Annotated in this window: 225 protein-coding genes, 4 tRNA genes and 2 pseudogenes (1 of these 231 running past the window's edge); 87 read left to right on the top strand and 144 right to left on the bottom strand. The window is 75.6% G+C overall.

Going from position 1 to position 226,814, the window contains the following annotated elements; genetic code table 11:
* The 4 genes in view from nadB to FHN55_RS13715 are tightly spaced (at most 48 nt apart) and all read left to right on the top strand, a layout consistent with a single transcriptional unit that may run on beyond the window.
* A protein-coding gene (gene nadB / locus FHN55_RS13730) for an L-aspartate oxidase (RefSeq protein WP_218974649.1) crosses the window boundary here: on the top strand, positions 1-1,280 show its 3' portion. 397 nt of this gene lie to the left of the window's left edge; the window shows 1,280 of its 1,677 coding nt (coding positions 398-1,677); its start codon lies beyond the left edge, outside the window; its stop codon occupies positions 1,278-1,280.
* The gene (gene nadC / locus FHN55_RS13725) at positions 1,277-2,242 is read left to right on the top strand and encodes a carboxylating nicotinate-nucleotide diphosphorylase (RefSeq protein WP_139712849.1); all 966 of its coding nucleotides are present in this window, start codon (positions 1,277-1,279) and stop codon (positions 2,240-2,242) included. Before nadB ends, nadC begins: the two co-directional genes overlap by 4 nt.
* Positions 2,242-3,429, top strand: a complete 1,188-nt coding sequence (locus tag FHN55_RS13720) for a cysteine desulfurase family protein (protein ID WP_139712848.1) — start codon at positions 2,242-2,244, stop codon at positions 3,427-3,429. Before nadC ends, FHN55_RS13720 begins: the two co-directional genes overlap by 1 nt.
* Before the next feature lie 48 nt (positions 3,430-3,477).
* Entirely contained in the window at positions 3,478-4,488 is a 1,011-nt protein-coding gene (locus tag FHN55_RS13715) for an aldo/keto reductase family protein (RefSeq protein ID WP_139712847.1), read from the top strand.
* Between the two features lie 110 nt (positions 4,489-4,598).
* Here FHN55_RS13715 and FHN55_RS13710 read toward each other — a convergent pair whose 3' ends face one another.
* A complete protein-coding gene (locus tag FHN55_RS13710; RefSeq protein WP_139712846.1) occupies positions 4,599-6,398 on the bottom strand; it encodes an ABC transporter ATP-binding protein in 1,800 nt (599 codons plus the stop codon).
* Positions 6,395-8,350: an ABC transporter ATP-binding protein gene (locus FHN55_RS13705; protein WP_218974648.1), complete on the bottom strand. Its 1,956-nt coding sequence runs from the start codon at positions 8,348-8,350 to the stop codon at positions 6,395-6,397. The genes FHN55_RS13710 and FHN55_RS13705 overlap by 4 nt, the downstream gene beginning before the upstream one ends.
* Before the next feature lie 97 nt (positions 8,351-8,447).
* Here FHN55_RS13705 and FHN55_RS13700 point away from each other — a divergent pair, with 97 nt between their 5' ends.
* Positions 8,448-9,134 (top strand): TIGR03085 family metal-binding protein, encoded by a 687-nt coding sequence (locus tag FHN55_RS13700; protein ID WP_139712845.1) that lies wholly within the window; start codon positions 8,448-8,450, stop codon positions 9,132-9,134.
* A 101-nt stretch (positions 9,135-9,235) separates the two neighbouring features.
* On the opposite strand, the gene hisF is transcribed toward FHN55_RS13700, so the two are convergent.
* The gene (gene hisF, locus FHN55_RS13695; protein ID WP_139712844.1) at positions 9,236-10,018 is read right to left on the bottom strand and encodes an imidazole glycerol phosphate synthase subunit HisF; all 783 of its coding nucleotides are present in this window, start codon (positions 10,016-10,018) and stop codon (positions 9,236-9,238) included.
* A 137-nt stretch (positions 10,019-10,155) separates the two neighbouring features.
* Here hisF and FHN55_RS13690 point away from each other — a divergent pair, with 137 nt between their 5' ends.
* The 3 genes from FHN55_RS13690 (at position 10,156) to FHN55_RS13680 (ending at position 13,166) form a co-directional block, all read left to right on the top strand.
* Positions 10,156-10,734: an AAA family ATPase gene (locus FHN55_RS13690; protein WP_218974647.1), complete on the top strand. Its 579-nt coding sequence runs from the start codon at positions 10,156-10,158 to the stop codon at positions 10,732-10,734.
* Positions 10,735-10,761: 27 nt separating this feature from the next.
* Positions 10,762-11,865 (top strand): aromatic acid exporter family protein, encoded by a 1,104-nt coding sequence (locus FHN55_RS13685; RefSeq protein WP_139712843.1) that lies wholly within the window; start codon positions 10,762-10,764, stop codon positions 11,863-11,865.
* A 65-nt stretch (positions 11,866-11,930) separates the two neighbouring features.
* Positions 11,931-13,166: a Fic family protein gene (locus tag FHN55_RS13680; protein ID WP_139712842.1), complete on the top strand. Its 1,236-nt coding sequence runs from the start codon at positions 11,931-11,933 to the stop codon at positions 13,164-13,166.
* 119 nt (positions 13,167-13,285) lie between these two features.
* Here FHN55_RS13680 and FHN55_RS13675 read toward each other — a convergent pair whose 3' ends face one another.
* From FHN55_RS13675 to FHN55_RS13665, 3 genes are all read right to left on the bottom strand, one after another.
* Positions 13,286-14,401, bottom strand: a complete 1,116-nt coding sequence (locus FHN55_RS13675) for a hypothetical protein (protein WP_139712841.1) — start codon at positions 14,399-14,401, stop codon at positions 13,286-13,288.
* A gap of 113 nt (positions 14,402-14,514) precedes the next feature.
* Positions 14,515-15,654, bottom strand: coding sequence for a hypothetical protein (locus FHN55_RS13670; protein WP_139712840.1), 1,140 nt, complete (start codon positions 15,652-15,654; stop codon positions 14,515-14,517).
* A 106-nt stretch (positions 15,655-15,760) separates the two neighbouring features.
* Entirely contained in the window at positions 15,761-17,218 is a 1,458-nt protein-coding gene (locus FHN55_RS13665) for a mechanosensitive ion channel family protein (RefSeq protein WP_180357830.1), read from the bottom strand.
* An 89-nt stretch (positions 17,219-17,307) separates the two neighbouring features.
* On the opposite strand from FHN55_RS13665, the gene FHN55_RS13660 reads away from it, so the two are divergent.
* Positions 17,308-18,165, top strand: coding sequence for a triacylglycerol lipase (locus FHN55_RS13660; RefSeq protein ID WP_139712839.1), 858 nt, complete (start codon positions 17,308-17,310; stop codon positions 18,163-18,165).
* 122 nt (positions 18,166-18,287) lie between these two features.
* Here FHN55_RS13660 and FHN55_RS13655 read toward each other — a convergent pair whose 3' ends face one another.
* From FHN55_RS13655 to FHN55_RS13600, 12 genes are all read right to left on the bottom strand, one after another.
* On the bottom strand, positions 18,288-19,124 hold the full coding sequence (locus tag FHN55_RS13655; RefSeq protein ID WP_218974646.1) for an ABC transporter permease: 837 nt from the start codon (positions 19,122-19,124) through the stop codon (positions 18,288-18,290).
* Positions 19,121-20,077, bottom strand: a complete 957-nt coding sequence (locus tag FHN55_RS13650; RefSeq protein ID WP_139712838.1) for an ABC transporter ATP-binding protein — start codon at positions 20,075-20,077, stop codon at positions 19,121-19,123. Before FHN55_RS13650 ends, FHN55_RS13655 begins: the two co-directional genes overlap by 4 nt.
* A gap of 7 nt (positions 20,078-20,084) precedes the next feature.
* On the bottom strand, positions 20,085-21,287 hold the full coding sequence (locus tag FHN55_RS13645) for a hypothetical protein (protein WP_139712837.1): 1,203 nt from the start codon (positions 21,285-21,287) through the stop codon (positions 20,085-20,087).
* A gap of 107 nt (positions 21,288-21,394) precedes the next feature.
* Entirely contained in the window at positions 21,395-21,844 is a 450-nt protein-coding gene (locus FHN55_RS13640) for a PH domain-containing protein (protein WP_218974645.1), read from the bottom strand.
* Positions 21,841-22,740: an ATP phosphoribosyltransferase gene (gene hisG, locus FHN55_RS13635; RefSeq protein WP_257570965.1), complete on the bottom strand. Its 900-nt coding sequence runs from the start codon at positions 22,738-22,740 to the stop codon at positions 21,841-21,843. The genes FHN55_RS13640 and hisG overlap by 4 nt, the downstream gene beginning before the upstream one ends.
* Positions 22,737-23,000 carry a phosphoribosyl-ATP diphosphatase gene (locus FHN55_RS13630; RefSeq protein ID WP_139712836.1) on the bottom strand — a complete coding sequence of 88 codons (264 nt, stop codon included), beginning with the start codon at positions 22,998-23,000 and terminating at the stop codon, positions 22,737-22,739. Before FHN55_RS13630 ends, hisG begins: the two co-directional genes overlap by 4 nt.
* Before the next feature lie 132 nt (positions 23,001-23,132).
* Positions 23,133-24,722 (bottom strand): flotillin family protein, encoded by a 1,590-nt coding sequence (locus FHN55_RS13625; protein WP_257570964.1) that lies wholly within the window; start codon positions 24,720-24,722, stop codon positions 23,133-23,135.
* 52 nt (positions 24,723-24,774) lie between these two features.
* Complete coding sequence (rpe, locus tag FHN55_RS13620) at positions 24,775-25,428, bottom strand: ribulose-phosphate 3-epimerase (RefSeq protein WP_139712835.1); 654 nt, start codon at positions 25,426-25,428, stop codon at positions 24,775-24,777.
* Between the two features lie 33 nt (positions 25,429-25,461).
* The gene (locus tag FHN55_RS13615; protein ID WP_139712834.1) at positions 25,462-25,689 is read right to left on the bottom strand and encodes a hypothetical protein; all 228 of its coding nucleotides are present in this window, start codon (positions 25,687-25,689) and stop codon (positions 25,462-25,464) included.
* Between the two features lie 187 nt (positions 25,690-25,876).
* On the bottom strand, positions 25,877-27,466 hold the full coding sequence (locus tag FHN55_RS13610) for an RsmB/NOP family class I SAM-dependent RNA methyltransferase (protein ID WP_139712833.1): 1,590 nt from the start codon (positions 27,464-27,466) through the stop codon (positions 25,877-25,879).
* Positions 27,463-28,437, bottom strand: a complete 975-nt coding sequence (fmt, locus tag FHN55_RS13605; protein ID WP_139712832.1) for a methionyl-tRNA formyltransferase — start codon at positions 28,435-28,437, stop codon at positions 27,463-27,465. The genes FHN55_RS13610 and fmt overlap by 4 nt, the downstream gene beginning before the upstream one ends.
* A 66-nt stretch (positions 28,438-28,503) precedes the next feature.
* Positions 28,504-29,082, bottom strand: a complete 579-nt coding sequence (locus FHN55_RS13600) for a TetR/AcrR family transcriptional regulator (RefSeq protein ID WP_139712831.1) — start codon at positions 29,080-29,082, stop codon at positions 28,504-28,506.
* 126 nt (positions 29,083-29,208) lie between these two features.
* Here FHN55_RS13600 and FHN55_RS13595 point away from each other — a divergent pair, with 126 nt between their 5' ends.
* The gene (locus tag FHN55_RS13595) at positions 29,209-30,090 is read left to right on the top strand and encodes an SDR family oxidoreductase (RefSeq protein ID WP_139712830.1); all 882 of its coding nucleotides are present in this window, start codon (positions 29,209-29,211) and stop codon (positions 30,088-30,090) included.
* 32 nt (positions 30,091-30,122) lie between these two features.
* On the opposite strand, the gene FHN55_RS13590 is transcribed toward FHN55_RS13595, so the two are convergent.
* The 3 genes from FHN55_RS13590 to FHN55_RS13580 all read right to left on the bottom strand — a co-directional run bounded on the left by FHN55_RS13590 (position 30,123) and on the right by FHN55_RS13580 (position 34,884).
* Positions 30,123-31,115, bottom strand: coding sequence for a DUF389 domain-containing protein (locus FHN55_RS13590; protein WP_139712829.1), 993 nt, complete (start codon positions 31,113-31,115; stop codon positions 30,123-30,125).
* 69 nt (positions 31,116-31,184) lie between these two features.
* Positions 31,185-33,449 (bottom strand): primosome assembly protein PriA, encoded by a 2,265-nt coding sequence (locus FHN55_RS13585; RefSeq protein ID WP_373995737.1) that lies wholly within the window; start codon positions 33,447-33,449, stop codon positions 31,185-31,187.
* Positions 33,450-33,699: 250 nt separating this feature from the next.
* Positions 33,700-34,884, bottom strand: coding sequence for a GNAT family N-acetyltransferase (locus FHN55_RS13580; RefSeq protein ID WP_180357829.1), 1,185 nt, complete (start codon positions 34,882-34,884; stop codon positions 33,700-33,702).
* 69 nt (positions 34,885-34,953) lie between these two features.
* Between FHN55_RS13580 and FHN55_RS13575 the strand changes: the two genes are divergently transcribed.
* From FHN55_RS13575 to FHN55_RS13565, 3 genes are all read left to right on the top strand, one after another.
* Entirely contained in the window at positions 34,954-35,439 is a 486-nt protein-coding gene (locus FHN55_RS13575) for an NUDIX hydrolase (RefSeq protein WP_257570963.1), read from the top strand.
* Positions 35,440-35,684: 245 nt separating this feature from the next.
* A complete protein-coding gene (locus FHN55_RS13570) occupies positions 35,685-36,245 on the top strand; it encodes an ATP-binding protein (protein ID WP_180357828.1) in 561 nt (186 codons plus the stop codon).
* A gap of 9 nt (positions 36,246-36,254) precedes the next feature.
* Complete coding sequence (locus tag FHN55_RS13565; RefSeq protein WP_139712826.1) at positions 36,255-37,019, top strand: hypothetical protein; 765 nt, start codon at positions 36,255-36,257, stop codon at positions 37,017-37,019.
* 69 nt (positions 37,020-37,088) lie between these two features.
* On the opposite strand, the gene FHN55_RS13560 is transcribed toward FHN55_RS13565, so the two are convergent.
* Positions 37,089-37,538, bottom strand: a complete 450-nt coding sequence (locus FHN55_RS13560) for a hypothetical protein (RefSeq protein WP_139712825.1) — start codon at positions 37,536-37,538, stop codon at positions 37,089-37,091.
* A 270-nt stretch (positions 37,539-37,808) separates the two neighbouring features.
* Here FHN55_RS13560 and FHN55_RS13555 point away from each other — a divergent pair, with 270 nt between their 5' ends.
* Positions 37,809-38,216, top strand: a complete 408-nt coding sequence (locus FHN55_RS13555; RefSeq protein WP_139712957.1) for an ester cyclase — start codon at positions 37,809-37,811, stop codon at positions 38,214-38,216.
* A 149-nt stretch (positions 38,217-38,365) separates the two neighbouring features.
* Positions 38,366-39,370 (top strand): DUF2332 domain-containing protein, encoded by a 1,005-nt coding sequence (locus FHN55_RS13550; RefSeq protein ID WP_257570962.1) that lies wholly within the window; start codon positions 38,366-38,368, stop codon positions 39,368-39,370.
* A gap of 310 nt (positions 39,371-39,680) precedes the next feature.
* Here FHN55_RS13550 and FHN55_RS13545 read toward each other — a convergent pair whose 3' ends face one another.
* Positions 39,681-40,061: a VOC family protein gene (locus FHN55_RS13545; protein WP_139712823.1), complete on the bottom strand. Its 381-nt coding sequence runs from the start codon at positions 40,059-40,061 to the stop codon at positions 39,681-39,683.
* Positions 40,062-40,120: 59 nt separating this feature from the next.
* Here FHN55_RS13545 and FHN55_RS13540 point away from each other — a divergent pair, with 59 nt between their 5' ends.
* The 3 genes from FHN55_RS13540 (at position 40,121) to FHN55_RS13530 (ending at position 42,389) form a co-directional block, all read left to right on the top strand.
* Positions 40,121-40,597 carry a MarR family winged helix-turn-helix transcriptional regulator gene (locus FHN55_RS13540; protein WP_139712822.1) on the top strand — a complete coding sequence of 159 codons (477 nt, stop codon included), beginning with the start codon at positions 40,121-40,123 and terminating at the stop codon, positions 40,595-40,597.
* Positions 40,598-40,601: 4 nt separating this feature from the next.
* On the top strand, positions 40,602-41,504 hold the full coding sequence (locus FHN55_RS13535; RefSeq protein WP_139712821.1) for a phosphotransferase: 903 nt from the start codon (positions 40,602-40,604) through the stop codon (positions 41,502-41,504).
* A gap of 63 nt (positions 41,505-41,567) precedes the next feature.
* Entirely contained in the window at positions 41,568-42,389 is an 822-nt protein-coding gene (locus tag FHN55_RS13530; RefSeq protein ID WP_139712820.1) for a PP2C family serine/threonine-protein phosphatase, read from the top strand.
* 160 nt (positions 42,390-42,549) lie between these two features.
* Here the strand turns inward: FHN55_RS13530 and FHN55_RS13525 are convergent, their stop codons facing one another.
* A complete protein-coding gene (locus FHN55_RS13525; RefSeq protein WP_139712819.1) occupies positions 42,550-44,955 on the bottom strand; it encodes a SpoIIE family protein phosphatase in 2,406 nt (801 codons plus the stop codon).
* A complete protein-coding gene (locus FHN55_RS13520) occupies positions 44,952-45,335 on the bottom strand; it encodes an STAS domain-containing protein (RefSeq protein WP_180357827.1) in 384 nt (127 codons plus the stop codon). Before FHN55_RS13520 ends, FHN55_RS13525 begins: the two co-directional genes overlap by 4 nt.
* Before the next feature lie 222 nt (positions 45,336-45,557).
* Between FHN55_RS13520 and FHN55_RS22765 the strand changes: the two genes are divergently transcribed.
* Positions 45,558-45,716: a hypothetical protein gene (locus FHN55_RS22765; protein ID WP_180357826.1), complete on the top strand. Its 159-nt coding sequence runs from the start codon at positions 45,558-45,560 to the stop codon at positions 45,714-45,716.
* 21 nt (positions 45,717-45,737) lie between these two features.
* On the opposite strand, the gene FHN55_RS13515 is transcribed toward FHN55_RS22765, so the two are convergent.
* Positions 45,738-46,004: a hypothetical protein gene (locus FHN55_RS13515; protein WP_139712817.1), complete on the bottom strand. Its 267-nt coding sequence runs from the start codon at positions 46,002-46,004 to the stop codon at positions 45,738-45,740.
* Positions 46,005-46,099: 95 nt separating this feature from the next.
* A complete protein-coding gene (locus FHN55_RS22760; protein ID WP_180357825.1) occupies positions 46,100-46,252 on the bottom strand; it encodes a hypothetical protein in 153 nt (50 codons plus the stop codon).
* A gap of 45 nt (positions 46,253-46,297) precedes the next feature.
* Between FHN55_RS22760 and FHN55_RS13510 the strand changes: the two genes are divergently transcribed.
* The 3 genes from FHN55_RS13510 to FHN55_RS13505 all read left to right on the top strand — a co-directional run bounded on the left by FHN55_RS13510 (position 46,298) and on the right by FHN55_RS13505 (position 47,601).
* Positions 46,298-46,837, top strand: a complete 540-nt coding sequence (locus FHN55_RS13510; RefSeq protein WP_257570961.1) for a metallophosphoesterase — start codon at positions 46,298-46,300, stop codon at positions 46,835-46,837.
* Between the two features lie 18 nt (positions 46,838-46,855).
* Complete coding sequence (locus FHN55_RS23785) at positions 46,856-47,095, top strand: hypothetical protein (protein WP_257570960.1); 240 nt, start codon at positions 46,856-46,858, stop codon at positions 47,093-47,095.
* Positions 47,096-47,169: 74 nt separating this feature from the next.
* Entirely contained in the window at positions 47,170-47,601 is a 432-nt protein-coding gene (locus FHN55_RS13505; protein WP_139712816.1) for a VOC family protein, read from the top strand.
* Positions 47,602-47,609: 8 nt separating this feature from the next.
* On the opposite strand, the gene FHN55_RS13500 is transcribed toward FHN55_RS13505, so the two are convergent.
* Together FHN55_RS13500 and FHN55_RS13495 are read right to left on the bottom strand one after the other, a co-directional pair.
* The gene (locus FHN55_RS13500) at positions 47,610-47,960 is read right to left on the bottom strand and encodes a hypothetical protein (RefSeq protein ID WP_139712815.1); all 351 of its coding nucleotides are present in this window, start codon (positions 47,958-47,960) and stop codon (positions 47,610-47,612) included.
* A gap of 299 nt (positions 47,961-48,259) precedes the next feature.
* Positions 48,260-49,312: an aminoglycoside phosphotransferase gene (locus FHN55_RS13495; RefSeq protein ID WP_218974643.1), complete on the bottom strand. Its 1,053-nt coding sequence runs from the start codon at positions 49,310-49,312 to the stop codon at positions 48,260-48,262.
* Between the two features lie 192 nt (positions 49,313-49,504).
* Between FHN55_RS13495 and FHN55_RS13490 the strand changes: the two genes are divergently transcribed.
* Complete coding sequence (locus FHN55_RS13490) at positions 49,505-50,278, top strand: hypothetical protein (protein WP_139712814.1); 774 nt, start codon at positions 49,505-49,507, stop codon at positions 50,276-50,278.
* Between the two features lie 15 nt (positions 50,279-50,293).
* On the opposite strand, the gene FHN55_RS13485 is transcribed toward FHN55_RS13490, so the two are convergent.
* Positions 50,294-50,935, bottom strand: a complete 642-nt coding sequence (locus FHN55_RS13485) for an FMN-dependent NADH-azoreductase (protein WP_139712813.1) — start codon at positions 50,933-50,935, stop codon at positions 50,294-50,296.
* A 120-nt stretch (positions 50,936-51,055) separates the two neighbouring features.
* Here FHN55_RS13485 and FHN55_RS13480 point away from each other — a divergent pair, with 120 nt between their 5' ends.
* Positions 51,056-51,628, top strand: a complete 573-nt coding sequence (locus FHN55_RS13480) for a MarR family winged helix-turn-helix transcriptional regulator (RefSeq protein ID WP_218974642.1) — start codon at positions 51,056-51,058, stop codon at positions 51,626-51,628.
* Here FHN55_RS13480 and FHN55_RS13475 read toward each other — a convergent pair.
* The gene (locus FHN55_RS13475; RefSeq protein WP_139712811.1) at positions 51,625-52,776 is read right to left on the bottom strand and encodes a hypothetical protein; all 1,152 of its coding nucleotides are present in this window, start codon (positions 52,774-52,776) and stop codon (positions 51,625-51,627) included. The genes FHN55_RS13480 and FHN55_RS13475 overlap by 4 nt on opposite strands.
* Positions 52,777-52,887: 111 nt before the next feature.
* On the opposite strand from FHN55_RS13475, the gene FHN55_RS13470 reads away from it, so the two are divergent.
* Positions 52,888-53,328, top strand: coding sequence for a hypothetical protein (locus FHN55_RS13470; protein ID WP_139712810.1), 441 nt, complete (start codon positions 52,888-52,890; stop codon positions 53,326-53,328).
* Between the two features lie 20 nt (positions 53,329-53,348).
* Here the strand turns inward: FHN55_RS13470 and FHN55_RS13465 are convergent, their stop codons facing one another.
* The 3 genes from FHN55_RS13465 to FHN55_RS13455 are packed head-to-tail and all read right to left on the bottom strand — an operon-like array spanning position 53,349 to position 55,179.
* Positions 53,349-53,861: a DUF664 domain-containing protein gene (locus FHN55_RS13465; protein ID WP_218974641.1), complete on the bottom strand. Its 513-nt coding sequence runs from the start codon at positions 53,859-53,861 to the stop codon at positions 53,349-53,351.
* A 5-nt stretch (positions 53,862-53,866) separates the two neighbouring features.
* On the bottom strand, positions 53,867-54,535 hold the full coding sequence (locus tag FHN55_RS13460; RefSeq protein WP_139712809.1) for an MOSC domain-containing protein: 669 nt from the start codon (positions 54,533-54,535) through the stop codon (positions 53,867-53,869).
* 8 nt (positions 54,536-54,543) lie between these two features.
* Positions 54,544-55,179, bottom strand: a complete 636-nt coding sequence (locus FHN55_RS13455) for a pyridoxamine 5'-phosphate oxidase family protein (protein WP_218974662.1) — start codon at positions 55,177-55,179, stop codon at positions 54,544-54,546.
* Between the two features lie 75 nt (positions 55,180-55,254).
* On the opposite strand from FHN55_RS13455, the gene FHN55_RS13450 reads away from it, so the two are divergent.
* From FHN55_RS13450 to FHN55_RS13435, 5 genes are all read left to right on the top strand, one after another.
* Positions 55,255-55,839 carry a histidine phosphatase family protein gene (locus tag FHN55_RS13450; RefSeq protein ID WP_180357824.1) on the top strand — a complete coding sequence of 195 codons (585 nt, stop codon included), beginning with the start codon at positions 55,255-55,257 and terminating at the stop codon, positions 55,837-55,839.
* An 88-nt stretch (positions 55,840-55,927) separates the two neighbouring features.
* A complete protein-coding gene (locus FHN55_RS22755; RefSeq protein ID WP_180357823.1) occupies positions 55,928-56,101 on the top strand; it encodes a hypothetical protein in 174 nt (57 codons plus the stop codon).
* A 376-nt stretch (positions 56,102-56,477) separates the two neighbouring features.
* Positions 56,478-57,440 carry a D-2-hydroxyacid dehydrogenase family protein gene (locus FHN55_RS13445; protein WP_139712807.1) on the top strand — a complete coding sequence of 321 codons (963 nt, stop codon included), beginning with the start codon at positions 56,478-56,480 and terminating at the stop codon, positions 57,438-57,440.
* A 73-nt stretch (positions 57,441-57,513) separates the two neighbouring features.
* Positions 57,514-58,218, top strand: coding sequence for a hypothetical protein (locus FHN55_RS13440; protein ID WP_139712806.1), 705 nt, complete (start codon positions 57,514-57,516; stop codon positions 58,216-58,218).
* A gap of 51 nt (positions 58,219-58,269) precedes the next feature.
* Entirely contained in the window at positions 58,270-60,753 is a 2,484-nt protein-coding gene (locus FHN55_RS13435) for a hypothetical protein (RefSeq protein ID WP_139712805.1), read from the top strand.
* A 48-nt stretch (positions 60,754-60,801) separates the two neighbouring features.
* Here FHN55_RS13435 and FHN55_RS13430 read toward each other — a convergent pair whose 3' ends face one another.
* Positions 60,802-61,377 (bottom strand): hypothetical protein, encoded by a 576-nt coding sequence (locus FHN55_RS13430; RefSeq protein ID WP_139712804.1) that lies wholly within the window; start codon positions 61,375-61,377, stop codon positions 60,802-60,804.
* A gap of 196 nt (positions 61,378-61,573) precedes the next feature.
* Here FHN55_RS13430 and FHN55_RS13425 point away from each other — a divergent pair, with 196 nt between their 5' ends.
* Positions 61,574-62,818, top strand: a complete 1,245-nt coding sequence (locus FHN55_RS13425; protein ID WP_180357822.1) for a heparan-alpha-glucosaminide N-acetyltransferase domain-containing protein — start codon at positions 61,574-61,576, stop codon at positions 62,816-62,818.
* 118 nt (positions 62,819-62,936) lie between these two features.
* The gene (locus FHN55_RS13420; RefSeq protein ID WP_139712802.1) at positions 62,937-63,320 is read left to right on the top strand and encodes a hypothetical protein; all 384 of its coding nucleotides are present in this window, start codon (positions 62,937-62,939) and stop codon (positions 63,318-63,320) included.
* 90 nt (positions 63,321-63,410) lie between these two features.
* Here FHN55_RS13420 and metK read toward each other — a convergent pair whose 3' ends face one another.
* From metK to pyrR, 14 genes and pseudogenes are all read right to left on the bottom strand, one after another.
* Positions 63,411-64,619, bottom strand: a complete 1,209-nt coding sequence (gene metK / locus FHN55_RS13415) for a methionine adenosyltransferase (protein WP_139712801.1) — start codon at positions 64,617-64,619, stop codon at positions 63,411-63,413.
* Positions 64,619-65,899, bottom strand: coding sequence for a bifunctional phosphopantothenoylcysteine decarboxylase/phosphopantothenate--cysteine ligase CoaBC (gene coaBC, locus FHN55_RS13410; protein ID WP_139712800.1), 1,281 nt, complete (start codon positions 65,897-65,899; stop codon positions 64,619-64,621). Before coaBC ends, metK begins: the two co-directional genes overlap by 1 nt.
* 28 nt (positions 65,900-65,927) lie before the next feature.
* Positions 65,928-66,272, bottom strand: coding sequence for a DNA-directed RNA polymerase subunit omega (rpoZ, locus tag FHN55_RS13405; protein WP_139712799.1), 345 nt, complete (start codon positions 66,270-66,272; stop codon positions 65,928-65,930).
* A gap of 56 nt (positions 66,273-66,328) precedes the next feature.
* Positions 66,329-66,934 carry a guanylate kinase gene (gene gmk / locus FHN55_RS13400; protein WP_139712798.1) on the bottom strand — a complete coding sequence of 202 codons (606 nt, stop codon included), beginning with the start codon at positions 66,932-66,934 and terminating at the stop codon, positions 66,329-66,331.
* Positions 66,931-67,245 carry an integration host factor, actinobacterial type gene (mihF, locus tag FHN55_RS13395; protein WP_109776206.1) on the bottom strand — a complete coding sequence of 105 codons (315 nt, stop codon included), beginning with the start codon at positions 67,243-67,245 and terminating at the stop codon, positions 66,931-66,933. Before mihF ends, gmk begins: the two co-directional genes overlap by 4 nt.
* 142 nt (positions 67,246-67,387) lie before the next feature.
* The gene (gene pyrF, locus FHN55_RS13390) at positions 67,388-68,263 is read right to left on the bottom strand and encodes an orotidine-5'-phosphate decarboxylase (RefSeq protein WP_139712797.1); all 876 of its coding nucleotides are present in this window, start codon (positions 68,261-68,263) and stop codon (positions 67,388-67,390) included.
* On the bottom strand, positions 68,263-69,270 hold the full coding sequence (locus FHN55_RS13385) for a dihydroorotate dehydrogenase (RefSeq protein ID WP_139712796.1): 1,008 nt from the start codon (positions 69,268-69,270) through the stop codon (positions 68,263-68,265). Before FHN55_RS13385 ends, pyrF begins: the two co-directional genes overlap by 1 nt.
* On the bottom strand, positions 69,270-70,226 hold the full coding sequence (locus FHN55_RS13380; protein ID WP_257570959.1) for a dihydroorotate dehydrogenase electron transfer subunit: 957 nt from the start codon (positions 70,224-70,226) through the stop codon (positions 69,270-69,272). Before FHN55_RS13380 ends, FHN55_RS13385 begins: the two co-directional genes overlap by 1 nt.
* Positions 70,223-73,564 carry a carbamoyl-phosphate synthase large subunit gene (gene carB, locus FHN55_RS13375; protein WP_139712795.1) on the bottom strand — a complete coding sequence of 1,114 codons (3,342 nt, stop codon included), beginning with the start codon at positions 73,562-73,564 and terminating at the stop codon, positions 70,223-70,225. Before carB ends, FHN55_RS13380 begins: the two co-directional genes overlap by 4 nt.
* Positions 73,565-73,677: 113 nt before the next feature.
* Positions 73,678-74,796 (bottom strand): annotated as a pseudogene (gene carA / locus FHN55_RS13370) (glutamine-hydrolyzing carbamoyl-phosphate synthase small subunit); the annotation flags it as partial.
* Entirely contained in the window at positions 74,793-75,422 is a 630-nt protein-coding gene (locus FHN55_RS13365; RefSeq protein WP_139712793.1) for a hypothetical protein, read from the bottom strand. The gene FHN55_RS13365 and the pseudogene carA, both read right to left, overlap by 4 nt.
* Positions 75,410-76,750, bottom strand: coding sequence for a dihydroorotase (locus tag FHN55_RS13360; RefSeq protein ID WP_218974661.1), 1,341 nt, complete (start codon positions 76,748-76,750; stop codon positions 75,410-75,412). The genes FHN55_RS13365 and FHN55_RS13360 overlap by 13 nt, the downstream gene beginning before the upstream one ends.
* Positions 76,751-76,752: 2 nt before the next feature.
* A complete protein-coding gene (locus FHN55_RS13355) occupies positions 76,753-77,721 on the bottom strand; it encodes an aspartate carbamoyltransferase catalytic subunit (RefSeq protein ID WP_139712791.1) in 969 nt (322 codons plus the stop codon).
* Positions 77,718-78,350 carry a bifunctional pyr operon transcriptional regulator/uracil phosphoribosyltransferase PyrR gene (gene pyrR / locus FHN55_RS13350; RefSeq protein ID WP_139712790.1) on the bottom strand — a complete coding sequence of 211 codons (633 nt, stop codon included), beginning with the start codon at positions 78,348-78,350 and terminating at the stop codon, positions 77,718-77,720. The genes FHN55_RS13355 and pyrR overlap by 4 nt, the downstream gene beginning before the upstream one ends.
* A gap of 342 nt (positions 78,351-78,692) precedes the next feature.
* Here pyrR and FHN55_RS13345 point away from each other — a divergent pair, with 342 nt between their 5' ends.
* Positions 78,693-79,199 (top strand): transcriptional regulator, encoded by a 507-nt coding sequence (locus FHN55_RS13345; protein ID WP_139712789.1) that lies wholly within the window; start codon positions 78,693-78,695, stop codon positions 79,197-79,199.
* Between the two features lie 117 nt (positions 79,200-79,316).
* On the opposite strand, the gene nusB is transcribed toward FHN55_RS13345, so the two are convergent.
* The 22 genes and pseudogenes from nusB to FHN55_RS13235 form a co-directional block, all read right to left on the bottom strand.
* On the bottom strand, positions 79,317-79,730 hold the full coding sequence (nusB, locus tag FHN55_RS13340; protein WP_139712788.1) for a transcription antitermination factor NusB: 414 nt from the start codon (positions 79,728-79,730) through the stop codon (positions 79,317-79,319).
* A 44-nt stretch (positions 79,731-79,774) separates the two neighbouring features.
* Positions 79,775-80,335 carry an elongation factor P gene (efp, locus tag FHN55_RS13335; RefSeq protein WP_139712787.1) on the bottom strand — a complete coding sequence of 187 codons (561 nt, stop codon included), beginning with the start codon at positions 80,333-80,335 and terminating at the stop codon, positions 79,775-79,777.
* 72 nt (positions 80,336-80,407) lie between these two features.
* Complete coding sequence (gene aroB / locus FHN55_RS13330) at positions 80,408-81,529, bottom strand: 3-dehydroquinate synthase (RefSeq protein WP_257570957.1); 1,122 nt, start codon at positions 81,527-81,529, stop codon at positions 80,408-80,410.
* 150 nt (positions 81,530-81,679) lie between these two features.
* Positions 81,680-82,216, bottom strand: a complete 537-nt coding sequence (locus FHN55_RS13325) for a shikimate kinase (RefSeq protein ID WP_139712786.1) — start codon at positions 82,214-82,216, stop codon at positions 81,680-81,682.
* Between the two features lie 86 nt (positions 82,217-82,302).
* Positions 82,303-83,466 (bottom strand): annotated as a pseudogene (aroC, locus tag FHN55_RS13320) (chorismate synthase); the annotation flags it as partial.
* Positions 83,467-83,576: 110 nt separating this feature from the next.
* Positions 83,577-84,812: a hypothetical protein gene (locus tag FHN55_RS13315; RefSeq protein ID WP_139712784.1), complete on the bottom strand. Its 1,236-nt coding sequence runs from the start codon at positions 84,810-84,812 to the stop codon at positions 83,577-83,579.
* A 20-nt stretch (positions 84,813-84,832) separates the two neighbouring features.
* Positions 84,833-85,594, bottom strand: coding sequence for a type 4a pilus biogenesis protein PilO (locus tag FHN55_RS13310; RefSeq protein ID WP_139712783.1), 762 nt, complete (start codon positions 85,592-85,594; stop codon positions 84,833-84,835).
* A gap of 1 nt (position 85,595) precedes the next feature.
* Positions 85,596-86,318: a PilN domain-containing protein gene (locus FHN55_RS13305; protein WP_139712782.1), complete on the bottom strand. Its 723-nt coding sequence runs from the start codon at positions 86,316-86,318 to the stop codon at positions 85,596-85,598.
* On the bottom strand, positions 86,315-87,340 hold the full coding sequence (gene pilM / locus FHN55_RS13300) for a type IV pilus assembly protein PilM (protein WP_180357821.1): 1,026 nt from the start codon (positions 87,338-87,340) through the stop codon (positions 86,315-86,317). The genes FHN55_RS13305 and pilM overlap by 4 nt, the downstream gene beginning before the upstream one ends.
* A gap of 84 nt (positions 87,341-87,424) precedes the next feature.
* Positions 87,425-88,252 carry an A24 family peptidase gene (locus FHN55_RS13295; RefSeq protein WP_139712780.1) on the bottom strand — a complete coding sequence of 276 codons (828 nt, stop codon included), beginning with the start codon at positions 88,250-88,252 and terminating at the stop codon, positions 87,425-87,427.
* Positions 88,253-88,258: 6 nt separating this feature from the next.
* The gene (locus FHN55_RS13290) at positions 88,259-90,112 is read right to left on the bottom strand and encodes a hypothetical protein (RefSeq protein WP_139712779.1); all 1,854 of its coding nucleotides are present in this window, start codon (positions 90,110-90,112) and stop codon (positions 88,259-88,261) included.
* On the bottom strand, positions 90,112-90,888 hold the full coding sequence (locus FHN55_RS13285; protein ID WP_139712778.1) for a PilW family protein: 777 nt from the start codon (positions 90,886-90,888) through the stop codon (positions 90,112-90,114). Before FHN55_RS13285 ends, FHN55_RS13290 begins: the two co-directional genes overlap by 1 nt.
* Positions 90,885-92,156 (bottom strand): prepilin-type N-terminal cleavage/methylation domain-containing protein, encoded by a 1,272-nt coding sequence (locus FHN55_RS13280; RefSeq protein WP_139712777.1) that lies wholly within the window; start codon positions 92,154-92,156, stop codon positions 90,885-90,887. Before FHN55_RS13280 ends, FHN55_RS13285 begins: the two co-directional genes overlap by 4 nt.
* A 112-nt stretch (positions 92,157-92,268) precedes the next feature.
* On the bottom strand, positions 92,269-92,733 hold the full coding sequence (locus FHN55_RS13275) for a prepilin-type N-terminal cleavage/methylation domain-containing protein (RefSeq protein WP_139712776.1): 465 nt from the start codon (positions 92,731-92,733) through the stop codon (positions 92,269-92,271).
* Positions 92,734-92,904: 171 nt separating this feature from the next.
* Complete coding sequence (locus FHN55_RS13270; protein WP_139712775.1) at positions 92,905-94,125, bottom strand: type II secretion system F family protein; 1,221 nt, start codon at positions 94,123-94,125, stop codon at positions 92,905-92,907.
* Positions 94,125-95,483 (bottom strand): type IV pilus twitching motility protein PilT, encoded by a 1,359-nt coding sequence (locus FHN55_RS13265; protein WP_139712774.1) that lies wholly within the window; start codon positions 95,481-95,483, stop codon positions 94,125-94,127. Before FHN55_RS13265 ends, FHN55_RS13270 begins: the two co-directional genes overlap by 1 nt.
* A 129-nt stretch (positions 95,484-95,612) precedes the next feature.
* A complete protein-coding gene (locus FHN55_RS13260; protein WP_373995736.1) occupies positions 95,613-96,506 on the bottom strand; it encodes a shikimate dehydrogenase in 894 nt (297 codons plus the stop codon).
* Entirely contained in the window at positions 96,503-97,681 is a 1,179-nt protein-coding gene (mltG, locus tag FHN55_RS13255; protein WP_218974638.1) for an endolytic transglycosylase MltG, read from the bottom strand. Before mltG ends, FHN55_RS13260 begins: the two co-directional genes overlap by 4 nt.
* Before the next feature lie 34 nt (positions 97,682-97,715).
* Entirely contained in the window at positions 97,716-98,192 is a 477-nt protein-coding gene (ruvX, locus tag FHN55_RS13250; protein ID WP_139712772.1) for a Holliday junction resolvase RuvX, read from the bottom strand.
* Between the two features lie 15 nt (positions 98,193-98,207).
* Complete coding sequence (gene alaS, locus FHN55_RS13245; protein WP_139712771.1) at positions 98,208-100,949, bottom strand: alanine--tRNA ligase; 2,742 nt, start codon at positions 100,947-100,949, stop codon at positions 98,208-98,210.
* 75 nt (positions 100,950-101,024) lie between these two features.
* On the bottom strand, positions 101,025-101,297 hold the full coding sequence (locus tag FHN55_RS13240) for a hypothetical protein (RefSeq protein WP_180357820.1): 273 nt from the start codon (positions 101,295-101,297) through the stop codon (positions 101,025-101,027).
* 3 nt (positions 101,298-101,300) lie between these two features.
* A complete protein-coding gene (locus tag FHN55_RS13235) occupies positions 101,301-101,681 on the bottom strand; it encodes a DUF948 domain-containing protein (RefSeq protein ID WP_139712770.1) in 381 nt (126 codons plus the stop codon).
* 149 nt (positions 101,682-101,830) lie between these two features.
* Between FHN55_RS13235 and FHN55_RS13230 the strand changes: the two genes are divergently transcribed.
* Positions 101,831-102,946: a diguanylate cyclase gene (locus FHN55_RS13230; RefSeq protein ID WP_139712769.1), complete on the top strand. Its 1,116-nt coding sequence runs from the start codon at positions 101,831-101,833 to the stop codon at positions 102,944-102,946.
* Between the two features lie 22 nt (positions 102,947-102,968).
* Here FHN55_RS13230 and rpsD read toward each other — a convergent pair whose 3' ends face one another.
* The 3 genes from rpsD to FHN55_RS13215 form a co-directional block, all read right to left on the bottom strand.
* Positions 102,969-103,595, bottom strand: a complete 627-nt coding sequence (rpsD, locus tag FHN55_RS13225; protein ID WP_139712768.1) for a 30S ribosomal protein S4 — start codon at positions 103,593-103,595, stop codon at positions 102,969-102,971.
* A gap of 200 nt (positions 103,596-103,795) precedes the next feature.
* Complete coding sequence (locus tag FHN55_RS13220; protein ID WP_139712767.1) at positions 103,796-105,217, bottom strand: replication-associated recombination protein A; 1,422 nt, start codon at positions 105,215-105,217, stop codon at positions 103,796-103,798.
* A gap of 1 nt (position 105,218) precedes the next feature.
* Positions 105,219-105,896: a dienelactone hydrolase family protein gene (locus FHN55_RS13215; protein WP_257570956.1), complete on the bottom strand. Its 678-nt coding sequence runs from the start codon at positions 105,894-105,896 to the stop codon at positions 105,219-105,221.
* 144 nt (positions 105,897-106,040) lie between these two features.
* Here FHN55_RS13215 and FHN55_RS13210 point away from each other — a divergent pair, with 144 nt between their 5' ends.
* Together FHN55_RS13210 and FHN55_RS13205 are read left to right on the top strand one after the other, a co-directional pair.
* On the top strand, positions 106,041-107,483 hold the full coding sequence (locus FHN55_RS13210) for a sigma 54-interacting transcriptional regulator (RefSeq protein ID WP_139712766.1): 1,443 nt from the start codon (positions 106,041-106,043) through the stop codon (positions 107,481-107,483).
* 46 nt (positions 107,484-107,529) lie between these two features.
* Entirely contained in the window at positions 107,530-109,644 is a 2,115-nt protein-coding gene (locus FHN55_RS13205) for a VWA domain-containing protein (RefSeq protein ID WP_139712765.1), read from the top strand.
* Positions 109,645-109,703: 59 nt separating this feature from the next.
* Here FHN55_RS13205 and FHN55_RS24150 read toward each other — a convergent pair whose 3' ends face one another.
* The 6 genes from FHN55_RS24150 to FHN55_RS13175 form a co-directional block, all read right to left on the bottom strand.
* A complete protein-coding gene (locus FHN55_RS24150) occupies positions 109,704-110,186 on the bottom strand; it encodes a hypothetical protein (protein ID WP_180357819.1) in 483 nt (160 codons plus the stop codon).
* 569 nt (positions 110,187-110,755) lie between these two features.
* Entirely contained in the window at positions 110,756-112,588 is a 1,833-nt protein-coding gene (gene aspS / locus FHN55_RS13195; RefSeq protein ID WP_139712764.1) for an aspartate--tRNA ligase, read from the bottom strand.
* Between the two features lie 112 nt (positions 112,589-112,700).
* Positions 112,701-113,423: a S9 family peptidase gene (locus FHN55_RS13190; protein WP_257570955.1), complete on the bottom strand. Its 723-nt coding sequence runs from the start codon at positions 113,421-113,423 to the stop codon at positions 112,701-112,703.
* 125 nt (positions 113,424-113,548) lie between these two features.
* Positions 113,549-114,100: a rhomboid-like protein gene (locus FHN55_RS13185; protein ID WP_139712763.1), complete on the bottom strand. Its 552-nt coding sequence runs from the start codon at positions 114,098-114,100 to the stop codon at positions 113,549-113,551.
* A 98-nt stretch (positions 114,101-114,198) separates the two neighbouring features.
* Positions 114,199-115,206: an aldo/keto reductase gene (locus tag FHN55_RS13180; RefSeq protein ID WP_139712762.1), complete on the bottom strand. Its 1,008-nt coding sequence runs from the start codon at positions 115,204-115,206 to the stop codon at positions 114,199-114,201.
* Between the two features lie 36 nt (positions 115,207-115,242).
* On the bottom strand, positions 115,243-116,322 hold the full coding sequence (locus tag FHN55_RS13175; RefSeq protein WP_139712948.1) for an Rv2578c family radical SAM protein: 1,080 nt from the start codon (positions 116,320-116,322) through the stop codon (positions 115,243-115,245).
* Positions 116,323-116,380: 58 nt separating this feature from the next.
* Here FHN55_RS13175 and FHN55_RS13170 point away from each other — a divergent pair, with 58 nt between their 5' ends.
* Positions 116,381-116,767 carry a VOC family protein gene (locus tag FHN55_RS13170; RefSeq protein WP_180357835.1) on the top strand — a complete coding sequence of 129 codons (387 nt, stop codon included), beginning with the start codon at positions 116,381-116,383 and terminating at the stop codon, positions 116,765-116,767.
* 10 nt (positions 116,768-116,777) lie between these two features.
* Here the strand turns inward: FHN55_RS13170 and FHN55_RS13165 are convergent, their stop codons facing one another.
* The gene (locus FHN55_RS13165; protein WP_139712760.1) at positions 116,778-118,766 is read right to left on the bottom strand and encodes an ABC transporter ATP-binding protein; all 1,989 of its coding nucleotides are present in this window, start codon (positions 118,764-118,766) and stop codon (positions 116,778-116,780) included.
* Positions 118,763-120,529 carry an ABC transporter ATP-binding protein gene (locus tag FHN55_RS13160; RefSeq protein ID WP_139712759.1) on the bottom strand — a complete coding sequence of 589 codons (1,767 nt, stop codon included), beginning with the start codon at positions 120,527-120,529 and terminating at the stop codon, positions 118,763-118,765. The genes FHN55_RS13165 and FHN55_RS13160 overlap by 4 nt, the downstream gene beginning before the upstream one ends.
* 246 nt (positions 120,530-120,775) lie before the next feature.
* Between FHN55_RS13160 and FHN55_RS13155 the strand changes: the two genes are divergently transcribed.
* On the top strand, positions 120,776-121,600 hold the full coding sequence (locus tag FHN55_RS13155) for an MBL fold metallo-hydrolase (protein ID WP_257570952.1): 825 nt from the start codon (positions 120,776-120,778) through the stop codon (positions 121,598-121,600).
* A 6-nt stretch (positions 121,601-121,606) separates the two neighbouring features.
* Here the strand turns inward: FHN55_RS13155 and FHN55_RS13150 are convergent, their stop codons facing one another.
* A complete protein-coding gene (locus FHN55_RS13150; RefSeq protein ID WP_139712757.1) occupies positions 121,607-122,878 on the bottom strand; it encodes a chloride channel protein in 1,272 nt (423 codons plus the stop codon).
* 70 nt (positions 122,879-122,948) lie between these two features.
* Here FHN55_RS13150 and FHN55_RS13145 point away from each other — a divergent pair, with 70 nt between their 5' ends.
* Positions 122,949-123,377 carry a DUF1232 domain-containing protein gene (locus FHN55_RS13145; RefSeq protein WP_257570951.1) on the top strand — a complete coding sequence of 143 codons (429 nt, stop codon included), beginning with the start codon at positions 122,949-122,951 and terminating at the stop codon, positions 123,375-123,377.
* Here the strand turns inward: FHN55_RS13145 and FHN55_RS13140 are convergent, their stop codons facing one another.
* Positions 123,378-123,932 (bottom strand): AAA family ATPase, encoded by a 555-nt coding sequence (locus FHN55_RS13140; RefSeq protein ID WP_139712756.1) that lies wholly within the window; start codon positions 123,930-123,932, stop codon positions 123,378-123,380.
* Between the two features lie 88 nt (positions 123,933-124,020).
* Here FHN55_RS13140 and FHN55_RS23775 point away from each other — a divergent pair, with 88 nt between their 5' ends.
* Together FHN55_RS23775 and FHN55_RS13130 are read left to right on the top strand one after the other, a co-directional pair.
* Complete coding sequence (locus FHN55_RS23775; RefSeq protein WP_257570950.1) at positions 124,021-124,230, top strand: antitoxin; 210 nt, start codon at positions 124,021-124,023, stop codon at positions 124,228-124,230.
* Positions 124,227-124,883, top strand: coding sequence for an endonuclease (locus tag FHN55_RS13130; RefSeq protein ID WP_257570949.1), 657 nt, complete (start codon positions 124,227-124,229; stop codon positions 124,881-124,883). Before FHN55_RS23775 ends, FHN55_RS13130 begins: the two co-directional genes overlap by 4 nt.
* A gap of 7 nt (positions 124,884-124,890) precedes the next feature.
* Here the strand turns inward: FHN55_RS13130 and hisS are convergent, their stop codons facing one another.
* Both hisS and FHN55_RS13120 read right to left on the bottom strand, forming a co-directional pair.
* The gene (gene hisS, locus FHN55_RS13125) at positions 124,891-126,255 is read right to left on the bottom strand and encodes a histidine--tRNA ligase (RefSeq protein ID WP_139712755.1); all 1,365 of its coding nucleotides are present in this window, start codon (positions 126,253-126,255) and stop codon (positions 124,891-124,893) included.
* 15 nt (positions 126,256-126,270) lie between these two features.
* Positions 126,271-127,005: an MBL fold metallo-hydrolase gene (locus FHN55_RS13120; RefSeq protein WP_373995734.1), complete on the bottom strand. Its 735-nt coding sequence runs from the start codon at positions 127,003-127,005 to the stop codon at positions 126,271-126,273.
* A gap of 118 nt (positions 127,006-127,123) precedes the next feature.
* Between FHN55_RS13120 and FHN55_RS13115 the strand changes: the two genes are divergently transcribed.
* Entirely contained in the window at positions 127,124-127,951 is an 828-nt protein-coding gene (locus FHN55_RS13115; RefSeq protein WP_139712754.1) for a peptidylprolyl isomerase, read from the top strand.
* The gene (locus FHN55_RS13110) at positions 127,948-129,726 is read left to right on the top strand and encodes a DUF349 domain-containing protein (RefSeq protein ID WP_218974635.1); all 1,779 of its coding nucleotides are present in this window, start codon (positions 127,948-127,950) and stop codon (positions 129,724-129,726) included. The genes FHN55_RS13115 and FHN55_RS13110 overlap by 4 nt, the downstream gene beginning before the upstream one ends.
* Before the next feature lie 667 nt (positions 129,727-130,393).
* On the opposite strand, the gene FHN55_RS13105 is transcribed toward FHN55_RS13110, so the two are convergent.
* The 7 genes from FHN55_RS13105 to ruvA all read right to left on the bottom strand — a co-directional run bounded on the left by FHN55_RS13105 (position 130,394) and on the right by ruvA (position 139,166).
* On the bottom strand, positions 130,394-133,006 hold the full coding sequence (locus FHN55_RS13105; protein WP_139712753.1) for a bifunctional (p)ppGpp synthetase/guanosine-3',5'-bis(diphosphate) 3'-pyrophosphohydrolase: 2,613 nt from the start codon (positions 133,004-133,006) through the stop codon (positions 130,394-130,396).
* Entirely contained in the window at positions 132,945-133,538 is a 594-nt protein-coding gene (locus tag FHN55_RS13100) for an adenine phosphoribosyltransferase (RefSeq protein ID WP_139712752.1), read from the bottom strand. The genes FHN55_RS13105 and FHN55_RS13100 overlap by 62 nt, the downstream gene beginning before the upstream one ends.
* Positions 133,539-133,566: 28 nt before the next feature.
* Positions 133,567-134,724 (bottom strand): protein translocase subunit SecF, encoded by a 1,158-nt coding sequence (gene secF, locus FHN55_RS13095; protein WP_139712751.1) that lies wholly within the window; start codon positions 134,722-134,724, stop codon positions 133,567-133,569.
* Between the two features lies 1 nt (position 134,725).
* Positions 134,726-136,891: a protein translocase subunit SecD gene (secD, locus tag FHN55_RS13090; RefSeq protein ID WP_139712750.1), complete on the bottom strand. Its 2,166-nt coding sequence runs from the start codon at positions 136,889-136,891 to the stop codon at positions 134,726-134,728.
* Positions 136,892-136,957: 66 nt separating this feature from the next.
* Complete coding sequence (gene yajC, locus FHN55_RS13085) at positions 136,958-137,332, bottom strand: preprotein translocase subunit YajC (protein WP_139712749.1); 375 nt, start codon at positions 137,330-137,332, stop codon at positions 136,958-136,960.
* A gap of 11 nt (positions 137,333-137,343) precedes the next feature.
* The gene (gene ruvB, locus FHN55_RS13080; RefSeq protein ID WP_139712748.1) at positions 137,344-138,519 is read right to left on the bottom strand and encodes a Holliday junction branch migration DNA helicase RuvB; all 1,176 of its coding nucleotides are present in this window, start codon (positions 138,517-138,519) and stop codon (positions 137,344-137,346) included.
* Complete coding sequence (gene ruvA / locus FHN55_RS13075) at positions 138,519-139,166, bottom strand: Holliday junction branch migration protein RuvA (RefSeq protein WP_139712747.1); 648 nt, start codon at positions 139,164-139,166, stop codon at positions 138,519-138,521. Before ruvA ends, ruvB begins: the two co-directional genes overlap by 1 nt.
* A 119-nt stretch (positions 139,167-139,285) precedes the next feature.
* On the opposite strand from ruvA, the gene ruvC reads away from it, so the two are divergent.
* Positions 139,286-139,924 carry a crossover junction endodeoxyribonuclease RuvC gene (gene ruvC / locus FHN55_RS13070; RefSeq protein ID WP_139712746.1) on the top strand — a complete coding sequence of 213 codons (639 nt, stop codon included), beginning with the start codon at positions 139,286-139,288 and terminating at the stop codon, positions 139,922-139,924.
* Between the two features lie 4 nt (positions 139,925-139,928).
* On the opposite strand, the gene FHN55_RS13065 is transcribed toward ruvC, so the two are convergent.
* Entirely contained in the window at positions 139,929-140,675 is a 747-nt protein-coding gene (locus FHN55_RS13065) for a YebC/PmpR family DNA-binding transcriptional regulator (RefSeq protein ID WP_139712745.1), read from the bottom strand.
* Positions 140,676-140,756: 81 nt separating this feature from the next.
* Positions 140,757-141,398 (bottom strand): pyridoxal 5'-phosphate synthase glutaminase subunit PdxT, encoded by a 642-nt coding sequence (pdxT, locus tag FHN55_RS13060; RefSeq protein WP_139712942.1) that lies wholly within the window; start codon positions 141,396-141,398, stop codon positions 140,757-140,759.
* A 52-nt stretch (positions 141,399-141,450) separates the two neighbouring features.
* On the opposite strand from pdxT, the gene kynU reads away from it, so the two are divergent.
* The 4 genes from kynU (at position 141,451) to FHN55_RS13040 (ending at position 144,386) form a co-directional block, all read left to right on the top strand.
* Positions 141,451-142,758 (top strand): kynureninase, encoded by a 1,308-nt coding sequence (kynU, locus tag FHN55_RS13055; RefSeq protein ID WP_139712744.1) that lies wholly within the window; start codon positions 141,451-141,453, stop codon positions 142,756-142,758.
* A complete protein-coding gene (locus FHN55_RS13050; protein ID WP_139712743.1) occupies positions 142,755-143,489 on the top strand; it encodes a peptidyl-tRNA hydrolase in 735 nt (244 codons plus the stop codon). Before kynU ends, FHN55_RS13050 begins: the two co-directional genes overlap by 4 nt.
* A gap of 73 nt (positions 143,490-143,562) precedes the next feature.
* Complete coding sequence (locus FHN55_RS13045) at positions 143,563-144,018, top strand: helix-turn-helix domain-containing protein (protein WP_139712742.1); 456 nt, start codon at positions 143,563-143,565, stop codon at positions 144,016-144,018.
* Positions 144,018-144,386, top strand: a complete 369-nt coding sequence (locus FHN55_RS13040; protein WP_139712741.1) for a hypothetical protein — start codon at positions 144,018-144,020, stop codon at positions 144,384-144,386. Before FHN55_RS13045 ends, FHN55_RS13040 begins: the two co-directional genes overlap by 1 nt.
* A 165-nt stretch (positions 144,387-144,551) precedes the next feature.
* Here the strand turns inward: FHN55_RS13040 and FHN55_RS13035 are convergent, their stop codons facing one another.
* The 12 genes from FHN55_RS13035 to FHN55_RS12980 form a co-directional block, all read right to left on the bottom strand.
* Positions 144,552-144,857, bottom strand: a complete 306-nt coding sequence (locus tag FHN55_RS13035; protein WP_139712740.1) for a hypothetical protein — start codon at positions 144,855-144,857, stop codon at positions 144,552-144,554.
* A 152-nt stretch (positions 144,858-145,009) separates the two neighbouring features.
* Complete coding sequence (gene pdxS, locus FHN55_RS13030; RefSeq protein ID WP_139712739.1) at positions 145,010-145,921, bottom strand: pyridoxal 5'-phosphate synthase lyase subunit PdxS; 912 nt, start codon at positions 145,919-145,921, stop codon at positions 145,010-145,012.
* A gap of 84 nt (positions 145,922-146,005) precedes the next feature.
* Complete coding sequence (locus tag FHN55_RS13025; protein WP_139712738.1) at positions 146,006-146,569, bottom strand: NUDIX hydrolase; 564 nt, start codon at positions 146,567-146,569, stop codon at positions 146,006-146,008.
* 12 nt (positions 146,570-146,581) lie between these two features.
* Positions 146,582-147,184: a hypothetical protein gene (locus FHN55_RS13020; RefSeq protein ID WP_373995733.1), complete on the bottom strand. Its 603-nt coding sequence runs from the start codon at positions 147,182-147,184 to the stop codon at positions 146,582-146,584.
* Positions 147,181-148,401: a glycosyltransferase family 4 protein gene (locus FHN55_RS13015; protein ID WP_139712737.1), complete on the bottom strand. Its 1,221-nt coding sequence runs from the start codon at positions 148,399-148,401 to the stop codon at positions 147,181-147,183. The genes FHN55_RS13020 and FHN55_RS13015 overlap by 4 nt, the downstream gene beginning before the upstream one ends.
* Positions 148,398-149,444: a phosphatidylinositol mannoside acyltransferase gene (locus FHN55_RS13010; RefSeq protein ID WP_139712736.1), complete on the bottom strand. Its 1,047-nt coding sequence runs from the start codon at positions 149,442-149,444 to the stop codon at positions 148,398-148,400. Before FHN55_RS13010 ends, FHN55_RS13015 begins: the two co-directional genes overlap by 4 nt.
* The gene (pgsA, locus tag FHN55_RS13005) at positions 149,431-150,075 is read right to left on the bottom strand and encodes a phosphatidylinositol phosphate synthase (protein WP_139712735.1); all 645 of its coding nucleotides are present in this window, start codon (positions 150,073-150,075) and stop codon (positions 149,431-149,433) included. Before pgsA ends, FHN55_RS13010 begins: the two co-directional genes overlap by 14 nt.
* A gap of 41 nt (positions 150,076-150,116) precedes the next feature.
* Positions 150,117-150,743 carry an HIT domain-containing protein gene (locus tag FHN55_RS13000; protein WP_257570987.1) on the bottom strand — a complete coding sequence of 209 codons (627 nt, stop codon included), beginning with the start codon at positions 150,741-150,743 and terminating at the stop codon, positions 150,117-150,119.
* A gap of 20 nt (positions 150,744-150,763) precedes the next feature.
* Positions 150,764-152,770, bottom strand: a complete 2,007-nt coding sequence (gene thrS / locus FHN55_RS12995; RefSeq protein WP_139712734.1) for a threonine--tRNA ligase — start codon at positions 152,768-152,770, stop codon at positions 150,764-150,766.
* A 56-nt stretch (positions 152,771-152,826) separates the two neighbouring features.
* On the bottom strand, positions 152,827-153,465 hold the full coding sequence (locus tag FHN55_RS12990) for an MOSC N-terminal beta barrel domain-containing protein (protein WP_180357816.1): 639 nt from the start codon (positions 153,463-153,465) through the stop codon (positions 152,827-152,829).
* Between the two features lie 62 nt (positions 153,466-153,527).
* Positions 153,528-153,599: transfer RNA gene (locus FHN55_RS12985), tRNA-Val, on the bottom strand.
* A 52-nt stretch (positions 153,600-153,651) separates the two neighbouring features.
* Positions 153,652-154,185 carry a PGPGW domain-containing protein gene (locus FHN55_RS12980; RefSeq protein ID WP_218974634.1) on the bottom strand — a complete coding sequence of 178 codons (534 nt, stop codon included), beginning with the start codon at positions 154,183-154,185 and terminating at the stop codon, positions 153,652-153,654.
* 138 nt (positions 154,186-154,323) lie between these two features.
* Here FHN55_RS12980 and FHN55_RS12975 point away from each other — a divergent pair, with 138 nt between their 5' ends.
* On the top strand, positions 154,324-154,746 hold the full coding sequence (locus FHN55_RS12975; RefSeq protein ID WP_139712938.1) for an SsgA family sporulation/cell division regulator: 423 nt from the start codon (positions 154,324-154,326) through the stop codon (positions 154,744-154,746).
* Positions 154,747-155,249: 503 nt separating this feature from the next.
* Here the strand turns inward: FHN55_RS12975 and FHN55_RS12970 are convergent.
* The 3 genes from FHN55_RS12970 to FHN55_RS12960 all read right to left on the bottom strand — a co-directional run bounded on the left by FHN55_RS12970 (position 155,250) and on the right by FHN55_RS12960 (position 155,533).
* A tRNA-Val gene (locus FHN55_RS12970) sits at positions 155,250-155,324 on the bottom strand.
* A 22-nt stretch (positions 155,325-155,346) separates the two neighbouring features.
* Positions 155,347-155,417: transfer RNA gene (locus tag FHN55_RS12965), tRNA-Cys, on the bottom strand.
* Between the two features lie 43 nt (positions 155,418-155,460).
* Positions 155,461-155,533 (bottom strand) — tRNA-Gly (locus FHN55_RS12960).
* A 239-nt stretch (positions 155,534-155,772) separates the two neighbouring features.
* On the opposite strand from FHN55_RS12960, the gene glgX (FHN55_RS12955) reads away from it, so the two are divergent.
* The 4 genes from glgX (FHN55_RS12955) to treZ all read left to right on the top strand — a co-directional run bounded on the left by glgX (FHN55_RS12955) (position 155,773) and on the right by treZ (position 163,234).
* Positions 155,773-157,941 (top strand): glycogen debranching protein GlgX, encoded by a 2,169-nt coding sequence (gene glgX, locus FHN55_RS12955; RefSeq protein ID WP_139712732.1) that lies wholly within the window; start codon positions 155,773-155,775, stop codon positions 157,939-157,941.
* Complete coding sequence (treY, locus tag FHN55_RS12950; RefSeq protein WP_139712731.1) at positions 157,938-160,568, top strand: malto-oligosyltrehalose synthase; 2,631 nt, start codon at positions 157,938-157,940, stop codon at positions 160,566-160,568. The genes glgX (FHN55_RS12955) and treY overlap by 4 nt, the downstream gene beginning before the upstream one ends.
* 2 nt (positions 160,569-160,570) lie before the next feature.
* Positions 160,571-161,212, top strand: a complete 642-nt coding sequence (locus FHN55_RS12945; RefSeq protein ID WP_257570986.1) for a peptide deformylase — start codon at positions 160,571-160,573, stop codon at positions 161,210-161,212.
* A gap of 177 nt (positions 161,213-161,389) precedes the next feature.
* Entirely contained in the window at positions 161,390-163,234 is a 1,845-nt protein-coding gene (gene treZ, locus FHN55_RS12940) for a malto-oligosyltrehalose trehalohydrolase (RefSeq protein WP_257570944.1), read from the top strand.
* Positions 163,235-163,247: 13 nt separating this feature from the next.
* On the opposite strand, the gene zapE is transcribed toward treZ, so the two are convergent.
* A complete protein-coding gene (gene zapE, locus FHN55_RS12935; RefSeq protein WP_257570943.1) occupies positions 163,248-164,342 on the bottom strand; it encodes a cell division protein ZapE in 1,095 nt (364 codons plus the stop codon).
* 172 nt (positions 164,343-164,514) lie between these two features.
* On the opposite strand from zapE, the gene FHN55_RS12930 reads away from it, so the two are divergent.
* The gene (locus FHN55_RS12930; RefSeq protein WP_139712730.1) at positions 164,515-165,441 is read left to right on the top strand and encodes a sulfurtransferase; all 927 of its coding nucleotides are present in this window, start codon (positions 164,515-164,517) and stop codon (positions 165,439-165,441) included.
* Positions 165,438-165,902, top strand: a complete 465-nt coding sequence (locus FHN55_RS12925; protein ID WP_139712729.1) for a SufE family protein — start codon at positions 165,438-165,440, stop codon at positions 165,900-165,902. Before FHN55_RS12930 ends, FHN55_RS12925 begins: the two co-directional genes overlap by 4 nt.
* Before the next feature lie 126 nt (positions 165,903-166,028).
* Here the strand turns inward: FHN55_RS12925 and FHN55_RS12920 are convergent, their stop codons facing one another.
* Complete coding sequence (locus tag FHN55_RS12920) at positions 166,029-167,192, bottom strand: phosphatase PAP2 family protein (RefSeq protein WP_139712728.1); 1,164 nt, start codon at positions 167,190-167,192, stop codon at positions 166,029-166,031.
* A gap of 110 nt (positions 167,193-167,302) precedes the next feature.
* Here FHN55_RS12920 and FHN55_RS12915 point away from each other — a divergent pair, with 110 nt between their 5' ends.
* Positions 167,303-167,527, top strand: coding sequence for a hypothetical protein (locus FHN55_RS12915; protein ID WP_139712727.1), 225 nt, complete (start codon positions 167,303-167,305; stop codon positions 167,525-167,527).
* Between the two features lie 16 nt (positions 167,528-167,543).
* Here FHN55_RS12915 and FHN55_RS12910 read toward each other — a convergent pair whose 3' ends face one another.
* The 3 genes from FHN55_RS12910 to FHN55_RS23770 all read right to left on the bottom strand — a co-directional run bounded on the left by FHN55_RS12910 (position 167,544) and on the right by FHN55_RS23770 (position 169,546).
* Positions 167,544-168,776: a S9 family peptidase gene (locus FHN55_RS12910; protein WP_218974633.1), complete on the bottom strand. Its 1,233-nt coding sequence runs from the start codon at positions 168,774-168,776 to the stop codon at positions 167,544-167,546.
* On the bottom strand, positions 168,773-169,234 hold the full coding sequence (locus FHN55_RS12905) for a hypothetical protein (protein WP_139712726.1): 462 nt from the start codon (positions 169,232-169,234) through the stop codon (positions 168,773-168,775). Before FHN55_RS12905 ends, FHN55_RS12910 begins: the two co-directional genes overlap by 4 nt.
* 90 nt (positions 169,235-169,324) lie before the next feature.
* Positions 169,325-169,546 (bottom strand): hypothetical protein, encoded by a 222-nt coding sequence (locus FHN55_RS23770; protein WP_257570942.1) that lies wholly within the window; start codon positions 169,544-169,546, stop codon positions 169,325-169,327.
* A gap of 52 nt (positions 169,547-169,598) precedes the next feature.
* Between FHN55_RS23770 and glgX (FHN55_RS12900) the strand changes: the two genes are divergently transcribed.
* The 4 genes from glgX (FHN55_RS12900) (at position 169,599) to msrB (ending at position 173,909) form a co-directional block, all read left to right on the top strand.
* Positions 169,599-171,650, top strand: a complete 2,052-nt coding sequence (gene glgX, locus FHN55_RS12900) for a glycogen debranching protein GlgX (RefSeq protein ID WP_257570941.1) — start codon at positions 169,599-169,601, stop codon at positions 171,648-171,650.
* Positions 171,651-171,833: 183 nt separating this feature from the next.
* Positions 171,834-172,904 (top strand): ATP-dependent DNA ligase, encoded by a 1,071-nt coding sequence (locus tag FHN55_RS12895; RefSeq protein ID WP_218974632.1) that lies wholly within the window; start codon positions 171,834-171,836, stop codon positions 172,902-172,904.
* Positions 172,905-172,914: 10 nt separating this feature from the next.
* Entirely contained in the window at positions 172,915-173,427 is a 513-nt protein-coding gene (locus FHN55_RS12890) for an indole-3-glycerol phosphate synthase (protein WP_218974631.1), read from the top strand.
* 47 nt (positions 173,428-173,474) lie between these two features.
* A complete protein-coding gene (gene msrB / locus FHN55_RS12885) occupies positions 173,475-173,909 on the top strand; it encodes a peptide-methionine (R)-S-oxide reductase MsrB (RefSeq protein ID WP_139712724.1) in 435 nt (144 codons plus the stop codon).
* On the opposite strand, the gene FHN55_RS12880 is transcribed toward msrB, so the two are convergent.
* Both FHN55_RS12880 and FHN55_RS12875 read right to left on the bottom strand, forming a co-directional pair.
* Positions 173,875-175,167, bottom strand: a complete 1,293-nt coding sequence (locus FHN55_RS12880; RefSeq protein WP_139712723.1) for an APC family permease — start codon at positions 175,165-175,167, stop codon at positions 173,875-173,877. The two genes, msrB and FHN55_RS12880, sit on opposite strands and share 35 nt — an antisense overlap.
* Before the next feature lie 196 nt (positions 175,168-175,363).
* Complete coding sequence (locus FHN55_RS12875) at positions 175,364-176,014, bottom strand: LysE family translocator (RefSeq protein WP_139712722.1); 651 nt, start codon at positions 176,012-176,014, stop codon at positions 175,364-175,366.
* Positions 176,015-176,054: 40 nt separating this feature from the next.
* On the opposite strand from FHN55_RS12875, the gene FHN55_RS12870 reads away from it, so the two are divergent.
* Positions 176,055-176,537, top strand: a complete 483-nt coding sequence (locus FHN55_RS12870; protein ID WP_218974630.1) for a GNAT family N-acetyltransferase — start codon at positions 176,055-176,057, stop codon at positions 176,535-176,537.
* 51 nt (positions 176,538-176,588) lie between these two features.
* Here the strand turns inward: FHN55_RS12870 and hemQ are convergent, their stop codons facing one another.
* Genes hemQ through hemE form a run of 3 tightly spaced genes read right to left on the bottom strand, consistent with a single transcriptional unit; the run spans position 176,589 to position 180,047 of the window.
* Positions 176,589-177,410: a hydrogen peroxide-dependent heme synthase gene (gene hemQ, locus FHN55_RS12865; protein ID WP_139712721.1), complete on the bottom strand. Its 822-nt coding sequence runs from the start codon at positions 177,408-177,410 to the stop codon at positions 176,589-176,591.
* 46 nt (positions 177,411-177,456) lie between these two features.
* Positions 177,457-178,971, bottom strand: coding sequence for a protoporphyrinogen oxidase (gene hemG, locus FHN55_RS12860; protein WP_139712720.1), 1,515 nt, complete (start codon positions 178,969-178,971; stop codon positions 177,457-177,459).
* Positions 178,972-178,979: 8 nt separating this feature from the next.
* Complete coding sequence (gene hemE / locus FHN55_RS12855) at positions 178,980-180,047, bottom strand: uroporphyrinogen decarboxylase (protein ID WP_139712719.1); 1,068 nt, start codon at positions 180,045-180,047, stop codon at positions 178,980-178,982.
* Positions 180,048-180,160: 113 nt separating this feature from the next.
* Here hemE and FHN55_RS12850 point away from each other — a divergent pair, with 113 nt between their 5' ends.
* The 6 genes from FHN55_RS12850 to efeB all read left to right on the top strand — a co-directional run bounded on the left by FHN55_RS12850 (position 180,161) and on the right by efeB (position 186,342).
* Positions 180,161-180,763, top strand: coding sequence for a DUF3000 family protein (locus FHN55_RS12850; protein WP_139712718.1), 603 nt, complete (start codon positions 180,161-180,163; stop codon positions 180,761-180,763).
* A gap of 117 nt (positions 180,764-180,880) precedes the next feature.
* Positions 180,881-181,498 carry a response regulator transcription factor gene (locus tag FHN55_RS12845; RefSeq protein WP_218974629.1) on the top strand — a complete coding sequence of 206 codons (618 nt, stop codon included), beginning with the start codon at positions 180,881-180,883 and terminating at the stop codon, positions 181,496-181,498.
* Between the two features lie 33 nt (positions 181,499-181,531).
* Positions 181,532-182,842, top strand: a complete 1,311-nt coding sequence (locus FHN55_RS12840) for a ribonuclease D (protein ID WP_139712717.1) — start codon at positions 181,532-181,534, stop codon at positions 182,840-182,842.
* A gap of 170 nt (positions 182,843-183,012) precedes the next feature.
* On the top strand, positions 183,013-183,861 hold the full coding sequence (gene efeU / locus FHN55_RS12835) for an iron uptake transporter permease EfeU (RefSeq protein ID WP_139712716.1): 849 nt from the start codon (positions 183,013-183,015) through the stop codon (positions 183,859-183,861).
* 58 nt (positions 183,862-183,919) lie between these two features.
* Entirely contained in the window at positions 183,920-185,098 is a 1,179-nt protein-coding gene (gene efeO, locus FHN55_RS12830; RefSeq protein WP_139712715.1) for an iron uptake system protein EfeO, read from the top strand.
* A complete protein-coding gene (gene efeB / locus FHN55_RS12825; RefSeq protein WP_139712714.1) occupies positions 185,098-186,342 on the top strand; it encodes an iron uptake transporter deferrochelatase/peroxidase subunit in 1,245 nt (414 codons plus the stop codon). Before efeO ends, efeB begins: the two co-directional genes overlap by 1 nt.
* 41 nt (positions 186,343-186,383) lie before the next feature.
* On the opposite strand, the gene FHN55_RS12820 is transcribed toward efeB, so the two are convergent.
* From FHN55_RS12820 to FHN55_RS12765, 12 genes are all read right to left on the bottom strand, one after another.
* Positions 186,384-186,779: a TIGR03618 family F420-dependent PPOX class oxidoreductase gene (locus FHN55_RS12820; protein WP_139712929.1), complete on the bottom strand. Its 396-nt coding sequence runs from the start codon at positions 186,777-186,779 to the stop codon at positions 186,384-186,386.
* A gap of 86 nt (positions 186,780-186,865) precedes the next feature.
* Complete coding sequence (locus FHN55_RS12815; protein ID WP_139712713.1) at positions 186,866-188,029, bottom strand: hypothetical protein; 1,164 nt, start codon at positions 188,027-188,029, stop codon at positions 186,866-186,868.
* The gene (locus FHN55_RS12810; RefSeq protein ID WP_139712712.1) at positions 188,026-189,204 is read right to left on the bottom strand and encodes an MSMEG_0565 family glycosyltransferase; all 1,179 of its coding nucleotides are present in this window, start codon (positions 189,202-189,204) and stop codon (positions 188,026-188,028) included. Before FHN55_RS12810 ends, FHN55_RS12815 begins: the two co-directional genes overlap by 4 nt.
* Positions 189,201-190,100 carry a carbon-nitrogen hydrolase family protein gene (locus FHN55_RS12805; protein WP_257570940.1) on the bottom strand — a complete coding sequence of 300 codons (900 nt, stop codon included), beginning with the start codon at positions 190,098-190,100 and terminating at the stop codon, positions 189,201-189,203. Before FHN55_RS12805 ends, FHN55_RS12810 begins: the two co-directional genes overlap by 4 nt.
* Positions 190,101-190,112: 12 nt before the next feature.
* Positions 190,113-191,414, bottom strand: coding sequence for an MSMEG_0569 family flavin-dependent oxidoreductase (locus FHN55_RS12800; RefSeq protein WP_139712711.1), 1,302 nt, complete (start codon positions 191,412-191,414; stop codon positions 190,113-190,115).
* The gene (locus FHN55_RS12795) at positions 191,411-191,713 is read right to left on the bottom strand and encodes an MSMEG_0570 family nitrogen starvation response protein (RefSeq protein WP_139712710.1); all 303 of its coding nucleotides are present in this window, start codon (positions 191,711-191,713) and stop codon (positions 191,411-191,413) included. The genes FHN55_RS12800 and FHN55_RS12795 overlap by 4 nt, the downstream gene beginning before the upstream one ends.
* The gene (locus FHN55_RS12790) at positions 191,706-192,641 is read right to left on the bottom strand and encodes a carbon-nitrogen hydrolase family protein (RefSeq protein ID WP_139712709.1); all 936 of its coding nucleotides are present in this window, start codon (positions 192,639-192,641) and stop codon (positions 191,706-191,708) included. Before FHN55_RS12790 ends, FHN55_RS12795 begins: the two co-directional genes overlap by 8 nt.
* Positions 192,641-194,212 carry an MSMEG_0567/sll0787 family protein gene (locus FHN55_RS12785; RefSeq protein WP_139712708.1) on the bottom strand — a complete coding sequence of 524 codons (1,572 nt, stop codon included), beginning with the start codon at positions 194,210-194,212 and terminating at the stop codon, positions 192,641-192,643. The genes FHN55_RS12790 and FHN55_RS12785 overlap by 1 nt, the downstream gene beginning before the upstream one ends.
* Positions 194,209-195,321: an MSMEG_0568 family radical SAM protein gene (locus tag FHN55_RS12780; protein ID WP_139712707.1), complete on the bottom strand. Its 1,113-nt coding sequence runs from the start codon at positions 195,319-195,321 to the stop codon at positions 194,209-194,211. The genes FHN55_RS12785 and FHN55_RS12780 overlap by 4 nt, the downstream gene beginning before the upstream one ends.
* A 35-nt stretch (positions 195,322-195,356) precedes the next feature.
* Positions 195,357-195,905 (bottom strand): MSMEG_0572/Sll0783 family nitrogen starvation response protein, encoded by a 549-nt coding sequence (locus FHN55_RS12775; protein WP_139712706.1) that lies wholly within the window; start codon positions 195,903-195,905, stop codon positions 195,357-195,359.
* Positions 195,906-195,961: 56 nt separating this feature from the next.
* The gene (locus FHN55_RS12770; protein WP_139712705.1) at positions 195,962-196,819 is read right to left on the bottom strand and encodes an amidohydrolase family protein; all 858 of its coding nucleotides are present in this window, start codon (positions 196,817-196,819) and stop codon (positions 195,962-195,964) included.
* 198 nt (positions 196,820-197,017) lie between these two features.
* The gene (locus FHN55_RS12765; protein WP_139712704.1) at positions 197,018-198,667 is read right to left on the bottom strand and encodes a CYTH and CHAD domain-containing protein; all 1,650 of its coding nucleotides are present in this window, start codon (positions 198,665-198,667) and stop codon (positions 197,018-197,020) included.
* Between the two features lie 65 nt (positions 198,668-198,732).
* Between FHN55_RS12765 and FHN55_RS12760 the strand changes: the two genes are divergently transcribed.
* Entirely contained in the window at positions 198,733-200,169 is a 1,437-nt protein-coding gene (locus tag FHN55_RS12760; protein WP_139712703.1) for an FAD-binding oxidoreductase, read from the top strand.
* A 74-nt stretch (positions 200,170-200,243) separates the two neighbouring features.
* Complete coding sequence (locus FHN55_RS22740) at positions 200,244-200,825, top strand: GNAT family N-acetyltransferase (protein ID WP_180357814.1); 582 nt, start codon at positions 200,244-200,246, stop codon at positions 200,823-200,825.
* Between the two features lie 111 nt (positions 200,826-200,936).
* Here FHN55_RS22740 and FHN55_RS12750 read toward each other — a convergent pair whose 3' ends face one another.
* Positions 200,937-201,338: a RidA family protein gene (locus FHN55_RS12750; protein WP_139712701.1), complete on the bottom strand. Its 402-nt coding sequence runs from the start codon at positions 201,336-201,338 to the stop codon at positions 200,937-200,939.
* A 62-nt stretch (positions 201,339-201,400) separates the two neighbouring features.
* Here FHN55_RS12750 and FHN55_RS12745 point away from each other — a divergent pair, with 62 nt between their 5' ends.
* Both FHN55_RS12745 and FHN55_RS12740 read left to right on the top strand, forming a co-directional pair.
* Positions 201,401-201,781 carry a VOC family protein gene (locus tag FHN55_RS12745; RefSeq protein ID WP_139712700.1) on the top strand — a complete coding sequence of 127 codons (381 nt, stop codon included), beginning with the start codon at positions 201,401-201,403 and terminating at the stop codon, positions 201,779-201,781.
* A complete protein-coding gene (locus FHN55_RS12740) occupies positions 201,781-202,167 on the top strand; it encodes a VOC family protein (protein ID WP_139712699.1) in 387 nt (128 codons plus the stop codon). The genes FHN55_RS12745 and FHN55_RS12740 overlap by 1 nt, the downstream gene beginning before the upstream one ends.
* Positions 202,168-202,185: 18 nt before the next feature.
* Here FHN55_RS12740 and FHN55_RS12735 read toward each other — a convergent pair whose 3' ends face one another.
* Positions 202,186-202,476, bottom strand: coding sequence for a DUF1905 domain-containing protein (locus FHN55_RS12735; RefSeq protein WP_139712698.1), 291 nt, complete (start codon positions 202,474-202,476; stop codon positions 202,186-202,188).
* Positions 202,477-202,528: 52 nt separating this feature from the next.
* Between FHN55_RS12735 and FHN55_RS12730 the strand changes: the two genes are divergently transcribed.
* Entirely contained in the window at positions 202,529-203,533 is a 1,005-nt protein-coding gene (locus FHN55_RS12730; protein WP_139712697.1) for an ATP-dependent DNA ligase, read from the top strand.
* Here FHN55_RS12730 and FHN55_RS12725 read toward each other — a convergent pair.
* Entirely contained in the window at positions 203,524-204,114 is a 591-nt protein-coding gene (locus FHN55_RS12725; protein ID WP_139712696.1) for a GNAT family N-acetyltransferase, read from the bottom strand. The two genes, FHN55_RS12730 and FHN55_RS12725, sit on opposite strands and share 10 nt — an antisense overlap.
* Positions 204,115-204,230: 116 nt before the next feature.
* On the opposite strand from FHN55_RS12725, the gene FHN55_RS12720 reads away from it, so the two are divergent.
* Together FHN55_RS12720 and FHN55_RS12715 are read left to right on the top strand one after the other, a co-directional pair.
* The gene (locus tag FHN55_RS12720; protein ID WP_218974628.1) at positions 204,231-205,178 is read left to right on the top strand and encodes an aminoglycoside phosphotransferase family protein; all 948 of its coding nucleotides are present in this window, start codon (positions 204,231-204,233) and stop codon (positions 205,176-205,178) included.
* Between the two features lies 1 nt (position 205,179).
* Entirely contained in the window at positions 205,180-205,575 is a 396-nt protein-coding gene (locus tag FHN55_RS12715; protein ID WP_139712695.1) for a rhodanese-like domain-containing protein, read from the top strand.
* A 38-nt stretch (positions 205,576-205,613) separates the two neighbouring features.
* Here FHN55_RS12715 and FHN55_RS12710 read toward each other — a convergent pair whose 3' ends face one another.
* Both FHN55_RS12710 and FHN55_RS12705 read right to left on the bottom strand, forming a co-directional pair.
* Positions 205,614-205,853 carry a toxin-antitoxin system YwqK family antitoxin gene (locus FHN55_RS12710; RefSeq protein ID WP_218974627.1) on the bottom strand — a complete coding sequence of 80 codons (240 nt, stop codon included), beginning with the start codon at positions 205,851-205,853 and terminating at the stop codon, positions 205,614-205,616.
* Positions 205,841-206,893: an AraC family transcriptional regulator gene (locus FHN55_RS12705; protein ID WP_139712694.1), complete on the bottom strand. Its 1,053-nt coding sequence runs from the start codon at positions 206,891-206,893 to the stop codon at positions 205,841-205,843. Before FHN55_RS12705 ends, FHN55_RS12710 begins: the two co-directional genes overlap by 13 nt.
* Positions 206,894-207,007: 114 nt before the next feature.
* Between FHN55_RS12705 and FHN55_RS12700 the strand changes: the two genes are divergently transcribed.
* Positions 207,008-207,529 (top strand): DUF1772 domain-containing protein, encoded by a 522-nt coding sequence (locus tag FHN55_RS12700; protein ID WP_139712693.1) that lies wholly within the window; start codon positions 207,008-207,010, stop codon positions 207,527-207,529.
* Here the strand turns inward: FHN55_RS12700 and FHN55_RS12695 are convergent.
* Positions 207,492-208,376: a methylated-DNA--[protein]-cysteine S-methyltransferase gene (locus tag FHN55_RS12695; protein ID WP_139712692.1), complete on the bottom strand. Its 885-nt coding sequence runs from the start codon at positions 208,374-208,376 to the stop codon at positions 207,492-207,494. The genes FHN55_RS12700 and FHN55_RS12695 overlap by 38 nt on opposite strands.
* Positions 208,377-208,493: 117 nt before the next feature.
* Between FHN55_RS12695 and FHN55_RS12690 the strand changes: the two genes are divergently transcribed.
* Positions 208,494-209,738 (top strand): acyltransferase, encoded by a 1,245-nt coding sequence (locus tag FHN55_RS12690; protein ID WP_139712691.1) that lies wholly within the window; start codon positions 208,494-208,496, stop codon positions 209,736-209,738.
* Here the strand turns inward: FHN55_RS12690 and FHN55_RS12685 are convergent.
* Positions 209,710-210,603, bottom strand: coding sequence for a VOC family protein (locus FHN55_RS12685; protein ID WP_218974626.1), 894 nt, complete (start codon positions 210,601-210,603; stop codon positions 209,710-209,712). The two genes, FHN55_RS12690 and FHN55_RS12685, sit on opposite strands and share 29 nt — an antisense overlap.
* Positions 210,604-210,747: 144 nt before the next feature.
* On the opposite strand from FHN55_RS12685, the gene FHN55_RS12680 reads away from it, so the two are divergent.
* Entirely contained in the window at positions 210,748-211,773 is a 1,026-nt protein-coding gene (locus FHN55_RS12680; protein WP_139712690.1) for an NAD-dependent epimerase/dehydratase family protein, read from the top strand.
* Entirely contained in the window at positions 211,770-212,138 is a 369-nt protein-coding gene (locus tag FHN55_RS12675; protein WP_218974625.1) for a helix-turn-helix domain-containing protein, read from the top strand. The genes FHN55_RS12680 and FHN55_RS12675 overlap by 4 nt, the downstream gene beginning before the upstream one ends.
* A gap of 6 nt (positions 212,139-212,144) precedes the next feature.
* Here the strand turns inward: FHN55_RS12675 and FHN55_RS12670 are convergent, their stop codons facing one another.
* Positions 212,145-212,333, bottom strand: coding sequence for a hypothetical protein (locus tag FHN55_RS12670; protein ID WP_139712689.1), 189 nt, complete (start codon positions 212,331-212,333; stop codon positions 212,145-212,147).
* A gap of 317 nt (positions 212,334-212,650) precedes the next feature.
* On the opposite strand from FHN55_RS12670, the gene FHN55_RS12665 reads away from it, so the two are divergent.
* From FHN55_RS12665 to FHN55_RS12655, 3 genes are read left to right on the top strand one after another with little or no spacing between them, the layout of a single operon-like run.
* Positions 212,651-213,535: an alpha/beta fold hydrolase gene (locus FHN55_RS12665; protein WP_180357813.1), complete on the top strand. Its 885-nt coding sequence runs from the start codon at positions 212,651-212,653 to the stop codon at positions 213,533-213,535.
* A gap of 38 nt (positions 213,536-213,573) precedes the next feature.
* The gene (locus tag FHN55_RS12660) at positions 213,574-214,035 is read left to right on the top strand and encodes a MarR family winged helix-turn-helix transcriptional regulator (RefSeq protein WP_180357812.1); all 462 of its coding nucleotides are present in this window, start codon (positions 213,574-213,576) and stop codon (positions 214,033-214,035) included.
* A gap of 55 nt (positions 214,036-214,090) precedes the next feature.
* Positions 214,091-215,509, top strand: a complete 1,419-nt coding sequence (locus tag FHN55_RS12655; protein WP_373995732.1) for a chloride channel protein — start codon at positions 214,091-214,093, stop codon at positions 215,507-215,509.
* 5 nt (positions 215,510-215,514) lie between these two features.
* Here the strand turns inward: FHN55_RS12655 and FHN55_RS12650 are convergent, their stop codons facing one another.
* Positions 215,515-216,432 (bottom strand): DMT family transporter, encoded by a 918-nt coding sequence (locus FHN55_RS12650; RefSeq protein ID WP_139712686.1) that lies wholly within the window; start codon positions 216,430-216,432, stop codon positions 215,515-215,517.
* Between the two features lie 115 nt (positions 216,433-216,547).
* Complete coding sequence (locus tag FHN55_RS12645; RefSeq protein WP_218974624.1) at positions 216,548-217,390, bottom strand: MerR family transcriptional regulator; 843 nt, start codon at positions 217,388-217,390, stop codon at positions 216,548-216,550.
* 195 nt (positions 217,391-217,585) lie between these two features.
* On the opposite strand from FHN55_RS12645, the gene FHN55_RS12640 reads away from it, so the two are divergent.
* Together FHN55_RS12640 and FHN55_RS12635 are read left to right on the top strand one after the other, a co-directional pair.
* Entirely contained in the window at positions 217,586-218,188 is a 603-nt protein-coding gene (locus FHN55_RS12640) for a dihydrofolate reductase family protein (protein ID WP_139712685.1), read from the top strand.
* Complete coding sequence (locus tag FHN55_RS12635; protein WP_139712684.1) at positions 218,185-218,490, top strand: dihydrofolate reductase family protein; 306 nt, start codon at positions 218,185-218,187, stop codon at positions 218,488-218,490. Before FHN55_RS12640 ends, FHN55_RS12635 begins: the two co-directional genes overlap by 4 nt.
* Before the next feature lie 325 nt (positions 218,491-218,815).
* On the opposite strand, the gene FHN55_RS12630 is transcribed toward FHN55_RS12635, so the two are convergent.
* Positions 218,816-219,742 carry a GGDEF domain-containing protein gene (locus FHN55_RS12630; RefSeq protein ID WP_218974623.1) on the bottom strand — a complete coding sequence of 309 codons (927 nt, stop codon included), beginning with the start codon at positions 219,740-219,742 and terminating at the stop codon, positions 218,816-218,818.
* A gap of 182 nt (positions 219,743-219,924) precedes the next feature.
* On the bottom strand, positions 219,925-220,785 hold the full coding sequence (locus FHN55_RS12625) for a hypothetical protein (RefSeq protein WP_139712683.1): 861 nt from the start codon (positions 220,783-220,785) through the stop codon (positions 219,925-219,927).
* 160 nt (positions 220,786-220,945) lie between these two features.
* On the opposite strand from FHN55_RS12625, the gene FHN55_RS12620 reads away from it, so the two are divergent.
* From FHN55_RS12620 to FHN55_RS12605, 4 genes are all read left to right on the top strand, one after another.
* Positions 220,946-222,340, top strand: coding sequence for a TrkH family potassium uptake protein (locus FHN55_RS12620; protein ID WP_257570939.1), 1,395 nt, complete (start codon positions 220,946-220,948; stop codon positions 222,338-222,340).
* Positions 222,333-222,995, top strand: coding sequence for a TrkA family potassium uptake protein (locus FHN55_RS12615; RefSeq protein WP_139712682.1), 663 nt, complete (start codon positions 222,333-222,335; stop codon positions 222,993-222,995). Before FHN55_RS12620 ends, FHN55_RS12615 begins: the two co-directional genes overlap by 8 nt.
* A 341-nt stretch (positions 222,996-223,336) precedes the next feature.
* On the top strand, positions 223,337-224,566 hold the full coding sequence (locus tag FHN55_RS12610; protein ID WP_218974622.1) for a thiolase family protein: 1,230 nt from the start codon (positions 223,337-223,339) through the stop codon (positions 224,564-224,566).
* Positions 224,563-226,791, top strand: a complete 2,229-nt coding sequence (locus tag FHN55_RS12605; RefSeq protein ID WP_373995731.1) for a 3-hydroxyacyl-CoA dehydrogenase NAD-binding domain-containing protein — start codon at positions 224,563-224,565, stop codon at positions 226,789-226,791. Before FHN55_RS12610 ends, FHN55_RS12605 begins: the two co-directional genes overlap by 4 nt.
* Positions 226,792-226,814 lie beyond the last annotated feature (23 nt).

The following is a 226,814-nucleotide window of genomic DNA, read 5'->3' as shown; positions in this document are numbered from 1 at the left end:
GCACCCGCGCCCGCGGGCTCGAAGCGGCGCACTCGCGCCCGCGGATCGTGCACGCCGGAGGCGACACGACCGGCGCCCACGTCGCCCGGGCCCTCGGCACCGCGGTGCGGGCCTCGCGGGTCGCCCTGCTGGAGCGGACCGCGCTCGTCTCCCTGGTGACCCCCGACGGCCCGGGCACCACCGTGACGGGCGCTCGGCTGCGCGGCCCGGGCGGGGAGGACCTCGTGGTCAGCGCCCGCGCCGTGGTGCTGGCCACCGGCGGCCACGGGCAGGTGCACGCGCACACGACCACGCCGCCGGTGGCCACCGGCGACGGCCTCGCGGCCGCCGTGCGCGCCGGCGCGGTGGCCCGCGACGTCGAGATGGTGCAGTTCCACCCCACGGCCGGGACCGGGCGCGACGGCCGGACCTTCCTCGTCTCCGAGGCCGTCCGCGGCGAGGGCGCCGTCCTGCTCGACGCCACCGGCCACCGCTTCACCGACGAGCTGGCGCCCCGTGACGTGGTCGCCCGCGCCTGCGCCGCAGCCATGGCCGCCCAGGGCGGGGCCCCCGTGCTGCTCGACGCGACGGGGGTCGAGGGGCTGCGGACGCGCTTCCCCGGCATCGACGCCCTCACCCGCGCCGCCGGGCTCGACTGGACGCGCGAGCCCGTCCCCGTGACCCCGGCAGCGCACTACGCGATGGGCGGCGTGCTCACCGACCTCGACGGCCGGACCACGCTGCCCGGGCTGTGGGCGGTCGGCGAGGTGGCCTCCAGCGGCGTGCACGGCGCCAACCGGCTGGCCTCGAACTCGCTGCTGGAGGGCGCCGTCTTCGGGGCGCGGGCCGCGGCGGCGGTCGTCGCCGGCGCTCCCGCCCCGACCGCCCCCGCGACCGCCGCGGACGACGTGCGGCTCGAGGTCGAGCTGCCGTCGGCCGTGCTCCCCCGCGGTGAGCTGCGGCAGCTGGTCTGGGAGCACGCCGGGCTGCTGCGCGACCGCGGCGGCCTGGAGCTGCTCACCAAGACCCTCGCCTCGCACGAGCGCACCGACCGGGAGGACCCGTCGCTCCCGGAGGTGCCCGGGGGCCCCGCGGGCCCGGCCGCGCCTCCCGGCCGGCCCGGTGCCGCTGCGGTCGCAGCGCTCGAGGACCGGGCGCTCACCGACGTCGCCGCCCTGCTGGCCGCCGGGGCCCTGGCCCGCGAGGAGAGCCGCGGGGCGCACGCCCGCACCGACCACCCCGGGCGCCGCGAGCCCGCACGCCACGTGCTGCTGAGCGCCGTCCCGGGGAGCGCCGCGTGAGCGGGTCGGTCGCGGGAGCCCTGGCCGACGTGGTCGCGCGGGCCCTCGCGGAGGACGCCCCGTGGGGCGACGTCACGAGCGAGTCGCTGCTGGCCGGGCTGCCCGGCGGCCCGGCGACCACCACCGCCGTGCTGCGGGCCCGCCAGGAGGGCGTGCTCGCCGGGGTCGGCGCCTTCGCCGAGGCCCTCGCCCAGGCGTCGCGCCTGGTGGGTGCGTCAGCGGACGGCCCCGACGCCGTCGTCGTCGAGGTCCTGGCGCAGGACGGCGACCGCATCGCGCCGGGGCAGGTGCTCGCGCGGGCGCACGGGAGCGCCCTGGCGGTGCTGCGGGCCGAGCGCGTCGCACTGAACCTCGTGCAGCACCTGTCCGGCGTCGCGACGGCCACGGCCGAGCACGTCGCCCTGGTCGCCGCGGCCGGCGGCACGGCCCGCGTGGTGGACACCCGCAAGACCACCCCGGGCCTGCGGGCGCTGGAGCGGCACGCGGTGCGCTGCGGGGGCGGCGGCAACCACCGCTGGTCGCTGTCCGACGCGGTGCTCGTCAAGGACAACCACCTGGCGGTGCTGGCGGCGGCCGGCGGCGACGCGGGCGTGACGGCGGCACTGGCCGCGGTGCGCGCGCGGGTGCCCCACACCACGTTCGTCGAGGTGGAGGTCGACAGGCTCGACCAGCTGCCCGCGGTGCTGGCCGCCGGCGTGGACGGGGTGCTGCTCGACAACTTCACCCTCGGCGACCTCCGCGCGGGTGTCGCCGCCGTGCGCGAGCACGAGCGCGCCCACGGCGGTCGCGTGCTCGTCGAGGCCAGCGGTGGCGTGCGGCGCGAGACCGTCGGCGCGATCGCCGCCACCGGCGTCGACCTGGTCTCGGTGGGCGGGCTCACCCAGGCGTCGGCGGCGCTGGACGTGGGCCTGGACGTCGGGGACGACGCCGAGGTGGCGCCCGTCCGCACCCGCACGGGCTGATGCACTACCTCGACCACGCCGCCACCTCCCCGCCGACGCGGGAGGTGCTGGAGGCCGTCTGGCCCTACCTCGTGCAGGTCACGGCCAACCCGGCGTCCGTGCACACGCCGGGGCAGCAGGCCCGCGAGGGGCTGGAGCGGGCCCGGGCCACCGCCGCGGCGGCGATCGGGTGCCGGCCCGGGGAGGTCGTCTTCACCTCCGGCGGGACGGAGTCCGACGGTCTGGCCGTGCTGGGGATCGCCCCGGCGGTGGTGGCCGCGCGCGGGCGCGATCGGCACCTGGTGACCACCGCCGTCGAGCACTCCGCGGTGCTGGAACCGGCGCGCGAGCTGGAACGGCGCGGGTGGCGCGTCGACGTCGTCGGGGTCGACGGCGAGGGCCGCGTGGACGTGGCGGCCCTGGCAGCGGTCGTCACCGAGCGCACCGCCCTGGTGTCCGTCATGCACGCGAACAACGAGGTCGGCACGGTGCAGCCGCTGGCCGAGGTCTCGCAGCTGTGCGCGCGGCGCGGGGTGGCGCTGCACGTCGACGCCGTCCAGAGCGCCGGCGTGCTCGACCTGCGCGCGCTCTGGTCACTGGGGTCCGCGGCGGGCGGGGTCGCGGCGGTGAGCGTCTCAGCGCACAAGCTGGGCGGGCTGCGCGGCTCGGGGCTGCTGGCGGTGCGGTCGGGGACGCCGCTGGAGCCGGTGGCGCTCGGCGGCGGGCAGGAGCGGGGCCGGCGGTCGGGGACCGTGGACGTGGCGTCCGCCGTGGGGCTCGCGACGGCGCTGTCCGCCGCGGCGGCGCGTCGCCCGCACGAGGTGGTGCGGCTGGAGGCGCTGCGCGGCCGGCTCGTGGCCGGGGTGCTGGCCGCCGGGGAGGAGGCGGGCGTCTCCGTGCAGCTCACCGGCGCCGCTCCCGGCCCCGGGCGGCTGCCGGGCCACGCGTCGTTCGTGCTGCCGGGGCTCTCGGGCGAGGTGGTGCTGGCCGAGCTCGACCTGGCGGGTGTGGCGTGCTCGTCCGGGTCGGCGTGCTCGGCGGACAGCGACGACGCCTCCCACGTGCTGGTGGCCATGGGTCTGGACGGCGGGCCGGCCGGCGCCGCGCGCACGTCGGTGCGCGCCACGCTGGGCTGGAGCTCCACCGACGCCGACGTCGACGCGCTCCTGTCCGCGCTGCCGACCGCGCTGGCCCGCGCTCGCCTCTGACGTCAGACCGGGTGAGCGCCGTCACACCCCACGGGGTTGGATGGGGGCATGGAGTTCAGGAAGCTCGGACGCAGCGGTCTCAAGATCTCTGAGATCACCTACGGCAACTGGCTGACCCACGGCTCGCAGGTCGAGAACGACGTCGCCACGCAGTGCGTGCGCGCCGCGCTCGACGCGGGCATCTCGACCTTCGACACCGCCGACGTGTACGCCAACGGCGCCGCCGAGGTCGTCCTCGGAGAGGCGCTCAAGGGCGAGCGGCGCGAGTCGCTCGAGGTCTTCACCAAGGTGTACTGGCCGGTCGGCCCCAAGGGGAAGAACGACGTCGGCCTGTCGCGCAAGCACGTCCTCGAGGGCATCGACAACAGCCTCGAGCGGCTCGGCATGGACTACGTCGACCTCTACCAGGCGCACCGGTACGACCACGAGACGCCGCTGGAGGAGACCATCTCGGCCTTCGCCGACGTGGTCGCCGCGGGCAAGGCGCTCTACATCGGCGTCTCGGAGTGGACCGCCGACCAGATCCGCGCCGGCCAGGCCCTCGCCACCCAGGCGGGCTTCCGCCTGGTGTCCAACCAGCCGCAGTACTCGGCGCTGTACCGGGTGATCGAGGGGCAGGTCGTGCCGACCTCCCGCGAGCTGGGGCTGTCGCAGATCGTCTTCTCCCCCGTCGCCCAGGGCGTGCTGACCGGCAAGTACCTGCCGGGCCAGCAGCCGCCGGAGGGCAGCCGCGCCACGGACACCAAGGGCGGGCAGCAGATGATCTCCCGCTGGATGCGCGACGACGTGCTCGCCGCCGTGCAGGAGCTCAAGCCGGTCGCGAACGACCTCGGCCTGTCGATGGCGGCCCTCGCGGTGGCCTGGGTGCTCCAGAACGACAACGTGGCCGCCGCGATCATCGGGGCCTCCCGGCCCGAGCAGGTCACGGACAACGTCAAGGCCTCGGGCGTGCGCCTGCCCGCCGAGGTGATGACGAAGATCGACGAGCTGCTGGGCGACGTCGTCGCGTCCGACCCGGCGCTGACCGCGGCCAGCGCGCCCTACCAGCGCCCCGCCTGACCGCACGCTCCACCCGACGGCCCCTCCATCTCGCACTGTCCGCGGCAAGTGCGAGAAGGAGGGGCCTGCTAGGCGCACTTCCCGCGGAAAGTGCGACAAGAAGGCGCGGGTCAGACGTGCTGGGCGGTCCAGGCGGCGTGCAGCCGCGAGTACGGGCCGCCCGCGTGCGCCAGCTCGGCCGCAGGCCCCACCTCCACCACCCGCCCGGCGTCGACCACCACCACGACGTCGGCGGCTTCCGCCGTGGACAGCCTGTGGGCGATGGCCACGGACGTCCGCCCGCTGAGCACGTGCTCCAGCGCCCGCTGCAGCCGCACCTCGGTGGCCGGGTCGACCGAGGAGGTCGCCTCGTCGAGGACGAGCAGGTCCGGGTCGGCCAGGTGGGCCCGCGCCAGGGCGACGAGCTGCCGCTCCCCCGCGCTGAGCCGCTCACCGCGCTGCCCGACGGGCGTGTCCAGGCCGTCGGGCAGCTGCTCCAGCCAGCGCTCGAGCCCCAGCTCGGACAGGGCGGCGGTCGCGTCGTCGTCCGTGGCCCCGGGACGGCCCAGCCGGATGTTGTCGCCGACGGTGGTGTCGAACAGGAACCCCTCCTGGGGCACCGCGACCACCCGTCGGTGCAGCGACGCCTCGGGCACGCGGCGGGCGTCGACGCCGGAGAGCAGCACGCGGCCCTCGTCGGGGTCCACCAGGCGCGTGACCAGGCGCGCCAGCGTCGTCTTGCCTGAGCCGGTCTCGCCCACCACGGCGATGCGCGAGCCGGCGGGGAGCACGAGGTCGACGCCGGTGAGCACGCGCCGGCTGGTGCCGGGGTAGGTGTACCCCACCCCCTCCAGCCGGACCTCGACCGGGCCCGCCGGCAGCGCCGCCGCCTCGGACGGCGACGGGTCGGGCACCACGACGGGGGTGTCGATGAGCTCCACCACGCGGTGCCAGCCGGCGAGGGCGTTCTGCAGCTCGTTGAGGACCTCGGTGGCGGCCTGCACCGGCATGACGAAGAGCCCGATGATGAACAGGAAGGCGAGCAGCCGGCCGAGCGTGATGTCGCCGTCGACACCCAGCAGGGTCCCGGCGACGACCACCAGCGCCAGCACGAGCCCGGAGACGAAGACGCCGACGGAGAAGGTCGACGCGGTGGCGACCTGTGCGCGCACCGCCTGCTTGCGGTGCGCCTCGACGGCGGCGTCGACCGCGCGCCAGCTGCGCTCGGAGGCGGCGTGCGCGCGGATGACGTCAGCGCCGACCACGGTCTCCGACACCGACCCGAGGAGCTCGCCCATCCTCAGCCGCACCTGCTGGTAGGCGCGGGTCACAGGCCGCTGCAGGCGCCCGCGGAACACCAGCACCGGCACGAAGCAGGCCAGCACCAGCAGCGCCAGCTGCCAGGAGTAGACGAACATCAGCACCGTGGCGAGCAGGAGCTGCCCGACGGCGAGCACCAGCACCACCATGCCGGTCTGCAGGAACGTGGAGATCGTGTCGACGTCGGAGGTGACGCGGCTGACGAGCGAACCCCGCCGCTCACCGCTCTGCGTGAGCACCGCCAGCCGGTGCACGTGCGCGAACGCCCGCGTCCGCAGGCTGGCGAGGCCCGCCTCGGTGGCGCGGAAGAGCCGGTAGTTCACCAGCCACGACGTGCCCATCGTCAGCAGGACGACGACGGCGGCCGCCGCGGTGATGAGCGCCACGCGCTCGGCGTCGACGCCTCCGGGCGCCCGGACGCCGGAGTCGATGGTCTGCTGCACCGCGACGGGCACGACGATCCGGCCCAGCGTGGTGATGCTGGCGAAGACCAGGGTCAGCCCCAGGCCCTGGGCGACCTCCGGCGCCAGCTCGCGGGCGCGCGCGACCACGCCCCGGGGCTTCGCCGGGGCGGGTGGCGCCGCTGCGGCGGGGGCCGTGGCGGTGCTCACGCGGCTCCCCCCTCACCGCTCGTGCTGGTGGCGGCGGCGCGCTCGCGCGCGGCGCGGGCGTAGGCGGAGACCAGCTCGCGGTACCCCTCGTCGCGCTCGAGCAGCTCGGCGGCGGTGCCCCGGTCCACGACCCGGCCCCGCTCGAGGTGCACCACCTCGTCGGCCAGCGCGATGGTCGCCGGGCGGGACGCGACCACCACCACGGTGGTGCCCTGCTCGCCGTCGAAGGAGGCGCCCAGCCCGTCGAGCACGGCGCGCTCGACGGCGGGGTCGAGCGCGGAGGTGGCGTCGTCGAGGACGAGCAGCCGCGGACGCCGCACCAGCGCCCGCGCGAGGGCGAGCCGCTGGCGCTGCCCGCCGGACAGCGACGCGCCGCGCTCGCCCACGCGGGTGTCGAGGCCGTCGGGCAGGGCGGCGACGAAGCCGTCGGCGCGGGCCAGGCGCAGCGCGGCCCACACGTCGTCGTCGGAGACGTCCAGGCCGAGCGCGACGTTGCCGCGGACCGTGTCGTCGAAGACGAACGTCGACTGCGGCACGAGCGCCGCGACCCCCGCCAGCTCTCCCTCGGCGAGCTCGCGCACGTCCACGCCGTCCAGCAGCACCTGCCCGGACGTGGGGTCGACCAGGCGCACGAGCAGCCCCGCCAGCGTCGACTTGCCCGAGCCGGTGCCACCGACCAGCGCGGTGGTGGTCCCGGCGGTCAGGTCGAGGTCGACGCCCGACAGCACGGGACGGGGTGCTCGAGGTGCCCGAGGGGCACGGGCGGCGGACGCGCCGGCGGGCGTGCCGCGGCGCGCGTCGTCGTCGGGGTCGTCGTCGTCGGCGTCGGTCGGGTCGGGGACCGGCACGGGGTGGTGGTGCTGGAGGTCGCGCGTGGCCGGCGCAGCGGGCGCGGCGGTGCGGTCGGGACGCAGCCCGCCCCACGCGGTGGTGGCGCTCTCGCGCAGGACCGCCTGCAGGCGGGCGTCCCCGGCGACGGTGCGGGGCAGCTCGGCGAGGGTCCAGCCGATGGCGCGCACGGGGAAGGCGAGGAGGCTGAGCATGTACGCGACCTGCACGATGTCGCCGACGTCCGCCGAGCCGTTCGACGCCCGGACCGCCCCGACGGCCAGCACCAGCAGCGTGCCCAGCTGCGGGAGCGCCTCGATGACGGGGTCGAAGGCGCCGCGGGTGCGGCCCGCCGCCACGTTCGCGTCGCGCAGGCGCCCGGCCTCGCGGGCGAAGCGGTCGACCTCGCCGTCGGCGAGGCCGAGGGTCTTGACCACCAAGGCGCCCTCGAAGCTCTCGTGCGCCACGGCGGAGACCTCCCCCCGCAGGCGCTGCACCCGGCGCACCTTGGGCGACATCGCCCGCGAGTACGCGGCGTTGGCCACCACGAGCGCCGGCACCACCACGAGCCCGATGCCGCCGAGCACCGGGTCCGCCGCGACCATCGCCGCGCCCGCCACCCCGATGAGGACGACCACGCCGAGCGCGAACGGCAGCACGGCCATGGCCTGCCAGGTGGCCTCGACGTCGGAGGCGGCCGTGGCCAGCAGGCGCCCGGCGGGGTGGGAGTGGTGCCAGCTCAGCGGCAGGTCGAGGTAGCGGCGGGCGAGCAGGCGGCGGTAGCGCGCCTGCAGGCCGTACATGGTGGCGCCGGCGAAGATGCGCCTCAGGAGCACGCCGACCACGGTGACCGCGGTGATGGCCAGCAGGGTGGCGCCGGCGAGCCAGACGTCGCCGGTGGTGACGGACGCCGACGAGCCGGGGGTCAGGGCGGGCACGACGACGCCCTCGGTGACGCGGCCGACCATCCAGCCGCTGCCGGCGGTGCCGACGCCGTAGACGACGCTGCCGAAGACCGCCCACGCGAAGGGGCGCGGCTCCTCGCGGGCACCGCGGGCGAGGACGGCCAGGCCGGGCAGGAACGTGCCGCGGGGACGTTGAGCTGGACTGGCGGTGGGACTCACGGGCGGCTCACTCGGTGTATCGAAACACGAGCCGCCGACAGCCGCCCGCAGGGAGCCCCGCAGTGCCGTGCGGCACCGGGCGCGCGACGATGCTCCGGTGACCGGGCCTGACCGCGCGCACCTCGCCGACCTGCTGCTCCAGGCCGGCCCCGACGCCCCGACGCTGTGCGAGGGGTGGGACGCGCGAGAGCTCGCCGTCCACCTCGTCGTCCGCGACGGCCGGCCCGACGCCTTCGTGGCGCGGCAGCTCGGCGAGCGGCTCGGCGACCGTGCCGCGGACCGGGTGCCGGCCCTGGCCCGCGCCGCCTCCCACGCCGACGCCGTCGAGGGACGGCTGCGGGCGCTGCCGTTCCCCGAGCTGGTCGAGCGGTTCCGGTCGGGGCCGCCGCGCTGGACGCCGCAGGCGCTGCCGCCGGTCGAGGCCCTGGCCAACGGCCTGGAGTTCTACGTGCACGGGCAGGACGTGCGCCGCGCCGCGCCGGACTGGGACCCTGCCGACCCGGCCAGCGCCGAGGAGCTGCGCCCCGGCCAGCGCGAGGCCCTGTGGCGCGGCCTGCGGGGGCTGGCGCGGCTGGTCTACCGCCGCTCGCCGGTGGGCGTGGTGCTCGTGGTGCCCGCGGGTCCGCAGCTCGTGGCGGTGAGGCGCGAGCGCCAGGTGGTGGTGGCCGGCGAGGTGGAGGAGCTGGTGCTGCACGCCACCGGCCGTCGCGGTGCGGCGCAGGTGGAGGTCAGCGGCCCCGACGACGCGGTGGCGGCCTTCTCCGGCGTGGTCCAGCAGATGTGACCCGCTCCCCGGCCGCGATCACGGCCGGGGAGCGAGGGCCAGGTGCGGGCGAGCGGCGGGTCCGCGGGCAGCCCGTGGTCCCAGGCCGGGCTCCGGAGGCGTCAGCGGACGGGGTGGCCGGCGGCGGCCAGCGAGGCCTTGACGTCGCCGACGGTCATCTGCCCGAAGTGGAAGACGCTCGCGGCCAGCACGGCGTCGGCCCCGGCCGCCACCGCGGGGGCGAAGTGCTCCACCGCGCCCGCGCCGCCGCTGGCGATGACCGGCACACCCACCCGGGCGCGCACCGCGGACAGCATCTCCAGGTCGAAGCCGGCCTTGGTGCCGTCGGCGTCCATGGAGTTCAGCAGCAGCTCGCCCGCGCCGAGCTCCGCGACGCGCTCGGCCCACTCGACGGCGTCGATGCCGGTGCCGCGGCGCCCGCCGTGCGTGGTGACCTCGTACCCGGACGCTGTCGACGCAGCGGGCGCCGAGCCCGGAGGAACGCGTCTGGCGTCGAGGGAGACCACGAGCACCTGGTTGCCGAACCGCTGCGCGATCTCGCGGACCAGCTCCGGCCGGGCGATGGCGGCGGTGTTGACGCCGACCTTGTCGGCGCCGGCGCGCAGCAGCCGGTCGACGTCGTCCGGGGTGCGCACCCCGCCGCCCACGGTCAGCGGGATGAAGACCTGCTCAGCGGTGCGGCGGACCACGTCGTAGGTGGTCTCGCGGTCGCCGGAGGAGGCGGTGACGTCGAGGAAGACCAGCTCGTCGGCGCCCTGCGCGTCGTAGCGGGCGGCCAGCTCCACGGGGTCCCCCGCGTCGCGCAGCTCGCGGAAGTTGACGCCCTTGACCACGCGGCCCGCGTCGACGTCGAGGCAGGGGATCACGCGCACGGCCAGGCTCACGTCGGCCCAGCCTAGGCGGCCCGCTCGCCCCGCCTCCGCCAACCACCCGCCGTGATCATGGGCGCCCGCCACCCGGACGGCCCGGAGGGTGGCGGACGTCCATGATCACGGCGGGGTGGGGTGGCTAGCGTGGCGGGGTGCCCGAGCCGAACAGCGCCGACACCGCGGGTGCAGCCGAGGCCGCTGCCGACCTCGTGCTCGACCGCGAGGCCGGGCGGAGCGGGGTGCGCGTGCTCGCCCTCGACGGGCCCAGCGGCTCCGGCAAGACGACGCTCGCTGCCGCCGTCGCCGCGGCGCTCCGCGCCCGCGGGGTGAGCGCCACCAAGGTCCACATGGACGACCTCTACCCCGGCTGGGACGGGCTCGCAGAGGCGGTCGGCCTGGTCACCGCGCAGGTGCTCGAGCCCCTCACCGCCGGCGCGCCGGCGGCGTTCCACCGCTGGGACTGGGTGGCGCACCGCTGGGCGGAGCGGGTTCCGGTGCCCGCGGCCGACATCGTCGTCGTCGAGGGGGTGGGGTGCGGCTCGCGTCCGTGCGCCCCGCACCTGACCGCGCTGGTGTGGGTGGAGGCCGACGACGACGTGCGCATGCGGCGCGGCATCGAGCGCGACGGTGAGGCGTACCGGCCGCACTGGGAGCGGTGGGCGGCGCAGGAGCGGGTGCTGTTCGCCGCCGAGGGCACCCGGGAGCGCGCCGACGTCGTGCTGCGCACCTGAGGGTCGAGCGCCGGGCAGGATGGACGGGTGGCGGTGAGCACCCGGTGGCGCGACGCGCGCGCCGACGTCGCCAGCCGGCTGCTCCGCCTGCGGGCGCACGCCCCCCACATCGTGCTGTGCGCCGTGGGCGCCGGGCTGGCGTACCTGGCGGCCAGGCACCTGCTCGGCCACGAGCAGCCGATCTTCGCGCCCATCGCCGCGGTCCTCGGGCTCGGCGTCTCCTACGGGCAGCGGTTGCGGCGGGTGGGCGAGGTGGTGGTCGGGGTGGCCATCGGGGTGCTCGTCGGCGACCTCATGGTGCGCGCCTTCGGCACCGGCGCGTGGCAGATCGCGCTGGTGGTGGGGCTGGGGATGGCGGTGGCCATCCTCCTCCGGGCGGGCACCCTGATGATCAACCAGATCGCCATCCAGGGCGTCTTCGTCACCCTCTACCAGCAGACCACCACGGGTGCGATCGTGGGGCGCTGGAGCGACGCCGCGACCGGCGGCGCCGTCGCGCTGCTGCTGGCCACGCTGGTGCCGCGCCGGCAGCTGCGGCGTCCGGTGGTGCTGGCGCAGGAGGTGCTCACCACGGTGGCCGACCTGCTGCTGGAGGCGTCGTCGGCGGCGAAGGACGGCGACGTCGAGCGCGGCCGTGACGCCCTCGCGCACGCCCGCGGCACCCAGGGCCGCCTGGACCTGCTGCGCGCGGCGGCCAGCGAGGGCGTGGACGTGGCCCGGCTGACCCCGTTCCGCGGGCAGCACGCGGCGCGGGCGCGGGCGGTCAGCGCGCTGGCGGTGCCCCTGGACCGGGCCGTGCGCAACGTGCGGGTGCTGTCGCGGCGCCTGGCCGTGGCCACCGAGCGCAGCGAGGTGGTGCCGGAGGAGCTTCTGGAGCTGGTCGACCAGCTGGCCGCGGCGACGCTGCGGCTCGCGGAGGACCTCGGCGCGGGGCGCCGCCTCGACGACGCCGTGGACGCGCTGGCGGCGGTGGGGCTGGCGTCGGTGCTGGTGCCGCGCTCGTCGCTGTCGGCCGACGTCGTCCTCGCGCAGGTCCGCTCGGCGACGGTGGACCTGCTGCAGGTGGCGGGCCTCGACGGTGACGCGGCGCTGGCCCGGGTGCCGGCGCGGGCCGGGGAGAACTTCGGGTGAGCGATGTGATGACACGCCGGGCCGCAACCATCACTTAGCACCCGAAGTGAAGGTAACGTCCGGGCGTGCCTTCACATCCGACGGGGCGGGGGTGGCCCGCGCTGGGCAGCCGCGACGTGCCGTGGACGCCGACGCTGCCGCCCGACCTCGTCCCCCGCTCGGTCCGCGAGCGCCACCGCGGGCCGTACCGGGCGGCCGTGGTGCCCCTCATCGCGCAGGCCTCGCCGCAGGTGTCCGCGGCGGCGTCGGCGCTGGCGGAGGAGGCGGCGGCCGAGGTGGCCCGGTTCGACGCCGAGCAGGCCGGCGGCGCGGCGGGACCCGACGACGACGACGGCGGGTCGGGGCCGCTGCCGTTCCTGCTGCTGCGCAGCGAGTCGGCGTCGTCGTCGCAGATCGAGGGGCTGACGTCGGGGGCGCGGGCCATCGCCGTGGCCGAGCTGGGTGGGGGCGCCACCCGCAACGCCGAGCTGGTGCTGGGCAACGTGCGCTCGATGCAGGCGGCGCTGGCGCTGGCCGACGACCTGACCCCCGACGCGCTGCTGGCCATGCAGCGGGCGCTGCTGGAGGCGAGCGCGCCGTCGATCGCGGGGCGGTGGCGCACCGAGCAGGTGTGGATCGGCGGGGACACCTACGGTCCGCACGGGGCCGAGTTCGTGCCACCGCACCACGAGGACGTGCCCGGGCTCATCGACGACCTGGTCGCCTTCAGCGCCCGCGGCGACGTGCAGGTGCTCGTGCACGCGGCGCTGGCGCACGCGCAGTTCGAGACGGTCCACCCGTTCGCGGACGGCAACGGCCGCACCGGCCGGGCGCTGGTGCACGCGCTGCTGCGGCGCCGGGGGCTGGCCCGACGGGTGACGGTCCCGGTGTCGGCCGGGCTGCTCACGGACGTCGGCGGGTACTTCGACGCGCTGACCGCGTACCGGGGAGGCGACGTCGACCCGATCGTCGAGGTGCTCGCCCGCGGCGCGCTGGCGGCGGTGGTCAACGGCCGGCAGCTGGCCGCGGAGCTGCGGGCGGCGCGGGCGCGGTGGGACGACGTGGTGGTGGCCCGCCGCGACTCCGCCGCCTGGCGCCTGGCCGACCTGCTGCTGCGCCAGCCCGTGGTCGACAGCGCCACCATCGCCCGCGAGCTGGGCATCTCCCCCGCCAACGCCGCGCGGCCGCTCGCGCCGCTGGTGGAGGCGGGCGTGGTGCGGGAGACGACCGGGCGCGACCGGGGCCGGCTGTGGCAGGCCGACGAGGTGCTGGCGGCGCTGGACGCCTTCGCCGCCCGGGCCGGGCGGCGCTCCTCGCGCTGACCGGGACGGGCCGTCCCGACCAGCATGCAGAACTCGCCCCCTCCCGGCTCAGGGCCCGTGCGGGCGGACTTCTGCATGCTGGACGGGACAGGACGGGGTGGGACGGGGGCAGGGCCGGGTCAGCCGGCGGCCGGCACCTGCACGTCGCCCCACAGGTCGACGCCCTCGCCGACGCCGTCGTCGACGCGGCCGTTGACGTCCACCAGCTGCCGGTCTCCCAGCGGCTCCCCGAGCTCCACGGCCAGCGGCGCCGTCGGGTGGTTCGGGCACCCCTGGTCACCCTTGCGGATGTACGTCGACACGGCGATGCGCACCTGCGTCGGCGTCACGTCGACCTCCGGTGGGGCCGTGTTGCCGTCCGCGCCCTGGCCGCTGGTGCACCCCTGCTCGTAGACCAGCACGGTGACGCTCGTGGCGGACGGGTCGGGTACGAAGCCCGCGGGCAGGAACCAGACGGCGGGCTCGGTGGTCTTCGGGTCGCGGTCGTCGGCCTGGAAGTGGACCGACAGGGGCGCCTCCCACCCCAGGGCCCCCTGGGCCGCAGCGATGACGGATTCCTCCGTCCCGGCGTCCGGGCGCCGGGTCAGCAGGTCCGTGGAGTAGTCGATGGTCACCACGCCGGTGGTCGCGTCGAAGTGGCCGCCCAGCACCAGCCCCAGCTCGGCCAGCCCGAGGTCCTCGGCGAACGCCGTCGTCGCCGCGTCGATGACGACGCCGTTGCGGTGGCCCGAGACGAGGGCTCCGCCGCGCAGCTCGACGGGGAAGGGCAGCTGCTCGGCCATCGCGACGACCTCTGGCGGCACCGTGCCGGTGAAGGCGACCCAGGGGCGGCCCTGCGACGTCTCGTCACCCGCGTGGGACGTGGAGAACGCCTCCAGGAACCGCTCTTGGACGTCGTAGGTGAAGACGCCCATGAGCTCCTGGTCCTGGACGATCCGCGCGCCCTCCTCCAGCGACACGCCCTCCTCCTGCGCCACCTGGTCCTGCAGCGACCCGGGGGTCGCCCACGTGAGGTCCAGGGGCGGGCGCTCGCCGCGCGGCGTCGTGACGATCGTCAGCGCGGGGTCGGGCCAGGCGAAGGTCGCGCGCGGGCTGGGTGAGGAGGACGACGACCGCGACGCTCCCCCGCCGGCAGGCCCCGGCTGAGCCGCACCTGCGCACCCGGCCAGCCCCGTGCCCAGCGCCGCCGCGCACACCACCGCCGACCCGACCGCTCGTGCCCTGGAACGCCCCACGTCCGCCCCGCCTCCGCCGCACCACCGCCGCACCACCGACCGACGCGGTGATCACCTGTCAGACGCTCCCGCAGGCGCGAGCGTTGCAGGGCGGTGGTGCGCCGTCGTCGTCCTCAACCGGCAGACGGGATGACCACGCCGCCTCCGGGCGGGGCGGTGTCGTCGTCGATGGTGCCGTTCACGTCGACCAGCGTCCGGTCGCCCAGCGGTTGGCCCAGCTCGACGGTCAGGGGTGCCATCGGGTGGCCGGGGCAGGTCTGACCGTCCTTGAGGATGTAGACGGGGGTGGAGATCCGCACCTCCGTCGGCGTCACCTCGACGACGGGGTCCGCGAGGCGACCCACCGCTCCCTTCCCACCGGTGCACCCCTGGGCCTCGACGAGCACGTCGACGCTGGTGGCTGACGGGTCAGCGACCCATCCGGCCGGCAGGAACCAGGTAGCGGCCTCTGTGGTCTTGGGGTCGCGGTCGTCGGTGAGGAACTCCACCGTGACCGGTACCTCACGGCCGACCGCGGCCGACCCTGCGGCGATGACCAGTTGCCGTGTGGCGTCGTCGGCGCGCTTGCGCGCATCCTCAGCCACGTAGTCGATCTGCAGCACTCCGGTGGGGGCATCCATACCGCCGCCCCAGTTCCGCGGAGCGACGTCGGCCTCGAAAGCCTCGAGAGCCGCGTTCTGGAACAGCTCGCGCTCGGCATCGGTGAGGACGGCGCCTCCCCGCAGCTCCACCGGGAACGGCAGTTCCTCCGCCAGGGTCACCAGCTCCGGCGGCAGGTCACCGCGGTAGGCGATGTACGGCCGCCCGTCCGGGACGTCGGGATCGCGCCATGCGACCTGGGAGAGCTGCGAGCCGAGCAGGGCCCTGGCGCGCTCGGACCAGGGCCCGTAGGTCTGGGAGTCCTGGAACTCCTGCGCTGCCTGCTCGAGGGTGAGCCCGCGCTCCTCCGCCAGCCACTCGATCTCGGGGAACGCCACCACGTCGACCGGCTCCGCCGCGGGGCGGACTCCCTTCGGCGTGGTCACCAGCGTCTGGGCCGGGTCCGGCCACAGCGGCGCGGTCTGCTCAGGCGACGACGACGACGACCCGCTGCTGATCTCCGGCCCCGACTCTGCCGCCAGCGGGGCGCCTCCGCAGCCGGTGAGGAGCGCCGCCGCGAGCACCGCCCCCGCTGCCAGCCCGACCGCCCCTGCCCTGGAACGCCGCACCCGGATCCCCGCCCTCCGCCGGTCGCCACCCGCGGCGGCGATCACCGGTCAGACGCTGCCGCAGGCGCGAGCGTTGCTGGGCGGCGGCGCGCCGTCGTCGCCCTCACGGCCGACGTGCATGGGAAGCCCATGACCACGGAGGGGAGTGGGGTCAGCGGCGCTTCTCGGGGACGGTGGGCAGCACCGAGGTGGTGAGCGCCGGGTCGGGCTCCTCGCGGAACCGGCGCCTGACGGCCTCGCGCTCCTCGGCCTCCAGGCGCTCGCGCTCCTCGCGGAGCATCCTCTCGACCCTGTCGGCCTGCTCGGCCTCGCTGGGCCCGGCGAAGGCCCGCGACCGCTCGACGGCCTCCATCGAGCCGGTGAAGAGGGAGTCGTCGCGCCGGTCGGGCTGCACGGGCGGCAGCACCTGCGTGGCTGGCGTCGGCACGCCGGACGTCCTTCGAGGGGCCTTCGGGTCGTGGCTGCCGGGGGCGGGCGCCGGCTGCACGCGCTCGGCGCGCAGGGCGGCCTGGGCGGCCTCCTCCTCGTCGGGGCGCGCCAGGCGCAGGCGCGGCAGCCCTTCGGGGTTGGACGCCACGAGCCAGCGCACCATCGCCTCGCGCACGTGGCAGCGCAGGTCGAAGATCGTGGGCCCGTCCTGCGCGGAGACGAGGATGCGGACCTGCACGAACGTGTTGACGGCATCGGTGACCTGCAGCACCACCACGCGGTGGTCCCACAGCTCGTCCGCCTCGACCACGCGGTGCAGCTCCTCGCGCATGGCGTCGAAGTCGGTGCGCCAGTCGACCTCGAGGAGCACCACGCCCAGCAGCTGGGAGTCCTTGCGGGTCCAGTGCTCGAAGGGGGTGGAGGTGAAGTAGGTGGAGGGGAGCACCAGGCGGCGGTCGTCCCAGATGTGCACGACCACGTAGGTGAGGGTGATCTCCTCGATGCGGCCCCACTCGCCTTCGACCACCACGACGTCGTCCACGCGCAGCGCGTCGGTGAAGGCCAGCTGCAGGCCGGCGAAGACGTTGCTCAGGGAGCTCTGGGCCGCGAGGCCGGCCACCACGGACAGCAGACCGGCGGAGGCGAAGATCCCGGTGCCGACCACGCGGGCCTCGGGGAAGGTCCACAGCATCGCGCCGACGGTGAGCAGCGCGATGACCAGCAGCGCGATCCGCCGCAGGAAGATGATCTGGGTGCGGACGCGCCGGGCGTGGCGGTTGTCGGCCACGTCCACGCGGAACTTCTCGAGGAGCAGGTCCTCGACCACCAGCACCACCTTGGCCAGCAGCCAGCCGATGCAGGCGATGACGGCCAGCAGCAGCACGGTGCGCATCGCCTGGAGCCAGCCGTCGTTGCCGGTCGAGCGCACGAACACCTGCTGCACGGCCAGCGTCACGAGGATCCAGCGGAAGGGTCCCTTGAGCCGCGCGGCCAGCGTGCGCGCGATCACGGACCGGCGCCCGATCCGCAGGACGACGGCGTGCACCACCATCCCCAGCAGCAGTGCTCCGAGCGCCGCGCCCGCCGCGACGGCGACGAGCTGCAGCGATTGGAGCCCGGTCAGGGGCGCGGTCGCAGCGGCTTCGTCGCCGTTGAAGAGGTCGAGGAAGGCGTCGAGCATGACTGAGGAGGGCCTCCGGGTCTGGGGCGGGTGGTGCGGGCGGTGCATCCACTGTCGCAGAAGATCCCGCGGTCGTGCACGCTCGCTGGGTGGCACCTCGGCGCCGGCTGGCGATCGCCCTGCTCGCGCTCCTCGTCGTCGTCCTGGTGGGCGCGGGAGCGCTCCTGCTCGGCGGTCGCGGCTCCCTGCCCGGTGTCGCCGGGGACGACGGCGGGCGCGCCGGCGAGAGCGGCTCCGCCGGGCCCGCGGACCAGGCGGTGCAGGGGACGGTGCTGCTGGTGCCCGGGTACGGGGGCAGCACGAGCGGGCTGCAGGTGCTCGCCGGCGCGCTGCAGGCGGCGGGCCGCGAGGTCGTGGTGGTGCAGGCCGCCGGTGACGGCACGGGTGACCTCGCCGACCAGGCCGCCGCGCTGCAGGCCGCCGCGCGCTCCGCGGTGGACGCCGGCGCGCCGTCGGTCGACGTGGTCGGCTACTCGGCGGGCGGGGTGGTGGCCCGGCTGTGGCTGGACGGCGACGGCGCCGGGGAGCCGGTGCGCCGCGTGGTGACGCTCGGCACCCCCCACCAGGGGACGGACCTCGCGCGCTTCGCGGCGGTGAACGCCCCGCAGGACTGCCCGCTGGCGTGCCAGCAGCTGGAGCCGGGCAGCTCGCTGCTGCGCACGCTGCCGGAGACGCCCGGCGACGGGGTGCGCTGGACCAGCGCGTGGTCGAGCGCCGACCAGGTGGTGGTGCCGCCGGCGGACGCGTCGTCGCTGCGCGGCGCGGTGGACGTGGAGCTGCAGCGGGTGTGCGCGAGCTCGCGCGTCGACCACGGCGGCCTCGTCACGGACCCGCTGGCCGTCGGCGTGGTGGACGCGGCGCTGGACGGGCCGGTGCTCGAGTCCGCGCCACCGGCCTCCGACTGCGACGCCCTCACCCAGCGCGGCCGCACCCTCCTCGCCGGGTGAGGCCCCTGTGACCACCGCACTCGCGCACCCGAGTGCGCCTTCAGCACCCCTCGAAGGCGCACTGGGGTGCGCGAGTGCGACGGACGTGCGTGTCTGGCGGGTCAGGGAGGACGGGCGCCCGGTCAGCTGGTGACGTCGCGGGTGGTGAAGGACGCCCAGGCCGCGGCCAGCAGCACCCCGGCCCACCCGAGCTGCACGAGCACGCCGCGCTGCACGTCCGTCCACAGGACCGGGTCCCGGAAGAGGTCGACCCACGCCAGCCAGTACCGCGTGGGCAGCAGGTCGTGCACCGCCGAGGCGGCGTCGAGCCCGACCAGCACGGTGCTCGCCACGAGCAGCGCCAGCCCGCCGAGCGCCGCCACCAGGGGCGAGTCGACCAGCGTGGACAGCAGCAGCGCCAGCGCCGCCACGCCCAGCATCGAGACCGACACGTACGCCATCACCAGCAGCGTGCGCACCAGCAGCTCCTGCGGGGACAGCGACGTGCCGCTCAGCGACGCCGTCGTCGTCCCCAGCGCGTCGGGGCGCGTGCCCAGCAGCTGCGTGCCCGCCGCGAACGAGACCAGCGCGACGGCGATCACCGCCCCGAAGGTGAACGCCAGCACCGCGAACAGCTTGGCCACGAGCAGCCGGGTCCGGCCGACGGGCCGCACCAGCAGGTACCGCAGCGTGCCGGCCTGCGCCTCCCCCGCCACGGCGTCACCCGCGACCACGCACACCGCCACCGGCAGGAAGATCGGGACGACGATGCCCAGCGCGGCCGCCGGGTACAGCTGGCCGTTGCCGAGCACCGCCGAGAGGAAGGCCGGCCCCTGCCCGGGCCGTGGCGCCAGCTCGCTCGTGGCGAGGAAGAAGGCGACGACGACGGGCAGGGCGCACAGCAGCCCCACCGACACCCAGGTCCGGGGGCGCAGCGCCAGCTTGCGCAGCTCCACACCGGTCAGCGCCGCCAGCTTCACGCGCCCATCCCCTCCCCGACCGCGGTGGTGCGGGACAGGACGACGTCGGTGAGCGTGCGCCGCTCGACCACCGCCTCGCGGACCGCGAGGCCGCCCCGGACCAGGTCGCCGACGACGTCCCCGCAGTCAGCGACCACGAGCCGGTGACCCGCCGGCGGCTCCAGCAGGCGCCGGCCCAGCAGCTGCCCGGCCAGAGCGGCACCCGCCTCGCCGCTGCGCCCGCCGTCGTCGTGAGCAGCACCGGCGAGCGTGACGAGCAGCCTGCCGGTGGGCGCGCGCAGGGCGTCGACGTGGTCCTGGACCACGAGGCGGCCCCGGTCCATGACGCCCACCCGCGTGCACAGGTGCTCGACCTCGCTCAGCAGGTGGCTGGAGACGAGCAGCGTGGTCCCCTGCGCGGACAGGTCCAGCAGCAGGTCGGTGACCAGGGCGATGCCCTGCGGGTCGAGGCCGTTGGTGGGCTCGTCGAGCACGAGCAGGCGCGGGCGGCGCACCAGCGCGGAGGCGATGCCGAGGCGCTGGCGCATGCCGAGGGAGTACGCGCGCACGGGCCGGCGACCCACCTGCGCGAGGCCGAGCGCCTCCAGCGCCTCCTCCACGCGGCGGCGGCGGGTGCGGCGGCCTCCCGGGGTGGGGACGGCGGCGTCGAGCAGGCGCAGGTTGGCCCGCCCGGACAGGTGCCCGATGGCCGCCGGCCCCTCGACCATGGCGCCGACCTGCGGCAGCACGCGGGCGGCGTCCTGGGGGACCCGGCCGCCGAGCACCCTGACCCGCCCGGAGGTGGGCAGCACCAGCCCGAGCAGCATGCGCACGGTGGTCGTCTTGCCCGAGCCGTTGGGCCCGAGGAACCCGAACCGGTCTCCCTCGGCGACGCGCAGGTCGACGTCGGTGACGGCCTGCACCCGCCCGAAGCGCTTGGTGAGCCCGGTCGTCTCGACGGCGAGGTCTCTCACGTGGGGATCACGGACGGCGCTCCGGAGGCTCGGTGACCAGCTGGGCGGCGGCGCGGGTGAGCAGCTCGGGCTGCACGGCGCCGGAGACGAGGTAGGCGCGGTCGCCGCCGTCCCGGCGGGGACCGTCGACGACGACGACCGCGGCGCTCAGCGCCCCGGCCCGCACGAGCGCCGTGCGCGCGTCACCGGTGCGGGAGGGCTCCGCCGGGTCGAGCGGCTCCGCGCCGGCGGACTCGGCCGCGACCAGGGCCTGCCGGCCCTGGTCGGCGGGCAGCGACACCACGGCGAGGCGCAGCAGCCCGGTGCCGTAGGCGACGGCGCCGGTGCTGAGCGGGTCCTGCAGGGCGGGGAGCCCGGCCAGCTCCTCGGGCAGCACCCAGGGGGCGGCGGTCGCGGCACCGGCGGCGACGTCGACGTCCGCGGTGCGGACGACGGCGCCCGGCGGGTCCGGGACGGTCAGGGCAGCGGGGTCCGGCGCGCCGAGCGAGACCTGGTCGAACGCGCTCGCGAGGACCGGGCCGCCCACGACGTCGACGACCTCGACGGCGAGCGGCAGCCCGGTGGCCGCGTCGACCCACAGGTCGGCGTGGTCGACCGTGGACAGCTCCGCCTCGTCCGAGCCGTCGGCGGACGGGCGCAGCCGGACCCCGTCGGCCAGGCGACCGGCCACCACGCGCTGCCCGAGGCCCGTCGCGCGCTGGTCGGCGGCGACGGCCTCCGGAGACGCGCCGGCGAGCAGCGAGCGGGCCAGCGCCGGCGGCACGAGGTCGGAGGCGCGGGGCAGGCGGGCGCCGGACAGCGGGGCGCCCACGGTCAGGGCGTCGCGCTCGAAGTCCCAGCCGGTGAGCTGCCCGCCGGAGGCGTACTGCCCGCGCTCCCCCGTGGCGGTGAGGACGTCGGTGCGCCAGGTCCGCTCGTCGGCCCACCACGTGCGGGTGCGGGTGCTCTCCCCGACGAGCGCGGCGACGTCGCCGAGGCGCGGGAGGTCGGGCAGGCCCAGGGCGCCGCTGCTCGTGGCGGTGCCGGTGAACGGGACCGCGGCCGAGGCGGCCGCGCGGGCGAGCACCTCCTCGGTGCCCTCCTGCTCGCTGCCGCCACCGGCGCTCCAGGCGGGACGGCCGACGAGCGCGACCGTCACCAGCAGCGCCGTGCCGACCACCACCGCGGCCCACCGCAGGCCAGCGGCCCGTTGGTGCGGAGCGGCGGGCACCGCGCCACCGTACGTGCCGTCCCTGGGAGCCACCCCTCGACGACGATCACGGCTCTCGGCCGCCGGTCGCCGCCGCCGGTCGCGGCACCGGGTGTGTGCGGGTGCGGTCAGCGGGTGTGGAGGGCGACCAGCGTCGCGAGGCGGTCGGCCTCGGCCACGCCGCGGTCGCCGTCGGCTCGCTGCACGCCCATGACGGCGAGCGTGTCGCCGTCGGACAGGTCCAGCTGCACCCACGGACGGCCGCCGCCGAAGGAGACGCCCACCACCTCGGCCCACTCCAGCCGCCGCCGGTGGACGAGGTTGCGGACGAAGAGCCCGCGCTCGTCGGGCACGGCGACCACCCGCGCCTGCATCTCGCAGAACGCCATGACCGCCAGCCCGACCACGAAGAAGCCCAGCCGGTCCCACACCGTCTGCTCCACGACGAACGCGGCCAGCGCGGTGAACAGCACCACGGCCACCACGCCCAGCACCCGGCTCACGAGCGGTCCGCGCACCGGCCGGAAGGGCGCGTGCAGGCGGTCGGCGTCTCCGGACGAGGGCGTGGAGGAGCTCACAGGCGGCAGGCGTGGATGGTCGTGACGAGGATGGCCCGGGCGCCGAGGTCGTAGAGGTCGTCCATGACCTTGTTGGTGCCGGCCCTCGGCACCATCGCGCGCACCGCGGCCCAGGCCGGGTCCGCCAGCGGCGCCACCGTGGGCGACTCGAGCCCCGGCGTCAGCGCGCACGCGGCGTCGAGGTGCTCGCGCGGCACGTCGTAGTCGACCATGACGTACTGGCGGGCCACGAGCACGCCCTGGATCCGCCGCAGCAGCACCTCCAGGCCGGCCGGGCGGGCCGGGCCGTCGGCGCCGCGGCGGGTGATGACCACGGCCTCCGAGCGCAGGATCGGCTCGCCGAAGACGGCCAGCCCGGCCGAGCGCAGCGTGGAGCCGGTCTCGACGACGTCGGCGATGGCGTCGGCCACGCCCAGCTGCACCGCGGTCTCGACGGCGCCGTCCAGGCGGACGACGGCGGACGCGCTGACCCCGGCGGCGGCGAGGTGGTCCTCGACCAGGCCCGCGTAGCTCGTGGCGATCCGCTTGCCGGCGAGACCGGAGACGTCCAGGCCCTCGGAGACCCGGGCCGCGGGCCCGGCGAAGCGGAACGTCGAGGCGCCGAAGCCGAGCTGCATGACCTCGTCGGCCTCGGCGCGGGAGTCGAGCAGCAGGTCGCGGCCGGTGATGCCGACGTCGAGGGTGCCCGAGCCGACGTAGAGCGCGATGTCGCGCGGGCGCAGGAAGAAGAACTCCGCGCCGTTCTCGGGGTCGGCGAGCACCAGCTCGCGGCCCTCCCGCCGGGTGGCGTACCCGGCCTCGCGCAGCAGCTGCGCCGCGGGCTCGGACAGCGAGCCCTTGTTGGGGACGGCGATGCGCAGCGGCGCGGAGTTGTCGGTGCTCACAGGGCTGCTCACAGGTGCTCGTAGACGTCGTCGAGGGACAGGCCGGAGGCGATCATGAGGACCTGCGCGTGGTAGAGCAGCTGGGAGATCTCCTCCGCGGCGCGCTGCGGGCCCTCGTGCTCGGCGGCCATCCACGACTCCGCGGCCTCCTCCACCAGCTTCTTGCCGATGGTGTGGACGCCGGCGTCGAGCTCGGCGACGGTCCGGGAGCCGGCGGGGCGCTCGGCGGCCTTGGCGGACAGCTCGGCGAAGAGCTGCTCGAACGACTTCACGAGCGGCCAGCCTACGGGCGTCCCGCCCCCGCGCCGTCCCCCGGCCCCGCTGGTCGGGTGATCGGCCACGTGCGGCCGCCGCGCCCACCGGGTGGTTCTCGCCGGCGCGGTCGTCGTGACGGGGACGGGGCCTCAGGCCTGGCCGTCGGCGCTGGCAGCGGTGACCACCTCGCCGCTGCCCGGCGCGGCGGCGGGCGCGGCGCTGCCACCGGCTCCCCCGGCGCGGCGCAGGAGCGCGCCGACGTCGACGCCCGTGGTGCGGCGCACCAGCTCGAGGGTCTCGGTGAGGTTGGTGGCCACGCCCTTGGACAGCGCGCTCGCGCCGTCGGTGGAGATGACGGTGAGATCGCTGATCGCGCTCATCGGCGCCGCGAGCTCGCGGGCCACCAGCGGCAGCGCCTCGACCACCATCTGGGTGGTGGCGGCCTGGCCGTAGCGCTCGAACGCCTCCGCGCGCAGGCGCTGCGTCTCGGCCTCCGCCTCGCCCTTGGCGCGGATGGCGGCAGCCTCCGCCTCCCCCTCGGCGCGGACGGCGTTGGCGATGGCGGTGCGGCGGGCCAGCTCGGCCTCACCCTCCAGGCGCACCTTCTCAGCGGCGGCCGCGGCGGCCACGCGGGCGGCGTCGGCGTCGGCCTTCGCGAAGGTGGTGGCGCGCTCGGCGTTGGCGGCGGTGGCCAGGCGGGTGCGCTCGGCCTCGGCCTGCGCCTCGGCGATGGCCGTGGCCTTGGCGCCCTCGGCCTGGTAGATCTCGGCGTTGCGGCGGCCCTGGGCCTCCTGCTCCGCCTGGTAGCGGGCCGCGTCGGCGGGCTTGCGGACCTGGGTGTCCAGCTGGCGCTCCGTCAGCGCCGCCTGCCGCTCGGCCACGCGCTCCTGGCTGGTGAGGACCTCCTGGTCGCGCTCGGCCTTGGCCAGGGAGCCGGCGGCCTCGGCGTCGGCGGCGGCGCGGTCGGTGTCGGCCTTGAACGCGGAGCGGCGCAGGTCGAGGTCGCGCTGGGACTCGGCGATGGCCTCGTCGGCCTTCGCCTGGGCCTGGCTGGCCTCGCGACGGGCGGCGGCCTCGGCGATGGCGGCGTTGCGGGCCGCGGCGGCGGCCTCGGGGCGGCCGAGGTCGCGCAGGTAGTTGGTGTCGTCGGAGACGTCCTGGATCTGGAAGGTGTCCAGCACCAGGCCCTGGTTGCTCAGCGACGAGATGGACTCCTCGGCCACCTGCGCGGCGAAGGCGGCGCGGTCGCGGATGATCTCGTCGACCGTGAGCGTGCCGACGATGGAGCGCAGCGAGCCCGCGAGGACCTCCTGCGTGAAGGACTCGATCTCGTCCTGCTGGTGCAGGAAGCGCTGCGCGGCCGCGCGGACGTTGTCCTCGGAGCCGCCCACCTTGACGATGGCGACGGCGTCGAGGTTGAGGCGGATGCCCTGCTTGGACACGGCCCCGCCGATCTTCACCGAGATGCGGCGGCTGGACAGCGACAGCACGTGCACGCGCTCGACCAGCGGCTTGACGAAGACGCCGCCGCCCATGACCACCCGCTGGCCGGACAGGTCGGTGGACACCTGGCCCGTCTCGGGGTTGGTCACCGCCTTGCCCTTGCGGCCGGTGACGATGAACGCCTCGGACGGGCTCGCGATCTTGTACCGCCGGGCGATGGAGAAGACCACCACCAGCACGACGACGACGATCACGCCGATGATCACGGCGGGCACGAGCACCGGGGTCAGGTCCACGCGGCGACCCTAGGGGCGGGCGCGGGACGTCGTCGTCCTCCTGCGGGTGGGTTCACCCACCCGCGAGCTGGCGCAGCCGGGCGATCGCGGCGGCGGGGTCGTCGGCGCCGTAGACGGCGGAGCCGGCGACGAACACGTCGGCTCCGGCCTCGGCGCAGCGCTCGACGGTCTCGGCGGAGACGCCGCCGTCGACCTGCAGGCGCACCTCCAGGCCGTGCTCCTCGACCGCCGAGCGCAGGCGCCGCAGCTTGGGCAGGCAGCCGTCGAGGAAGCTCTGGCCGCCGAAACCGGGCTCGACGGTCATGACGAGCACCATGTCGAACTCGGGCAGCCAGTCCAGGAACGGCTCGGCGGGGGTCACGGGGCTGAGCGCCAGGCCGGCGCGCGCGCCGCGCTCGCGCAGCTCGCGGGCCAGGCGGACCGGGGCGGAGGCGGCCTCGGCGTGGAAGGTCACCGAGTGGGCGCCGGCCTCGGCGTAGGAGGGGGCCCACCGGTCCGGCTCGGCGATCATGAGGTGGCAGTCGAGCGGCACCGGGCTGACCTGCGCCAGGCGCTGCACCACGGGCAGCCCCAAGGTCAGGTTCGGCACGAAGTGGGCGTCCATGACGTCCACGTGGGCCCAGTCGGCGGTGGCGATGCGCCCCAGCTCGGCCTCGAGGTTGGCGAAGTCGGCGGACAGGATGCTCGGGGCGATGGTCACGGCCACGCCTCGCAACCTACCCAGCGGCAGGGCGCGCGCTCAGCGGCGGCGCTCCCCGGACCGGTAGGCGAGGTAGACGGCCACCACCACGGCCACGAAGAAGACCGGGCTGCCCCACGAGGCGAGGCCGCGGGGGACGTCGCCCTGCACCAGACCCACCACCAGACCGACGACGACGGCGAGCACCGTGCCCAGCCCGATCGTCACGAGCGCGCTGCGGAACGCCCGTCCGGTGCCGCTGCCGCCCGTCCCCGCATCCCGTGCCACGCCCCGACCGTAGGGGGGCTGCGCTCCGAACGCCTCCTCCGCCCAGGTCCGCCTCGCGGCCCGATCCGCCGGAACCCTGCCGCGTCAGGTCGGAACCGGGGCGGGGATCCGACACGCCGGGGCAGGGTTCCGACCTGTTGCGGCAGAGTTCCGAAGGGTCCCGGCGGCCCGACCTGGAAAGGGCCCCTCAGAGGGGGCGGCGCAGCAGGCTGGTGCTCATGGCGTCGGTGCCGTGGAGGTGCGGCCACAGCTGGGCGCGCAGGCCACCGTCGCCCGTCCCCGCCTCCACGCCGGCCAGCTCGCGCAGCACGGCCGGGGCGTCGAGCACCTCCAGCTGCTCGCCGTCCTTCGCCCACCGGCGCACGACGTCGTCGACCACCGCCTGCGTCTCCGCCGGGAGGGGGCTGCAGGTGACGTAGGCGACCACTCCGCCGGGCCGCACGGCCTCCAGCGCCGAGGAGAGCAGCTCCCGCTGCAGAGGTGCGAGCTCCGCCAGGTCGGCGGGGCTGCGGCGCCACCGGGCCTCCGGGCGGCGCCGCAGCGCGCCGAGCCCCGTGCAGGGGGCGTCGACGAGCACCCTGTCGAACTGTCCCGGCCGGTCAGCCCCGACGGCGCGGCCGTCACCGGACACCACCTCCACGGTGCCGGGGTGCGAGGCCGTCACGCCGGCCAGCGCCTGCTCCACGAGCCTGGCCCGGTGCGGCGCGACCTCCACGGCCAGCAGCCGCGCACCGCGCTGCGCCGCGCTCGCCGCGAGCAGCGCGGCCTTGCCGCCCGGGCCGGCGCACAGGTCCGCCCATCGCTCGTCCCGGCCCCGCTGGCCCCCCGGGCCGAGCAGCGGCGCGGACAGCAGCGCCAGCGCCGCGAGCTGGCTGCCCTCGTCCTGGACCCGGGCGCGGGCCTCGCGGACGGCGGGCAGGTCGCCGGGGTCGCCGTCGGGGAGCACCGCCGCCAGCGGCGACCAGCGGCCCGGCTCCGCGCCGGCCGCCAGCAGCTCGGCCGGCTCGGCGAGCCCCGGGAGCGCGGCCAGCGCCACGAGGGGGCGGGCGTTGTCGGCGGCCAGGAGGTCCGGCAGCTCGGAGGCGGGGCGGCGCGCCAGCACCAGCGCCTCGCGCAGCGCGCGCACCACCCACGCCGGGTGGCTCTCCCGGACCGCGAGCGCCCCGACCACGTCGGCGCCGGGTCCCTCGAGCGGCGGCGCGACCCTGTCGAGCCAGGTGGGGAGGTCGTGCTCGGCGACCCGTCGCAGCACGGCGTTCACCAGGCCCGACGGTCCGGTGCCGATCGCCCCGCGGACCAGCGCGACCGTCTCGCTGACGGCGGCGTGCGGCGCCACGCGGGTGGCCAGCAGCTGGTGGGCGCCCAGGCGCAGCGCGTCCAGCACGGGCGGGTCGAGCTGCGCCAGCGGCCTGTCGACGCACGCGGCGAGCACCGCGTCGTACGTGGCGCGACCGCGCAGCGCCCCGTAGGCGAGCTCGGTGGCGAAGGCCGCGTCGCGTCCGTCCAGCCGGGCCGCGCGCAGGAGGCGTGGGAGCACGAGGTTGGCGTACGCGTCCTGCTCCTCCACGGCGCACAGGACGTCGAAGGCCACCCGCCGGGCGGGGTCGCCGCTGCGCGGCCGCGCGGACGGGGCGCTCGCCGTCCACGACCGCCCTTGGCCGCCGGGACCACCAGGACCACCGCTGCCGCCCTGGCCGCGCCGCGGGCCGGACCGCTGCGGTCCCCCGGGGCCGCCGCGCTGGGGCCCTCGCTGCGGACGGCGCTCGGGCGGCGTCATGCGAGGACCTCCCCCTCGCCCAGCCGCGCGCCGCGCGCCCACGCCGCCGCGGGCATGGCGCGCTTGCCCGCGGGCTGCACCTCCCCGAGGCGCACGGGCACGGTGGCCGTGCCGACCAGCACCTCCTGGCCCTGGACGAGCAGCTCTCCAGGGGCGAGGCGCGGCGCGGAGGCCGTGGCCAGCGCTACCGGGGCCAGCGGCTCCACGGGGCCGAGCTTGAGGCGCTCCACCGCCTCGCCGGCCTCGGCGGTGGACCGCACGACCGTGGTCCACGCCCCGGGCGCCGGGGTGACGCCGCGCACGCGGCGGTCGACGGCGAACGCCGGCTCGTCCCAGCGCACGCGCGCGTCCTCCACGGTCACCTTGGGGGCCAGGCTCACGCCCTCCGCCGGCTGCGGGACCGGCACCAGCGCGCCGGCCTCCAGCCCGTCGAGCGTGGCGACCAGCAGCTTCGCCCCGTCGGCGGCGAGGCGGCCGAGCAGCTCGCCGGACGTCTCACGGGGCCCGACGGTCGTCGTCGTCGTCCCCAGCACCGGGCCGGTGTCCATGCCCTCCTCGAGGAGGAAGGTGGTGGTGCCGGTGACGTCGTCGCCGGCCATCACCGCGCGCTGCACGGGGGCGGCGCCGCGCCAGGCCGGCAGCAGCGAGAAGTGCAGGTTCACCCAGCCCAGGCGGGGCACGTCCAGCACGGGCCGCGGGAGCAGCGCGCCGTAGGCGACCACGGGGCAGCAGTCGGGCTCGAGGGCGGCGAGGCCCTCGAGGAACGCCGGGTCCGACGCGCGCGCGGGCTGCAGCACGGGCAGGCCCGCGGCGAGCGCGCGGACCACCACGGGGCTCTGCAGCGCGCGGCGCCCGCGCCCGGCGACGGTGTCGGGCCGGGAGACGACGCCGACCACCTCGTGGTCGGACGCGAGCAGCGCCTCCAGCGCCGTCTCGGCGACGGCGGGGGTGCCGGCGAAGACGATGCGCACCGGGTCACGGTACCGACCGCCCCACCAGGGCTCCCAGGGAGCAGGCCCGCCCGAGCGGTCCGCCGGTCAGGTGAGGGAGGCGCTGGCGGAGACGAGCTCGGCGAGGGCCGCCGCGGTGTGCGGGGCCAGGGGCTCGTCGGTGGTGGGGTCCCCCTCCGACCACGCGGCGAAGCCGCGCTTGAAGGCCAGCACGCCCAGCTCGGCGGCCAGGTGCGCGGTCACCTCGGGCACGCCGCGGTCGGCGAGCGCCTCGGCCATGGCGGCCGCCATGCCGACGCTCTTGAGCGCGTCGCGCTCCTGGAGCTCGGTGCTGGCGGCCACGGCGGCGCGGAGTCGCGGGCCCAGGTCGCGGTTGAGCGGCCCCATCGCCGAGGATGCGCGAGCCAGCCCCTCCCCCACGGCCTGCAGGGGCGTCGCACCGGCGGGGGCGTCGGCGACCCCCTCGGCCAGCAGGCGGCTCAGCGCCTCCTGGCCGGCGACGAGCACCTCGCGCTTGTCGGAGAAGTGGCGGAAGAACGTGCTGCGGGTCATGCCGGCGCGCTCGGCGATCTGGGCGACGGTCGTCTCGTCGTAGCCCTGCTCGGTGAAGAGGTCGACGGCGGCCACGACCAGGCGCTCACGCCCCCCGGGCTCCCATCTCGGCACCAGCCGATCCTAAGCGACGCGACACCTGTCGCATCACACGGTACGGTGATGAGACATCAGTCGCATCACGCGGCTCGAGCAGCCGAGCGCCGTCCCGCGCCCGGCCACCACACCTGGGGGCACGTCATGCAGGTCTTCGTCACCGGCGGCACCGGCACCATCGGCAGCGCCGTGGTCACCGAGCTGGTCGCCCACGACCACGCCGTCACAGCCCTGGCCCGCTCCGACGCCTCCGGCGCCGCCCTCGCAGCTGCCGGGGCCCGCCCCCTGCGCGGCGACCTCGCCGACCTCGACGCGCTGCGCCGCGGCGCCGACGCCGCAGACGGCGTCATCAGCCTGGCCTTCAGCCGCGACTACGGCAGCGCCGCGTCCGTGGAGCGCGGGATGCTCGAGGAGGAGGCCGCCCTGGGCGCGCTCGGCCAGGCCCTCGTCGGCAGCGACCGCCCCCTCGTCGTCGTCTCCGGCACCCCGTGGGTGGCCGGCCGGGTCGCCACCGAGGCGGACCCGCTGCCCACCGACGGCCCGGTCGGGCGCCGCGCGCTCACCGTCGCCGCCGCCCTCGCCCTGTCCGACCGCGGGGTCCGCGCCGCAGCCGTCCGGATGCCGCGCACGGTCCACGCAGACGGCCAGGGCGGCTTCAACGGCCTGCTCGCCGACCTCGCCCGCCGCAGCGGCGTGGCGGGCTACCCCGGGGACGGCACGCAGCGCTGGCCGGCCGTGCACGCGGCCGACGCCGCCTCTCTGTTCAGGCTGGTGCTCGAGGGCGCGCCCGCGGGCAGCGCCTGGCACGCCGTGGCCGACGAGGGCGACCCGGTGGCGGACATCGCCGCGGTCATCGGCCGTCGTCTCGGCCTGCCCGTGCGCTCCCTGCCCGTGGAGGAGTTCGGCCCGTTCGGTCCGATCTTCGCCACGGACCAGCCCGCCTCCAGCGCACGCACCCGCGAGGTGCTGGGGTGGACGCCGACACACCCCGGCCAGCTGGAGGACCTGGAGCTCCTCCGTCCCTGAGGCCCGCGGGAGGCCCGCAGCCGGTGCGCGGGCTAGGACGCCCGCGTCGTGACCCGGGCGCGCTGGCCGCGGGACGCGCGTCCCACGCGCCTCCACACGCCGTGCTGGACCCACAGCGTCAGCACGCCAGCGAGGAGGATGCCGAGGGTGTTGAGGAGGAGCTGCTCGACCGACGTCCACGCCTGCTCCAGCAGGACCGCCCTCGACGCAGGCTCGGCGCTGAGCGCGTACGTCGCAGCGACGGCGGCGTTGCCCGCGGCGGGGATGGTGGTCACGGAGACCAGCACCCCCACCACCGCTCCGGACTTCGCCGACGTCAGCGCGAGCATCCCGGCGATCCCGGCCAGGAACGCCACCACGAACGACAGCGCGTCCGGGTTGTAGATGAAGCCCGTCTGCGGCCGGTCCCGGGTGAGCATGTCGGCGCTGATGAGGCCGACGGCGTCCAGCACCCACGTGGTCACCACCGTGGCCGCGATCCCCACGGCGAAGCCGACCAGCAGCGCCAGCGCGCAGCGGCGCACCTGGCGGGTGCGGCGCAGGACGACGGCGGCGCACAACCCGGCCAGCGCCCCGTACTCCGGGCCGACGATCATCGCCCCGATCACGAGGATCGCGGAGTCCGTGAGGACGGCGAGGCCGGCCAGCGCCGTGGCGACGGCGAAGAAGACCAGGTAGCTGGCGGACAGGGTCGAGTCCTCGCGGGTGCGCGCCGCGAGGTCCTCCCAGACCAGGGCGTCGCTGCCGTGGCCCGGGGCGGCGCGCTCGGCGTCCTCCGCCGCCTGGGAGACCGACAGGTCGACGTCCTCGACGGCGATGGAGCCGTCGCGCGGCAGCCCGAGCTGGCGCAGGCGCTGCAGCACGGCGTCAGCGCCCTCGCGGGCGACGTCGAAGAGCAGCAGGTCACCCGCGGGTCGCCGCGCGGCCCCTGGAAGGACCACGAGGTTGCTGCAGGTGGCGTCGGAGGCGACCTCGGCCACGGCCTCGCTGAGGTGGGGCGGGGCGACGATCCTCAGGTGCAGCACCGGGCGAACCTAGCGAGCGCGGCGGCGGAGGTCGCTCGATGGGCGATGCGGAGGACCTCCTGACCCAGGTCAGACGACGTGCTCGGGGTCGAGCTGGACGCGCACGGACCCTGCCTCCTTGCGGGCGCTGCGGACGGCGACCGCGCCCTGCAGCGCCTTCGCGAGCGCCTGGCGCTCGGCGAGCGGCACCCTGACCAGCGCGAACGCGCGCGGCACCGCGGCCAGCCCGCCGTCGTCGCCCTCGCGGGCCGCTCGGCGGTCGGGCTCCAGCGGCGTCGGACCGAGCACCTCCGCGTGCGGCGGCAGCCCCGCCAGCGCGGGGTCCGCCTGGTGCAGCGCAGCGAGCAGCGCGTCGACGGCGACGGCGGGGCCGTCGAGCCTGGCGAAGGCCGCCCCCGGCGGCAGCCCCAGCTCGCGGCGCTCGGCCAGCTCACGCGAGGCGTGCCAGGCCGGGTCCCACCGGACGAGCGCCTCGACGGGCGGCACGCCCGCTGCTGCGAGCAGCACCACCGCGCCCCCCGCCGACTGCGGGCGCACGAGCGCGGCGGCCGCGGCCCAGCGCCGCAGGGCCTCCTCGGCGGCGCGCAGCTCCTCGCGCTCGAGCACCGCCCACCCGTCCAGCAGCAGCGCCGCGGCGTACCCGCCCTCGGCCACCGGCTCGGCGCCGGGCGTGCTGATGACCAGCGCGGGCTCCCCGTCGACGGCCTCCAGCACGCCCGCTCCCCCGCCGGAGGTCCTCACGGGCACGCCGGGGAACGCGCGCCCCAGCTCCTCCGCGGTGCGACGGGCGCCGACCACGGCCGAGCGCAGCCGGTCACCGCGGCACTGCGGGCAGGTCCACGTCGGGTCGTCCGTGCCGCACCAGCGGCACACGGGGTGCTGGTCGGCACCGGTGAGCTGCAGCGGGCCGGAGCAGCGGCGGCAGCGGGCGCGGGCGCGGCAGTGCTCGCAGCGCAGCGTGAGCAGGTAGCCGCGGCGCGGCACCTGCACGAGCACCGGCCCCGGACGCGCCTGGCCCGGCAGGCGGCCCGCGAGCGCCGACTGCGCCGTCCTGAACGCCAGGGAGGGCAGGCGGGCGGAGCGGGCGGCGGCGTCGCGCTCGGCCTCGACGTCGTCGCCCGGCAGCAGCACGCGCGGTGAGGCCGTGCGCACCACCTCGCGGGGCGCCTCGACGGCGCGGGCCCACCCCGACTCCACCCACCGCTGCGCCTCGGCGGTGCGGCTGTGGCCTCCGACCAGCAGCGCGGCACCGGTGCGCTCGGCCCGCAGCGCCAGCACCTCGCGGACGTGGGGGTAGGGGGCGTGGGGCTCGGCGTGCAGGTCGTCGCCGTCGTCCCAGACGGCCAGCAGGCCGGGGTCGGCGACCGGAGCGAGGGCGGCGGCGCGCGTGCCGACGGCCACGCGCACGTGACCGCGCCGCAGCGCGAGCCACGCGGCGTAGCGGGCGGCGGGTCCCTGGTCCGCGGTGAGGCGCACGTGCCGGGGGTCCGAGCGGGTGCCGCCGAGGGCGGCGGTCAGCGCGGCGTCGACCCGGGCCACGTCCCGGTGGTCGGGGACGACGATGAGCGCGCCCCTGCCCGCCGACAGCGCCGCCTGCGCCGCGGCGGCCAGGGCTGCGGGCCAGTCCTGCGACGGCTCGCGCGAGGGCAGCGCGGTCCACACGGCGCGCACCCCAGCGGTGGCGCTGGGCGCTGCGAGCCGCTCGAGCAGCGCCGCGCCCGCCGGGTAGGGCGACCACGGGCCGGCCGGGTCGTGGGGGTCGGGGGGTGCTGGCCGCTCCTGGCGCACCGGGGCGTCTGCGCCCTCCTCGCGAGCGGCCGCGCGCTCCGCCGTCGTCTTCTCGGTGGTGGCGTGGCGGCGCGGCACCGCCAGGCGGAGCACGTCGGCGAGGGTGCCGCCCCACCGGTCGGCGACGGCGCGGCAGGTGCCGAGCAGCTCGTCGTCGAGCACGGGCTCCGGGGAGACCACCGCGCGCAGCGGCGCGAGCCGCCCGGTGTGCTCGGCCACCGGCTCCCGGGTCAGCAGGAAGCCCTCGACGTCCTGCCCGGCGAAGCGGACGCGCACCCGCACGCCGGGCCTGGCGGTCTCGGCCATCGAGGCGGGCACCGCGTACTCGAAGGCGCGGTCGAGGTGGGGCAGGGGGACGTCGACGACGACGCGCGCCACCGGGTCCACCTCTGCCACCGGCTCAGGAGGCTTCGGCGCTCGCTTGCGCCCCTTCGCGGCCGCGGCCCTCGCGCGGGCCTGGGCGGGCACGGCCACGTCGAGGGCGAGCTCGCCCGCCCCGTCCGCCTCCGCTGCCACGCCTCCCACTGTGTCAGCCGTCGCCGACACCTCCACGGACGTGGTCGCCTTCCCCGTGGCGTCGTACCCGCGGTGCCGCTGCCCCTCCGGCAGGGCTTGCTCGCCGCTCACCGCCACGCCCTCCGCCTCCGGGACGGGCACGTCCGCCGACGGAGTGGGACCGAGCGGGTCGCGCGGGCGCCCGCCGAGCCGGTGCGCAGGTCGCGACCCTCCTGGTCTGCTGGTGTGCGCTTCCGCCTGGACCAGGTCGTGCTCGACCTGACCCGGCGGTCCCGGCCCCTCAGCCGGCGAGGGGGTTCTCGAGGGCGGTCTCGACGTCGGGGTGGATGTGGAAGGCGCTCGTGAGCCCCGTCGCGCGCAGCACGCGCGTGGTGAGGTCGGTGGGGCCGGCCAGGCGCAGGTCGCCTCCGAGGCTGCGCGCCCGCCTCAGGCCACCCACCAGCACCCCCAGGCCGAGGGAGTCGATGAAGGGGACGTGCGAGAGGTCCACCACGAGGTCGTGGCGCTCTTCGCCCAGGAGGTCGACGAAGCGCTGGCGCAGGGCGGGCGCCGAGTACAGGTCGACGTCTCCGTGGACGGTCAGCACGTCCACGCCCTCGTGGACGTCGTGGTCGATGCGCAGGTCCATGCCGCTCTCCTCTCCCCCCGCGCCCCGCAACGCCGCGGCACGCAGGAGGGGCACCTCACCACACATGCGGCAGGAGGGCACCTCGCAGGCCAACGGTGCGGCGACGCTGCCCCAGCCGCCGCACGCCGCCCGACACCGCGCGGCCCTGCCTGTTCCTGTCGGAACCCTGCCCGGACGTGTCGGAACCGGGCCTGGGTTCCGACACCTCACGGCAGGGTCCCGACACCTCGCGGCAGGCCGGGACACCTCAGGGGCCGTCCGCCCCCAGGGCTCGCCACTCGTGCTCCAGGACGGCCATGAGCACGTGGTCGTGCCAGGTGCCGGCGTGGAAGGCGACCTCGCGCAGCGGCCCTCCTCGGTGAACCCGGCGCGGCGGTAGGCGGCCAGCGCGCGGTCGTTGAAGGCCCACACCTCGAGCGACACGCGGTGCAGGCCCAGCTCGTCGAACGCGTACCGGAGCAGCACCCGCAGGGCGTCCGGACCGAGGCCGCGGCCCTGGTGCTCGGGCCCGAGCAGGACGCCCAGCTCGGCGGAGCGGTCCCCCCAGCCCGCTCCCCACAGCGTCAGGTGGCCCGCGAGCTGCCCGGTGGTGCGCTCGACCACGCTGAAGCCGACGTCGGGGGTGCTGCCGTCGTTGGCGCTCCAGCTGCGGAACTGCTCGACCGCCGTCCCGAGGGGCCGGGGGACCACGGCGCCGCGCTGCAGCGGAGCGTGCGCGACGTCCTGCCACCAGGCGTCGAGCTGCGCCAGGTCCTGTTCGGCGAGGGCGCGCAGCTGCACGAGGTCTCCGACGAGGAGGCTCGCCGCGTACGCCCGGGCGGTACCGGTGCTGCTCACCTCGGTCACCTGGTGATGGTCACAGGCCGGCTGCGGCGAGGGGGACGGGCGCGCACCAGGATGACCCGCGTGGACCTCCCCCCGTGGCTCGCTTCCGCCGCCCGTCCGGTCACCGCGGCCGGCGCCGTGGTGCTCGGCCCCGACGGTGGCGTGCTGCTCGTGGAGCCGACGTACAAGCCCACGTGGGAGGTCCCCGGCGGGCTCGTCGAGCCCGGGGAGTCGCCGCGGGCGGCGTGCCGGCGCGAGATCGCCGAGGAGCTCGGCCTCGCGCCCGGCGAGCGCGGCGTGCGCGTGGGCCGGCTGCTGTGCCTGGACTGGACCGACCGCTCCCCCGGCGCGCCCGCGCTGCGGCTGCTCTACGACGGCGGGACGCTCGACGACCTCTCCGTGCTGCAGCTGCCGGCGGCTGAGCTCGCATCGGCGCGGTTCGCCTCCCTCGACGTCGTCGACGAGCTGTGCGGCGACAGCCTCTCCCGACGGGTCCGTGCGGCTGTCGCGGCGCTGGGCTCCGGTGGGCTCGCCGAGATCGACGACGACGCGGGAGCGGTGGCCTGACGGCACTCCGGGGGCAGGGCTGCCTGACCCTCCTCCGCCGGGCGCTGCGCCCGCGGAGGTGGACGTCCAGCCCGCCGCCGTGGCGCGCCCCGCCTGGGTGACGGTGAGTGAGGTGTCACCCTCCGTGCCCTTACAGACGAAGCACTCGCGTCGAGCGGTTTCGACTGGTCGCGGTCACGGACAGCGAGCATCCTCGTCGGGAGGCAGCTGCGGCAACGAGGGCGGTCGCGATGGGATCCGAGTGCGTGAGGTCGTTCCTCGCCCTCCCCCACGACGACCGCGCCGCGCGCACCGTGCGCGCCCACCTGTCCGCGGTCGGTGCGCAGTGGAACCCCCAGGTGCTCCACGCGGCCCTCCTGCTGGCCACCGAGGCCGTGACCAACGCGGTGCGCCACGCGCCCGAGGCCCCCGTCCTGGTGCGCATCGCCGACGACGACCAGCAGCTCGGCATCGAGGTGGTCGACGGCGGGACGACCCCGCTGCCGCCGTCGCGCTGCCAGAGCAGCCACATGCCCGCGACCCGCCACCTCGGGGGGCGCGGTCTGCCGCTGTTCGGGCTGCTCTCCGACGGCTGGGGCAGCCAGCTCGAGACGGTCGACGACGACGCGCGCGGCAGCGCACCTCCCAGCGCGCGCCACGTGGTGTGGTTCACGCTGGCCCACAGCGGCGAACCCCTGACGCGGGCCGCCTGGCGCGAGCGCCGCACGCGGTCGCAGGCGAGCGTGGCGCCGACCGGTCAGCGCCCTCCGGGAGCACCGAGCTTCGCCGCTCTCCACGCGGTGACCAGGACGGCGGCCGCCGGGTAGGTTGCGCCGGTGGTCGAGGACGACTTCACCGGTGAGCGGCTGGACCCCGACCTGTGGGTCGACCACTACCTGCCGCAGTGGACGACGCCGGAGCGCTCCCGCGCCCGGTACGAGCTGACCGCTGACGGACTGCGGCTCCGGATCGACGCCGACCAGCTGGACTGGCGCCCCGAGGACGCGCCGCTGCGGGTGTCCAACCTGCAGACCGCGACCTCCTCCGGTCCCCTGGGGTCGCGGCGCGGCACGCACCGCCACCGGCCGGACGGCTTGGTGGTGAGGACCGCGGTGCCCGAGCGCGTGCTGTGGGCACCCACCAGCGGCCAGGTCGACGTCACCGTGACGGCCAGCACCGACCCCGGCTGCATGCTCGCAGTCTGGCTCGTCGGCACGGAGCACCTGGACGAGCGCGACAGCGGTGAGGTGTGCGTCGTCGAGCTCGACGCCTCGGCCGTCGGCGAGCGGTCCAGCACGGCGCGCGTCGGCATCAAGGCCCACCACGACCCGCGCCTCGTCACGGACATGACCGAGGTGGTGGTCCCCGTGGGGCGCGGCGAGCGGCACACGTGGTCGGCCCGCTGGGACGACGACGGCGTGGGCGTCTCCTGCGAGGGCCAGCTGGTCTACAGCTCGCCCCAGCGCCTGCCGTACCCGCTCCAGCTCATGGTCGACCTCTTCGAGACCGATCCGCCGGGGCCCGTCAGCGACTACCCGAAGTCGGCGCTCGTGCACCGCGTCGCGCTCAGCGGACCGCCCGCAGACCGACCAGGTCGCTGAGCGCGTCGACGATCCGCTGCACCGGACCATCGGGTCCGAGGACCCTGTGGACGTCGCCCACCGAGGCTGTCACGCCGCCGTCGACCCAGGCGAGCAGGCCCTCCAGGTCCTCGGCGGCCGCCGGGTCGACCTCTCCCCAGCGGTGGGCGCCGGGTCGAGCCCGGCGTCGACCTGGTCGAGCGACCCGGCGTCCTGGCGCCAGCCGCGAAGCCGCAGGGTGATGTCGCCGTTGGAGCCTCGCGCCGCCCGGGCGCCCGCGGGGAACGGCGGCCAGCCTGCGGTGACGTCGTCGCCGGCGAGCAGAACGCAGTAGTGCCGGAGGAAGACGCGGTTGCCGTGCACCTCGTCGTCGTCGCCCTCGAGGTCTTCGAGGCGCGCTGCGCCTGCGGCGACCTCACGGCACAGGCCGGCGAAGCGATGGGACAGCCGCGCGGCCACAGCGGTGGCGGTGGCCTGCGAAAGGCCCAGGAGCACGACGTCGACGTCGGAGCGCGGCGGATGCGCCTGTCCGGTCGCCACCGATCCCTACAGGATGAGGGACGACGGCGAGGAGGACCGCTGGCGCTCGAAGGCGGAGACCAGCGCCTCGACGACCGGCTCGTACACGAGCGGGACGCGCGCCCTGTCGACGCCGGTGCGGATGCAGCCGTCGTCGGTGACACCCTTTCGCGGATCGCGAACAGGTCCACCGTGGCGCAGTCCGAGGCGGAGCGACAGGCCCCGTCGTCCCGTGACCGCCCCGCCGCGTGGTGACCTTCGAGGCGGGGTGGCAGCGTCGTGCGCGTGGCGATGTCCCGGAGCGAGCTGCTCGACCTCTACGAGCGCTACCTCGCCTGCTGCAACGAGCACCGGGTCGACGACCTCGGCGAGTTCGTGGACGGGTCGGTCAGCGGCTCCGGCCCTGTCGACGGCCTGGCGGCCTACGTCGAGGGCGTGCGCGCGGTCGTCACGGGCTTCCCCGACTACCGGTGGGAGCCCCAGCAGGTGCTGGTCGACGGCGACACCGTCGCCGTGCGCCTGGTCGGCCAGGGCACGCACACCGGTGTCTTCGAGGGCATCACCCCGACGGGTCGGACCGTGCGCACGCAGGAGCTGGTCTTCTACCGGGTGGCCGACGGCAAGATCATCGGGTGCTGGGGAGACCTGTACCCCGTGGTCCGCGACGCGCTCGTGGGCGAGGGCCTCGCTCAGACCTGATCGACCAGCGCGGCACGGATGTCCGCGTGGCCGCGGACGGCGCTGACGACGAGCGGGTCGTCGTCGTCCTCGAGCGCCGCTGACCGCCTCCCGAGCGACCCGCCTGGTCTACTCCCCCTGTGGCGGAGAACGGGTCCTCCAGGCACGCGGTGTCGACGCGGTACCTCGGCTTCGCCCGGGCCGAGGCCGCTGGGTCCTCCGCCGTCTACGAGCGCCTGGCGCTGGCGGTCGCCGCTGACGAGGCGACCCTCGACCTGCTCGCCGCGCTCCCTGCGGGCAAGGCGCAGCCGAACCTGCTGTTCGGTGCCCTGCGCTGGCACGGCGCGCCCGTCCAGGACCCAGCCGCCGCCCTGGCGTGGCTGCTCGACCACGGCGACGAGGTGCGCGCCACGGTGCTGCAGCGGTCGACGCAGACCAACGAGGCCGCCCGGTGCGCGGTGCTCCTGCCCGGCCTCGCCGAGCTGGCAGCTCGCACCGACGGTCCGCTCGCCGTGGTCGAGGTGGGCGCGAGCGCCGGCCTCTGCCTCCTCTACGACGCGTGGCGGTACCGGTACGCGCTGCCGGGAGGCGGTGAGCACCTCGTCGGGCCGGCGGTCAGCGACGTCGAGCTGCCGTGCGCGGTCGACGGGCTGGGGGCGGCGCAGCGGCTCCCGGCTGCCGTCCCGGCCATCGCCTGGCGGGCGGGGCTCGACCTGTCCCCGCTGGACCCGGCCGACGCCGACACCCGCCGCTGGCTGGAGTGCCTCGTCTGGCCGGAGCACGCCGAGCGCGCGGAGCGGCTGAGGCTCGCCCTGGACGTCGCGGCCCGGCTCCGGCCGCCCGTGCTGGCCGGTGACATGACCACCGACCTCGCGCCGCTGCTCGCGCGGGCGCGCCGGCACCTGGACGAGGTCGCCGGGCGCGGGCGAGGAGCCGTCGTCGTGACGCACAGCGCGGCGCTGGTCTACCTGGGGGCGGAGGGGCGCAGCGCTGTGCGGCAGGCGATCGAGGAGGCTGGTGCCCACCGGCTGGGGGTGGAGGGCTGGGCCGTCCTCCCCGACCTCGCACCCCAGCCGCCCCACGAGCACGACGGCGGCTCACCGTTCCTCGTCTCACTCGACGACGCGCCGCTCGCCCTGGCGGCGCCGCACGGGTCGGCGCTCACCTTCCTGTGAGGCGCCGGCGACGCTCACCCGCGACGTCGCCCCGGCTCGCGGTGGAAGGGACCGTCGAGGTCTCCGGGAGGTGCAGGGCGAGGGGCGGGCGACGACGACGGCGACGGCGACGCCGCTCCGGGAGACACCACCGGCGTCCGGCCAGGCGACGGCGAGCCCGCAGAGGGCGAAGACGACGCCGAGCACCACGACGACCCACCGCCACGGCGAGGCGAGCACGCGCTCGCCCCGGAAGATCCAGCGCCTCACCGAACGCCCTTGCGCTCGCTGCGTCACCCCTGGTGGCCGCGGCTCACGCCAGGACCGCGACTCACCTCGCGGCGGCAGGTCCGTGGACCGTGATGGCGTAGCCGTCCGGGTCGGCCAGCGTGAAGGTCCGGCCGAAGGGGCCGTCGAACGGCGGCTGCAGCACCGGGATGCCGGCGGCGGTGAGGTCGTCGTGGAGGACCTGGGCGTCGTCGGCGGCGAGCCACAGCGCCACGCCGGCGCCGGGCCGCGGGCTCACGGCGTCGAGGTCGACGCCGGGGAGCGGCTCTCGGACGGCGAAGGCGACCGGTGAGGTGGCGAAGACGACGGCGCCGGGCGGTCCCGGCGCCCGGCGCAGCCCGAGGCGGGTCTCGTAGAAGTGCGCCGACGCAGCGACGTCACGGACCTGCAGGGCGATGAAGTCCGGACCGGTGACAGCAGCCACGGGATGCTCCTTTGGTGTCAACTGGACTGACACCGACGACTGTATGTCAGACTCCTGACATGACGCAAGGCCGGGTCGACCTGGACAGCTCCGTCGGGCTGGCGCTCAAGCGCGCCGCCGCCGCCCTCCGCTCGGCGATGGACGACGCGCTCCGCCCTCTCGACCTCTCGGTCCCCCAGTACGCGTGCCTGGAGCAGCTGCAGCACCGCCCCGGGATGTCGGCGGCGGACCTGGCCCGCGCCACCTTCGTCACACGCCAGTCAGCGCACACCACGCTGCAGGGGCTGGAGCAGCGCGGCCTGCTCGACCGCCCGGCGCAGGCCCCTTCAGGACGGGCCCTGCCCACCCGGCTCACGCCCGCGGGCGCGGACCTGCTCGCCCGCGCGAGCCTTGACGTGGCGAACGTCGAGGCCGCGATGCTCGCCTCGCTCGGTGAGGTCGGGGCTCAGCGCCTCCGCGAGGACCTCGTCACCTGCACGGCCTCCCTCGAGGGCCGGAAACCGCTCGACGCACCGCCTCCCGCTCCCCCAGGGTGACCGCATGGCGGAGCGAGCCGACGGCGGCCTGACGGTCGAGCGCCCGGCCGAGCGCGACGCGGTCACCTCGCTCGACGACGACGCCGAGGTGCCGCTCCGGGGTGGCTGCTCGACCGAGGTGGTGCGCAGGGGCGCCACCGTGCGCCGCACCGCGTCGCCGTGGACGCCGACGGTGCACGCGCTGCTGCACCACCTCCGCGCAGCCGGGGTCCACCGGGTGCCGCGCCCGCTGGGGCACGACGAGCAGGGACGGGAGGTGCTCGAGTTCGTCGAGGGCACCACCGCCTGGTGGCCGTGGCCGGAGCCGCTGCGCTCCGACGCCGGCCTGGTGGCCGTCGCGCGCCTGGTGCGCGAGCTCGGGGACGCGCTGGCCTCCTTCGAGGAGCCGCCCAGTGCGGTGTGGCAGGGCGGTCCGCGCTGGGGCGAGGGACTGGTGGTGCGCCACGGCGACTTCGGCCCGTGGAACACCGTGTGGCGCGACGGCGAGCTCGTGGCGCTCATCGACTGGGACACCGCCGAACCCGCGCCCCCCGGGTGGGACGCCGCGCAGGCCGCCTGGGCCTTCGTGCCGCTGCGCCCCATGACCGGCTACCGAGCGGAGGCTCCGCTGGTGGACGCGGAGGTCGAGCACCGGTTCGGTCTGTGGTGCCGGGAGCTCGCCCTGGAGCCGGCGCGGGTGTTCCAGCTGCTGGAGGACCAGTCCGACCTCGAGCGGCACCGCCTCGTGCACCTCGGAGGCGCGGGGGTGGAGCCGTTCGCCGCCTTCCTGGCACGCGGCGACCTCGACGAGCTGGACGCCGAGGGCCGCTGGCGGGCGGAGCACCGCGACCGGCTCGTCGCAGCTGCCGAGGCCGTCGTGGCCCGCCGACCGGACGGGGACGCCTCCGGCCCGTGCCGGTCGACGTGAAGCGTGGGAGGCTGTCGATCTCGGCCTCCCCCGAGCGCACCGTCGAGTGACCTGGAGCCGCACATGCCCCTCGCCGTCGTCACCGGAGCGCGCTCGGACCGCGGGACCGTCAGGCCGCACAACGAGGACTCCGGGTACGCCGGCCGGAGGCTGGCGCTGGTCGCCGACGGCGTGGGCGGCAGCGCCGCGGGCGACGTGGCCTCGTCCATCGTCATCGAGGAGCTGCTGCCCCTCGACGACCGCGACGACGAGCAGCACCCCCGCGAGGACGCGGCGGCGGCGCTGGAGGCCGCGGTCGCCCGCGCCCAGGCGGCGCTCCTCGAGCACGTGGCCCACCACCCGGAGACCGCCGGCATGGGCACCACGCTGACGGCGCTCATGGCCACCGACGACGACGTCGTGCTCGCCCACGTCGGTGACTCGCGCGCGTACCGCCGTCCGCTCGGCGGGCCGCTGCAGCAGGTCACCCGCGACGACACCTACGTGCAGCAGCTCGTCGACGCAGGCCACCTGACGGCCGAGGAGGCCGAGGGGCACCCCATGGGGAACATCATCACCGCCTGCCTCGGCACCGCCGGATCCGACAGCACCCCGGTGCTGAGCCGCCACGCCGCGGACGTCGGCGACCGCTGGCTGCTGTGCTCCGACGGCCTGTCCGGGGTGCTCTCGGTGGACACGATGCAGCAGGTCATGGACGAGGAGCCGTCAGCGTGGGTGTGCTCCCTGCGCCTCGTGGAGCTGGCGCTGCGGGCAGGAGCGACGGACAACGTCACCTGCGTCGTCGTCGCCGTCGTCCAGGACGACCAGGTGCTCCCCTTCCCGCCGCGCCTGGTGGGCGCTGCCGCCGGGGGCGCTGACGCCGACGGGTACGGCCAGCACCTCTGACCCTCGGTGACGGCGGGGCCAGCCCGGTCACCGCACCGACCTCCTGCTGCGGGTGGGACGGCTCTCCCGGGTGAGCAGTCCAGGGGCGAGGACCGGACGAAGACGCCCCTGGAGCGCTCACCCGCGAGGGGGAGGTCGACGACCTCGACCGGCGTCCCGGTCAGGTGAGGCAGAGCGCCACGACGGCGACGTCGTCCGTGGCCACCTCGGGGAGCATCTCCGCGAGCACGAGGTCGAGCAGCTGGTGGTGGTCGGCGGCCTGCGGCGCCACGCGCGCCACCACCTCCTGCAGCCGGGCGATGCCCTGCTGCAGGGGCTGGTCGCGCCGCTCCACGAGCCCGTCGGTGTAGAGCAGCAGCGTGGCGCCCACGCGCATCGGGTGCTGCGTCTGCCGCCGGGTGGTGCCGGGGTCCACCCCGAGCAGCAGGTCCGTGGCGGGCGCGGTGAGCAGCCTGACGCTGCCGTCGTCGTCGAGCACCAGCGGCGGGGGGTGACCGGCGTTGGACCACTCCACCAGGACCGCCGCCGCGTCGACCTCCGAAGGGTCGACCGCCTCCTGGCCCGCCGCGTGAGCCGCCTCGGGGGCGGGCGCCTGGGGCTCGGGGAGCCTGACCACCGCGGCCGTGGCCGTGGTGTCCATCCCCGAGGCGCGCATCAGCGCGTCCGCGCGGCGCAGCACCTCGGCGGGACCGTCGTCGGTGAGCATCCCCAGCGTGCGCACGGTCGAGCGCAGCTGCGCCATCGAGGCGGCGGCGTCGGTGTCGTGGCCCATGACGTCACCGATGACCGCGACCGCAGCACCGGACGGCTGGGTGAACACGTCGTAGAAGTCACCGCCCACGCGCGCGGCCTCGGCGGCGGCGACGTAGCGCACGGCGACCGTGACGTGGTCGGGCACGGCCCCCGGCGACAGCGTCAGCAGCGAGCGCTGCAGGCCCTCGGCGAGGTCGCGCTGCTGGCGGAACAGGCGGGAGCGGTCCAGCGCCAGCCCCGCGCGCGCGGCGATGTCCGCACCCAGGTCGACGTCGCGCGGGCTCAGCGGAGCCCGCCCGGGGTCGGTCCCCACCGTCAGCAGCCCCAGGGTGCGACCGCCGCTGCGCAGCGACCAGGTGGCCATCGAGGAGGGCGCCAGCTCGAGCAGGGCGTCGCGCGCCTCGCCGGGTGCCATGAGCTCGGCGAGCGCCTCGGCCACCGTGGTGCCCTGGGGGGCGGTGTCCGGCACGGCCACCGTGAGGCCGTCGGGTCCGAGCAGCGTCTGCAGCAGCTGCCGCCCACCGTCGCCCAGCTCCGCCAGGCGGCGCTCGGCGATGGTCCGCACGAGCTCGCGGCGAGCGTCGTCGTGGTGCCACCAGGCGACGTCGCGAAGGCCGTGCCGCCGGCGCGCGGCGGGCGGACCGCCGCCGTCGTCCTCGGTGGTCTGCGTCGTCGCCACGGCGCTGTCGTCGCCGACCACGGCGACCATCGCGAAGTCCGCGAGCGCCGGGACCACCAGTCGCGCCAGCCGGTCGACGGCGGCCTGCGCGTCGGTGACCTCCGACAGCTGCCTCGTCACCTCCGCGAGCAGCTCCAGCCGGGAGTTGGCCAGCTCGGCCTCAGCGCGGGCTGCCTGCTCGGCGGCCAGGGCGCGGTCGCGCTCGGCGTCGGCGGCGATCCGGCCGGAGACGTCGGTCTGGATCCCCACGTAGTGCGTGACCCGGCCGTCGGCGTCGACGACGGGGCTCATGGCCACCTGGTTCCAGAACGCCGTCCCGTCGGCGCGGTAGTTCAGCAGCACCTGCGTGATGGAGCGCCCGGTGGCGAGGGCCTCGCGCATCCGCAGGGTGGCGTCCGGGTCGGTGCCCGTCCCCTGCAGGAAGCGGCAGTTGCGGCCCACCGCCTGGTCGAAGGTGTACCCGGTCACCGCCGTGAACGCGGGGTTGACCCACACCAGGGGCAGGTCGGGCTCGTGCGCGTCGGCCACGGTGAAGGACAGGCCGGTGGCGAGCACCGCCGCCTCCCTCACGGAGACGGCGCCGGTCCGCGCCGCCACGAGCTCGGAGGACGACGACGAGCGCCCGTGCGCCTCGGCGGCGCGCTGCTGCATCTCCTCGCGCTGCCGCACGGGGAGGAACACCACCAGGGCTCGTCCCTGCAGGTCGGGGGCGTCGTCGAGCGGGAGGGCCACCACCCACAGCGGTTCGCGGCTGCGCCCCATGTCGGAGCGGCGGGCGGCGGAGACCCCCTGCCCGGCGACCGGCTCGAAGCGTGCGATCCGGGAGAGCGGGTGCGCGGTCTCGTCGAGCGGGTCGCCGTCGAGGTCGCGCAGGTCCGCCGCGGCCGCCCAGTCCTCGACGGGCACGGGCAGGTGCAGACCGGGAGCGAGCTGCCCGGCGACCTCGTTGGCGTACAGGACCTGCCGGGCGGCGAGGTCGACCACGAGCACCGCCGCCGGGGCGTCGGGGCGGACCTGCGCGACCCCGCGCGGCAGCACGAGCCGTTCCCCGCCGTCCAGGTCGAGGGCCAGGGCCGCCGCGTCGAGCGGGTCGGGCTGCGGGTCGCCCGAGGAGGCGGCGCCGTCGGCGCTCACTCGGGGGCGTCCAGCTGGCGGACGTGCTCCAGCGCCTGCTCCCGGGTGTCGAAGACCTGCAGCACGGCGGGCAGACCGAGCGACGCGAGCAGGTGCTGCAGCTCGTGGTTGGGTCCTGCGAGCACCAGGTCGCCCCCGCGGGCGCGGACGTCGCGCAGGACCGACAGCAGCGCACCCACGCCCGTGGAGTCCACGAAGGGCACCTCGGTGAGGTCGACGACGACCGCGGCGGCCGGTGCAGGGCCCCCGTGGGCCTGCGCCAGGAGCCTGGACGACCACCCGCGCAGCTCCGGTGCTGCCTGGAGGTCGAGGTCTCCGACCAGGTGGAGGACCTCCACGTCCTGGTCGCGGGTCAGGTCGGCGTCGAGCGGGCGGCGCACGTGGCCTCGTTCCGGGAGTCGCAGCGGAGGCCGGGCGAGGGCCCTGCCGGAGCCGGCGGGGGCCGGCGCTCCGCCGAGGATCTACCACCCGCGCTGATCTCGCCCGTCGAGCCCGACCGGAGTGCCGCGGCAGCCCACCCGCCGGCTGCGCCAGGATCGGGACGTGGCCGAGCACGGGGGCGTCGACGGGCCCCGGCACCAGGACGCCCGGGGCGGGCGCGGGTGACCCCGCGGGCAGCTGCCGGGGACGACGGAGACGACGGAGACGACGGAGACGACATCGTCGACCTGGACCTGCACTGCGTGCCGGACCCCGAGCACTGCGTGCGCCTCGACGACGCCCACCTCGGCGCGGTCCACGTCGACGACCCGAGCGGCTGAGCCGCCGTCCGGCTGCGGGTGTCAGCCCCAGCCCTCGTCCCACCACGAGGAGTACGGCCACGGGCGCCTCGTCGCCGGGTCCTGACTGGCGCGCTCGCTCACCGCTCGGTCCCGCTGGCGCTCGCGCGCACGTCGCACCGCCGGGCGCAGGCGCCGCTCCACCCACTCGGCCACCGTCAGCGGACGCCGCCCCGCGACCTGCGCGGCGCACACCACGCAGGCCGGGAGGGCGCAGCGCCCTACCGCGGCTGGGGCGGTCACGGCCACCGGACGACGCTGCTCGGGCATGCGCCAGCTCCTTCCGCGCGCGAGGGGGACGAGCCAGCCGTCCGGTGCTCCCGGCGACCGCTCGCGCTCCAGCCTGCCGCTGGTGATCAGCACCCTCAACGCGTTTTCGCGTCCGCACCGCGCGAACGGTCGACCAGCCGCGGGACGTCGTCGTCACCCCCGTGGCCGAGGACGAACCGGTGCGCCCAGGCGGAGAAGGCAGCGCCGCTGTCGACCAGCGTCCCGTCGAGGTCCACCAGCACGACCACGGGTCCGATCCTGCCGCGGCCGGGCCGCGCCCTTACGGTCAGCGCGTGCTGCTGGCCCACCTCAGCGACCCGCACCTGCCCGCCGGCGCGCTCGCGGCCGGCCCCGCACGCGCGCTGCACACCGCGCTCGGGCGGGCTGCTGCGCTCGACGTCGACGCGGTGGTCATCACCGGGGACCTCGTCGAGCACGGCCGACCCGAGGAGTACGCCGTGCTGCGCGAGGTGCTCGACGACGCCGCCCGGTCGATGCGCGCGCCCGTCCTGCTGGCAGCGGGGAACCACGACGACGGCGAGGCGCTCGTCGTCGCGTTCGGCGGGACGCCGCACCTGGCGGGTGGCGCGGTGACGCACTACGGAGTCGACCTGCCGGGGGCCCGGCTGCTCGTGCTGGACTCCGCGGTCCGCGGTCGGGGCACCGGTCGGCTGGGCGCGGAGCAGCTGGAGTGGCTCGACGCCGAGCTGGCGGCCCACCCGGACGTGCCGGCGCTGCTCGCCCTCCACCACCCGCCGGCGCCGGTCGGCATCCCGTTCCTCGACGGGATGGGCCTCGAGGACGCTGGCGCGCTCGCCGTCGTCGTCGCCTAACACCCCCAGGTGGTGCGGGTGCTGGCCGGTCACGTGCACCGGCCGACCACGGCGGTCTTCGCGGGTGCGGTCGCGGTGACCGCGCCGAGCACGTGGCGGCAGAGCGCGCTCGACCTGACGACCCCCGGGCGCATGGGGTACCTCGACGAGCCGGCCTCGCTGCTCCTGCACCAGCTCGACGAACGCACGGGTGGGACGTGCGTCACCCACGCCGTGCCGGTGGAGGCCGCCGCACCGGTCTTCCCGGTGCCGCGGTGACACCCACCGGCACGAGCCGGCGACCGGCCGCGCCCCCCTTGCCACTGCTCCGAGGTGGCCGCGACGCTCGGCGGATGGACCTCTCCGGCTCGCTCATCGACCACGTCAACGTCCCCGTGTCAGACCTGGCGGCCGCCGCCGCCTTCTACGAGGCGGCGCTCGCGCCGCTGGGCATCACGACGCTCCTGCGCGTCCCGGCGACCCCTGGAGCGGACCAGAAGGCGATGCACGCCTTCGGAGCGGGCCGCAAGCCCTTCTTCTGGCTGGTCCAGAGCGATCCCGGGGAGCAGCCGCACTACGACGCCGACACCCACGTCGCCTTCACCGCCACCGACCGCGCGGCCGTCGACGCCTTCTACGAGGCGGCGCTCGCCGCCGGCGGGAGCTCCCTGCGCGAGCCGGGTGTGTGGCCCGAGTACCACGCGGGCTACTACGGCGCCTTCGTCGCCGACCTCGACGGGATCAACGTGGAGGCGGTCCACCACTCCTGGGTGCCCGACGCCTGACCAGGCGATCAGCAGCCGGCCTGCCGCTCGACGACCTCGTTGAACGGACCTCCGACGCGGTGGCTCGCGGTCCCCAGCTGCCGGTCGCGCAGCACCATCGCCTGCACGAGGCACCGCTGCACCAGGCCGAGCGCGAGGTGCATCCCGATGAGCAGGTCGTTGCGCGCGAGCTTCACCACCGCGAGCGCCGCGGCCTGCCGGAACTCCATCAGCTCGGTGCCCTCCACAGCACCGCTGCCCGTCCCGCCACCGGTGAGGACGACATCGAGACGCCGCCCGTCGTCGTAGACCACCCTCAGCACGCGCCCGTCCCAGGCGCCGGTCGACGTGAGCGCCCACGGCCTCCCGAACTGCGCCACCCACCGGACGGGGTCGAAGGGTCCGCTCCGCCGTCCGCGAGCGAGCCGGCCACCACCACCTCGGCGATGGCCGGCTCCTGACGGGCAGCCACGAGGGCGTGGGCTGCGAGCTCCTCCTGCCAGGTCACCGCACGATCGTGGCGCCCCCCCGCTGGCCCCGTCGATGCGCGTGTGCTGGTCCACCGCCTGGTCGGCCCCATGGGTGCGCAGATGGCCCCATCGACATCGTTCATGGGCCACCTGCGCACCCATGGGGCCATCTGGGCGCGCGGGCGCTCGACCGCCAGGGGCAGCGGGGGTCAGCGACGAGCGGCGAGGGCCAGGGCCTCGTCGCACCAGCGCACGAGGTGCGACAGCGCCAGACCGCGCTGCGCGTAGAGGTGGTGGGCGTCTGCGGGCCGGTGGTACGCGGCGTGCTGCTCGGCGCCCGCGCGGTCGAGCAGCAGGGGCAGCAGCCACGCGTACTTGACGCACGACGCGAAGACCCCGAGCCGGACCTCGTCCGCGCCGCCGCTCCACCCGCCCTCCCGCAGTCCCGCCAGGTAGGAGGTCACGCACGCCTCCTCCAGCTCCCCGAAGCGCTCGGCCGGCCAGAAGAGGTCGAAGACGGCGTCGGGGACGTGGTTGCCGACGTCCTCCCCCACCGCGCCGTCCCCGGCGAACGCCCAGTCCAGGAGCACCACGTCACCGCTCGGGCGGCGCACCTCGTTGGCCACCCACACGTCCAGGTGGCAACGCGTGCGCGGCAGCTGCTCCTCCGTGCGCAGCAGCTGCTCGCGTGCCGCCAGCAGCCGCCCCCACCCCGCACGCAGGGACGACGGCCAGGTGTCGCGGACGGGCGGCTGCCGCCAGGCGTCGTCGTCGTCGACGAGCTCCCAGGGCACGCGCCTGCTGCCGGAGTACGCCCGCAGGAAGGCCCGTGACGTCCAGGGCGCCTCCAGCGGTCCCTGCGCCTGCCACCGCCCCAGGCCCGCCGCCAGCGCGGCGTGGTCGGCGAGGTCGAAGTGCTCCCCGGCGACACCCTCGACGTCTTCCATCCACAGCACCGCTCCCCCGTCGACCTCCTCCACCTGGCACGCCGGCAGGTCGAGCCCGGTGCCGTGCAGGCTGCTGCGCAGCGCGTGGTCGCGGTGGACGTCGGCCTCGCGCCGCCAGGAGTTCCAGTGCCGGGGGTCGTCCGAGGCGGCCCACGGCCCGGAGGACGACGGCGACCCTGCGGCCGGCGCGCGCAGCTGCTTGCGCACGAGGGTGCGCCCGTCGGCCAGGGCGACGCGCTCCACCGAGGCGGTCACCTCGTTGAGGGGGTTGTGGCGCAGCTCCGCGCGGTCGCTGACGAGGTCGTCGAGGCCCACGCGGCCCATCATCGGCACCGGTGTCAACACCCTGCACGGCGTCCAGGGGTGCAACACCTTCGCGCTGCGCCGCGTCCTGGGCACGTGATGACTCGTCCCTGGTCGCGGCACAGGTGGGGTGGACTGACCACCGTCGGTGCGGCGGCCCTGCTCGCAGGGTGCGGCTCGTCACCGCCCGGCGCGACGGCGCCGGTGGCCGCCGTCCCGGTCCCGACCCTGTCGCAGCAGGAGGTCGAGGGCAGCGGTCCCTTCGCGCCCGGGACGGACGGCGGCAGCGGTCCGTGCGACATGGCGTTCATCGCCGACATGGCCGGCACCTCCAGCGGTGCACCGTCCGCGGGCGACGCGCTGGCGGTCTGGCTCACGGGCCCCGCCTACGACGAGCGGACCGGCGACCTCGGCGTGCTGCCGGGAGCACCGGTCGACGGCTGGGTGGCCGCGGGAGGGGAGTCCGGTGCGGAGCGCACGTTCACGTCGGGCGACTGGGAGGTGCTGACCCGGCAGTCCTCCAACGGCGAGTGGCTGGTGACGCAGGCGGGCTGCTCGCGGTCGGTCGCAGACGGCACCGCCCCGGTGCCCGTCCTGTCGCAGGCGCAGGTCGACGGCACGGGGCCCTTCGCGCCGCCGACGGGCGGGAGCGGGCCGTGCGACGTCGGCTTCGTCGCGGACCCGGTGAGCGGCTTCGAGGGAGAGCCATCGGCTGGTGACGCGCTGGTCCGGTGGCTCGAGACGCCCCGCGGGGACCAGGCCGCGGACCCGACCGTCATCCCCGCGGGCGTGCCCGCCGACGGCTGGGTGGGCGAGCAGGACCCGGGGTCCGGGCCCGCCCAGCGGGAGTGGCAGGAGCGCAGCTTCACGTCGGGGGCGTGGCGCGCGACGGCGGTCCAGTCGTCGAACGGCAGCTGGCTGGTCAACCGGCTCGGCTGCACCGCGTGGGAGGACGCGGCGCAGCCGAGCGGCGGCTGATCCGGCGGGGCCCGGTCAGGCGACGGGGACCACGCCCAGCGCGCGACCGGCCTCGCGGGCGACGGACAGCGCCTCGGTGTGGAGCGCCTTCGCCTGCTCGGTGAAGGCGTCGAGCGCAGGGTTGACGCCGACCAGCGTGAAGTCGCGCTCGACGACGGTGAGGTCGGCGCCCCACACGTCGGCGAGGATCCGCCGCAGGTAGCCGGTGGAGTGGTCCCAGCCCTCGCGCGGCGTGCCGGCGCTGTAGTTGCCGCCGCGGACGGTGGCCAGCACGGTCGGGGTGCCCTCGAGGAGGCGCGAGCCGGGCGTGCTGCCGGCGATGACGAGGTCCACCCACGCCTTGAGGTGCTGCGAGACGCCGTAGTTGTAGAGCGGCACGGCCAGCAGGACGGCGTCCGCGCCGGTGAGCTCGTCCACCAGCTCGGAGGCCAGGGCCAGCGCGCCGCGCTGCTCCGGCGTGCGCCCGTCCTCGGGGGTCATCGACCCCGCGACGGCCTCGCCCCAGGTGGTGGAGGGGATCGGCTCGGTGCCGACGTGGCGGCGCACCACGGCGTCGCCGGGGTGGGCCAGCTGCCACTCGGCCTCCACGGCGTCGGCGAGCTCGCGGCTGGCGGACCCGTCGACGCGGATGCTGGCGTCCAGGCGGAACAGGCTCATGGTGGTCTCCTCAGCGGATCGGTGACTTCACGTGTGAAGTGAAGGTAGCAGATGACTTCACGCTTGGAGTCATCCGTCCGGACGGCGACGCGCCGGGGTGGTGCGCACTACCGTCGGGGTGTGGACGGCGACCCCTGCGGCGAGGACGCCTGCAGCGACGCCTCCGCGACCTCCCCCGCCGCAGGACGACGTCGGACCCCCTCCAGCACGGTCACCGCGCCGGCAGCGCCAGCGGGCGGCTGGCTCACGGAGGAGCAGCAGGAGGCGTGGAAGGCCGTCGTCGGCCTGGCCTCGCTGCTGCCCGGCCCGCTCGACGCGCAGCTGCAGCGCGACTCCGGGCTGAGCCTGTTCGAGTACATGGTGCTCAGCTCGCTGTCCATGCAGCCCGGGCGCAGCGCCCGGATGAGCTCGCTGGCGCGCCTGGCCAGCGGGTCGCTGTCGCGGCTGTCCAACGTGGTGAAGAAGCTCGAGGACCGGGGCCTCGTGCGCCGCTCACCCGACCCCGCCGACGGCCGCTTCACCGTCGCCGCGCTGACGGAGGCCGGCTGGGACGTCGTCGTCGCCACGGCTCCCGGCCACGTCGACGCCGTGAGGTCTCACGTCCTCGCGCCGCTCGAACCGGAGCACCTGCGAGCTCTCGTGGAGATCGCCCAGCGGACGGGCGTGATGCCCGGCCCCGGGGCCGACTGCTAGTCGGCCAGGCCCAGCGCGCCGGCGTGCAGGTGAGCGCCCCACGTCTCGAGGAGCACCCGGTTGAGCACGCCGTCCGTCGAGTCGACGACGCGCGGCAGCTGGTCGGGGTCGGTCACCACGGCGCGGGCGTGAGCCCCGAGGACGCCGCCGGGCGGGACGTCGTTGGCGAGCTTCCCCTCCAGCACGAGGTGCTGGTACTCGGGCAGCGACCAGACCGTGTGCGCGTGGGCCTGGTCGTGCGGGTGGACCTGCAGCCACGTGCCGTAGGTGAGCGAGCCGCCGTCGTCGAGCTCCACGGGCAGGAGGACGCGGACGAAGGCGCCGAGGTCGGGCGAGGCCACCATGTCGGAGCTGTCGACGTCCTCGCCGCTCATCCACAGACCGGGGACCTCCTCGCCCCGCTCCACCAGCGCGAACAACGCGTCGGGCCACGAGAACCTGGAGTGCCGGTCGCCCGGGTCGAGCTCGCGCCCGCAGCCGCACGCGCCCGGACCGTGGTCGTGCTGCCCGTCAGCGCCGACGTGGGAGACGAGGCCGAACGGGTCCTCGGTCAGCTCCTCCTCGGACGTGCCCGCGTGCTGGACCAGCTGGACGACGGACGCCGACGGCTGCAGACCGGGCGCGTCGTCGAGCCGCGGCAGCGGCGCCTCGTGGAGGGTCTCGCGCACCGCGTCGAGGACCGTCTGGACGCGCAGCGCGGCGTCCTCGTCGTCGTCCTCCGGCCAGGCAGCGCGGTAGCTGTCACGTCCGTGGGCGACCAGCTCGTCGGCGTCGGTCACCACGTAGTCCCAGCGCCCGAGCACGCTGATGACGGGTGCCTCGGCGAGGGAGGGGTCCGGCAGCGGCCAGACCCCGCCGTCGCCGTCCTCGTCGCCGTCCTCGTCCGCCTCGCTGGTGCGGACGGGGAAGGAGCCGCACCAGGCGAACTCGGCTTCCGCGAAGGCGTTGACGGCGCCTTGCAGCCGCTCGGCCGACACGACGTAGTCCTCGAGCTCGCGCTGGCGCCCCGCGCGCTGCTCGACGAGCGCCGCGTGCTCGGCCAGGACCCGGGACAGCTCCTGTGCGCGAGCGCGGTACTGCTCGAGCGACTCCGGAGACCACAGGTCAGGGCTGAGGTCGTCGTCGCCGCCGCCGTCCCCGCTGATCATGGGCGAACGGTAGCGGGACGGCTCCCCCCGGCCCGACCAGGGCGGCCGCACCGGGGTGGTCGTCGCGCGTCGTGCTTGCGCCGCACGTCACCGGCGGTTCACCATCCGGACATGAGCGTCCACCACGACGCGGTCAGCGCTGACCTCGTCGAGGCCCCGCTGGGCCCGCTGCGCCCCCGCCAGCTGCTGCTGCTCGCCGGGGCCGTGGTCGGCTGCGCGGCGCTGTTCGCCGCCACCGTCGGGCACGGCTACCTCGTCAACGGCCTGCAGCACGTCCCCCTCGACCAGGTCGGCGGCGGCGCGTACGACCCCGAGGACCTGCCCGACCCCCCGTCGGCCCTCATCCAGGCGCTGGGGTACCTCGCGATCGCCACCGCGCCGCTGGCCGGCTTCGTGGCGCTGCTGGTGGCGGGTGCCGACGTGCTGCAGTCCGTCCACGACCACCGCTCGCCGCGCGAGGTCGCGCCGGCCACCGCCGTCGCGGTGCTGGCCGCGGTGATGCTCGCCGGCTGCGTGGTGCTCAGCCCGCTCGCCACCTGGTGGCTCGACTAGCTCCTCCCCGACCTGGCGGCTCACTCACCGGTGGTGCCGTCGAGGGCCTCCCGCAGCAGGTCGGCGTGCCCGGCGTGGCGGGCGTACTCCTCCACGAGGTGCACCAGCACGTAGCGCACCGAGACGCGCTGGCCCCGGCGCTCCAGCGCGCTGAGGCGGTCGAGGTCGTCCAGGGGCAGGTCGGCCCGGGACCCCTCCACGGCCGTGCGCCACAGGTGCCGCAGCTCGGCGGCGTCGTCCGAGGCCGCCGAGTGCCAGTCCCAGTCGGGGTCGTCGTCCCACGGTGCCGCGTCCCAGGGCGGGCCGGGGTCCCGGCCGAGCAGCACGTGGCCGGCCCAGTAGTCCTCCACGAACGCCAGGTGCTTGAGCATCCCGCCGAGCGTCATCGCTGACGGCGGGTGCCCCTGGTGGAGCTGGGCGGTGGTCAGGCCGTCGGTCTTGAGCGCGACCGTCTCGCGGAGGAAGTCGAGGAAGCCGGTCAGCGTGGCAGCCTCCCCGGCGGCCACCGGCGGGTCGGTGCGGGTGTCCTCCACGAGGCTCAGCCGTCCAGCCGGCGCAGCAGCTGCGCCCGGTCCTCGGCGGGCAGCTCGGGCACGTCGCGCAGCAGCGGCAGGAGGTCGGGGCTCGTCGTCGTCGCCGCGAAAACCGTCCGCACGTCCACGCCGTGGGCGGGGCGCGACACCACCCGCACCGCGTCGCCGGCGGTGACCTCCCCGTCGCGCAGCACCCGCAGGTAGGCCCCGGGCGTGCGCGCCTCGCTGAAGCGCGGCACCCAGCGCTGCTCCCCCAGCCACACCGCGAAGGTGACGCACGGGACGCGCGGGCAGCTGACCTGCAGCAGCGCCGTGCCGACCTCCCAGACCTCCCCGATGACCGCACCGCTCACGTCCACGCCGGACGTGGTGAGGTTCTCCCCGAACGTCCCGCCGGGCAGGTCCCGGCCCAGCTCGCGCGCCCAGGCGTCGAGGTCCTCGCGGGCGTAGGCGTAGACGGCCTGGTCGTCACCGCCGTGGTGGGCGGTGTCGCTGATGTGGTCGCCGGCCAGGCCGCTGGCACCGCTGCGCCCGGCCCTCTTCGGCCCCGGTGCGCTCACGGCCACCGGGCCTTCGACGGGGCGCTTGTCGATGCCCGTCGTCCCGCCCTTGGCGGCGATCGGCCGCTCCCGGCCCACGTTCACCGAGAGGACGCGGCCGTCGTCGTCGCTCACCCGGCCGCTCACCGGTAGAGGCCGTCGGCGTAGCGCGGGCCGTAGTAGGCCTGCAGCTCTTCCAGGGGGTCGTCCTTGCGCTCGAGGGCCTTGGCGATGTGCGCGCGGCTCGGCACACCGGCGCTCGCACCGCCGTCCCACGTGGCGGTGTCCCACAGCGCCGAGCGCAGGAACGCCTTCGAGCAGTGGTGGAAGACCTCCTCGACCTCGATCACCACCGCCAGCAGGGGGCGGTGGCCCTCCACCACCATGTCGTCGAAGAAGGGCGCGTCGCGCACGAGGGTGGCGCGCCCGTTGATGCGCAGGGTGTCGCTGCGACCAGGCAGCCACGAGATGAGCCCGGCGTGCGGGTTGGCCAGCACGTTGAGGAACCCGTCCACGCGGCGGTTGCCGGGCCGCTCGGGGACGACGACGGTCCGCTCGTCGAGCACCCTCACGAAGCCCGGCGGGTCGCCCTTGGGCGAGACGTCGCAGCGGCCCTGCGCGTCGGCGGTGGCCAGCAGGCAGAACGGGGAGGCCGCCAGCCAGGCCCTGTCGAGGTCGTGGAGGTGGTCGCGCTGCTTGGCCACGGCCGCCGGAGCGGGCTCGCCGACCAGCTCTCGCAGCTCCGCCTCGTCGGCGACGACCCGGCCCCGGTCCTGCAGTCCCACGCGCCGCAGTGTGGTCCGCCGCGGCGCACGAGGTCCAGGGGCCTCCCCGCGCTGTGGTGGGCTGGGCCGGTGACCGTCTACGTGGTGAGCCACCCCGAGGTGGCCGTCGACCCGGCCGTGCCGGTGCCGCGGTGGGGCCTGTCGGCCGCGGGCCGCGAGCGCCTGGTGCACCTGCTGGCGCTGCCGTGGGCGGGGTCGCTCACCCGGGTGGTGAGCTCCACCGAGACGAAGGCCGTGCAGACGGCGCGGGCGCTGGCCGCCCCGCTCGGGCTGCAGGTCGTCACCGACGAGGAGCTGGGCGAGAACGACAGGTCCGCCACGGGCTTCGTGCCGCCGGCGGAGTTCGAGGAGCTGGCCGACGCGTTCTTCGCGCACCCGGGCACCAGCGTGCGCGGCTGGGAGACGGCGGAGCACGCCCAGGCGCGCTTCGCGGCCGCGGTGCGGCGGCGGCTGGACGGTCACGACGACGGCGACGTCGCCGTCGTCGCCCACGGCGGTGTGGGGACCCTGCTGCTGTGCCAGCTGCTCGGGGTGGCCGTCACCCGTGACCTCGACCAGCCCGGGCAGGGCAGCTGGTACGCGTTCGAGCCGCTCAGCGGCCTGGTCCACCACGGGTGGCGGCGCATCGGGCCGCCGGAGGAGGACCGCCGGTAGATGACGGGAGGCCGCCGGGTGGCTGCGAGTCGTCTGGAGAGCGTCCGGAACGCCAGCGCGATCCGCTGCCGGGCGGGATGCTTGACCCGTGGACAGACACGACGCCTTCTCCCTGGACCTGCACGCCGTCGAGCCCGGCCTCATCCCGCAGCCCCGCAGCCACAAGGAGGGCCTGCTCTGGCCCGCCTGCGAGTGCGCCGGCTGCTTCGACGAGGGCGGCTCCTCCTGGACGTCGATCACCCGGATCACCGCCTCCCGCTGACGGGGCGCGGTCCTCGCCGGGGCTCTGTCGGAGGGACCCGGTGACGGGCTGGGCCTCCCCGCCGCACCGCTCGTCGAGCCGCTCCGCCAGCGGGCGGTGGAGGGCCAGCACCTCCTCGGTGCGCTCGCGGCTGGTCACCCGCACCACGACGACGGCGTCGGTGCGGGAGGGGCCCAGGCCGGTGTCGAGCACCGCCGGCTCCTCTGCGGCTCGTGCTGGGTGGGCACCTGTCACCAGTCGGTCCCGGGCACCTCGAAGGCCTCGACGACGGCGAGCGGGGGCGAGGTGGTGCGGCCTCCGGTGGGGGTGGGAGCAGGACGGCGGCGCCGCGCGCGGTGGGCGCGCCGGGCTGGCCCGCCGGACGTAGCGTCGCACCGTGAGGATCACCGTGCTCGACGACTACCAGCGCGTCGCCGAGGGGTCCGCCGACTGGCGCTCGCTGCCCGGTGAGGTGCAGGTGGACTTCGTGCACCAGCACCTCACCGGCGCCGCGCTGCGCGGGGCGCTGGCCGGGTCGCAGGTGGTGGTGGCGATGCGCGAGCGGACCGCCTTCGACGCCGCCCTGCTCGCCGAGCTGCCCGAGCTCCAGCTGCTCGTGACGACCGCCATGGCCAACGCGGCCGTCGACCTCGACGCGTGCCGCGAGCGCGGGGTGGTCGTGTGCGGGACGCGCATGGTGGTGCCCGGGACGGCGGAGATGACGTGGGCGCTGCTGCTGGCGCTGGTCAAGCAGGTGCCGCGGCTGGACGCCGGCGTGCGCGCGGGGGCGTGGCAGCAGCGGCTCGAGAGGGCGTCGGGGATCGGCGGGGACCTGGCGGGCGCCGTGCTCGGCGTCGTCGGGCTCGGGAAGCTCGGCCAGCGGGTCGCGCGCGTGGCGCAGGCCTTCGACATGGAGGTGCTCGCGTGGTCGCAGCACCTCGACCACGACCTCGCCCGCCAGCTGGGGGTCGAGCCGACCACCAAGGACGACCTGCTGGCCCGCGCCGACGCCGTGACGCTGCACCTGGTGCTGTCCCGGCGCTCGCGCGGCGTGATCGGCGCGCGGGAGCTGGCGCTGATGAAGCCGGGGGCCCTGCTGGTGAACACCTCCCGCGGGCCGCTCGTCGACGAGTCCGCGCTGCTGGAGGCGCTGCGCTCCGGCCACCTGGGCGGGGCCGGGCTCGACGTCTACGACGTCGAGCCGCTCCCCGAGGACCACCCGCTGCGCACCGCACCGCGCACCGTGCTGACCCCCCACGTCGGGTACGTCACCGAGGGCACCTACGCGGCGTTCTACGGCGACGCCGTCGAGGACGTCGCGGCGTGGCTGGCGGGGTCACCGGTGCGCGTGCTCACCTGAGGCGCGGCTCGCCCCGCCGGGGTCCACCCGCGGGAGGATCCGCTGGGGCCAGGAGCCGGTCCACGATCAGGCCGTGAGCCCAGCGGCCGACGGTCCAGGACGTCGAGCGCGCTGGTGGTCGCCGCTGCTGCTCGTGCACGCCGCCCTCGTCGTCGTCCTCGTCCTGGTCCAGCAGCTGGGGCTCGCGCTGCCCGGGTCGTCGACCGGCCCGGTGGAGTCGTTCGCCACCGCACTGGCGGTGGTGCTGACCGCCCCGTGGCTGCTGGTCTTCCTCGGCGCGCCGGCGTGGGTGCTGCTGGTCGGCAACCTCGCGCTGCACCTCGGGCTGCTGCGCGCGTTCGGGGCACGCGAGGCGGCGGGGCTGACCGAGCGGCCGGTGGAGCGGCCGGCGAGCAGGTCGGCGCAGTTCGCGCTGTCGGTGGCGGCCGGCGTGCTGGTGTGGGGCGCCTGGCTGGGGTGGGACACCAGCGCCTCCTTCGACGTGGTGACGCGGGAGGTGGAGTCGCCGCACGTGACGCTGCAGGTGCTGGGATGCGCCCTGACGACTGGTGCGGTGACCGCGGTGCTGGGTGCCCGGTGGTGGTGGGCGGCGGCGGCAGGAGGCGTGTCCGTGGGGTTCTGGCTGGGGTGGACGACTCAGGCGGGCGCTGGGGATGACACGGGCCTGTACCTGGTGGGGGCGTTGGTGCTGGCGGTGGGTCTGGGAGCCGGCACGTCGTTCGCCGCGTTCGTGGGTCGTGTCCTGTCAGCTGCACACCGCGAGCGGGCGTCGGACTGACGAAAGCGCTGGTCAGGCCGCGTTGTCGGTGGTGGGTGATCAGGTGTGGGCATGGGTTCGGGGTCGGTCTCGCTGCTGGAGGAGCGCCTCGCTGCGCGCCTGTGGTGGCGAGCTGCGGCGCACCCCGAGGCGTACGAGCTCGACCCCGACCTCGGCGTCGTGGACCCTCACCAGCCGCCGACCGCTGCTGCCGTCGTGGAGGACGACGACGAAGAGGGACGCGCGGCTGAGGCGCCTCCGGCCGGGCTGAGCGAGCCGTCGAAGCTGTTGCCGGAGGCGTGCCTGGTCGGGGTGCGTGACCAGGTGGCGCTGGAGTGGGCGGCGCGCACTCCCGGGGTGGAGTTGGTGGCGGCGGTGGAGGAGCTGTGGGCCCATCTCGCAGTGGACCTCCAGGCCGCCTGCCGCTCCACTGACACCGCCGTGCTGAAGGCGGGTGGGGACCCCGGTGCGGCCGAAAGCAGCGGCGACAGCAGCGGCGCAGGCAGTGCCTGCGCCGGGGTCTGCGACGCTGAGCTGGTGGAGGCGGTCGCGGCGTGCGAGCGCCAGATGGCGGCGCTGGCGGCGCGGCGTGACCAGCTCGCGGGGGTGTTCGCCTCTCGCCGCCAGGCTGAGGCCGAGGCTGACGTCGCTGAGGCCCGCGCCGCCACCGCCCGTGACGGCAAGGGCCGCCCCTGGGCCACCCGAGTCCGCTCCACCGCGCCCTCGGAGCTGTGCGCCCGGCTCGGCATCGGCTCGCTCGCGGCGGAGGCCCTGGTCGAGCGGGGCCTGGCAGCGGTCGGTGCTCACCGGGACGTGGCCGCGGCGATGGCCGCCGGGGCGCTGGGCGCGGGGGCGGGCTCGTGGCTGCTGGAGCAGTTGTCCGCGGTGCGCACCACCTCCTACCTGTCCGCACTGGAACGGGAGGCGGCCGCCCGAGAGCAGACGGTCAAGGACGCCCAGGCTGCGCAGGACGCTGCCCGCGCGCAGGCCGGGCAGGCGCCGCTGACCGGTGAGGAGGTCCGCGCGCGGGCTGCTGCTGACCAGGCCCAGGTCGACGCCGCCGCGGAGGCGGCGGCTGCGGCGCACGCCGAGCAGGTCGCTGCCGCGGTGCGGCGGGAGCTGCTGGGCAGGGCGACCGGCTCGACCAGCTGGTCCGCCGACGGTGCTGGCAGCGAGCTCGCCCCTCACAGCGGTGCCGGTGGCACTGCGGACGACGGGTCGCCGGGGCCCTCGACGCGGCCCTCGACGCGGCCGACAGCGGGTGCGGGCCTGGGGCCGAACCGGCGGGCGTGGACCAAGCGGCTGAGCACCGCGGTGCACCGTGCTGACGCCGCCGCCGCTCAGCGGCGTTCGGCCAAGGCCCGCGCTGCGTGCTCCACCGCGCGCTGGAGCGAGGCCGATGGGCAGGCGGCGTTGCAGCTGCGCGGGCCTGCGGAGGACATCGCGGTGATCACTGCGGCGATGGACGCGCGTGCCCGGCGCCGTCAGGAGCAGGCCCGCGCCGCTGAACGGGCCGCCGCCAGGGCGCAGGGGCGGGCCTATGACCGCGCTGCCGTGGGCAGCCTGGACCAGCACCGCATCGCGGCGCTGCGCGAGTGGGCGACCGCGGCGCTGGAGATCTCAGAGACCTGCGGGGTGGCGGGTACGTGGTACCCGATCGCTCGGACGGCGGCGTCCAAGCCGGTGGTGCACCTGGTGCTGCCGTGGACGGTGCTGGCGGGGGTCTCCACGATCGGGGCGCAGCTGGCCGGGTACGGCCCGGTCGGTGCGGTCGCGGCGCTGCGGATCGCGGCGGACGGGTTGTGGCGCCGGGTGCTGGCCGACCCGGCTTGTGGTGCCGCGGTTGCGGTGGAGGAGGGCGCCTGGCGGCCCTCGACGGCGTTGGCGCGATTGGTGGGGTTGCGGTGGTGGTCCTCGACGATGCCGTCCTCGACCCGCCCGGTCGGGTTGGACCACGGCCCAGCCGGTGGGGGCGGTGGTGGGGGCAGTGCTGGGGGCGGCCAGCTGGACCACGTCCAGCCCTACGAGCACGGCAACCACCCCGGCAACCACCCCGGCAACCACACCGATGACCGCGCTGGTGGGTCGACGGAGGCGACGAACCTGCAGCTGCTGGCCCAGGTGGAGCACCTGCTCAAGCAGGCTGGGGAGCACGCTCGGCCTGGGCACGGGTGGAGCGTGGCCGTGGACACGGCAGCGGCCGGCCCGGCGCCGGGGGACGGGGTGGTGTGGACCTCACCGACCGGGCACACCTACCGCGTCAGCCCCCAGGCGCTGCTGGACCCCGACGATGACCCCGGCACCCCTGACGGCACCGGCGCTTCCGGCGGGCCCGGTGAGGGTGGGTTGCCGCCATGGGTGCACCGGCTGCTGGCCGACGTGCTGCCCGCATGGGTGGGCTGGCCACCGGATGGACGACCCGCTCCCAGCGGGCCGCACGCAGCGGTGCCGTGGTCGCCTGACTGGACCCAGGTCGCCTTCAGCGACGTGCCACCCGATCCGGCGCCGGACGGGCATGAGGAGCCGTGCCTGTTCGACGACCTCCCGGCTGCCTGATGCACGAGCGGCAGGAGCACCTCGTCAACGAGGACCCACCGCAGTGGATCACCGCGGCGGGTAGGCGGACAGGTCTGCCCGCAGGTCCTCTGCAGCTCTGATGAGCTGGTCCGGGGGGACCTCGAGCTCGACGCACCTCCAGGGGTGGGCTTCCGCAGGGAGCGGCGGCGGAGCCCACTCGGCTCCGAGACCCACCAGGACCCGGACGGTGGGGACACCGGACCCTCCTGCACCAGCACGACGACCAGCACCGCTCACCCCGAGCGACAGGCACGGCTCGAGGAAGACCAACCAGCCGCGCTCGCGCAGGACGTCCCACCAGAACGGTCGCTCGTCAGCCTCGTCGTCGACCTCGTCCTCGGGACCGCCCGCTGCCTGCACAGCCGTGACCTCACCCCGCGCAGCCCGCTCGAGCCAGGCGGCGACCTCGGCGGCCTCCCACGTGGTGAGACCCGGGTCGCAGAAGGGCCACGTCTCGCCGCCGGCGGCGCGCACGCGGCCGGACACGACGAGCCAGTTCGCGTCCCAGTCGGGACCGTCGTCGTCGTCGACGACGGCGTCCGGGAACTGGTACCCGACGACGTCCAGCTGCACGTGCACACCGCCGTCACTCCCCAGCAGCACAGCACCAGCCTCCCAGAGCTGATCTCCGCCGAGCTGCGGCAGGCGCGGTGGCTGCCGTCCGCGTGCGTCCGCCGGCGTCGTGGCCGGCCCAGGTCCGTGCTGGTGACGCCGCGCCCGCTGGCGAGCGGGTGACGGGACGCCACGCCCGGGCGCGAAAGGCACCACGCGGCAGGTGAGGGTCCCTACCGTCACCAGGGTGACCGAGACAGCCGGGGTGTCGACGACGACACCGCGCCCCCGGGCACCGCTGACCCGGCGCGAGGCCCTCGCCGCTGAGCGCACCTCCGCTGCAGCGCAGCCCCTCGGCGCCCCCTCCCCCGCAGCCCGGGTCGCCGCGCTCGACGTGGTGCGCGGCCTCCTGCTCGTGGCGAGCGTCCTCAGCTCCAGCCTGCTCGACCCGCCCGCCTGGTTCGACCACGCGCCGTGGGACGGCGTCCACCCGCTCGACGTCGTCTTCCCGTCCTTCGTCCTCCTGACCGGCGCCGGCCTGGGCCTCGCCCACCGCAGGGGCGTGCGCGTCGGCAGGCTCGTGCGCCGCGTCGTCGTCCTCGTCCTCGCGGGTGTTGCGTACAACGCAGCGCTGGCCTGGGCGGCCACCGGCGAGATCGACCCCGACCACCTGCGCTGGACCGGCGTGCTGCAGCTGTACGCGGCGGTGGTGCTGGTGGTCGCGCTGCTGCACCTCGTGGTGCGCAGCTGGGTGGGCTGGACGGCGGTGGCGCTGGCCCTGGCGGGGCTGCACACCGCGCTGCTGGCCCGCTACGCCACCGGCTGCTCGGGCGGGAGCCTCACGCCTGACTGCAACCCCTCGCCGTGGGTCGACACCGCGGTCGTGCCACTGGCGCACCTGCACGAGCAGCTCTCCCACGGTCACGACCCGGAGGGGTTCTTCGGGGTTCTGGGCGCCTGCGCCACCGCAGCCGCCGGCACCGCCGCCGCGCACGCGCTGCTCGCCGCCCGGGGGCGCGGCCAGGCGGCCGGGGTCCTGCGGCTGCTGGCGCTCGCCGCCGTGCTGGCGCTGGGTGCTGCCGCCGCCTCGCCGCTCGTCCCCACGGTGAAGGGGCTGTGGACGGCGCCGTTCGGCCTGGGCGTCGCCGCGGTGGTGGTGCTGGTCGTCGCGACGGTGCACCTGGTGGTCGACGCCCCGTGGACCACCGGCCCCGGCGACGGGGCTCGGGCACTGCGCGCAGGGCGCTGGGCCCTGGTGGCGCTGGGGCGGAACAGCCTGCTCGTCTACTTCGGCAGCCACGTGCTGGTCGCCGTGCTGCTCCTGCGGCCCCTCGGGGCGCTCGAGGGTGGCGGACCGACCTGGGCGCAGTCGCTGGCTCACGCCCTGGCCTGGCTCGGCGGCCCGCAGCTCGGTCTCAGCGCGCTGCTGCTGGCGCTGTGGTGGGGCACGGCGCTGGTGCTCCACCGCCGCGGCTGGTACCTGCGCGCCTGACCGGCGCCGAACGGGTGGAGCGCCCCGCCGCCCGTGCTGGCGGGCGAGCTCACCGCCGATGTCGATCACAGGCCGGCGCACCGCGCGGGGCCAGGACGACGACGGCGAGGAGCCTCCGATGCACCGCACCCTGCGCTGGGCCGCCGCGACGGTCGCGTCCTTGGTGGTGCTCGTGGTGGCCGCCCACGGCGCCGGCACCGCTGCCGGGACTCCGCCGACGGAGCCGACCTGCGAGGTCGTGCGGCAGCAGGTCAGGCCCCTGGGCGCCGCCTACGAGGCGGCCGCGGCGCACCAGCAGCACGTCGACAGGGCCGCGGTCGCGGACGGCGTGGTCACACCGGAGGAGCGCTCGGCCCGGCGCGAGGCCTCCACCGGGACCGAGCAGCGGATGCTGCTGCTCCAGGCCTACGCCCTCACCGCACCGGGGTGCTTCACCGCGGAGGACGTCGAGGTGGCTCGCCACTCCGTCCAGCAGCTGGCTCCGGAGCTCACCGGCCTGTGACGCCGGACGTGCCGGAGTCCCCGGGCGACGCCCTGACGGGGCGCTGCCGAGGGACTCCTGCACGTCGGGCGCCACGGCCCGCGGCCGGCGTCAGGCGCCGGCCGCGGCCTTCAGAGCAGCGGCGCGGTCGGTGGACTCCCACGTGAAGCCCGCCAGCTCGCGGCCGAAGTGCCCGTACGCCGCGGTCTTGGCGTAGACGGGGCGGAGCAGGTCGAGGTCGCGCACGATCGCGGCCGGGCGCAGGTCGAAGACCTCCTTGATGGCCGCCGTCAGACGGCCGAGGTCCACGGTCTCGGTGCCGAAGCACTCCACGTACAGGCCCACCGGGTGCGACGCACCGATGGCGTACGCCACCTGCACCTCGCACCGGCGCGCGAGGCCGGCGGCCACGACGTTCTTCGCCACCCAGCGCATCGCGTACGCGGCGGACCGGTCCACCTTGGACGGGTCCTTGCCCGAGAACGCGCCACCGCCGTGGCGGGCCATGCCGCCGTAGGTGTCGACGATGATCTTGCGGCCCGTGAGGCCGGCGTCACCCATGGGGCCGCCGATCTCGAACCGGCCGGTGGGGTTCACCAGCAGCCGGTGGCCGGAGGTGTCGAGGTCGACCCCCTCCAGCACCGGCGCCACCACCTCGGTGCGGATCTGCTCGGCCAGCTCGGCGAGGTCCACGCGGGGCGCGTGCTGCGTGGACAGCACCACCGTGTCGAGGGAGACCGCGCGGTCGCCGTCGTAGCCGATCGTGACCTGCGTCTTGCCGTCCGGCCGCAGGTGCGGCAGCACACCCTCCTTGCGGACGGCGGTGAGCCGCTCCGACAGCCGGTGCGCCAGGTGGATCGGCAGCGGCATGAGCTCGGGGGTGTCGTCGCAGGCGTACCCGAACATCAGGCCCTGGTCGCCGGCGCCCTGGGCGTCGAGCGGGTCGTCCGAGACGAGCGTGCCGGAGCGCTGCTCCCAGGAGGAGTCGACGCCCTGGGCGATGTCGGTGGACTGCGCGCCGATGGAGACCGACACGCCGCAGGAGTGGCCGTCGAAGCCCTTCTCGGAGGAGTCGTAGCCGATCCCGAGGATCGTGTCCCGCACGATCTGCGGGATCTCGACGTACCCCTTGGTCCGCACCTCGCCGGCGATGTGCACCTGTCCGGTGGTGACCATGGTCTCGACGGCGACGCGGCTGCTCGGGTCCTGGTCGAGCATGGCGTCGAGGATCCGGTCGCTGATCTGGTCGCAGATCTTGTCCGGGTGGCCCTCGGTCACCGACTCGGAGGTGAACAGGCGCAGGTCCGCTCCAGCGGCCATCAGAGGTCTCCTGAGTTCTTCACGGGCACGCGCATCGCGACAGCGTCCCAGACGGCGTCGGCGATGCTCTCCTTGGGCGCGGGCCCCACGGCCCGCTCGGTGCCGTCGGCACCGATGATGACGACGGTGTTGTCGGTGGCGCCGAAGGCGCGACCGCCGCCGACCTCGTTCACCACCAGGAGGTCGGCGCCCTTGCGCCGCGCCTTGAGGCGGCCGTGCTCGAGCACCGATCCGGTGGTGTCTCCGGTCTCGGCGGCGAAGCCGACCAGCACGGTGGTGGGAGCCAGCCGCCCCTCGCGGCGCTCGGCCACCAGGCCCGCCAGCACGTCGGGGTTGCGGACCAGCTCGACGAGCGGTGCGCCGTCGTCGTCGTCGCTCTTCTTGATCTTGGTCTCGGACGGCGCCGCGGGCCGGAAGTCCGCCACGGCCGCTGCCATGACCACGGCGTCAGCCCCTGCGCGCGCGGCCGCCAGCACGGCGTCGCGCAGCTGCAGCGCCGTGCTCACCGGCACCACGTGCGCCCCGTCCGGGTCGGGCACCTCGGTGTGCGCGCGGACGTAGGTCACGCGCGCACCGCGGGCCAGGGCCCGCGCGGCCAGCGCCGCGCCCTGCCGCCCGGAGGAGGCGTTGCCGAGGAAGCGCACCGGGTCGAGCGGCTCGCGCGTCCCCCCGGCCGAGACCACCACGTGGCGTCCGGCCAGGTCGGCGGAGGAGGACGACGACGACGACGCCCCAGCGGCGGCCGCACCGCCCAGCAGGGCCATGGCCGCGGCGTGGATGCGCTCCGGCTCGGGCAGGCGCCCCGGGCCGGTGTCGGCGCCCGTGAGGCGGCCGCTGTCGGGCTCCAGCACGTGGACGCCGCGCTCGCGCAGCAGCGCCGTGTTCGCCACGACGGCCGGGTGCTGCCACATCTCGGTGTGCATGGCCGGGGCGAGCAGCACCGGGCATCGCGCGGTGAGCAGCACGTTGGTGAGCAGGTCGTCCGCGAGGCCGTGGGCGGCCCGGCCGAGCAGGTCGGCGGTGGCGGGGGCGACGACGACGAGGTCCGCCTCGCGGCCCAGGCGCACGTGCGGCACCTCGTGGACGTCGCTCCAGACGCCGGTGGCCACCGGCTGTCCCGACAGCGCCGCCCACGTCGGCTCCCCGACGAACCTCAGGGCCGACTCGGTCGGCACCACGCGCACCGACGCGCCGCCCTCGGTGAACAGGCGCAGCAGCAGCGCCGCCTTGTAGGCGGCGATGCCGCCGCCGACACCGAGGACGACGCGCGGCGCGGTCATCGCGGGGAGCTGACGGAGCGGGGGTGGCTCAGAAGCCGCGGCTGTCGTCCGCGGGGGCCGCGAACGGGTCCGACGGCGCGACGGCGGCGGCCTCGGCGGCGGCCTCCTCCGGGCTGACGGGGCGGATGGTGAGCAGGCCGGAGTCGATCTCGCGCAGCGCCACGCTCAGCGGCTTCTCCTGCACGTGGGTCTCCACGAGCGGGCCGACGTACTCCAGCAGGCCCTCGCCGAGCTGGGAGTAGTAGGCGTTGATCTGGCGCGCGCGCTTGGCGGCGTAGATGACCAGCCCGTACTTGGAGCCGTCGGCGGCCTCGAGGAGGTCGTCGATGGGCGGGTTGGTGATGCCCTCGGGGGCAGCGGCGGTGCCGGACACGGGTGTCCTTCCAGATCGGTGGACGTGCTGGTTCGAGCGGGGCGCGGGTCGGACGGTCACCGGTGGGTGAGCGGACCCAGACCCATCCATGATACGAGCTCGTCAGCAGCTCGGCTGACGTCGTCGTTCACGATGGTGGTGTCGAACTCCCCCTCGGCGGCGAGTTCCACCCGTGCGGTCGAGAGGCGGCGCTCCCGCTCCTCCGGTCCCTCGGTGCCGCGGCCGACCAGGCGGCGCTCCAGCTCCTCCCAGCTCGGGGGTGCCAGGAACACGAAGTGGGCGTCGGGCATGACGGCCTTCACCTGGCGCGCGCCCTGCAGGTCGATCTCCAGCAGCACGGGCGTGCCGGCCGCCAGGGCCTGCTCCACCGGACCGCGGGGGGTGCCGTAGCGGTGCCTGCCGTGGACCACCGCCCACTCCAGCATCTGCCCCTGCTCCACCAGGGCGTCGAACGCCGCCTCGCTGGTGAAGAGGTAGTGCACGCCGTCGACCTCGCCCGGGCGGGGCGCGCGGGTGGTCGCGGAGACCGACAGCCACACCTGGGGGTAGCGGGCGCGGACGTCAGCGGCGACGGTGCCCTTGCCGACAGCCGTCGGCCCGGCCAGGACGACCAGCCGCTGGGGCGTCGTCCGGGCCGGGCCGGTGGACTGCTGCGGGCTCAGCGGCCGAAGCGGTCGATGAGGGCGCTGATCTGGTTGGCGCCCAGACCGCGCACGCGACGGGTCTCGGAGATGCCGATCTCCTCCATGACCTTCTGCGCGCGGACCTTGCCGACGCCCGGGAGGGCCTCGAGGAGCGCGGAGACCTTCATCTTGCCGACGACGTCGTTCTCCTGACCCTCGCGGATCACGTCGCCGAGGTCGCCCTGGGAGTGCTTGAGGCGGTTCTTCACCTCCGCGCGCTCACGGCGGGCGGCAGCGGCCTTCTCCAGGGCCGCAGCACGCTGCTCGGGGGTCAGGTTCGGGAGCGGCACGGACAGTCACCTCTGAACGTCGTCGGGAAAGGGGCCTGGTCAGTCAGACAGGTGGCGATCGACGGCCTCACCGGTGGTGGCTCGGGCGCCGACCCTGGTGGGAAACCTAGCCACGTCACCTGGTCAGAGCAACGCCGGGGGGTCACTCTTCGTGACGCAGAGCGGCCCGGCAGGCGTCGGCCGACCGTACAGCGGCTTCCTGGAGGGCCCGCACCGAGGGTCCCGCGCCGAGCACCTCCCGGCTGGAGGACGCCAGCACGGCCCGTCGCGCGGGCCCGAAGACACGGGCCAGGTCCTCCGGTCCGGCGCCCTGCGCGCCGATGCCCGGCGCCAGCAGCGGGCCGTGCACGGCCTCCAGGTCGACGGACAGCCGGGACGCGGCGTCGCCGGTGGTGGCGCCCACCACCAGGCCCGTGGAGCCCAGGGCGGCGCCCGCGGCGCGAGCGGCCGCGTTGCGCTGCGCGGCGGCGCGCGCCACGGCGGCCGCGACGGCCACCCCGCGGTCGTCGCGGGCGTGCTGCACGGACGCGCCCTCGGGGTTCGAGGTCAGGGCCAGCACGAACACGCCCCGGCCGGTGCGCTCGGCGACCTCCAGCAGGGGGTCCAGCGAGCCGAACCCGAGGAACGGCGAGGCGGTCACGGCGTCGCCGGCCAGCGGGGACCCCTCCCCCGCGAAGGCCTCGGCGTAGGCGGCCATGGTGGAGCCGATGTCGCCGCGCTTGGCGTCCACCACGCACAGCACCCCGGCGGCGCGCGCGTCGGTCACCACCTGCTCCAGCACGGCGACGCCGCGGCTGCCGTGGCGCTCGAAGAAGGCTGCCTGGGGCTTGATCGCCGCGCAGGAGCCCGCGGCGGCCTCCACGACGGCCCGGGAGAACCTCTCGAGGCCGCCGGCGTCGTCCGGCAGCCCCCAGGCCCCCAGGAGCGCCGGTGAGGGGTCGATGCCCACGCAGAGCGGGCCGTGCGCGTCCATGGCGGCGGCGAGGCGCACGCCGAAGGGCTCGAGCTGCTGCGTCATCAGGTGGTGCTCCTCGTGGTGCCGCGACCGGGCTCGTGGGCGATGCCGACGACGTCGGCCAGGCGCGCCACCCCGCGGCGCGCCAGCTCGGCCTCCAGCTCACGGGCGACGCGGGCGGGCGCCGAGGGGTCGGCGAAGGTGGCGGTGCCCACCTGCACGGCGCACGCGCCGACGGCGATGAGCTGGAGCGCGTCGGCCCCGCTGGCCACACCGCCCGCTCCCACCACGGGGACGTCGGGCAGGACGCCGGCGCGCTTGGCGGCCGTCAGCTGCCAGATGCACCGCACGGCGATCGGCCGGATGGCCGGGCCCGAGGTGCCGCCGGTGACCCCGGCCAGCTGCGGGCGCAGCGTCACCGGGTCGACCACCATGCCGAGCGTGGTGTTGATGGCCGTCAGGCCGCTCGCCCCGCCCTCGGTGCAGGCCAGCGCCACGGCCACGAGGTCGGTGACGTCGGGGCTGAGCTTGGCGAGCACGGGCAGGTCAGGACGCTGCGAGGCCCTCACGGCGCCGCTGGCGGCCTCCAGCACGGCGCGGGAGGCCCCCGGGTCGCAGGCGAAGACCAGGCCGCGGTTGGCGACGTTGGGGCAGGAGATGTTCACCTCGACCGCGCCCACCGGGCTGTCGGGGCCGAGGGCGGCCAGGCGGCCGGCCAGCTCGCCGAACTCCTCGGGGTCCCCCCCGGCGATGGAGACGACCACGCGGGCGCCGGCGTCGGCCAGCACCGGCAGGTCGTGCTCGAGGAAGGCGTCGATGCCCGGGCCCTGCAGGCCGATGCTGTTGAGCATCCCCGAGGGGGTCTCGGCCATGCGCGGCGTGGCGCGGCCGGAGCGGGGGTCGCGCAGCACCGACTTGGTGACGACGGCGCCCAGCGACGCGAGGTCGAGGTAGGGCGCCAGCTCGGCCCCCGCCGCGGCGCAGCCGGACGCCGTCATGGTGGGCGCGGGCAGGTGGAAGGACCCGATCGACGTCGACAGGTCCACGGCTGCGGTGGCGGGGGTGGTCATCAGTGGCCTCCCGGGCGCGGCGCGCCGACGGCGTCCTCGGGGACGAGCGCCCCGCCCCGCAGGTGCGCGGCGGCGCCGATGGCGTCCCAGCGCAGGGCGTCGCCGTCGAAGACCGGGCCGGCGGTGCAGGCCCGGAGCATCCGCGTGCGGCGGACGCCGTCGTCGTCGTCCTGGGCGACCGGGAGCACGCACGTCATGCAGACCCCCACGCCGCAGGCCATGGACTCCTCCACGGCCAGCCACGTCCGCGCCTGGTCCCCCAGCACCTCGCGGGTGGTGGTCTGCACCGAGCGGAGCATGGGCATCGGGCCGCACGCGTAGACCGCGGGCTCGCCCAGCTCGGCGAGCTCCAGGAGCACTTCGGGGAGCGCGTCGGTGACGCGGCCCTGGGCGCCGAGCGACCCGTCGTCGGTGGTCACGACGACGGCGTCGGCGATGCCGTCGAGGGCCGTGGCGTCGTCGACGGCGCTGGTGCCGAGCAGCCGGTCGGCGCTGGCCGCACCGACGACGCCCACCACCCGCGACCCCGCTGCGGTGAGCACCCGCGCCAGCCACGGCAGCGGAGCCGCGCCGTATCCGCCGCCGATGACCACGGCGGGGGTCGGGGACGACGTCGCCGGCAGCGGGAAGGGACGCCCCAGCGGCGCCGTCGTCGGGACGACGTCGCCGGGACGCTTCGCCGCCAGCAGCCGCGTGCCGGGACCGGCCGCCGCGACCACCACCTCGAGGGTGCCGGCCTCCGGGTCCGCGGCGTGCAGCGACAGCGAGCGGCGCAGGAGCATCCCCGAGTCACCGACGCCGCAGGCCACGAACTGCCCGGGCTGAGCGCGGAGCGCGGCCTCGGGGGCGCGCAGCACGAGGTGCGTGTACGCGCCCACCGGCCGCGCGGAGACGACCTCGGCCGCCTCCTGCACCCCCGCGGGCCAGCTCACCGCGCCGCTCACCGGGCTGCTCACCGGGTCGTCTTGAGGTACTCGGCGTGCTCCTGCAGGGAGCGGACCCGCACCGGCTCCCCCGCCGCCCGGGCGGCGTGGGCGGCGTCGATGGCAGCAGCGGCCGCGGCCAGCTGCTGCACCGTGGTGAACACCGGCACGTCCATCGCGGCCGTCGCGGCGCGGATCTCGTACCCGTCGGCGCGGGCACCCGCAGCCGCCGGCGTCTCCCCCGCGCTGGGCGTGTTGATGACGAGGTCGACCTCGCCCGCGAGGATCCGCTCCACCACGGTCGGCTCCCCGTCCGCGCCCTGGCCCGAGGAGTGCTTGCGCACCACCGAGCTGGCCACGCCGTTGCGCCGCAGCATCATCGCGGTGCCCTCGGTGGCCACCACGGTGAACCCGAGGTCCACCAGGCGCTTGACGGGGAAGATCACGGCGCGCTTGTCGGGGTCGGCCACGGAGACGAACACCGTGCCCGACAGCGGCAGCCCGCCGTAGGCGGCGGCCTGGCTCTTGGCGAACGCTGAGGGGAAGTCGACGTCGATGCCCATGACCTCACCGGTCGAGCGCATCTCCGGGCCGAGCAGGCTGTCGACGACGAGCCCGTCCGGCGTCAGGAAGCGCTTGAACGGCAGCACCGCCTCCTTGACGGAGATCGGCGAGTCCGCCGGCAGGTCCCCGCCGTCGCCGGCGGAGGGCAGCAGGCCCTCGGCGCGCAGCTCGGCGATCGTGGCGCCCACCGCGATGCGCGCCGCGGCCTTGGCCAGCGCGACGCCGGTCGCCTTGGCCACGAACGGCACCGTGCGGCTGGCGCGCGGGTTGGCCTCGAGCACGTAGAGGACGTCGGAGGCGAGGGCGAACTGCACGTTGAGCAGGCCGCGCACCCCCACGCCGCGGGCGATGCCCTCGGTGGCCTCGCGCACCCGCGCCAGCACCGAGGAGCCCAGCGTCACCGGCGGCAGCACGCAGGCGGAGTCACCGGAGTGCACCCCGGCCTCCTCGATGTGCTCCATGACGCCGCCCAGGTAGACGTCGGTGCCGTCGAAGAGGGCGTCGACGTCGATCTCCACCGCGTCGTCGAGGAACCTGTCCACGAGCACGGGGTGGTCGGGGCTCGCGACGGTCGCCCGCCGGACGTACTCCTCCAGCGAGCCCTCGTCGTAGACGATCTGCATGCCGCGCCCGCCGAGCACGTAGCTGGGCCGCACGAGCACCGGGAAGCCGATCTCCTCGGCGACGGCGCGGGCCTGCTCCACGGACGTGGCCGTGCCGAACTGCGGGGCGCGCAGCCCGGCCTGGGACAGCACGCGGCCGAACTCGCCGCGGTCCTCCGCCAGGTCGATGGCGGCCGGGGTGGTGCCGAGCACCGGGATCCCCTCGGCCTCCAGCTGCGCGGCCAGTCCGAGCGGGGTCTGGCCGCCCAGGGTGGCGATGACGCCGACCAGCTCCCCGGAGGCGGCCTCCGCGTGCAGCACCTCGAGGACGTCCTCCAGGGTGAGCGGCTCGAAGTAGAGCCGGTCGGAGGTGTCGTAGTCGGTGGAGACCGTCTCGGGGTTGCAGTTGACGAGCACGGCCTCGAAGCCGGCGTCGCGCAGCGCCATGACGGCGTGCACGCAGGAGTAGTCGAACTCCACGCCCTGCCCGATGCGGTTGGGCCCGGAGCCGAGCACGACCACCTTGCGGCGCTCGCTCGCGGCGACCTCGCTCTCGCCCTCGGCCGTGGTCTCGTAGGCCGAGTAGTGGTACGGCGTCTGGGCCGCGAACTCCGCCGCGCAGGTGTCCACGGTCTTGAAGACCGGGCGCACGCCCAGGCGGTGGCGCAGCGCGCGCACCTCCGGCTCGGCCGTGCCGCGCAGCTGGGCCAGCTGCGCGTCGGAGAAGCCGTGCTTCTTGGCGGTGCGCAGCAGCTGCTCGTCGAGCTCCGGGGCGGCGGCCACCTTCGCGGCCACCTCCTCGATGAGCAGCATCTGGTCGAGGAACCAGGGGTCGATCTTCGTGGCCTCGAAGAGGCGCTCCACGCTCGCGCCGCCGCGCAGCGCCTGCTGGACGGCCACGATCCGCCCGTCGGTGGGGACCTTCGCCCGCTCGACGAGGGCGTCGACCTCCGCGGGGGTGGGGGTCTCGCCGTCCCAGGAGAACGTCGCACCGCGCTGCTCGGTCGACCGCAGCGCCTTCTGCAGCGCCTCGGGGAAGGACCTGCCGATGGCCATCGCCTCGCCGACGCTCTTCATCGTCGTCGTGAGGGAGGAGTCGGCGGCGGGGAACTTCTCGAAGGCGAAGCGGGGCACCTTCACCACGACGTAGTCGAGCGTGGGCTCGAAGCTGGCCGGGGTCTCGCGGGTGATGTCGTTGGCGACCTCGTCGAGGCTGTAGCCGACGGCCAGCTTCGCGGCGATCTTGGCGATGGGGAACCCGGTCGCCTTGGAGGCCAGCGCCGAGGAGCGCGAGACGCGCGGGTTCATCTCGATGACGATCATGCGGCCGTCGGCCGGGTTGATCGCGAACTGGATGTTGCAGCCGCCGGTGTCGACGCCGACCTCGCGGATGACGGCGATGCCGACGTCGCGCATCCGCTGGTACTCGCGGTCGGTGAGCGTCATCGCGGGAGCCACGGTGATCGAGTCACCGGTGTGCACGCCCATCGGGTCGAAGTTCTCGATCGAGCAGACGACCACCACGTTGTCGGCGTGGTCGCGCATGAGCTCGAGCTCGTACTCCTTCCACCCGAGGATCGACTCCTCCAGGAGCACCTCGGTGGTGGGGCTGGCGTGCAGGCCGGCGCCCGCCTTGCGGACGAGGTCGGCCTCGTCGTAGGCGAAGCCCGAGCCGAGGCCGCCCATCGTGAAGGACGGCCTGATGACGAGCGGGTACCCGAGCTCGGCGGCCACCTCGAGGCACTCCTCGATGGAGTGGGCGGTGCGGCTGCGGGCGCTCTCGCCGCCGCAGCGCTCGACCACGCCCTTGAAGGCCTGGCGGTCCTCCCCCAGCTGGATGGCGGGCACGTCCGCCCCGATGAGCTCGCAGTCGTACGTGGCCAGCACGCCGCTCTCGTGCAGGGCGATGGCGGCGTTGAGGGCGGTCTGCCCGCCCAGGGTCGCCAGCACCGCGTCGGGGCGCTCCTTGGCGATGATCGCCTCGATGACCTCGGAGGTGATCGGCTCCACGTAGGTGGCGTCGGCGACCTCGGGGTCGGTCATGATCGTCGCCGGGTTGGAGTTGACGAGGATCACGCGCAGGCCCTCGGAGCGCAGCACGCGGCACGCCTGGGTGCCGGAGTAGTCGAACTCCGCGGCCTGTCCGATGACGATCGGGCCGGAGCCGATGACGAGGACGGAGTGCAGGTCTTCGCGGCGCGGCATCAGCGCACCCCCTTCTCGTGAGAGCTGGTGGAGCCGGCCGGCTCGCCACCCGTGGTGGAGCTGGTCGGCTTGGGCGCGTTGAGCAGCGGCGGCAGCGGGGCGCCCGGGTCCGCGACGAGGTCGACGAACCTGTCGAAGAGGTAGTTGGCGTCGTGCGGGCCGGCGGCGGCCTCCGGGTGGTACTGCACCGAGAACGCCGGGCTGCCGGACACCCGCAGGCCCTCGACCACGCCGTCGTTGAGGCCGACGTGGCTGACCTCCACCCGGCCGAAGGGCGAGGGGGTGGAGCCCTCGAGCGGGGCGTCCACGGCGAAGCCGTGGTTGTGCGCGGTGACCTCCACCCGGCCCGTGGACCTGTCGAGCACCGGCTGGTTCACGCCGCGGTGGCCGTAGCGCAGCTTGTAGGTGCCCAGGCCGAGCGCGCGGCCCAGCAGCTGGTTGCCGTAGCAGATGCCGAAGAAGGGGATCCTGCGCTCGAGCACCTGCTGCAGCAGCTCGACCTCGTGGGTGGCGGCGCTGGGGTCGCCGGGCCCGTTGGAGAAGAAGACGCCGTCCGGGCTGACGGCCAGGACGTCCTCCAGGGTCGCCATGGCCGGGAGCACGTGCACCTCGGCGCCGCGGCGGGCCAGCTCGCGCGGCGTGTTGGACTTGATGCCCAGGTCGACGGCGGCCACGGTGAGGCGCTTGTCCCCGACCGGCGCCACCACGTAGGCGTCGGTCGTGCTGACCTGGCCGGCCAGGTCGGCTCCGCTCATCTGGGCGCCGGTGCGGACCCGCTCGAGCAGCTGGTCGCGGGTCGAACCGGCCAGGGCCGGCCCGGAGAAGACGCCGACGCGCATGGCGCCGCGCTCGCGCAGGTGGCGGGTCAGGGCGCGGGTGTCGATCCCGGAGATCCCGACGACGCCCTGCGCGTCCAGCTCCTGCTCGAGCTCGCGCCGCGAGCGCCAGCTGGAGGCGCGGCGGGCGGGGTCGCGGACGACGAAGCCGGCCACCCAGATGCGGGAGGACTCGTCGTCCTCGTCGTTCCAGCCGGTGTTGCCGATGTGCGGGGCGGTCATGACCACCACCTGGCGGTGGTAGCTGGGGTCGGTGATGGTCTCCTGGTAGCCGGTCATGGCGGTGCAGAAGACGGCCTCGCCGACGGTCTCGCCGAGGGCCCCGTAGGCCTGGCCGGTGAAGGCGCGGCCGTCCTCGAGGAGCAGCAGCGCCGGGCTGGTCGTGTCGTCGGTCATGCGGCGTCCTTCCCGTGGGTCGAGCCGTCTGCACCACGGGGGGCGATGAGCCCCTCCACCAGGGCGACGAGGCGGTCGGCGTCCTGCTGCGGCTTGGTCCGCACGGCGCTGTCCACCTCCGCTCCCCCTGCACCACCGAGCCGCCAGGTCACCACGACGAGGTCCTCCTTGCCGAACATCACCTTGCCCGCCTGGCCCCGGGCGCGGCTCACGCGCACCAGGTCAGCGGCGGGGATCGAGAACGAGGCTGCGCCGGGGCGGCGCAGCAGCAGGGCTGGCTGCCCTGCGGGGGTCCCAGCACCGGGGGCGCTGAGGGCTTCGAGCTCCACGAGGCTGCGGCTGCCCAGGCCGTGCGCGAGGACGCGCTCGAAGGGGCGGCCGGAGACCACGGTGGAGACGTAGGTGCCGGTCACCGTCCGAGCGGCCGCGGGCGTGGGTGCCTCGGCCGTGCCGCCGACCCACTCCTCCCCGGCGCCGGGGGGCAGCGGCGCGGGCGCGGGCAGCCCCGGCAGGTCGCTCCCGCCGGCGGCCTGCTGAGCCGCGCGCCGGCGCCAGGCGCGGAGCATGAGCCACCAGATGACGGGCACGAGGGCCAGGAGCACCAGGCCCGCGATCACCTGGTCCACGAGGCCCCCTGCTGCTCGGCGCCGGCGCGCGGCGTGGCCAGGGCGCCGTCGAGGACCGTGGGGTGGCCGCCGTAGAAGGTGGCGACCACGCGCCCGGGCAGCTCGCGGCCCGCGAACGGGCTGTTGCGGCCCTTCGTGGCCATGGCGGCCGGGTCGACGGTCCAGCGGGCCGCCGGGTCGACGAGGACGACGTGCGCCGGGTCCCCGGCGACCAGCCCACCGCCCTGCCCGCGCACGCGGCCGATGCGCGACGGGGTCTGCGACATCACCCGCGCGACGCCGGCCCAGTCGAGGTGGCCGGGCTCGACCAGCGCCTGGACCACCACGGACAGCGCGGTCTCCAGGCCGGTCATCCCCATGGCGGCGGCGGACCACTCGCAGTCCTTGTCCTCCACGGGGTGGGGGGCGTGGTCGGTGGCGACGACGTCGATGGTGCCGTCGGCCACGCCCGCGCGCAGGGCGTGCACGTCGTCGTCGGAGCGCAGGGGCGGGTTGACCTTGTACACGGGGTCGTACCCGCGGACCAGCTCGTCGGTGAGGAGCAGGTGGTGGGGGGTGACCTCGGCGGTGACGTCCACGCCGCGCTCCTTGGCCCAGCGCACGATCTCGACGGACCCCGCGGTGGAGACGTGGCAGACGTGCAGGCGGGAGCCGACGTGGCCGGCGAGCAGCACGTCGCGGGCGATGACCGCCTCCTCGGCGACCGCGGGCCAGCCGCGCAGCCCGAGCACCCCGGACAGCGCCGACTCGTTCATCTGCGCGCCCTCGGTGAGGCGCGGCTCCTGGGCGTGCTGGGCGACGACGCCGTCGAACGCCTTGACGTACTCCAGGGCGCGGCGCATCAGCACGGCGTCGAAGACGCACTTGCCGTCGTCGGAGAAGACGCGCACGCCGGCGGCGGAGTCGGCCATGGCGCCGAGCTCGGCGAGCCGCTCCCCCGCCAGGCCGATCGTCACGGCGCCGACGGGGCGCACGTCGCACCAGCCCGCCTGGCGGCCCAGCCGCCAGACCTGCTCGACCACACCGGCGGTGTCCGCGACGGGTGCGGTGTTGGCCATGGCGTGCACGGCGGTGTAGCCGCCGAGCGCGGCCGCGCGGGTGCCGGTCTCGACGGTCTCGGCGTCCTCGCGGCCCGGCTCGCGCAGGTGGGTGTGCAGGTCCACCAGGCCCGGCAGCGCGATGAGACCCTCGGCCTCCACGGTGCGTGCGCCGTCGGGCGCGGCCAGCGACCCGGCGGCGCCCACCTCGGCGATGGCGCCGTCGCGCAGCAGCAGGTCGGCCGGCTCGCCGCCGAACGGGCGCGCGCCCCTGACGAGGGTCGTCTCCACCATCACTCCTCTTCTCCGGCGAGCAGCAGGTACAGCGCGGCCATGCGCACCGCGACCCCGTTGGTCACCTGCTCGACCACGCGGGAGCGCGGTCCGTCGGCGGCCTCGGCGGTGATCTCCAGGCCGCGGTTCATGGGTCCGGGGTGCAGCAGCTGGGCGTGCGGGGGCAGGCCCGCGAGCCGCTCGGCCGTCACCCCGTAGCGGCGCGAGTACTCCCGGGCGGAGGGGAAGTAGGCAGCGTTCATGCGCTCCAGCTGCACGCGCAGCGCCATCACCGCGTCGGGGGGGCCCGACGTCTGCCCGGCCAGGGCGGCGTCGAGGTCGTAGGAGACCTCGCAGGGCCAGGTCTCCACCCCCAGCGGCAGCAGCGTGGGCGGAGCCACCAGCGTCACCTGCGCGCCCAGGGTGTGCAGCAGGCGCACGTTGGACCGGGCCACCCGGCTGTGCAGCACGTCGCCGACGACGACCACGCGGCGCCCGGCGAGGTCCGCCCCCGCGGCAGCGCCCAGCGCGCCGCCGCCGACGAGGTGGCGGCGCAGCGTGAAGGCGTCGAGCAGGGCCTGCGTGGGGTGCTCGTGGGTGCCGTCACCGGCGTTGAGCACGGCTCCGGAGGTCCAGCCCTTCTCCGCGAGCCGGTGCGGGGCGCCGGAGGAGGAGTGGCGGACCACCACGGCGTCGGCGCCCATCGCCTGCAGCGTCAGCGCCGTGTCCTTGAGGCTCTCGCCCTTGGAGACGCTGGAGCCCTTGGCGGAGAAGGTGATGACGTCGGCGGAGAGGCGCTTGGCGGCGGTCTCGAAGCTGAGGCGGGTGCGCGTGGAGTCCTCGAAGAAGAGGTTGACCACCGTGCGACCGCGCAGCGCGGGGAGCTTCTTGATCTCGCGCTGCTGGGTGGCGGCCATCTGCTCGGCCACGTCGAGGAGGCGCACGGCCTCCGCGCGGGAGAGGTCGGCGGCGGACAGCAGGTGCCTCACCGGGAGCTCCCCTCCCCGCCGCCGGCGACGGGACCGTCGCTGGACTCGATGCGGACCTCGTCCACGCCGTCCGTCTCCTCCAGGCGCACGAAGACGCGCTCGGCCGTGGACGTCGGCAGGTTCTTGCCCACGTGGTCGGCGCGGATCGGCAGCTCGCGGTGGCCGCGGTCCACCAGCACCGCGAGGCGGACGGCGCGCGGGCGGCCCAGGTCGGACAGGGCGTCGAGCGCGGCGCGCACGGTGCGGCCGGAGTAGAGGACGTCGTCGACGAGGACGACCGTGGTGCCGTCGATGCCGGCGGCGGGCAGCGTGGTGGGCTCAGGGGCTCGGGTGGGGTTCCGGCGCAGGTCGTCGCGGTGCATCGTCACGTCGAGCGAGCCGGTGCAGGCGACGGCGTCGAAGCCGGGCTCGACCTGGGCCAGGCGCTGGGCGAGGCGGCGGGCGAGGTGGGTGCCGCGGCGCGGGACGCCCATGAGCACGAGGCCCTGCGGGCCCTTGTTGCGCTCCAGCAGCTCGTGCGCGATGCGGGTCAGCGCCCGGGAGATCTCGGCGGCGTCGAGGACGGTCGCCGAGTGACCGGCGGCGGTGGGGCCGGCGGAGGGACCGGTGGTGGGGCGTGCGTCAGCCATGCTCGTGACTCACTGACTCCTTCCCCGCCTCACAGGACGGAGGTTGAAGGACGTCGGTTCTCAGGTGCGCCTCCGACCGTACTGCACGCGGGGGGCACCGACGTCCCGGGCCGCCTCCCGGTGACGGGCGCTGCGGTGGGCCGCCCGCGGAAGCGGACGCAGCTCTGGGACGCTGTGCCGGGGGACGGTTCGGCCGTCGACGGCAGTCGCCGTCAGGTCGTCGATGGTCACTCTGGGTGAACAGTTACTGCCTGTGACGTCGTTGAGGTTGACCTGCAGGTCACTCCCCGTGACGATCACTGTCAGTAGATGTGTGTGCACGTGACAGAGAGAGGGGACGGCATGTCTGAGGAAGGATCGGGGTACGCCAAGGCGCTCGGCAGCCGGCTGCGCGCCATCCGCACCCAGCAGGGCCTGTCCCTGCAGGGCGTGGAGCAGCGCTCGAACGGGCAGTGGAAGGCGGTGGTGGTCGGCTCCTACGAGCGCGGCGACCGCGCGGTCACCGTGCAGCGCCTCGCCGAGCTGGCGGACTTCTACGGCGTGCCGGTCTCGGCGCTCCTGCCGGACGGCGGCAGCGCAGGTCACAGCGAGCCTCCGCCGAAGCTCGTGCTCGACCTGGAGCGCCTGCAGTCCGTGCCCTCGGAGAAGGCCGGTCCGCTCGCGCGCTACGCCGCCACCATCCAGAGCCAGCGCGGCGACTACAACGGCAAGGTGCTCTCGATCCGCTCGGACGACCTGCGCGCCCTCGCCGTCATCTACGACCTCCCGCCGCAGCAGCTCGCGGAGGAGCTCATCAGCTGGGGCGTGCTCGACCCCGACGCCCGCCGCGCCGTCGCGCAGAACGGCTGAGGCGGTATCGCCCCGGCCCTGAGCGCCCGTGGCTGATCACTCAGCGAGACGAAGACCCCCGCACCGGATCCCGGTGCGGGGGTCTTCTGCGTCGGTCGCGCTCACCAGCTGTGACGATCAGCTGTCGACGAGCCCCGGCTTGAGCTCCATGAGGCGGCTGAGGAGGCCGTTGACGAAGGCCGGCGACTCGTCGGTGCTCAGCTCCGAGGCCAGCCCCACCGCCTCGGACACGGCGACGGCGTCAGGCACGTCGTCGCACCAGACCAGCTCGAACACGCCGATGCGCAGCAGGTTGCGGTCCACGGACGGCATGCGGTCCAGCGGCCAGCCGTGCGAGTAGGTCTCCAGCAGCTCGTCGATGCGCTCCCGGTGGGCCTGCACGCCCTCGACGAGGTCGAGGCTGTACTGCGGCACGGGGACGTGCCCGCTGGCCAGCCGGTCGGCGGCGAGGGTCACCGGGTCGAGCCCGCGCTGCTCGGCCTCGAAGAGGAGGTCGAGGGCGCGCTTGCGGGCCTTGGTCCGGGCAGCCACGTCAGCGGTCCGTCGTCGTCGTCATCCTGCGGGTCTGCAGGAGGTCAGTTGACGCGGCCGAGGTAGTCCCCGGTGCGCGTGTCGACCTTGACCTTGGTGCCGGTCTCCAGGAACAGCGGCACCTGGATCTGGTACCCGGTCTCGACGGTGGCGGGCTTGGTGCCGCCGGTGGAGCGGTCGCCCTGCAGGCCCGGCTCGGTGTACGTCACCTCGAGCACCACGGAGGTGGGCAGCTCGACGTACAGCGGGGTGCCCTCGTGGACGGCGACGATGACCTCGGCGCTCTCGAGGAGGAAGTTGGCGGCGTCGCCCACGGTCTCCTCGGCCACGGTGATCTGGTCGTAGGTGTCCGAGTCCATGAAGACGAAGTCGGAGCCGTCGCGGTACAGGTACTGCATGTCGCGCTTGTCGACGGTGGCGGTGTCGACCTTGGTGCCGGCGTTGAAGGTGCGGTCCACCACCTTGCCGGACAGCACGTTCTTGAGCTTGCTGCGGACGAACGCGCCGCCCTTGCCGGGCTTGACGTGCTGGAACTCGACGACGGACCACAGCTGTCCGTCGAGGTTGAGCACGAGGCCGTTCTTCAGGTCGTTCGTCGATGCCACGTGGAGCGATGTTACCGGCGCCCGGGCGGTGCCCCGGACGCCGGCGATCTCAGGCGCTGGGGGCGCCGCGGGTCACGCGCTGATGGCGGAGTAGGCGGCGGCCATCAGCGACGGGTCCGGGCCCTCGAGGCGGCTCGGCCTGGCGACGTCGTCGAGGACGACGAAGCGCAGCAGGTCGCCGCGGGTCTTCTTGTCGCGTCTCATGCCCTCGAGCAGCTGCGGCCAGCGGTCGCCGCGGTAGGTCAGCGGCAGGCCGACGGCGCCGAGCACGCTGCGGTGCCTGTCGACCACGGCGTCGTCGAGGCGGCCGGCCAGGCGGGCGAGCTCGGCGACGTAGACCATGCCGATGCTCACGGCGGCGCCGTGGCGCCACTCGTAGCGCTCCACCAGCTCGATGGCGTGCCCGAGGGTGTGTCCGTAGTTGAGGATCTCGCGCAGGCCCGACTCCTTGAGGTCCTGGCCCACCACGTCGGCCTTGACCTGCACCGCGCGCTCGACCAGCTCGCGGATGACAGGTGCGCCGGCGTCGCGCACGGCGGCCGGGTCCGCCTCGACCAGCTCCAGGATGCGCGGGTCGGCGATGAAGCCGCACTTGACCACCTCGGCCATGCCGGCCACCAGGTCGTTCACCGGGAGCGTGCGCAGCGCCGCGAGGTCGCACAGCACCCCGGCGGGCGGGTGGAAGGAGCCGACGAGGTTCTTGCCCTCCTTGGTGTTGATGCCGGTCTTGCCGCCGACGGCCGCGTCGACCATGGCCAGCAGCGTGGTGGGGACCTGCACGACCCTCACGCCGCGCAGCCACGTGGCGGCCACGAAGCCGGCGAGGTCCGTCACCGCTCCCCCGCCGACGCCGACGACCGCGTCGGTGCGCGTGAAGCCGGCCTGGCCGAGCACACCCCAGCAGAAGGCCGCCACCTCGGCGCGCTTGGCGTCCTCGCCGTCGGGCACCTCGGCGAGGTAGGCCTCGAAGCCCGCGGCGGCGAGGTCGTCGCGGACCGCCTCCCCCGTGGCCGCGAGCGCGCGGGGGTGCACCACGAGCACGCGCTGGACGCGCTCGCCGAGCAGGCCCGGCAGCTCGCCGAGCAGGCCGGTGCCGACGAGGACGTCGTAGGGCGCCTCCCCGGCCACCGTGATCCGGGTCGGCCCGCCCGTGCTCTCGGCGGTCGGCGCGGCGGGCGGCGTCGCAGTGCTCACGACCGCCGATCCTACGGAGCCCCCCGCCACGCACTCGCGCACCCGAGTGCGCGATCAACACCCCACCGAGCCGCACTCGCGCACCCGAGTGCGACATCGGGGTGCCACGAAGCCGCACTCGGACACCCGAGTGCGGGAGGAGGGTGCGCCTCAGCCGGCGGCGAGCAGGCGCAGGACGACGTCGGCGACGGCGCGTGCGGTCCGGCCGTCGGTGGGGACCACGTGGTCGGCGACCTCGGCGTAGTGCTTCTCGCGCGCCGCCATGACCTCGCGCCAGCGCGCCTCGGCACCTGCAGCTCCCCCGGGCCCCCCGGAGAGCACGGGCCGGCTGCTGGTGTCGCCGAGCCTGTCGCGCACGTGCTCCCACGTGGCCGTCAGCAGCACCACGGGCGAGCGCAGCGCCACGAGGTCGGCCCGGGTGCCGTCGTCGAGCACGGAGCCGCCGCCCAGCGACACCACCCCGGTGTGCTCGGCGAGGGCGTCCACCACGGCGGCGCGCTCCAGCGCGCGGAACGCCGGCTCGCCCTCCTCGGCGAAGACCACGGACACCGGGCGGCCGGCCACGGCCTCGACGTCGGCGTCCGTGTCGCGCAGCTGCACGCCCAGGTCGGCGGCGAGCAGCGCGCCCACCGCGGACTTGCCGGACCCCATCGGGCCGACGAGGACGACCCTGGGGGCCACGCTCAGGCGTCCGGTGCGCTGCCGGCAGCGCTGCGGGCCCCGTCAGCGCCGTCGGCGCCGTCGATGTGGGTGCGCAGCAGCTCCGGGACGGCCTCGAGGTAGGCGCGGACGTTCCGCGCGGTCTCGGGCACCGAGTCACCGCCGAACTTCTCCAGCAGGGCGTCGGCGAGCACCAGCGCGACCATCGCCTCCGCGACGACGCCGGCGGCCGGCACGGCGCAGACGTCCGAGCGCTGGTGGTGCGCCTGGGTGGCCTCCCCGGTGGCCACGTCCACCGTGGCCAGCGCCCGTGGGACGGTGGCGATGGGCTTCATGGCGGCGCGCACCCGCAGCACCTCGCCCGTGGTCATGCCGCCCTCGGTGCCGCCGGCGCGGGCGGTGCGCCGCCGCATCACGCCGTCGGGGCCCAGCTCGATCTCGTCGTGGGCGGCGGAGCCGCGGCGGCGGGCGGTCTCGAAGCCGTCACCGACCTCGACGCCCTTGATGGCCTGGATGCCCATGAGCGCCTGCGCGAGGCGGCCGTCGATGCGGCGGTCCCAGTGGGTGTGGCTGCCCAAGCCCGGCGGCAGGCCGTAGGCGAGCACCTCGACCACGCCGCCGAGGGTGTCGCCCTCCTTGTGGCAGGCGTCGACCTCCTCGACCATGCGGGCGCTGGTGGCCGCGTGGTGGCAGCGCAGCGGGTCGGCGTCGAGGGCGGCGACGTCGTCGGGGTGCGGCAGCGGCGAGCCCTCGGGCACGGCCACCGGGCCCAGGGAGACGGTGTGGGAGACCAGGCGGATCCCGGCGGCCTGCTCGAGGAAGGCGGCGGCCACCGCGCCCAGGGCCACCCGGGTGGCGGTCTCGCGGGCGCTGGCGCGCTCGAGCACCGGGCGGGCCTCGCCGAACCCGTGCTTCTGCATGCCCACGAGGTCGGCGTGGCCCGGGCGCGGGCGCGTGAGGGCCGCGTTGCGGCCGGTGGTCTTCAGCAGCGAGGGGTCCACCGGGTCCGCGGCCATCACGGTGGACCACTTCGGCCACTCGGTGTTGCCGATCGTCACGGCGAATGGGCCGCCCTGCGTCACGCCGTGGCGCAGGCCGCCGAGCACGGTGACCTCGTCCTGCTCGAAGCTCATGCGCGCCCCGCGGCCGTAGCCGAGGCGGCGCCGCGCGAGGGCGGCGACGAGGACGTCGGTGGTCACGGAGACGCCCGAGGGCAGGCCCTCGAGCACCCCGACGAGGGCGGGGCCGTGGGACTCCCCCGCGGTCAGCCAGCGCAGCACGTGGCTGATCCTCCCACGGCCGCCGAGGACGACGACGACCCGTGGCCCCCGTCAGGCGCCGTCCCGCCCCGGGGCCCGCGGCGCGGGCACCCGGGGCCGGGGCGGCGTCAGGAGCAGGCGCTGCGCACGTCGGCGTCGCGGGAGACCTGGGTGGCCACCTGGCCGGAGGTCACGGCGGTGCCGGCGATGAGCTGGGCGCGCAGCGCCTCGGCGGTGCTCGCCGCGATGTCGAGGCGCCCGGCGAGGCGGGAGTCGCTGGTCAGCGAGACCGCGGTGCGGAGCACCGCGACGGGCGTGCGCAGGGCCAGCCCGGCGTCGACGGCCGCCGTGGCACCGTTCGCGCTGCCGGCGAGCAGCTGCTCGACCTGGTTCATCGGGTCGGTGACCGCAGAACAGACCTGGGACCTGGACAGCGCCGTCGGTGAAGGGGTGGGCGCGGGAGAGTCCCCCAGAACGCCCGTGGTGCCCGTCGCCCCCGTGCCCGTCCCACTCCGACCGACAGGGGTCACCGTCGAGCCCGTGCTCCCCAGAGCAGTACCGCCGGATGCGCCGCCGATCACGGGCTGAGTCCCTTGGCTGACTGCTGCCCCGTCCGCGCCCGTCCCGTCCGCGGGAGCCCCGCCCGAGGCCGGGTCGGGCATGCCGACCAGCGCGGCGAACGGGTCCCTCGGGTTGGGCGAGAACAGCGCGCCGGAGGCACCTCGCCCAGCATCGGTCCCCGCACTCGCGCTCGACACCGGGCTGGGGACAGCGGTGGGTCCGGCGCTCGGGGCTCCGGTGGCCGGTGCCGTCGCGACGGCGATGACCTCCTCGCCGGTCGAAGTGGACCCGGAGGTCAGGGCGAAGGCTGCGAGGGCCCCCACGGCCACGGCACCAGCAGCGACGGCCACGGCGATGACCGGGCTGACTCGCCGGCTGACCCGGGCCTCGGCGGGCAGCGAGATGGGCGTCAGAGCCGTCTCGGCCTCCACCGCGGTGCGAGGCGCAGGGACGGTGCTGACGGCGGTCGCCGTGAGCTCTGTGACGGTGGTGGCGAGCGCGCCGGTGCTCGCCTGCGAGCTCGGACGCCCGAAGGGCGCGAGGCCCTCGGGTGACGGACCCAGCAGCGCACCGGGGTCCCCGGACGAGGGTCCCGTCGACGCCCACAGCGTGACGGCCTCGTCCGCGTCGTGCGCCGGCTCCGCCCAGCGGTGGCTCGCTTCGGGGGCACCGTGGACCTGGCCGAAGTCCCCCGGGCCCGGCTCGGTGGCCGCGAAGGTGAAGACGGCGCCGAAGGGGTCGCTGGCGTCCGGCGCGGGGCCGGGGCCGCCGTCGGCGGTCGGACCGTGCGGGCTGGTGGTCATCGCTGCTCCTGGCTCTTCGGTCAGCTGGTCTGGACGGCGCCAGCGGGCGCCGCACCGGGAGGTGCCGCGGCACTCGGGGTCGAAGAGGCGGGTGCTGCGGGCGGCAGGACGAACGCGGTGCCCGTGATGGTCAGGCTCAACCCGGAGCTGCTGGCCTCGCCTGGCGCGAAGGACGTGCCTGTGAGGAGGACGAGCCGGTCCTGGTTCTGCACCACCTCCAGGAAGCGTTCCAGCCCCTCGTAGGTACCCGCGGCGGTCACCGACAGCGGGAGCTGCTGGAGCGCACCGGCACCGGTGGACGCCGTCGTGGCGGTGGTCGGGGCCGTCTCGGCGGTCGCGCCGTCACCCGGCAGGGCGTCGCCTCCCGCGGGGGTCGTGCTCGCGGCAGCAGCGGGGACGACCAGCGGCGACGGCGTCAAGCTGATCAGCTCGACCCCCGAGCCGGTGGCAGCCGACCTCAGCGCCCGCACGAGGGAGGGCAGCTCGGCGCCAGCGGGCAGTTGGCCTTCGACCGCAGCGAGCTCCGCCTGCCGCTCGGGCAGGGAGGCGAAGTCCTGCTTCAGCTGGGTGACCCGCGCGGACAGCACCGACTCGCTGGACTCGACCTGCTCGGTGGAGGCGCGCAGGTCGTCCACCGCGGTGCGCTGCGGTGCGATGACGAGCAGCCAGCCCGCCAGCAGGACGACGACCACGGCGCCAGCCCCGGCGGCGACCCACAGCCGCGGCTGCGGCAGGGCCCTCGGCGGAGCCGAGCTCACGGACAGCAGGGCGTTGGTGGTCACGTCAGCTCTCCTTCGCGTCGAAGCGGTGGGTGAGCGCGGCGTCGGTGACGGAGGCCGTGACCGTGAAGCTGATCACCGGTGCCGAGCCGGAGGCGTCGCTCGTCGACGTCGACAGGAACACGTCAGCGACACCGGGGACGGCCGCCAGCGCGTCGAGGTAGGCGGCGACGTCGTCGTAGCTCGTCGATCGGGCTGAGATGGTGACCGAGCCGACGCTCGAGGTTCCGGCTGTGCCGGTCCCGCCCGTGGTCGCGGGCGCTGCCGCGGAACCAGCGGCGGAGAGCGACGTCTGCACGCTGACCAGCCACGCCGTGGCGGGGAGCGCTCGGGTCAGCGAGTCGACGTAGGAGTACCAGGCGACGTCCTGCGCCATGGCCTGGGCCCTGGTGTCGCGAACGGTCTCGAGCTGCTTGAGGACCTGGGGGGCGGCGGCGTACTGCGCCTGCTCGGCCTGCAGGGCCGTGAGGCGCGCTGTCGCCTCGTCCAGCCGCTGCTGCTGGTGGGCGGTGCTGCCGAGCCCGAGGGCCCAGACGCACCCCACCAGGGCTGCGGCTCCGGCAGCGGCGAGGGCTGCGCCGCGCTGCGCGCGTCGGACCCGGCGGGCCACCACCACTTCGAGCGGCAGGAGGTTGACCCGCGGAGCGGACCAGTTGACCTGCACGGTTGAAGGCGGGGCCGGCTCGACGGCCTGCGCGGCGGACGGCGCGAAGGGCGTCGCGGTCATGATGCGGCTCCGAGAGCCAGGCCGACGGCCATGGTGGCCGAGTCGGGGTGCTCGTTCCCGAGGCGCCGGCCCGGCTGGATCCGGTGCGTCAGCGAACCCACCTCGACGGGGAGGCCGGTCATGGCGGACAGCTGCAGGTCCAGGCCGCCCTGGCGGGCGCCCCCGCCGGTGAGGACCACGCGGTCAGGACGGTGGCCGCTCGTCGCGGTGGCGTAGTCGATGGTGCTGCGCACCTCGTCGAGGAGCGTCTGCGACGCCGAGCGGACCGCATCCGCGGCTGATGGGTCCACCACCTCGCCCGTGTCGAGCTCCCGCTTGAGCCGCTCGGCCTCCGCCGTGCTCAGGCCCGCTCGCTCCGCGAGCGCACCGGTGATGTCGTCTCCCCCGCAGAGCAGGATGCGCACGAAGTGGGGGGCACCACCGGAGTGCACGACCACCTGGGTGACGGTGGAGCCGATGTCGACGATGGCCTCAGTGCCAGCGTCAGCGCCGGTGCCGGAGCCCACGGCGCGCAGCACCGCGAAAGCCGTCAGGTCGACCGCCTCCGGGAGCAGCTTCGCGCCGTGGACGGCGGAGACCAGTGGCAGGACGGTGTCGCGCCAGGCTGCGACCAGCAGCCCGCGCACCACGGCTCCGGGTCCTGTGCCACGGACCTCCAGTGGGTGGAAGTCCAAGACGGCGGCGTCGACGGGCATGGGCAGGACGTCCTGCACCTGGAACGGCAGTGCCTTCTTGAGATCGGCAGCCGGCATGTGCGGCATCTCCACCTCCCTGACGACCACTCGAGGGTTGGCGATGCCGACCGTGACGCGTCGGTGCGAGAAGCGCCCGGAGCGCCACAGCTCGACGAGGGCTGCTGAGACGGCGGCGGTGTCGACCACCTCGCCGTCGCGGACCGCGCTGGCGGGCAGGGGGGCTGTCGCGCACCGCTCGAGCACCACCCCGGCGGAGCCGAACGAGAGCTCGGCTGCGCGCACCGCCCCGGACCCGATGTCGAGCCCGATGGTCGTGCGACGGCTCACAGAAGCCCTCCTCGATAGGTGGTGCAGCGCTGCCCTGCAGCGCCATCACCTCCTGATCGGCCGATCCCCGGCGGACTTGAGCCTTCAGGCGGGAACGAGCCCGCTCACTTCGAGGTACCACGAGCCGATGTCGTGGCCGGCGACGAGGCCGAGCACGGCGGCGCCGAGCATGAAGGGGCCGAAGGGCAGGGTGCCGGTCCGATCGGTCCGTCGGACGGCGAGCAGGGCGGCGCCTGCCAGGCCGCCCAGGAGGAAGGCGGCGAAGCCTCCGACCACCAGGGCCGCCCACCCGGCGTACCCGAGGTAGGCGCCGAGCACCCCCGCCAGCTTGACGTCGCCGAAGCCCATGCCTCCCGGTCTGGCCACGGCCAGGGCGAAGTAGAGGAGCCACAGCAGCGCCCCCCCGCCCACGGCGCGCAGCAGTGCTGCTCCGTCGTGCTGGATGAGCGCCGCCAGGCCCAGCAGGATCGCGGCCGCTGCGTAGGAGGGCAGCACGATCGCGTCCGGCAGGCGCCGCACGTCCAGGTCGATGAGGGCGAGCGCCATGCCGGCGGCGACGAGGTACAGCAGGGCCGGCAGCAGCGGCAGCTGTCCACTGCGTGCGGCCCAGACCGCCGCCGCTGCGAACAGCACGCTCGTACCCACCTCGACCATGGGGTAGCGGATGCTGATCGGGCTCGCGCACGACCGGCACTGCGCCCGCAGCAGCAGCCACGACAGGACGGGGACGTTGTCGCGCGGCGCGACCGGCGCAGCGCACACCGGGCAAGCGCTCGAGGGGCGGACCACCGACAGGCCGCGGGGGACGCGCCAGACGACCACGTTGAGGAACGAGCCGACGGCCAGCCCCACGACACCTGCGAGGACCGCCAGGAGCGTCACGAGCGGGGCGTCCACTGCTGTCGCGGGCATGGCGAGTCAGCTCCCCGCGGGAGCGTCGACCACGGAGGACACCTGCCAGGGGGTCGCCACGGGCTTGATGAAGTACGGCGGCTGCAGTCCCGCGAAGCGCTTGTCGTAGACGTAGTTCTTGAGGTACCCGGTGGAGGCAGACGTGCCGGAACCGGTGCCGACCGGACCGCGGTACCTCTGGGCGAGAGCGCCGAGGATGTTGAGCTTGGTGTCGTCACCACCGGTCGACAGGGAGTGGCCCTCGTTGTAGTTCTGCACGAGGAAGCTGTGCTGGAGGGAGAGGATCCCTGCCTGGATCTGGTGCACCGGCGTGTACCCCGGAAGCTCGTTCCGGTTGCTGTCCAGCGGGTGGTAGACCCAGACGTAGTTCTTGGCGACGAGCCCGAGCACGTTCGTCCCCTGGCCGCCGTCCGCGTACGTCGTGTCGCCGACCACCACCACGTCGGCCTCGGCTGACAGCGTGACAGCCCCTCCGACGGACCCTGACACGAACGCCGTCCCGTTGCAGGGGTTGTAGTCGGTCGTGATCCCCCTGCTCACGTCCTCCCCTGGGGCCGGGTAGCCGACCCCCGTGCAGGATCCGCTGGTCCCCTTGACGTAGATGACGGGCGGGATCTGCAGGGCCGCGTCCGGGGACCCCGGCACCAGGCATCCCGGAGCGGCGTCGTAGGAGTTCGGAGAGTCGACGCGCATCGTTGATCCGGTGAAGGTGAACCTCGTGGCTCCCCGGTAGAGGCAGCCCCGGCGGTCGGTGTTCGGGTCCTCGTCGACCTTGGGCCTGACGTAGCGCAGCAGGTCGCCGTTGCCGAGCGGCAGCTTGGTGTCCGTGCTGGAGGCCCGGGGGGCGTAACCCGGCTGCGACGGCGTGCCCGAGCTGGGAGACCCTCCGCCCCAGAACAGGGGTCCCGTAGCGGGGTAGGAGCCGGACCAGACCGTGGTGTCCGGGTCCCCGAACGTGGGGTGACCCCCGAGCTTGAGCAGGTCGTTGCTGTGCAGCGGTCCCTTGACCAGGTCTCCGCTCGTGAACTGGATGTCGTTGGTCGTCGGGCAGACCTGTCCGATGACCGCCCCGGCGTCGCCGTCCCAGTCGGGCAGGGTCCCGACCTTCGCCCCGTTCGAGAGGTCGATGACGTCGGTGGCGTACTGGCCGGCCTTGTAGGTGGTGGACTGGCGGCCCTGCCACGTGTAGCGGGAGCACAGCGCCCCCAACGTCGCTGCCGTGGCGCGGAAGCCGAAGTAGCTGCCGTCCCTCTCGACGGACCAGCGGCCGTTCGAGGTGACCCACGACGTCGGTCCCCACAGTGACGGATCACGCGCCTCGACGTCGCTGAAGTAGATGTAGCTCAGGAAGCCCTTGACCTTCAACGAGGCGATGAGGGTCCGGGTCGTGCGCTGCCCGCTCGGCTGCACGGCCGTCCCGACGACCTTGAGCTGGATCACGCCGCTGGCAGCGATGTCGGCACTGGAGTTGAGCAGGGCGTACTTGTACCGCGCGCCCGTGGTCGTGCCAGGCAGCAGGCGGCCGGGGGCGGCGGTGAGGCCGTCGGGCGTGCTCAGGGCGGCGTTGGAGGCGTCCTGACCGCCCTTGGTCCAGTAGCCGTCGTCGACGGTGAGCCGCGAGACGTACTCGTCGATGCCGGCCTGGGCCGCTGCGAGGGCCGCGGAGGAGTCCTGGGCAGCGCGAGCTCGCGGTGTCGAGCCCACCACCAGGAACAGCGCTGTCAGAGCCAGCGCGGTGACGACGGCCATGGTGAATACCACGGTCACGAGCGCGATGCCGTCGTCTCCGCCGACGCTGCCGTGCTCGCCGACGACGCCGGCTCGGCGGCCCGTGCGCTGGAAGATGGTTGGACGTCGCATCAGCCTGCCTGACTCGCGAGGACGTTGACGAGGGTGACGCGGTCGGTGACGCGGGTGGGTGCCACGTCACTGGCCGTCGGGGACTGCACGGTCAGGACGAAGCCGACGCTCACGATGGCCTTCGCCTGGCTCGCTGAGACCGGCTTCGTGGAGTCGAGCTGGCTCGATGCGGCCCCCTCGGCGATGACGCCCGAGGTGAAGTAGGAGAAGACGGGCGCCTGAGTGGTCGCGGCGAGGCACTTGGTGGTCCCGGGACCGGGCCACGTGTAAGGCGTCGCAGCTGCGTCGGGTCCGGTGTTGACCACGGCCGGTGTCCGGGTCTCGGTGATGCAGCCCGTGCCGGCGTCGTGGGCGAAGGTGATCAGGGACGGCGCCTGCAGGACCGCCCGGACCAGCGGCGCGGTCGAGGGACCGCTCGTGGTGGATGTCACGGGGGTGCGCTGCACGTTGGCGAAGAAGCTCACCGAGTCCGCCGCAGCGCTGACGAAGGGGGTGCGGACCGCGGCCTCGCTCGAGGGGCCGGTGGGTGCCCCCTGGGGCGGGACCACTGCGACGCGCAGGCTGCGGCTCATCGCTTCCGCTGCGGTCCTGGCATCCGCCTGCGTGTTCGTGAGCACCTGGGTCTCGCGCACGCTGCGGGTGGCGCTGACGAAGACAGCACCCACCGCAGCGAGGACGACGGTCGTGAGGGCCATGACCACGAGCAGCTCCACGAGGGTCGTCCCCTCGTCGCCGCCGCGTCCGCCGCAGCGACGGGCCGCGCCGCCGGCGCTCACGGAGCCACCACGACGGGCGTGGCGACCCTCGCGCTCGACGTGAGGGTCACCACCGGGTCGGTGGTCCGCGGGGACGTCGGGTCCGCCGTGATGCGCCAGGTGCCCAGCGGCAAGGCGCTCTTCAGGGGTGCGCCGGAAGAGGTGCCGAGGGCGTAGGTCTCCCCTCCCTGGCAGGCCGTCCCCACGCCCCCGCCCGACTCCCTGTCGTGGACTGCGTACAGCGCGGTGCCGGGGGTCGTCGCGGAGGCCGTGACGCCTCCGAGCGGGATGGTGGCGGTGGTACCGCTCCCTCCGAGGGCGGTGGCGTCGAAGGACGCCGGCGACGTCCCAGCAGCGTCCGAGCACGTCCCCGCCCACAGCGCGTAGGTGTCCGGGAAGACGTGCTGCAGCTCTCCGGGCACGCCGGTGGCGCAGGTGCGCACGGGCGAGCCGCCGCAGGCCGGGGCCGTGGTGTCACTGACGTAGCTGTCGCGGAAGACGACGGGCACACCGGCCGGCACGGCGTATCCGGCCGGCGGCGCCAGGACGAAGCGCTGCGAGCGCTCGACGTCCTGGTACAGGGACCCGCGGGCGACGCGCCCCGACTCCACTGAGAGGCCGGGGGTGCTCATCGCCTGGTACCCGGTCGAGGTGACCCGGCCCGGCTGGTCGGTGGTCGCGGTGTACGTACCGGGCGCCAGCCCGGTGAAGACCGCGCAACCGTCGGTGCCGGTGGTCCGGGTCTGGCCGCCGGGGCTCAACGACACGACGCTGCCCCGCGTGGGGTTGGCATTGGCCCCCTGGACCTTGACCGCCACCGTGCCCGTCGCGGTGTCGAGCCCGTCCCGGCCGATTCCCAGCGCCCTCAGGGTGCTGGCGGTGACGGGCTGAGTGGTTCCCATGGCCGGCCACGTGACCTCGACGGTGACGAGCTTGTAGGCCAGCGCGTCCCCCGAACCGGTGCACACCGAGCTGGACGAGTCTGCGGTGACGTAGCTGGCGGTCTGTGCGACGGAGTAGACGGTGCCGCCGACGCGCTGGGTGCGGGAGCTGAGGCCGTCGACGATGTCGACGGTCCGCTGGGAGCGAGCCTGCTCGACCTGAGCCGAAGCGAGGTCGGCGGCCACCGTGCGGCGGTTGTTGTCACCCGTGGTGCGCAGCGCCCCGGTGAGGACGGTGAAGACGGACCCCGCGAGGACGGTGAAGACGGCCATGGCGACCACGACCTCGAGCATCGTGTAGCCGTCGTCTCGGACAGGGATGTCCGAGCTCGTCGCACTGCCTCTCATCACCTCTTCACCTCCGATCTCGAGTCGTCGACGGGTCACGGGGCGAGTCGCCACCACAGCTGCGACCGGCCACCGGGGCGGATCGCTCCGGTGGCCGGTCCACTGGGTCGGATCAGGCCGCAGTGCAGGGGTTGGGGACCGAAGAGACGGTGGCCAGCCCGGTGGAGGTCGCCTTGATGTAGCCGTCGGCAGTGGTGCCCGTGCCGACGATCACGCAGTAGGTGCCTCCGACAGCGGCGTTGCTGACGGCGTCGACGGTGTTGTTGGGGCTCAGCTTGCCCTGAGCCACGACGTTGTTGCCGCTGTCCTTGATGGTGAAGGTGCCGTTGGCGCCGGCACCGGCAGTACCGGTGACCGTGAGGGCGGACGTTCCGTCGACGTAGTAGGAGGCGATCTCCTTCGAGATGGCGGCGGCGTCCGCCTTCGCCGATGTCACGCGGGCCTTGGCGCGCTGGGACAGGAAGACCGGCACCGCGATGGCCGCGAGGATGCCGATGATGATCATGACGACGAGGAGCTCGATCAGGGTGAAGCCCTGGTCCTTCTCCTCCATGGACTTGCGGATGCGAGCCATCATGGCTGGCTCCCCCTTCTCGAAGTTCCAGGCCAGCGACTCCCGCGGGCCCCCCGTGCACTTCCGGTATCGACGGCCCAGGAGCACTCTTGACGTCCGAAACGGGGGCTCACCCGGACGGCGCAGGGCGCCCACCACGCACGGTGAGCGCCTGTCGGAGTCGATTACCGAGAGTCAGTTGATGAGCGTGAACACCGAGAAGATCGGCATGTAGAGGGCGATGATCATCGCGCCGATGACGCTGCCGAGCGCCGCGATCATGAGCGGCTCGATGAGGCTCGTGAGCGCGTCCGCGGTCGCCTCGACCTCCTGGTCGTAGAACTGCGAGACCTTTTCGAGCATCGTGTCGAGGGCTCCGGTGTCCTCGCCGACGGCGAGCATCTGGGAGACCATCGGCGGGAACACCTTGTGGCTCGCCAGCGGGCCGGCCATGGAGTCGCCTCGGCGGACGCTCTCCTTGAGGTCCTCGGCCGCCCGCTCCAGCACGACGTTCCCCGACGTGGAGCCGACGATCTCCAGGCTCTGCAGGATGGGCACGCCGGAGCGCATCATCATCCCCAGGTTCCGGGTGAACCGGGACAGCGCGATCTTGGCGAACAACGGCCCGAAGACCGGGAGGCGGAGCTTCAGGGGGTCGACGACGCTCCTGAGCCGGGGGTGGTGCTTGAAGCGCCCCCACAGCGCTGCGAGGACGATGACGGCGACGGCGATTCCTGGCCCCGTGAAGCGCAGCCCGTCGGAGAGGACGACGAGGATCCTCGTCGGCAAGGGCAGCTGCCCTCCGAGTGAGGAGAACATGCCGGCGAAGATCGGCACGATGAACAGCAGCATGCCGATCACGGCGACGATCGCGATGACGAAGACGACCACGGGGTAGGTCATGGCCGACTTGATCTTCGCCCGCAGCTTGACCTCGGCCTCGAAGTTGTCGGCGACCTGCAGCAGCACCGCCTCGAGGAAGCCCCCGACCTCACCGGCTCGCGTCATGTTGATCATCAGGGGCGGGAAGACCCTCGGGTGCTTGGCCATCGCCACGGACAGCGATGAGCCGCCCTGCACGTCGCCTGAGACCGTGCCCAGCACCCTCGCCAGCGCCTTGTTGTGCGTCTGGTCGGCGAGGATCGTCAGCGCCCGCAGGAGGGACAGGCCCGAGCTGATCATCGTGGCGAACTGGCGCGCCATGACCGCGAGGTCCTTCAGGCCCACCCGGTCGCTGCCGGGCAGGGTGATCTCGCGGTTCAGGCCGACACCTGCAGGCTTGACCGACAGGGGTGCGTGACCCTGGGCCCGCAGCCGGCTGATGAGCGCCGCCTCGTCGGCCGCCTCGAGCTTGCCGGTGACGAGCTTGCCGCTCGCATCGCGGACCTTGTACTCGTAGAGGGTGGAGGTGGCCATCAGAATCCGCCCACCAGGCGGGCGAAGTCCTCGGGGCTGTGCGCCTTGTCCGCGGCCTCGCCGCGGGTGACGCGCCCGCGACGCACGAGGTCGGCGAGGTGCTGGTCCATGGTGTGCATGCCGTGGGCGGCGCCTGCCTGCATCGCCGAGTAGATCTGGTGGGTCTTGCCCTCGCGGATGAGGTTCCGGATGGCGGGGGTCGCCATCATCACCTCGGTGGCCACGGCACGGCCCTTGCCGTCGGCGGTCTTGCACAGCGTCTGGCAGACCACGCCCTGGATCGCGCCGGCCAGCTGGGCGCGGACCTGCTCCTGCTGCTCGGCGGGGAAGACGTCGACGACGCGGTCGATGGTCTGCGCGGCGTCCTGCGTGTGCAGGGTCGCGAACACCAGGTGGCCGGTCTCGGCGGCCGTCAGGGCCACGGAGATGGTCTCCAGGTCGCGCAGCTCGCCGACGAGGATGATGTCGGGGTCCTGGCGCAGCACGTGCTTGAGGGCCGTGGCGAAGGAGTGCGTGTCCTCTCCCACCTCGCGCTGGTTGACCAGGCACTTCTTGTGGCGGTGGAGGAACTCGATGGGGTCCTCGACCGTCATGATGTGGTCGCTTCGGGTGGAGTTGGCCAGGTCCACCAGCGCCGCGAGGGTCGTCGACTTGCCCGAGCCGGTGGGACCGGTGACCAGCACCAGGCCGCGCGGCAGGGTGGCGAAGTGCGCCACAGACGGGGGCACACCGAGCTGGTCCAGCGGCTTGATCTCGGCAGGGATCACGCGGAAGGCCGCACCGAGGGACTCGCGCTGGCGGTAGACGTTGACGCGGAAGCGGCCCCGGCCCGGCAGCGAGTGGGCGAAGTCGAGCTCCAACTCCTCCTCGAAGCGGGCGCGCTGCTTCTGCGTGAGCATCCCGAAGAGGCTGCGCTGCAGCACTCCGCCGCTCAGCACCTCGAAGCCCTCCAGCGGGCGGAGGTTGCCGTGCACGCGCACGGTGGGCGGCGCGCCGGCGGTCAGGTGCAGGTCGGAGGCACCGGTCGCGAGCATGGCGTGGAGCACGCCGGCGATGTCGAGGGTCGCACCGTCCTCTGCGCCGCCGACGCCGGAGCGCACGGTGCGCGCCTCCTCACGCTCCGGCGGGGCCGACTGCGCGGGCACCGCTGAGCCGTACCCGTGGCCGGTGGCCGGGGCCGCCGGGCCCACCGCCGGGAGCAGCGGGTCGTCCTCGAGCAGCGACGACGGCTGCCATGACGGCGCAGCCGCTGAGGACACCGGGACAGCGGGGGCCGCCACGCTCGCGGCCGCAGCACCGCTGGCGCCGCTCCAGGTCACCCCGAGGTCCTCGTCCGCCCCGCCGCTCCAGCTGCTCACGCGGTCCTCCTAATCGAGCACTGAGGGCGCAGCCCTCCCGTCCTGCGTCCCATCGGCGCCAGAGCAGGCTGGCTTGAGCGCTCGGGGGCGCGAGGAACGGCCGACGCAGCAGCCGGAGCGGAAGGTGCGTCAGCGGCTGACGAGGTGGGTGGCGGGGGCGCCCTCGTCGTCGGCAGCGGCCATCGCCGCCGCGCCCGCTGCGCGCATGACCTCCAGCGGGGCGGTGCACCCGGTCATGAGCTCCACCTGCCGCTCGGCCTGGTGCACGAGCATCGAGAAGCCGCCGACGACGGCGCCGCCGGCCGCGGCCCACGCCCGCGCCAGGGCCGTCGGCCACGGGGCGTAGACGACGTCGAGCAGTGCCCCGCCGGGCGCAGGGACGCCGGAGGCGGTCTCGGCGAGGGCGGCGGCGACGGCGTCCGCGGCTCCGGCTGGAGCGGTCGAGACCACCGCGTCGCACTCCGCGAGCAGCCCGGCCGCCTCCGCCGGGTCCCCCCAGGGCCGCAGGACCACGCCGACCCCGAGCCGCGCCCCCACACCCACCAGCGTCCGCGCTCGCTCCACGGAGCGGACCAGCACCACGGGCTCGTCCACCCCCAGCTGGGCCAGGGCGGCCAGCGCCGAGGCGGCGGTCGCCCCGCCGCCGAGCACCACGGCGGTGCTCGCCCGCCGCACGCCCACCTCGGCGAGGGCGGCGACGACGCCGTGCACGTCGGTGTTCTCCCCGCGCCAGGTGCCGGGCCGGCCCGGCACCGGCAGCAGCGTGTTCACCGCGCCCACCGCCAGCGCCAGGTCGGAGGTCTGCGACAGCAGCGGGAGCACCGCCTGCTTCAGCGGCATGGTCAGCGAGACGCCCGCCCACCCCTCGTCGAGGGCGGCGACGGCGGCGGGCAGCGCCGCGGCGTCGACCTCGCGCCGGCCGTAGCTCCAGTCGAGCCCGAGGGCCCGGTAGGCGGCTCGGTGCAGCGCCGGTGAGAGGGAGTGGGCGATCGGCGAGCCCCAGACGGCGGCCTCCACGCTCAGCCCTGCTGCGGGTTGGCGCGCAGCCACGCCTGGAACTCGGCCACGTTCCGCTGGTGCTCGGCGTAGGTGGCGGCGAACTTCGTCTCCCCCGTGCTGGGGTCGGTCACCACGAAGTACAGCCAGTCGCCCTGGGCGGGGTTCAGCGCGGCGCGCATGGCGTCCTCACCGGGCGAGGCGATCGGCCCCGGCGGGAGGCCCGGGTGGAGGTAGGTGTTGTACGGGGAGGGGTTCTGGCGGTCCTCGGGGGTGGTCGTCAGCCCGGTCTTGCCGGTCGCGTAGTTGACCGTGGTGTCGAACTGCAGCGCCTGGCCGGCGGCGACGCGGTTCTCGATGACGCGCGCCACCTTGGCCATGTCCTCGGGGTTGGCCCCCTCCTTCTGCACCAGGCTGGCCTCGGTCATGAGGCGGTGCCGCTCGGCCGGGTCCGCCGGGAAGCCGACGTCGTCCATGGCCCTCTCGGTGCGCTGCACCATCTCCTGCAGCTGCTGCAGCGCGCTGGTGCCGGGGTCGAAGTCGTAGGTGGCCGGGAACAGGTAGCCCTCCACCGCACCGCCGGCGTCAGCCGGGAGGCCGAGCTGCGGGTCACCGGCCGCGGCCTCGTAGTCGGAGACGGGCAGCTCGGTGGCCTCGGAGAGGCGCTGGTAGATCTGCGCAGCCGTGTAGCCCTCCGGCACCTGCACCTTGAAGGAGCTGCGCGAGGACGGGTCGAGCAGGAGGGCCAGGGCCGACGCCCCGGACATCTCCTTCTTGAGCTGGTAGGTGCCGGGCTGGATGCTCGCCGCCTTGGGGTCCTCCGCGGCTGCGGAGACGAAGGCGCCGGGCGTCTTCACCACGCCCGCCTCCGCGAGCACCGAGCCGATGGTGCGGCCGGACGCCCCCTCGGGGATCTGCACGGTCACGGCGCCGGAGCCGCTGCCCTCGAAGTCGCCGCTGTCGGTGATGCTGGCCACCAGCCCCTTGACCTGGCCGCCGACCAGCACCGCGGACGCCCCGAAGAGCACCGCGCAGACGGCGAGCACCACGAGCGTGATGGTGCGGCGCCGCTTGCGACGCCGCTCGCGGTCACCCTTCTCGGCCTGGCGCTGCGACGACCGCGAGCCCCGGTCCGCCCCGCCCCCGGAGGACGAGCGGGACTCCGGGGTCCCCGGCAGGTCCTCCAGCGACAAGCCAGCCATCGACGCGCACAGCCCCTTCCTCCCGCCCCCGGCCTCAGCCCGGCGCGGGCCCGGGATCGACGGTCGACCCCGGTGGCCGGCCCGTGGCGCGCTCCGCGTCCAGGGCCGTCTGCAGGATGAGCACCGCCGCGACCTGGTCGACCACCTCTCGGTGGCGACGGCCGGACCGCCCGGAGGCTGTCAGCGCCTGGTGGGCGCTGACCGTGCTCAACCGCTCGTCCACGAGCCGCACCGGCACCGGCGCAGCCCTGCCTGCAAGGTCAGCAGCGTAGTCACGCACGGCCGCGGCCGCTGGACCTTCGCGCCCCGAGAGGGAGACCGGCAGGCCGACGACGACCTCGAGCACGTCCCTCTCAGCGATCTCCGACACGATGCGTCGCAGGTCAGAGCCCTCCGTGCGGTCCCGCCGCAGGGTCTCGACCGGTGCGGCGATGAGGCCGCTCGGGTCGCTCGCGGCGAGCCCGACGCGCACCGACCCGACGTCCACGCCGAGCCGGACCCCTCGCCTCACGCGCCCTCCACCGCCTCAGGCCCCCGCGGCGCCCGCGGTCGACGCCACGGAGGCGCGGACGGCGTCGAGCGCGGCGGGCAGCGCCGCCGCGTCCGTGCCGCCGCCCTGGGCGACGTCGTCCTTGCCGCCACCGCCACCGCCGAGGGCGGTGGCGGCCACGCGGACCAGGGACCCGGCCTTGAGGCCGGCGGCGCGGGCCGCGGGGCTGGTGGCGATGACGACGACGGGTCGGCCCTTGGCCACGCCGCCCACGGCGACCACGGCGGCGGACTCGCCGAGGCGGCCGCGCACGTCGAGGGCCAGGGTGCGCAGGTCGTCGGCCGAGGCCACCTCGCCGGCGCTCGTGGCGACCAGACGGATGCCGTCCGCGGTGCTGCCACCAGCACCGGTGAGCACCTCGGCGCCCGCGGCGAGCGCACCGGCCCCCGCCAGCACCTCCTTGGCGCGGGCCGCGGCGATGGTGCGGTCGGCCTCCTTGAGCTGGTCGAGCAGCGCGGAGATGCGGTCGGGCAGCTCCTCGGAGCGCACCTTGAGCAGCCCGGTGAGCTGGCTCACCAGGGCGGACTCCCGGGCCAGGTGCGCGTGCGCGTCGGGGCCGACGAGCGCCTCGACGCGGCGGGTGCCCGACCCGATGGACTGCTCCCCGAGCAGCGCGACCACGCCCAGCTGCCCGGTGCGCTCCACGTGCGTGCCGCCGCACAGCTCCTTCGACCACTCGCCGATGCCGACCATGCGGACGCGGTCGCCGTACTTGTCGCCGAAGAAGGCCAGCGCCCCGGCGCGGCGCGCGGAGTCGGGGTCGGTGACGGTGGTGGTCACCGGCAGGTCGTCGGCGAGGAAGGTGTTCACCTCGGCCTCGACGTCCGCCAACTGGGCCGGTGACGGCGCGGCGAGGGCGGTGTAGTCGAAGCGCAGGCGGCCGGGGGCGTTCTCCGACCCGGCCTGCCGGGTCCCGTCCGGGCCGAGGGAGTCGCGCAGGCCCTGGTGCACGAGGTGGGTGGCGGTGTGGGCGCGAGCGATCGCGAGGCGGCGTCCCGCGTCGACCACGGCCTCCACCGGGTCGCCGACGGCGACCTCGCCCGACACCACGGTCGCGTGGTGGACGTTCAACCCCGGGATGGGCCGCTGGACGTCGCGCACGTCGACGACGGCGCGCACGCCCGCGGGGCCGTTCACCGTCAGGCGCCCGTGGTCGGCCAGCTGGCCGCCGCTCTCCGCGTAGAAGGGGGTCCTGTCGAGGACCAGCTCGACGTCGTCGCCGGCCAGCGCCACGGGGACGCTCGCGCCGTCGCGCAGCAGCCCCACCACGCGGCCCTCCGCCGAGAGGACCTCGTACCCGAGGAAGTCGACGTCGCGGCCGAGCTCGTCGGCCACCTGGCGGTAGCCGGCCGTGTCGGTGCGCCCGGCGCGCTTCGCGCGGGCGTCCTCGCGGGCGCGGGTGCGCTGCTCGGTCATGAGGCGCCGGAACCCGTCGGCGTCCACCGAGACGCCCTGCTCGGCCGCCATCTCGAGGGTGAGGTCGATGGGGAAGCCGAAGGTGTCGTGCAGCTCGAAGGCGCGCTCCCCCGAGAGCACCGGGGCGCTGCCGCCGGCGGCGGAGGCCTTCTTGGCCGCCGCCACCGCGGTGTCGAGGATGGTGGTGCCCGAGACGAGCGTGCGCCGGAAGGCCTCCTCCTCGGCGTAGGCCACCGCGCTGATCCGCCCGAAGCCCTCGCGCAGCTCCGGGTAGGCAGGGGCCATGGCCTCCAGGGAGACCGGCAGCAGCTCCGGCAGCGTCGGGGCGTCCACGCCGAGCAGGCGCATCGCGCGGACCGCGCGGCGCACCAGGCGGCGCAGCACGTAGCCGCCGCCCTCGTTGCCCGGGGTGACGCCGTCGCCGATGAGCATCAGGGAGGCGCGCACGTGGTCGGCCACGACGCGCAGGCGCACGTCGGCGTCGCGGTCGGCGCCGTAGCGGACGCCCGCCAGCTGGGCCGCGTGCCGCAGCACGGGCGCGACCTGGTCGATCTCGTACATGTTGTCGACGCCCTGCAGCAGCAGCGCGGCGCGCTCCAGGCCCATGCCGGTGTCGATGTTCTTCTTGGGCAGCTCGTGGAGGATCGGGAAGTCCTTGCCCTGGCCCTCCCCGCGCTGGAACTGCATGAAGACGAGGTTCCAGATCTCCAGGTAACGGTCACCGGCCGGGTCGTTGGCCGGGCCGCCGTCCGGGCCGTAGGCCGGGCCGCGGTCGACGTAGATCTCCGAGCACGGTCCCGCGGGGCCCGGCTGCCCGGTGGACCAGTAGTTGTCCTCCATGCCCAGGCGCTGGACGCGCTCCTCCGGCAGCCCGGCGACGCGGCGCCAGAGGCCGTGCGCCTCGTCGTCGTCGGTGTAGACCGTGGCCCAGATCTTGTCGGGGTCGAAGCCGTAGCCGCCCTGGTCCACCGGGGTGGTGACGAGCTCCCACGCGTAGGAGATCGCCCCCTCCTTGAAGTAGTCCCCGAAGGAGAAGTTGCCGTTCATCTGGAAGAACGTGCCGTGGCGCGTGGTCTTGCCGACCTCGTCGATGTCGAGGGTGCGCACGCACTTCTGCACGCTGGTGGCGCGCGGGAAGGGCGGCGTCTGCTGGCCCGTGAGGTAGGGGATGAAGGGCACCATCCCGGCCACCGTGAACAGCAGCGTCGGGTCGGGGCTGATCAGCGAGGCGCTCGGCACGACCGTGTGGCCGCGCGCCTCGAAGAAGTCGAGCCAGCGCCGGCGGATCTCGGCGGTCTCCACGGGGGTCCCCTCCTGGGGTGGTGTCGAAGAGGTCTGGGGGGTCCGGGCGCGGTGCGGCCCGGCAGCCGGTCGGCGTCAGCCGGCGTGCTGGCCGCGCCGGGGCGCGGTGGGGTTCTCGAGCAGGTCGCGGGCGGTCGCCTCGTCGATGGTGCCGGTGTCGACGCCGAGGGCGATCCGCAGCTCCTCCTCGCGCTCGGCGGCGCCGGAGCGCACGTCGGCGGCGAAGTCGCGCAGGCCGTCGGCCAGGCCGGACCAGCCGCCCTCGGAGGTGCTGACCGTCCGGACGGCCTGCACGGCGCCCACGGCAGCGGCCACCACGCCGAGGCCCACCAGCACGAGCTTGCCCACGGGTCAGGCCCCCTGGCGCGCGGCGGCGCGGCGACCGGCGCGGCGGCCGTTGACGGCCTGCCGCACGCCGTACGTGAAGGCGGCGACGCGCACCACCGGCGAGCCGAGGGTGGCGGCGAACAGCGCGGTCAGCGCGGAGGCGTTGGTGGTGATCTGCGCGGCGTTCGTGGTGATGGTGTCGACCTTCTCCATCTGCTCGTTCGCCTGGCCGACCGTGGTGGTCACCTCGGCGATGAGCGGGACGGTCGAGTCGGACACGCCCTTGATCGCGGCGCGGGCCTCGTCGAGCACCTGGCCCAGCTTGAGGATCGGCCGCGCCAGCAGGGCGACCAGGACGACGAACGCGATGGCCGCGATGAGCCCCGCGACATCTCCGACGGACAAGGGGACTCCTGAGCTCTGGGGCGACTACCCGGTCAGCGGTGCCCGGCGACCCTACCGCGCAGGGCGCGGCGCACCGGGCTGCGCTCCCCCGGCCCCGGCGGACGGATGACGACGCTCAAGATCGTCCCCGCTGCGGTCGATGCCGCTGCGTGAGGTTCGAGCGCGCGCTCGCGACGGCACCACGGGGGGTGGTCGTCGCCGTCATCGGCGTGTGGACCGTCGGGCTGCACGTGGTCCAGCTGGTCACGGTCGCGCTCACCCACACGCCCGGGAGCCGTGCTCCGGCCGTCGCGAGCCTCCTGGCCTGGGTCGCCATCACGGCGTGGGCCCTCCTCCCCGGCCGCCGGATGAACCGCGCGGAGGCCGCCCTCGCCCTCAGCGCGGGCTCGGTGGCGGTCACCGCGTACGCGCTGGCGAGCGACACCCCCGGACTGGCCCACCTGGTCTCCGTGGGGCTGTTCGGCTACGTGCTCGGCGTCGGCACCCTGAGCGCAGGGCGGTGGGCCCTCGCGGCCGACCTCGTCATCCTGTGCTGCCAGGCGCTCGCCATCAGGGCCGCCACCGCGCCGGGGCCCTTCGGGGTGATCGTCGTGGTCGCTGCCGTGGTCACCACGGCGGTGACGTGCACGGCGGTGTGGTCCATGCAGCGCTCGCTGCGCGCCACGGTCGCCAGCTCGCGGAAAGCGGCCCTGCACGACCCCCTCACCGGCCTCCTCAACCGGCGCGGCATGGAGGAGCGCTTCCCGGAGCTGCTGGGGGCGGCGGGAGCAGGGCACCGGCCCGCCGCGGTGGTCCTCGACCTCGACCGGTTCAAGCGGATCAACGACCTGCACGGGCACGACGCCGGGGACCTGGTCCTCACCCTCGTCGCGGACCTGCTGCGCGCCCGCGCGCGCGAGGGCGACCTCGTGGTGCGCCTCGGCGGCGAGGAGCTCGCCTGGCTGGGGACGTGGCCCAGCCTGGAGGCCGCGACGACCGCCGCCGAGGAGCTGAGGCGCCGCACGGCGATGTGCTCCGCGCAGGCGGGCACCACCGTCACCACGAGCATCGGCGTGGCCTTCGCCACCGCGGCGACGCTGGCCGCCCCCGCCGACGAAGCCCTCTCCCGCCTCCTCGTCCGCGCCGACAAGGCCCTCTACGAGGCCAAGCGCAGGGGCCGCGACCAGGTCGTCGCAGCCTCTGCTGACACGGCACCCCCCACGAACGGCACGGACCCCGCCCCGCGAGAGCGGGACGGGGTCCGTGCAGTGCCTCAGCGGTCGTGACCGCGGGGAACTCCGCTGGGGGTCAGCGCGCGTAGAACTCGACGACGCGGGAGACCTCGCAGGTCACGGGGACCTCCTCGCGAGTGGGGCGGCGCGCCAGGCGCACCTTCAGGTCGGCGAGCTGCACCTCGAGGTAGCCGGGCAGCGTGGGCAGCACGTCGCGGTGGGCGCCGGCGGCGGCCACCTGGAACGGCGTGGTCTGCGCGCTCTTGGCGTGCACCGAGATGATCTGGCCCGGGGTCACGCGGTAGGACGGGCGGTCCACGCGCTGGCCGTCGACCAGGATGTGGCGGTGCACGACCAGCTGGCGGGCCTGGGCGATGGTGCGGGCCAGGCCGGAGCGCAGGACGAGGGCGTCCAGGCGCATCTCGAGCAGCTCGATCAGCACGTCACCGGTGCGGCCCTGCGAACGGCGGGCCTCCTCGAAGGTGTTGCGCAGCTGCGCCTCGCGGATGCCGTACTGGGCGCGGAGGAGCTGCTTCTGGCGCAGGCCCAGGGAGTACTCGGACTCGGTGCGGCGACGGGCGCGGCCGTGCTCGCCCGGCGGGTAGGGGCGGACCTCGAAGTAGCGCGCGGCCTTCGGCGTGAGCGGCACCCCGAGGGCGCGGGACAGGCGGACCTGGCGGCGGTTGCGGTTGGAGTGGGACACGAGCGGGTGACTCCTTCTCGGGGTGGGCACTCGCGGTCGCACCCCCGCCCAGGAGGGGCGGGACGACCGGCGAACGACGGCGGCCTCCCGGCCCCGGAGCGGGGAGCGGTGACCACGAGGCGCGGGCGCCAGACGGCGCAGCACCAGCGGAGAAGACTACCGCAGCCAGCAGGTCGGGCCGTCAGCCCCGCTCCCGCCGCTCAGCGCTGGCGCAGCAGCGCCCTGATCCGCTGGAGCCGCTCGCCGATGCTGCGCTCGGCGCCGCGGTCGGTGGGGCGGTAGTACTCGCGGTCGGCGAGGTCGTCCGGGGCGTACTGCTGCGAGGCGACGGCGTGGGGCGCGTCGTGGGCGTACACGTACCCCTTGCCGTGGCCGATCCGCTGGGCCCCGGCGTAGTGGGCGTCGCGCAGGTGCGCCGGCACCGGTCCGCCGCGGCCGGCGCGCACGTCGGCGATGGCCGCGTCGACCCCCAGGTAGGCCGCGTTGCTCTTCGGGGCCGTCGCGAGGTGCACCACGGCCTGCGCCAGGACGATGCGCGCCTCCGGCATGCCGATGAGCTGCACGGCCTGCGCCGCCGCGACGGCCGTCTGGAGGGCGCTGGGGTCGGCCATGCCGACGTCCTCGCTGGCCGAGATGACCAGCCGGCGGGCCACGAAGCGCGGGTCCTCCCCCGCCTCGAGCATGCGGGCGAGGTAGTGCAGCGCGGCGTCGACGTCAGAGCCGCGCAGGCTCTTGATGAGCGCGCTGGCGACGTCGTAGTGCTGGTCGCCGCCGCGGTCGTAGCGGACGGCGGCGATGTCGACGGCGCGCTCGGCCGCGGCGAGGTCCACCCTGGCCGGCCCCGGCCCGCCCTCCCCCTCGTCGCCGGACGACGACGAGGACGCCCGGGCGTCCAGCGCGAGCCCCGCTGCCGCCTCCAGCGCCGTCAGGGCGCGGCGGGCGTCGCCCCCGGCCAGGCGCACGAGGTGGGCCAGGGCGTCGTCGTCGAGGGCCACCTGACCGGCCAGACCGCGCTGGTCGGCGACGGCGCGGAGCAGCAGGTCGCGCACGTCGTCGTCGGTGAGCGGCGCCAGCCGCAGCAGCAGCGAGCGGCTCAGCAGCGGGGAGACCACCGAGAAGCTGGGGTTCTCCGTGGTGGCGGCGATGAGCACCACCCAGCGCTCCTCCACCCCGGGGAGCAGGGCGTCCTGCTGGGCCTTGGTGAACCGGTGGATCTCGTCGAGGAAGAGGACGGTGCGCCGGTCGTGCAGGTCGCGGCCGGTCTTCGCGGCGTCGAGCACGCGCCGGACGTCCTTGACGCCGGCGGTGACGGCGGACAGCTCCTCGAAGCGCCACCCGGTGCCGCGGGCGACCACGTGGGCGAGCGTCGTCTTGCCCGTCCCCGGCGGGCCCCAGAGCAGCACCGACGCAGGGCCCGCCCGGCCGTCGCCGCCCTCCACGAGGCGGCGCAGCGGCGCGCCGGGGGTCAGCAGGTGCTGCTGGCCGGCGACCTCGTCGAGGGTGCGCGGGCGCATCCGCACCGCCAGCGGGGCCCTCACCGAGCGCGGCGAGGGCGCAGCGGACCCTGCGCCGCCGTCCTCGTCGTCGTCCCCGAGGCCCCCGCTGAACAGGTCGGCCGTCATCTCAGCGGACGTGCTCCTTCAGGAAGGCCACCGCGGCGGACCAGGCGGCCTTCGCGGAGGCCTCGTCGTAGGAGGGGCGCTCGTCGTTGACGAACGCGTGGTCGGCCTCGTAGAAGCGGACGTCGGCCTGGACGCCGGACTGCTCGCGGATCTTCGCGGCGGTGGCCTCGACGGCCTCGCGGGTGATGCGGTCGCGGGTGGCGTAGTGGCCCTGCACGGCGGCGCGCAGTCCGGAGTAGTCGGTGGCCTCGACGTCGGGCAGGCCGTAGAACGGCACGGCGGCGCTGACGCGCTCCCCCTGCTGCGCAGCGAGCGTCAGCACGAACGAGCCGCCCATGCAGAAGCCGACCACCCCGACGGTGCTGGAGGTGACCTCCGGGCGCGCGAGGAGGTGGTCGACCGCGCCGGCGAGGTCGCGCGCGGCGCGGTCGACGGGGAGCTCCTGCATGAGGCGCATCGCCTCGGCGCCGTCGTGCGTGGTGGCACCGCCGTACAGGTCCGGTGCCAGGGCCACGAAGCCCTCGGCGGCGAAGCGCCGGGTCAGGTCGGCGATGTGCGTGGTCAGGCCCCACCACTCCTGGATGACGACGAGTCCCGGCCCGGAGCCCGCCGGCGGGAGCTCGAGGTAGCCGTGGGCCGTGCCCGCGCCGCTGGGGAACTCGACGTTCTGCTCGCTCACCCCCACATCCCAGCACGCGCCCCCGACACCCACCCCTCCCCCCACCAGCCGTGATCATGGGCGTCCGNNCGGACGCCCATGATCACGGACGGGGGTGGGGTCCGGGGTGGCGCACTCCGGGCGATCCGGACGTAGCGTGAGGTGGTGACGCACACGACGTCCGTCCTCAGCGCCTTCCCCGAAGACCTGCCCACCACCCTGGGCGCCCTGCGCAGCAGCGGGCTGCCCCAGGCCGAGCCCCGCTCGGTCAAGGCCGAGCTGCGCGAGAACCTCCTGGCGCGGATGCGCGCCGGTGAGCCGCGCTTCCCCGGCGTCGTCGGCTTCGACGACACCGTGCTGCCCGAGGTGGAGCGCGCCCTGCTCGCCGGGCACGACCTCGTGCTCCTCGGCGAGCGCGGCCAGGGCAAGACCCGCCTCATCCGCTCCCTCGTGGCGCTGCTCGACGAGTGGACGCCCGTCATCGAGGGCTCCGAGCTGGGCGAGCACCCCCTCGAGCCGATCACCCCGGCCTCGGCCCGCCGGGCGCGCGAGCTCGGCGACGACCTGCCGGTCTCCTGGCGGCACCGCTCCGAGCGGTACGCCGAGAAGCTGGCCACCCCGGACACCTCCGTCGGCGACCTCATCGGCGACGTCGACCCGGTGCGCATCGCCGAGGGCCGCACCCTGGGCGACCCCGAGACCATCCACTTCGGCCTGGTCCCCCGCACGCACCGCGGGATCTTCGCCGTCAACGAGCTGCCCGACCTCGCCGAGCGCATCCAGGTCTCGCTGCTCAACGTGCTCGAGGAGCGCGACGTGCAGGTGCGCGGCTACACGCTGCGCCTGCCGCTGGACGTGCTCGTGGTGGCCAGCGCGAACCCCGAGGACTACACCAACCGCGGCCGCATCATCACCCCCCTCAAGGACCGGTTCGGGGCGGAGGTGCGCACGCACTACCCCCTCGACGTCGACCTCGAGGTGGAGCTCGTGGCGCAGGAGGCCCAGCTCGTGGCCGACGTGCCGCGGCACCTGCTCGAGGTGGTCGCACGGTTCACGCGGGCCGTGCGCGAGTCGCCGGCGGTCGACGCGCGCTCGGGCGTCTCGGCGCGCTTCGCCGTGGCCGCCGCCGAGACCCTCTCGGGCGCGGCGCTGCGGCGCGCGGCGCTGACCGGCGACGAGCCGGTCGCGCGCGTCGGCGACGCGTACGGCGTGGTCCCGACGCTGCGCGGCAAGGTCGAGTTCGAGTCCGGTGAGGAGGGCCGCGAGGAGGAGGTGCTGGTGCACCTGCTGCGCACGGCCGTCGCGGAGGTCTTCCGGGCGCGGCTCGGAGGGGCGGACCTCTCGGGCTTCACCACGCTGGTGGCCGAGGGCGGCACGGTCTTCACCGGCGAGCTGGTGAGCAGTGCCGAGCTGCTGTCGCAGATCGGCAGGGTCGAGGGGCTCGCCCGCGTGCTGGCGCGCCTCGACCTGCCGGAGGCCCCGACGCCCGGGCAGGCCGCCTCGGGGGTGGAGATGGTCCTCGAGGGCCTGCACCTCACGCGCCGGCTGGCCAAGGACGTCGAGGCCGGCAGCGACGGCCACGGCGACCGCGCCGTCTACGGCGGCTGAGAGAGCTTTCGACGACGACGGTGGCACGGGCTGCGAGGGGGACGCGATGAGCAGGGCCTACCGGTACGGCGCGTGGGACGGCGGCGCGGACCCGCTCGCCCCTCCGTACGACGTGCGCGCCGCCGTCGACGCGATCGGGCGGGACGTCATGCAGGGGCGGTCGCTGCAGGAGGCTCTGCGCGACCTGCTGCGGAACGGGCTGGACGACGACCGGGGGCGCCGCGAGGGCCTCGACGCCCTGCGCGAGCGGGTGCGGCGGCGGCGTGAGCAGCTGCGGAGCTCCGGTGACCTGTCCGGCTCGCTGCAGCAGGCGCGGGAGAAGCTCGAGCAGGCGCTCACCACGGAGCGGGCTGCGCTCGACCAGAAGGCGGCCGAGGCGGCCGAGCGCGAGTCAGCCGGCGAGGAGGGGGCCGGGGCCGACGCCAGCGAGGCGGCGCTCGCCCACGCCCAGCTCGACGCGCTCCCCCGGCGCACAGCCGCCGCAGTGCGGGAGCTCGCCGACTACGACTGGACCTCGCAGGCGGCGAAGCAGACCTACGAGGAGCTCCTCGACGACCTCCGCCAGCAGGCGCTGCGGGCGCAGATCCCCGGGCTCGGCCAGATGGGCCAGCAGGGCGAGGGCGGGCAGCAGGGCGAGGGCGGCCAGCAGGGCCAGTCGATGGAGGGCGTCAAGGAGCTCCTGGGAGACCTCAACGCGCTGCTCGCCGCCCACGAGCGCGGTGAGGACACCACCGAGCAGTTCGCCGAGTTCATGGCCGAGCACGGCGACGCGTTCCCCGAGGACCCGAAGGACGTCGACGAGCTGCTCGACGCCCTCGCGCAGCGCGCTGCCGCCATGCAGCGGCTCATGCGGTCGCTGTCCAAGGAGGAGCGCAGCCAGCTGCAGCAGCTCATGGCGCAGGCCATGGCCGACGCCGGGCTGGAGGCCGAGGTCAGCGCGCTCAACCAGCACCTGCAGGACCTGCGCCCCGGCGCCTTCGTGCGCGGGCGTGGCCGGGAGTCCTTCAACGGCTCCGAGCCGCTGGGGATGGACGACGCCACGGGTGCGCTCGCCGAGCTGGCGGACCTGGACGACCTCGACGACCAGCTCGCGATGGACGGTCCCGGCCAGGGGCTCGACGACGTGGACGTCGAGGCGGTCGAGCGCCAGCTCGGCACCGGGGCCGCCAACCAGCTGCGCCGCCTCGCCGAGCTGGAGCGCGAGCTGAAGAAGCAGGGCTGGCTCACCGGCCCGGCCAGCCAGCTGCAGCTCTCCCCCAAGGCGCTGCGCCGGCTCGGGCAGACGGCGCTGCGCCGTGTCTTCGCCGACCTGGAGTCCTCGCGGCGCGGGTCTCACGACGAGCGCTCCGCCGGCGCGGCCGGGGAGGCCACGGGCACCTGGCGCGAGTGGCAGTTCGGCGACGAGCAGCCGCTCGACTCCGTGGCCACGGTGCGCCGGGCCGTGCTGCGCTCCGCGGCGACGCGCTCGCCGTCGTCGTCCTCCTCAGCCAACGGGCAGCAGCGGGCGGTGCGGCTGCTCCCGGAGGACTTCGCGGTGGCCGAGACCGAGCGGCGCTCCAGCGCGGCCGTGGCGCTGTGCGTGGACCTGTCGTGGTCGATGTACGCCGAGGACCGCTGGGCGCCCATGAAGCAGACGGCGATGGCGCTGGCGCACCTCGTGGCGACGCAGCACCCGAGCGACGCGTTCGAGATCATCGGGTTCGACAGGACGGCGCGGACCATGTCGACCGCCGAGCTGGCCGCCGTCGAGCCGGCGTGGATCCAGGGCACCAACCTCCAGCACGCGCTGGCGCTCGCGCGCCGCCACGTGTCGAGGCACCCGGACGCGCAGCCGATCGTCCTGGTGGTCACCGACGGGGAGCCGACGGCCCACCTCGACGACGACGGCGAGGCGTGGTTCGACTGGCCGACGTCCCCGGAGACGCTGCGGCGGACGGTCGGCGAGGTGGACGCCATGACGCGCTCGCGCGTGGCGATCAACACGTTCCTGCTGGGCGAGGACCCGGGCCTGCGGCGCTTCGCCGACGCGATGGCGCGGCGCAACGGCGGGCGGGTGTTCGCGCCGTCGCTGGACCGGCTCGGGGAGTTCGTGGTGTCCGACTACCTGCGCGCCCGCAACGGCTCGTCCGGTGGAGGCGCGCGCAGCCGCCGCGCCTCCTGACCCCTCGTGATCATGGACGTCCGCCACCCACCCCTCGTGATCATGGACTTCCGCCACCCTCACCACGTCCGCTGACGGATCTTCGGCTCCATCCCCAGCAGCTCCCCGAACGCCAGCTCCAGCTCCAGCGACCGCCCCAGCACCGCACCCTTGCGCGCCGGCAGCACCCGCCACCCGAACTCCCGCTCCAGCCGGAGCCGGCGCGCATCGTCGGCGTCGCGCTGGGCCTGCGTGGAGTGGAACTCCTCCCCGTCGTACTCCCCGGCCTTGCGCTGCGCCTCCCACCCCAGGTCCAACCGCATCGCACCCGGCCGCTGCTCCGGCACCCAGATCTGCACGTCAGGACGCGGAAACCCTGCATCCAGCAGCCGCAGCCGGAACCAGGACTCCCCGTAGGACTCTGCGCCACCGTCCATGTGCACGATGAGGTAGCGCGCCTGCCCTACGCCGCGGTCGCCCTTGAACTCCTCGATGCGCACCCGCAGCACCTCGGGGTCGACCAGTCCGAGCCGGTCCATGCGGTCCAGCACTGCCAGCGCCATGGGCGGGGACAGGTAGCGGGCGCAGTCCAGCGCCGTGCGCTCGGGGGGTGGTGACCAGCACCCCGCCGACCTCCATGACGTCGTGCGCGGCCAGCGGCGCCTCGAAGATCGACGCCCCGCGCCACTTCGGAGTGCGGTTGCTGGCCGGCACCAGGCCCTGCAGCGGCACCGGGGAGGTGTCCAGCGCCGGGCCGCGCGGGTCGACCCCGTGGACCATCGCCGCCAGCCCGCGACACGCGACGACGTGCGGCGGCAGGACCAGCGACGCAGCACGCGCGGCGATGAGCGGATCGGCCGCGGTACGAGCATCGACGTAGGCGCCGCGCACCAGCTCGACGACGGCGCCGGAGGTCAGGAGCCGGTCCAGCTGGTGACGGGTCATGCCCACCCCGCCGACGTCCCGCCGGGTGAAGGGCGGCAGGACGTCGGTCAGGGAGATGAGTCGTGCGACCACCCGGTGAGGGTGGCTGATCTTGCTCCGACCCTGCTGCGACCGTCCACAGGGTGGCGGACGTCCATGATCACGGCCGGAGGGTGCTCGGGAGGTCCATGATCACGGACGGGAGGGGTCAGGACGCCGGAGCGGCCTTCGGGTCGGCCTTGGGCTCGGGCTTCTTCGGGGGGCCGTCGATGCCGGCCTCGGCGCGCTGCGCCGGGGTGATCGGCGCCGGGGCCGCCGTCAGCGGGTCGTAGCCGCCGCCCGACTTCGGGAACGCGATGACCTCGCGGATCGAGTCCGACCGGGTCAGCAGCGCCACGATGCGGTCCCACCCGAAGGCGATGCCGCCGTGCGGCGGGGCGCCGTAGCCGAACGCGTCGAGGAGGAAGCCGAACTTCTCCTGCGCGTCCTCCGGGGAGATCCCCATGACCCTGAAGACCCGCTCCTGCACGTCGCGGCGGTGGATGCGGATGCTGCCGCCGCCGATCTCGTTGCCGTTGCAGACGATGTCGTACGCGTAGGCGAGCGCCTCGCCCGGCGCCTCGGGCGAGCTGTCGAAGGTGTCCAGGTGCTCCGGCTTCGGGGACGTGAACGCGTGGTGCACCGCCGTCCACGCTCCCCCGCCGACGGCGACGTCACCGGCGGCCACCGCGGCCTCGGCCGGCTCGAACAGCGGGGCGTCGACCACCCAGACGAACGCCCAGTGCGACTCGTCGATGAGCCCGCACCGCTTGCCGATCTCCAGGCGCGTGGCGCCCAGCAGCGAGCGCGCCCCCGACGCGGGACCCGCCGCGAAGAAGACGCAGTCGCCCGGCACCGCCCCGACCTTGGCAGCCAGGCCGGCGCGCTCGGTCTCCGACAGGTTCTTGGCCACCGGCCCGGACAGCTCGCCGTCCTCGCCCACCAGCACGTACGCCAGGCCGCGGTGCCCGCGCTGCTTGGCGAACTCCTGCCACGCGTCGAGCTGCTTGCGCGGCTGGGACGCGCCGCCCGGCATGACCACGGCGCCGACGTACGGCGCCTGGAAGACGCGGAACGGGGTGTCGGCGAAGTAGGAGGTGCAGTCGACCAGCTCCACGCCGAACCGCAGGTCGGGCTTGTCGGAGCCGTAGCGGGCCATCGCGTCGCGATAGGTCATCCGCGGGATGGGGGTGTCCAGCGTGTGCCCGATGAGCGACCACAGGCCGACGAGCACCTTCTCGGCGAGGGCGATGACGTCGTCCTGCTCGACGAAGGCCATCTCGACGTCGAGCTGGGTGAACTCCGGCTGGCGGTCGGCGCGGAAGTCCTCGTCGCGGTAGCACCGGGCGATCTGGAAGTACTTCTCCACCCCGGCCACCATGAGCAGCTGCTTGAACAGCTGCGGGCTCTGCGGCAGGGCGTACCAGGAGCCCGGCGCGAGGCGGGCGGGCACGAGGAAGTCGCGGGCGCCCTCGGGGGTGGAGCGCGTCAGCGTGGGGGTCTCGACCTCGGTGAACCCGTCGGCCAGCAGCACGTCGCGGGCGACGCGGTTGGCCTCGCTGCGCAGCTTCAGCGCGGCGGCGGGCGCGGGACGGCGCAGGTCGAGGTAGCGGTGGCGCAGGCGCACCTCCTCACCGGGGGCGTTCACCTGCTCTCCCGCGGCCTCGATCGGGAACGGCAGCGGCGCGGCCTCGTTGAGCACGGTCAGCTGCTCGGCCACCACCTCGACGTCACCCGTGGGCAGCGCCGGGTTCTCGTTGCCGACCGGGCGCAGGCGCACGGCGCCGGTGACCTGGACGACGAACTCGCTGCGCAGCGCGTGCGCGCCCGAGGACTCCAGCAGCTCGTCGCGGACGACCACCTGCACCACGCCGGAGGCGTCGCGCAGGTCGAGGAAGGCCACCCCGCCGTGGTCTCGGCGGCGGCCCACCCACCCGGCGAGGGTGACCTGCTCGCCGTCGTGAGCGGCGCGCAGGGTTCCTGCGGAGTGGCTGCGGAGCACGCGGAGACCTTCCTTCCAGTCGTCGGCCCTCATGACCGAGGGCCCCCGCGAGCCTAGTCGGCACCGACCGGGGTCCGCCCGGGTCACGAGCGCCGGCGGGCTGCGCCGGTGGTCACGGACGGAGGACGGCGTCGATCCAGGCGCGGACGCCGGGCCAGTGGGGCGCGTCCGGGTCGATGAGCGCCATGTGGTCCAGCTGCTCCGGTTCCACGAGCTCGACGGCCGCCCCGTCAGCAGCAGCGGCGGCGGCGTAGTCGCGGCTGTGCTCGACGGGCACCCGTGCGTCGTCGGTCCCGTGGACGACGAGCACGGGGCACGCCGGCCACGGCCGCTGGCGCGGCGAGGCCGTCCGGTAGGCCTCCGGGTCAGACTCCGGCGAGGCGCCCACGAGCTCCGCGACGGCCCCGCTGCCGATGCCCTCGGCGTACCCGCGGACGAGGTCGGTCACCGGGGCGAGGGCGACGACGGCGTCTGCGACCGCCGAGTGCAGGAGGGCCAGGTGGCCCCCGGCGGAGTGGCCGACCAGCAGGACAGGCCCGGTGTCGTCGTCCTGCTCGTGGAGCGCGGCCAGGCCCGCGGCGACGTCGTCCGACGTCTCCGGCCAGCCTCCCCCGGACCCGATCCGCCGGTACTCCGGCACCGCGACCCGCCAGCCCCGCTCCAGGAGCGCCGGCACGAGCGGGTGCATGAGGTCGGCGGCCCACGGCGTGCGCCAGTAGCCGCCGTGCACCAGCACGGCCGTCCCGCGAGGCCGACCGGTCGGCGACCAGACCCCGACCTCCTGCTGGGGGTCGTCGCCGTACCTCAGCACCCGGCGCTCCTCGTGGATGGTCACGGCAGCTGTGCTCCTCAGGCTCTGGCAGTGTCAGGTCCTGCCTCAGTGTCCGGTCCTGGAGGCCGGATCCGGCCGCGAGAGCCTGACGCCGCAGGGTGGCTGACAGGGTGGCCGACCGTCCATGATCACGGACGGGGGACGTGGGACCTGGACTGGACGGAGACCACGGCCAGGCCGAGCCCGGTGGTGAACGCCAGCAGGTGGCCGGCGTTGGTGAAGTCGGTGTCCACGGCGATGAGCACCACCAGCGCCGCGAACCCGCCCACCACGTAGACCCAGCGCCACCGGCGCGGCACGACCGCCGCGAGCAGGCCCGCCATCCCCGCCAGGGCGTAGCTGACGCCGACGTCCGGCGCGGTGGTCACGCTGGGCGGCACGAACCCGTGCCGCACCCCGGCGGCGAGGAACGTCGCCACGAGCAGCGTGGCTCCGACGTGCCCGAACAGCGCCGCGAGCACCGTGGACGCCCGGCCGATGGCGCGGCTGCACAGCGTCATCACCACCACCAGCGGCAGCAGGAGCAGGACCTCGCCGAAGTCGCGGACCACGAAGGCGCTCAGCAGCAGCACGGCGGCCGGGTCGTGGCGGAGGTTGGCGATGTTGGTGCTGGCGGAGAGCACCGCCTGCTCGTGGAGGCGCTCCGGCAGGAGGGCGAGGACGGCGGCCACCACCAGCACGAGCCCCGCGTAGGCGAGGGCCAGCTCGCCGCCGCGGGCCCACCGCGGCCAGCGCGACCACCCGCGCCGGTCGCGGTCACCAGCTGGTCACCGGGTGGTCACCAGCTGCCGTGGACGTGCTCGCGGATGCGCTCGTCGTAGATGCGCTCGAAGGCGGCGAGCACGTCGTCCCCCAGCGGCGCGACCGACGCGGCCGCGGCGTTCCCGCGCGCCTGCTCGGGGTTGCGGGCCCCCGGGATCGCCGTCGTCACGCCGTGCTGGTCGAGGATCCACCGCAGCGCCAGCTGCGCGGTGGTGACGCCCTCGCCCGCCTGGGACGCCAGCGCCGCCACCTCGCGGGCCGCGGCCACGCCGACGTCGTACGGCACCCCGGAGAACGTCTCGCCCTTGTCGAACTGCTCGCCGTTGCGGTTGAAGCTCCGGTGGTCGTCCTCACCGAACTGCGTGGTCTCGTCGTACTTGCCCGTCAGCAGCCCGGACGCCAGCGGCACGCGAGCGAGGATGCCCACGCCCGCCTCGGCGGCCGCCGGGAGCACCCGCTCGAGCGGCTTGCGGCGGAACGCGTTGAGGATGATCTGGACGCTCGCCACGCCGGGCCGAGCGATGGCGGTCAGCGCCTCGTCCACGGTCTCCACGGAGACGCCGTACGCGGCGATCGCGCCGTCGGCGACGAGCTGGTCGAGGGCGTCGAAGACCGCGTCGTCGGAGAACACGGGCGTCGGCGGGCAGTGCAGCTGCACCAGGTCGAGCCGGTCCACGCCGAGGTTCTTGCGCGACCGGTCCGTCCAGTCCCGCAGGTTCTCGGCGGTGAACGCCGCCGGCACGTGGGGGTCGGCGCGGCGGCCGCACTTGGTGGCCACGAACGGCCGGTCGGCCTCGGGCAGCTCGCGCAGGAACTGGCCGATGAGCTGCTCGCTGCGGCCGTCGCCGTACACGTCGGCGGTGTCGAACAGGGTGATGCCGCTCTCGAGGGCCGCGTGCAGCGTGGCGGTGGCGTCGGCGTCGCTGACGTCGCCCCAGCCGCCGCCGATCTGCCAGCACCCCAGCCCGATCACGCTGACCTGCGCACCGGTGCGCCCGAGCGTCCTCGTCTCCATCGTCGTCATGCTCCGCACGCTACGGCCCGCTCGCTGTGAGCGCTCTCAGAAGAGGGTGGGCGCGGGCTCCGCGCCCGTCGTCGTCATGACCGCGCGGGAGGAGGACGACGACGGCGGGGCGGTCAGCGGGAGGCTGCCCTCCGGCCACGCGCCCTCGCGCAGCTCGCCGCTGGTGGACGCGGCGAACCCGTGCTGCTCCAGCAGCGGGGCCAGGCGCGCCGCGAGCGCCTCGCGGTAGCCGCGCGGGACGTAGGCACCGCGGCGGTACAGCTCGCGGTAGGCCGGCACGAGGTCCGGGCGGTGGCGCCCGACCCAGCGGGCGACGTGCTCGCGCGCCCCGGGGCGCAGGTGCAGGGGCACCACGGTCACACCGGTGGCGCCGGCCGCGGCGACGTCCGCCAGGGCGGCGTCGAGCTGCTCGGCGGAGTCGGTGAGGTGCGGCAGCACCGGGGCCAGGAACACCCCGCACGGCAGGCCCGCGGCGCGGACCGCGCGGACGAGGTCGAGCCGGGCACGCGGCGTCGGCGCCCCGTGCTCCAGGGAGCGGTGCAGCTCGTCGTCCCACACCGCGATGGAGACGCCCACCCCGACCGGCACGTCGCGCGCGGCATCGGCCAGCAGGGGCAGGTCGCGGCGCAGGAGCGTGCCCTTGGTGAGCACGGAGAAGGGCGTCCCGGAGCGGTGCAGCGCCTCGACGACCCGGGGCATGAGGCGGTAGCGGCCCTCGGCCCGCTGGTAGGGGTCGGTGCCGGTGCCGAGCACCACGTGCTCGCGGTTCCAGCTGGGCTTCCCCAGCTCGACGGCGAGCCGCTCTCCCACGTTGGTCTTGACGACGATCTCGCGGTCGAAGCCCTCACCCGTGTCGAGGTCCAGGTAGCTGTGCGTGTAGCGGGCGTAGCAGTACGTGCACGAGTGGGAGCAGCCCCGGTAGGGGTTGACCGTCCACCGGAACGGCATCGCGCTCATCGCGGGCACCTGCGACAGCGCCGACTTCGCGAGGACCTCGTGGAAGGTCAGGCCGGCGAACTCGGGCGTCGTGGTGGTGCGCAGCAGTCCCGGTACCGAGGCAGCGCCGACCAGCGCACCCTCGTCCTGTCCGGCCACCGCCTGCCCGCTCCAGCGCACCGCGAGAACGTACACCTGTTCGATGCCGGCGCGCTGTGCCAGGCTCCCGCCTGTGGACATGAAGCTCGAGCTGGTGCCGCTGCCCGTCTCCGACGTCGACGCCGCCAAGGCCTTCTACGCCGACCGCCTCGGCTTCACCGTCGACGTCGACGTCGCTCCCGCCCCCGGGATCCGCGTGGTGCAGGTGACGCCGCCGGGATCGGCGTGCTCGATCGGCTTCGGCAGCGGGCTGCCGGTGTACGAGGGCGAGCCCGGCTCGGTCCGCGGCCTGCACCTCGTCGTCGCCGACGTCCAGGCGGCCCGGGCAGAGCTGCTCGGCCGCGGCGTGGACGTCGGCGAGGTCACCGACGCCGGCGGCGGCGTGCTCTACGCCGGCCTGCAGGACCCGGACGGCAACTCCCTCGTGCTCCAGCAGATGCCCTGGCGCACCGGCGACGCCTTCTGAGCCAGCGCAGTCAGCGAGCGGCGGGAGCCGCGGCCTCCCCTGCGGGCGCGGAGAACTGCGCCTCGTAGAGCCGCGCGTACGCCCCGCCCACGGCCAGCAGCTCGGCGTGCGTCCCCTGCTCGACCAACCGGCCGGACTCCATGACGAGGATGAGGTCGGCGTCGCGGATGGTGGACAGGCGGTGGGCGATGACCAACGCGGTCCTGTCGCGTCGCAGCTCCGCCATGGCCCGCTGGACGAGCAGCTCGGTGCGGGTGTCCACCGAGCTGGTGGCCTCGTCGAGGATGAGCAGCTTGGGCCTGCGCAGGAACGCTCGCGCGATGGTCAGCAGCTGCCGCTCCCCCGCGGAGAGGTTGGAGGCCTCGTCGTCGATGACGGTGTCGTACCCGTCGGGCAGCGACCTCACGAAGCGGTCCGCGAGCGCGTCGCGGGCGGCCTGCTCGACCTCGGCCTCGGTGGCGTCGGGGCGGCCGTAGCGGATGTTGTCGCGGATGGTGCCGCCGAACAGCCACGTGTCCTGGAGCACCATGCCAGTGGCGGCGCGCAGGGCGGACCGGGGCAGGTCGCGCACGTCGACGCCGTCCAGCAGGATCCGCCCGCCGTCGACCTCGTAGAACCTCATGACGAGGTTGACCAGCGTGGTCTTGCCGGCGCCGGTCGGACCGACGATCGCGACCGTGTGGCCGGGCTCGGCGACCAGCGACAGGTCCTCGACCAACGGCTTCGACGGGTCGTAGCTGAAGGAGACGTGCTCGAACTCGAGCCGCCCCGGCCCGTCGACCACCGCGGCAGCGGAGGCCGCCGAGTCCGGTGTCTGCTCCTCGGCGTCGAGCAGCTCGAAGACGCGCTCCGCGCTGGCCACCCCGGACTGCAGCAGGTTGGCCATCGACCCCAGCTGCGCCAGCGGCTGCGTGAACTGCCGGGAGTACTGGACGAACGCCTGCACGCTGCCGATGCCCAGCGACCCGCCGGCCACCACGAGGCCGCCCACCACGGCGATGCCCACGTAGACGAGGTTCCCCACGAACGTCAGCGCCGGCATGATCAGCCCGGAGACGAACTGGGCGCCGAACGCGGCGTCGTGCAGCTGGCCGTTGGTCACGGCGAAGCGCTCGGCCACCTCACGGCGCCGCCCGAAGACCTTGACCAGCGCGTGGCCGGTGTAGGCCTCCTCGACCTGCGCGTTGAGCTCGCCGGTGCTCTTCCACTGGGCCACGAAGAGCTTCTGGGACCGCTTGGCGATCAGCCCCGTCACCACCACGGTGAGGGGGATCGTGACCAGCGCGACGAGCGCCAGCAGGGGAGAGATCCACACCATCATCACGACGACGCCGACCACCGTCAGCAGCGACGTCACCAGCTGGCTCAGGGTCTGCTGGACGGTCTGGGAGATGTTGTCGATGTCGTTGGTGACGCGGCTGAGCAGCTCACCGCGCGGCGTGCGGTCGAGGTGCGAGAGCGGGAGGGCGTTGATCTTGCGCTCGACGTCCTCCCGCAGCCGGTAGACGGTGCGCTGGGTGACGCCGGCGAGCACGTACCCCTGCAGCCACCCGAGCACCGCCGAGGCGACGTACAGCGCGAGCACGAGCGTCAGCAGCGACCCCAGCGCGCCGAAGTCGACGCCCTGGCCGGGCGTGAAGTCCACGGTGCGCAGGAAGTCGACCTCCGACCCCTGGCCCGCCGCCTGCAGCTGGGCGAGCACGGCGTCCTTCGTGGTGCCGCCGGGGAACCGCACGCCGACCGCACCGGCGACCACGAGGTCGGTGGCCCTGCCGAGCATCTTGGGTCCCGCCACCGCGAGCGCCACCGACGCCGTTCCCACGACGACGACGAGCGCGATCCACGCCCGCTCCGGCCGCAGGCGGCCGAGGAGGCGCCGGGCGCTGGGCCAGAAGTCCTTCGACTTCTCGGCAGGCATCGCCATGCCCATCATGCCGCCGCCGCCCATGGGACCGCGGCGCTGCGGCGGGACCGGCCGAGCCGGGGTGGAGGTGCTCATGCGACGACCCCCGCGTCGGTGGCGGACAGCTGGCTGGCGACGATCTCCTGGTACTCCGGGCAGGTCTCCAGCAGCTCGGCGTGCGTGCCGCGGGCGACCACGCGCCCGTGCTCCAGCACGAGGATCTGGTCCGCCGAGACCACCGTGGCGACCCGCTGGGCCACCACGACGCGCGTGGCGTCCCGCACCCCGTCAGCACCGTCGAGCGCGGCGCGCAGCCGGGCGTCGGTGGCGGTGTCGAGGGCGCTGAACGCGTCGTCGAAGACGTAGACGGCGGGTCTCTTGACCAGCGCGCGGGCGATGGCGAGCCGCTGGCGCTGCCCGCCGGAGACGCTGGTGCCGCCCTGCGTGACCGGCTCCTCCAGCTGCCCGGGCATCGCGCGGACGAAGTCAGCCGCCTGCGCGATCTCCAGCGCCTCCCACAGCTCGGCGTCGGTGGCGTCCGGCCGCCCGAACCGCAGGTTGGACGCGATGGTGCCGGCGAACAGCAGGGCGCGCTGCGGCACCAGGCCGATGCGGTCCCACAGCACGTCCGGTTCGAGCCGGCGCACCTCCACGCCGTCCACGAGCACTGCGCCGCCGGTGACGTCGAACAGGCGCGGCAGCAGGTTGACCAGGGTGGTCTTGCCCCCTCCGGTGGACCCGACCACCGCCGTCGTCGTCCCCGGAGCGGCGGTGAAGGAGATGTCGCGGAGCACCGGTGCCTCGGCGCCGGGGTAGGCGAACGTCGCGCCGCGCAGCTCGACGGTGCCGCGCAGCGCGGGGTCGAGGTCGGCCTCGCGCACGGCGGTGTCGGCGGCGGGCGGCACCACGGACGGCTCGGCGGCGAGCACCTCGCCGATGCGGTCCGCGGAGACGGCGGCGCGCGGCAGGAGGAACGCCAGCATCGTCGCCATCATCACGGCCATGAGGATCTGCACGAGGTAGGAGATGAACGCCGTGAGCTGGCCGATCTGCAGGTCGCCGTCGGCGATGCGGTAGGCCCCGAGCCACACGACGGCCACGGTGGAGGCGTTCATGACGAGCATCACCGTGGGGAACATGAGCGCCATGAGCCGCCCGGCCCGCAGCGCCGTGGCGGTGAGGTCGGTGCTGGCGGCGGCGAAGCGGGCCTCCTCCACGGGCTCGCGGACGAACGCGCGGACCACGCGGACCCCGGTGAGCTGCTCGCGCAGCACCCGGTTCACGCCGTCGAGGCGCACCTGCATGAGCCGGAACTGCGGCACCATCCGCACGACGATCGCCCCGACCGCCCCCAGGAGCACGGGGACGGCGACGACGAGCACCCACGCCATCCCGACGTCCTGGTGGAGCGCGAGCGCCACCCCACCGACGGCGGTGATGGGGCTGGTGACGAGCAGGGTCGCGCCCATGAGCACGAGCATCTGCACCTGCTGGACGTCGTTGGTGGTGCGGGTGATGAGGCTGGCGGCGCCGAAGCGCCCGAACTCGCGCTCGGACAGGGCCGCCACGTGCCCGAAGACGGCGGCGCGGACGTCGCGGCCGAAGCCCATCGCCGTCTTCGCGCCGAAGTGCACGGCGACGACGGTGGCCGCCACCTGCGCGAGCGTGACCAGGAGCATCCACAGGCCCGTGACCAGCACGTAGCGGGTGTCCCCGGTGACGACGCCCTCGTCGATGATGTCGGCGTTGAGGGTCGGCAGGTACAGCGAGGCCAGGGTCTGGAGCGTCTGGAAGACCACGACGCCCGCCAGCAGGGACCAGTAGGGGCGCAGGTAGCGCCTCAGGAGCCGAACGAGCACGCGGCCCACCTCCACGACGGCGGGGCGCTCCGGCGCTGATCAGCCAGTTGCCCCGGCGAACGAGGCTAGGCCCGCCGCTCGACCCGCCGCCAGGCCTTTCCGCTCAGGGCGATCCCCACCCCGTCCGTGATCATGGACGGCCGGAACACCGCGCTGCCAGGACACGGACCCCCGCGCGTCCTAGCCTCGTCACGACGGCGTGCTCTGGAACCCGCGGACACCGCGCCCCGCCCCGCAGGAGCCCCTGTGCGACCTGACGAGCCCGCCACCGCGACCTTCATCGGCAACGCCACCGTGCTCCTGCGCTGGGGCCCGTTCACGCTGCTGACCGACCCGAACTTCCTGCACCGCGGCGACCTCGCGTGGCTGGGCCACGGCCTCGTGACGCGGCGGCTCACCGAGCCGGCGCTGCAGGTCGACCAGCTGCCCGACCTCGACGCCGTCCTGCTCTCCCACCTGCACGGGGACCACTGGGACCGGGTCGCCCGTCGCGGCCTCGACCGCGGCCTGCCGATCATCACCACACCGCACGCCGCACGGCGTCTGCAGGGCCGCGCCGGGTTCCGGCGGGCCGACGGGCTGCGCACCGGCGAGCGCCGCACCCTGAACCGCGACGGCTGCACAGCGACGGTGACCTCCCTGCCGGGCGCCCACGCCACCGGCGTCCTGGCCCGGCTGCTCCCGCCGGTGATGGGGTCGCTCGTCGACTTCGCCGGCCCCGACGGGAAGGTGCGCACCAGGGTCTACACCACCGGCGACACCCTGCTGGTCGACGCGGTCCGCGCCCTGGCCGCTCGCCTCCGGGAGGGCGACGGCGTGGACGCGGCGCTCGTGCACCTGGGCGGCACCACGCTGCCCGGCGGCGCGGTGGTGACGCTCGGCGGCGAGGACGGCGCGGAGCTGGTGGACCTGGTGCGCCCGCGCGCCGTCGTGCCCGTCCACCACAGCGACTACGGGGTGTTCCGCTCGCCGCTGGGCGCCTTCGACGCGGCGGTGGAGCGCCGCGGCCTGCGGCACCTCGTGCAGCACGTGGCCCCTGGCGAGACGGTGGTCCTCCCCTCCTCCGCCTAGGGCGCGTCAGGTCGCGCGGCGGGAGCGGCTGCCGACCAGCCGCGCCGTCGCCGTCGCCGTCGTCACCGCGGCGAGCACGGGCACCAGCAGGGTCGTGGCGCTGCCGGTGAACTCGAGGAGCAGCACGACGGCCGTCAGCGGCGCCCGCTGCGTGACGCTGAGCACCGCCGCCGCCCCCACCACCGCGACCGCCGACACCGGCGCCCCCGGCCACAGGTGCGACCACGCGGCCGCCACGAGCAGGCCGAGCAGCGCCCCCAGCGCGACCGCGGGCGTCAGCAGACCACCGCGCGCACCCGAACCGAGGCACAGGGCGGTGGCCAGCGGCCGGGCGAGCAGCAGCACCGCGGCGGTCCCCAGGCCCAGCTGCCCGACGAACGCCAGCTCGGCCGGCGCGTGCCCGTTGCCGAGCACCTGGGGCAGCGGGACGGCGAGCACACCGACGGCCGTGAACGCGAGCGTCGTCGCCACCGGGAGCTTCCACCCGGTCGGCGCCAGCGCGCGGGAGCGGTCGGCCAGCGCCCGGAACGCCAGCCCCACCCCCGCGGCCAGCGGACCGACGACGACGGCGACCACGACGAGCGACGCGCTGGGGTCGCCGAGCCCCACGACGGTGAAGACCTGCTGCTGACCGAGGAACGGCCAGGCCACCACCGTGGCGACGACCGACGTGGCGACCGCGGCGAGCGCCACCGCCGGCGCCAGCGTGGCGAGCAGCACCTCGAGCGTGAACAGCGCTCCCCCGAGCGGCACGTCGTAGACGGCGGCGAGGCCGGCGCCCGCACCGCAGGCCAGGAGCACCCGCTGCGCGGGCTCGTCGAGCCCGCAGCGACGGGCCAGCCAGCCACCCGCGGCGGCACCGACCTGCCGGGGCGCACCCTCGCGTCCCAGGGAGGCCCCCGCTCCCACCGCGACCACCTGCAGCACGGCGTCCACCGACGTGCTGCGCAGCCGCAGCTGCCCTCCGAGCGGCCCGCGCGCGACGTCCTCCGCGCTGCGCACCGGGGGGCCCCACCGCTGCAGCGCCCACCAGCCGAGCCCGACCACCAGCCCACCGACGGCCATCGCCAGCACCCGGCGCTCCAGCTCGGCCGCCTGGACCGCGGCGCCGAAGCCGCCGTCGAGCGGACCGTGGGCGAGGCGCTGCACGAGGTGGAGCAGCCCCATGAGCGCTGCCCCCGCGAGGCCGGCGACCGCACCGGTGGTCACCACGGCGGCGGCCCACCTCAGCGGCAGCGGCACGCCGCCACCCTCCCACACCCCCTCCCCCGTGATCATGGACGGTCGGCCACCTCTCCCGGTGGCGTTCGTCCATGATCACGGCGGGTGGGTGGCTACGGTCGGCGGTGTGGACACCGGCGGCGCCTGGGGGACGCTGCTCGCCGTGGCGGGCGGGCTCGTCGTCGCGCTCCTGGTGTGCTGGCTGCTGCTCCTCGCCGTCCTCTGGCGGGTGTCGCGGGGGCGGACCACCTGGCGCGACGCGCTGCGGCTCCTGCCCGACCTCCTGCGCCTGGTGCGCCGCCTCGCCGCCGACCGCAGCCTGCCCCGCGGCGTCCGCGTGCTGCTGTGGCTGCTGCTGGGCTACCTGGCGCTGCCGGTCGACCTCGTGCCGGACGTCCTTCCGGTGATCGGCTGGGCGGACGACGTCATCGCCGTGGTCCTGGTGCTCCGCTCGGTGGTCCGGCGTGCCGGGCCGCAGGCCCTGGAGCGGCACTGGCCGGGCACGCCGGAGGGCCTCGCCGCCGTGCGCTCCGTCTGCGGCCTCACCCCCGCCTGATCAGGGCCTGAGCAGCAGCTCGCCCGCCGCCCACCGCTCCCGCACCAGCGCGGCGACGTCCTCGGCGCGCGGGGGCGGGTCGCGCAGCACGTGCCGGTCCGGCAGGTCCCCCGCGGCGCCGGAGAAGTCCGCGTGCATGCGCGCCGTGGCCGTCTGGTCGGTGAAGCCGTGACCGGTGCGCGCCGCCACCTGGCGGGACGTGCGCTCCAGGTCGGGCACCAGGACGACGACGTGCAGCTCGCCCGGCACGCGCAGGCCCTGGCGGGAGGCGGCTGCGGCGAAGGTGGGCAGGAACCACGGCCCCACCACGCCGTCGTAGACCACCGGGCACCCGCCGGCCGCGAGCGCCCCCGCGGCCGCCGCCGCTGCGGTGATGACGGTCGTGTTCTGCGCGGCAGCCTCGGGCAGCCACGGCGGCACGGCGCCCCGCTGCCAGAACGCGAAGAACGCGTCGCCGGGCACCAGCGCCCCCACGTCCAGGCCCGCGACGAGCAGTCCCGCGACGGTGCTCTTCCCGGCCCCGGGAGGCCCGGTCACCACCAGCAGGTCGGCCACCCCACCACCCTGGCGCACCGGAGGCGAGATCGACGAGCCGGTCGTAGCGTCGTCGGCGCACGACGGACCGAGAGATGAGGAGGAGACCGTGGTGGACTTCAAGGGCCTCGCGGACAAGGCCAGGGACCTCGCCGGCAAGCACCCCGACCAGGCGGACCAGGTGGTCGAGAGGGGCGGCGACGCGATCGACGCCCGGACCGGCGGCAAGTACGCCGACAAGGTCGACGTCGGCCAGCAGAAGGCGGACGCCTTCCTGGACGGCCAGGGCGACGCGACCGGCGGCGAGCCCCGCCGGTGACGCAGCAGGAGGGCGCGCGGGACGAGGTGCTGCGCGCCCTCCTGGCGCGCCACGGCCGCTCCTACGCCGACGAGGCGGGCATCGCGCTGCGCGACACCCCCGCCCCGCTGCTCCAGCTGCTGGTGCTGTCCAGCCTGCTGAGCTCCGGGGTGTCCGCCGAGCTCGGCGTGCGCGCCGCCCGGGGCCTGCGCGAGGCGGGCCTGACCACCGCCGAGCACCTGCGGGACGCCGGTGACGACGGCCGGTGGAAGGCGCTGTCCGACGCCCGCTACCTGCGCAAGCAGCAGACGGCCCGGCAGCTGGGCCAGCTCGCGGAGCGCGTGCTCGACGAGCACCGCGGGGACCTGCGCCACCTGCGGGACGGCGCCTCGGGCGACCCGGCGGACGTGCACGAGGCCGTCCAGGCCTTCGCGGGCATCGGTCCCGTCGGCGCCGACGTCTTCTGCCGCGAGGTGCAGGCCGTGTGGCCGTCGCTGAGGCCCTTCGCCGACGACCGCGTCACCGCGTCCGCGAAGGCCCTGCACCTGCCGGTCAGCCCCTCCGGGCTGGCCGGGCTGGCCGGCACCGCCGACCTGTCGGTGGTCGGCGCCGCCCTCGTGCGCTGCTCGATCGCCGACGACGCCGACGAGGTGCTGGCGGCGTCGGCGTCCTAGCCCCGGCTCAGTCGCCCGCGACCACGGTCGGCCGCAGGTCCTCCGCGGGCGGCAGCCAGGACTCCGGGTCCGCCGCGACCTGCTCCCCGGAGCGGATGTCCTTGACCTCGTGCGACCCGTCCTCCTGCGGGAACCACACGAAGGGCACGCCGCGGCGGTCGGCGAAGCGGATCTGCTTTCCGAACCTCGCCGCCGTCGGCGACACCTCCGTGGCCACGCCGCGGGCGCGCAGCTGCGCAGCCACCCGGTCCGCCTCACGGCGGTGCGCCTCGTCGGCGACCGCGACGACGACCGCGGTCGGCGTCGGGCGGCTCGCGCGGACGGCGCCCCTGCCCAGCAGCGGGATGATCGCCCGGGTCACACCCAGGCTGATGCCGACGCCGGGGTAGACGTCACGGCCGTCGTCGGCGAGGGCGTCGTAGCGGCCGCCCGAGCAGATCGAGCCCAGCGACTCCCAGCCGCGCATGCGGGTCTCGTAGACCGTGCCGGTGTAGTAGTCGAGGCCGCGGGCCACGGACAGGTCGGCCACCACGGCCACCCGGTCGGCGGGGAGGTCGTCGACGGCGGTGAGCACCGCCAGCAGCTCCTCCAGGCCCTGGTCGAGCAGCTCGTGGGCGACGCCGAGGGCGCGCACGGACCCCACGAGGTCGCCGGCGCCGGCACGCACCTGCGCGAGGCCCAGCGCGCCGTCGGCCTGGGCCCGGGTCAGCCCGGCCTGCGCGAGGAGGTCGGCGACGCCGCGGGCACCGACCTTGTCGAGCTTGTCGACCGCGCGCATCGTCGCCCCGATGGAGCCGGTCAGGACGTCGCCCTCGAGGCCCAGCCCGCGGTAGAAGCCCTCCACCAGCCGCCGGTTGTTGACCTGCAGCGTCACGCCCGGCAGCGGCAGCCGGGCCAGGGCCTCGCCCATGACGCGGGCCATGTCGGCGTCGTGGTGCACGGCGAGGGAGCCGCGGTCGACCACGTCGATGTCGGCCTGCGTGAACTCGCGGTAGCGGCCCTCCTGGGGGCGCTCCCCGCGCCACACCTTCTGCACCTGGTAGCGGCGGAAGGGGAACTGCAGGTGGCCGGCGTTCTCGGTGACGTAGCGCGCGAACGGCACGGTGAGGTCGAAGTGGAGCGCGAGATCGTCGGCAGAGCCCCGCTCCCCCGTGTCATCGGCGCCGTCAGCGAGGCGGCGCACGCCGTAGACCTCCTTGTCGATCTCGCCCTTGCGCAGCAGCACCGACAGCGGCTCCACCGCGCGCGTCTCGATGCTGGAGAAGCCGTGCAGCTCGAACACCTCGCGCAGCACGTCGAGCACGTGCTGCTCGACCAGGCGGGCCTGGGGCAGCAGCTCGGGGAAGCCGGACAGCGGGGTGGGGCGGGCCACGGGTGTCTCCAGTGCTCAGCGGGGCAGGAACGGGTTGGTCGCGCGCTCGCGGCCGATGGTGGTGACCGGGCCGTGCCCGGGCAGCACGAGCCGGTCGTCGGGCATGGGCACCACCACGTCGCGCAGCGTGCGCTCCATGGCGGCGGGGTCGCCGCCGGGCAGGTCGCAGCGGCCGATGCTCCCGGCGAAGAGGACGTCGCCGGCGAGCAGGGTCGACGTCGTCGTCCCCACCACGCGCTCCGCCCCGGCCAGGGCCCCGGAGAGCACGCCGGGCGCGCCGTCCACGCTGAGCACGGCCGAGCCCTCGGTGTGCCCGGGCGCGTGCTGCACCCGCAGCGAGAGGCCGGCGACCTGGAGCACCTGGTCGTCGACGAGCTCGCGGACGTCGTCGGGCTCCTCCCAGCGCGCGGACGGGCCGAACTGCTGCTCGAGCATCGCGCGCAGCGGCGCCGACAGACTGGCGAGGGGGTCGGTGAGGCGGTAGCGGTCGTCGCCGTGCAGCAGGGCGGGGACCCCGCCGGTGGTCGACGAGCCCGAGCGGCAGACGGGCGTCACGGACCAGACGTGGTCGGCGTGGCCGTGGGTCAGGACGACGGCGGCGGGGCGCAACCGGTGCTGGGCGAGCTCCTCGCGGAGGCGGTCGAGGACGTCGAAGCCGGGGTCGACCACCACGCACTCGGCGCCGCGACCCGTCGCGAGCACCCAGCAGTTGGTGCCCATGACGGTGTCCGGGATCGCGGAGGCCAGCACGCGGGGAGCCTAGCCAGCCCCGGGCCGGAGGCCGCGCCGTAGACTCCCCCGGGCCCGTTCGTCCAGCGGGATCGCAGACGACCCGGCTCACGACGAGGCCGCAGGAGGTGGGGGCGGCGTGACACCCAGCAAGAGCGAGCGCGAGCGCGACTACGAGCGACGGCGCCACCAGGCGTGGCAGCGCCGCCAGGCGGCGAAGGCCGCCGAGCGACGCCGCCGCCGCAACACCGCGCTGGCCGCGGCGCTGGTGGTGGTCGTGGTGGCCGGCATCGCCGTGGTCGCCTTCTTCAGCTTCCGCCCCGCGGCCGAGCCGCTGGCCGGGCCCAGCGACGCCGCGACGCCCGCTGGGAGCGCGTCACTGCCCGCCGACGCCTGCCCGGCGCCCACGTCCTCGCCGACGGTGACGCCCAGCGAGGGCGCCACCGCGCCCGACGCCTCGGTGGCGCAGGGCCGCACGTGGACCGGGACCATCACCACCTCGTGCGGCCCGATCGGCATCGAGCTGGAGGGGGCGCAGGCGCCCCAGGCCGTGGCCTCCTTCGTCTCGCTCGCCCAGGAGGGGTTCTTCAACGGCACCCCGTGCCACCGCCTGGTGACGTCGGGCATCTACGTGCTGCAGTGCGGCGACCCCACCGGCACCGGCACCGGGGGCCCCGGCTACACCTTCGGACCGGTGGAGAACGCCCCGTCTGACAACGTGTACCCCGCGGGCACCATCGCGATGGCCCGCCAGGGCGGCGACGGCGACAGCCAGGGCAGCCAGTTCTTCCTCGTGTACCAGGACTCGACCATCCCGTCGGACTCGGCGGGCGGCTACACGGTGTTCGGCCGCATCACCAGCGGACTGGACGTCGTGGAGCGGGTGGCCGAGGCCGGCGTCGGTGGTGGCTCCACCGACGGCAACCCGACCACCCCGATCAGCATCGAGCAGGTGACCGTCCAGTGAGCGACCAGACGACCCCCACCCCCGCCGCCGGCGAGGAGGCCGGAGACGCCGTGACCGAGCCCACCAGCACCCCGCAGAGCACCGAGGTGGCCGAGGTCGCCGAGGCCCTCCAGGAGGCCGCGGCGCAGGAGGGCGTCGAGGCGTCCCACACCGACGGGCCGGCTGCTGCCGAGCAGGACGGCGCCACGGAACCCGCTGCCGCGGCGACCGAGGCCGACGCGCCCGCTGAGGCCGCCCCCGCCGCTGCCTCCGAGGAGACCTCCGGGACCGCCGCTGAGCAGCCCGACGAGGCCCCCGGGACCCCGGCTGCGGAGACCGCTCCTGCCGAGAGCGGTGAGGCCGCTGAGGGCACCGAGCCCGCCGCCGCTGAGAGCACCGAGCCCCCCGCCGCTGCGACCACCCCGGCCACCCCCGGTGCCCCTGCGCCCGGCGCCGGACCCGGTGGGCGTCCGCGCCCGGCGCCCAAGCCGCGCCGGGCCCCGCGCCCGCACGCGCCGTCCACCCGCCCCGCCGTCCGTCCGCCGTCGGACCCCACCCCCTGGGGCCGCATGGACGACCAGGGCGTCGTGTGGGTGCGCACCGCCGAGGGCGAGCGCCAGGTCGGCACCGTCGTGGACGCCTCCGAGGCCGACGCGCTGGCCCACTACGGCCGCGAGTTCGACGCGCTGGTGGCCCAGGTCGACATCGCCGAGCAGCGGCTGATGTCCGCCGAGGTGGCCCCCGGCGAGGTCGTCGGCCAGCTGCGCGCGCTGCGCGGGTCCCTGGCCGAGGTCCAGGCCGTCGGCGACGTCGAGGGGCTCGCCCAGCGCACGCGCGACCTCGAGGCCGTGGCCGCCGCGCGCCGCGAGGAGGCCGACGCCGCCCGCGCCGCGGCCCGGGAGGCCGGTCTGAGCACGCGCACGGCGATCGTGGAGGAGGCCGAGCAGATCGCGGCCACCGACCCCGAGCGCATGCAGTGGCGCCCCAGCGGAGACCGCCTGCGCGAGCTGCTGGACTCCTGGAAGGACGCCCAGCGCGCGCAGCGCCTGGACAAGAAGTCCGAGGACGAGCTGTGGAAGCGGTTCAGCGCCGCCCGCACCACCTTCGACAGGGCCCGTCGCACCTACTTCTCGGCCCTGGAGGACCGCAACTCCGAGGCCAAGCAGGCCAAGGAGCGCATCGTGACCGAGGCGGAGGAGCTCTCCACCTCCACCGCGTGGGGCCCGACGTCCACCGCCTACCGCCAGCTGATGGACCGGTGGAAGGCCGCCCCGCGCGGCTCCCGCAAGGACGACGACGCGCTGTGGGCGCGCTTCCGCGCCGCCCAGGACGCGTTCTTCGCGGCGCGCACGGCCGCCAACGAGGCCGAGGACGAGTCCTTCCGCGGCAACCTCGTGGTCAAGGAGGAGCTGCTCGTCGAGGCCGAGAAGCTGCTGCCGGTCACCGACCACCGCTCCGCGCGCCGCGCCCTGCGCGGCATCCAGGAGCGCTGGGACGCCGCCGGCAAGGTGCCGCGCGCCGACCTGCAGCGCGTGGAGAAGCGCCTGCGGGCGGTCGAGCAGGCCGTCAGCGACGCGGAGCGCGCCACCTGGAAGCGCACCAACCCCGAGGTCAAGGCCCGCGCCGACAGCGCCGTGGAGCAGCTGGAGCGCGCGGTCGCCGGCCTCGAGGCCGACCTCGCCGCCGCCCAGGCCAAGGGGGACGCACGCGCCGAGGCGCAGGCGAAGGCAGCCCTCGAGGCGCGCCGCCTGTGGCTGGACGCCGCCCGCCGCACCGCCGAGGAGGCGTCGGGCTGACGGCTCCCCGGTCGGGCCCGGCAGGGCCCGACCGGTCGCCTGTGGACGGCGCGAGCGGGTGCTCGCGCCGTCCGGGCACTCTGGGCGCGTGGTCTCCCCCGCACTGTCCTGGCTGCTCGACGCGCCCGCGGCGCCGCAGACGGCCCTGGCCCCCAGCGACGTCGCCGCCCTCGTCGCCGAGGGCGTGCTCGTGAGCGCCGCCGACGGCGTCCTCCCGGCGGACACCGCGGCCTCGGGCGCCGCCCGGGCTGGCTTCCTGGCCCAGCGGCTCGACCCTGGCGACGTCGTCGGTGGCGCCGCGGCGCTGTGGCTGCGAGGTGCGCTCGACCGGCTCGGCGTCGTCGACGTCGTCCTCCCCCACGGCCGCACCGGCGGGTCGCGCCGCGACCCCGCCTGGAGGCGGACCCGGGCCGTGCTGCTGGCCGCGCACCACGTGGAGGTGGTGGGCGGCGTCCGGGTCACGACGCTGGAGCGGACCGCCACGGACATCGCGCTGTGGCACCCGGCGCGCGAGGCCGCCCCGCTGCTGCGGGCCGCGGTGGCGGCGGGGGCCGACCCGGCGCTGGCCCTGGCGCTCCTCGCCGTCCGCCGCAGACCGGGCCAGCGCGCCGGGCGCCGCCAGCTGCGCCGGCTGCCCGGGGCCCGGAGGTCCCCCGAGCGGGCCGCCTCAGGCCTGCCGGCTCCCGGTGACGCGGTAGGCGTCGAAGACGCCGTCCACGCGGCGGACCGCGTTGATCACGTGGCCCAGGTGGGTGGCGTCCGCCATCTCGAAGGTGAAGCGCGAGAGGGCCACGCGGTCGCGTGAGGTGGTGACCTGGGCCGACAGGATGTTGACGTGGCTGTCGGACAGCACCCTCGTCACGTCCGAGAGCAGGCGGGACCTGTCGAGGGCCTCCACCTGGATCTGCACGAGGAAGACGCTGGCGGAGCTGACGTCCCACTCCACCTCGACGATGCGGTCGGGCTCGGCGCGCAGGCCGACCACGTTGCCGCAGTCCTCGCGGTGCACCGAGACGCCGGCGCCGCGGGTGACGAAGCCGACGATCGGGTCCCCGGGGACGGGGGTGCAGCAGCGCGCGAGCTTGACCCAGACGTCGTCGACGCCCTTCACCACCACGCCGGGGTCGCCGGTGCGGGGGCGCCGGACGGCGGGCGACGGCAGCGTCGCCTCGGCGAGGTCCTCGGTGGCGCCCTCCTCCCCGCCGAGCGCGGTGACGAGCTTCTCCACCACCGACTGCGCCGAGACGTGCCCCTCGCCGACGGCCGCGTACAGGGCGGAGACGTCGGCGTAGCGCATCTCGTTGGCCAGGCCCACGAGGGCCTCGTGGCTCATCAGCCGCTGGATGGGCAGGTGCTGCTTGCGCATCGCCTTGGCGATGGCGTCCTTGCCCTGCTCGACGGCCTCCTCGCGGCGCTCCTTGGAGAACCACGCGCGGATCTTGTTGCGGGCCCGGGGGCTCTTGACGAAGGTCAGCCAGTCGCGGCTGGGCCCGGCGCCCTCGACGCGGGAGGTGAAGATCTCGACGACGTCGCCGTTGTCGAGCTGGCTCTCCAGCGGCACCAGGCGCCCGTTGACGCGCGCACCCATGGTGCGGTGGCCGACCTCGGTGTGGACGGCGTAGGCGAAGTCCACCGGCGTGGACCCGGCGGGCAGGCCCATGACCTCGCCCTTGGGGGTGAAGACGAAGACCTCCTGCGCGTTGATCTCGAAGCGCAGGCTGTCGAGGAACTCCCCCGGGTCGGCCGTCTCGGACTGCCAGTCGACCAGCTGGCGCAGCCAGGACATGTCCTCGAGGTTGCCCTTGCCGCCCGCACCGACCCCGCGGACGGCGGCGTCCTTGTACTTCCAGTGCGCGGCCACGCCGTACTCGGCGCGGCGGTGCATGTCGTGGGTGCGGATCTGGATCTCGACGGCCTTGCCCTCGGGCCCCACGACCGTCGTGTGCAGCGACTGGTACATGTTGAACTTGGGCATCGCGATGTAGTCCTTGAACCGGCCGGGCACCGGGTTCCAGCGCGCGTGCAGCGCACCGAGGACGGCGTAGCAGTCGCGGACCGTGTCGACCAGCACGCGCAGGCCGACCAGGTCGTAGATGTCCGTGAAGTCGTGGCCCCTCACGATCATCTTCTGGTACACGGAGTAGTAGTGCTTGGGCCGGCCGGAGACCGTCGCGCGGATCTTGGCGGCGCGCAGGTCGGCGCTCACCTGCTCGCGGACGGTGGCCAGGTACTCCTCGCGCGCGGGGGTGCGCTCGGCGACGAGGCGCACCACCTCCTCGTGCATGCGCGGGTAGAGGGTGGCGAAGGAGAGGTCCTCCAGCTCCCACTTGATGGTGTTCATGCCCAGGCGGTGCGCCAGCGGGGCGTAGATCTCGAGGGTCTCCCGGGCCTTCTTCTCCGCCGAGGCCGCCGGCACGAACTTCCAGGTGCGGGCGTTGTGGAGGCGGTCGGCCAGCTTGATGACCAGCACGCGGATGTCCTTGGCCATCGCCACGACCATCTTGCGCACGGTCTCGGCCTGGGCGGCGTCGCCGTAGGTGACCTTGTCGAGCTTGGTGACGCCGTCGACCAGGTCGGCGACCTCGTCGCCGAACTCGCGGCGCAGCTCGGCGAGGGCGTACCCGGTGTCCTCCACCGTGTCGTGCAGGAGGGCGGCGGCCAGGGTGGGCGGCGTCATGCCCAGCTCGGCGAGGATCGTCGCCACGGCCACGGGGTGGGTGATGTACGGGTCGCCGCTCTTGCGGCGCTGGCCGCGGTGGGCCTTCTCGGCGACGGCGTAGGCGCGCTCCAGGACGGCGGTGTCCGCGCGGGGGTGGTTGGCGCGCACCGCCGTGAGCAGCGGCTCCAGGGCCGCCGGCGTGGTGGGCGCACGGGTGCCGAGGCGGGCCAGGCGGCGGCGGATGCCGTTGCCCGGCGGTGGCGCGTCGGCCTCGCCCGGCGTCTGGGCCGGCACGGGCGCCGGGGGTGCCGGGGCTGGCGGCTGGGGGCTGCTCGCGTCGACGGCGCCACCTGCGCCCACCGACGACGGCGACTGCGCTGTCTGGTCCACCACACCTCCCGGGCCCGCTGGGTGCGCCGAGTCTACGGCGAGGCGGTCAGCGCTCCCCGGTCCCCGCCCGTTCCCGGGCCTCCCCGAACCGCGACCGAGCGCTCGGCTGCGGTCCCTGGCACCCTCCGGACCGCGACCAGGCGCTCGGCTGCGGGTGGGACGCGCTGGCTCAGGGGGTCCGGAGGACGGCGCTGACGGGAGCGCCGCCCAGCGCGCCGGCGAGCGCCGCACGGCCGGGGAGGTCGGTGAGCTCCAGGAGGAAGAGCGCGCCCGCCAGCTCGCCGCCGAGGCGCCTCACCAGCGCGCACGCCGCCGAGGCGGTGCCGCCCGTGGCGAGGACGTCGTCGATGACGAGCACGCGCGCCCCCGCGGGGACGGCGTCCTCGTGGGCCTCGATGGACGCCTCGCCGTACTCGAGGGAGTAGTCCTGCCGGACGGTCCGCCACGGGAGCTTGCCCGCCTTGCGCAGCGGCACGAAGCCGGCGCCCAGCGCCAGGGCCAGCGGCGCGCCCAGCACGAAGCCGCGCGCCTCCACGCCGGCGACCAGGTCGACGCCGCCTCCGGGCATCGCGCGCGCCGCCTCGGCCAGCGCACCGGTGGCCCGGGACAGCGCCGCAGCGTCGCCGAGCAGCGGCGTGATGTCCCAGAAGGTGATGCCGGGCGCGGGGTGGTCCGGCACGGCGCGCAGCAGCCCCAGGAGGCCGGCGGCGTCGTCGTCGGCGGTGGTCGCGCGGTGGGTGGCGCGGTGCTCGCTGCTGCTCATCGGCACGTCGTCCCGGTCAGCGGCGCGGTCACCGGCGGCGTCCGCCCGGGCGGCGCGGCTGGCTGCGCTGACCGCCGGAGGGAGAGCGCGGGGCGCGCCGCGCGGACGGGCGCTCGAGCACCGCCGTCGTCGTCCCGGTCGAGGTGACCTCCCCGCCCTCGGCACCCGCGGCGGCCACCGCGGGGGCCGACCCCGTGGTGGCCACGGCGGTGCCTCCGCGGCGCGCCAGCACCTTGTCGCGCTGGCGGGCGATGTCGGGCTCGCGCTCGCGCATCTGCACGTACAGCGGCGGCGCGAGGAACACCGAGGAGTAGGTGCCGGCGATGATCCCGACGAAGAGCGCCAGGGAGATGTCGCGCAGCGTGCCCGCACCCAGGAGCAGGGCGCCGATGAAGAGGATCGACGCGACGGGCAGCAGCGCCACCACGGAGGTGTTGATCGACCGCACCAGCGTCTGGTTGACCGCGAGGTTGGCCGCCTCGGCGAAGGTCCTCGAGCTGCTCGACAGCACGTGCTCGGTGTTCTCGCGGATCTTGTCGAAGACCACCACGGTGTCGTACAGCGAGTACCCGAGGATCGTCAGGAAGCCGATGACCGTGGCCGGCGTGACCTCGAAGCCCGACAGCGAGTAGACGCCCGCGGTGATGACCACGTCGTGGACCAGCGCGACCAGCGCGGCCACCGACATCTTCCAGGTGCGGAAGTACAGCGCCAGCACCACCGCGGCGAGCAGGACGAAGATCCCCAGGCCCAGGAGCGCGTTGGTCGTGACGTCCGCGCCCCAGCTGGGCCCGACGAAGGAGGCCGTGACGTTGCCGGCCGGCACCCCGTAGCCCTGCGCCAGGGCGCTCGCGACGGCGTCGGTCTGCTGCTGGCTGAGCTGCTCCGTCTGCACGCGGACGGCGTTGTCGCCGACGGTGGAGATGCGCGGCGGCTCGCCGTCGGGCACGACCGACCTGACGGCGGACTCCGCGGGGTCCTGCGAGGTGGTGGCCACGTCGGAGACGCGGAACTCCGACCCGCCGCGGAACTCGATGCCCGCGTTGAGGCCCTTGGTCAGCAGCAGCACCACCGACAGGCCCACCAGGACCGCTGCGACGACGTACCAGGTGCGGCGCGTGCGCATGACGTCGATGCCGCGCCGGCCGGTGTAGAGGTCGTTCCCGAGCTGGGAGAAGGACGGCACGTCAGCGCTCCTCGGTGGTCGTGCCGGAGCCGGCGGAGCTGCCGCCGTCGTCCCCGTCGGCGCTGCGCTGGCGCGCGGCCTCCGCGGCGCGGCGCTGGGCGATGGTGGTGCGGCCCCCTGAGCCGGTGGTCACCGGCTCGCGGCGCCCGGCGCCGTCGTCGAGGTCGTCGAAGCCGCCGGGGGACGCCGCGTCGTCGGCGTCCTTCGAGCGCGACCGCTCGACGCGCGGCGCGCGCTCGGCGGGGGTGCGCACGCGCCCTCGACCGGCGTAGGCGGGAGACCTGCCGAGCCGCTCCCCGTCGAACCCGGACAGCGTGTGGCCCGAGGCGAAGAACCTCCGGCGGGCCAGCAGCACGAGGACGGGGTGGGTGAAGAGCACGACGACCAGCAGGTCGATGACGGTTGTGAGGCCCAGGATGAAGGCGAAGCCCTTCACCCCGCCGACGGCGAGGAAGTACAGCACCGCCGCGGCCATGAAGTTCACGACGTCGGAGATGATGATCGTCCGGCGCGCGCGGGCCCAGCCGGTCTCCACCGCCGACGTCAGGGACCTGCCCTCGCGGACCTCGTCGCGGACGCGCTCGAAGAAGACGATGAACGAGTCGGCGGTGATGCCGATCGAGACGATGAAGCCGGCGACGCCCGCGAGGCTGAGGCGGTAGCCCTGGTACCAGCCCAGGAGCACCGTGACCAGGTAGGAGATGCCGGCGGCGAGCACGAGGCTGGCCACGGTGACGAGGCCGAGCGCTCGGTACTGCGCCAGGGAGTACAGGACCACGAGCACAAGGCCGATCGCGCCGGCGAGCAGGCCGCGCTCGAGCTGCTCGGAGCCCAGCACCGCGGAGATCCGGTCGACGCTCTGGGTCTCGAAGGAGATCGGCAGCGCGCCGAACTTCAGCTGGTTGGCCAGCGTGGTGGCTGACTCCTGCGTGAAGTTCCCGCTGATCTGGGCGTTGCCGTCGGTGATCGGGCCGTTGATCGTCGGCGACGACACGACGGTCCCGTCCAGCACGATGGCGAACCGGTTCTGCGGGGCCTGCAGCCCGAACAGGCGGGTCGAGGTGGCGCCGAACTCCTCGGCGCCGCGGCTGTCGAAGCTGAGGTTGACGACCCAGCGGTTGGTGGTGGCCCCGGTGCTGGTGGTCTCCAGGCCCGCGGTGGCGTCGCTGATGTCGGTGCCCTCGACCTCGACGGGCCCGAGGATGAACTTCTCGGTGCCGTCGGTGGCGCACGTGACGATCGGGCCGTCGGCGACGTCGTCCAGCTGCTGGCCGACGGCCACCGGGTTGCTGCAGTCCAGCGCCTGGAACTGCGCGTACAGCTCCGGGGTGATCTGGCTCAGGTCGCTCGGGCTGGTGGGGCTCGGCGCCGGCGTGGCCGCCGGGCTCGCCGCGTCGGTCGCCGCCGGGCTCGCCGCGTCGGTCGCCGCCGGGCTCGCCGCGTCGGTCGCCGCCGGGCTGGCGGCGTCCGTGGCCGCGGGCGTCGCAGCGGCGGCCGGGTCGGTCGACGCGGCCGCGGGGGAGGCACCGGAGAGGAGCGCGCCGGGCAGGCGGCTCCCCTGCTGGCTCTCCGCCGGCGCGGCGGTCTGCTCGGACGTCGCCGCGGGCGTCGAACCGTCCGTGGCTGCCGGGGTCGCACCGTCGGTGGCCGCCGGGGTGGCGCCCGGCGTCGCGCCGTCGGTGGCGCCCGGCGTCGCGCCGTCGGTGGCGCCCGGCGTCGCGCCGTCGGTCGGAGCTGGCGCCGCCGCCGCGCCGGCCGGCTCGGTGTACAGCACCGGCCGGAACCGCATCTGCGCGGACTGGGAGACGAGCTCGACGGCGCCCGCCTGCTCGGCGGGGTCGCCGGGGAGGCTGACGACGATGTTGTTGCCGCCGGAGCTGGTGATCTCCGCCTCTGTCAGACCCGAGGAGTCGACGCGCTGGCGGATGATCGTGATCGCGTCCGCGATGGTCTGCGGGGTGATCTGGTCGGCGCTCTCACCGCCCCGCAGCTGCGGGGTCAGGATGATCTGGGTGCCGCCGGCCAGGTCGAGCGCCAGCTTGGGCGTCCAGGTGGCGGTGCTCCACTGCACCGCCGAGCCGAGGCCGGCGACGAGGGCGACGACGAGCGCCGTCAGCCAGAGCAGGGAGCGCTTGGCGCGGGACGTTGAGGAGCGTGAGCGTGCCAACGGGGTCTCTTCCGGACGGAGGCCGGCCCGGGGGTCGGCGGTGAGCGGCGCTGGTGCGGCGCGGGATCAGCGGTCGTGGCGCTCCGGCGCCTCGGCGGAGGGGCCCGCGGCGCCGGGGGCGGTGCCACCGGCGGCCGGCGGCAGGGCCTCCGGGTCGGTGGTCGAGGTGGTGCTCGTGGCGCCGTCGTCGGCACCGGGGGTGTCGACGACGCGGGCGACCGCGGCCCGGGCCCACGTGAGGCGCACGCCCGGAGAGGTCTCGAGGTCGACGGTGGTGTCGCCCAGCTCGACGACGGTGCCGTACAGGCCGGAGGCCGTCATGACGCGCTGGCCGACGGCCAGGGTCGACTGCAGGTCGGAGACCGCCCGCTGCTGCTTGCGTCCTCGGAGGATGAGGAAGAGCAGGAGGGCGATCGGGAGCAGCAGGATCAAGGCGTCCATCGGCAGCGACCCTACCTGCCGCCGCTGGGACCATCCGGTGTTCGCGGAAGGTGCTCCGGGGAGCGCCCGGCACCCGGCTCCCCCAGCTCGAGCTGCCCGGGCACGCCGCCGGGACGCGCCAGCGGTGGCTCGAGCCCCAGGTGGCGCCACGCGGCGTCGGTGGCGACGCGCCCGCGCGGGGTGCGCCCGATCATGCCCTCGCGCACGAGGAACGGCTCGACGACGGTCTCGACGGTCTCGGCCTCCTCCCCCACCGAGACGGCCAGCGTCGACAGCCCGACCGGCCCGCCGCCGAAGGTCCGGCACAGGGCGCGCAGCACGGCCCTGTCGATGCGGTCCAGGCCCAGCGGGTCGACCTCGTAGACCTCCAGCGCCGCCCGCGCGGAGGCCTCGTCGACCACGGGGCTGCCTCCGGAGGCGCCGCTGCCGCGCACCAGCGACCAGTCGCGCACGCGCCGCAGCAGGCGGTTGGCGATGCGCGGCGTGCCGCGCGAGCGGCGCGCCACCTCGGCGGCGCCCTCGCTCGTGAGGGCCACGCCGAGCAGCGCGGCCGAACGGTGCAGCACCTGCTGCAGCTCCGCGGCGGAGTAGAAGTCGAGGTGGGCGGTGAAGCCGAACCTGTCGCGCAGCGGCGCGGGCAGCAGCCCCGCCCGCGTCGTGGCCCCGACGAGGGTGAAGGGCGGCAGGTCCAGCGGGATGGCGGTGGCTCCGGGCCCCTTGCCGACGACGACGTCGACGCGGAAGTCCTCCATGGCCACGTAGAGCAGCTCCTCGGCGGGGCGCGCGACGCGGTGCACCTCGTCGACGAAGAGCACGTCGCCCTCCTCCAGCGAGGTGAGCACCGCGGCCAGGTCCCCCGCGTGCTGGATGGCCGGGCCGGAGGTGATCCGCAGGCCGGTGCCCAGCTCGGCGGCGATGATCATGGACAGCGTCGTCTTGCCGAGGCCGGGGGGTCCCGACAGGAGCACGTGGTCCGGCGCGCGGCCGCGGGCGCGGGCCGACTCCAGCACGATCGAGAGCTGGTCGCGCACCACCTGCTGGCCGACGAAGTCGCGCAGGCGCTTGGGGCGCAGGGCGCTCTCGGCGGCGCGCTCGGTGTCGTCCGCGCCGGGCTCGACGAGGCGCACGCCGAGGGCGCCGTCGTCCTCGCCGTCCCGGCCCGACAGCTCGCGCGAGGAGTCCTCCATCAGTGGCGCCCGAGGTGGCGCAGCGCGGCGCGCAGCGTGGTGGCGAGGTCCGCGCTCGACCCGTCGCCGTCCACGGCGTCCCCGCCGCTGCCCTCGGTCACCGCGGCCACGGCGTCCTCGGCCTGCTTGGCGCTGAAGCCGAAGCCGACCAGCGCCTCCACCACGGGTGAGGGCGCGGGCCTCGCCGCCACCGGCGCGGGCGCCGCAGCGGCGCGGCCGGACCGCGCAGCGGGGACCTCGCCGCTGGGCGCGCCGATCCTGTCGGCCAGGTCGAGCACCATGCGCTGGGCGCCCTTCTGCCCGATGCCGGGCACGCGCTTGAGCGCCACCAGGTCCTGCGAGGCGACCGCGACGCGCAGCTCCTCCGGCGAGTGCACCGCCAGCACGGCGAGCGCCAGGCGCGGGCCGACCCCCGTGACGGACTGCAGCACCTCGAACACCTCGCGCTCGTCGGCCTCGGCGAAGCCGAACAGGGTGAGGGAGTCCTCCCGGACCACGAGGCTGGTGTGGAGGAGCGCCTCGGAGCCGCGACGCAGGTCCGCCAGGGCGCGCGGCGTGGTGTGGACGAGCATGCCGACGCCCCCGACCTCCACGACGACGCCGTCGAGGCGCAGGGAGAGCACGGTGCCGCGCACCGAGGCGATCATGACGACATCACCCGGGAAGCCTCGCACGCGGCACCGACAGCCCGCGGACCCCGGAGGCGGCGTGACGCGCGGTGACGGCTTGTCACCCGAACGGACGTGCGACGTGCGAGGCTGGGTCGGTGCGCGTGCTGGGGGTCGACCCGGGCCTCACCCGCTGCGGGTGGGGCGTGGTGGACGGCCTGCCCGGGCGCCGGGCGAAGCTCGTGGCCGTGGGCGTGGTGCGCACGGAGCCCGAGCTGCCGCTGGCACAGCGGCTGCTGCAGGTGGCGGACGGGCTGACCGCCGTCCTGAGGGAGTGCCTGCCCGACGCGGTGGCCGTGGAGCGGGTCTTCGCCCGCAACGACGTCTCCACGATCATGGGGACGGCGCAGGCCAGCGGCATCGCCATGATGCTGGCGGCCCAGCACGGGCTGCCGGTGGCCACCCACACGCCCAGCGAGGTGAAGGCCGCCGTCACCGGCAACGGCCGCGCCGACAAGGCCCAGGTCACCCTGATGATCACGAAGATCCTCGCGCTGGCGGAGGCCCCCCGGCCGGCGGACGCGGCCGACGGGCTGGCGCTGGCGATCTGCCACCTGTGGCGCGGGGGTCCCACGGCCCTCGCGGCCGGACAGGACACGGCGTACCACGCCGACCCCCTGGCCTCGGTGGCCGGCAGCGCCGGCGCCCCCACGGCGGCGCAGACGGCGTGGGCCCGCGCCGCCGCAGCGGCACGGGCCCAGCCCAAGGAGTGGAAGCTCCCCGCGAAGACGCGGTGAGCGCTCAGGCGTCCTCGAGGACGCCCTCCGGGACGTCGAGGTTGGCGTAGACGTTCTGCACGTCGTCGAGGTCGTCCAGGGCGTCGATGAGCTTGAGCACCGAGCGCGCCTGCTCCGCGTCGAGCGGGACCTGCATCGACGGGACGAACTGCGCCTCGGCGGAGTCGTACTCGATGCCCGCCTCCTGCAGCGCGGTGCGGACGGCCACGAGGTCGGTCGCCTCGGAGACCACCTCGAAGGAGTCCCCGACGCGGTTCACCTCCTCCGCGCCCGCGTCCAGGACGGCGCCGAGGACGTCGTCCTCGTCGTGGCCCTCGGCCGGCACCTCGACGACGCCCTTGCGCGTGAAGAGGTACGCCACGCTGCCCGGGTCGGCCATGGTGCCGCCGTTGCGCGTGAAGGCCACGCGCACGTCCGAGGCGGCGCGGTTGCGGTTGTCGGTGAGGCACTCGACGAGCACGGCCACGCCGTGGGCGGCGTAGCCCTCGTACATGATCGTCTGGTAGTCGGCGCCGCCGGTCTCCTGGCCGGAGCCGCGCTTGACGGCCCGGTCGATGTTGTCGTTCGGCACCGAGTTCTTCTTCGCCTTCTGGATGGCGTCGTAGAGCGTCGGGTTGCCGGCCGGGTCGCCGCCGCCGGTGCGGGCCGCGACCTCGATGTTCTTGATGAGCTTGGCGAAGGCGGAAGAGCGCTTGGCGTCCTTGACGGCCTTCTGGTGCTTGGTGGTCGCCCACTTGGAGTGGCCCGACATCGCACACCTCCTCGGGGGCTGGCTGTTCTGGGTCAGGTCAGGTCAGCCGCCCATCTTACCGAGGGTGAGCGGCACCGCCCATCACCGAGCGGCGGCCTCGATCATCCGGACGAACAGCGCGTGGACGCGGTGGTCGCCGGTGATCTCCGGGTGGAAGGAGGTGGCCAGCAGGTGGCCCGACCGGACGGCCACCACGCGGTCGGCCGCCGCCGCGGTGCGCGTGCGCGCGAGCACCTCGACGCCCTCGCCGACCTGCTCGACCCAGGGCGCGCGGATGAAGGCCGCGCGCACCGGGCCGCCCTCGACGCCATCCACGTCGAGGTCCTCCTCGAAGGACTCCACCTGTCGGCCGAAGGCGTTGCGGCGCACCAGCACGTCGAGCCCGCCGAAGGTCTGCTGCCCGGGGATCGCGTCCACCAGGCGGTCGGCGAGCATGATCAGGCCCGCGCAGGAGCCGTAGGCGGGCATCCCCTCGGCGATGCGCTCGCGCAGCAGGTCGTGCAGCTCGAAGCGGCGGGCCAGCTTGTCGATGGTCGTGGACTCCCCGCCGGGCAGCACGAGGGCGTCCACGGCGCGCAGCTCGCTGGGGCGGCGCACCGGCACGGCCCGGGCGCCCACGGCCTCCAGCGCGCGGGCGTGCTCGCGCACGTCGCCCTGCAGCGCCAGCACGCCGACCAGCGGGCCCCCACCGGCCGGGCGGGCCGAGGGCGCCCCGGAGGGCACGGGAGTGGTCTGGGGGGAAGCGCTCACCCGTCCATCGTCCCAGCCCGGCAGGATGGGTGCGGTGACCACCGCTGCTGATCACCCGGCCGCTCCCGCCGCGCTGACCGGGCGCGCCGCGGCGCTGGAGGCCGCGGACGCCCTCGGCGACCTGCGCGCCCGGTTCGACCTCCCCGGCGACGGGTCGGTGTACCTCGTGGGCAACAGCCTGGGCGCCCTGCCGCGCGCGGTGGCCCCCGCCGTCGCCGACGCCGTGCAGCGGCAGTGGGGCCGCGCGCGGGTGGGCGGGTGGAACACCGAGGGCTGGTGGACGGCGCCGCAGCGCGTCGGGGACCGCGTCGGGGCGCTCCTGGGCGCGGCTCCCGGGCAGGTGGTGGTGGGTGACTGCACCAGCGTCCAGCTGCACAAGGTGCACCTGGCCGCGGCCGCCGAGACCCGGCGGCGCAGCGGCGGCGACGGCCGCGGCGGCCGGCGCCGCGTCGTCGTCGCCGACCCCGGCTCCTTCCCGACCGACCTGTTCGTCCTGCACTCCGACGCGCGCCTGGCGGGGCTGGAGGTGGTGCTGGCCTCCCCGCCGGAGGTGCCGGCGGTGCTCGCCGCGCGCGGCGACGAGGTCGCCCTGGTGGCCCTGAGCCAGGTCGACTACCGCACCGGCGAGCTGTGGGACCTGCCCGGCCTCACCCGCGCCGCTCACGACGCCGGCGCGCTGGTGCTGTGGGACCTGTGCCACTCCGCGGGCGTGGTCCCCGCCGACCTCGACGAGCACGACGTCGACTACGCGGTCGGCTGCAGCTACAAGTTCCTCAACGGCGGCCCGGGCGCCCCGGCGTGGGTCTACGTGCCCCGCCGCCTGCAGGCGGGCTTCGCCAACCCCGTGCCGGGATGGAACTCCGCGGCGCAGCCCTTCGCCATGACCGCCGAGTACACCCCCGCCTCCGACATCGCCGTGGCGCGCACCGGCACCCCGCAGATGATCAGCCTGCTCGCCCTGGAGGCGGCCCTGAGCGCCTACGACGGCGTCGACGTCGACGCGGTGCGCGCCAGGTCGCTGTCGCTGACGGGCCTTGCCCTGGAGGCGCTGGACGCGCTCGTGCCCGAGGTGGAGGTCGTGACGCCGCGCGAGCCGGACCGGCGCGGCAGCGCGCTGGCGCTGCGCCACCCGCAGGCCTGGGGCGTGGTGCGGGCCCTGCACGCGCGCGGCGTGGAGGGCGACTTCCGCGCTCCCGACGTGGTCCGCTGGGGCGTCGCACCGCTGTACCTCTCCCACGCGGACGTGCTGGCGGCCGTGGTGGCGCTGCGGGCCGTGCTGGACGGCGGCGAGCACCTCGCCGCCGAGGCCGCCGAGCGGCCGACGGTCACGTGAGCCAGCAGCCGGCCGAGCAGTCCTGGCTGCCGCCCGAGGAGGAGCCCTGGGCGCTCTCCCTGGTGGTGAGGGTGGAGCGCGAGAGCGCCGGTGGGCCACCCACCCACACGGACGTCCTGGTGGCGACGGCGCGCGCCGTCGTCGCGCTGCTCACCGACGAGCGCACCAGCGACCCCGAGGGCGCCTTCCACGACGCCGTGGCCCGCTGGCGCGGCCAGCGGATCCGCAAGATCGGCCGGCGGGCCCGCGGCTCCCGGTGGGAGCGGACGGCGCACCTGCCGCACGTCGAGGCCCGCGCCGGCTCCGGCGGGGTGGTGGCGCAGGTGCGCGCCTTCGCACCGCACCCGCGCGACGCGGCGCCGAAGCTGCTGCACGACCTGCAGGTCGGCGGCCTGGAGCTCACCGACCCCGCTCCCGGCCCCGCTCTCCGTGATCACGGGCGAGGAGGGCCGGTGCTCACCATCAGGCTGGCCCCGGGCGTCGGCATGACCACCGGCAAGGCCGTCGCGCAGGTCGGCCACGCGGCGCAGCTGGCGCTGGAGCGGCTCGACCGCGCCACCGTCGCCGCGTGGCTGGCCGGCGCGGAGCCCGACGTGGCCACCGGCCTCGCCGTCGTCGTCCTCCAGGGGGCTCCGGTGCTGCCGGCGTCGCGACGGGTGGACGTCCGCGACGCCGGCTACACCGAGGTGGCTCCCGGCACCGTCACCGTGAGCGCCGGCTTCGAGGGCTGACCGCGCCAGGGCAGCCCGTGCGGTCGCCGACCATTTCTTGACTGACCGTTCATCCATGTACCAGGATGTCCGCGTGGCCAGGCCCAGGAGCTTCGACGAGGCGGTCGTCGTGGACGCCGCCGCGCGGTGCTACACCGAGCTCGGCTACGCCGCCACCTCCGTCGACGACCTCGTCGCCGCCACCGGCCTGCACCGCGGCAGCCTCTACGGCGCGTTCGGCAGCAAGCGCGGCCTCTTCCTCGCCGCCCTGGCCCGGCACACCCCCTCTTCGTCGCCGGGCGAGCCAGACGACGACGAGCGGGCCCTCGACCTCCTGCTCGTGGCCGCGCTGGAGCTGGCCCCTCACGACGACGGGGTCCGCGACGCCGTCCGCGACGCCCGCGCCGCGCTCGGCCCCACCGCCGCGGCCGTGCTCGGCCAGCGCCTCCTGGACCGCGCACGCCTCGACGAGCACCCTCCCGGAGCGCGCGACGCCACCGCCGCACCCCCTGGGCAGGAGCCCACCACCGCGACGACGAGGAGGACGTGATGGCACGGATCAGAGTCAGCGACGGACAGCTCGAGGTCCGGCTCACCGGGCTGGACGCCCTGTGGGCCCTCCGTCGGCGGCTCGTGGTGCCGCTGTCCGCGGTGCGCGGGGCCACGGCCGACCCGGGCGCCGCCGCCGAGCCGAAGGGCGTCCGCGCCCCGGGCCTGCACCTGCCGGGAGTGGCCGCGGTGGGCACCTTCCACCGCGGCGGGGACAAGACGCTGTACGCCGTGCACTCGGGGCGCCGGACCGTCGTCGTCCAGCTCGAGGCGGGGGCGGACACCTCCGGCTTCGCCCGCGCGGTGGTGGAGGTCGCCGACCCCCGCACGGCGGTCGACGACGTCAACCGGGCGCTGAGCAGCCGCTGACCCACGGTCCCCGCCGGTCCCCGCCGGTCCTCGCCGGTCCACGCCGGTCCACGCCAGCCCTCCGCAGGTGACCGCGGTCGGTCCCGGCGGAGCGCCAGCCGGGCGACCGTGCAGCGGGGGTCGGCCCCCCGGCGGCGGCGCGGGCGAGCGGCACCCCGGGACGGATCAGGACACCGGAGGCGCCCCGGGGTCGGGCGGGCTCCACCGGCGCGCCTCGCGGGGCTCGCGCCGCCGCGTCGCCCCGCGGCAGCGCGGGCACACCCGCTTGACGCGCTCACCGGTCCGAGAGGCCAGCAGGTCGTCCCAGGACACGTGCGGGAAGCGCTCCAGCTGCGAGCGCGACAGCGCCAGCCCGCAGACCGTCTGGTTGGTGCCCGGCTCCCACGCGTGGGCCTCCCCCGCGGGGGCGCGCACGCCGTCCTCGTCCGTCCACCGGCTCGAAGCGGCCACGGCCGCCGCTCGTGCGCGCATGAGGGCCCCCTACCCCGGCGGCCCGCAGCGCACGCACCGCACCGGCGCCCTGCGAAGGCCCACCCAGGAGACTCCACCACCGACGACGACGGCCGGCGCCCCTCGCGGGGACGCCGGCCGTCGTCGTGCGCTCGCCGTGGCGAGCTGTCAGCTCACCAGCCGCGCTGCGCCAGGCGGTGCGGCTCGGGGATGGCCTCGACGTTGAGGCCGACCATGGCCTCGCCCAGGCCGCGGGAGACCTTGGCGATGACGTCGGGGTCGTCGTGGAAGGTGGTGGCCTGCACGATCGCCTCGGCCCGCTGCTGCGGGTTGCCGGACTTGAAGATGCCGGAGCCCACGAAGACGCCGTCGGCGCCGAGCTGCATCATCATCGCGGCGTCGGCCGGGGTGGCGATGCCGCCCGCGGTGAAGAGCACGACGGGCAGGCGGCCGGCCTCGGCCACCTCGACGACGAGGTCGTAGGGGGCCTGCAGCTCCTTGGCGGCCACGTACAGCTCGTCCTTGCTGAGCGAGGTCAGCCGGGCGATCTCCGCGCGGATGGTGCGCATGTGCGTGGTGGCGTTGGAGACGTCACCGGTGCCGGCCTCGCCCTTGGAGCGGATCATCGCCGCGCCCTCGGTGATGCGGCGCAGGGCCTCGCCGAGGTTCGTGGCGCCGCAGACGAAGGGCACCGTGAACTGCCACTTGTCGATGTGGTGGGCGTAGTCGGCGGGGGTGAGCACCTCGGACTCGTCGACGTAGTCGACACCGAGGCTCTGCAGCACCTGCGCCTCGACGAAGTGGCCGATGCGCGCCTTGGCCATCACGGGGATCGAGACCTCGGCCTGGATCGCGTCGATGAGGTCGGGGTCGCTCATGCGCGCCACGCCGCCCTGCGCGCGGATGTCGGCGGGGACGCGCTCGAGGGCCATGACGGCGACGGCACCGGCGTCCTCGGCGATGCGCGCCTGCTCCGCGGTGACGACGTCCATGATGACGCCGCCCTTGAGCATCTCGGCCATGCCGCGCTTCACGCGCGAGGTGCCGACCTGGGGCTGCGAGGCAGAGGTGGAGGACTCGGACATGCCTCCCATGGTACGGCGGCGCACCGGGCGCGAGGGACCGCCTGACCTGCACGAGCCCCCCTGAGCAGGGGCTCCACCGGGGCCTCAGCCGCCGATGTGGCGCAGCACACCGTCCCAGCCGCCCAGCAGCTCCTCCACCAGGCCCACCAGGGCGTGCGGGTAGACGGTCGCCCCCGCCGCCTGGGCCGCCACCAGCTCCGGCAGCGCCCACCAGCGCAGCTCGTCGAGCACGTCGCCCTCCAGCGCGGTCCACCCCGCCGTCGAGACCCCGCGCGCCTGCGCGCCCGGCACCACGGCCAGGAAGAACAGCTCGTCCTGCCGGCACGTGCGGGCCAGGAAGTCGAAGACGGCGCTGCGCTCCCCCACCGGCCCCACGAGCTGCTCGGCAGCGAGGTCCAGCCCGGTCTCCTCGCGCAGCTCGCGCGCGGCCGCGGCGCGCGGGTCCTCCCCGGGCCCGATGCCGCCGCCGACGGTGAACCACCACGACCGCTGCGGCTGGTCGGCGTCGTGGCCGCGCACGAGCAGCAGCCGCACCTCGCCGTCCTCGCAGGCGGGGTCCACCAGGAGCACCCGCGCCCCCCGCCGGAACCACAGCCCGTCCTCGCCGAGCACCCACTCCTCGACCGCGCCCGGCACGTCCTCCGCCACGCCGCCAGCCTGTCAGCCCGCGGGCCGCGCGCCCTCCCCCGGGGGCGCGCCCGGTCGCCGCGGCGCCAGGACCGGCGGCTCGTCGTCCACGTCGAAGGTGCGCGGCAGCGGCGCCCTCCCCGCGAGGTGCGCCCAGCGCTCCAGGCGCCGCCCGCGGGTGCGCCGGGCTGCCACCACGGCGTCGTTGGCGAAGCGCCGCGCCAGCACCACCCGCTCGCAGGCGGTGGCGAGGTCCGCGAGCAGCTCCTCCACGAGGCCGTCGCGCCGGTCGTGCAGCACCTGCACCGCCCCCGGCGTGAGCACAGCGCGCAGCGCCCGGGTCAGGTCGGACTCGACCACCTCGCGCTCCAGCTCCTCCAGCGGCGCCGTCGCCTCCGCCGCCGCCGAGGCGAGCAGCAGCGCGCTGGCCGGGTCGAGGGTCCCGCTGGCCGCGAGCGCCTCGGTGGCGGCGGCGCGGCGCAGCAGGGCGGCGTCCAGCGCGGCGCGCGTCGTCTCCACCCGCACGTGCATGCGGTCGAGGCGGGCCGCCCTCGCCGTGAGCCACCACGCCAGCCCCCCGAGGACGACGACGCCGGCCAGCACCAGGGCGAGCACGGAGAAGGCGTGGTCGCTCACGGGCGCAGCCCGCCCGCGGCGTCCCGCCACTGCGACAGCAGGCGCCCCGCGGCGGGGTCGCCGCCCGGGCCGCCGAGGGCGGCCTCGTCGCCGTGGACGCCGCTGAGCACGGTCTCGTACACGGTGAGCACCCGGTGGGCCACCACCGACCAGTCGTACCGGCGCACGGCGCGCGAGGCCTCGGCGGCCAGGCGCTGGCGGCGCTCGTCGTCGCCGAGCAGCCTCGACGCGCCCGCGGCCAGCGCCGCGGGGTCGCCCACGGCCGCGAGCTCGCCCAGGGCGCCGCCGTCCAGCACGCGGCTGAACGCCGGCAGCGCGCTGGCCAGCACGGCCGTGCCGGCGCTCATGGCCTCCACGAGCACGATGCCGAAGCTCTCCCCCGCGGTCTGCGGCGCCACGTAGACGTCGGCCGAGGCGAGCAGGGAGGCCTTGTCCGCCTCGCTCACCGACCCCAGCAGCTCCAGGCAGCCGGCGTGGTCGCCGGCGAGCGCCCGGGCGGCGCGGGGGTCGCCGCGCCCGGCGACGAGCACGCGCAGGCCGGGGTGCTGCGCCCGCAGGGCGGGCAGCGCCTCGGCGAGCACCCCGAAGCCCTTGCGCGGCTCCTCGAAGCGCCCCAGGAACAGCAGCACGGGCGCACCGGGCCGGCCCCGCCACTCCTCGCGCACGGGTGCGCCCGCATACCGGTCCACGTGCACGCCGTTGGGGACGACGACCGCGTCACCGCCCAGGTGCTCGACCACCCGGCGGCGGGCGTCCTCGCTGACGGCGATCCGGGCGGAGAGCTTCTCCAGCCCGGGACGCACCAGCGGCAGCGCGGCCTGCAGCGCCCGCGAGCGCAGCGAGGCGGTGTGGAAGGTGGCGACCAGCGGCGCCTCGGCGGTGAGCATGGCGATCAGGGCGATGCTGGGGGTGACCGGCTCGTGCAGGTGCACCACGTCGAAGGCGCCCTCGGCGAGCCAGCGCCGCACCCTCAGGCCCACCACCGGCCCGAAGCTCACCCGGGCCACGGAGCCGTTGTAGGAGACCGGCACGGCGCCGCCCGCGGAGACGAGCCACGGCGGCAGCGGCTCCTCGGCGCCGCCCGAGGCCTCGGAGACCGGCGCGAGCACGGAGACCTCGTGGCCCTGCTCGAGCAGCACCTCGGCGAGGTCGGCGACGTGCGCCTGGACGCCGCCGGGGACGTCGTAGGAGTAGGGGCAGACCAGCCCGACCCTCACGGCGCCGGCTCCTGCGCGGCGGGGACCGCGCCGCGGCCGGTGAAGACCCGCTGGAGCACGTGCCAGTCCTCGGGGTGGCGCCGCACGGCCTCGGTGAGCACGTCGACGCAGGCCTGCGTCATGGCGGCGGTCTGCACGCGCCGGTCGGGCCGCTGCCCCGGCCGGGCCTCGGCCGCGACCGGCACCGGGACCCGGGGGTGGACCACGGCGACGGCGGTCCAGGAGCGCCACGGGCTGCGCCCGCTGCCCGGGTCCCGCGGCCCGGGCTCGTAGTGGACGCTCACCGGGAACAGCGGGGCGCCCGTGGCCAGCGCCAGCGCCGCCGGGCCCGCCGCCGCGCGCGAGGGCTGACCGAGCAGCTGCACGGGCACGCCGCTGCCGGACAGGTCGCGGTCGGCGAGCAGCGGCACGAAGGCGCCGCCGCGCAGCGCCCGCACGAGCGAGGCGAAGCTGGCGCTGCTGCCCCCGCCGCGCGCCACGGGCACCACGGTCAGGCCCAGCCGCTCCCGGAAGGCGAGGAACGCCTCGAACACCTCTGCGGGCTCCAGGCGCTCGGCCACGGTGACCACGGGCGCGCTCCAGGTGGCCGCGGCCCAGGCGCCGACCTGGTCCCACGAGCCGGAGTGGCCGAGGAAGGCGACCGCTCCGCGGCCGGTCTCGAGCGCCTCGACCAGCTCGGCGAGCCCCTCGCCCTCCACGCGGGTGCGCTCGCGCAGCTGCACGGGGGTCCAGACGTGGAGGCGGAAGGCGTCGGCCCAGTAGCGGGCGTAGGACCGCATCCCGTCCCGCAGCAGCTGCTGCAGGCCGGCGCCCGAGGCCCCCGTGGCCGCCGCCAGGTTGGCCTCCAGGCGGCGCACGCCGGCGCCGCGGCGCCGGACGGCGAGGTCGGCCCCGAGCGAGGCAGCCGTCCGCACCAGCGGCTCGGGGAGGCGGGGGACGACGGCGAAGGCGGCCCGGTAGCCGAGCGCGGCCGCGCCGGGGAGGTCGCCGGCCCGGGCGCGGAGCCGCGCGAGGGGGCGGCGGCCGCCGTCAGGTGCCGGCACGGGCCGGCTCGTCACCGGGCAGCAGCTGGCGGCGCACCAGCGCCAGGCGCTGCCCGATGGTGACGCAGCTGGCCACCGCGAGCAGGCCCAGCACCACGACGAGCACCACGTGCGGCAGGCCCAGGCCCACGAAGCCGGTCGCCACGAGCGCGGCCACGAGGCGCTCGCTGCGCTCGGCGACTCCCACGTCCGCGCGGGCGCCGGCGGCCTCGGCGCGCGCCCGGGCGTAGGAGACCACGAAGCCGAGGGCCAGGTTCGCCAGCGCCAGCACCGCCAGGCCGCGGGCCCACGTGGTCTGCGAGCCCGCCCCGGTGGCGTAGAGGACCAGGCCGCCGAAGACGGCGGCGTCCCCGAACCTGTCGAGGGTGGAGTCGAGGAAGCCGCCCCAGGCGCTGGTGCGCCCCGACATCCGCGCCATCGTCCCGTCGACCGCGTCGGAGAAGACGAAGCACGTGATGGCGATGGTCCCCCAGAACAGCTGCCCCTGCGGGTAGGCGACCAGCGCGGAGACCACCACGCCGAGCGTGCCGAGCACGGTCACCGCGTCGGGGCTGACGCCGCGGCGCAGCAGGAACGCGGCCAGCGGCGTCAGGAGGCGCGCCAGCCAGGCGCGGGCGTAGCGGTTGAGCATCTCGCCTGCAGGCTAGCGGGAGGCGCCGGCGGCGGCCCGGCTCACGAGCCCGCCGCTGGTCCGGTCGGGGAGCCGGAGGGGCTGCTCGGCCCGCCGCCCGACGCCGTGCCGGGCTCCCCCGCGGCGGCCCACGCGGCGGCCAGCTTGGCGCGCGTGTCGGCGAGCAGCTCCGGCAGCGCCTTGGTCCGCCCCACCACCGGCAGGAAGTTCGCGTCCCCGGTCCAGCGCGGCACCACGTGCTGGTGCAGGTGCGCGGCGATGCCCGCGCCACCCGCCTCCCCCTGGTTCACGCCGAGGTTGAACCCCGACGGGTTGCTGACCCGCGAGAGCACCCGCAGCGCGCTCTGGGTGAGCGTGGCGACCTCGACGGTCTCCTCGGGCGTCAGGTCGACGTAGCCCGCGACGTGCCGGTAGGGGCAGACCATGAGGTGCCCGGGGTTGTACGGGTAGAGGTTGAGCACCACGAAGCAGAGCTCGCCGCGGGCGACGACGAGCGCGTCGTCGTCGTCCAGCGAGGGGGCCCGGCAGAACGGGCAGCCGGACCCGGCGGCCGCGCTCGGCGGCTTGTTCTCCCCGCCGATGTACGCCATCCGGTGGGGCGTCCACAGGCGCTCGAAGCCGTCGGCCTCCCGCGCGAAGCCGGCCGGGTCCTCGGCGCCGCCCGGCAGCCCGCCGGAGACGGCCTCGCTCACACCTGGACCCGGGAGCGGACCGCCTCGACGATGCGCTCGACGGCCTCCGCCACCGGCACGCCGTTGTCCTGGCGGCCGTCGCGGTAGCGGAAGGAGACCGCGCCGGCCTCGACGTCGTCACCGCCCGCGATGAGCACGAACGGCACCTTGGCCTTGGAGTGGGTGCGGATCTTCTTCTGCATGCGGTCGTCGGAGTCGTCCACCTCGGCGCGGATGCCGAGCGCCTTGAGCTGGCGCACGACGTCGTGCAGGTGGCCGGCGAACTCCTCCGCGACCGGCACGCCGACCACCTGGACGGGCGCGAGCCACGGGGGGAAGGCGCCGGCGTAGTGCTCGACCAGCACGCCGAAGAACCGCTCCAGGGAGCCGAACTTCGCCGAGTGGATCATCACGGGCTGCTGGTGGGACCCGTCCGCGGCGGTGAACTCCAGGCCGAAGCGGGCCGGCTGGTTGAAGTCGTACTGGATGGTCGACATCTGCCAGGTGCGGCCGATGGCGTCGCGCGCCTGCACGGAGATCTTCGGGCCGTAGAAGGCCGCGCCGCCCGGGTCGGGCACGAGCTCCAGGCCGGTGCGCTCCGCGCAGCCGCGCAGCACCTCGGTGGCCTGCTCCCACTCCTCGTCGGAGCCGATGAACTTGTCACCGGTGCCGCGCGTGGACAGCTCCAGGTAGTAGTCGTCCAGCCCGAAGTCGCTGAGCAGCCCCAGCACGAAGCCGAGCAGCTTCTCGACCTCGGCCGGCGCCTGCTCGGGGGTGCAGTAGCTGTGCGAGTCGTCCTGGGTGAGCCCGCGCACGCGGGTCAGGCCGTGCACCACGCCCGACTTCTCGTAGCGGTACACCGACCCGAACTCGAAGAAGCGCAGCGGCAGCTCGCGGTAGGAGCGCCCGCGCGACCTGAAGATCAGGTTGTGCATCGGGCAGTTCATGGCCTTGAGGTAGTACTGCGCGTTCTCGAGCTCCATCGGCGGGAACATCGTGTCGGCGTAGTACGGCAGGTGACCCGAGGTCTCGAAGAGGTGCTGCTTGGAGATGTGGGGCGTGCCGACGTAGTCGAAGCCCTCCTCCACGTGCCGCCGGCGGACGTAGTCCTCCATCTCCCGCTTGATGACGCCGCCGCGGGGGTGGAACACCGCCAGGCCGGAGCCGATCTCGTCGGGGAAGGAGAACAGGTCGAGCTCGGCGCCCAGGCGGCGGTGGTCGCGCCGCTCGGCCTCGGCCAGGCGCTCCAGGTGGGCGCGCAGCTCGTCCTTGGACGGCCACGCGGTGCCGTAGACGCGCTGCAGCTGGGTGTTGGCCTGGTCACCGCGCCAGTAGGCGGCAGCGGTGCGGGTGAGCTGCCAGCCGTTGGCCAGCAGGCGGGTGCTCGGCACGTGGGGGCCGCGGCACAGGTCCTTCCAGGCGACCTCGCCGCCGCGGCGGACGTTGTCGTAGATGGTCAGCTCGCCGGCACCCACCTCGACGGAGGCGCCCTCGGCCACCTCGTCACCGGCCTCGGGGGATCCGGTGCCGCCCTTGAGGCCGATGAGCTCCAGCTTGTAGGGCTCGTCGGCCAGCTCGGCACGGGCCTGCTCGTCGGTGACGACGCGCCGGCGGAAGGTCTGGCCCTCCTTGACGATGCGCTGCATCTCCTTCTCGAGGGCCTTGAGGTCCTCGGGGGTGAACGGCACCTCGACGTCGAAGTCGTAGTAGAAGCCGTCGCGCACCGGCGGGCCGATGCCGAGCTTCGCCTGCGGGTGCAGGGACTGGACGGCCTGCGCGAGCACGTGGGCGGTGGAGTGGCGGAGCACGTCGAGCCCGTCGGGGCTGCCCACCTCGACCGCCTCGACGACGTCACCGTCGGACAGCTCGGTGCTCAGGTCCTTCAGCTCGGCTCCGGACCCGCTGTCGATGCGCGCCACGACCACGTCGCGGCGGCCCTCGAACAGCTCGGCGGCCGTGGTGCCCGTCGCGACCTCGCGCTCGGCACCGTCGACGACCACGCGCAGGACACCAGGCTCAGACACGGCCAGGACTCTACGGCGCGGGCACCCGCGGCCGCTGGCCGCCCGTCGCCGTCCCCTCAGGCGTCCAGGAGGACGACGACGGCGCCGACGCCCACCTCGCCCGGCTCGAGCACGTCGGCGTAGACGCCCAGGCAGCGCTTCGGGGTGCGCGTCACCTCCAGCAGCGGCCCGCCCGCCGGGCCCGCGCCCCCCAGCCGCAGCCGGCGACCCACCCAGCCGCGCTCGTCCCCCGGGCGCGCGAGCGGCGGGTCGAGGTCGAGGACGACGTTGGCGCGCTCCCCCGGGTCGCAGCCCGCCGGGGCGTCGGGGGCGTCCGCGGCGCCGGCCGCCACGAGGTGCACGGCGGCGCCGTCGCGGTGGGCCGTGCCCCCCTCGGCGAGCGCGTCCTGCAGGCGCGAGCCGGGGCCTGCCAGCCGCTCGACCCAGCCGTCGTCGAGGGGGCGGACGCCGGGGCCCCTGCTGCCACCGCGCACGCGGAGCCCGTCGTCGTCGTCCGCGGTGGCCGACAGCGCGGCGAGCCCCGGCAGGTCACGGGCCCTCAGAGGAGCCCCGGCGGCGTCCAGGAGCTGCCAGCGGCGGTCGTGCGCGAGCCCGGAGGCGTCCACCCGCACGACGCCGGGCAGGTCCCCGCCGGCGGAGCGCAGCGGGAAGCGCCGCAGGAGGGAGACCCTGCCCACGACGACGCCGTGCTCCACGGAGGACCTCCTGGAAAGCACCGACGGGCCGCCCCTGGGAGGGACGGCCCGTCAGACCCGGGTGGGCGATACTGGGATCGAACCAGTGACCTCCTCGGTGTGAACGAGGCGCTCTACCGCTGAGCCAATCGCCCGGGTGCGGAGAACACACTACAGGCCCTCCGCGGCGGCCCCGTCACGGGTGGGTCAGGGCTCGACGCCGGGGATCCTGTCGAGGAAGGCCACCGCCGCCGCGGGCAGCACGTCGGGCGGTCCCATCACCACGAGGAAGAGCCAGGCACCGCCGAGGGCGCCGGCCAGCGCGGCCCCCGAGCCCGTCAGGCGCAGCCACAGCGGCTGGCGGCCGGCCCAGTGCGTGAAGCGGCGCACGGCGAGGCGGGCGCGCTTGAGGAGGCGGTGGGCCCAGGCGAACTCGCTGGCGAGCACGGCCAGGCCCGCGAGCACCAGGGGGATGCCGCCCGGGCCGGGCAGCCAGCCGGTGGCGGCGCCCAGGAGGATGAGGAAGACGCCGACGCAGGCGACCACGACGCGGTAGACGCGGTGCTTCTTGGGGTCGGCGCGGATCCTGGCGCGCCACTCCCAGCGGTCGCGGCGCTCGCTGCGGGACGCGCCGGGACCCCCGCGCGAGGACCCGGTGCGCTTGCGACCTGCGACGGGACCGGCCGGGACGGGGGTCACGGCGTCGTCGGGTGCGGGAGGTACCGGCGGCGCGGGCTGCACCCGCCTAGGGTACGTCTCGTACGACACGCCGCCCGGGGGTGTTTGATCCGTCCGGGACGGGGGAACATCGAGGGTGTCCGACCCGTGAGGGTCGGCGCAGCCGCCGGCTCCGGCCGCCACTCACCGGGGAGGACCACCGTGCCCAAGGGCTCAGCTCACGTCGACGCCGAGGTCGAGCTGCGCCTCGTCGTCCCCGAGTCGGGCAAGGTGCCCGTCTCCGTGGAGTTCGGCTACGGCGTGCACGACCCCTTCGCCGTCACCGCCTCCTTCCGGGGCGACGGCGGCTCCATCGAGTGGGTCTTCGCCCGCGACCTCCTGCGCGAGGGCCTGCGACGCCCCACCGGCGAGGGTGACGTCCAGGTCTGGCCCGGCGAGGTCGACGGCCAGGAGGTCGTGCTCGTCTCGCTCAGCTCCCCCGACGGCCACGCCGTGCTGGAGGCCGACGCGTCCGACCTGCGCGACTTCCTCGACCGCACCCACGCCCTCGTGCCCGCCGGGGCCGAGAGCCGCCACGTCCACGTCGACGACGAGCTCGCCGAGCTCCTGGGCCGCGCTGTCTAGCTCGAGACCCAGCTCCCGCTCGGACGAGGAGGGCGCCACCCCGACGGGGGTGGCGCCCTCCTCACGTCCGGGAGGACGAACCCACCTCTGCCGGCGCTCCCGCCTCCAGCCAGTCGCGCTCGCCCCGGCACCCCCGCCGCACCTGACCGCGGTCACCCCTGCACGTGATCGCGGTCAGTCGTGGTGCAGCCTTCCTGGCCCGACGTCTCCGCACGCGACCGCGGTCACGTCCGGAGGCGACCGCGATCAGGTGCCGGCGACCACGGTCGGTCCTGGCGGCGCCTGGGGCTGGCCCGACGTCTGCACACCCGACCGCGCGCGGTCAGCACCTGACCTCGATGGCCCGATGTCCAGACACCCGACCGCGGTCAGCTCCGACGGGGGGGGGACGCCACGGCTGGCCAAGACCCTCGGCCAGCGCGGGACGGCACGACGCGGCGCGCCGAGCCCCTGGCCGCAGACGCACGAAGACCCCGGTCCGCGAGCGGATCCGGGGTCTGAGGTGGTGGGCGATACTGGGTTCGAACCAGTGACCTCTTCCGTGTCAAGGAAGCGCGCTACCACTGCGCCAATCGCCCGCGCGGCACCGAAGTGCGCGTGAGGTGGAGACGGGATTCGAACCCGTGTACACGGCTTTGCAGGCCGTTGCCTCGCCTCTCGGCCACTCCACCGAGGGGCATCCGAGTCCGAGCGGCCCTCGAGCGGTGCCCTCCGAGCGGACGACGGGATTCGAACCCGCGACCCTCACCTTGGCAAGGTGATGCTCTACCAACTGAGCCACGTCCGCGTGTCGACCTCGCGGCCGAACGAGAAGAACACTACTTCACCCCGAGGGGCTGAGTCGAACCGCCCCCCTCCGAAGTGGCGCACACGGGTCACCGGAGCGCTCCTCGCCGTCCTCCTGACGGTCGTCCGCCAGTCGCGCCGGCACCCTCGACAGGGCGGACCGGCCGCCACTCGGCCAGGATGACTCCAGCCCGCCGACCCGTGCGGCGGCAGCACGACAGACGCCCGTGAGAGGACGCCATGCAGGTCTGGCCAGGACGCCCCTACCCGCTGGGGGCCACCTTCGACGGCGCGGGGACGAACTTCGCGCTCTTCTCGGAGGTCGCCTCGCGCGTGGAGCTCTGCCTCGTGGACGAGCGCGGGCGCGAGACGCGCATCGACCTGCCCGAGGTCGACGGCTTCGTCTGGCACGCCTACCTCCCCCGGATCCAGCCCGGCCAGCGCTACGGCTTCCGGGTGCACGGCCCCTACGACCCGGCGGCCGGGCACCGCTGCAACCCCAGCAAGCTGCTGCTCGACCCGTACGCCAAGGCGATCGACGGCCAGGTGGACGGGCACGAGTCGCTGTTCAGCTACTCCTTCAAGGACCCGTCGCGCCGCAACACGGCCGACAGCGCCCGCCACACGATGCTGTCCGTCGTCGTGAACCCCTACTTCGACTGGGGCACGGACCGGCCGCCGCGGCGGGACTACCACGAGACGGTCATCTACGAGGCGCACGTCAAGGGCCTGACGATGACCCACCCGGGCCTGCCCGAGGAGATCCGCGGCACCTACGCGGGCATCGGGCACCCGGCGATGGTCGAGCACCTCACCGACCTCGGCGTCACCGCGATCGAGCTCATGCCCGTCCACCAGTTCGTGCAGGACACCCACCTGCAGGAGAAGGGCATGACCAACTACTGGGGCTACAACACGATCGGGTTCTTCGCCCCGCACAACGCCTACTCCTCCACCGGCACCCGCGGGCAGCAGGTGATGGAGTTCAAGTCGATGGTCCGCACGCTGCACCAGGCGGGCATCGAGGTCATCCTCGACGTCGTCTACAACCACACCGCCGAGGGCAACCACATGGGCCCGACGCTGTGCTTCCGCGGCATCGACAACGCCGCCTACTACCGCCTGGTCGACTCCGACAAGGCGCACTACTACGACACCACCGGCACGGGGAACTCCCTGCTCATGCGGTCCCCGCACGTGCTGCAGCTGATCATGGACTCGCTGCGGTACTGGGTGAACGACATGCACGTCGACGGCTTCCGCTTCGACCTGGCGAGCACCCTGGCCCGCCAGTTCCACGAGGTGGACCGGCTCTCGGCGTTCTTCGACCTCATCCAGCAGGACCCGGTGGTCTCCCAGGTCAAGCTCATCGCCGAGCCCTGGGACGTCGGCGACGGCGGCTACCAGGTCGGCGGCTTCCCGCCGCTGTGGACGGAGTGGAACGGCAAGTACCGCGACACCGTCCGCGACTTCTGGCGCGGCGAGCCGAGCGCCCTGGCCGAGTTCGCCAGCCGCATCTCCGGCTCCTCCGACCTGTACGAGCACAACGGCCGCAAGCCCATCGCGTCCATCAACTTCGTCACCGCGCACGACGGCTTCACCATGCGCGACCTCGTCTCCTACAACGAGAAGCACAACGAGGCCAACGGCGAGGGCGGCCGCGACGGCGAGAGCCACAACCGCTCCTGGAACTGCGGGGTGGAGGGCGAGACCAAGGACAAGGACGTCAACGCCCTGCGCGCCCGCCAGCAGCGCAACATGCTGGCCACCCTGCTGCTGTCCCAGGGCGTGCCGATGATCCTCCACGGCGACGAGCTGGGGCGGACCCAGAAGGGCAACAACAACACCTACTGCCAGGACAACCGCACCTCCTGGGTGGACTGGAACCTCACCGACGAGCAGCGCGACCTGCTGCGCTTCACCCAGCAGGTCATCTCGGTGCGGATGGGCCACCCGGTCTTCCGCCGGCGGCGCTTCTTCGCCGGGGACGCCCACCACGGCGGTGAGAGCTCGCTGGGCGACATCGCCTGGTTCACCCCCGCCGGCGTGCACATGACCCACAGCGACTGGTCCACCGGGTACGCCCGCTCCCTGGGCGTCTTCCTCAACGGCTGGGCGATCCCCGAGCCCGACCCCCGCGGGGAGCAGATCGTGGACGACAGCTTCTACATCATGTTCAACGCCTCCCACGAGGACGTCGTCTTCACCCTGCCGCCGGAGGAGTACGGGCACGAGTGGCGGGTGGTGGTCGACACCGCCTCGCCCCCCGAGACGCCCCCGCCCGCCGCGCCCGCCGTGGTGGCCCTCGCGGCCGCCGAGGCGACGGGCCCGATCGCGGCCGGTTCCGACGTCAAGGTCGCCGGGCGCAGCCTGCTCGTGGTCACCCGTCCCTCGGTGGAGGCGCTGTGAACGACACGACCGCCAGCGGCCAGCAGGGCGGCCAGCAGGGCGGCTCGGCCGCCCAGCACCGCCCCGCGCCCGGCAGGCCCGTCCCGGTCTCCACGTACCGGCTGCAGATCCGGCCGGAGTTCGGCTACGACGACGCGACCGCCGTCGTCGACCACCTCGACGCCCTCGGCGTCTCCCACGCCTACCTGTCGCCGCTGCTGCAGCCGACGCCGGGCTCGGCGCACGGCTACGACGTGGTCGACCACAGCCGGGTCAACCCCGAGGCCGGGGGCCGCGAGGCCCTCGACGTGCTGGTGCAGCGCCTGCGCAGCAAGGGCCTCGCCGCCGTGGCCGACGTGGTCCCCAACCACATGGCCGTGCCGACGCCGGCGCGGCTCAACCGCGCGCTGTGGTCGGTGCTGCGGGACGGGCCGGACTCGCCCTACGCGCGCTGGTTCGACGTCGACTGGTGGACGTCCGGCCACGCGATCCTCATGCCCGTGCTCGGCTCGCGGATCGGGCAGGTGCTCGGCAGCGGCGAGCTGGAGCTCGACACCAGCGGCAGCGAGCCGCTGCTGCGCTACTACGACCACGTCTTCCCCGTCCGCCCCGGCACGGAGACACTGCCGCTGGCCGAGCTGGTGGACCGGCAGTGGTACCGGCTGGCGCACTGGCGCGTGGCCGACGAGGAGCTGAACTACCGCCGCTTCTTCGACGTCGACACCCTCGCCGCCATCCGCGTGGAGGACCCCGAGGTCTTCGACGCCAGCCACGAGCTGCTCCTCGAGCTGCTGGCGTCCGGCGAGCTGGAGGGGCTGCGCATCGACCACCCGGACGGCCTGGCCGACCCCCGCGGCTACGTGCGGCGCCTCGCCGAGCGCTCCGGCGGGGCGTGGGTGGTGGTGGAGAAGATCCTCGAGGGCTCCGAGGTGCTCCCCGACGACTGGCCCGTCGCCGGCACCACCGGCTACGACGCCCTCCTGCGGGTGGGCGGGCTCTTCGTCGACCCGGCGGGCGCCGGACCGCTGTCGGCGCTGCTCGCCGAGGTCACCGGGGAGGCCGCCGGCTTCCCCGCCGTCGTGAGCGCCGCCAAGCGCGAGGTGGTCGAGGCGGGCCTGTACGCCGAGGTGCACCGCCTCGTGCAGCTGCTGGTGCAGATCGTCGCAGCCGACGTGCGCCTGCGCGACCACACCGAGCGCGCCCTGCGCGAGTGCGTGGTGGAGCTGCTCGTGGCCTTCCCGCGCTACCGCGCCTACGTGGTGCCCGGTGAGCCCGCGCCGGCCGAGGCCCAGCGGGTGCTCGAGGAGGCCGCGGAGCAGGCGCGCGAGCACCTGCCGGAAGAGCGCTGGGACACCCTCGCCGTCGTCGTCGACCTGCTGCTGGGGCGCGAGGTCGGCAGCGCCGGGAGGCTCGCCGACGCCGACCGCGCCGAGCTCGTCATCCGCTTCCAGCAGACCTGCGGCCCCGTCATGGCCAAGGGCGTGGAGGACACCGCGTTCTACCGCTGGTTCCGCCTGGCGGGGCTCAACGAGGTGGGCGGCGACCCCGACCGCGTGGGCGTGGCCCCGGAGGAGTTCCACGCCTACTGCGCCCAGCAGGTGCGCGACTGGCCGGTGGCCATGACCACGCTGACCACGCACGACACCAAGCGCGACGAGGACGTGCGGGCGCGCCTCGCCGTGCTCTCCGAGCTCCCGCTGGAGTTCGCCGAGGCGCTGCGGCACTGGCGGCGTCTGGCCGCCGAGCACCGCCGCCAGGAGCTCGACGGGCAGACCGAGCACCTCGTCTGGCAGACGCTGTTGGGCACCTGGGGCTCGGGCGAGCGCGACGGGCGGCCGGGCGGGCCGATCAGCGGCGAGCGGCTGCTCGGCTACCTCGAGAAGGCCATCCGCGAGGCCAAGCTCCACACCACGTGGACGAACCCCGACGAGGCCTACGAGGAGGCCGTGAGGTCCTTCGCCGTGGGCGTCCTCGGCGACAGCGCGGTGCTCGAGGCCGTGGAGGCGTTCTCGCAGCGCATCGCCGGTCCGGTGCGGGTGGGCGTGCTCGGGCAGAAGCTCGTGCAGCTGACCATGCCGGGCGTGCCCGACGTCTACCAGGGCACCGAGGTGGTCTCGCTGTCGCTGGTCGACCCGGACAACCGCCGCCCCGTCGACTACGCCGACCGGCGCCGGCGCCTGTCCCGCATCGACTCGGGAGCACGCCCGAGCGACCTGTCGGACGAGAAGCTGCTGGTCACCTCCCGGGCGCTGCGACTGCGCCGTCGGCACCCCGAGTGGTTCGTCGGCGAGGGGGCGACCTACACCGCCGTCGCCACGTCCACCGGCAACGCCGTGGCGTTCGGCCGCGGCACCGGCGACGTCGACGGCGGTGCGCCGCAGGTGGTGGTCGTGGCCACGCGCCTCGCGGCCTCGCTGGAGCGCCTCGGCGGCTGGGGGCAGCACACCGTGGTGCTCCCGGAGGCCGGGTCGACGGCCGAGACCCCGGGCGCCTGGCGCGACCTGCTGACGGGGGCCCTGCACGACGGCGGGGCCGTGCCGCTCGCGCGGCTGCTGTCCGCCATGCCCGTCGCCCTGCTCGTGCGCGAGGGCGCCAGCGAGGTGGCTGCCGCCGCCGCGGGTGCCGTGGGGGAGGATGCTGCGCCGTGAGCATGGCCCAGCAGTCCAGCCCCACCAGCGCCGTCGACGCCATCCGCCGGCCGATGAGCAGCAAGGACCTCCGCAAGGCGGTGGGCAAGCTGCTGCGCGGTCCGCAGCCGCTGCCCATCGTGCAGGCGGGTCACCCCGTGCTGCGGGAGGTCGCGCAGCCCTACGACGGCGAGCTCTCCCCCGAGCTCATGGCCGACCTCGTCGAGGCGATGAAGGTCGCCATGCACGCCGCCCCGGGCGTCGGGCTGGCCGCCCCGCAGGTGGGGCTGGGCCTGGCCCTGGCCGTCGTCGAGGACTCCGGAGACGACGACGACGACCCGCGCGAGCGCTCCGAGCTGCCGTTCCGGGTGATCGTCAACCCCTCGTACTCACCGGTGGACGCCTCCGGCGCCGAGGTCCCCGTGGAGGAGGCCGAGCGGGTGGTCTTCGAGGAGGGCTGCCTGTCGGTGGTCGGCTACGAGGCCGAGGTGGCGCGCCTCAGGTCGGTGCGCGTGGTGGGCCAGGACGAGACGGGCAAGCCCTTCGACGACGTCTTCCACGGCTGGGCGGCGCGGATCATGCAGCACGAGATCGACCACCTCGGCGGTGGCCTCTACATCGACAAGGCCGACCTGTCGTCACTGTCCTGGACGGGCCGCGTCTGACGCTGCCGCGGCGCCCGCCCCGCTCCCCCGCTGACTGGCACGGGGTGGCCCTGTGCCACTAGGTCTGGCACAGGGCCACACCGTGCCAGTCGGGGAGTGGCGCAGATCCACCCGAGGTGTTCGCGACGTCCACGGTCACGGACGCAGGGCCGGGTGGCGGGCGCCCATGATCACCGGTTGGCTGGACGCGTGCACCGCTTCGCCGTCTGGGCGCCCTCCGCTGACCGCGTCGAGATCGACGTCCACCTCCCCTCCGGCACGCAGACGCTGCCGCTGGAGCCCAGCGAGGACCCCGCCCCCGGCTGGTGGGCCCTCGAGGTGGACGAGGCCGGCGACGGCACCGACTACGCGTTCCGCGTCGACGGCGGCGATCCCCGCCCCGACCCGCGCAGCGCGCACCAGCCGCACGACGTCCACGGCCCCAGCCGCGTCTTCGACCCGGCCGCTCACAGCTGGGGTGACGGCGGCTGGCCCGGCCGCGACGCCCGCGGCGCCGTCGTCTACGAGCTCCACGTCGGCACCTTCACCCCCGAGGGCACCCTCGACGCGGCAGCGGAGAAGCTCCCGCACCTGGTGGACCTCGGCGTCGACGTCGTCGAGCTCCTGCCGGTGGCGGCCTTCCCGGGGCGCCGCGGCTGGGGGTACGACGGCGTGGACCTGTACGCCGTCCACGACGCCTACGGCGGCCCCGCGGCGCTGCAGCGCTTCGTCGACACCGCCCACCGGGCGGGCCTCGGCGTGGCGCTCGACTGCGTCTACAACCACCTCGGCCCGGCGGGGAACTACCTCGGCGAGTTCGGCCCGTACTTCACCGAGGAGCACCACACGCCGTGGGGCGCGGCGGTCAACCTCGACCAGCCGGGCTCTGAGGGCGTGCGGCGCTTCGTCGTCGACAACGCCCTGCGCTGGTTCCGCGACTTCCACGTCGACGCGCTGCGCCTGGACGCCGTCCACGCCCTGGTCGACGAGTCCGACGAGCACGTGCTCGCGCAGCTGGCCCGCGAGACCGCCGCGCTGTCGGCCGAGCTCGGCAGGCCGCTGACCCTCATCGCCGAGAGCGACCTCAACGACACCGGCATGGTCACGCCGCTGGGCCAGGCGTCCGCCACGGACCTCCCGGCCCGCGGGATGCAGGCACAGTGGGCCGACGACGTCCACCACGCGCTGCGCTCGGTGATGACCGGCGAGCGCGGCGGCTACTACAAGGACTTCGCCAGCCTCGAGGTGCTCGGGAACGTGCTGGAGCGGGTGTTCCACCACGCCGGCACGTACAGCCCCTTCCGCGGCAAGACCTGGGGCGCGCCCGTGGACACGGCGCGCTACCCCGGTCACGCGTTCGTCGCCTACACGACGACGCACGACCAGACCGGCAACCGCGCCACCGGCGACCGGCTCTCCGCCTCCCTGGACGGCGCCGCGCTCGCCACCGCGCAGGCCGTGGTCCTCACCAGCGCCTTCACGCCCATGATCTTCATGGGTGAGGAGTACGGCGCCACGACGCCGTGGATGTTCTTCACCGACCACGACCCCGAGCTCGGCGCCCTGGTCAGCAAGGGCCGCGCCGAGGAGTTCGCCTCCCACGGCTGGGAGGGCGACGTCGAGGTGCCCGACCCGCAGGAGGAGTCCACCTTCACGGGCTCGAAGCTCGACTGGTCGGAGCCGACCTCCGAGCGGGGCGCGCGCCTGCTCGCCTGGACCCGCGACCTGCTGGCCCTGCGCCGCTCCGAGCCCGATCTCGCCGGAGACGACCTGCGCGCCGTCCGCACCGCCACCAGCGGCGACGCCGAGCTGCACGAGGGCGGCAGCCCCTGGCTGGTCGCCCGCCGCGGCTCGCTGGCGCTGGTGGCGAACCTGGCCCAGCACGAGCAGGCGGTCCCGCTGTCCGGTGCGCTGGATGACGACGACGCGCGCGCCGAGGTGGTCCTGGCGTGGGACGCCGCGGCGACCGAGGTCACGGGGGGTCCGTCAGGGACCGCGGTGCGGCTGCCCGCCCGGGCGAGCGCCGTGGTCCGCCTCTCCTGACGCCACCCTCGGGTCAGGGCTGGGAGCCCTCGCGGGCCAGCGCGGTCAGGCGCGAGACGGCGCGGGCGTACTTCTTGCGGTAGCCGCCGTTCATGAGCTCGTCCGGGAAGAGCTGGTCCAGCGGGACGCCGGAGGCGACGAGCGGCAGGTCGCGGTCGTACATGCGGTCTCCCAGCACCACGAGGCGCAGGGCGACGCTCTGGTCCGAGACGGGGCGCACCCCGGTCCAGTGCACCGCGGTGACGCCGTCGAGCAGCGCCCCGTAGCGGCTGGGGTGGACGGTCGCGAGGTGGGCCAGCAGCTCGTCGAAGGCGTCGAGCACCACGCCCTCGCCGGCCGCCAGCCGCGCGCCCGCGCGCTCGCGCACCTCGCCGTCGACGGCCGGCTCCGGCGGGGCCGGCAGGCCGCGGTGGCGGTAGTCCTCGCCGTCGACCCGGTAGACGTCGAACCGGGAGGCGACCGCCTGGATCTCGCGCAGGAAGTCCTCCGCGGCGAACCGGCCCTCACCCAGCGCGTCGGGCAGCGTGTTCGACGTGGCGGCCAGGGCGGTGCCCGCGTCGGACAGCTCGCGCAGCAGGCGGCTCATGAGGACGGTGTCGCCGGGGTCGTCCAGCTCGAACTCGTCGATGCAGACCAGGCGCTTGGCGGACAGCGCCTCCACGGCCTGGCGGAAGCCGAGGGCGCCGGCGAGGTTGGTGTACTCCACGAACGTGCCGTAGGCGGCCGGCGCCGACGGGCTGTCGACGGCGTGGAAGAGCGACGTCAGCAGGTGGGTCTTGCCCACGCCGAAGCCGCCGTCGAGGTAGATGCCCTCCTTGGGCGCCTCGCCGCCGCGGCCGAACAGCCGCGCCAGCCCCCCGCCCCTGGACCCCTTGACCCCCTTCGCGCCGCTCCACCGGCCCGCGCGGTCGCGCAGCGCGTCCACCGCCTCGGCCTGCGTCGGCTGAGCCGGGTCGGGCCGGTAGCTGTCGAAGCTCGCGGCGGCGAAGTGCGGCGGGGGGACGAGGTCGTCCAGGAGGCGCTGCGGGCTGGGGCGGGGGTCGCGCTGGACCAGCGAGGGCACCGCGTCGGTGGTCTCCACGGCAGCGGGCGCGATGGCGTCAGGCACCGGCCGAGCCTAGGGCTGGCGCGCCCGGTCCGCCGGTCGCGGAGGGCGGAGGGGCTCCTGGTGAGCCGCAGGTCACAGCCGGTCCGCACGGGGCGGGCCAGACCGGTCGCGCCCGACGAGGTGAGGCTGTCCTGGCTGGTTAGGGCACACCGGCGTCGCCTAACCTCGCTGCATGGCTGCTGAGACGACGACGCGGATCGCCCCCGACCCCTCCCCCCGCTTCGCGGAGTACGCCCACCCCGAGCGGCTCGTGAGCACCGACTGGCTCGCCGAGCACCTCGGCGAGCCCGGCCTCGTGGTGGTCGAGAGCGACGAGGACGTGCTGCTCTACGAGACCGGCCACATCCCGGGCGCGGTCAAGGTCGACTGGCACACCGACCTCAACGACCCGGTCACGCGCGACTACGTGGACGGCGAGGCCTTCGCGGAGCTCCTGGGCGAGCGCGGCATCGGCCGCGACACCACCGTGGTCATCTACGGCGACAAGAACAACTGGTGGGCCGCGTACGCCCTGTGGGTGTTCACGCTGTTCGGCCACGAGAACGTGCGCCTGCTCGACGGCGGCCGCGCGAAGTGGGAGGCCGAGGGCCGCGAGTACACCACCGACGCCCCGCAGGTGACCCCCGCCGACTACCCGGTCGTGGAGCGCGACGACTCCGTCATCCGCGCCTACAAGGACGACGTGCTCGCCTTCCTGCGCACCGAGCGACCGCAGCTGGTCGACGTGCGCTCCCCCGAGGAGTACACCGGCGCCCGCACCTCCATGCCGGCCTACCCGGAGGAGGGGACGCTGCGCGGCGGCCACATCCCCGGCGCCCAGTCGGTGCCGTGGGCTCGGGCGGTGGCCGAGGACGGCGGCTTCAAGCCCCGCGCCGAGCTGGAGGCGATCTACGCGCAGGAGAAGGGCCTGGAGGCCGGCCGCGCCACCATCGCCTACTGCCGCATCGGCGAGCGCTCGAGCCACACCTGGTTCGTGCTGCACCACCTGCTGGGCTTCGACGACGTGAAGAACTACGACGGCTCCTGGACCGAGTGGGGCAACGCCGTGCGCGTGCCGATCGCCACCGGTGACCAGCCGGGGGCGACGTCCTCGCGATGAGCGGCTCCGACCTGCCGGCCAAGCTCGCCGACGTGGTGGACGACTTCGGCGCCGTCACCGAGCGCGAGCGGCTGCAGCTGCTGCTGGAGTTCAGCGAGGGCCTGCCCGAGCTGCCCGAGCGGTACGCGGAGCACCCCGAGCTGCTCGAGCCGGTGCCGGAGTGCCAGTCGCCGGTGTTCGTCATCACCGAGCTCGAGGACGCCGACGACGCCACGCCCGCGCTGGCGCGCACGGTCCGCGTCTTCGCGACCGCGCCGCGGGAGGCACCGACCACCCGCGGCTTCGCGGGGATCCTCGTGGAGGGCCTGGACGGGCTCCCCGCGGCGGAGCTGCTCGCCGTCCCCGACGACGTCAGCGACCGGCTCGGCCTCGCGCGGGCGGTCAGCCCGCTGCGCCTGCGCGGCATGGCGGGGATGCTCGGGCGGATCAAGCGGCAGGTGCGCGAGCGTGCCACCGCCTGACCGGCCAGCCTGACCGGTCAGCCTGACCGGCCAACGCCGGCGCAGGCCGGCAGGACGACGAGGGGCCCCCGNNCGGGGGCCCCTCGTCGTCCTCCTGCGGAGGGAAGGCCCGGGGTGGGAGTGCGGTCAGGTGGAGACCGTGGCGCCCCGCCGGCGCTCCTCGAGCGCGTCGGCGCTGCCGGCGACGTCGTCCTCGTCGTCGTCCTCGCGCCGGCGAGCGGGGTCGCGGAGGTTCCCCGTGGCCCACGCGCCGGCCCAGACGGCGATGCCGCCGATCGCCACGCCGGCGAGGTCGTCGACGATGTAGTGCCAGCCGAAGTAGATGGTGGCCAGCACCGTCAGCACGAAGAAGCCCCACATCGCGCGGCGCACCAGCCTGGGCATCCGGATGAGCTGGACGATCAGCGCCGCGGTGAACACCACCGAGACGTGCAGCGACGCGAACGCCGCGATGCCCGACACCGTGCCCGACACGTCGGGGTCCGCCATGACGATGGAGCGGTTGCGCACGAGCGCCGCCTGCAGCCCGGTCACGTCCGTGCGGGACAGGTCGGTGAAGTCCCACGGCAGCGCGTAGAACGGGCCGGACGCCGGGATGAGGTAGTAGCTGGCCGCGCCCAGCGCCCAGTTGAGGCAGAGCGCGGTGACGTACCAGAGGCCGTGCGACAGGTGCCGCCAGAAGATCAGCGCCACGGCCACGGAGACGGGCACGAAGATGAGGTAGCCCATGTAGACGAACGACAGGACGTGCGCGGAGACCCCGGTGCCGAGCACGGCGTGGAGCACCTCGGCGGGGTTGTTGCCGAACGCCAGGAGACGGTCGCTGGCCACCAGGGCCAGGTCCTGGGAGCCCTCGTGGATGAACGGCAGGAAGTTCTTGAGGTTCCGGTAGCCGACGTAGGTGATGTAGAAGCTCGCGACCGCCACGAGCACCGGCACGAGCCGACGCCACGGCCAGCGGGCCGCGGCGACGTCGCGCGCGGACCGCACCAGCCCCTGCACCGAGCGCAGCTCGCCGTGGGCGCGCAGGCGCCAAGCGGCCCGGGGCAGCACGTCCAGGAGGAGGCAGACGGCCACGATGGCCGGCATGCGCACCCAGCCGGGGCCGAGGAAGCCGTCGGGGTCGCGCATGGGGATGCCGAGCGCGACGGACCCGATGACCGCCAGGCCTCCCGTCACGGCCGCCGTCCCCGCGGCCAGGAGGAGGACGCGGTGGCGGTGGCGGCGGCTCGGGACCTCGACGGTGGCGACGGAGGGCGCGGACGCGCCGGGCGTGGTACCGAGGGCCATGGGGTCATTCTGACCCAACTGGCGGTCCTCGCGCGTCCACGGACCGGCCATCTGCGCGTCACCTGCTGGACCACCACCGGCGCGCACGCGCCGCCTGCTTGACTGCCGGGGTGTCGACGACCCCTCCCCCGCCGTCAGGCCAGCCCTCCGAGCAGCGCCGTCCGGACCCCAAGCGGAACCTCGCGGGCGTGGGCTTCGCCCTGCTCGGCGGCTACTTCGCCTACTCGATCTGGGACGTGGACATGTCCGGTCTGCTGAAGGCGGTGCTGCTCGTCGTCTTCGGCGCGGTGGCGGTCTACGGCGTCGTGCAGCTGGTGCAGAACCGCCGCCGCTGAGGCGGCGGGCCGCTCCTCACAGGTGCTCCAGGAGGAACCTGGCGACCTCGCGCTCCCAGCGGTCCGGGTCGGAGTTCCACTCCCGGCAGTGGCCGGCGCCGGGGAACTCCAGCAGCGAGACGAGGTCCGGGCGGGCCGCCGCCAGCAGGCGGCTGGGCCCCACGGGGACCACGGCGTCGGCGTCGCCGTGGAGCAGGAGCAGCGGGACCCGCAGCTCCTCGGCGCGGGTCACCCAGTCGAGCCTGTCGAGGTCCAGCGGGCCCTCGACCCCCAGGGCGGCGCGCGCCAGCGGTGAGCCCATGAGGGCCGTGCCGGCGCGTCCCAGGGGTGGCGGCACGCGGTGCACCCGGGCCTGGTGCTGCAGCACGGTGCGCCAGTCGAGCACCGGCCCGTCGAGCACCACGGCGCGCACGCGGTCGGCCGTCCACGAGCGCGACAGGTGCGACAGGACGATCGCGCCGCCCATCGACCACCCCACGAGGACGACGTCGCGCGCGCCGGCGTCCAGGGCGTGCAGGACGGCGGCCTCGACGTCCACCCACTCGGTGTCGCCCAGGCCGTAGCGGCCGGACAGGCTCGCGGGGGCGCCCGGGTCGTTGCGGTAGCTCGGCACCAGCGCCGGCACGCCGAGGCGGTGCAGCACCGGCAGCGCGCGCAGGCACTCCTCGCGGGTGCCGCCGCGGCCGTGCACGAGCACCGCCCACACCTTGCCGTGCAGCTGGCCGTCGGCGGGGTGGACCAGCCAGGCGGGGAGGTCGCCGACGGGCGAGGTGACCACGACGTCGTCGAAGGGCAGGCCCAGCGCCCGGCCGGGGTCGCCGGTGTGGAACCAGCCGCTCCAGCGGCCGGGACCCGGGCGCAGGACGCCGGCGTCGGTGCCGAGCAGACGGCGCACCACCGCCCGCCCGCGGCCCGCCTCCTCCACGCCGATGACGTCGCCGAGCTGCGAGTGCGTGGCACCGCCCGCGGTCCACAGCCCGTACCGGCCCGGGGCCAGCGTCAGGTCGCTGGCGGCGAGCACCACGCGGTCCGGCTCGACGGCCAGGACGCGCACGTCGTCGGCGCGGACCTTCTCGGGCGTCACCACGCGGCGGGCGAAGTGGGTGGCCAGCGCCGACGCGGCGGCGGAGGCGGCCAGGCCCACCGCCCCGCCGACCACGGCGCTGCGGACGACGGCGCGGGTGAGCGACGCGGCGCGCAGCGCAGCGGCCGCCACCTCGCCGCCACCGGCGGTCCCGGGGGCGCTCACGAGGCCCTCCCCGCCGCCGGACGGGCTCCGGGCGGTCCGGGCAGCCGTCGCCGCCGCGGGGCGGCAGAGGCCACGCGCAGGCCCCACACGACCAGGGGCAGCTGCAGCGGCAGCCGCGCCAGCGCCACCGCGCGGTACCACCCGGGGGTGCGGTCGCTGCGCAGCGCCTGCACCGCCATCGTGACGTTGGCCGGGTAGACGGCCACGAACAGCGCGGCGCTGGCCAGGCCGGCCCACCGGCGGGTGGCGCGGGGCAGCAGGGCCGCCGCGCACGCCAGCTCGGCGACCCCCGAGACCGCGACCCACGGGCCCGGCGCCCCCAGGGCGCGCGGCACGATGCGCGCGAAGGGGGCGGGGGCCGCGAAGTGCGCGACGCCCGCCACCCCGAGCAGCGCCGCGAGGGCCGGCGGTGCGGTGGCGCCGGTGCCGAGCGGTGTGGCACGCCCGCTTCGCCTCATGGCCCGATCCTGCCAGCGGTCCGCCGGACGTGCGCGGGCCGTGCGCGGGTGTCACTCCCGGGTCGCGCCCGAGGAGGACCACCACCACGATCAGCGCGTGACCCCTCCCACTTCCCGCTCCTCCAGCGCGCCCTCGAAGGCCTCCGAGGAGACGCCCGAGAAGACGCCCGAGAAGACGTCCGAGAAGACCGCGCCGAAGACCACCGAGAAGAGCCAGCGGACCTCGCGCCGGACCTCCTCCAGCGCGGCGCGCTCGAAGGGCCCCGCCCGGCAGGCGCCGTCGAGGGGCCCGGCGCGCCGCACCCGCTCCACCAGCCGACCGCTCGCCTCCCGCGTCGAGCCCGGCCTCCCCTACCCGCTCGGCGTGACGCTGCGCGGCGACGGCATCAACATCGCCCTGCCGTCGGAGACGGCCGAGTGCGTGGAGCTGTGCCTGTTCGACGGGTCCGGCAGGGAGGAGCGCGTGGAGCTGCCGGAGAAGTCCGGCCACGTGTTCCACGGCTTCCTCCCCGGCATCGGCGCGGGCCAGCGGTACGGGTTCCGGGTGCACGGCGCGTGGGACCCCGCGCGCGGCCTGCGGCACAACCCCCACAAGCTGCTGCTCGACCCGTGGGCGCGGGCGGTCGAGGGCGCCTTCGGCGCCGGCGAGGAGGTCTTCGGCCACCACTGGGACGACGCCGGGAAGCTCAACGAGGCCGACTCCGCGGGGTCGATGCCGCGCTCCGTCGTCGTCGACGAGTCCTTCGACTGGGGCGACGACACGCCCCCGCGCGTCCCGCTGCACAGCACGGTGGTCTACGAGACCCACGTCAAGGGCCTGACCCACCTCCACCCGGACGTCCCCGAGGAGCTGCGCGGCACCTACGCCGGGCTGGCCCACCCCGCCGTCACCGGGTACCTCAGGGACCTCGGCGTGACCAGCGTGGAGCTGCTGCCGGTGCACCAGTTCGTGCAGGACTCCCACCTCGAGGAGAAGGGGCTGCGCAACTACTGGGGCTACAACTCCATCGGCTTCCTCGCGCCGCACGGCGAGTACGCGGCGGCGGGCGACGGCGGCGGCCAGGTGGCCGAGTTCAAGCAGATGGTGAAGGACCTGCACGCCGCGGGGCTCGAGGTCATCCTCGACGTGGTCTACAACCACACCGCCGAGGGCAACGACCAGGGCCCCACCTTCAGCCTCAAGGGCATCGACAACGGCTCCTTCTACCGGCTGGTGGAGGGCGACGAGGCGCACTACTTCGACACCTCCGGCACCGGCAACAGCATCAACGCGTCCCACCCGGCGGCGCTGGGCCTGGTCATGGACTCCCTGCGGTACTGGGTGCAGGAGATGCACGTGGACGGGTTCCGCTTCGACCTGGCCACCACGCTGACCCGCCAGGGCGGGGAGATGGACGTGCACAGCGCGTTCCTCATGATGGTCAGCCAGGACCCGGTGCTCGCGCCGGTGAAGATGATCGCCGAGCCGTGGGACACCGCCGGCTACCAGGTGGGCGGCTTCCCGGCGCGCTGGAGCGAGTGGAACGGCAAGTTCCGCGACGACGTGCGCGACTTCTGGCGCGGTGAGCCGGGCGTGCTCGGCGCCTTCGCGCACCGCGTCACCGGCTCCGGCGACATCTACGGCGGCGCCCCCGGCTCCGGGGGCCGCGACCCGCTGTGCAGCGTCAACTTCGTCACCGCCCACGACGGCTTCACGCTGCACGACCTCACGAGCTACGACGCCAAGCACAACGAGGCGAACGGCGAGGACAACAACGACGGCGAGAGCGACAACAAGAGCTGGGGCTGCGGCGCCGAGGGTCCCACCGACGACGCCGCGATCAACGAGCTCCGCACCCGCCAGCGGAAGAACCTCCTGGCCACGCTGCTGCTGTCGCACGGCGTGCCGATGGTCCTCGGCGGTGACGAGATGGGGCGCACGCAGGGCGGCAACAACAACGCCTACTGCCAGGACAGCGAGATCTCGTGGTTCGACTGGAAGGCCGTGGACGACGACCTGGTCGAGTTCACCAAGGAGCTCACGGCCCTGCGGCGGGAGCACCCGGCGCTGCGCCCCCGGCACTTCGGCGACGTCGACGTGGAGATGCGCCGCGCCGACGGCCCCGAGATGGGCGACGCCGACTGGGCCGAGCCGCTCAACAAGGCGCTGACCGTCCACCTCACGGGTCCGCGCTCGGACGGCGCCGACGACGTCGAGGAGTTCATGATCATGGTCAACGGCTCCGAGGGCGTCGTGGAGTTCACCGTGCCGACGCGCACCGACTCCGGCACCGACCCCGAGGCCGACGGCCTGCCCGGCTGGAAGCTGGTGCTGTCCACCGACCCGGAGCAGCACGTGAAGAAGCGGGGCCTGGCGCCCGGGCAGCAGATCCTCGTGAGGGACCGCTCCCTGACGCTGCTGCACCGCGTCGACTGACGCCTCCCCTCCTCGCAGCCGGGCGCCCGGTCGCGGTCCCGGCCCCCGCTGGGACCGCAGCCGGGCGCCGGCTGCGGTTCTGAGACGCCCACGTCCAGCACTCGCGCACCCGAGTGCGCCATCCGGGGGCCCTCATCGCGCACTGGGGCACGCGAGTGCGGGTGGAGGGGCAGGCTGGGAGCCGTGCGCCTGCCCGTGATACCGCCCGTCGCCCCGATGCTGGCGAAGGCGGTCAAGGACGTGACCACCGTGCCCGACCAGGACTCGGTGGCCGGCGGGCTGCTCTACGAGCCCAAGTGGGACGGGTTCCGCTGCATCGTCTTCAAGGACGGCGACGCCGTCGAGCTCGGCAGTCGCGGCACCAAGCCCCTGACGCGGTACTTCCCCGAGCTGGTCGAGCACCTGCGCGCCCAGCTCCCCGAGCGCTGCGTGGTGGACGGCGAGGTGGTGGTCCGCCGCGGCGAGCCCGGCGCCGAGCGCCTCGACTGGGAGGCCCTCGCCCAGCGCATCCACCCCGCCGCGAGCCGCATCACGCTGCTGTCGCAGACCACGCCGGCCTCGTTCGTGGCGTTCGACCTGCTGGCCCTGGGCGACGACGACCTCACCTCGCGGCCGTTCGCCGACCGCCGCGCCGCCCTCGAGGAAGCGCTCGCCGCGGTCAGCGCGCCCGTGCACCTCACCCGCACCACCACTGACGCCGCGCTGGCCCAGGAGTGGCTGCAGACCTTCGAGGGGGCCGGCCTGGACGGCGTGGTGGCCAAGCCGCTCGCCGCCCCCTACTCTCCCGGCAAGCGCGTCATGCTCAAGATCAAGCACGCGCGGACGGCGGACGTCGTCGTCGTCGGCTACCGGGTGCACAAGTCCGGCAGCGGCGTGGGCTCCCTGCTGCTGGGCCTGCACGACGACGACGGCCAGCTGCGCCAGGTCGGCGGGGCCAGCGCGTTCACCGACAAGGTCCGCCTGCAGCTGGAGGAGGAGCTGCAGCCGCTGGTGCTGCGCGACGACGACGGCGCTCCCCGGCGGCAGGCCGGCGAGAAGAACCGGTTCGCGGCGGCGGACAAGGACGCCAGCTGGATCCCCCTGAGCCCGGAGCTGGTGGCCGAGGTGAAGTACGACCAGCTGGAGGGCGACAGGTTCCGCCACACCGTGCAGCTGGCCCGCTGGCGGCCCGACCGCGACCCGGCCTCGTGCCGCTTCGACCAGCTGGACGTGCCGGCCGACTACGACCTCGCGGACGTGCTGACGGGCGGATAGCGTCCGAGGCGTGTCCGAGATCAACGCAGAGATCGCATCCTCCGTCGTCGTCCTCCTCACCGAGCAGCCGGTGGAGGGCCCCGACGCGGAGCGCGTCCTCGCGCTGCACGAGGGCGAGGAGCTGGTCTACCGGGTGCTCGTGCCGGCGGACACGCGGCGCAACGTGCTCACCGAGGTGGTCGACAGGCTGAGCCTGGCGCACTGGCGCGAGGCCGTCGAGGCCCTGCGCGAGGGCAGCCGCCGCGACGGCACCACCGCCCGGGCCGAAGCCGGGGAGGTGCTCGAGACCACGGTGGCGGCGCTGCGGGCGCTGGGACGCGACGCGGACGGCGTCATCACCGACGACGACCCGGTGCCCGCCCTCGAAGCCGCCGTGCAGCAGCACGGGGCGCGCGAGGTGGTCGTGGTGACGCGGCCCCACGCGGTGGAGGAGACCTTCCACCGCGACTGGGCCAGCCGCGCCCGCGAGGTGCTGGGCGTGCCGGTGCTGCACACCTACGCGGGCACCGGCCAGGTCGGCTGACCCGGACGTCCGGGAACGCGTCGCCCGCGACGGGTGTTGGACGGGGCATGACCGCTCACCCGACCTCCAGCCGCCAGTACCCCGTGGCCAAGTCCGACACCGAGTGGCGCCAGCAGCTCTCCCCCGCCGAGTACCGCGTGCTGCGCGAGGCCGGCACCGAGCGCGCCTGGGTCGGTGAGTACACCGACACCGAGACCGAGGGCGTCTACCGCTGCAAGGCGTGCAGCGCGGAGCTGTTCCGCTCCACCACCAAGTTCCACTCCAACTGCGGGTGGCCGTCGTTCTACGCGCCGTCGGAGTCCGACGCCGTCGAGCTCATCACCGACAGGTCGCTGGGCATGGTGCGGACCGAGGTGCGCTGCGCCTCGTGCGGCTCTCACCTCGGGCACGTCTTCGAGGGCGAGGGCTTCCCGACGCCCACCGACCAGCGCTACTGCATCAACTCCATCAGCCTCGACCTGGAGCCCGCCTCCGAGCGCTGAGCCCCTGCAGCACGGCCCGGCCGGCCAGGCCCGCCGCCAGCACCGCCAGCCCGGCGGCCACGGCGGCGGGCGGCAGCGCCACCACCAGCACGAGGCAGCCGAGCAGGCCCACAGCGGCGACCGGCCGCTCCCAGGCGCGGCGGCGCGGGTCGCGGCCGGCGCGCGCCCAGGCCGCGAGGTTGGCCACGGCGTAGTAGACGAGCACCCCGGTCGAGCTGGCGGCGATGGCGCCGCGCAGGTCGGTGGTGAGCACACCGGCCACGACGACGGCGCCCACCACCAGCTGCGCCACCGCCGGCGCACCGCTGCGCGGGCTGATGGCGGCCAGGGGTGCGGGCAGCTCGTGGTCGCGGGCCATGGCGAGCGCCGTGCGCCCGACGCCGGTCATCACGGTCAGCAGCGAGCCGAGCGCCGCGACCGCCGCTCCGACCGTGACGAGCACCGCCAGCTGCGGCGCGGGTCCAGCGGCCACGGCGTCGCGCAGCGGGAGGGCGCTGGCGGCGGTCGTCGTCGTCCCGAGCACCCCGAGGACCACCACGACGACGGCCGCGTAGACCACCAGCACGGTGACCAGCGCGATCGCCACCGCGCGCCCGATGGTGCGCTCCGGGTCGCGGACCTCCTCGCCGAGCGTGGCGATCCGCGCGTACCCGGCGAAGGCGAAGAACAGCAGGCCGGCGCCCTGGAGCACGCCGAGCGGGGTGGCGCCTGCGGCGGCGCTGGTCAGCGCGGTGGGGTCGAGGCCACCCCCGGCCGCCGCGCTGAGGCTGACGGCGAGGACCAGCAGGACGACGACCACCAGCACCGCGGTGACGCGCGCGGTCCGCTGCACGCCCGCGCACGTCAGCGCGGTGAAGAGCGCCACCGCCACGGCGGCGGGCACCCCCGGGTGCTCCGGCCAGACCGCGGCGCCGGCCACGAGGGCGATGGCGGCGCAGCTGGCGGTCTTGCCGACGACGAACGCCCACCCGGCGGCGAACCCCCACCAGTCCCCCAGCTCGCGGCGCCCGTAGGCGTACGCACCGCCGGCCAGGGGGTGGAGCCCGGCGAGGCGCGCGGTGGACGTGGCGTTGCAGGTGGCGACCAGCGCGGCCAGGGCGAGCGCGGCGAGCAGGCCCGGCGCCGACGGTCCGACGGCCGCGGCGGCGGGGCCGACGGCTCCGAAGACGCCCGCACCGAGCATCGCGCCCAGGCCGACGACCACGGCGTCGCGCAGCCCCAGGTCGCGCCGCAGGGCCCCGCTGGTGGTGCTGGTCACCGCGCGACCCTGCCCTGCTGAGGTGAACTCCCGGTGACCCGAGCGCGCGTCCCCAGCACGACCAGGGCCCCGCGCGTGCTCAGGTGGCCCCCTCGCGACGCAGTCAGCCCCATCGAGACGGCGGAAGGGGCCATCTGCGCGGCCATGGGGCCATCACGTCCGGGGGACGGGGGCGCGGGCAGAGGAGGGCGCCGGGTCAGAGGGCGCGGGCGGACAGGGCCACCCGGACGCCGAACAGCACGAGGACCCCGCCGGTGACCCGGTCGACCCAGCGCGCGAACGCCGTGGACGCGAGCCGCGCACCCAGCGCTGAGCTGCCCAGCACCAGCGCCGTCAGCCACACCGTCCCGATCACGCAGTGCACGCCCGCCAGCAGCAGGCCCATCACCAGCGGCGGGACGCCGGCGGCGGAGGACTGCGGGATGGTCGCGAGGTAGAAGACGCCGACCTTGGGGTTGAGGAGGTTGGTGACGAGCCCCGTGGTGAAGCCACGACCGGCCGAGACGCCGGCCGCGGGACGGGGGCCGGCGTGCGCGTCGTCGTCCGCAGCGGTCGTCCGGAAGCCCGCGACGAGCAGGCGCGCCCCCATCCACACGAGGTAGGCCGCGCCCGCGAGGGTCAGCACGCGGTACAGCGTCTGCGACGCCGCGAGCACGGCCGTGGCGCCCAGCGCCGCGGCCGCACCCCACGCCAGGCACCCGACCTGGATGCCCGCGGCGGTGGACAGTGCGCTGGTGCGGCGGCTGGTCAGCGACGTGCGGAGCACGAGCGCCGTGTCGAGCCCCGGCACGAGCGTCAGCAGCGCCGCCACCAGCGCGAACCCCGCGACCGCCTCGTGCACCGACACGCGGGCGAGGCTAGCGGCACGGCTGCCGCAGGATGGGCGGGTGAGCAGCACCGCAGCACCCGCAGTCCGGCGCGCCGCGTGGCGCGACCTCGACCCCGCCACGGCCTACGCCGTGATGAGGCTGCGCGTCGACGTCTTCGTGGTGGAGCAGGAGTGCGCCTACCCGGAGCTGGACGGTCGCGACCTCGAGCCCGACGCCGAGCACCTGTGGGTGGCCGGGCCGGGCGGCAGCGAGGTCGGCGCCTACCTGCGCGTGCTGGCCGGGCGCTCCGGTGAGCACGCCGACCCCGAGGGTGCGCGCCGCATCGGGCGCGTGGTGACCGCACCTGCCGAGCGAGGGCACGGGCTGGCCGGGCTGCTGCTCGACGACGTGGTGGCGCGCGAGGGCGGCCGACCGCTGGTGCTCGACGCGCAGGCCCACCTGGAGCGCTGGTACGCCCGGTGGGGCTTCGAGGTCAGCGGGCCGGGCTTCCTGGAGGACGGCATCCCCCACGTCCCGATGACACGCACCCCCTCTCGGTGATCATGGACGTCCGCCACCTCCGAGGGTGGCGGACGTCCATGATCACGGGGGTCAGGGGAGCAGGGAGACCAGCTCGGACAGCTCCACCCGGCGGCCCGTGAAGAAGGGCAGCTCCTCGCGGACGTGGCGGCGGGCCTCGGTGTTCCGCAGGTCGCGCATGAGGTCCACGATGCGGTGCAGCTCGTCGGCCTCGAACGCGAGCAGCCACTCGTAGTCGCCCAGCGCGAAGGCCGAGACCGTGTTGGCGCGCACGTCCGGGTAGGGGCGGGCGGCCAGGCCGTGGTCGCGCAGCATGGTGCGGCGCTGGTCCTCGGGGAGCAGGTACCACTCGTAGGAGCGCACGAACGGGTAGAGGTTGAGGTACTTGCGGGGGGCCTCGCCGGCCATGAACGCCGGCACGTGGCCCTTGTTGAACTCCGCCGTGCGGTGCACGCCGACGCTCGACCACACCGGGCGGAGCAGCCGCCCCAGCGCCGTGCGGCGCAGCCGGCGGTAGGCCTCCTGGACCACCTCGACGTCGGAGGCGTGCCACCAGACCATGAGGTCGGCGTCGGCGCGCATGCCCGACAGGTCGTAGAAGCCGCGGACCTCCAGGTCGTGGCCCCCTTCCCCGCCGGCACCGCCCTCGGCGCCGAGGGAGCGCAGGAGCGCCTCGACCTCGGCGGTGGCGGCCGCCCGGTCGGCCTCCCCGCCGAGCCCGCCCCCGGTGTGCGCCGACGGGTCGAGCGCGAAGACCGACCACATCGTGTAGCGGATGGTCTGGTTGATCTCGTCGGCGACCTGCCGCGCGGTGCGACCGTCCGGCGTGGTGGTGGCGGCGGTGACGGCGGTCTCCGGGGCGCTGGAGGCCGGCGAGTGCTGCAGCGACGTCATGCGCCCATCCTCGCCCCCGGCGAGCCGGCGCCGGCCGGGGGCCGCCTCAGGGGGTGAGGTCCGCCACCACCGCGGCGGCCGCGCGGCGGGCAGCCGCGATGCAGGCGGGCACTCCCACGCCGTCGACCGCGGCACCGGCCAGCGCCAGCCCGGGCAGCGCGGCCACCTCGGCCTGCGCCGACGCGACGCGGGCGGAGTGGCCGACGTCGGGCTGCGGCAGCGCCGCCGGCCAGCGGGTCACCAGCGAGGCGAGCGGTTCCAGGCGGTGGCCGACGAGGTCGCCGCCGTCCTCGACGACGGCGGCGAGCAGCTCGCCGTCGGGGCGGTCCAGCACGGCGCCCTCGCCGCGACGGCCCACCGAGAGGCGCAGCACCTCGGTGCCCTGCCCGGCGGCCCTCCCCGCGGCCTGCGCCACCCACGCCCACTTGCGGCTGGAGGCGGTCATCGCCTTGACCAGCCGCCCCTCGGACGGCGGGACGAGCAGCCCCGAGAGCGGCTGGCCCTCCTCGTCCACCAGCGCGTCCAGCGAACCGGGCGGCAGCAGCAGCGTGACGAGCGCGAGGCCGGCGTCGTCGACCCGCGCCATCGCCGCCGAGGCCCGCGGCGCCTCACCGGCCAGCAGGGCCGAGGCGGCCGGCGGGGGCACCGCGAGGACCACGGCGTCGGCGCGCTCGGCGCGGCGCAGGCCGGTCCAGCGGTCTTCGACGGCCACCTCCCACGCCCCGCCTGCACGCCGCAGCCCGCGCACGCGCGCCGAGGTGCGCACCGGCGTCCCCCGCTGCTCCAGCGCGGCGGCGACCGCCCCGGGCAGCCGCCCCACCCCGCCGCGCACCCCGGCGAACACCCCGCCGCCGGCGGCCGTGCCGACCAGCCCGACCGCACCCTGCGCTCCCCCTCCACCGCCGGCCAGCGCCGGCCGCCCGGCCGCCGCGGCCGCCTGCGAGGCCCGGGCCGCAGCGCGCACCGCCTCCAGCAGCGGAGCGCCGTCGCGCGCGGCGGGCCACAGCGCCGGCAGCACCGACCGCACCGACAGCCCCGACGCGCGTCCGGCGTAGACCCCGCCCAGCAGCGGCTCGACCAGCGCGTCCACCACCGCGCTCCCCAGCCGCGCCGCCACGAAGGAGGCCACGTCGACGTCGCCGTCCTGCCCGAGCGGCTCGGTGAGCCGCTCGTCGGCGGCGCGGGCCACCTCGGCGGCGGTGAGCAGGCCGCTCATCGACGCGGGGTCCGCGGGGACGCCCATGACCGTGCCGCGCGGCACCGGGTGCCGCTCACCCCTCAGGACGACCGCCGCGCGCGTGGTGGCGGGCTGCACGAGGTCGCGCCCGAGCCCCACCTCGCGCGCCAGGTCGACGGCCTCGGGGCGGCGCGCCAGCAGCGACTCCGCCCCGACGTCGACCACCACGCCCCCCAGCTCGGCGGTCTGCAGCGGCCCGCCGACGCGCGGGGACGCCTCCAGGACGACGACGTCGACGTCGACGTCCCGGGAGGTCAGCGCCCACGCCGCGGCCAGCCCGCTGACGCCTCCCCCGACGACGACGACGCGCGGCCGCGCGGTCATCGGCCCCCTCACCGCGCGGTGCGCTCGTGCACCCGCTCGACCACGCGCAGCAGCGCGTCGGGGTCCGTGGTCGGCGGCACGCCGTGGCCGAGGTTGAAGACGTGGCCGGTGGCGCCGACGGCCGCCGCGGCGTCGTCCAGGACCGCGTCGACGGCGGCCTCCAGCACGGCCGGCGGTGCGCCGAGCAGGGCCGGGTCGAGGTTGCCCTGCAGCGCGCGGCGCGTGCCGTCCGCCCGGGTGCGGGCCGCGGCGTCGCGCAGGCTGACGCGGTAGTCGACGCCGACGACGTCGGCGCCGGCCTCGCCCATCGCGCCGAGCAGCTCCCCCGTGCCGACGCCGAAGTGGATGCGCGGTACCGGCAGGCCGTCCGCGCCGCGCAGGTCGCCCACGGCGGCCAGCACCGAGGCCGAGGCCGGCGCCGCGTGCTCGCGGTAGTCGGCCAGCGACAGCGCGCCGGCCCAGGAGTCGAACAGCTGCACCACGCGGGCGCCGTTCTCGACCTGCACCCGCAGGAAGGTCGCGGAGGTGCGCGCCAGCTTCTCCGCGAGCGCCCGCCACAGGCCGGGGTCGGTGTGGATGAAGGTCTTGGTGGCGGCGTGGTCCTTGCTGGGCCCGCCCTCCACCAGGTAGCTGGCGAGGGTGAAGGGCGCCCCGGCGAAGCCGATGAGGGGCACCTCGCCGAGCTCGGCGACCAGCTGGCGCACGGCCTGCGCGACGGGCTCGAGCTGGTCGGGGTGCAGCTCCGGCAGGGCGTCGACGTCGGCGGCCGTGCGGACCGGCTTCGCGACCACCGGACCGGTGCCGGGGACGATGTCGAGGTCCACCCCGGCCGCCTTCAGCGGCAGCACGATGTCGGAGTAGAGGACCGCGCCGTCCACGCCGTAGCGGCGCACGGGCTGCAGGGTGATCTCGGTGACGAGGTCCGGGGTGGTGCAGGCGGCGAGCATGGGGATGCCCTCGCGGACCTTCCGGTACTCCGGCAGCGAGCGGCCCGCCTGCCGCATGAACCACACCGGGGTGCGGGTCACCGGCTGGTGGCGGCAGGCGGCGACGAGCGGCGGGGCGGGGGTGCTCACGGCTCCATCATCGCCGCTGCGCGGCGGTCCTCCCGGACACCCCGAGGGCGGCCAGGGAGCGGCTCGGGGCGCCGCAGGTGCTGGTGGCGGCCCGGGTGGGGAAGGATGACGCCATGGACGCGCGCGGCGAAGGGCCCGGCCCCGGGGGCCAGGCGGCTCCTCCCCCTGCCTTCGCCGCGGCGGTGCAGCAGGTGCGCGCCACCGCGCTGCGCCCCGAGATCGTGGTGGAGGAGGGGCCCGGCCCGCGCTCGCTGGCGCCGTTCTCCCTGGCGCTGTCGGCCGACGTGCTGGACGAGGCCGGTGACGAGGTGGCGGAGGGCCGCTTCGTGCTCCTGCACGACCCGGCCGGTCAGGAGGGCTGGGACGGCACCTGGCGCGTGGTGGTGCTGGCGCGCTGCTCCCCGGCCACCGAGGACGCCGACGACCCGCTGCTGGCCGACGTCGCGTGGAGCTGGCTGGTCGAGGCCCTGGAGGACCACGGCCTGCCGGTCCGCACGCTCGGCGGCACGGTGACCACCTCGACGTCGCGCTCCTACGGGCAGCTCTCGGCGCGCCCGGTGGACGGGGAACTGGAGGTGCGGGCGTCCTTCAGCCCCAGCCCCTCGGCCGTCCCCGAGGCCGTGGGCGACGCGGTGCAGGCGTGGGCCCAGCTGCTCGGGGCGGCCGCGGGCCTGCCGCCCCTGCCGCACGGCGTGGCGAGGCTCCCCCGCCGCTGACGCGCCGGGCTCCGGGCGGGTGGGATTACCTGCGCCGAACGTGTCAAGGCACCCCCTCGGCCGCCCGATACCCCCTGCAGGACGCACCCGGCCGGGTGCAGGAGCAGGAGGTCAGGGATGACGACCATGGCGGAGAGCGCTCTCGCTCGGGCGCCGCGCGCGGGTGCCGTCGCGCGCGGGCGCCGCACCACCGCGCTCGTGGCGGTGCAGGACCTCGCCGCGCGCGAGGTGGCGGTGCGCGTGCTGCGCGCCCTCGGCGCCAGCGACGTGGTCGCGGCCAGCTCGGTCACCGAGGCGCGCCGCGCCGCGGTGCACCACCAGGGGGACCTGTGCGTCATCGAGGCCGGTCTGCAGGACGGCGCCGGTGTGGCGCTGGCCCGCGACCTGCGCGCCGCGGGCTGGACCCGCGCCGTGGTGGTCTCGACGTCCGAGGACCCGTGGACCGTGCGCTCGGCGCTGGCCTCCGGCGTGCGCTGCTTCCTGTCCACCGCCGCGCGCGGCACCGAGGCCCCCGTGGTGCCGACCTCCCCCGACGGGCTGTCCAGCCTGTCGGCCCGTGAGGTCGAGGTGCTGCAGCTGGTGGCCGACGGCCGCTCCAACCGCGAGGTCGGCGAGGAGCTCGGCCTGTCGGCGCTGACGGTGAAGAGCCACCTGGCCCGCATCGCCCGCAAGCTCGGCACGGGCGACCGCGCCGAGATGGTGCTCATCACGCTGCGTGCGGGCGTCATCTCCTGACGTCCGCCCCGCGGTGCAGAATGGGCGGCTGACATGAGCAGATCGCCCAGCAGCACCCCTTCCGGACACGGCACGGCCCCGGAGACCCCTGAGGTCCCCGGGGCCGCGGCCGCGCCCGAGCAGGCCCCGGGAGGCGCTCCCGAGGCACCCGAGCTCCCGCTGCTGGCCGCCCCCGCCGACGGGCTGCCGGCGCTGACGGACTCCCCCGAGGCGCTCGCCGCGGTGGTCGAGGCCCTCGCCGCGGGCTCCGGCCCGGTGGCCGTGGACGCCGAGCGCGCCTCCGGGTACCGCTACGGCCAGGACGCGCAGCTGGTGCAGCTGCGCCGCGAGGGCGCCGGGACGGTGCTCGTGGACCCGCGCGCCCTGCCGGACCTGTCCAGTGTCGGCGAGGCCCTGGGCGACGCCGAGTGGGTGCTGCACGCCGCCAACCAGGACCTCGCGTGCCTGGCCGCCGTGGGCCTGCGGCCGGGAGGTGAGCTCTTCGACACCGAGCTGGGCGGGCGCCTGGCCGGGTACCAGCGCGTGGGGCTGGGCGCCGTGGTCGAGCGGCTGCTGGGGGTGCGCCTGGCCAAGGAGCACTCCGCCGTCGACTGGTCCACCCGGCCGCTGCCCGAGCCGTGGCTGCTGTACGCCGCGCTCGACGTGGAGCTGCTGGTGGACCTGCGCGACGCGCTGGCCGCCGACCTCGAGGCGCAGGGCAAGCTCGAGTGGGCCAGGCAGGAGTTCGCGGCCGTGCGCGACGCCCCGCCGGCGCCTCCCCGCACCGACCCGTGGCGCCGCACCTCGGGCCTGCACGCGGTGCGCCAGCGCCGCCAGCTGGCCGCGGTGCGGGAGCTGTGGCTCTCCCGCGACGAGCTCGCGCGCAAGCGCGACACCGCCCCGGGCCGGATCCTGCCCGACCGCGCCGTGGTGGCCGCGGCGCAGGCCATGCCCACCTCCACCCGGGAGCTGGCCTCCCTGCCCGTGTTCTCCGGTCCGGCCAACCGGCGCCTCGGCGCGCGCTGGCTGGAGGCGCTCGACCGCGCCCGGGCGCTGCCGGAGGCGCAGCTGCCGCCGCACTCGCTGCCCACCGACGGTCCGCCGCCGCCGCGCGCCTGGAAGGACCGGGACCCCGAGGCCGCCGAGCGGCTCACCCGGGCCCGCGCGGCACTGACGGAGCTGGCCGAGGAGGTGGACGTGCCGCTGGAGAACCTCCTGTCCCCCGACGCGGTGCGCCGCCTGTGCTGGCAGCCCCCGGCCGACACCGGCGAGGACGGGGTGAGCGCGTGGCTCGCGGACGCCGGGGCGCGGCCGTGGCAGCGCGAGCTCACCGCGGGCCTGCTCTCCCGCGCCCTGGCCGGCTGAGAGCTCGCCCCGCCGGGCTCCGCGCACCGGCGGGTGCGGCTGTGACCGGGAGAACAGGGCGGCCGAGAACCTTTACTCGCCCTTGACCGACACCGCCGGTCGCTGAGGTTAGGCTCGCCTCACCAGGCGTCGATCACGGCGCCACGTGCAGCGAGCTCGAAGGACCCGGTGTGATCGCCAACTTCCTGATCGGCCTCCGCGAGGGCCTCGAGGCCACGATCATGGTCTCCATCCTCGTGGCGTTCCTGGTCAAGACCGGTCGCCGCGACCGCCTCGGTGCCGTGCGCTGGGGCGTGGCGGTGGCCGTCGCCCTGCCCGTGGCGATCGCCGTGGCCCTGGCCGTGGCGGCGAAGGCCCTCACCTTCGAGGCGCAGGAGGTGCTCGGCGGCACGCTGTCGATCGTCGCCGTCGCGTTCGTCACGTGGATGGTGTTCTGGATGCGGCGCGCCGGGCGCACCCTGGCCACCGAGCTGACGGACAAGATGCGCACCGCCGTGGGCGTCAGCAGCTTCGCCGTGGGCCTGACGGCCTTCCTCGCGGTGGGCCGCGAGGGCCTGGAGACGGTCTTCTTCGTCTACGCCGCCGGCCAGGCCACCGGCCAGACGTGGCAGCCCCTCGTCGGGGCCCTGCTGGGGCTGGCGGCCGCCGTCGTCCTGGGCTGGGCCCTGTACCGCCAGGCCGTGAAGGTCGACCTGCGCCGCTTCTTCACCTGGACCGGCGCCGCGCTCGTCGTCGTCGCCGGCGGGGTGCTCGCGTACGGCGTGCACGACCTGCAGGAGGCCGGCGTGCTGCCCGGCCTGCACAGCCTCGCCTTCGACGTCAGCGCCCAGGTCCCGCCGACCAGCTGGTACGGCGTGCTGCTCAAGGGCGTCTTCAACTTCTCCCCCGACACCACCTGGGCGCAGGCGATCGCGTGGACGGCGTACGTCGTGCCCGTGCTGGCGCTCTACCTGCGCCCCCGGCGCCGCCCCGCGGCTCCGGCGCCCAGCGCCCCGGCCCTGCGCTCCGTCAGCGCCTGACAGCCCCTCCCGACCGCGCCGCCGCCGGCGGCCGGCCACCGAGCCTCCTGGAGTCACCGTGCCCTCGCGCGCCCGCGCCCTCGTCGTGCTGCCCCTCGCCTCCCTGGCCGCCCTCGCGCTGAGCTCCTGCGGGGCGCTCGTGGACGCGCCCTCGTCGTCGTCCGCAGCGGCCTCCGACGCCGCCTCCGGCGGAGCCGCTGACGCGTCCGTGGCCATCGACGCCTCCGACAGCGCCTGCGAGGTCGCCGAGACCGACCTGCCCGGCGGCGTGACCACGTTCTCCATCACCAACACCGGCAACCAGGTGACCGAGGTCTACGTCTACGACGGGGACCGGATCGTCACCGAGAAGGAGAACATCGGTCCGGGCACCAGCTACGACCTCACCGTCGACCTCACCGAGGGCGAGTACCAGGTGGCGTGCAAGCCCGGCATGGTCGGCGACGGCATCCGCCAGGCCATCGCGGTGACCGGTGGCTCCTCGCAGCTGACCGCCGCGGAGCAGACCGCGGTGGACTCCTACCGCGCGTACGTGCAGCAGCAGGCCGACGCGACGGTGCCGCTGGTGCAGCAGCTGCGCGACGCCATCGCCGCCGGTGACCGTGCGAAGGCCCAGTCGCTGTACGCGCCCTCGCGCGTCGGGTGGGAGTCGGTGGAGCCGGTGGCGGAGAGCTTCGGAGACCTCGACCCGCGCATGGACGTCCGCGAGGCCGACCTCGAGGCCGGCCAGCAGTTCACCGGCTGGCACCGCCTCGAGAAGGCGCTGTGGACGGACGAGGACCTGGCCGGCGTGGTCCCGGTGGCCGACCAGCTGCTGCTCGACGTGCAGGAGCTCGCCCAGCGCGTGCCCAACGCCGCCATCACGCCCAACTCCATCGGCAACGGCGCCAAGGAGCTGCTCGACGAGGTGGCCACCGGCAAGATCACCGGCGAGGAAGAGGCCTTCAGCCACACCGACCTCGTCGACTTCAAGGGGAACGTCGACGGCGCGCAGAAGGCGTTCGAGGTGCTCACGCCGATCGTGCAGACCACCGACCCGGAGCTCGTCATCGAGCTGACCACGCAGTTCGCCGCCGTGCAGGCGGCGCTGGCGCCCTACGCCGACCCCGGCGTGCCGGGCGGCTACGTCTCCTACGACACCGTCACCGAGGACCAGCGCCGCGAGCTGGCCCGCGCCGTCGACGCCCTCTCCGAACCGCTGTCGCAGCTGGGCGCCGCGGCCGCGGGCCAGGCCTGATGGGCTCCGTCTCCCGCCGGGGGCTGCTCGCCGCGCTCGGGTCGGGCGCAGTCGGCGCCGGGCTCGTGGGGGCGGGCGTCGTGGCGGCCGAGGCGTCCGGGCGCGCCGCCGGCTCCTCGGCCGACGGCGGGTCGGCCTCGGTCGTGCCGTTCCACGGCGAGCACCAGGCCGGCATCGCGACGGACGTGCAGGCCAACCTGCACTTCGCCGCGTTCGACGTCACCGCCACCTCCCGCGAGGAGCTGGTGTCCCTGCTGCAGGACTGGACCGCGGCCGCCGTCGCGCTCACCGCCGGGAAGGAGGTCGGGCAGGGCGGCGCGAGCGGGGGGAAGCCGCTGGCCCCGCCGTCGGACACCGGCGAGGCCGTGGACCTGCACGCCAACCGGCTCACGCTGACCGTGGGTGCGGGACCGTCGCTCTTCGACGACAGGTTCGGACTGGCCCCGGCGCGGCCCGCGGCGCTGGTGGACCTGCCGGCGTTCCCCGCCGACGCCCTGGTCCCGGAGCGCTCCGGCGGCGACCTGTGCGTGCAGGCCTGCGCCGACGACCCGCAGGTGGCCGTGCACGCCATCCGCACGCTGACCCGCATCGCCGCCGGGCGCGCCGCGGTGCGCTGGGCGCAGCTCGGGTACGGGCGCGCGGCCACCGTGGACCCGAGCGCCCCGACGCCGCGGAACCTCTTCGGCTTCAAGGACGGCACCGCCAACCCGGCGGCCTCCGACACGAAGACCCTCGACGAGCAGGTGTGGGTGCAGGCCGGCGACGAGCAGGGATCGGCGGCGTGGGTCGTCGGGGGCTCCTACCTGGTGGCGCGGCGGATCCGGATGCACATCGAGACCTGGGACCGCACCTCCCTGCAGGAGCAGGAGCAGGTCATCGGGCGCACCAAGGGCACCGGCGCTCCGCTCGGGCACGCCGGCGAGCACGACGCGTTCGACGCGCGGACCCTGCCGGCGTCGTCGCACGTGCGGCTCGCGCACCCCTCCATGAACGGCGGCGCGCAGATGCTGCGCCGCGGCTACAACTTCACCGACGGCACCGACGGCCTGGGCCACCTGGACGCGGGGCTGTTCTTCCTGGCCTACCAGCGCGACGTGCGCACGGCCTTCATCCCGGTCCAGACGGTGCTGGCCCGCCAGGACGCGCTGTCGGAGTACCTGGAGCACACCGCGTCGGGTGTGTGGGCGGTCTTCCCCGGGGTGCCCGACGGCGGCTACCTGGGCCAGCAGCTCCTCAGCGCCTGACAGCACCTCCCCCGCGTGCGCAGCGTCACTGCGCACCGGGCTCAGTCGGCGGAGGCGCCGCCCCAGCCGTGCCAGCGGTCGAGCTCCACCCAGACGAGCACGCGCGGGCTGGTGCGGTTGGAGTAGTCGCTGCCCGTGTAGTGGCGGCTGATCCTGTCGATGCCCGCCAGGCCCTCGTCGTCACGCACCTCGACCACGCGGCCCTGCACGCTGACGTGGGTGTACCAGTCACCCTCGGCGAGCGCGGTGAGCGAGACGCGGCCGTCCGAGGTGAGGTGCTTGAGGCGCGCGCGGCTGGCGTCGAGCCCGAGGAGCAGGCGGCCGTCGTCGTCGAGCAGGTACCAGGTGGCCACGGTCACCGGGTGGCCGTCCTCGGCGACGGTCGCCATCACCGCGGGGTTGGGCCTGCGGAACAGCTCGAGGACGTCGGCGGGCATGGGCTTCTCGGAGAGCTTCGGCACGCCCCCACCCTGCCCCGCCGGGCCTGCGCCCGCAGTGCCAGGTGCCAGGGCCACGCGCAGCGTCAGCGGTAGGCGGGGGCCAGGTCGAGGGGCCGCTCGCCCCAGGCGCCGACGGCGGCCTCGTGCAGTCGCCCGCACCAGTCGGCCAGCGCCGGCCACGCTCCCCCGGCGGCCGCCCGCTCTGCAGCCACCCGGGTGCGGTGCTGGAGCAGCGCCCGCCGCCTCGGGACGACGTGGTCGCGCGCGGGGTCGGCGGTGCCGTGGTCGCCGTCGACGGCGCTGGGCAGGAACCACGCGGCGGAGACGGCGGTCCAGGCGACGACGGCGGCGTCGACGTCCGCGGCGAGGTCGGCCGCGCTGCAGGACGCCGGGACGGCAGGGGCCACGGCCTCCCGCCACGCCGCCAGCCCCGCCTCGACCGCGTGGTCCGGCAGCCGCCAGCTGCACCAGCACGACGGCCACGGCAGGGCGAGGTAGGCGGCCTCCCACGCCACGTGCCGGTGCGCGGCGCCCTCGAAGTCCAGCAGCCGCACGCCGTCGGGTGCGCCGTCACCGGGAGCCACGAGAAGGGCGTTGTCGGGGCAGGTGTCACCGGGGACCAACCCGCGCGGCGCGTCCGCGCGCTCCAGGTGCTCGACGAGCGCGGCGAGCTCGTCGGCGGCGGCGTCGTCCAGACCGGCGCGGACGTGCACGCGAGGCGCCTCGCGCCGCAGGACGGCCACCGCACCGGCGACGGCGTCGCGCACGCCGTCGACGTCGGGGGCACCGAACGGCGAGGCCTCCGCGAGCGCGGCCTCGAACGCGGGGCGAGCCTCACAGGTCGCTGCCTGCAACCTCCCGACCGCCGAGCCCCAGGCCACGAGCGCGTCGGTCGCCGAGGCCGGGTCGTCCCCCAGCAACCGGTCGGCCAGGGTGGCCGCGGAGCCGAGGTCCTCCAGGACGAGCACCGGCGGGTCCTCCCCCACGCCCAGGAGCGGCACGACGCCCGGAGCACCGCGCTCGGTCGCGAGCCGCAGCGCGGCCTCCTCGCGGGCAGCCGCCTCCGGGTCGGTCAGCGGGAGCTTGAGGACGACGGGACGACCGTCCGCGCGGCCGCGCACCACGAACGACCGGCTGGAGCCCCCCAGCTCCTCGCCCAGGTCCACGCGGGAGAGCCCGAGGGCGGCTGCGGCTGACGCCGCCAGGCGCTCGCGATCGACGGCGGGACGGTCCGGGGCGGCGCTCACGCTCCGATCCTGGACCTCCCGTCACCGGGCAGCCGCTCGTAGAAGGCCTCGTGAGCGGCGGCGGCGCGCGGCCAGCCGAACCCGGCGGCGACCACCCGTCCGTGCGCGGCGCTGGGGGCACCCCCGTCCAGTGCGGAGACCAGGGCGTCGGCGAGGTCCGGCACCCCGCCGCCGAACAGGACCGCCTCCCCCAGCACCTCGCGCAGCACGGGCAGGTCGCGGGCCACCACGGGGACGCCTGCGGCCAGGGCCTCCAGCGGTGCCATGCCGAAGCCCTCCTTGGTGGAGGGGAAGGCCACGGCGTCCGCGGCGGCCACGAGGGACGGCAGCGCGTCGTCGTCGACGGGTCCCAGGACCACCGGCGCGGCGCCGAGCTCCTGCGCGAGCTCGGCGGCGCGGGCCTCGAAGGCGGCGCGGTACTCGCGGTGGTCGAAGAGCGTCTCCCCGCCCGCCAGCACGAGCGCCACGTTGCGCAGGTCCAGGCGGTGGCGGCGCAGCAGCGCCCACGCCTCCAGCAGGTCGAGCGACCCCTTGCGGGGCTCCACGCCACCGACGGCCAGCACGAACCGCCCCAGCCGCGAGCGCCAGGCGCGCCGGGCGGCCCGCGCGGAGGGGGCGGGGCGCGCGGCGGCCGCGAAGCGCGCGGCGTCGACGGCCCCGGGGATGACCGTCGCCTGGAGCCCGTACCCGGCGCGCACCTCGCCGGCGACCGCCGCGGAGACGCACACCAGGGCGTCGGGCTCGCGGACTGCGGCGTCGTGGCAGGCCACGAGCTGGGGGGTGGTGAACGCGTCGAGGTGGTGGACGGTGCGCACGAGCGGCACGCCCGCGGTGCGCGCCGGCGCCAGGGCGGCGTTGGCGGAGATGCAGTCCTGCGCGTGGACGACGTCGGGCCGAGCGCGCTGCGACCGCAGGTGCTCCGCGAGCGCGCCGCCGAGCACGTCGATCGACCGCACGATCCGCGCGCCGACGTCCTCGGCGTCCACCGGCGCGAACGGCACCGCCTCGACGCGGACGGCCGGGTCGACGGGGCGGAAGAAGGTGGTGTCGCCGCCGCGCCCGAGGGTCCAGACCGTGACGTCGTGACCGCGCCGGGCCAGCGCCTCGGCCAGCCCCAGCGTGTGCACCACCCCGCCGCGCGGCTTGGTGGAGTACGTGGCCAGCGCGACCCTCACGGGACAGCTCCCTCGTCGTCGTGGTCGGGGAACGGGCGGTCGCAGTCGTAGGCGGACAGCACCCTGTCGCGCAGGTGGTGCACCCGGCGGCGGGCCCGCGCGACGCCCTCGGCCACGCGGGCCGGTGCCACCGCCATCCCGCCCTGGGTCCAGGTGCGGGCCACCACCTCCCCCGCCGGGTCCACGACCTTCGCCTGGCCCAGGAAGCGCAGCCCGCCCTGCACCCCGGTCTGGTTGGAGGAGACCAGCCAGACCTGGTTCTCGGCGGCGCGGGCGGCGTCGTACAGGTCGAAGAGGCGGGCCTGGCGGTCGAGGCGGATCCGGTCGGCGCGCTCGGTGGCGCTGGCGGGCCAGGCCGACAGGCACGCCAGCACCTCCGCCCCGTCGAGCGCCAGGGTGCGGGCGCTCTCGGGGAAGGTCTTGTCGAAGTCGACGAGCATCCCGATCCGGCCGACGGGGGTGTCGAAGGCGCAGAAGCGGTCACCCGCGCGGTAGGCGCGCGACTCCCCCAGCGGCAGGTGCACCTTGCGGTGGACCCCGAGGACGGCGCCGCGGTGCACGCACACCGCGGTGTTGCAGCGGATCGGCCGCCCCTGCGCATCGATGCCCGCGCGCTCGCTGATCCCGAAGCACACGACGACGTCACCGGCGAGCTCGGCGACCCGCGCCACCTCCGGACCGTCGAGGTCGACGGCGGGCGGCAGCGCACCCTCGCCGGCCGGGGCCGGGTCGACGAGGTCGTCGACGTACCCGCCGATCGTCGCGTCCGGGAGCACGAGCAGGTGCGCCCCCGCGGCGCGGGCAGCACCGACCACCCCCTCGAGCTTGACGAGGGTGCGGGCGACGTCACGGCCGAAGTGCCCCGCGACGGCCGCCAGCACCACCTCGTCAGCCACCCCCGACCGCCCTCAGGCAGCCCGGCTGGGCGCTGCCCTGCGCACCACGTGCTCGGCGAGGTGCTCGGCGTCGCGCGCGACACCGGCGAAGCGCCCCGAGCCCCACGTGTGCAGCCACGGCAGGCCCAGGAAGTGGAGTCCCGGCACGGCCGTGACGCCGCGGCGGTGGGTGGGCGCCCCGGTGCCGTCGAAGACGCCGACCTGCACCCACCGGAAGTCCGCGCGGAACCCGACGGCCCACACCACCGACGCCACGCCCGCCGCGTGCAGGTCGAGGTCGACGTCCTCGTCCTCCGGCGCGGGAGGCCGCCAGACCGGCGCGTACCGGGCCTCCAGCGGAGCGTCGATCCCCTGCCGGGCGATCCACCGGTCGATGTCGTCCTTGATGGACTCGGCGACGGCGTCGGCGGCGTCCAGCGAGGCGGCCGTGGTGCGGGCGAAGCGCAGCACCGCCGACCCGTGGGCCGGGGACACGCGCTCCAGACGCCCGTGCAGGTGCAGGCCGTCGCGCGCGAAGGCCCGCAGGTCGATGTCGCGCCCGCCACCACGGCCGGTCACGTAGTGGTTGGTGGACTCGCGCTTGGACAGCCCGCCCGCGTGCGCCTCGATGCCGACGTCGTAGACGCCCATGTCGTGCAGCCACGCCACGCAGTCGCGCCCCCGGTAGCGCCGGGCCACGCGCGGCGCGCTGCCGAGCGCGAGGTGCACCTCGCGGCCGGCCAGGTGGAGGTCCTCGGCGATCTGCGCGCCGGACTGCCCCGAGCCGACCACGAGCACCGCCCCCGGCGGCAGCGCCTCCGGCGACCGGTAGGCCGCCGAGTGGAGCTGCACGACGTCGTCGGGCAGCCGCTGGGAGACCGCCGGCAGCACCGGCTGGTGGTACCCGCCGGTCGCGACGACCACCTGGTCGGCGGTGAGCGCGCCCGCCGTCGTCGTCAGCGCGAAGCCGCCGCCGGGCGCCTCGCGCAGCGCCGTCACCGCGACGCCCTCGTGCAGCGGCGCCCCGAAGGTCGCGGGGTAGCGGCTCAGCCACGCCACCACCTGGTCGCGCGTCATGAAGCCGTCGGGGTCGCCGCCGTCGTAGGCGTACCCCGGCAGCTGGCACTGCCAGTTGGGCGTGACCAGCGTGAACGCGTCCCAGCGGCGGTCGGCCCAGTCGTGGCAGGCGGTGCCCCGCTCCAGGACGACGTGCTCGACGCCCGCCCGCACCAGGTGCCAGCTCATGGACAGGCCCGCCTGGCCGCCACCGACGACGACGACGGGCACGTGCCGCCCGTCCAGCCCGTCCAGCTGCCCGCTCACCTGGGCGGTCATCGAGTGCTCCCCGGCAGCGGCGGCTCGATCGACAGCACCCGCACGACGCCGTCGGCGGAGAAGCGCGCGGCGCGGGAGCGCACCCCGGCAGCCGTGGCATGCGCGGAGGTGCAGGCCGTGCCGTACTTCGCCCGCACGCGGTCAGACGCCTCGTCCATGGCCGCGCCCACACGGGCGGTGAAGTCGGCCACCGGGTACTCGGCGCCCGGCGCGAGGTGGTCGTGGACGACGAGGCTGGGCGAGTAGCAGGCGTCGGTGCTGCCGTCCGGCCAGCGCACGCGGAAGGTGGCCTCAGGCACGGCCAGCCCCCGCGCGCTCCCAGACCGGCTCGGGCAGCGGCCCCGGAACGGCTGCCAGGGCGCTGCCGTACGCGTCGGGGCGCCGGTCGCGCAGGTGGTACATCCCGCCGCGCGCGGCGGCGAGGCCGCCGTCGAGGTCGATCGTGGCCACCGCCGTGCCCGGTCCGGTGCCGGTGTGGGCGAGCACCGCGCCACCGGGGTCGACCACCTTGGCCGACCCCACGTAGCGCAGCGAGCCGAAGGTGCCGGCCTGGTTGGAGGCCACCCAGAACAGCTGGTTGTCGAGGGCCCGGGCCCTGTCCAGCAGGTCGAACCGGTGGGTCCAGCGGTCGTCGGCGAGCACGGGCGCGGCCCCGGTGCGCGAGGCCGGCCACGCCGACAGGCTCACCACCAGCTGGGCGCCGTCCAGCGCCAGCGCGCGGGCCGCCTCGGGGAAGGCCTTGTCGTAGCAGATCTGCATCCCGATCCGGCCCACCGGCGTCTCGAAGGCGCCGAAGCCGCTGCCGGCGGCGTAGGAGAGGTGCTCGCCGAGGGGCTGGTGCACCTTGCGGTAGGCGCCGAGCACGGCGTCGCCGGTGAGGCACACCGCGGTGTTGTAGCGGGCTCCCTCACCGCCCGGACCGGGCTCGTCGGGAGCGAGCTCGCACAGGCCGACGCACAGCACGAGGTCGCCGGCGATCGCGCGCAGCCGCGCCACCTCGGGGCCGTCGAGGCGCAGAGCGGGCGGCTGGGAGCGGGAGGGCCGGGTGGGGTCGGCGACGTCGCCGTGGGAGCCGAGGGTCGACAGGTACCCGCCCATGGCGGCCTCGGGCAGGGCGAGCAGGCCGGCACCGCGCTCGCGGGCCTCGGCGACCAGGCTCTCGACCTGCGCGAAGCAGGCGTCGAGGTCTCGGGTGAAGCCGGCGGAGACCGCCGCGACGGTGAGCATCAGGGGTTCACCTCCAGGGTCGAGGTGTTCGGGACGTCCATGATCACGTCCGTTCCGGGTCGGTGGTCGTGGACGTCCCGAACAGGGGTGGCTGGGCCGAGGCCGGTGGCTCGACCTCCGGGGGCGGTGCCGGGCGTCGTCTCGCCGTCGGGCCAGCGCAGGAGCACGCCAGGGGTGTCGGCCGAGGCGGAGCGCCCGGTGAGCTCGCCGCACCGCTCGAGGCGGAAGCCGTCCACGGCCAGCAGCTCGGGTGCTGCGGCGGCGAGGTCGCGGGCGGGGTCGTCGGTGAGGAGGAACCCGGTGCCGGGGAAGCAGGTCGTCCAGTCGCCCGCCGCGGCGCCGGCGGGCCTGGGGACGGTCGCCACGTCGAGCACCGCGCCGGTGCCGCTGGCCTCGGCGAGCATCGCCAGGGTGCCGACCACCCCGGCCATCGAGACGTCCTTGGCGGCGGCCGGGCGGACCCGCCCCACGACGCCGGTCAGCGCGCGCAGCTCCTCGGGGGTGCGCGCGGTGGTGGAGTCCCACTGGCGCCCGGCGTAGCCGCGGCGCCAGCCGCCGCCGGTGTCGACGGCCAGCCACACGGCATGGCCGGGCCGGCCCCCGCCACCCGGCACGGGCTCGAGCCCGGCCGGCACCCGGCCGAGCGCCGTCGCCGACAGCGCGGCGGGCACGCCGAGCTGCGTGTGCCCGCCGAGCAGCGGAACGCCGTAGGCCTCGCACGCGGCGCGCAGGCCCGAGAGCACCCGTGCCGCGAAGGACGCGTCACGCGCCCCCACGGCGTCGAGCAGCCCCACGGGTGCTGCGCCCATCGCCGCGACGTCGTTGACGTTGACCAGCGCGGCGCACCAGCCCGCCCACTCCGGGTCCCGCTCGACCATGGACGGCACGACGGCGTCGCACGCAGCGACGAGGTCGCTGCCCGGGACGGGCGCGGAGTCGTCGCCGAGGTGGGCGCCACCGGTCAGCAGCCCCGCCAGCAGCCCGCCGAGCGGAGCCTTGGTGGCCTCGAGCAGCACCGCGGTCCTGCCGATGGGCCAGCGCACCAGCACGTGCGGGACGGTCTCGGCCCCGGGGACGACGACCTCGCGCACGCGCTCCCAGCCGAGCCGGCGGAACATCGGCTCGGCGGCGGCCTGGACCGTGGCGTCGAAGCGCAGCGCCCCAGCCGCCTCGGCGTGCGCGCAGGCGGCCCGCACGAGCGCGGGGCCGATCCTCGAGGCCCGCGCGCCGCGCGCCACCGCCAGGCGCGACCCGGCCCACCAGCCGACGTCGACCCCACCGGTGAGGTGCTGACCGGCAGGAGCGAGGCGCACCCCGCCCAGCACCCGCCCCGGAGCACCGTCGGACGCCACCTCGCGGGCCACGAGGACGACGGTGCGCGGGTCGTCGTCGACGTCGTCGGTCTCCGCCGCACCGGCGCCGAAGAGGCCCTGCTCGTCCACGAACACCTCGCGGCGCAGCCTGCGGTGGGCCGCGACGCCGGCGGCGTCGGCCACCTCGACGGACCACGACGGCGCCTCGGCGCGCGCCGGGGCCGGCACCGCGCCGAGGAGCACTCCGCCGATGCTCATGCCCCGGCCGCCTGGAGCGCGCTGCACGCCCCGCACGCCGCGCAGCCGGCCTTCTGGCCGCTGCTGAGCAGCCCGCGGGAGCGCAGGTCAGCGGCCACGCGAGCCGTGACGTCCGCCAGCACCTCGGGCGCCGGTGGACGGGCGCCGTCGACGTCCACGGCGAGCGTCCCGGCGATCGGCCGGAACGGGACGACGAACGGGTAGACGCCCATCGCCGCCAGCTCCGCGGCGCCCGCGACGAGCTCGTCGGGGTCCTCCCCCAGCCCGAGGATCAGGTACGTGGAGACCTGGTTGCGGCCGAAGAGGCGGACGCCCTCGGCCCACGCCTCGCGGTAGCGCTCCAGGGAGACCGTGGCCTTGCCCGGCATCCAGCGCCGGCGGACGTCGTCGTCGAGGGACTCCACGTGGATGCCGAGGGAGTCGGCCCCGGCGTCCCGCAGCTCGGCGAGCGCGCCCAGGTCCTCCGGAGGCTCGACCTGCACCTGGACCGGCAGACCCGGCACGGCCTCCTTGACCGCGCGCACGCAGCGAGCGACGTGGCGGGCGCCGCGGTCGCGCCCGTTGGAGGTGCCGGTCGTCATGACCACCTGGCGCACGCCGTCGAGCCGGACGGCGGCCTCGGCCACCTCCGCCAGCTGCTCGGGGCGCTTGACGGCGGTCGTGGCCCCGGCGCGCAGCGACTCCTCGATGGAGCAGAACCGGCAGCGCTGGTCCTCGGCGTACCGGATGCACGTCTGCACCACCGTGGTGGCCAGCACGTCGGCGCCGTGGAGGCGGGCGAGCTGGTCGTACCGGACGCCGTCCGCCGTGGTCAGGTCGTAGAAGCGCGGCCTGGCGACGGCCTCGGCCTCCAGGCCGGTGTCGACCCACAGCTCCTCGGCGAGGCCACCGGCGCTGCCGGCGCCGTCACCGCAGCCGGCGGACCGCAGCAGCCGGCCGTCGCGGACGAGGTACGGGCTGGTCGGGTCGATCGGCAGGGCAGCGCCCCGCCCGCCGAGGCGGAGGTGGCCGTCGTCGCTCGGGCCCGCGCCACCGCGGCGGTTCACCGGCACGCCGGTGGCGGTCCGCACGCCGCGGATGGCGACGGCGACCCTGGTGTCCAGGCTCATGAGGAGAGTCCCCGCGGCTGTGCTGGTCGGCGGGCTCAGACCATGTAGGTGCTGTTGATGATGGCGCCCTTGCTGGCGTAGTGGATGAGCGCGTCCTGCACGTCCAGCGGGTGGCAGGGGATGACGCCGGCGATGAGGTCCTCCTCGCGCAGGCCGTGCAGCGACAGCCCGAAGCGGCAGCAGTAGACGGTGCCGCCCTCGGCGATGAAGGTCTCGAGGCTGTTGTTGATGTTGTGCTCGCCCGGGAAGGCGGAGTCGCCGGTGGTCGGGAAACCGCGGGTGGCCATGCAGTTCATCGAGCCGGGGCCGTAGAAGTACAGGACGGAGTCGAAGCCCTTCCGCAGCGCGCGGGTGGCCTGGAGGATCGCCACGAAGCTCACCGAGGACTCGTGCGCGATGCCGTGCACCAGCGTGAGGTAGCTCTGCCCGGGCTCGGCCTGGTAGTCCGGGAAGATCTTGGTGGAGCCGTAGAGGTTGCTGCCCTTCTCCAGCGAGGGGTGCTGGATCTCGGCCTTCGACTTCTCGGCGGCCTCCTTGATGGCGGCGGCGGTCTCGTCGGACGTGGCGGCGGCGGTGGTGGTCATCTCGGGCTCCTCCGGTGGGTGACGGGTGGGTGTCGGGCGGGTGGGCTGGTGGTCGCTCAGCCGTAGAGGGCTGCGGCGTTCTCGGTGAGCCACAGGCGGGCCAGCTCGCCGTCCCCGGCGGCGGCGCGCAGTCGCGCCAGCTCGCCGACGGCGTCGCCCCAGGGCTCGTCGGAGGCGTAGAGCACGCGGTCGTGTCCGGTGCCGCGGCGCTGCACCTCGGCGGCCAGCCAGCGCGGCGCGAAGCCGATGGCCCAGGACGTGTCGGTGTAGACGCGCTTGCCGGCCTCGATCCAGTCGAAGAAGCGGGAGCCGATGAGCTTGATGTGGCCGCTCATGCCGCCGCCGAGGTGGACGAGGTGGATGGCGACGTGGTCGCCGTAGCGCTCCACCAGCTCACCCACCTCGTCGACGTCGGAGGCGGCGCCGGGGCTGGTGTGCACGTGGACGACCAGCCCGTGCTCGCGGGCCGCGTCGAAGACGGCGTCGAGCTGGGGGCGGCAGGCGTCGTCGGTGGCACGCCCGCCGAGCAGGAACGACGTCTTCAGCGCGACGACGCCGCTCTCTCCCGCGAGCTGGAGCGCCTGCGCCGTGAGCTCGGCGTCCTGGGGGCGCGGTGAGACCCACAGGCCGGCGCGGACCCGGTCGTCGCGGGCGGCGGCCTCGAGCACCAGCTCGTTGAGCGCGAACGACGCGGTGACGTCCGGGACGCCGTAGTTGGGGATGACGAGGGCCCGCTCGACGCCTTCCTCGTCGAGGGAGCGCAGCAGCGCGTCGACGTCGGCGACGGCGGCGGTGTCGGGGTTGACCGGCGGGCCGCCGTAGAAGGGGTGGGCGGGCAGCGCGCCGAGGTGGCGGTGGGCGTCGTGGACGCCGCTCCCCACCCCCCGGCCGGTGCCGGCTCCCCCGCTGCCCATGCCGGGGAGTCAACGAGCGGGGTGTTTCCGGTTGGTCACATCCGTGGCAACCGCTGGTTGCCAGGTCCTCTCCACGATCGGCTCCCCGCGGACCGCCACCGGAACCGCAACCGCAACCGAGCGGTCGGTTGCGGTTGCGGTGGGGCCGTGAACCGCGATGAGGCGCTCGGCTGCGGTCCCAGCGGGGAGAGGCAGGCCTCAGCCGAGCCAGGCGCGGTGGCCGCCGTGGGAGACCTCGGGCCAGATGTCCAGCAGGTCCGCGCGCAGCACGCGGACCTCGGCGCGCTGCGCGGCGTGCAGCGACCCGAGCGCGAAGCCCACCTTCGCCGCCGCGGCCGCGCTGCGCGGCAGGTGCAGCGCCCGGCTGCGGTCCGTGGCCAGGTGCGCGAGCACGTCAGCGGCCACGGCGGCGTCCTGGTGCTGCCCGAGCAGCTCGGTGACGCGCTCGACCTGCTTGGCGAACTTCTTGGCGGGCTTGCCGAGCGCCGGGGTGACGGCCTCGGCGGCGTACCGGACGCGCTTGGCGGTCTTGCGGGCCTCGTGCCAGGAGTCGTCGTCGCCGGCCATCCGCAGCTCGGTCACCTCCCGCGCCAGCTTCTTCCACGCCGTGCGCACGAGCGGCGGCAGCACCTCGCGGCACTCCCCCTCCGCGGCCTCGGTGGTCGGCGGGGCGGTCGCGGCGTCGACCAACCGGTCCAGCAGCGCCGCGTACCGCTGCGAGCCCAGCGCCGCGAGCGCCACCGCCTCGCCGTCGCGGTGCTGCTCGTCGAGGTGGGCCTGCAGCAGGCGGGCGGCGTCGGTCGCGTCGACCTCGGCCGGCAGCGCTGCCAGCGCCAGCGACAGGCGCTCGGCCAGCACCTCGCCGTCGCGGGCGGCGCCCAGCTCACCGGCCAGCCAGGCCAGCTCTGCGCGCAGGTCGTCGGCCCACTCCCGGTCGAGCAGGGGGCGGAAGACCCGCAGGCCGCTGCGCAGGCGGCGGGCGGCCACGCGCATCTGGTGCACGGCGTCGTCCTCGCCGCGGCGCACGCCCAGGTCGTGCCGCCGCAGCGCGCGGACCTGCTCGGCCGTGGAGGCGCGCACCAGGTCCGCGGCGCTCGAGCGCGGGCCCACCTCGCCGGGCTCGGGCACGTCGGGAGCGGCGGTGGCGGGGGTGCCCAGCGCCCGCCTGGCCTTGGAGACCTGGGCGCCCAGCACCGCTCCCGCGGCCACGAGCGCCTCGGAGACGGCGTCGAGGTCGGACTCCTCGCCGTCGTCGAGCAGCTCGACCTCCAGCTCGCGGAAGCGCCCGGGCACCACGCCGGCCGACCCCTCGCCGGCGCCGGACGGCACGGCCACCTCGACGTCGTCGAGGGCCGCCTCGGCCAGCGCCCGGCCCTCGGCGTCGCGCAGCACGTGCACCTCGCGGTGGGTGCGCAGCTCGGCGACCGGGCCCAGCGGGGAGATGCGCACCAGGGCCGTCACGAGCGCCGTGAGCGCGGCCGGCACCGTCGGCGGGCCGCTCTGCCCAGCGGCCTCGGGCGGCTCGCCGCCGTCGGACAGCGGCACGGACAGCTCGTCGCGGTCGGAGCTGGAGCCGACGGGCAGCTTGAGGTGCCAGCCGTCGTCGGAGCCGCCCTGGCGCCGGCGCAGCGTCACGCCCTCGCGCGCCAGGCGCAGGTCGGCGGTGTCGTAGTAGACGGCCACCATGTCGTGCGCGACCACGTCGTCCACCGAGGCGACCCGGCCGGCCCCCGCGAGGTCCGGCAGCGCCGCGTCCTCGGCGAGGGAGAACTTCCGCTCCGTCTCCCGTGAGGTGCTGACACCTCCGGTCGCACCCGCCGCTGGACCCTCGACCGACTTCCTCGCCATGTCCGTCGACCCTAGTGACGATCACCGTCACCGGCTCGTCAGGCGGCGAGCGCCAGGCTGGTCCCGTGACTGCCAGCGAGCTGGTCGACGACGTCCACTCCGCCCTCAACGCCACCCGCGTGCGCGCGGTGCTCCGCCCCCGCACCGAGCAGGAGGTGGTGGCGGCGCTGGCCCGCGCCCGCGCCGGACGGCTGCGCCTGACCGCGGCGGGTGGGCGGCACGCCATGGGCGGTCAGCAGTTCGCCACCGACGGGCTGCTGCTGGACACCGGCGGGCTCGACCGCGTGGGACCCGTCGACGCCGAGCGCGGCCTCGTCGAGGTCGGCGCCGGCGTGCAGTGGCCGCAGCTGGTGGCGGCGCTCGCCCGGCAGCAGGCGCACCTGCCGCCCAGCCGGCGGTGGGGCGTCCGGCAGAAGCAGACGGGAGCCGACAGGTTCAGCATCGGCGGCTCGGTCTCGGTGAACGCCCACGGGCGCGGGCTGGCGCTGCCGCCGATGGCCTCCGACGTCGAGTCCGTGCGCGTGGTGCTGCCCGACGGGCGCGCTGCCGACCTCAGCCGCGACCAGGAGCCGGACCTGTTCCGGGCGGTGCTGGGGGGCTACGGCCTCTTCGGCGTCGTCGTCTCGGTGGTGCTGAGGCTCGCACCGCGGCGGGTGCTCCAGCGCGACGTCGAGCTGGCCACCACCGAGGACCTGGCCGAGTGCGTGGCCGGTCGCGTCGGGGCCGGCTACCTCTACGGGGACCTGCAGCCCGCCGTCGACGCCGCCTCGCCGGGCTTCCTGCGCGACGGCGTCTTCTCCTGCTACCGCCCGGCCCAGACCGGTGGGCCCGACGAGGACGAGGGCGCCGAGGCGGTCCCCGGAGGGCAGCTGGCGCTCTCCCGCGGGGACTGGGCCGAGCTGCTGGAGCTGGCCCACCGCGACAAGCCGGGCGCCTTCGAGCGGTACGTGCGCCACTACCTGGCCACCTCCGGCCAGCGGTACTGGTCGGACACCCACCAGCTGGCCGACTACGAGGACGGCTACCACCGCCGGCTCGACGCCCTCCTCGGCGGCCCGCCGGCCAGCGAGGTCATCGGCGAGGTCTACGTGCCCCCGGCCGAGCTGGCCGGCTTCGCCCGCGCCGCTGCCGAGGACCTGCGCGAGCGGGCCGCGGACGTCGTCTACGGCACGGTGCGCTTCGTCGAGGCGGACGTCGACACCGCGCTGCCGTGGGCCCGCCGCCGCTCCGCCTGCCTGGTGCTCAACCTCCACACCGAGCACACGCCCGAGGGCACCGCGAGGAGCGCCGCGGCCTTCCAGCGGCTCATCGACCTGGCGCTCGACCGGGGCGGCAGCTACTTCCTCACCTACCACCGCTGGGCCCGGCCAGACCAGCTGCTGCGGGCCTACCCGGAGCTTCCGGCCGTGGTGGCCCACCAGCGCGAGGTGGACCCGCACGGCCTCCTGCACAGCGACTGGTACCGCGAGCACGTGCTGCCCGCTGTCGCGTCGGCGCCCTGACCGGCCTCACCGCACGTCGACGGGCGGCGGGAACCGGTGGAGGGAGCGGCGCGCGGGCTGCCACCGTGGTCCGGGTGGACCTCACCCCGCCGACCCCGCTGGACGCCCCTGCGCGTCGACCGCTGCCGGAGCCCCCGCGGCTGGACGCCGGTGGTGGCGTGCTGCTGCGCCGCCACCGCCCCGACGACGCCGACGGGATCTTCGAGCAGGGCGGCGACCCCGACATGCAGCGGTGGACCACCGTGCCGGCGCCGTACGAGCGCCAGCACGCGCAGGAGTTCCTCGAGAAGGTGGCCGCGGGCTGGGCCGACGGGTCGATGGCCGCCTTCGCGATCGAGGTCGACGGCCGCTTCGGCGGCACGGTGGACCTGCGCCTCGGCGAGGGCCGCTGGGCCGAGGTCGGCTTCGGGCTGCACCCGGCGGCGCGCGGGCGCGGCGTCATGACGAGGGCGGCGCGCACGGCGCTGCGCTGGGGGTTCGAGGAGCTGGGCCTGGTCGGCGTCCACTGGCGCGCCGTGGTGGGCAACCGCGCCTCGCGGGCCGTGGCGGAGAAGTGCGGCTTCCGCGTGGAGGGCGAGGTCCGCGGCCTGCTCGTGGCCCGCGGCCAGCGCGACGACGGCTGGATCGGCTCGCTGCTGGCCGGCGAGCTCCGCTGACGGGGCGACCGTGGACGCGGTGTCCCGGTGTGACGGTCCAGACCGGGGCGCGGCGTCCACGGTCGGTGCGGCGACCCTGCCGCCGCGCCCGCCGTCGTCGTCGTGAGCGCCTCAGAGCTGGACGACGACGGCGTCGGCCTCCACCTCGACGAGCAGCTCGGGACTGATGAGCGCGCTCACCTCGACCATGGACGTCGCGGGGCGGATCGCGCCGAAGACCTCGCCGTGGGCGCGGCCGACCTCCTCCCAGCGGCTGATGTCGGTGACGTACATGCGCGTGCGGACCACGTCGGCCAGGGAGGCGCCTGCCTCCTCCAGCGCGGCGGCGATGCGGCGCAGCGCCTCCCTCGTCTGCTCGGCCGGGTCGTCGCCGCCGACGGCGCCCCCGCCCGGCAGCGCGGCGGTGGTCCCCGCGACGCTCACCCAGGGGCCCACGCGCACCGCTCGGGAGTAGCCGACGGCCTCCTCCCACACCGCACCAGAGGAGACCAGCTGCCGCTCGCCCGTCGTCACGGGGCCATCCGACCAGATGGTCGTCGGGCGGATGTCGGAGGTCGGGTCCACGATGCGGGGGCATGAGGACGACACGCCTGTCCATCGCCTTCGACGCCGCCGACATCGCAGCTGAGAGCCGGTTCTGGGCCGACCTGCTGGACGGGGAGGTGGTGCGCACCGACCACGACTGGCACACGGTGCAGTTCCCCGAGGGCTCCGGCGTGCCGGACGTCTGCGTGCAGCTCTCCCCCGACCACGTGCCGCCGACCTGGCCCGACCCGGCCGTGCGGCAGCAGGTGCACCTCGACGTCGACGTCGAGGACGTGCGGGCCGCCGAGGAGGAGGCCCTGGCCAAGGGGGCCCGCCTGGTGCAGGAGACCGCGCCGCTCGACGCCGACGAGGGCTTCCGCGTCTACGCCAGCCCTGCCGGGCACCCGTTCTGCCTCTGCTGGGGCGGCTGATGCGACCGCGCCACCGCGTGGTCGTCCTCGACGCGTCGGACGTGCCCAGCGAGAGCCGCTTCTGGGCGGACCTGCTGGAGGGCGAGGTGGTGGTGCCGAGCTGGTCGGACGGGCGGTGGCACAGCGTGCACCTGGAGGGCCAGCCGGTGCTCGGGGTGCAGCACGCGCCCGACCACGTGCCGCCGACCTGGCCCGACCCGGAGGTGCGCCAGCAGGTGCACCTCGACCTGGAGGTCGACGACCCGGCCGCGGCCGAGGCGGAGGTGCTGGCGAAGGGCGGCCGGCTGCTGCTCGCGGCCGACGACCTGGGAGCGGCGGCGGGTTTCCGCGCCTGCGCCGACCCGGCCGGCCACCCGTTCTGCCTGACGTGGGGAGCCCAGGCCTGAGCGCCCGCGCCGACGCGGTCAGAGCCCCACGACGTGCAGGTGGACCGTGACGACGTCCCCCACCTCGACGCCCTCCGCCCGCCGGACCTCGTGCTTCAGGGGCACGTAGAACGTGCCCTCCTTCGGCCACAGCGACGTCGTGAAGTCGGTGCCGCCGAGCCGTCCTCGCACCGGGACCATCCCCCAGCCGTACGTCACGGCAGCGGCCACCTCGGCGAGCTCGGCGGCGTCGTCGTCGCCGAGGGCCAGGAAGTGGAAGGGCGCGGGGCCGCGCCAGCTGAACACCTCGCCGGTGACCTCCAGGTCCACCCGGGCGACGCTACGGGCGGCGCGCGCCCGGGCCCAGCCCTAGCGTCGGTGCATGGCCCGAGCGGACGCCGGTGACACCGAGGCGGTGGAGGGCGTCGAGCTGAAGCACCTCGACGCGGAGCTCTTCGAGGGAGCGGGCGCCACCAAGCGCGACCTGGTGGAGCACGTGCGCGCCCTGGCCGGGCCCCTGGTGGCCGAGCTGGCCGGACGCCCGCTGACGGTGACGCGGGTGCGGCCGGGGCAGCGGCCGTTCGTGCAGAAGAACCTCCCGCCCAGCGCGCCGGAGTGGATCGCCACGAAGGACGTGTGGGCCGAGGCGTCGCACCGGACCGTCAGGTACCCGCTCGCCGAGGACGGCCGCACGCTCGTGTGGCTGGCCGGGCAGCGCGCCGTCGAGCTGCACCCGACGGTGCTCGACGGCGACGGCCGGGTCACGCACCTCGTGCTGGACCTCGACCCGCCGGCTGACGCCCCCTTCAGCGCCGTGGTCGCCGCAGCCCGGCTGGTGGAGCGCGCCCTGGGCGAGGCGGGCCTCGCGGCGGCGGTGAAGACGAGCGGCGCGAAGGGGCTGCACGTGGTGGTGCCCGTGCGTGACGTCGCGGTGGACGACGCCGCTGCCGCCACCCGGGCTCTGGCCGCCCGCGCCGAGCGGCTCGGCCCGGACGTCGCCACGACGGCGTTCCTGCTGGCCGACCGCGGCGGCAGGGTCTTCCTGGACCCCACGCGCGCCGGCGGCGGCAGCCTCGCGTGCTGCTACAGCCCGCGGGTCCGCCCGGGCGTGCCGGTCTCGTTCCCCGTGCCGTGGGACGCCCTCGACGACGTCGTCCCCGGCGACGTCACCGTCCACAACGCCGCGCGGCTGGCCGCGCAGGCCGCCCCGGAGACCGGTGACCCGTGGCGCGACGCGCTGCCCGCGCCGCAGGCGCTGCCGCCGGTGCTCGTCGAGGAGGGGCGCGCGATCCCCGTGCCGCGGGTGGCGGCGATGCACGAGGGCAAGCGCCGTGCCCGCGCCCGCCGCACCCCCGCCCCGGACCAGGACCAGGGCGGTCAGGGGTAGCGGCGCACCAGGACGCGCGGGAAGCCGCCGGCCTTCGACTCCGTCGTCGTCGCGACCGTGAAGCCGGCCCCCTCGAACAGGGCCCGCGTCCCCACGAACGCCATCGTCAGGTCGACCCGCTGCCCCTGGTTGTCCACCGGGTAGCCCTCCACCGCGGGGGCGCCCTGCTCGAAGGCGTACCGCACAGCGCCCTCGACGAGCTCCCGCGCGATGCCGCGTCCGCGGTGACCCGGCCGCACGCGGACGCACCACAGCGACCACACCGGCAGGTCGTCGTGGTGGGGGATCTTCGTCGAGCGGGCGTACGGCAGACCTGAGCGCGGGGCGACGGCGGCCCAGCCGACCACGAGGTCGCCACCGCCGTCGGCCGCGGCGAGGTCGTAGGCCAGCACGCCGGGCGCCACGTCCCGCTGCACCAGCTCGCGCACGAGCTCGCCGCGCGCCGGCCCGACCAGCGACCGGTTGGTCTTCGCGTCGAGGCGGTGCGAGAGGCACCAGCACACGCTCGCCGCCGGGTCCTTCGGCCCGAGCACCGCGGCGACGTCGCCGAAGTCACGCGCTGGCCGCACCTCGATGGGCATCCGCCGACGGTACGGAGCCCCGTGGGTCGCGTCCACGGTCGATCCACGGTCGATCCAGGGTCGGGGACGGGAAAGGGGTTGAGCGCAGGCTCTTCGGCGGGGCAGCGTGGGCGTCCGTGCCCTCGCTGATGCACCGGGACCAGGTGCCCACCGACACCGCCCTCGTGCGCGCTCTCCTGGCCGAGCAGCTCCCCCACCTCGCCGGCGAGCGCGTCGAGCCCGTCGCCTCCTCCGGCACCGACCACGACGTCTACCGCGTCGGCGACCACCTCGCCGCACGCCTGCCCAAGATCGCGTGGGCCCGCGACCAGGGGCGCTCCGAGGCGCACTGGCTGCCCGTGCTCGCACCGCACCTGCCGCTGGCGCTGCCGCGCACCGAGGCGCTCGGGGCACCGGGCTGCGGCTACCCCTTCGACTGGGCGGTGGTCACCTGGCTGCCGGGGCGCCAGGCCGGCCCCGACCGCGACGGCACCGCGCAGGCCGCCGCCGACCTCGCCGCCTTCGTGACGGCCCTGCGGTCGCTGCCGCTCGACGACGACGACCGCCGGTCGGCGCCCGAGCGCGGCCCCGGCCGCCGCGGCGGTCCCCTCGCCGCTCTGGACGACGACGTCCGCGCAGCGCTGGCGGAGCTGGGCGACCGCGCCGGCGTCGTCGTCGACGGAGGAGCCCGTGCGGTGCTGCGCTGCTGGGATGCCGCCCTGGAGGCCCCCGCCCACGAGGGCCCGCCGCGGTGGGCCCACGGCGACCTGCTGCCGGGCAACCTGCTCGCGGACACCGCGACGCCGGGCCGGCTCACCGCGGTCATCGACTGGGGCGCCTTCGCCCTCGCCGACCCCGCGGTCGACCTGCTGCCGGCATGGCACCTCTTCGGCGCCCGCTCGCAGCACCACGCCCAGCACCTGTACCGGGAGGCCGTCGGCGCCGACGAGGCGGCGTGGGCGCGCGGGCGCGGCGTCGTCGTCCACCAGGCGGTGCAGGCGCTGCCGTACTACTGGGAGACCGGCCCGGGCATGGTCGCCCAGGCCTCGCGGGCGCTCTGTGCGGCGGTCGCGGAGACTGCGTGACGTGGGTGCGGCGGAGGTCCTGGCGACGGCGAGGGCGGGGCTGCAGCGCCTGACGCCGCACGAGGCCGCCGCCGCCGTGGCCGCCGGGGCGCTGCTCGTGGACACGCGAACCCCGGTGCACCGCGCGGAGCAGGGCGAGCTGCCGGGCGCGCTGGTCATCGACAGGACCGTGCTGGAGTGGCGGCTCGACCCGGCCTGCCCGCACCGGGTCCCCGAGGCGACCGGCTACGACGTGCAGGTGGTGCTCGTGTGCCGCCACGGGTACAGCTCCAGCCTGGCGGCGGCCTCGCTGCAGGCCGTGGGGCTGCACCGGGCCACCGACGTGGTGGGCGGGGTGGAGGCCTGGAAGGCGGCCGGGCTGCCCGTGGACGACGGACCTGCCGACGTGCGTCCCTGACCGGTGCTCGGGAAGTCCATGACCACGGCGGGTGGGGGTCAGCGCTGGGTGGTCTTGTACAGGCGTCCCTGCCGGTCGTACGTGGCCCACTCCCCCACCGGCTCGCCGTCGGTGAAGTGGCCCGACCGCAGCTTGGTGCCGTCCAGGCGGAACCACTCCCAGTAGCCCTCCGGCTTGCCGTCCAGCACGGGCCCGCGGGCCCGCACCGACCCGTCGCGGTGCCGCTCGACGTGCACGCCGTCGCCGCCGAACTCCTCCGCCCCGATCAGACCCGCCACCCGGTGGAGGATGCCACCCCGTCCAGCGCTGAGGCCGCCGCGGGACCGGATCCGAGACCTGCCCGGCGGCGCAGCCGGTGCTCGCTGGGCGAGGTGCCGCGCTCGCGGGTGAACGCCGCGCTCAGCGCCGACCCCGAGCCGTACCCGACCCTGCGGGCCACCGCGTCCAGCGGGGCGTCGGTCTCGTCGAGCAGGTCGGCCGCCACCGCCAGGCGCCACCGCGCGAGGTGCGCCATGGGCGGCTCGCCGACGGCCGCGGTGAAGCGGCGGGCCAGCGTCGCGCGCGAGACGCCGACCGCGGCCGCCAGCGCGGGCAGCGTCCAGCCTCGCTCCGGCTGCTCGTGGAGCAGGCGCAGGGCACCGGCGACCACGGCGTCGGCGCCGCTCCACCACCCCTGGCCGGCGCGGCGGGCGGCTGACCCCTCCTCGAGCCAGCGCCTCAGCACGGCCACGAGCACCAGGTCGAGCAGCCTGTCGAGCACCGCCTGCTGGCCGGGCGCCTCCAGCGCGGCCTCCTCGGCGAGCAGGGGCAGGTACGGGCAGCACCAGTCCTCACCGGGCACGAGGACGACGGCGGGCAGCGCGGCCAGCAGGTCCTCGCTCACGGCGCGGGCCTGCGCGTAGGTGCCGACGAGCAGCACGTCGCGGGCGGTGCGGTCGGGGGCGTTGCCCCACGCGCGCACACCCACCTCGCCCATCGCGCTCTGGGGCCCGCCGTCGGGTGCGGTGCACCGCTGCCCGGGGTGGATGACGGCCTGCACGGGCGTTCGCGCTGCGCCGCAGGGGTCGGCGGGGCGTCCGGCGCCGTCCGCGTCCGCGACGACGTAGGGCGCCGGGCCGCGCAGGACGGCGACGCCACCGGCGTCCAGCCGGTGCCGCTCCCCTCCCGCGGTGACCGCTGCCGAGCCGCGCACCACGGCGAGGAGGGTCAGCGGGGCGCGGTCGCGCACCTCCACCGCCCAGGGCGCGGCCATCGAGCACCGCAGGAGGAACGCCTCCCGGGCGCGGGGGGCGTCCAGCAGTCCGGCGACGGCGTCCACCGCTGTGACGCTAGGGCGCCGCGGCGCGGGCGTCCAGCAGCGGCGAGACGCTTGCGCACGCAGACGAGCACGTGGACCGTGGACCGTCTCACCGCGGCGCGCTGTGCTGGTCGCATGACCGCGACCGCGACCCTCACGCCGCTCCTCCTGGGCACCGCCGCCGTCGGCAGCGGGCTGGTGGGCGGTGTCTTCTTCACCTTCTCGGGCTTCGTCCTGCCGGCGCTGGCCCGGCTGCCGGCCTCGGCGGGGGTGAGCGCCATGCAGGCGGTGAACCGCGCAGCCGTCACCCCGCCCCTGATGACCGCGCTGTTCGGCACGGCCGCCGTGGCGGCGGCCGTGGCCGTGACCGCCGTCCCGGCCCTGCGCGCCGACGACGGTGCCACCCGCACCCCGGCGCTGCTGGCGATGGGCGGGGCGGCCCTGTACCTGGCCGCCGGCGTGCTCGTCACGGTGGCCGCGAACGTGCCGCTCAACGACCGGCTGGCGGGCGTCGACGCGGGCACCCCCGCGGCCGCGCAGACCTGGGAGCGCTACGTGCGGGTGTGGGGCGGCTGGAACCACGTGCGGACGCTCGGCTGCCTCGCGGCGAGCGCGCTGCTCACCGCTGCTGCTCTGCGGCCAGCAGGGCCCGCTTGACCTCCAGGCCCCACCGGAAGCCGCCGAGGCCGCCGTCGGAGCGGACCACGCGGTGGCACGGCGTGACGAGCGCCGCGGGGTTGGTGGCGCACGCCCGCGCCACCGCGCGGACGGCGGTGGGGCGGCCCAGCTCCGCGGCGACCTCGGCGTAGGAGCGGGTCTGCCCCGCGGGGATGCGCCGCAGCGCCGCCCACACCGCCGCCTGGAACGCGGTGCCGCGCACGTCGAGAGGCAGCGCGGCCGCACCTTCCGGGGCGTCACCGGCCCCGCGCGCCAGCGCCGCGACGGCGGCCACCACGTCGGTGAGCACCTCGGGCTCGTGGTCGAGGTCCGCGAGCGGCAGCTCAGCGGCCACCTCGGCGAGCAGCGCGTCGTCGTCGTCGCCGATCCGCACCGCCACCACCCCCGCCAGGGACGCGACGACGAGCACCCGACGGACCTCCACCCCGCCCACGTCGACGGGGCCGGCCGACCACAGCAGCCGCTCCCCGCTGCCCCCGGCCGCGTACTGCGACGGCGTCATGCCCAGGCGCGCGGCGCCCTGCTCGTAGAAGGCCCGCACCGAGCCGTACCCGGCGGCGAAGGCCGCGTCGAGCACCGTGCCGCCACCGGCGCGTCCCTCGCGCAGGGCCGGCCGCAGGCGCTGGGTGCGCAGCGCCTCGCCGTAGGCCCGGGGCGTGGTGCCCAGGACCTCCGCGAACCGGCGGCCCAGCTGGCGGGTGCTCCACCCGGTGAGCGACGCGAGGTCCTCCAGGGGCAGCGGCCCCCCTGCCTGGTCCATGGCGCGGCACGCCGCGAGCACGCGCTCGCCGGGAGCAGCAGCGGGGAGGGTCATCTCGAGCACCACACGAGGACGCTAGGGCGGCCCGCACCGGCGCGGCACTCCGCTTGCGGACGGCCCAGCGGGTGACGGCCAGTCGATCTCGAGTCGGTCACGGCGGCGATCCTCACGTAGCGTCGGGGCGTGACGACCCACTCGGGGGCTGGTGCAGCCGCCCCGGGGCCGTCGGCTCCGCCTCCCGAGACGCCGTCGCCCGCCACCGCTGCCCAGGCCCCCGCGACGGCGACCCGCCTGCACGGCCTGGACGCCCTGCGCGCGGTCGCCCTCGGGCTCGGCATCGTGCTGCACACCCTGGCCCCGTTCCTGCCCGGCACCACGTGGTTCCGCCCGGACCCGGTCTTCGCGCCTGCCGCGGACATCGCCACGACGATGATCCACCTGTTCCGCATGGTGCTCTTCATGATGCTCGCGGGGTACTTCGGGCGGCTGGTGCTCACGCGCCGCGGCGCCGGCGCCTACGCCAGGGACCGCGCCCAGCGGATCCTCCTGCCGCTGGCCGTGTTCAGCCCGCTCGTGCTGCTGTCGATCATCGGTGTCGAGGAGCTGGCGCGGCGCCTGCGCGGGGACCCGGACCCCCTACCGCCGCTGCCCAGCGGCATCCCGTTCTGGCTCTTCCGGGACCCGGCGCACCTGTGGTTCCTGTGGGTGCTCGTCCAGATCATCGTCGTCGTGCTCGTCGTGCGGGCCGTGGTGCTCGCCTGCGCGGGCCGCGAGCGCGCCGCCCGCTGGGCCGACCGCGCCGGCGCCGTCCTCGTGCTGCCCGGCGGCGTCGCGCTGGCCGCGCTGCCGTACCTGGGCGCGCTGCTGCTGCAGGGCAGCTCGCGGTACGGCGTGGTGCAGCCCTCCCACCTCGACGTCCTCCCCTCGACCCTCACCGCCTACTGCGGCGCCTTCGTGGTCGGGTGGCTGCTGCACGCCCGCCCCGACGCCCTGTCCCGACTCGCGGGCAGCTGGCCGGTGCACCTCGGCGCGGCCGTGGTGCTCACGCCGCTCGTGGTGCTCCTGGAGGACACCGGCCCCATCGGCGTCACGGCTCCGCTGTCGGCGCTGGCCGGGTGGTGCTGGTGCTACGGGCTCGTCGGCCTGTTCCTCAAGGCCCTGGCGGGCGGGTCGCCGGTGGTGCGCTACCTGGCGGACTCCTCGTACTGGGTCTACATCGCGCACCTGCCCCTCACCGCCGTGGTGCAGCTGCTCATCGCGAAGACCGGCTGGTGGCCGTCCGTCCAGCTGCTGGCCGCGTGGGCGGTCTCCGTGCCGCTGCTCCTGCTCAGCTACGACCTGCTGGTGCGCGGCACGTGGGTGGGCGCGTGGCTGAACGGCCGTCGCCTCGACCCGGTGCTCATCCGCCGGGCGGGACGAACTGGCTGACCCTCAGAGCGGCCCCGAGCGGGTCGCGCAGGTCGGCCGCGCGCGTCATCTCCGTCTCAGCGGTCCCGACCACCTCGCCGCCGAGCCGCTCGGCCGCCGCCGCAGCGGCGTCGCGGTCGACCACGGTGAAGGTGACCCTCCAGCGCGGGTGGTCGCCCCGGGGCACCCGCGCCGACCAGGCGACCACGTCGGCGAAGTCCTGCGGTGCGAACGCCTGCCGCTCGTGGATGCCGGGGTCCGAGGTGGTCGCCAGGTGGTGTCCGTACCCGGGCACGCTGACCGCGAGGTCGCCGCCCTCCCACAGCGCGGTGCTGCGCCACCCGAACAGGCCGCCGTAGAAGGCGAGCGAGCGCTCCGGGTCGTCGGCGAGGAGGTCGCTGAAGTTCCAGCCACCGGGCGCGTTGACGTGCTGGGCACCAAGGCGGCGGCGGGCCTGCCAGAGCCGGAACGCCACCCCGTCGGGGTCGCTGCAGGCGGCAGCTCGCCCACCGGGCCCGGCGTCGGCCGGTGGGCTCGTCACCGCTCCGCCGAGCTCGACGACCTGCCGCGCGGCCGTGTCGGCGTCCTCCACGGCCACGTAGGTGGACCACGCCGGGGTGCCGGCGGCGCCCATCGCCACCTCCGGGGAGCCGATCGCCGCCACGTCCCGGCCGTCGACGGTGGCGATGAGGTAGGAACCCGGCGCCTGGGGGGGCACCGCGTCGTGGAAGGACCAGCCCAGCAGCCCCGCGTAGAACGCCTGCGCGGCGTCGAGGTCGGCCACCTCCAGGTCGACCCAGCACGGCACGCCCTGCGGGTAGGTCCGCGGCACCTCCGCCCCGGCTTCTGCCGCGGCCTCCGTCGCGTGCTGCTCGTCCTCGGCCACAGCGCCTCCCCCGGTCGTGCGGACCCGTCGCCCTCGAGCCTGTCCCGGTGCCGAGGAGATCACCAGCCCCCCTTCGCGGCGGAGGGGTTCACCCGCGGTGAACGCGGCTTGACGGCGCAGACCTCCAGCGGGCCTGCTGGGCCCATGCGGCTGCTCGTGCTCGGTGGGACGCGCTTCGTGGGGCGCCACGTGGTCGACGCCGCCGTGCGCCGCGGCCACGACGTGGCCACCTTCACGCGGGGGCTGTCCGGGCACCCGCCGGACGGCGTGCTCGCCCTCCACGGCGACCGGGACGACCCGCCGTCGCTGGCAGCGGCGCTGTCCGGCGCCGCAGCGAGGGGCTGGCGGCCCGACGTCGTCGTCGACACCTCCTGCCAGACGCGCGCGGCCGCGGAGCAGGCCGCCGGAGCGCTCGCCGACGTGCGGGCGTACGCCCTGGTGAGCAGCCTCAACGCCTACCGGGCGTGGCCGCCCGGCCCCGTCCCCTCCGACGCCGAGGCCACCTGGCCCGAGGACGGCGACGGCGTGGAGCCCGACGCCTACGGCCCGGTCAAGGCGCACGCGGAGCGGGTGCTCACCGCCGCCGTGCGCGGCCCGGTGCTCCTGGCGCGCGCGGGTCTCATCGCCGGTCCCCACGACGACGTCGGCCGCGTGGCGTGGTGGCTGCGCCGCCTGGCGCGAGGGGGACGCGTCGTGGTCCCCGGGTCCGGGGCGATGGAGCAGCAGGTGGCCCTGGTCGACGCGCGCGACCTGGCCGACTGGCTGGTCCGCGGCGTGGAGGAGGGCTGGTCCGGCGGCGTCAACGCCACCTCGACGGCGGGGACGACGACGCTCGGCCGCCTGCTGCGCACCTGCGCCGACGTCGCGGGCGGTGACGCGGAGCTGGTGGAGGTGCCCGAGGAGCACCTGCTCGCCGCGGGCGTGGAGCCGTGGGTGCACCTGCCGTACTGGCTGCCCCGGGACGTGGCCGTCACGGCGTGGGACGTCGCCACGCCGCGGGCGCGGGAGACGGGCCTGGTGCAGCGCACGGTCTGCGAGACGGTGGCCGACACGTGGGCGTGGCTGCAGGCCGCCGGCGACGGCCAGGAGCTGCGAGCGGACCGACCAGCACCGGGTCTCCCGCAGGACCTGGAGCGAGAGCTGCTCGCCTCCGCGGGGAGCCTGCGGTGAGCCGCGCGAGGACCCCGCGCTCCGAGCGCCTCCTGCACGCCGTCCCCACGGCGCCACCGACCGGAGCGCCGCTCCTGCGCCAGGTGGTCGGTGCCCGGCTGCGGCGGGCGAGGACGGCGCAAGGCAGGTCGCTCAAGGAGGTCGCGGGATCCGCCGGCGTCTCCACCGGGCACCTGTCCCAGGTGGAGCGCGGGCTGGCCGAGGCCTCCTCGGAGGTGCTCCGGGCGGTGTGCCGCTCGCTGTCGCTGCCCCAGGCGGTGCTGCTGCGCGCCGTGGCCGCCGACCTGGCGCTGGCCGAGCCGGCCGCTGCGGCGCTGGCCGCCCCGGTCGCTGCTCCGGGCGCGGTGCGGGCGCTCGCTGCCTGAGCTCGCTCAGGCGCCGGTGGTGACGTGGTCGTAGGAGACGTGCACGAGCCGCGCCCACAGCGACCGCACCTCGTCGGGCGCACCAGCGCGTGGCACCGCGACCCACTCCCGTGCGGGTGAGCGGCCCATGCGCACCCGAGTGGCGGTGCCGGCGTCGACGAGCTCGGCGGCGAGGTCGGCGGGGACCTTGACCACGAGGGCACCGTCGCCGTCGACGAAGCCACCACCCGCCCGGAGGCGAAGAGGCCCTCGCAGCCGAACATGCGGCGGCGGGAGGAGCCGGGCAGGGCTTCGAGGTCGGCGACGACGTCGTCCAGGAGCACCTGGCCCAGGAGCCGCTGCGCACGGCGCTCGTCGGTGGCGTGCTCCGGCACCCGGCCATGGTGTCGCGCCCCCGCCCCCCGGCGCCAGACCCCGTCCAGCGCTGCAGGTGGCCGATCGCCCATGATCACGGCGGGATCGGGACCCCGATGACTTCCGCACGGCTGCGCGGTCCCCCCACCATGACCTCCATGGCCGTCAGCCACACCCCCGCCACCACCTGGACGCCCGGCACCCTGCAGGTCCCTGGCGCCCGGCTGCACCACGAGGTGGCCGGGCCGCCGGACGCGCCCGTCGTCGTCCTCGTCGGCCACCCCGCCGGTGCCGACGACTTCCGCGACCTGGGTGCCCACCTGGCCACCGACCACCGCGTGGTCCTGCACGACCCGCGCGGCTTCGGCGCGAGCCCCCTGGACGACCCGGCGGACCCGGCCGACCCCGACCGCCTCGCCGACGACGTCGCCGCGCTCCTCGACGCGGTCGCCGGTCCGGGCGCCCGCGCCGACGTCTTCGGCTCCAGCGGTGGCGCTGTCACCGGGCTGGCGTTCGCCGCGCGGCACCCGCAGCGGCTGCGCGTGCTGGTGGCGCACGAGCCGCCGCTGTTCGGGCCGCTGCCCGACGGCACCGAGCGGCGGGCGGACGCCGAGCGCGTGGTCACGACGCTCCACGAGCAGGGCGTGTGGCCCGCGATGGGCGCCTTCATGGCGCTGGCCGGCTTCGAGGCCCCGGAGGGCACCGACCACGCTCCGGCGACGCAGGACCCGCAACCGCCCGCCGACCCCACCGACCAGCACGTGGCGGCGATGACCCGCATGATCGACAAGGGACTGCTCACGGTCTGCGGGTACGACGTCGACGTCGAGGCCCTGCGCGCGGCCGAGGCCTCCGGCGCCCGCGTGGTGCTGGCGGCCGGGCGCGAGTCCGGCCGCCAGCTGGCGCGCCGCGGAGCGGAGGGCGTGGCGGCGCTGCTGGACCGGGAGGCCGCGATGGTGACCGGCGGCCACGTCGACTGGGTGCCGTGGATGGGTGGAGACCCGGACCGCTTCGCCCGCCAGCTGCGGGCGCTGCTGGCCTGACGGCGGGGGCGCCGGGGACGGCGCCGATGATGGTGGGCGTGGACGACAGCGCTGAGGGCGTCGAGGACCTCGTCGCGGCGTCGCGCGCCCTGCTGGGCGTGGTGGCGCGCTCGCTCGCGCCGGCGCTCGAGGAGGTGACGGTGCCGCAGTTCCGGCTGCTCGTGCTGGCCAGCGAGCTGGGCCCGGTGCGCTCCGGGGACCTGGCCGAGCGGCTGGCGGTGAGCGGCTCCACGCTGACCCGCACCGTCGACAGGCTCGTGGCCGGGGGGTGGCTGGAGCGGCGGGCCGGGGCCTCGGACCGGCGCGAGGTGCTCGTGGCCGCCACGGAGGCCGGCCTGCTCCTCGTGCGGGAGGTCACCGACCGGCGGCGCGCGGAGCTCGCGCGCGTGGTGGCCCGGCTGTCCCCGCAGGAGCGGGCGGTGCTGGCGCAGGGCGCGGCGGCCTTCCGCCGGGCGGCCGGCGAGCCCCTGCCGGAGGAGCTCTCCCCGTACGGCGGCTGAGCGCCACCGGGGAGCCCCTGGCCCCAATGGTTGCCCAAGGCGTACATTTGCATGCGTGCAAGTAGTTTCCTCGCACCCGTCGTCCCCCTCCTCCACCCGCCGGCGCGGACCGGCCCTCGGCGCCGCCTTCGACGGCCAGGTCCTGCGCCTGGCCCTGCCGGCCGTGCTCATCGGCGTCGGGGCGGGCCTGGCCGCCGTGGTCTTCCGCTGGATGGTCCACGCGGCGACGCTGGTCTTCAGCGGCCACGCGGACTACTCCGCCGTGGTCGGCCACCCCGCCGATCCGTGGGTGCCGTGGCTGGGGGCCGGGTTCGTCGTCCTCGCCCCCGCCGTCGGCGGCCTGCTCTACGGACCGCTGGTGCAGCGCTTCGCCCCCGAGGCCCGCGGGCACGGCGTCCCGGAGGTCATGCGCGCCATCAGCGCCGGTGGCGGCCGCATCCGCGGCAGCGTCGCGGCGGTGAAGGCCCTGGCCAGTGCGATCTGCATCGGCTCGGGCGGGTCCGTGGGCCGGGAGGGGCCGATCATCCAGATCGGCTCCGCGCTCGGCTCGGCCCTGGGCCAGCGGATGCGCCTGCCCGGCTCGCGCCTGTCCACGCTGGTGGCCTGCGGCGCCGCCGGCGGTGTCGCAGCCACCTTCAACGCCCCGCTGGGCGGCATCTTCTTCGCCCTCGAGCTGCTCCTGCAGGACTTCTCGCCCACGTCCTTCGGAGCGGTGACGGTCTCCGCGGTGATCGCTGCGCTGATCGGACGCGCCGCGTTCGGGGACGCCCCGTTCATCTCCCTGCCGGACCTGGGCGCCGTCCACCCCGAGGACTACCTGCTCGTGCTGCTGCTCGGCGTGCTCGCCGGGGCTGTCGGCATCGGCTTCGCGCGAGCGGTCTACCTCGTCGAGGACGCGTGCGAGGCGCTGTGGGGCCGGACCCGCGCGCCCGAGTGGGCGCGCCCGGCGGTCGGCGGCCTCGTTCTGGGCCTCCTGCTGCTGGCGGTGCCGCAGATGTACGGCGTCGGCTACCCCGTGCTGGAGAGCGCCGTCTTCGGGCGCACCGCCCTGGGCGCCCTCGTGGTGCTGCTGCTGGCCAAGGTGCTCGCCACCTCCCTCACCCTGGGCATCGGCGGCTCGGGCGGTGTCTTCGCGCCGTCGCTGTTCGTCGGGGCGATGGCGGGGGCGGCCTTCGGCGACGTCGCGGCCGCTGTCGACCCGTCGCTGGCGGGGCGCACGGCGCTGTTCGCCGTGGTGGGCATGGCCGCCACGTTCGCCGGCTCCACCCGGGCCCCCATCACGGGGGCGGTGATGCTGTTCGAGCTGACCGCCGCCCCGGCGCTGCTCCTGCCGCTCGCGCTGGCCGTGGTCCCGGCGACCGCGGTCTCGCGGATGCTCTCCCACGGCACCGTCTACACGTTGAAGCTCACCCGCCGGGAGGAGCGCGCCGGGGCCGCTCCCGTCACCCCGGTGACGGCCGGGGCGGCGGCCTGAGGCCCTCAGGCCGCCGCGACCGCCGGGTCGGAGGCCGACCGGCGGCGCGGCGGCACCGTGGCCAGCACGGACCCGGCCAGCACGAGCACGGCGCCCAGCGCCGTCCACGCGGTGAGCCGCTCCCCCAGCACCACCGCACCCGCGACCACCGCCACCAGCGGGTTCACGTAGACCACCGTGGTGGTGCGCACCGGGCCGACGGCGGCCACCAGCGCCCCGAACAGCAGGAACGCCCCCGCCGTGCACACCACCCCGAGGACGACGACGGACAGCACCACCGGCGCTGACGGCAGCTGCGCCGGCAGGCCGGGCCCGAGGAGCACCACGGGCAGGTACAGCAGCGCGGAGAGCGCCAGCGAGACCGCCATGACCCCGGCGCTGGGGACGTCGCGCAGGCGAGCCCCGAGCACCCACGCCCCGATGGCGTAGCAGACCACCACCACGCCCAGCTCGACCACGGCGACCGGGTCCGTGCCGGTCAGGGACACGCCCACGAGCGCCGCGACCCCCAGCGTGCCGACCGCCAGGCCCAGCACCCCGCGGCCGCCGAGGGGGCGGTGCGGGGAGTCGTCGAGGCCGGCGCGGCGGGCGGCAGCGCCCACGGCCAGCCCGACCAGCGGGACGGCGGCGATGAGCAGCGCCGTGGTGGAGCTGGGCAGCGACCGCTCGGCGCGGGCCAGCAGGAGCCAGGGGACGAGCACCTCGGCCGCGGTGTAGACGAGCACGGCCGGCCAGTGGCGCAGGGCCGGGGCGACCTCGCGGCGGGCGAGGGCCAGCGGCAGCAGGAGCAGCGCGCCCAGCGCCGTGCGCGCGAGCACGAGCACCGACGGCGCCAGCTCGGTCACGGCGATCGCGATGAACAGGTACGGGACGCCCCAGGCGATGCCGAGGCCGGCGAAGAGCAGGGCGGAGCGGCGGTTCACGAGCACATCACAGGGACATGGTGGGCGACCGCGCACTCCGGTCCGCGCCGCCGAGACCCGTGCGCGAGCAGGTCGGCAGGATCTCGACGGCGGGTGGCTGTTCCGGGACTGCGGCTCAGCCGCTGCAGCCCTCCGTGACGCCGTGACGCGCCGCGTTGGCGTAGGCGGCGTCGCGCACGTACTGCGCGAGCCCCACAGCCACGGCCTCGTAGGTGGCGGTGAAGCGCGGGTCGTCCACGTACAGCTGGCTGACGGACCGGTGCATCGCGTGGGACATCTCGTAGAAGCGCTCGCACACGGGGAGGCGGTGCCGCTCGGCGACGGCCGTGGCGGCATCACCGTCGGCGGGCTCCCCCGCCGCGAGCAGCTCGGCGAAGTCGGCGTTGATGGCGTCCGCCTCGGCCTTGACCTGCTCCCAGTCCGCCTTCGCGTGCTGCGCGGTGCGCTGCTGCGACTGCGCCCACTGCTCGGTCTGCCCCCAGCGCTCCTGCGCCTCGAGGGCGTGGTCCTCGCTGGACGAGTCGCCGAAGAGCTCTCGCCGCTCCTCAGGGGTCAGCTGGGTCCCGGTCATCGTCGCCTCCAGTGCTCTCTCGATCGCCGCGAGGAGGTCGGAGTCCTCCCGCAGCCTGGCCGTGACCGCGTCGCGCTGGCGCCGCAGGTGGTCGACGAGCTCCTCGCCGTCCGCGTCCAGCAGCGCGCTGACGTCGTCGAGGGAGAAGCCGAGGCGCCGGTACACCACCGCCGCCTGCAGCCGCTCGACGTCGTCGGGCGCGTACAGCCGGTACCCGGCGGCGGTGCGCCCGGACGGGCGCACCAGGCCGACGGCGTCGTAGTGGTGCAGCGCACGGACGCTGACCCCGGTCACCTCGGCCACGCGCCCCACGGTCCACAGCTCGGCCGCGCGGTGCTCGCCGTCCTCGTCGCCGCCGTGCTCACGGCGCTCGTGCGGTGGTGTCACGGGGACCACCGTGGGCCCTGACGCCGCGTGAGGGTCAAGGGGCCGGGCCGACGAGCCGCGCACCGCTCCGGAGGGGTGGAGAGCAGCAAGGTCGAGCGCCGGCGTCGAGCGGTCCGGGTGACCGCTGCACCGATGAGTCCCCGCACCCGCAGCGGTCAGCACCCCGACCCCACGGACGAGGCGAGGAGTGCCACGGTGAGGACCTTGGCCATCACCCAGAACACCACCGTCGACGGAGCAGTGGAGGTGCTCGGCGACTGGTTCGACGCTCAAGGACAAGGCGGCTCAGACCAGTCCGACCTGCTGGAGGTGCTCCAGCGCGACAGCGCCGCCTCCGACGCCCTCCTGGTCGGTCGACGCACCTTCGAGGACCTGCGCGGGTACTGGCCCCACCAGGACGGTGACACCACCGGGGTCAGCGCCCACCTGGACGCCGTCTCCAAGCACGTCGTCACCTCCACGATGAACGACCCCGGCTGGCAGAACACCACCGTCATCAGCGGCGACGTCATCGCGGAGGTGCGCGCGCTGAAGGAGGGCCCCGGCAGGGACGTCGTCGTCACCGGCAGCATCCGGCTGTGCCACACCCTCATCGCCGCCGGCCTGGTCGATGAGTACCGCCTGTTCACCTACCCCGTGGTCCAGGGCGGCGGGCGCCGGCTGTTCCCCGACGGCCACCAGCTGCCGGCACTGCGGCTGCTGGAGTCACGGGCCTTCCGCAGCGGCACCACCTACACCCGCTACGGCGTCGCACCGGGCGACCCACCGGGGAGTGCCGCTGGTGGTGGGGCTCCGTGAGCGCACGGGTCCTCGCCCAGCAGTGGGTCAGCCTGGACGGCTGCGCCGCCGGGCCCGGTGGAGAGGCGGACCTCTTCTCGGCGGTGCCGGCGGAGGCAGACGCCGCCAGCATGGAGCACGACGTCCGTCTCCTGTCCGAGGTGGCCGAGGTGCTGCTGGGCCGGAACACCTACGAGTCCTTCGTCCAGTTCTGGCCGACGGCTGACCTGCCGGTGGCGCAGCTGGGGAACACCACGCCCAAGACGGTCTTCTCCCGTCGGCTGCGGGATGCGCCGTGCGCGACGTCGTCGCCCACGTCCTGAGCTACGACGACCTGACGGCGCGCCAGACCCTGGACCGCTCCATCTCCGGCCGCCTCATCACCGCCCGCATCAACGCAGCCGTCGGACGGGGATCGTCAGCACGCCCGTCGCCCTTCACGCCGGTGCACCGGTCCTGCGCGGTCGCCGTCCACGTCGACCCGGTCGAGCACGGACACCGCAGTGGCCGACAGCCGCTCCTCGGCAGCCCAGGTCCGCGAGAGCCGACGGGGGGTACCTGCCCCCGAGAGGTCACCAGTCCGACCGACGGAGCGCCGGCCGACCGACGGCGGGGTCCTCCGGGCTCCGCGGCGTCGTCGGGCGGTCCTCAGCCGCGACAGCTGCGTCGCGCGGTCTTGGCCTGGTACATGCGCCGGTCCGCGCTGCGCACGACCTCGTCGGGGGCGTCGCCCGGGTGGCCCGTCGCGGTCCCGGTGCTGACCCCGACCCGCACCGCCCTCGGGTCCCCCGGACCGGCGGGTGCCGAGGGGTCGAGCAGCGCCACCGGCCGCTCCACCGCGGACCGCACCGCGGCGGCCAGGGCGTCCAGGCGGCGGTGGTCGGCGCCGGGGCTGATGACGATGAACTCGTCGCCGCCGTAGCGGCCCGCCAGCTCCCCGGGCGCGACCACCGCTGAGAGGCGCCGGGCCACCTCGACCAGGAGCAGGTCACCGGCGTGGTGGCCGTCCCGGTCGTTGACGGCCTTGAACCCGTCCAGGTCGCAGAACAGCACGCCCGCTCCTGGTCCGCCCTCGGAGAGGGCCTCCTGCAGACGGGCCAGGGCGCTCGTGCGGTTGGCCAGCCCGGTCAGGGCGTCGGTCTCGGCGCGGCGCCGCAGCGCGGCCTGCTCGTGGCGCTGGTCGGTGACGTCCACCCCCACCAGCGACTCCGCACAGGGCCGCCCGTCCGCGTCGAGCAGGACGTCGACCTGCATCGAGACCCGCCGCCGGCCTCCGCAGCGGTCCACCCAGTCGCCCTCGACCGTGAAGTGCAGGCCGGTGGCCATCGCGCGGGAGAAGTCGGCGCGCGCTCGCGCGCGGTCCTCAGGAGCCACGAAGGTCTCCCAGAAGGGGCGGGCGGCCAGCTCGTCCGAGGTCCAGCCGGTGGTGCGGGTCACCGCCGGGTTGGCCACCAGCACGCGGGCGTCACGGCCGATGACCATCAGCAGCGCCCGGCTCCCGGTGAAGGCCGCCGCCATCAGGGCGAGGTCGCTCGACGCGCAGGCGGTGGCCTGGTCGGAGGGGGTGGTGCTCAACGCTGGAGCCTCCCGCCCGTGGGTGCGGCGAACCCGGTCAGCAGGAGCATCGACACCCGGCACGACGAACTGGAGCGCAGACCCCTCGACGGTCCAGCGGGAGCCGAGCCGACGCGCGGGGAGCCGCAGGAGCCCGGAGCACGGGTGCTCCGCGGATCCCGGCGCCCACGCGCCGGGGCGGGTCAGGCCCGTCGAAGGCGTCCCTGTCGTCCCTGCCGCACCGCGGCCCAGCCGACACCGACCGCCAGGGCGACGGCCGCGCCGGCGAGGGCGAGCACCTCCGGGCGGGGCGGCGACGTGCCGCACGACGCCCGGTCACCGGCCGCGTCACCGGCCCCACCGCCACCGCCCCCGCCGACCGCGGCGCCGCCCCCGCCGGCGCAGGCGTCAGCGGGGGTGCAGCAGGCGTAGGCCGCCGCGGTCTCGGCGCGCGAGACCGCGAAGTCCGCCTGCACCTGCGCCAGGCTGCGCGGCCCCAGCCCGGCGTCCCACGACTGGACGCTCATGGGCGTGACCACCCCGTCCACGAGCGTGAAGAACGCGCCGTCCCACGGCACCTCCACGAGCGCGCCCGCTGCGGTCTCGAGGAATGGCCGCGCGCCGACGGGGTCGGGGCTCCACCCCGAGGACCGCACGTCGCCGGCGTCGTCGAGGAACGTCCGCTGCCACCCCACCACCACGCCGTCGACCTCGACCGCGGCGATCCACGCGTCACCGGCCTCCACGGGGTCTGCGTCGCTGTCGCCCTCCTGGAACGCCTCGGTGAAGGAGAAGAGCTGGTGCACCGTGCCCGCGCTCACCGTGCCACCTGGTCCGTGCGTGGACGTGACCATCCGGCGCAGGAACTCCCCGTCGTAGGCCGCCTGCACCTGCGGCGGCACGCTCCCCACGGCGGTCGGCCCGGTCGGCCCGGTCGGCCCGGTCGGCGCCGACGTGGCCGCTCGCGCCGGAGCCGCTCCCACCAGCCCCGCCCCCAGGACGACGACGAGCGCGGCCACCACCGCCGCCGCCGCAGGGCCCACCACCGACCGCCGACCTGCCACCACGCCAGCACCTCCGCACCCGGGGCCCCGCCGCCGAGGCCGCCACCTGCACGACGCCGTCGTCGTCGTCCTCGTTGCACAGCCGGCCCGCCGGTGCGGGCGGCGAGTCGCCCGGGAGGACGACGACGGCGGACGCGGCGCTCTGGCAGTGTGGTCGCCCGTGCCCGACAGCACGGCCAGCTCCCCGACCATCCCCGCCAGGCGGACGCCCCGGGCCCGGGCGCCCCACCCCGGGCGCGTCATCGCGGGCGGCTTCGCCGCCGCCATCGCCGTGGGGACCGTGCTGCTCGCGCTCCCGATCGCGCACACGGACGGCAGCGTCGACCTCATCGCGGCGCTCTTCACCGCCACGTCCGCCGTGTCGGTGACGGGCCTGGCGATCGTGGACACGGGCACCGCGTGGACCGTCTACGGCCACGTAGTGATCATGCTGCTGGTGCAGCTGGGCGGGCTGGGCATCACCACGGCCGCCACGCTCGTGGCCCTGCTGCTCTCGCGCCGCCTGGGGCTGCGCGCGCGCCTGGTGGCGCAGACGGAGTCGCGCTCGCTGAGCGCGGGTGACGTCCGCACCGTCATCCGCACGGTCTTCCTGTTCAGCATCGCCTCGGAGGCGGTCTTCGCCGTCCTGCTGTTCGCGAAGTGGGCCCTGCTCGACGGCGAGCCGGTGCTGCGGACCGCCTGGCGCTCGGTCTTCTACGCCGTGATGTCCTTCAACAACGCCGGGTTCTCGCTGGCCAGCGACAGCCTCGTCCGGTACGCCGACGACCCGGCCACGCTGCTCATCATCTGCGCGGCCACGCTGCTCGGCGGCCTGGGCTTCCCCGTGGTGTTCGAGCTGGCCCGCGGTGGCCTGCGCGGCGGCGGGTGGCGCCACCCGCGCTCGTGGTCGGTGCTGACGCGCGTCACGGTCACCGTGACGGTGTGGCTGCTGGCCGTCGGCACGGCGCTCCTGGCGGTCTTCGAGGTCCCCAACCCCGCCACGCTCGGCGCGCTCGACCCCGTCGACGCCGCGGTGGGGGCGTTCACCCTGGCCGTGATGGCCGGGTCAGCGGGGTTCAACGCCATCGACATCGGCGCGATGACACCGGAGGGGCTGCTCGTCACCGACGTCCTGATGTTCATCGGCGGCGGCTCGGCCAGCACCGCCGGCGGCATCAAGGTCACCACCTTCGGCCTGCTCGCGGCGGTCCTGTGGGCGGAGCTGCGCGGCGACGTCGACGTGGAGGTCGGGCGCCGCCGGGTGCCCGCCGCCACCCAGCGGCAGGCGCTCGCCGTGGCGCTGCTGGGCATCGGCATCGTGGCGGTCGGGACGCTGGCCCTGCACGCCACCACCGACCAGCCCACCGACATCGTGCTGTTCGAGGCCGTGTCCGCCTTCGGCACCGTGGGCCTGTCCACCGGGGTGACGGCCGACCTGCCGACCGCGGCGCAGGTCGTCATCGTGGTGCTGATGTACATCGGGCGCATCGGGCCCGTGACCCTGGCCTCCGCGCTCGCCCTGCGCGAGCGCGCGAAGCTCCACCACCTCCCCGAGGAGCGGATGATCGTTGGCTAGCCGCAGAGATCCCGTCGCCGTCCTGGGCCTGGGCCGCTTCGGCACCGCCCTGGCCCTGGAGCTGCAGCGCGGCGGCACGGAGGTGATCGGCGTGGATGCCCGCGCCGACGTCGTCCAGTCGCTGTCCGGGGTGCTCCCGCAGGTCATCACGGCGGACACCACGGTCCCGGAGGCGCTGCGCGAGATCGGCATCCAGGACTTCCCCCGCGCCGTGGTGGGCATCGGCACCCACCTGGAGGCCAGCATCCTCACCACGGCGGTGCTGGTGGACCTCGAGGTGCCCACCATCTGGGCCAAGGCGCTGTCCGACCAGCACGCCACCATCCTGAGGCGCGTCGGAGCGCACCACGTCGTTCTGCCCGAGCAGCAGATGGGCGAGCGGGTGGCCCACCTCGTCGCCGGACGCATGCAGGACTGGGTGGAGCTGGGCCCGCAGTGGGTGCTGGCCAAGACGCGACCGCCGCGCGACCTGGTGGGCGTGCCGCTGGGCGAGTCCAAGCTGCGCTCCAAGCACCGGGTCACCGTGGTCTCGGTGAAGCCCGAGGGCTCCGAGCAGTACACGCACGCCGGGTACGACACGGTGCTGAGCTACGGCTCGGTCATCGTCATCGCGGGGAAGCCGTCCGACGTGGAGCGCTTCGTCGAGCTCGACTGACCGCCGGTCGGGGCGGGGTGGCACGATGGGGACAGGTCCTCCACCCTTCGCCAGGTGCAGGACCAGGTCCCCGTCGGCTTCCACCCGGCGGGGACCGCTCTGCGTCGGGCGCCTCACGCGGTCGACCGGGCGCACCGACGACGACGCGCCCCGGCCGGCGTCGCGCCGGCGGACCTCTGACGGCAGGCGGTCCGCGCTGACCGCGGTCGGCGGCGTCCGCAGCTCCGGCCGGTGACCTGCGCCCCGTCCGCCCGGCCGGCAGGTGGCTCGCCAGAACCCGGTACCGCGAGTACCGTGTACTCCTCGTACCGCACAGGTGGTCCATCGACGAGGAGGTCGGCGTGCTCTCAGGGCGCGACGTGGTGTTCGTGGACGGTGTGCGCACGCCGTTCGGCAGGGCCGGCGAGAAGGGGATGTACGCGCAGACGCGCGCCGACGACATGGTCGTCCGGCTGGTGCGCGAGGTCCTGCGCCGCAACCCCTCGCTGCCGCCGGAGCGCATCGACGAGGTGGCGATCGCCGCCACCACGCAGGAGGGCGACCAGGGCCTCACCCTCGGCCGCAGCGCCGGCATGCTGGCCGGCCTGCCGCAGTCCGTGCCGGGGTTCGCCATCGACAGGATGTGCGCCGGCGCCATGACCGCGGTGACGACGACGGCGTCGGGCATCGCTGCCGGCGCCTACGACGCGGTGCTGGCCGGCGGCGTGGAGCACATGGGCCGCCACCCCCTCGGCGCCAACTTCGCCCCGAACCCCCGCTTCGTGGCCGACCGGATCGTCGACGGCGACGCGCTGGTCATGGGCCGCACCGCGGAGAACATCCACGACCGGTACCCGCACCTCACCCGCGAGCGCTCCGACGCCTTCGCCGCGGCCTCCCAGGCCAAGCTGGCGGCGGCCTACGAGCGCGGCGACGTCCAGCCCGACCTCGTGCCGGTGGCCACGCGCCACGCCGAGAAGGGCTGGGGCCTGGCCACGGCCGACGAGCCGCCGCGCCCCGGCACCACGGTCGAGCAGCTCGCTGGCCTCAAGACCCCGTTCCGGCCCCACGGCCGCGTCACCGCCGGCAACGCCGCCGGGCTCAACGACGGCGCCACGATGTGCCTGATGGCCTCCGGTGAGACGGCGGCCGAGCTGGGCCTGCCCGTGGCCATGCGCCTGGCGGGCTTCGCGTTCGCCGGCGTCGACCCGGCGGTCATGGGCATCGGCCCGGTGCCCGCCACGGAGAAGCTGCTGGCCAAGACGGGCCTGTCCATCGACGACATCGGGCTGTTCGAGCTCAACGAGGCCTTCGCCGTGCAGGTGCTGGCCTTCACCGACCACTTCGGCATCGCCGACGACGACGAGCGCGTCAACCCGTGGGGCGGCGCCATCGCCGTCGGCCACCCGCTGGCCAGCTCCGGCGTGCGCCTCATGACGCAGCTGGCCCGGCAGTTCGCCCAGCGTCCCGACGTCCGCTACGGCCTCACCGCCATGTGCGTGGGCCTGGGCCAGGGTGGTGCGGTGCTGTGGGAGAACCCCCACTTCGACGGATCGACCGGCACGACTGGCGCGAAGGAGCAGGCGGCGTGAGCGAGCAGACCGTGCAGGCCCAGCCCGAGCAGGCCCGCCTCGACCAGGGCACCGGAGGCACCGAGGGCGTCGTGCGCCCCGAGGACCTCGTCGACCCGAACGGGTCCGAGCGCGTGACGCTCTTCCCCTGGCAGGAGGTGCCGCTGGCAGCGCTGCGCCCGGGGCTGGCGGGATCGATCGCGCTGATCACCATGGACAACTCCCCCCGCGATCCTGAAGACCACCGCCGTCCGACCACGCTGGGCCCCGCCGGGCTGCTGCAGCTGCGCGACACCCTCGACGCCGTCGAGGCGCGGGTGCGCGAGGGCGCGGTGACGGCGGTGGCCATCACGGGCAAGCCGTTCGTCTTCGCCGTCGGCGCCGACCTCAAGGACGTCGCCCGGATCTCCTCGACCGCTGCGGCCCGCGCCGTCGCCCAGCACGGCCACGACCAGCTGCGCCGTCTCGGCGAGCTCGGCGTGCCGTCGTTCGCGTTCGTCAACGGCCCCGCCATGGGCGGCGGCCTGGAGGTGGCGCTGCACTGCACCTACCGCACCGCCTCGTCGGTGGCGCGCGGGCTGGCGCTGCCCGAGGTCGCCCTCGGCCTGGTGCCCGGCTGGGGCGGCACGCACCTGCTGCCGGCGCTGATCGGCATCGAGAAGGCCGTGCGGGTGGTCATCGCCGACCCCGCGTCGCAGAAGACCCTCACAGCGCAGCAGGCGCTGGAGCTGGGCGTGGTGGACGTCGTGCTGGACTCCCCCGACTTCCTCGAGGAGTCGCTGCGCTGGGCCGCGCGCGTGGTGGACGGCGACGTCGTCGTCGACAGGCCCGAGGTCAGCCGCGACGAGCGGCTCTGGGACGGCGTGCTCGCGGCGACCCGCACGGGAGTCGACAAGAAGCTCCACGGGGCGGCGCCCGCGCCCTACCGGGCGCTGGACCTGCTGGCCCGCGCGCGCACCGACGTCGGTGAGCAGGGCCGGGAGGCGGCCTTCGCCGCCGAGGACGACGCCCTCGCCGAGCTGATCATGACCGACGAGTTCCGCTCCGGCGTGTACTCCTTCGACCTGGTGCAGCGCCGGGCCAAGAAGCCCGCCGGCGCGCCCGACCCGAAGCTCGCGCGGCCGGTCGGCAAGGTCGGCGTGGTGGGCGCCGGGCTCATGGCCAGCCAGCTGGCGCTGGTGTTCGCCCGGCAGCTCAAGGTGCCCGTCGTCCTCACCGACCTCGACCAGGCGCGCGTCGACAAGGGCGTGGCGTGGGTGCACGGCGAGATCGCCAAGCTCCGCGAGAAGGGGCGCCTCTCGGACGGCGCCGCGCAGCGGCTGACGGCCGGCGTCACCGGGACCACCTCCACCGCCGAGGCCTTCGGCGACGCCGACCTCGTCATCGAGGCGGTCTTCGAGGAGCTGTCCGTCAAGCAGCAGGTCTTCCGGGAGGTGGAGCGCGTCGTCAGGGAGGACTGCGTGCTCATGACCAACACCTCCTCGCTGTCGGTGACGGCGATGGCCCGAGCGCTGGAGCACCCGGAGCGCTTGGTCGGGTTCCACTTCTTCAACCCCGTGGCCGTGATGCCGCTGGTGGAGGTCGTGCGGACCACGGGCGAGACCCCGACTGACGACGTCACCCTGGCCACCGCGTTCGCCGTGGGCAAGGGGCTGCGCAAGTCTTGCGTGCTCGTGCAGGACGCCCCGGCCTTCGTGGTGAACCGCCTGCTCACGCGGTTCATGAGCGAGGCCAGCGTCGTCGTCGACGAGGGCACGCCGGTGGAGGTGGCCGAGGCCGCGCTCGACTCCCTCGGCCTGCCGATGAGCAACTTCGAGCTGCTCGGCCTGGTCGGTCCCGCGGTGGCGCTGCACGTGGCGGAGTCGCTGCACGCGGCGTTCCCCGAGCGGTTCCCCGTGTCGGCCAACCTCCGGCGGATCGTCGAGGCCGGGCTCCCCGGCGTCTACGAGAAGGGCTCGCGCACGCTCACGGACGCCGCCCGCGGCGTGCTGGTGCTCGGCGACTCCCCCTCCACCGAGGAGCAGGTGCGCGAGCGCGTGCTCGCGGCACTGGCCGACGAGGCGAGGCGCATGCTCGACGAGGGCGTGGTCTCCGACCCGCGCGACATCGACCTGTGCCTGCAGCTGGGCGCTGGCTGGCCCGCGCACCTGGGCGGGATCCTGCCGCTGCTGGACCGGACCGGGGTGTCCGAGCGCGTCACCGGGCAGCGGTTCCTGCCCCGCGGCGTCGCATCCGTCCCCGCCTGACCCCCACCCCCTCCGTGATCATG

It is taken from the genome of Streptomyces sp. NP160 (genome assembly GCF_006335115.1).
Lineage (GTDB): Bacteria > Actinomycetota > Actinomycetes > Actinomycetales > Quadrisphaeraceae > Quadrisphaera.
The sequence above is the reverse complement of the archived record's forward strand: the minus strand, read 5'-3'. Positions and strand labels throughout refer to the sequence as shown.

Excerpts from the sequence above, each read along its gene's own strand:
- FHN55_RS13345 (WP_139712789.1), top strand. The coding sequence starts at position 78,693 with ATGTCTGAGGAAGGATCGGGGTACGCCAAGGCGCTCGGCAGCCGGCTG.
- FHN55_RS13475 (WP_139712811.1), bottom strand. The coding sequence starts at position 52,776 with ATGATCAGCGGGGACGGCGGCGGCGACGACGACCTCAGCCCTGACCTG.
- FHN55_RS13275 (WP_139712776.1), bottom strand. The coding sequence starts at position 92,733 with ATGATGGCTCGCATCCGCAAGTCCATGGAGGAGAAGGACCAGGGCTTC.
- FHN55_RS12700 (WP_139712693.1), top strand. The coding sequence starts at position 207,008 with ATGACCGCGACCGCGACCCTCACGCCGCTCCTCCTGGGCACCGCCGCC.
- FHN55_RS13180 (WP_139712762.1), bottom strand. The coding sequence starts at position 115,206 with ATGACGACGATGGAGACGAGGACGCTCGGGCGCACCGGTGCGCAGGTC.
- FHN55_RS13535 (WP_139712821.1), top strand. The coding sequence starts at position 40,602 with ATGGCGGAGCGAGCCGACGGCGGCCTGACGGTCGAGCGCCCGGCCGAG.
- FHN55_RS13435 (WP_139712805.1), top strand. The coding sequence starts at position 58,270 with ATGGGTTCGGGGTCGGTCTCGCTGCTGGAGGAGCGCCTCGCTGCGCGC.
- FHN55_RS12770 (WP_139712705.1), bottom strand. The coding sequence starts at position 196,819 with ATGGGCAGCGGGGGAGCCGGCACCGGCCGGGGGGTGGGGAGCGGCGTC.
- mltG (WP_218974638.1), bottom strand. The coding sequence starts at position 97,681 with ATGGCTGGCTTGTCGCTGGAGGACCTGCCGGGGACCCCGGAGTCCCGC.
- FHN55_RS12790 (WP_139712709.1), bottom strand. The coding sequence starts at position 192,641 with ATGCTCACCGTCGCGGCGGTCTCCGCCGGCTTCACCCGAGACCTCGAC.
- FHN55_RS13595 (WP_139712830.1), top strand. The coding sequence starts at position 29,209 with ATGCAGGTCTTCGTCACCGGCGGCACCGGCACCATCGGCAGCGCCGTG.
- yajC (WP_139712749.1), bottom strand. The coding sequence starts at position 137,332 with ATGGACGCCTTGATCCTGCTGCTCCCGATCGCCCTCCTGCTCTTCCTC.
- FHN55_RS13035 (WP_139712740.1), bottom strand. The coding sequence starts at position 144,857 with ATGCGCGCACGAGCGGCGGCCGTGGCCGCTTCGAGCCGGTGGACGGAC.
- FHN55_RS13665 (WP_180357830.1), bottom strand. The coding sequence starts at position 17,218 with ATGCTCGACGCCTTCCTCGACCTCTTCAACGGCGACGAAGCCGCTGCG.
- FHN55_RS12930 (WP_139712730.1), top strand. The coding sequence starts at position 164,515 with ATGGCTGCTGAGACGACGACGCGGATCGCCCCCGACCCCTCCCCCCGC.
- glgX (WP_139712732.1), top strand. The coding sequence starts at position 155,773 with ATGCAGGTCTGGCCAGGACGCCCCTACCCGCTGGGGGCCACCTTCGAC.
- FHN55_RS12780 (WP_139712707.1), bottom strand. The coding sequence starts at position 195,321 with ATGAGCCTGGACACCAGGGTCGCCGTCGCCATCCGCGGCGTGCGGACC.
- FHN55_RS12800 (WP_139712711.1), bottom strand. The coding sequence starts at position 191,414 with ATGACCGCCCAGGTGAGCGGGCAGCTGGACGGGCTGGACGGGCGGCAC.
- FHN55_RS12745 (WP_139712700.1), top strand. The coding sequence starts at position 201,401 with ATGAGGACGACACGCCTGTCCATCGCCTTCGACGCCGCCGACATCGCA.
- FHN55_RS13555 (WP_139712957.1), top strand. The coding sequence starts at position 37,809 with ATGTCCCGGAGCGAGCTGCTCGACCTCTACGAGCGCTACCTCGCCTGC.
- FHN55_RS13290 (WP_139712779.1), bottom strand. The coding sequence starts at position 90,112 with ATGCGACGTCCAACCATCTTCCAGCGCACGGGCCGCCGAGCCGGCGTC.
- FHN55_RS13220 (WP_139712767.1), bottom strand. The coding sequence starts at position 105,217 with ATGACGGCCGACCTGTTCAGCGGGGGCCTCGGGGACGACGACGAGGAC.
- FHN55_RS13150 (WP_139712757.1), bottom strand. The coding sequence starts at position 122,878 with ATGATCACGGGGGAGGGGGTGTGGGAGGGTGGCGGCGTGCCGCTGCCG.
- pgsA (WP_139712735.1), bottom strand. The coding sequence starts at position 150,075 with ATGCTCAACCGCTACGCCCGCGCCTGGCTGGCGCGCCTCCTGACGCCG.
- FHN55_RS13065 (WP_139712745.1), bottom strand. The coding sequence starts at position 140,675 with ATGTCGGGCCACTCCAAGTGGGCGACCACCAAGCACCAGAAGGCCGTC.
- FHN55_RS13505 (WP_139712816.1), top strand. The coding sequence starts at position 47,170 with ATGGACCTCTCCGGCTCGCTCATCGACCACGTCAACGTCCCCGTGTCA.
- FHN55_RS12920 (WP_139712728.1), bottom strand. The coding sequence starts at position 167,192 with ATGGCCCTCGGTACCACGCCCGGCGCGTCCGCGCCCTCCGTCGCCACC.
- FHN55_RS13270 (WP_139712775.1), bottom strand. The coding sequence starts at position 94,125 with ATGGCCACCTCCACCCTCTACGAGTACAAGGTCCGCGATGCGAGCGGC.
- FHN55_RS13610 (WP_139712833.1), bottom strand. The coding sequence starts at position 27,466 with ATGACGCCGCCCGAGCGCCGTCCGCAGCGAGGGCCCCAGCGCGGCGGC.
- FHN55_RS12840 (WP_139712717.1), top strand. The coding sequence starts at position 181,532 with ATGAGCAGATCGCCCAGCAGCACCCCTTCCGGACACGGCACGGCCCCG.
- FHN55_RS12820 (WP_139712929.1), bottom strand. The coding sequence starts at position 186,779 with ATGCCCGCCGACGTCCTCGAGCTGTTCCGCAGGCCCAACCCCGCGGTG.
- FHN55_RS13170 (WP_180357835.1), top strand. The coding sequence starts at position 116,381 with ATGAAGCTCGAGCTGGTGCCGCTGCCCGTCTCCGACGTCGACGCCGCC.
- FHN55_RS13420 (WP_139712802.1), top strand. The coding sequence starts at position 62,937 with ATGCACCGCACCCTGCGCTGGGCCGCCGCGACGGTCGCGTCCTTGGTG.
- FHN55_RS12765 (WP_139712704.1), bottom strand. The coding sequence starts at position 198,667 with ATGGCGAGGAAGTCGGTCGAGGGTCCAGCGGCGGGTGCGACCGGAGGT.
- FHN55_RS12730 (WP_139712697.1), top strand. The coding sequence starts at position 202,529 with ATGGCCCGAGCGGACGCCGGTGACACCGAGGCGGTGGAGGGCGTCGAG.
- FHN55_RS12785 (WP_139712708.1), bottom strand. The coding sequence starts at position 194,212 with ATGAGCATCGGCGGAGTGCTCCTCGGCGCGGTGCCGGCCCCGGCGCGC.
- FHN55_RS13315 (WP_139712784.1), bottom strand. The coding sequence starts at position 84,812 with ATGACCACCAGCCCGCACGGTCCGACCGCCGACGGCGGCCCCGGCCCC.
- FHN55_RS13100 (WP_139712752.1), bottom strand. The coding sequence starts at position 133,538 with ATGAGCAGCAGCGAGCACCGCGCCACCCACCGCGCGACCACCGCCGAC.
- FHN55_RS12725 (WP_139712696.1), bottom strand. The coding sequence starts at position 204,114 with ATGCCCATCGAGGTGCGGCCAGCGCGTGACTTCGGCGACGTCGCCGCG.
- FHN55_RS13470 (WP_139712810.1), top strand. The coding sequence starts at position 52,888 with ATGAGCGTCCACCACGACGCGGTCAGCGCTGACCTCGTCGAGGCCCCG.
- FHN55_RS13485 (WP_139712813.1), bottom strand. The coding sequence starts at position 50,935 with ATGAGCCTGTTCCGCCTGGACGCCAGCATCCGCGTCGACGGGTCCGCC.
- kynU (WP_139712744.1), top strand. The coding sequence starts at position 141,451 with ATGGGTGCGGTGACCACCGCTGCTGATCACCCGGCCGCTCCCGCCGCG.
- FHN55_RS24150 (WP_180357819.1), bottom strand. The coding sequence starts at position 110,186 with ATGGCGCTGGCAGTGCTGGACCGCATGGACCGGCTCGGACTGGTCGAC.
- metK (WP_139712801.1), bottom strand. The coding sequence starts at position 64,619 with ATGGCCGCTGGAGCGGACCTGCGCCTGTTCACCTCCGAGTCGGTGACC.
- FHN55_RS13515 (WP_139712817.1), bottom strand. The coding sequence starts at position 46,004 with ATGCCCGAGCAGCGTCGTCCGGTGGCCGTGACCGCCCCAGCCGCGGTA.
- FHN55_RS13040 (WP_139712741.1), top strand. The coding sequence starts at position 144,018 with ATGGCACGGATCAGAGTCAGCGACGGACAGCTCGAGGTCCGGCTCACC.
- efeB (WP_139712714.1), top strand. The coding sequence starts at position 185,098 with ATGGGCTCCGTCTCCCGCCGGGGGCTGCTCGCCGCGCTCGGGTCGGGC.
- ruvB (WP_139712748.1), bottom strand. The coding sequence starts at position 138,519 with ATGGAGGACTCCTCGCGCGAGCTGTCGGGCCGGGACGGCGAGGACGAC.
- FHN55_RS12905 (WP_139712726.1), bottom strand. The coding sequence starts at position 169,234 with ATGAGGCGAAGCGGGCGTGCCACACCGCTCGGCACCGGCGCCACCGCA.
- FHN55_RS12680 (WP_139712690.1), top strand. The coding sequence starts at position 210,748 with ATGCGGCTGCTCGTGCTCGGTGGGACGCGCTTCGTGGGGCGCCACGTG.
- FHN55_RS12845 (WP_218974629.1), top strand. The coding sequence starts at position 180,881 with ATGACGACCATGGCGGAGAGCGCTCTCGCTCGGGCGCCGCGCGCGGGT.
- FHN55_RS13715 (WP_139712847.1), top strand. The coding sequence starts at position 3,478 with ATGGAGTTCAGGAAGCTCGGACGCAGCGGTCTCAAGATCTCTGAGATC.
- FHN55_RS12850 (WP_139712718.1), top strand. The coding sequence starts at position 180,161 with ATGGACGCGCGCGGCGAAGGGCCCGGCCCCGGGGGCCAGGCGGCTCCT.
- FHN55_RS13295 (WP_139712780.1), bottom strand. The coding sequence starts at position 88,252 with ATGCCCGCGACAGCAGTGGACGCCCCGCTCGTGACGCTCCTGGCGGTC.
- FHN55_RS13305 (WP_139712782.1), bottom strand. The coding sequence starts at position 86,318 with ATGACCGCGACGCCCTTCGCGCCGTCCGCCGCGCAGGCCGTCGAGCCG.
- FHN55_RS12740 (WP_139712699.1), top strand. The coding sequence starts at position 201,781 with ATGCGACCGCGCCACCGCGTGGTCGTCCTCGACGCGTCGGACGTGCCC.
- FHN55_RS12775 (WP_139712706.1), bottom strand. The coding sequence starts at position 195,905 with ATGACCACCACCGCCGCCGCCACGTCCGACGAGACCGCCGCCGCCATC.
- FHN55_RS13720 (WP_139712848.1), top strand. The coding sequence starts at position 2,242 with ATGCACTACCTCGACCACGCCGCCACCTCCCCGCCGACGCGGGAGGTG.
- FHN55_RS12945 (WP_257570986.1), top strand. The coding sequence starts at position 160,571 with ATGGCCCAGCAGTCCAGCCCCACCAGCGCCGTCGACGCCATCCGCCGG.
- coaBC (WP_139712800.1), bottom strand. The coding sequence starts at position 65,899 with ATGACCGCGCCGCGCGTCGTCCTCGGTGTCGGCGGCGGCATCGCCGCC.
- hemG (WP_139712720.1), bottom strand. The coding sequence starts at position 178,971 with ATGACCGCGCGGCCGCGCGTCGTCGTCGTCGGGGGAGGCGTCAGCGGG.
- FHN55_RS13530 (WP_139712820.1), top strand. The coding sequence starts at position 41,568 with ATGCCCCTCGCCGTCGTCACCGGAGCGCGCTCGGACCGCGGGACCGTC.
- msrB (WP_139712724.1), top strand. The coding sequence starts at position 173,475 with ATGACCGCTCACCCGACCTCCAGCCGCCAGTACCCCGTGGCCAAGTCC.
- pyrF (WP_139712797.1), bottom strand. The coding sequence starts at position 68,263 with ATGACGCAGCAGCTCGAGCCCTTCGGCGTGCGCCTCGCCGCCGCCATG.
- pyrR (WP_139712790.1), bottom strand. The coding sequence starts at position 78,350 with ATGGCTGACGCACGCCCCACCACCGGTCCCTCCGCCGGCCCCACCGCC.
- FHN55_RS13280 (WP_139712777.1), bottom strand. The coding sequence starts at position 92,156 with ATGAGAGGCAGTGCGACGAGCTCGGACATCCCTGTCCGAGACGACGGC.
- FHN55_RS13540 (WP_139712822.1), top strand. The coding sequence starts at position 40,121 with ATGACGCAAGGCCGGGTCGACCTGGACAGCTCCGTCGGGCTGGCGCTC.
- FHN55_RS13385 (WP_139712796.1), bottom strand. The coding sequence starts at position 69,270 with ATGACCACCCCCGCCACCGCAGCCGTGGACCTGTCGACGTCGATCGGG.
- pdxS (WP_139712739.1), bottom strand. The coding sequence starts at position 145,921 with ATGTCCGAGTCCTCCACCTCTGCCTCGCAGCCCCAGGTCGGCACCTCG.
- FHN55_RS13205 (WP_139712765.1), top strand. The coding sequence starts at position 107,530 with ATGAGCAGGGCCTACCGGTACGGCGCGTGGGACGGCGGCGCGGACCCG.
- hemQ (WP_139712721.1), bottom strand. The coding sequence starts at position 177,410 with ATGACGTCGCTGCAGCACTCGCCGGCCTCCAGCGCCCCGGAGACCGCC.
- FHN55_RS13165 (WP_139712760.1), bottom strand. The coding sequence starts at position 118,766 with ATGAGCACCTCCACCCCGGCTCGGCCGGTCCCGCCGCAGCGCCGCGGT.
- FHN55_RS12925 (WP_139712729.1), top strand. The coding sequence starts at position 165,438 with ATGAGCGGCTCCGACCTGCCGGCCAAGCTCGCCGACGTGGTGGACGAC.
- ruvA (WP_139712747.1), bottom strand. The coding sequence starts at position 139,166 with ATGATCGCCTCGGTGCGCGGCACCGTGCTCTCCCTGCGCCTCGACGGC.
- carB (WP_139712795.1), bottom strand. The coding sequence starts at position 73,564 with ATGCCGCGCCGCGAAGACCTGCACTCCGTCCTCGTCATCGGCTCCGGC.
- FHN55_RS12665 (WP_180357813.1), top strand. The coding sequence starts at position 212,651 with ATGGCCGTCAGCCACACCCCCGCCACCACCTGGACGCCCGGCACCCTG.